Source organism: Luteibacter anthropi (assembly GCF_023699965.1).
In the GTDB taxonomy this organism is placed as follows: domain Bacteria; phylum Pseudomonadota; class Gammaproteobacteria; order Xanthomonadales; family Rhodanobacteraceae; genus Luteibacter; species Luteibacter anthropi.
Window position 1 is genome coordinate 2,243,585 of the sequence record NZ_CP077072.1, and the last position, 230,686, is coordinate 2,474,270.

The following is a 230,686-nucleotide window of genomic DNA, read 5'->3' on the forward strand; positions in this document are numbered from 1 at the left end:
TGGTCTTCCAGTTGATGGCCTTGTAGGCCTCATCCATGTTCAGCACGCCCGTGAGCAGCATCCCCACGGCACCCGTCATCATCGCCACCGACAGATCAAGATGGGTGAACAGCGCCAGGCACTTCGCCAGCACGAAGAACCCCACCGCCTGCCAGATCTTGCCGGGGCGCTGTTCTTCCTTGGGAATATCCGTGACCACGACGATGTCGCGGTCTTCCTCGGCCAGCATCAGGTCGCGCCACTTGCTGTGCAGCACCACCGTATCGCCTGCGCGCAGGCTCACGGCGCGGACATCCTCGCGGAACACTTCCTCGCCACGGTTCACCGCCAGCACCGAGATGCCGAAGCGCTTGCGTAGCCGCAGCTCGCCCACGGTCTGCTTGATGAAGCGCGACGTGGGCGGAATCACGGCCTCGGAAATACCCGCCCGCGTGGGATTGAACTGGTCGCCCAGCTGGCGCATGCGCATGGACACACGGCACAGCTGGTTATTGGCAAACGCGTTGATGGCATCACGCGGCGCCAGCACGCCCAGCACCGTGCCCACCCAGATCATCTGGTCGGACGGCGGCGCCACGCGGCTTTCGTTGCCGTTTTTCAGGGCCAGGATCAGCGGCGCGCCATGCAGCTGCTCGACCTCGCCGATGCTCATGCCCACCAGCGGGCTCTCGGCCGTAACGGTCAGTTCGGCCGTTTCGCCGGCGATGCCGTAGGTATCGGCGAAGTAGCTCTCCGTACGGCCCGGGGTGACCTTCAGGCGCTCGTCCTCGCGCTCGGGCAGCAGCTTGCGCGTGAACAGCCAGAAGAAGGCCACGCCCAGCACCGCCAGCACGAGGCCCACGGGAGTCACGCTGAACAGGCCGAATTTGGGGATCGTATGTGCGCCCGGCGGCAGGTTGCTGTTGGCGCTGGCGATGAGGTCGTTCAGCACGATCAGCGGCGAGTTCGCGATGAGCGTGGTGTTGGTGGCCGTGAGGATGCAGAAGGCCATGGGCAGCAGCAGCCGCGACAGCGGCACGCCCGTGCGGGCCGACAGGCGGCTGGTGACCGGAATCATCAATGCCGCCAGCGCCTGGCTGGGAATCACGGCGCTGAACAGGCTGGTGACGCTGTTCACCACCACGCCCAGGCGCGATTCCATGCCGCGCGCCATGCGCATCACGAAGGACGCCGTAAGGTTGAGCACGCCTGCGCGGTCGAGGCCGGCGCCCATGATCATGATCGCGATGATCGCGATGACGGCGTTACCCGCGAAGCCGTTGAACACCTGGTCGCCGGGGATCAGGCCGGTAAGGCCGATCGTGACCACGACGAGCAGGGCGACCATGTCCGCCCGGATCCACTCCAGAACGAGCATGAGCATGGTGAAGCCCACCAGGCCCAGCACGAGGATCATTTCAGGAGTGAGGGTGAGTGCCACTAGCCGGCTGTCCGGACCCGTCGGTTAGAGCGTGCCACGGCATCGGATGCCGGGCTGCGAAGGATGTCGCAGGAGTATACGCAATAGGGGTGGCTCGGGGCTGAAGACGAGGCCGCATTTCCTGTTGCGATAGTAGGTAGGCTTCGCCTACCCCTCTTCATCCACCCCACGACCCGTCGCTCCTGCGAAAGCAGGAGCCCAGGGCGGTGCGTGTGGGGAGGGCGAAGAGCCGGATCGACGCTCTCGCGACAACCGACCACTGAGGCGCTGGATTCCTGCGTTCGCAGGAATGACGGGTAGGTGATCCCTCTTCATCCACCCCACGATCCGTCGCTCCTGCGAACGCAGGAGCCCAGCGCGGTGAGTGGGGGCAGAGCGAAGAGCCGGATCGACGCTCTCGCGGCAACCGGTTACCGAGGCGCTGGATTCCTGCGTTCGCAGGAATGACGGGGTAGGTGGGGTTCTTAGCGGCTCAGGTTGCTCAGGGCCAGGTCCACGATGGAATCGCCGCGGCCGCTCATTACGGCCTTCAAGGCATACAGGCTGAAGCCCTTCACCTGGCCAGCGGTGATCTTCGGTGGCATCGACAGCTCCATGCGGTTGCTCACCACATCGAGCAATGCGGGCCCCTCATGAGCCAGGATCTCCGCAATGGCCGAAGGCAGCTCGGAAGCCTGGGTCACCCGTCGCCCATGAATCCCCATCGCATTGGCCATGGCCGCGAAATCCGGATTCTTCAACTCGACACCGGTCTCGATCAGCCCCGCCGTCTTCATCTCCATCTCGACAAAGCCCAGCGTGCCATTGTTGAGCACGATCACCTTCACCGGCAGCTTCTCCTGCGCCAGCGTGATGAAGTCGCCCATCAGCATCGTGAAGCCGCCATCGCCCGAGAGCGACACCACCTGCCGCTCGGGAAACGCCGCCTGGGCACCCAGCGCCTGCGGCAAGGCATTGGCCATCGACCCATGCACGAAGGACCCCAGCAAGCGCCGCTTGCCATTCATCGCCAGATAGCGCGCCGCCCACACCGTAGGCGTGCCCACATCGCAGGTGAAGATCGCATCGTCCTCGGCCAGCTCGCTCACCAGCCGCGTCACCTGCTGCGGATGGATCAGCTCATGCCCCGGCTCGATGCGAGCCAGTTCGTCCAGATCCGCACGCGCGCGCTGGTAGTGGGCAAGGCAGCGATCCAGATGACCACTGACCCGCTTGGGCTCGATCCGCGGCAGCAACGCTCGCAAGGTCTCGCCCACATCGCCCACCACACCCAGATCCACCCGGCAGCGCCGTCCGATGTTTTCCGGCCGGATATCCACCTGCGCGATGCGCGCATCCTCCGGATAGAACTGCCGATACGGAAAATCCGTGCCCAGCATCAGCAAGGTGTCGCAGTCTTCCATCGCGTAGTAGCCCGAGCTGAAGCCGATCAGCCCCGTCATGCCCACGTCGAACGGGTTGTCGTACTCCACGAATTCCTTGCCGCCCAGCGCATGCACGATGGGCGACTTCAGCGCATCGGCCAGCGCGATCAGGTCCGCATGCGCACCTGCCGTGCCACGACCGCAGAGCAGGGTGACGCGCTTGCCCGCATTGAGCAGGGCCGCCAGGGCATCCAGCTCGCGTTCGGCCGGCACCACCTTGGGCGACGGCGGCAGCAGGCCTGCGGCTGGCGTGACGCTCTTCACCGGCGAGCGCCGTGTAGCCACATCGCCCGGAATCACCACCACGGCCACGCCGTGCTGGCCCACCGCCGCACGAATAGCGGCCTCGAACACCTGCGGCATCTGCGAGGCGTCGGACACCATCTCGCAATACACGCTGCACTCGCGGAACAGCTCCGTGGGATGCGTTTCCTGGAAATAACCGCTGCCGATCTCGGCACTGGGAATATGCGCGGCAATAGCGAGCACGGGCGCGCGCGACCGATGGCAGTCGAACAGGCCGTTGATGAGATGCAGGTTGCCAGGGCCGCAGCTGCCCGCGCACACGGCGAGCTGGCCGGTGAGCTGCGCCTCACCGCCCGCGGCGAAGGCCGCGGCTTCCTCATGGCGTACATGGACCCAGTCGATATGCTGGCGCTGGCGCAGCGACTCGGTGATGGCGTTGAGGCTGTCGCCAACCACGCCGTAGATACGGCGGACGCCGGCCTCTTCGAGGGTTTCGGCGATCAGGTCGGCCAGGGTGGAAATGGACATCGGCGGGGACTCCGTAGGCACGAAGCCCCCTTTATGCCGGTATCGCGGTCAAGAGGCCGTCGTCGCCCCGTGCCATTCGTAGAGAAAATCCCACACGCCATGGCCCAGGCGCATGCCACGGCGCTCGAAGTGCGTCTCGATGCGCCACGCCGGCCGCTCGGCCGACTGGCCCGGGCCCACGCGGTTGCGCCAGCCTTCGGCGGCTTCCATCACCTCGCGCATGTGCTCGGCGTAGGGCTCCCAATCGGTAGCCAGATGCAGCAGGCCACCCGGCGCCATCCGCGAGGCAAGCAGGGCCACGAAGGCCGGCTGCACGAGACGACGCTTGTTGTGACGCTTCTTGTGCCACGGATCAGGGAACCAGATGCGCGCCTCGGACAGGCTGCCCGGGGCGATCTCGTTCTCCAGCACTTCCACGGCATCGTGCTTGTAGATGCGCACATTGCTCGCATCACGCTCGGCCAGCCCGTTCATCAGGCGGCCGACACCCGGGCCGTGCACTTCCACGCCGATGTAGTCGCGGTCGAGATCATGCTCGGAGGCCCAGGCCAGCGCCTCGCCGTTGCCGAAGCCGATTTCCAGCACGCGCGGCGCCTGACGACCGAAGGTGGTGTCGAGGTCGCGCGCGTTGCCCGTGTAATCGAGCCCGAAACGCGCCCAATGGTCGTCGAACGCGCGCTGCTGTGCGGGCGTCATGCGGCCTTCGCGCAGCACGAAGCTGCGGATGCGGCGCTGGAACGGCTGGTCTTCGTCGTGTGTCATGTTCAACCGACCAGCCCGTCCACGGGGCTCGACGCCGAGGCGAAGCGCTTGCGCGGAATGCGACCGGCGCGGAACGCCGCGCGGCCCGCTTCCACGGCCAGCTTCATCGCATGGGCCATCAGCACGGGATCCTTCGCGCCAGCGATGGCGGTGTTCATCAGCACGCCGTCGCAGCCCAGCTCCATGGCGATGGCCGCATCGGAAGCCGTGCCCACGCCCGCATCGACGATGACCGGCACCTTGGCATTCTCGACGATCTCAAGCAGGTTGTAACGGTTCTGGATGCCCAGGCCCGAGCCGATGGGCGCGGCCAGCGGCATGATCGCGGCGCAGCCGATCTCTTCCAGGCGACGGGCCAGGATCGGGTCATCCGAGGTGTAGACCATGACGTCGAAGCCATCGGCCACCAGCTTCTCGGCGGCGGTGAGGGTCTGCACCACATCGGGATAGAGCGTGCGCTCGTCGCCCAGCACTTCCAGCTTCACCAGGTTGTGGCCGTCGAGCAGCTCGCGGGCGAGGCGACAGGTGCGCACGGCGTCGTCGGCGGTGTAGCAGCCGGCGGTGTTCGGCAGCAGCGTGAAGTGGCTGGGCGGCAAGGCGTCGAGCAGGTTCGGCTGGCTGGCGTCCTGGCCGACGTTCACGCGGCGGATGGCCAGGGTGACGATCTGCGCGCCAGCGGCATCCGTGGCGCGACGGGTCTCGTCGAAATCCTTGTATTTGCCGGTGCCGGTAAGCAGGCGGGAATGGAAGGTGCGGCCGGCGACCGTCAGCAGGTCGTCACCAGCGGGGGAGAAGTGGTTCATGCGGGGATCTTCCGTCGGGGGAGAGCGGAGGCGTCAGCCGCCGCCGATGGCGTGGACGATTTCCACCTTGTCGCCATCGGCGAGCAGGTGTGTCGCGTGCTCGCTACGGGGCACGATGTCGAGATTCACCTCCACCGCGACCCGCTTGCCGGCATAGCCGGCCGATTCGAGCAGGGACGTCACGGAGGTACCGGGCGCGCACTCGCGCGCTTCGCCGTTAAGGGTGATGTGCATCCGCCGATTGTAGCGGAGCCGCCCGTCAGCCGGGGCCGACCGTCAGTGGCTGTAACCCCGCCAGCCCGCCTGACGCAGGGGGATGCCGGTACCGGGCTGGGGGCCTGTGCCGACGCCGGTGCCCGGCTGGGGACCGCGCTGGTTGGTGACGCCCGTGCCGGGCTGCGGAGGCGGCTGGTTCCAGCCGCCTCCGTCGTTGCCGTTCCAGCGGCCGTGGTGACCTGTGTCGGGCGGCGGCTGCGGCGCCAGTTTCACTCCGGCGCCCGACGCGCCACCGGCACCGCCGCTATTGCCGGCGGCCAGCGAGGTGGAATTGCCACGCGGCGGCGGCCGGTCGTGCCCGTCGCCGGGATAACCGTGATCGTGCCGGTTGCGGTCGCCATCGCGACCCCGGCGGTCGCGGTCGTCGTTCCAGCCGTAGCCCGGCGGATAGGCGCCACCGTAGGCATAGCCACCGTCGTTGTAGCCATCGTTGCGCGAGTCGGGCGCGGGCTGGGGCTGCGGGGCGGGCGTGCCGGCATAGAAGTGCGGCACCGCGGGCAGGGTACTCACCGTCTCCCGTCGTTCCGGCACGGCCGACGGGCCGGAGATATAGCTGACGCCCGGCTTGGGCATGTCGGCCGTGGAGGCGGTACGCGACTGGGCAGCGGCCGGGCCACACACGCCCAGCACCAACCCCGCGACGATGGAAAGCGACAGCACCCGATGCATGACCGGACCTCGTAAGGATTCCCTGGGGCGATTATGCGCCGGCCTCGCGCGGGTGGCGTGGGCGGGCGCTCACAGGTTCAGGCGGCTGCCACCTTTCGCTGGTTGGCGGTGTCGTATTAACATCCGGGTTCGATGCGGGTGTAGCTCAATGGTAGAGCTGTAGCTTCCCAAGCTACTGACGAGGGTTCGATTCCCTTCACCCGCTCCACCCTCCATAGTAGCCCTTGCGGCACAACGGTTGCAGGCAATCAGCGATACCCGGAAACGACCTTCAAAAAGGTATCGTTTGAGGTATCGCCTTCGTGCCAAAGCCCCTTTTCCTCCATCGCCCCGCCGGACTCTATGTCCGCTTCCGTGTGCCTGCGGACTTGCTCGGTGTGGTTGGCTCCAGGTTCCTTGTTCGCCCGCTCAAGATGGTCAAGGGCACCGTGCCCGACTGGTTGCAGAGACCATGGCTGTGGCACTCTCCGAGGCGTTCGGTCAAATGAGACAGGGGATTGTCGTGGACCTGAAAAAAGCACTGGAAGCTGCCCACAGTGTCGACCGCCGCGACCTCACGCTGGGTGAGGTGTTCCTGCCCAACGGTGCGGTTTTCCGTGACGTGCTGATTGACACCGCTTCACGGCCGCCGAAGAAGCCCTCCTGTGCGCCTTGGCCGTTGGGATCAGTCCGGCGGAGCATGCGGGCGGGGCGTGAAAATCAATACAGTTCGAAGTTGGGTCCGCGCGGTGCTGGAGAGGTCCGGGCATCCGAACGTCCTGGCACTTGCAACCCACATAGGCTCTCCGGAAGCGTTGCTACAAAACAATGGGGGAAATCAGGTGAAGCTGGAATTTGGCGATCTTTGGAAGTTCGTCGTGTCCGCTGGTTTCGGATTGATAGGGGTAGAGCTGCTGTTTGTGTGGTTCCTTCTCAAAGAGCCTTTCGACCTCAATGTAAAATCGTCGGACCTTGCAGCGCTCACGCCCGTCGCACAAGAGACCGTGCGCATCAGGCAGCAAGCCGTTCGTGACTTGCTCCATTGGGCCCCTTTGCTAACAGTACTGGCCCTTCTGTTTGGTACGGGTATTTCCGTGTTCGGATTCATCAAGTGGAGAGTGGCTCAGCGTCACCATGATGCAATCCTGAGAAATGCGGCGGAACAAGCGCAAAACGCAGTGCGCCCGTCTACGGAAGATGAATTGGCGAACAAGTCGTCTCAAGATGCATTCGATATACCGCTCACCACAGAGTTCGGGACACCTGCAGTCGCGCTTCGGAAGGCTACGCCAGCTACTCGCTCTCGTCATGCAGAAGACATTTTCGAAAGTCGTCTTAAATTGGCACTCCCGCCCACCTACTGTCTCGAGCGAGATATGGCGATATCGAGGGTGACAGTCGACTTTCTGCTCACGAGCAACGCCCTGCTCGAAAAGGATTTCCTCGTCGAGCTGAAGTATATCTATCGGGGATTTAACGTGGGTTGGCTTGCTCAGGGCGCGCTTCAAGTCCAGCGCGCCCGACTCGACTATGAGGCAAGCCGCAACCGATCTCCGAATACGGCAGTAGTCGTAGTGGTCGAAGATGATGTCTGGAGAGCTCGATACGAGAATATTTCGGATGAAGTTTCCAGCAGGGTCACCATGCGAAGGGGAAAGGACAAGATTCTTGTTGTCCGATTCTCGGAACTTGAAACCTTGGATAAGGATTGGTTCTCCCGAAAACTCGGAGTCCCCATTGCTGGGTGAGTTCAGCACAGGAAGTCAATTCTCCACCGCAGCGCAAATCTTCGGCATGAAGCCCAAGTGTGCACCCTGCACCGCAAACAGCGGATGATTTGCTTCCGCACGGCTGCCCATCTCGGTCAGAAGCGGTGCGCTTGCCGCTCTTGATGAGAAAGTCGGCCCTTCAAGCGTTGCGATCGCGCCCCGGTATCTGACTACTGGAAAGGTAGTACGTGGCAGAGCAAAATGAGGTAATCCATATGCACCAGGAAGTGATGCATGAAGGCAAACCTCAAGGGGCTCGTCCAGCGACTCAAGCTCGAAAACGGCAAAGGGATGATGCCCCTCTACGAAGCCATTTCGAATTCGATGGACGCCATCATCGAAGCAGGTAAGACCGGTACGGCCGGTCGCATCGACATTCGGCTTATTCCGTTGCAAGACTTGGGAACGAACGCCACTGAAGGCAGGCTGGTCGTTGACGGTGTCGAGGTCACCGACAACGGTATCGGACTAGATGATGGGCATCTGGCCGACTTCCGGGAAGCCCACACGATCTCGAAGCTCAAGGCTGGTGGAAAGGGCGTCGGCCGGTTTACCTACCTCAAGGTGTTTGACGAGGTCCGGGTGGTCAGTATTTTCGGCAAGGACGGCGAGCACAGGCTGCGGGATTTTCCGTTCGATTTCGGCGATGAGGACCTGACCAAGGCTGACGCGACCACGTTTGTCGAGGAGCCTACGGGGACGACGGTGACCATGAAGGGGATGGCGTCCCAATACAGGGCATCTTGGCCCACGAATGTTGAAGGTGTTGGCCGCCGCATCATCGAGCATTTCCTTATCCGGTTTGCCTCGCAGGGATGTCCGCAAATCACAGTGTCGGCCCTCGGATTCTCAAATGTGGACGTCAACCGGCTGTTTGACACCACGGTCGTCGGGCAAATCCAGGAGGCCACGTTTGATGTCAAAGGCCAACAGTTCACAGTCCAGGTGCTCCGCCAATTGGGTACAAGCCGAAGCCACGAATACCACCTCTGCGCGACCTCGCGGGATGTGGCATCGGCCAAGCTCAAAGAGCTCCTGCCAGAGTTACCGGACCGGTTCGTGGGTGAGGACGGCAAGGCGTTCAGCTTGATTGCGCTGATCACCGGTGAGTATCTAGACGAGAACGCGAATCAGGAGCGGACCACCATCACCTTCGAGACCGACGAGGGGTTGGAGCTAGACCGGGTCTCCATTTCCCGACGTGCCCTCAACAAGGCGATCGGCGACACGCTGCGGACCCTCCTTGCCGAAGACTTGCGGGTTACCAATGCTGAGAAGATTGCCCAGATTGAGCGGTTCGTGGAAAAGGCTCCGGAATACCGCGTCTTGACCCATGAGCGGTACCGCGCCCGTCTCGAATCCCGTGTCTCTCCAGGTTTGACGGATATACAACTGGACGAGACCTTGCTCCACATCCGCCGGGAAATCGAAGACGAGGTGTCCAGGGAGGAGAAGAGCCTGGCTGCCCGGATGGAGAAGGAATCGTTCGACAAGTACCAGGAAAAGTTCAAAGTGCTCATGGAGGAGCTCAACGAGGTCGGCAAGGCCAAGCTTGCCTCCTATGTTGCCCACCGCCGGACCCTGCTCGACCTAGTTGATGCCAGCCTGAAGAAGTCCCGGACGGACGACAAGTACCCACTGGAGAAAGTGCTCCACAAGATGGTGTTCCCGATGGGGGCGTCCTCGAAGGATGTGTTTTTCGAACAGCAGAATTTGTGGCTCATCGACGAGCGTCTATCCTTCCACACCCTACTGACGTCGGATGTGGCAATGAAGAAGGCGCAGGGACTGGAAGACACATCGGCGAAGGAGCCGGATATCCTCGCCCTGTTCTGGGATCGGCCGGTTGCCATAGCCGAGCCGGAGGCACTGGCTTCTGGTGGGGTGGTCATTGTCGAGTTCAAACGGCCCGGCCGGGACGACTACAACAAAGACCCCGGTGACCAGATAATCCAGCGCTTCGTCGAAATTGCAAAGGGCGGCGTCAAGGACGTCGATGGACGACCCATCAATCCAACCGGCGTCCGATACCATGGCTTTCTCATTGCCGACCTGACGCCCAGCCTCAAAAATCACGTGGCGTTCCGCTATATCGAGGCATTTGATGGGGAGGGCTATTTCCTGACGCTGCCCGGGGGGAACGGGCACGTCGAAATCATCTCGTATGACAAGCTCATCCGGTTGGCCACGCAGCGGAACCGGATGCTGTTCGACAAGCTTGGGGTCCACAAGCACTGACCTCTTCTTCGCGTCGAGGAGCGTCAGTCCGTCTCGTGCGAGGTAATGGTCACCGTCGGGAAACCACATGGGAAAGGACATGGAAGAAAATGAGCAAGAGGAACTGTTTTCGAGCTATTCCACCGTGGATGTCTTCAGGGTCCTCTTGGCCGACCTTCACGGCGACGTTGATGGAAAGATTGGTCGGTTCCACCAGCTTGCCGACCTGTCCACCAGCCTCGGGTCGGCCGGTTCGATCTTGGCCGGCGGTGAGGTGGCATTCAATGCGTGGGTGGAGGCGCGGTCTTCCTTTGTGCATGGCAACTTCATCGCCACAGTGCTCCTTTGCCAGAGCCTGGCCGAACATCTCCTGGCCGCACGCCTCAATATGTTCGAGCAGGATCGGTTGCCCAACCGAATCGCCTTTCAGGAAACACTCAAGCGCTGCCTCGCAGCTGGGCTCATCTCTCCGGACGATGAGGCCGACCTGCGATGTCTGATGGGCCTGCGCAATCCGCTGTCTCACTTCCGGGACCTCCACGACCCAGCAAGCCTGTTTCGGCGCTCCTTGGAAACGATGAGTGGTCCTGAGGAACATCTCCGTGCCGTCGCCGCCTTTGCTATCACGATGGCCGTCCGTTTGCTGTCCCTCCCCGCCTTCCGGGTGGACGGTAATCCCGACGAATAGCCGGCCAGCGGACCTAGGAATCGAAGGCGCTATGGTAGCTTTTCCCAAGTCCCGTTCTGGGTACTCCTGATTGCCCCCCTGTCCGGCCACAAAATGTTGGCGAGCGAGGGTTTCGAAGCAGGGAGAAGGTCTTCCCTTCACCCGCTCCAGCTTCGGCCATGCCGATGCCAGTTGTCTTTCCTGCAACGTCTTTTTCGGCTGACGCAACGAACCTGAAAAGCCCTCCCAAGGCATCATTTTAGGTATCGTTTTTGCGCCAAAGCCACTCCTGCTCCATCTTCCGGCTGGCCTGTATGCGTGCTTTCGCGTGCCAGCCGACCTGCGCGAACGAGTTGGCTCTCGGTTTTGGTGCGCCCACTCTGGCAAGCTCTAGGGGAGGCAGCGCGATTCTGGTGCTCAAACCGGAGGCGACGCGCGAGGCCCGCCCCTCCATGTGACAGAGCACTACATGCCGTAACCGCCGTGGCTCATGACTGGACCTTGCGATTCGGTCTGTTGCTGCGTCACCTGCTGGCTTTGCACCTGCTGCTGGGCTTGTGTCTGCTCGAACTGCTGCATGGCCTGCGGCCATTTGGCGCCGCTTTGTTCCATCGGCGTCATCGCTTCAGCCGTTGGTACGCTGGTGCGCAGGTCAAACAGGTGGTCGGTGCGCCCCGGCGGCGTTTGCACGCCCCAGAGTCGCTGCCCATCGGTGGACAAGGCCATCTGGTCGATGCGCTGCAAACCATCCGTTCGGGCTTGTACGGCCGCGGCAGAGGCCAACTGGTCGGTGTGCGCATCAGGGGTACGGCCCATGCTGTGGTCGATCGCCACGACATGGCCGCGCGCCTGCTGAAACAGGGCATGGTCCGGGTGCGCCGGGTCATCCAACCGCTGCGGGGCCACCGGCACATGCTGATATTGATGCGGCCCGTCGGCCGTGTGGTCGAACGTGTGTGGGGTGGCCGGCTGCGTGCTGCTGTCCAAATACGGGATGGATTGTTTGGATGGCGCGAGATTGAGCCCGGCCTTTTCCATCATGTCTTCGTAAAGCCCGGCGTGGGCCATGTTGATCTGAATCTGTGGTGCCGGATCCCTGCCGTGTGCAGCAGCCCGCTCCTCGGCGCCGATGGTTGAGACGGCCCAGCCGGCGTAATAGTTGGGATAGTCCTCCACCCCGCCGTGCGCCAAGGCCATCGAATTGCGCGTATCTCCCGATTGGCGATGCGCCGCCGTGGGCCGGTCAAAATAGTTGTGTCCCATGGCGGCCACATTGCCTGGCGTATGGGGCATGATCAAATCGGCATTGAGCTGAACATTGGCATGGGCGACGAACCCCGCCCCATGCGGTTCGATGAAGTCGGCGGTGCGCGCCGGCAACGCATTGGCCATGTCGGTCAGCGAGATGCGGCCCTGGTCGTGCTGGACGCGGCTTTGCAGCGCGTTCCATCCGGCAATTTGCGCGCTGGCTTCATCTTCTCGGCCCGACTGGATGTGCCGCTCAACAAGTGCCGTGTAGTCGTGGACGGGTTCCGGCGTGGCCGCCAATGCGCGCACATCATGAACAAACGCGGTCCGTGCCTGCGCAGCGGCCTGCGCGTTGAACCCATGCTGGACTTCATGCCCGATGACGAAGGTCAAATCATGCGGATTATAGGTGCCCGGGCTGCGCGCACCTCGGGTCATCAGTGATTCGCTGACCAGGTTCATAGCGTGGTCGGGGGCGTTGAAGCTTCCTCCCACGCCCGCATCCGGCGCGGTGAATGCGAAGGATTCGAGAATGCGGTGGGACGGTTGAAGTGGGTCGGTCGTTGTGGCGGCTCGCTTGATTTCTTCAGCCAAGACTGGCGAGTTGTTGAGCGTGCCCTGCAAGTTATTGAGCATGTCCGGGGTGACCGCTTGGCTCGCGCCCGCGGTGTCGGTGTAGCTCTTGGCGCCAAACTCCGTGACCATCGCTTGCACGCGCAGGACGGCGCCTACGTCAGGATGTGGCCCAGAGAACGCTGAGCTTGGCAAGGTCATCGTGCCGGCGGTGCGGTCGTAGTCGCCCACGGGGCGATCGGGCGCACCCGCCGCAGCCAGTGCAAAGCCGCGCAGCGCACCGCCTGCCGCCTGCGTATCCAGGCGCTGGCTCACATCGGGGTCGGCGGACAACGCAGCGCGCAGGGCCGACACGTCGGCCGGGCTCACACCGGGCTGTTGGGCAAACTGCTGAACGGCCGCATCGAGGGCCGGATGGGGCGTTGCCATGGGCAATCCTTATTCAGTCAGTGACCGTCGCTGGTCTGAATGGCCAGCACGCAGGCGGTGCCATTGATGTCGGTGCCATCCCGCGGAGTCAGGGTCAACACCACATCGTTCTTGCTGAATTCGACGGCCAGGATGCTGCCGATTTCGGAGGGCACCGGTCGCTCAACCCAGCCGTGGGCGGTCAGCGTGCTGCGCAGCCGGTCCAGGGGCAATGCACAGACCGGCGTGGCGTCGGCCGTGCGGTCCGGATGGTCGAACCAGAAACGAAAGCCATTCTTCATCGATGGCCGGGCATCGGACTGCTGCACCCAGTAGGTCCAGCCGCGACCGATATCGGGGCTGTGGTAGACCGACCAGCCCGCACCATTTTCGGAGTCTGGGCCAAGGCTCACTCCGAAGGCCCGTCCGAGCGACTCGGGCTTCAGCGTAGTCGTGCTGTTCAGGGTCGACAGAAAGGCCAACAGGTGGTCGGCGGCCACGCGCGCCCCGGGCAACGCGTGGGCTTCGAGGGATGACACCATAGATTGGTCCTTAACGGGAGAGGAGGGCGCCGGCTTGGTTACGGCCGCGCGCGGCATCGCGGGATGCGCGGGCGTAGCGCACGCGACCAACAGGATTGCGCCAAGGTTGGCCAGCACGGCGGCGGGACGCATCATCGGGTGGTCATCCATGGCTCCTTGAGTCATGCCGCACGGTTACGGCCGAGGGTCATCTTAGCGAAGCGTCAGGGTGGCCGTACTACCACCCGTACTCGTTTTCGGTGAAGGACTGAGCAGCCTACGGCGGGTCCTTGCCGGACAATCGCAAGCGCCCGGTTGCCAGCCGCAGACCTTTGGTGCTGCGCCGGGACCGTGAAGTCTGCCCTGGATTGCACTGGGTACGGAGTGCGCTGGTAGCCTTTCATTCGATTTGACGTCTGTAGATTTTGTGCCCGCTTGGCTGGTCTCCGTCGTCATATGCCCTTGCTGCAATCCGTGCGGACTTCCTTGCACGCATAGCCACCCGCTGATTCGCAGGTGGCTATTGCCCGTGCAGCCGCTCCCTTCTCATCATCCGTATCGGGAGTGGTCCCACCATACGAGTGACCTGATACATCCTTTACCAATGAGATGCAGCCGTCTCCTTGCTGGACGAGAACGGTGCAATCATCATTTGTGCATTCATCTTTAAGGGCTTCCCATGCGGCTCGTTCATTGGGGCTGCGGTGGACAAAGAAAAATTTTCCAGTGCTTTTTTTGACAATAATGGTGTTGAAGAAGACGGGAACGGACCATCGGGCATCCATGTCCTTCGCCAGACCCGAGGGCGGGAAAGGAAGCGTCTCTTTTCGCTCATCTCCGCGTCCGGCAACGACCGTGCTACGGGTTGCGCTTGTGACGCGCCACACGCCATTCTGACGATTGAGTTCGATGACGGTAGACGATGGTTTCTCGCCACTATCGAACTGGTCAATATGGATGTGACCCGGGGTGACCTTTACGTGCCTGGGGCGGAATGGATCGTCATGGAACTGGCTGCATAAAGAACAAGCAATGAGTTTTTCGCTGGTGAAGTTCTTCTGGAAAACACCATTCTTCTTGCCGAAGGTCATCAGGACGCGATTGCGAATCCCTGCTTTATCGGGGCTTCCTTCAAAAATGGCTACTGCGTCTGCATCGGATTGATCGCCGCTTGATACGAACGCGATAAGACGACTGCCTTTAGGTGCGGCTGAATCGATTTCCACCGGCACAGTCGCGGTTGAAGAGGCGAAGATTAGCGTGGGCAAAATCAGGGTCGCGGCAAGAACCAAGGTTGATCTCCGTGGCATGTCTTAGGGGGCTGACGCGTCGGTACTCGTGATGTCTTCCGGGTGCGCGATAAATGGCTTGATGTCATCACGGTTGTTCATTAACAGATACTCGCCGGTTACCACGATGCTTCCGTCGACCTTCGCGAAGTGTTCGGGTTCTTCGCCAACCCATGCTGATACAGCTCCATGGACTCCCGGAACTCTCACTGGCGATACGCTATCGATGTGACCATCCGCGCGATTCAGCGTCACCACTGAGATGAACGTCTGGGAGAGCGAGGCTTGAGACGTCGTTTCGGACTGAACAAGTGCATAGACCTTCTGCCCATCTCCCAGGCAGTGAGTGGCCTGATTCTGATACCAGTCTTTCCTTAGCGGAATAGGCGCGGCCCACTGAATGGCGTGCGTTCTTGTGTCTTCGACATAAACATGGGCTCGTCCATTCATGCCATCGTCGTCAGTTGCAGTACCTGCTACACATTGCAAACCAGAGCCGATATCTCTGCTGGCATTCTTATGAAAGTGCTTTGGTAGACCAGCGGCTAGCGGCGATCCGGACATTCCGAGCATCAGAAAGGCTCCGCTTGCTAGTGAAAGCACAGCGGTGGGTATACGAGGGCGATAAGCAAGAAGCGATATGGAGAAAGCCACCCGGAGCTCCTTTAGAAATGATTCGCCAGCGTAGTCAGCTCACCATGCCTGTTTCGCTGATGCGAATGATTCTGCGGAAGATAAGATAGCCCAGGCGGGCCAGGAAGCCGTTGGCTCCATTCTCCCTTGGCGCCCTGGGTTCTTCTGGTGCTTGGGCCAGGTCGATGACTGTCTGAACGTTCTTGCCGAAAGCGTGCGGATGAGGCTACGTATCGATGTATACCGTCGCGCGGCCGAAGAGAAAAAAACACAACGATCAGTTGCAAATCTCTCGCACACCTACAGACATTACAGAATCAATCTGATACGTTTCATCCCGTTGCCTGTGGATCGGATGCGAAGAAGAAGCACAGGCAACCACGCTCACCCCATGGGTGATAAGCGCAGCCGCCCGGGTGCTGTAACACCCGAACGGCCACTTCCTCAACCTCGCATAGAAGGCTGAAGCAATGTCGAAGTCTACGTCATTCCCGTGTCCACCGCTTGGACGCGGCATTCCCCCTGACGACCATCGCCCGGCCCGGAGTCCTTCCGGACGCAGCTGACGCGCCTCGGCGCTCCGGCGATCTCCTGCTTGTGTTTGCCTTGCCGTTGCCATCCGGCGCGTTGCCGTATGGGCGGATGGGGTCGCCTGATGCCGATTCACTGCGCTGAGCCGGTCGCTTCCCGATAGGGGAGGCACGGGAGCCAGCGCTTGTCACCCGAGCGATGAGGGGTGCGTCGAGAGGCGTACTCCGGGGTGTGGCACGGCTGCAAACGTGCCGCACCTCGGGTCCGGGCGCCCCCGGGGAGATATCTCAATGAATATACCGAACGACCTGGGCAGGCTGGGCGAAGGCAGTTATGTCCTCGACCCGCAAGCTGGCCTGGATGCTCTGCTGGACGATGCAGCCGAATGGCTTGCGTATGCGGAAGGCATCAATGAAGTGCTTGCGGAGTGTTTTGTCGATCTGGATGTGCCGAATCGCCGGCATCTGATTCGGTTGCTGGGTGCGAGTACCTTGTTGACGCGTATGAGCGAGCAATGTGTGGCGCAGGCGAAGGTGAGGCTTATATGGGATGCGCAGGTTGCATTGGGGGCGCAGTGATGCAGGTCATTGTGGTTGTGGTGTTTGGGGGTGCGTTTTTGCTTGCCATGAACGACATCGTCCCCCTGTAGGAGCGCGCCTTGCGCGCGACCGGTTCAGCGCGAAAACCGGTCGCGCGCAGGCGCGCTCCTACAGGGCTTTCGAATACCGGGTACGTCGCGACTATTGCGTCGGGCTGTGGCGCGCGTAGTGTATGGGGCTGTTTACGCCTTTTCCCGCGACCATGACCACGGAGCACACCATGCACTGGGACCGAAAGGCCGCCCGCAAGGGCGACCTCGATGGCCAATTCCTCATGGGTTCGCTTTCGGCGGGCACATACAATCTGCCATCCTGCACCGTGCCCATGCGTCGCAAGGATGATCTGGTGACCTTCGCCTCGGAGGCGCAGGCCAAGGCTGCCGGCCTCAAGGCCTGCAAGGTGTGCAAGCCTGATCGCTACTACGCGACACACGGCAACGGGCTCGGCGAATACCACCAGCTCGCCGCACTTCTGGCGCAGAGGCCGGCATCTGTCGTGAATGGCGCGGCCCTGGCCGAAGTGATCGGAGCCACGCCTGAGCGACTGGAAGTGCTGGTGGGCGATCATGCGCATCTGACGGCCGCCGAATGGCTGGATCGCGAACGCTCGCGGTTCGCGGCACGAGCGCTCATTGGCGCAGGTACTTCCGTGTCGGCAGCAGGCGTCGCCGCCGGCTTCGCTGATGAAGCCGTTTACAAAAGCGTGTTCAGCGCACACATGGCCATGTCTCCGGAGAACTACCGCAAGCTTGGGAGCAAGCAGGGATTCACACTCCAGTTGCCGGCGGACTACCAGACCGCCTATGTACTGGCCTACCAGGGACGTGACCCGGAAGGGATCGCCGAGCGCAGCGACGATAGCCGGGTGTGGAAAGCGCTGTCGACTCCCGATGGCCCGGTGGTGATGGAAATTCATCTACAGCGCGGCGCGGCCAGAATCACGGTAGAAGGCAAGCGGCCGGTTGGGCCGGAAAGCATGGCCAAGCTGCACCGTGATGCACTCAAGATCCTCGGCCTGGGCACGGACATCAGCCGGTTCGAGGCCGCCCATCCCGAGTTGGTGGGCATGCGCCGCGGCCTGCGTGTCACCCTCATACCCAGTGCGTTCGATGCGCTGGCGTGGGCCATCATGGGTCAGCAGATCAACGTGAGTTTCGCGGGTAGCCTGCGACGCGATCTCATCTTGCTGGCAGGGGAAAAAGTCGGCGATATGTACGTCCATCCCACGCCGGAACGCGTGGCCGGGCTGGATGCGGCCGACCTGACGAGCCGCCGCTTTTCCCGCTCCAAGACAAAGTATCTACTGGACGTCGCCCAATCCATTGCAGCCGGCGAGTTGGACATCGAAGGTCTCGTCGATGGATCGGCGGTGGATGCGGAAGCCGCACTCACGGCCCAGCACGGCGTCGGCGTCTGGACCGCGCGGTATGTCTTGATGCGTACGGGATTCGGCGATGCGGCGCCGGTAGGGGATAGCGGTCTGGCAACGGCCCTGCATCGGCTGCATCAGATGCCCGAACGCCCGGATGCCACCGGCACCGCCCGCTTGATGGCCCGGTATTCGCCGTGGCGAAGCCTGGCGAGCATGCACTTGTGGGCATCCCTGAGCGCGTAGTTCGGCCAGCGGGTAGGCCGTGCCCATGGTTCACCCCGGACAACATCGCCGTGATGCGAAGAGACTTCGACAATCCGGGCGTGTCCCGGGCGCGGCCGAACCGATCGACGACGGCGGTCAGCGGCGCAATCAGCCGCCCGGCCCTGGGGACAAGTCGTTGGTGGGCCGCCGCTGGGCTTCTTAGGCGTTCCGGTTTTTCGACGTATTTTAGCGTTTTTTCATGAATATTCGATTTTTTTAGCGTTTTAGGGTGATGGTTAACGTTTTGAAGAGATTCGGTGCTTGATAACGTTTTGGTATACGATTGCCTGAAAATTAGCATTTTTGAGATCTGGTTAAAGGATTTCCACCATGCAGGTCGGCTTCAAGGCGCTCGCCGTGCAGTACGGCATTTCACCGGTACAACCCCTGCGCGTCGACTCCACGATCGGCGCAAGCCGCATGAGCCGCGACATCGGGGGGCAGGTCGAGAATCGCTATCCCGCGGCGTACCGCCCAAGCGATGATTTTGCCGGTCATTTCGAGTTCGGCCTCAAGTACGAAGATATCCATCTGGAATTCTTTGCACGCTTGTTCGCCGTGGTTGGCCCTCAGCCGATCGAGGCCTGGTGCAGGAAGGAGCCTTTCGGTCAGTACGCCCGCCGCACGGGTTTCTTCTACGAGTGGCTGACCGGTCATGCATTGGATGTTCCGGACGTAACGAACGGCGGCTACGTCGACGCCCTGCCAGCAGATCAGTATCTGGTTCGCACAGAGTCTGTGCGCGCGCGCCGCTGGCGCATCAACAACAACCTGCCCGGAACAAGGGAATTCTGTGCCGTGGTTCGCCGCACACCGGTTGTTCAGGAGGCACTGCAATTCAATCTCGGCGCCGAGTTGAATGAGTTGGACCGTACCTACGGCGCCGATGTTCTCATGCGCGCCGCCAGTTGGTTGACCTTCAAGGAATCACGCGCGAGCTTTCTGATTGAGAAAGAAGCTGATCAGGCAGATCGCATCCAGCGATTTGCGCACGTCATCGCCCAGCATTGCGGCCATATCAAAGATCCACTGAGCAACGAAAGCCTGCATACGTTGCAAGCAGGGATCCTGGGTCATGAAGCATTCGGGCTCGGCTTGCGGCGCTCCCCCGTCTTCGTAGGCCAGGCCACGATGCGGGAAAATATCGTGCACTACATAGCACCGCATTTCGACGACGTTGCATCGATGCTTGAGGGCCTGGCTGTGTTCGAGCAGGTAACGAAAGGAGCCGAATCACTGGCGCGCGCCGCTGTGCTCGCGTTCGGATTTGTTTACATTCACCCGATGCGCGATGGCAACGGGCGGCTCCATCGGTTCCTGATCAACGACACACTGGTTCGCGACAAGGCGTTGCCAGATGGAGTGATTCTACCGGTGTCCGCCACCATCACCAGCTCTGCCGCGTTCCGCTCGGGCTACGATAGCGCACTGGAAGTATTCTCCCGTCCGTTCATGCGGCGGTATGGGACGTCCTATCGTTTTGGTGAGCTAGTTACCTATGAAGACGGCACGCCGAGTAATTTCATCTTCGATGACTATGGCGATGCGCGATCTGCATGGCGATATCCTGACCTGACCGAGCATGTGCAATATACCGCTCGCCTCGTTGCACACACGGTTCGGTCAGAGATGGCCGAGGAAGCCAGGGTGTTGATGGTTTTTCAGCGAGCAATGGAGAACCTCAAGGAGGTTGCTGAGATGCCCGATCAAGATGCTCATCGCATCATCCGTTCGGTGAAGGAGAATGGATGGATGTTCTCAGGGAAGCTAAGAAAGCAGTATCCAAAGCTCGGAGACGAACGTCGAGCTGCCCGGATACTGGAAGCCATCCGATCTGCATTTGAAGCTGACGGGATCGACGAGCTGGGCGAGTAGCGGCCTGCTTCCCCGCGAATGACGATCGTGTGACCTTCCCTGGCCGAAGAAGCAGATGTCTTAAAAAATCGATGGCCACTGGGATGCTGCTCAACGTACCCATTTCTACGAAAATAGGCGGGGCTCAGGCTTCAGGTGCGGCCGTAAGCAGCTTCACCAGTTCGCCGAAACTCGCACCCTCGGCACCCTTCGCAAGGTCACCGGCCTTCAGCTGTTCCATCGCCCGGCGCAGGTCGCCAAGCATGCGCATGTAGAGCGATGCACCCATGCTTACGCGCTTTACGCCTGCGGCCTGTAGCTCGGCCAGTGGAACCGTGCCTGCCATCGTGCCGACTACCAGGTTAACTGGCTTGGGCGCTACGGCCTTCACGATAGCCACCACATGACTCATGTCCGACGGATACGGGGCGTAAAGGACATCGGCGCCGACGTCGGCAAAAGCGGTGAGGCGGCGGATCGTGTCGTCGAGGTCGGGACGACCATGGAGATAATTGTCCGTGCGACCCGTAAGTACGATCTTCCCTTTGGCTACCTTGGCTACCTTGGCTGCGGCAGCGACGCGGGCCACGGCCTCATCGAAATCGCGGATGGGTTTGCCGGGGTTCCCCGAGGTGTCTTCGATGCCAATGCCGGCAAGGCCGGCATCGATCGCCGCCTTCACGGTGGCGGCCACGTCATCGGGTGTGTCGCCGTAGCCGTCCTCGAAATCACCATTGACGGGCAGTCCCGTGATCCGGGTCAGTAGCTGCGCGTGAGCCAGGTGTTCTTCACGGCTGACGGTGTGGCGGCCGTCGACACGTCCCAGGGATGCGGCAAGCGCCGCAGAGGACGTGCCGAGCGATTCAAAGCCGGCCTCCTTCATGAATAGCGCGGAGCCGCCGTCCCATGCATTGGGCATGACAAAGGCATTCGGGCGCTGGTGCAGGGCCAGGAAGCGTTCGTAAAGATCGTGCTGGGACATGGCGTCATCCTTCGGGGGCCGGGTGAAGCTAAGGCTACCCGAGATTGCCCACGACCAATGGATTTACCCGGCTCTTGTAGGAGCGCGCCTTGCGCGCGACCCGTGCAGCGCGAAAAGCGGTCGCGCGCAGGCGCGCTCCTACAGGGAGTGGTCGTCCGGGAGGTATTGTCTCGCTACGGGCGGGGGGGTAAGAGCGCATCCAGGATCACGGCATCGGCCATCACACGATTACCCTCGTCACCCGGGTGCAGATGGTCGCCCGAGTCATAAGACACCGCCAGACGTTTCGGGTGCCCCGGGTCGCGCAGCACCGCATCGAAATCCACCACGGCATCGAACGTGCCACTCTCACGAATCCACGCATTGACCTGCTGGCGCAATGCGTCCTTGTCCGCCTGGTAATAATCGCTCAGTGGCGTATCCGGCAACGCCCCTTCGAACGGTGTCAGGGTGGCTCCCATCACGCGCAGGCCCCGGGCATGGGCCTGCTCCACCAGCTGCCTGTATGTGCTGGTCAACGTGGTTAGCGTGGGGCGCCGGTCGGTGCGGGCGAATGCCGTCCCCGGCCACGCGATATCATTGATGCCGATCAGGACGATGATGCTCTTGATCCCGGGTTGCGCCAGTACGTCGCGGTCGAGTCTCGCCAGCACATTCACGCCCATGCCGTCGGATAGCAGGCGGCCACCGGAAATCCCTGTATTGATGACAGCCACACCATGCGGTGTAAGCCGCGCGGCCAGATAGTCCGGCCAGCGGTGGTCGGTGTCGAGGCTGGCCGTTGCACCATCGGTAATCGAGTCGCCGATGATCGCGATCGTCGATGCAGTGGCAGTGCCATCGACCTGGATGCCGCTCAGCAGTAGCCGTGCGGTCGTCGTGATGGCGTGAGGTGTGGTCTTGTCGAAGGCTCTGGCTTTTGTCTGGTCGCCCGCGACGATCCAGCTCGTCTGCCGGCCATCCCAGTGGAAAGTGCGTACGGGAGTGGATGCGGGGAGATACGTATTGACGACAATACGGGCAAGCGACGGAACGCGCATGTTCACCGCATCGCTGATAAGCGACGCGCCCGGCGGAATGCTGGCGGTGATGTTTCCGCCGAAGGTTACCGGCTTCGGAGCTGCCGGAGCGTCACCTTGCGGTTCCCGTGCGACGGTAACGGGCCCGAGTATGAGCGGCTCGGTGCCGTAGGCATTGGAGAACACCAGCCGCATCCGTTCGCCGCCCAGGCTTATTCGCGCCGTCTGGTGCACGGTCTGGTCGTGCAGGATGGCGGGAACATTCGTGGGAAACAGGAAGTCGGCGGCCCACACGGGCTGTGGACTGGCATGCCACGTGGCCACCCAGGCGTGAGGCGATGCCGGCAGGCTGTCTGCCGCCGAAGCGGTGGCCGTCACGAGGGTCGAGGTAGCGAGAAGCACCCGTTGCAGCGAAGAGCGTGGGTGGGACATGGATGGGGTCTCAATCAAAAGATGATCCATGGTGCAGCGCAGGTTGGCTCTGGAATAGACTGGCCGCCGGAACAGCATTTGTGAAATGAATTCATCGGGGGCGTCATGGCAGGCACGGATATCAACCGCATCCGGGAGCTGGAAGTGTTCGTGCGCGTCGTGGAGCTGGGAGGCTTCTCGGCGGCTGCCCGGGTGTCCGGCATGACCCCGTCGGCGGTGAGCAAGCTGGTCACGCGGCTGGAGCAGCGCCTGGGCTCACGCCTGTTGAACCGGTCGACGCGACAGGTGCTGCTGACGTCCGAGGGCTGTGCGTTCTACGAGCGTGGCGTTCGTGTGCTGGCCGATCTCGACGAGGCGGAGCGTTGCGCGGGGGCACAGCAGGTGCCACGCGGTCGCCTGCGGGTGAATGCCAATGTGCCCTTCGGTCATCACTTCCTGCTGCCGCTCATCCCTGATTTCCTGGCGCGTTATCCGGACATTGCTCTGGACATCGTGCTGACCGATGAGGTCGTCGATATTCTTGAGCAGCGCACCGATGTGGCCGTACGTGCCGGGCCGCTCAAAAGCTCCAATCTCATCGCAAGGCGACTAGGCGTCACCCGGATGGTGGTGGTGGGCTCACCAGATTATCTGGCGCAACACGGCAGGCCCACGACGCTGGATGAGCTGCATGGCCATAACCGCTTGTCCGCGACGTACGCACGCGTGCAATCCGGGTGGCCGTTCCGGGAGATGGGTACGGATATCGTCATTTCGCCCACGGGTAGCGTGCAGGCGAGTGACGGCGAAGCGCTGCGTCGGTTGGCGGTGGCAGGGGTTGGTCTTGCCCGAATGGCGGCGTTTCAGGTCCGCGACGACATGGCGGCCGGGCGGCTTGAAGCGGTGCTTGAAGATCACAATCCCGGAGACCTGGAAGAAATACACGCGGTGTATGTGGGGCAGGGTGGACATCTTCCCCTGCGAGTGCGCGCGTTTCTGGATTTCCTGGCGGAGCAGGTGAATATCGAAAACGCTCCCCCGCTCGTGTAGGAGCGCGCCTTGCGCGCGACCAGCGGAGCGATGAGAGCGGATCTCATCCGCGATGGATGCTCGCAAAAGCGCCTATCGCTCCGTTGTGCTGAGCCGGATAAGTTGGTCGATATGATCCATTTTCTTGCGCTTAAATCGAATGATATTTCGATACTCAAGGGGCGCTTAGTGATGTGCTGCCATAACGGCAGTAAATTTCGAATTTGTCAGTGAAGGCTTACACAAAGCTCAGCTGACACCTACGCGGTATGTCTCTTAATCTCATCACGCCGCATGCCGTGTCGCATGTGATGCCGAGATCGGCATCCATGAAGCACGGCATCGCAGGCGAGGTATGCAATCGGGGGGAGTGGGGCCGTATTGCACGACGAAACCAGAGAGGGCGGCAGCTGTCCGTCCTTCGTTCTGCTGGGAAGGGGCTGTGATCAATCACGTTTCGTTGACGCGGCCCTGCAGGGCCGTTACCGAGTACCCCACAAGCACCTGTCATTTAGTCGATCAAAAGGCCACTTATAATGAACGTCGTTATCAGCGGAGGTTTTCTTCCTGATCTTCCTCGGATCGTTGGTGTCATTGGCGTATCTGTGACAGATTTTGACTGGCATATCGCCAATGTCGAAGCAGCGCCCTGGGACGCCGGATCAGGGCAGGGATGGTTCAGTGGCGACGAATTGGCGAGCCGATTCGCTAACGATCCAGTCGACATCTACTGGGGAGTTTTCGACGCATTTCCAGCTGGTATGCGACCGAATATCGAAGTACAACCCTGGGCAGACGGAAATGCATCTGTCTGGGATGCCGATGCCAGACCTCAGATTGCCGGAGCAAAGTTTGAGATCGTTTACTGGGATAGCGGTGACGTTATCCTAATTGGGTTGACCGAAGGTCAGGCCGCTTCGGTGACGAACGTATTCTCCGATGCACGCATAGGCTGATGGTTTCTGAACTGCATTCACGTCGTGGCTCACGGCACGAGCTGTGCGGATATGTTTAAGTTGATAATTTTTCACGAATTAATGGCCATGCTCTGGGCTGCATGCATGACGATGATTGTCGTACTCATCTACCCGGGTTACGGGGCCATCTGGAAGGTGTTTCTTTTCTGGGGCGCGTTGGCCCAGGTGCTGGTGGCGCTTCGGGTGGCCATGGATAGAAGGAAGCGAAGGGCGAATCACTGAAAAATGGTTGCATTTGTCCCCTGCATGCAGGTGAGCGAGAGAGGCATGCAACCATGTCCATCCTGCCGGAGGATATGGGGTTCAAACGGGTATCACCAAAGTGATCATTGCATGAGTTCGACGAATATCGATCCCGAAAATCCTTCACAACTCGTCGCTCGTATCGACGAGGTGCTGGATAGCCTGGACGTATCGAATGACTTCCATACCGTGCCGACGATAGCCATCGCTTTTTGTGATGTGATACATGAATCGCTTACGACATCTCAGAAATGTGCGTTGGCGGCGGCCCGTCGATACCTTTCGGCAGGAGATGGCGACGAAGCCGATAAATGGATTCTGGATCTCGCAAAACGAGTAGGAAAGCGTTATCCGGCGGGAACCGACCCCGTGGATATCGAGAGGGAGCGCCTGGTATGGGGGACGTTGAATCGAAACACCGTGTTGAGCGGAGTAGCGATTGAATTTCTTCTCCTGACGGGGCAGGGCGCGGGCTTGTCATTCGAGCAGATGTGTCATGCAGTGAAGAGCGCGATGAGCGGCGTGCTTCCCAGCGTGTGAGTCTGGTATCGCCAAAGTGACAGCCCATGACGTCCCATAACACTGATGCAGTCAATTCCCGGAAATTTCTGATCCGCGTGGAAGATGCACTGGGCCGTCTTGATGTATCCGGTGACAGGCGAGTCGCACCAACGATCGCCGTCTCATTCTGTGACTTGCTGCATGAGTCCCTCGCCGCATCGCAGAAAATGGCATTGGCTGCGGCGTGGTATCTCTTGGATGGGACTGTCCAGCGCTTCTTCATGTCGTTCTCCCGGGGATAACGTCGATTGCGGGCTGAAACGTTCATCCGGGACCAGGGTTTGTCCTGGGAATTGGCAAAGGCTAGCTTGCCGGCCTTGTGCCAGCCATAGGTCTATAGGTATATCGATGGCGCAAGGCGCCGGGGGGGGCGTGGCATGGGGCCTTCCATGTGGAGTATGTGGCCCGTATTTGTAGGAGCGCGCCTGCGCGCGACCGGGGTTATCGCGAGAACCGGTCGCGCGCAGGCGCGCTCCTACAGGGGGCGTCAGAACGTGTAGCGGGCTGTCAGCTGGAGGGACCAGCGGGACTGGGCGCGGTCGTCTTCCGTGACGTACGTGCCGGGGTTGTAGTTGCCACGTGCATCCACCGGCAGCGCATAGACGTACTTGCCCGTCGTCGGGTCAACGCCGGCAAAGTTCGCCAGGCTGCGCATGTAGGGATAACCGATGTCGCGCACCTGTCCCCAGCGCTTGTTGATGAGGTTGGTGACGTTGAAGATGTCCAGGCGCAGCTCACCCTTGTTGCCCTTGAACAGGCCGGGGATTTCCTGGCGGATGGAGAGATCCACCTCGTTGACCCACGGCGAGTGCGCGGCATTGCGCTGGGCCACGTGGCCCTGGCGATCCTTCAGGTAGCTGTCGCGACCGATGTAGCTGTAGAACTGGTCGATCACCGCTTGCTTGGTACCCTGCTGGAACAGCACCTCGCCCGGCTTCGGGATATAGGCGAGGCCCAGCGGTGACGACGTGCCGGTGGCGGCGATGCCGCTGACGTCGTTGCCGAACACCCAGCTGTAGGGCTGGCCGGTGTGGCCGTCGTAGAACGCCGAGATGCTGGTGTTGTAATCACCGAAGAAGCGATGCTGCCAGCTGAGCGAGGCAATGATGCGGCGCTGGATCTCGAAGTTGCTGTGACCGGTGGCGTCGGCGTTGGGATTGAACACGGCATCGTTGGCCCACGTGCTGGCGGCTACCTTCTCGTTGCCCGAGCTCACGTCCTTGGAGCTGCCGAACACGAAGCCCAGCGAGCCGGACCAGTCGGAGTCGGATGTGAACGGCTTGGACAGCTGCAAGGTGCCATAGGTGGCCTGGCCCTGGCTGGTATTGCTCAGGTAGATCACATTGCCGAAGCGCGGGTCGCGATTGGCGCGCGGCGACGCGCAGATGCCGCTCTGCGTGGCGCAGATGGCCTGCCCTGAAGCGCTCTTGCCCACGGTGCGGAAGGCGGCCGGATCGGTCGTGGTCCAGTAGCTCTGGCGACCATCCGGCAGTGCGCCGGTGGCGGCGCCGAGGTTGAGATCCTGGAAGCGCACGGCGTTCTTGGTCTCAAGATGCTCGACTTCGGCGGTGAGCACCAGGTTCGACCAGGGCAGCTGGTGATCGAAGCCCAGGCTGGCCTTCCACACCGTGGGCATCTTGAAGTTGCGGTCGGTAACGTCGACCTCGGGCGAGCCGCCCTTGCGCACGTTGGAAGGAATCAGCGGGTTCGACGGATCGGCGCTGAAGCCCGTGCCGTTCGATGCGGAATAGCTGGTCAGCGACAGGCCGTTGTTCGTATACGGGTTGGACAGCCACACGCCCGGAGGGGCACCTTCGGACAGGCCGATGCCGCCGCGCAGCTGCGTGGCGCGCTCGGTGTCGAAGGCGTAGTTGAACGAGGCGCGGGGTTCCAGCACGCCGTTGCCGTCGATCGTCGCGTTGTTGGGGTAGCCGGGGAATGCTGCGTTGAACACGGGGTTGGCCATCGGCGAGTTGCTCACCTTGGGCAGGTCGTAGCGCAGGCCGTACTGGAGCGAGAGGTTGCCAAGCTGCCAGGTGTCCTGGGCGAAGAAGCCCCACTGGGTCAGGTCCCACTTGGCCGCGATGCTCGACAGATCGCCATCGGTGGGGCGGTATACCGAGTAGCTGAAGTAGTTGCGGTTGGCAAAGGCGTCGATGCTCGGGAACACATAGGCGCCGAACTCGGTGCGGCCGAACAGGTTGTAGAACTCGTCCCGCTGGTAATCCACACCGGCCTTGATCGAATGGTCGCCCACGTTCCAGGTGCCGGCGAAGAAGCCGTTGTAGGAACGGATGCCAAGGATGTTGTAGTGGCGGAATTCTTCCTCACCCAGGTTCACCGAAGGTCCGGTGATGGTGTTACCCGTGATCGTGCCGTTGGTATACACGCGCACCTGCGGCTGGCGGGTAGCCACCGTGGGCGACGCATCGTACTTTGAGTACGAGAACGAGCCTTCGGTGGAGAAGCTGTCATTCCACTCGTCGTACGCGTTGAGCACCCACTGCGAGTCCTCACGGTGCTTGGTGAACCAGTAGCTGGAGAGGCTGAGGCTGGGCGAGGTCGACGAGGTGCTGTAGCCGTTGAGGTTGGGCTGCTCGCTCTTGGTCTTGTCGTAGCGCAGGCTCACGCGGTGGCCATCGGCGATGTTCCAGTCGATCTTGAACAGTCCGCGCTTCTCTTCCTGGTTGGCGCCGCTGGCCGTGGCCGTACCGGGGTTCATGCCCAGTCGCGAGGCGATGGACGAGATCCGGTCGATGTCGGCCTGGCTGATGGGCACGATATTGCCCTTGCCCGAGCCCAGCGGGCCGAAATTGGGTGCTGCCGCTACCGTCTTCGACTTCTCCAGGCTGGCGAAGAAGAACAGCTTGTCCTTGATGATGGGGCCGCCGAAGGTGGCGCCGGCCGTCCACTGGCGGGTGTAGCCCTTGAATTCGTTGCCGGCGCGATCGTCGCCCACCATGTTGGAGGCATTGCGATACACATAGTAGGTGGAGCCGTGGAAGTCGTTCGTGCCGCTCTTGGTCACGATATTGATGTTCGCGCCCACGGCCCGCTTGTTCGCCACGTCGTAGTTGGCCGTGGAGATGTTGTAGGCCTCGATGGCATCCAGCGACACTGGCTGGTTCAGCGCGGGCAGGCCGTTGTCTTCCAGGCCGAACGAGTCGTTCGTTGGCACCGAGTCGATGGTGATGTTGTTGTAGCGGCTGTTCTGGCCCAGGGCCGAGATTTCGCCCTTGCTCTTGTTGGTGATGTTAATGGTGGGATTCAGGCGGGCGATATCCTGGATCGACCGGTTCGGCACCGGCAGCACGTCCAGCTGCTGGCGCGACACGCGCACGCCCATGCCCTTGTTGTCGGCATTGAAGGTCTGGGCCATCGCCACGTCGGAGGCGTTGGCGTGCACCTGCACGTTTTCCAGGTTGGTCGCCGTGGAGGCAGGGGTGGCCAGCGACAGGTCGAGGTTGGTGTCCTGGGCCAGCTGGAGGTACACGCCATCGCGCTCGGTCGTGCCGGAGGGCGTGGTGGCGATGATGTTGAACGGGCCGCCCAGGCGAAGGCCCTGGGCGCGGTACCGGCCGTCGGCGTCGGTGGTGACCTCGCGGGTGGTGCCCGAGGGTACGTGGACGATCTTCACGGAACCGCCCACCACAGGCGCACCCGCGGCATCCAGCACGCGGCCACTCATGGAGGAGGAAGTGTTCTGGGCGTGGACGCCACCCATGGCGAACAAGGCGGCAATGGCCACGCACAGCGTGCGGCGCCGGACAAGAGATTCCATGTTTTTCCCTGGCAGTAGGCGGACGGTTGTCCGCAAGAAGATCGCGGACGCGCACGGTAGACCGGGAAAATATACGAGTAAAGTCAAAATTCTTGCGATATGGTGACTGCCGCCGGCGACGTCGCGATTCTGTGCGCTAGGTAACAGATGCCATGTAGGAGCGCGCCTTGCGCGCGACCGGTTCAACACGGCATCCTGTCGCGCGCAAGGCGCGCACCTGCAGAAGCCGTACCAGACCAGCCACATCTTCCAGCAAGATTTTACGATTGGCCAGAAGGCATTTGGCAGACATGTCGCTACGACACATCGAAGTATCCAGGGGAGGATGTTTCCATGCCGCGCATCACCACGCGCAATGTGCTCTTCATCGTGGCAACACTGCTCTCCGCATGGCTTGCCCATGCGATGGCCTACCTTACCCATGAATACGCGCACTCCATCGCCGCATGGCTGCTGGGATGGATGTCATCGCCCTTCGATATCGACTATGGCCCCCCAAGCCTTGGAAACCTGCTTTTTCTTGGTGACGTGTCCGACAACGTCAGCTATGACCCGATCTTTGCCGCAGGGCAGGGCGTCCGCGCTGCACTGATTGCGCTGGCCGGGCCGTTTGTCGGTAACGGTTTTCTGTACGTTGTCCTGGCTATCCTGATCAGCAAATGCCCAGCCACTGGTTATCGCTACCTTGGCATGCTGCTCTACTGGCTGGCTCTCATGTGCGCTGCCAATGTGTGGAGCTACGTACCCATTCGAAGCATTACCACGCATGCTGATATCGCGCTTGCGGCGCGTGGGTTCGGGGTATCGGTCTGGGTGTTTCTGCCGTTCGTTCTGTTGCCATCGCTTGCCATTGCCTGGCATTTTTTCTTCCGGCTGTTCCCGGTTGTCTATCCGCGTCTGGTGGGAGATTCCGTGACAGACTTCGTTGTGCTTATTGCTTATACGGGGTTCTGGTATTTCTCCTTCTTTGCCGGGTCCGATGTGATCGACGGGCGTTACGGGGCCGTGTCCCAGGTGTTGGCCATCCTGTCACGTTATTTCATGTTTCCGCTGTGCGTGGTTTGTCTTTGGGCGATGCGGCGGATGGAAGCTGCAGCGGCTTCGCGATGAACGGTCGCGCGCAAGGCGCGCTCCTACAACGTGCACCGCCCCATGCACGCGACCTCAGTCTTGTAGGAGCGCGCCCTGCGCGCGACCGGCGTTAATGCCCCCCAGCGAGCACATCGCCATTCCGTTCTCCCTGCCGATAAGCAGGGAAAATACCCGCTGTCCGCCGATCAGTACGCGGTTGGACGATTGTTGCGAATGTTCTTAATCTGTTAAGATAGCCGCCCAAACGATGAGCCAGCTCCCGGGCAAGCCCCAGTCGTGACATACACGGGCGCTCTGCGTGAGCGCCCCGGGCTTTCCGCTTCTCGGGGTTTACAGCATGTCTCATCGTCTTCAGGGCCATTTCCGGCCTTCCTTGCTTTGTCTCGCTTTGGCAGCAGCGCTGCCAGTGGTCGCGCATGCGCAATCCGCCACGGAAGGCGACAGTCATGATGGAAGGAGCAAGAAAGCCACGACGCTCGACGCGGTCAAGGTGCAGGGCCAATCCGCGCCCACTTATACAGTCAACGAATCCGCAGCCACCACACGATTGCCACTCACGCTACAGGACACGCCGCAGTCCATCAGCGTCATCACCGAGCAGCGCATCAAGGACCAGAACCTCACCAGCCTTCGCGCCGTGCTGGACAATACGACCGGCGTGAATTCCACCGCCTACGATTCCGAGCGCGTGGTGTTCTGGTCGCGTGGTTTCCAGATCGAAAACATGTCGTACGACGGCGTGCCCATTGCATCCAGCCTCAACATCAGTTCGGCTGATTCGTCGCTGGACCCGTCGATCTACGAGCGCATCGAAGTCGTGCGTGGTGCCACCGGCCTGCTGAGCGGTGCGGGCAGCCCGTCGGCCATGATCAACTTCGTGCGAAAGCATGCGGATAGTCGTACACCGGAAGCCGATGTGTCCGTGAGCTACGGTTCGTGGAATACGCAACGCGAGACGGTCGATGCGTCTACACCGCTCAACGCCTCGGGCAGCGTGCGTGGCCGCTTCGTGGCGGCGCATCAGGATGGCGACTCCTATATTGATCGTTATCACAGCCAGAAGAACGTGGCCTATGGCGTGATCGATGCGGACCTGGACGAGAACACGACGCTCAGCGTGGGCTACGACTGGCAGAAGACGCGTCCCACAGGGGTGACATGGGGCTCGTATCCCGTGCTGTTCTCCGACGGGGGCTTCATTAAATGGCCGCGCGGCTTCTCTTCGGCTGCGGACTGGACCCACTGGAACAACACCACGCAGACGGGCTTCGTCGATCTTAAACACAGCTTCGACAACGGCTGGCAGATCCATGCCATGGCAAGCCATCGCAAGACGAATGCCGACTCGGCGCTTTTCTACGTTTTCGGCGCACCGGACCGGCAGACGGGCGAAGGACTCACTCCCTATGCCTACAAGAGTTTCCAGCGCGGCAGCCAGAACAACGTGGATGTCTACGCATCTGGCCCCTTCTCGGCCTTCGGCCGTGAGCATGAACTGGTCGTAGGCCTCACCGATTCGCACTATCGCACCGATTACTTCGATTATCCGCACGGCGATCTTCCGGATATCGGCAATTTCCTGGCATGGAATGGCAGCTATCCGTACCCGGATTTTTCGTCGTCCAGCGAACGCGTTTCCATCGCCCGGACGGAGCAAAGTGGCGCATACGCGGCAGCCCGCCTCAGTCTCGCCGATCCGCTCAAGCTTGTGGTCGGTGCGCGCTATGCTCGTTGGAAGAACGATACCAACGACAGCACGTCCGGTATTTATCACCTGAAAGCCAGCAAGACGATCCCGTATGCCGGCCTGATCTACGACATCACTCCCGATTACTCCGCATTCGTCAGTTACACGCAGATCTTCGACCCGCAGAACAATCGCCGGGCAGATGGAAGCTATCTTCAGCCGGTATTGGGTACCAGCCGCGAGGTTGGCATCAAGGGGCGTCACTTCGACGGGGCGCTCAATACCTCGCTGGTGTTCTTCGATACCCGGCAGGATCACGTAGCCGATGCGTTGCCCGGCGTCTACCTGCCCGACGGCACCACGCAGGCCTACCGCTCGGTGGATGGCACGCGCTCGCGAGGCTACGAGTTCGAGGCATCCGGCGCACTCACGAGCAACTGGAACGGCACGCTGGGCTGGTCGCATTTCAACGTGAAGTCGCCGGATGGCGGCGCACTTCGCCCATCGCTGCCACGCACGCTGGTCCGCGTGTTCAGCACCTACACGCTGCCGGGAGCATGGAGCGGCCTGACCGTGGGTGGCGGCGTGAACTGGCAGGGGCCGTCCAAGGCCGATATCGATGATGGTCACGGCGTGGTCCGGCTGTATCAGTCATCGCAGACCCTGGTCGGCGCCATGGCCCGCTATGCGTTCGACGATCACGCCTCCGTGCAGTTCAACGGCGACAACCTGTTGAACCGGAAGTATTTCGTGCTCGATGACGCCAGCAATCTCTACTACGCGCCGGGCTCCACCTGGACGGTGTCGTTCAACTACAAGTTCTTCTGACCGGTTTCACCGGGCGGCAGCCCTCATGGCCGTCGCCCGGCGCTGACCCTCCGACACCGTAACGTGGGTGTCCGGAACGCCGGGGTGGCGAAGCAAGGGAATTGCTGGCTATCATCGCGCCGTTGGAAAAGGGGAAATAGGGATATGACCAAGCATGTGATCCGTGCCTTCGTCGTGGGCCTGCTGGCCAGCGGCTTTTCGTTTGCCACCCTCGCCGGTACCGCGGATACCCGTGGTGCATCGGCCGTGGCCGATGCCTGGATCGGGCATGAGGCTGCCGATCTGCTGATGCAGTGGCCCGTCGATCGCGGCTTCCAGCAGACCGAAATGGAAAATGGTGCCACCGCCTACGAGTATCACTTCGGTACCGAGGCCTATCACGCGAAGGGTTCCACCAGCACGCTGGGGGCAGGCCCCACGCCCGGTGGCGTGATGCAGACCATTTCCTACTACGACTACTGGGTACCCGCCCAGACGCATTGCGTCGTGGTGTTCTTCGCCAATCGCGACGGCATCATCGACGACTACAAATTCAACGGCGAACGCTGCAAGCCTTACATGAGCAGCTGGGGCAAGCCGAAGAAGAGTTGATGTACGCCGGCGCCCTGCGTACGGGCGCACCTCCCGCAACCGCTCTCAGGTGACGTATGAAATGGATCTTTGCCGCCCTCCTGGCGGCTCTTGCGCTCGCTCCCTCCCTCGCCCTGGCTGACGATGTGCGCCATGGCGTCGTCATGCAGATCAAGCCCATCGACAACCGTGGCGATGACGAAAGCGACCAGCACAAGCAGGGCCGCAAGGTCGGCCGCGGTGTCGGTGCGCTCCTGGGTGGTCTGTCGCTCGGTAAGCTCGGCGGCGGTGTGACCGAGCAGGTGGTGGCTCGCAACGCAGCGGACACCGGCGACCAGATCGGCGGCAATGTCGCCGGGCAGGGTCCGTCCGCGCACTATATGGTGAGCGTGAAGATGGACGATGGTCGTACCGTAAGCCTGGTGCAGCCAGGTCCGCAGGTGCAGGGTCTCCAGGCCGGCAGCAAGGTGTCGGTGACAGGGGCGGGCGATTCCGCCGTCATCCGCGCGGAGTGATGCGGCCGATCATGCCCGTCGCTCAACGACGGGCATGATCCTGCGCCACATCAGGCGCTTTCGATTTCACGCTCCCTGCGCATGGCCGCTGACGTGGCCTGCATGCGATATTCCATCAGCAATGGCGAAGGAATGCGGCTGTCCCGATGCATGCGGCACAGCTGCAGGATCGAGCCGGACACGCCACTCATCAGCCCCGGATTGTAGGCATCTCGCGCGAGGCCACCGACGATGCCGTGTTCCTCGATGCTGGAGAGGATCAGGGCCATGCCGGGCATGGCGGCTACGGGCACCAGCGACGGATCGATATGCGCAGCGCGCTCCAGTAGTTCCCAGGTGCTGAGGTCGCCGTGGCATAGCGTATGGCTGTGGCCCCAGCCACCGCGCGCAGCGGCGGCGACGGCGCGCCGCAACGCATGCAGATGACGCGGGTGGCGTGTGCGTTCGTAAAGATCGCATGCGGCGAAACCGATGCCGACGCTGCCATGACACCAGCTGTCGGCGAAGTCGCGGCTCTCCGGCTTGCGGACATCGAGCCAGTTTGCCGACGGCTCGTGGTAGAGGGATTCCTCGAAGTCGAACGCCAGCTCACCCAGGGCAAGCCAGCGATGGCGATCCTCGTCACTTCCCGCATCGCTCAGGCCCAGCCGCGTCAATGCCCAGCCGGTGCCGGTGGCGCCGTGAGCGAAGCCACCCAGTGGTTCATCGAATACCGAGGCCGGCCAGCGCGCGCCTCGTTCGTCGATGATGGCTGTCGATTCCAGATACCGGCCGGCACGCGCGGCCACGGCCAGCCAGCGCGTGTCGCGCGTGGCTTCGGCAAGGTTGAGCAAGGGGACGATGGCGCCGCTCACGCCTTCGAGGATGTCGAGGATCTGTTCGCCTTCGAATTGCCTGGCTTCCAGGCGCGCGGCCTGCTCCACGGCATCGTGCAGGTAGCCCGAGTCCGGGCGCAGGTGGTCGACGGTGAGCCATGCCTGCACCTGCGAGGCCAGGCCGACGAAACCACCTACCGCATCGGTGTCGTCTATTCGCTCCGATGCCCTGAGTACGCGAAGGGCGCCTTCAAGGGCTTGCTCCAGTCCTTCCACAGCATTGGCGCGGCCGCTGTTCATTTCCTCGATGTAGGACGCCAGCGTAACGGCGATGCCACTCATGCCGACATAGAGGTTGGGTTGCAGTGTGCGCATCGTCCAGCCGCTGCGGCCGAGCACGGGACTGATCCATGTGATGGTGCCATCGTCGCCACGTACGGAGAGATGCAGGAGCTGCTCGATGGTCTGCCGTGCCAGTTCCCTCCGGCGCCGGTCCAGATCCCGTGCATGCGGTTGGCGGGCCGCCAGATCGTAGGGGAGGCGTTTGTCGTCGTTCAGGCGCACGTTGAGATGCGCCGTGACCAGCGCACCACGGATGGTCAGTTCTTCCAGCTCCACGCGCATGCTGGCCCAGGCCTGGAATACTTCGTCGAGCTGGGCGCGATCGAGCATGCTGGCGAACACCGGAATGTCGCCGAAGCGCAGGTCGTCGATTTCGCAGGCGATGATCGCCGGATCGGAAGGGGCCATGGGCATCACCTGCGCATTGCGTGTCATCAGGTCGTTGGCGCGGTCGATGGCCGCCTTCTCGTCATGCAGCGATGCCGGGTGCCAGAGCATCCGCATCACTTCCACATAGGCCTGCGTGGGACGCAGGATCTGCCGGATGCGGCAGCCGACGAAGGCGTGCAGCAAGGGCATCAGGGCGCCATGGCGGTGCATCTGCATCAGCCGTTCGGTCAGCGTGAGGAAGCCGGTGACGATGTCTTCCCAGAAGCGGGAAATGTCGGGGTTGTCGCATGGGTGGTTCCTGGCGGCATCGATGTCGACGCTGACGAGCCCCACGCGTGCTTGGGTGGTGCCCGCGTTGATGATCTTGGGCGCCTGCACCTTCGGCTGTTCGCCCTGCAACGCGCCGATGGCGGAAATGTCCACGCCATCCATGCCCAGCGTCGGCGAACGGAACGGCGCCAGTCCGGTACGCAGTACCGACGAACGGATCAGCTCCTGGGCCAGGTCCACCGCTTCGCCCTTGCCCGTCGGTGGCAGGGGGAATTCGATGACGAAGAGGCTTTCCACGTCCACCACGTAAGGGGTGATGGACGATGCGATGAGGTTTTCGTAGTGGATATCCGTACCGCCCAACAGGCGCATCACGGCCAGCCAATGCCCGATATTGCGGTAGAAGACCGTCAGTTCGGCATCGTCGGCGCAATAAATATGATCGACGTGATGGGCCCAGCCATAGCTTCCCCGATCGAGTACGGCCGGTACGCGAATACGCGTGGCATCGCCTTGGAAGATCGTTTCGAGGAAGCGTTCGAGGGTGGCGTCCACGCGCAGCGAGCGCGGCTTGTACATCAGCGTGCCGCCGGCGAAGCCAAGCTTTGCGACGGATTGTCCCGATTCGTGGACGTCGCCTTCGCCAAGATGCAGCGTATGCAGCGCGCCGAGGTCGGTGCCTGCAAAGGTGGAGAGCAGATCGCGGTCGGCGTGCAGTCGTTCGAGCATTGCAACGATGGCACGGCGTTGCTGGTCGAGGGCGCGGAACAGGCGGGGGGCGAGTACGGGGTAGCGGCGACCTAGTGCAGCGATGAAATCGGCGGTCAGCGCTTTTTCGATGAAGGCGGCAAAGCGCTCTTGTTCCGTTCCGTCGGGAAGTTCGCCGCCGAGTTTCGCGGCGTGCAGTTCCAGAAGCAGAACGCGGTTGAGCTTGCGCTCCGCGTTGGATATCAGGGCCTTGTCGGCCACTTCGGCAACACGTTGGCGCTCTGTGTCGTCCAGGCCGGCCTGGGCGGCGATGTCCGCGGCGAGCTGCCGACGCACGTCGGCCGAAAGGTAAGCAATGACCGGTGCGAAAGCGTTCAGCGGCGCGGAGGCGTCCATGGACTGTCCCGTGAATCCCGAAAGGGTGCCCGGTGTGGGCGAGAGATAGCCGTGGCGGCCTGCCACGGCTATCGCCACTACCGCTGGTCAGTTAGCAGCAGAAGCCCGGCCGGGAGGCCGTACACGAGCTGCAGTTCGTACCGATGGCCACTTCGGGGTTGGTCATCGCGTTCATCGTCTTGGCCAGGCCCTCGGTGTAAAGCGAGCCCGCCGGATTGTCGTACCCACCTACGCTATCGGCACCACTCAACCAACCCGCAAGGATCTTGTCGGTCTGCATTGGAGTACTCCCTGGTGTTATGGGTCTGCGCCCGGAACGAGAAGGACGTGCATCGCAGCGGGCGCTTCTGCGACGACGCCATCGGACCATTCTGAAGAGTCCCGGACAAAGACATGGGAGAACTTGCCGAATTTACATGTAAAACGTGGCAGGTAATTTTCGTAGCCGTCTGGCACGATGCCCCTGACGCCACCGGAGGGGATGGACGTATCGATGATCCTGAGACGTTTCATCCTGCGGCATAAGACACTGGTTTCCGGTGCCGTGGCGCTGTCGGCCACCAGTGCACTGGCAACCATGATGCTGCTCTCGCACATCAACGAGATGGCCGCCCACGGGCTGCCTGCCGATCCCATGCGCACGCTGCTTGCGGGTGCCGGCTGGCTGCTTGCGGTGCTGGCGGCCAGCACGGTGTCGCAGTTCATCCTGGCGCGGCTTGGCGGCGAGCTTGTGGCGCAGCTTCGCCTGGATCTCTCCCGTCGCTTCATCGAACTGGAGTACGAAAAGCTCGCCAACGACAAGCACACCATCTTCGGCTCGCTCATCGAGGATGTGGCGAGCATCGCACCGCTGGTGCTGGTTGCCCCTTTGCTGGCCTACAACGTGCTCCTGGTGGCGCTATACACCGTGTACCTGGGGAGCATTTCCCTGCCGTTGCTCGGCGTGCTGCTGGCGTTCCTCAGCACCACCATGACCGCATCGCTTGTGCTGGAACGATTCCTTAGGCAACGCTTTGATCGCCTGCGCGAGGCCAATGAAAAGGTATTCGAATATTTTCGTTTTCTGAGCGAAGGCAAGAAGGAGATGACGCTCAATACAGAGCGGGGCAGGCATGTCGAGGAGGCGCTGATCCGTCCGGCCATTGATCATGCGCGACGGCTCACTGTCCAGGTACACACCGGACTGGGTTTCAACGAAGCCTGGTCGTCGGCTGCGCTCTATGCATCCGTATTTGTCATCGTCTATCTCGGTTATGTCGTTCTGTCGCTGCCACAGGCGACTTTGCTCCGTTTTGTCATCGGTGCATTGTTCCTGAGCGGGCCGGTGGCTTTCATCGTCAGTGCAGCGAGGCAGGTCGGGGCAGGGACGGCCAGCCTTCGCCATCTTCAGAAGGTGGGTCTTGATCTGGATCGCGATGCCTTGCCTGCGTCGCACCGGGTGAATCGCGGGAGCGACCCATGGCAAAGCATGGCTCTGCGTGGCGTCAGCTATGCGTATCCCGGCGAGATGGATGGGCGTATTGCCCTGGGACCCCTCGACCTGGAAGTCAGCAAAGGCGAGCTTCTTTTTATCGTGGGAGGCAACGGAAGCGGAAAGTCCACACTTCTACTCCTTCTGGCCTCGCTGATCACACCCCATACCGGTGAGCTCATTGTCGACGGTCTCGCGGTCGGGCTGGACCGTCGGCGGCACCGTAGCCGGTTCACCGGCGTGTTCGGCGATTTCTTCCTGTTTCCCCATGTGCTCGATGATCGGGGTGATGTGCTACCTGATGAGCGGACCAGGGCCTTGCTGGATTCGCTGGGTCTTGGCTCTGTGGTGAGCGTAGAGAACGGCGGGCTATCGAAAATCACGCTTTCGACGGGGCAACGCAAACGCCTTGCCCTGCTCCAGTGCTACGCCGAGGATCGCGAGATCTTCTTCTTCGACGAGTGGGCCGCCGACCAGGATGTGCATTTCCGCGACTATTTCTATTGCACGCTGCTTCCCGAACTCAAGGCAAAGGGCAAGACCGTCGTGGCCATCAGTCATGATGACCGCTACTTTCATGTCGCCGATCGGGTGATCAAGCTCGACGCAGGCCAGATCGTCTCCGATACACGGCAGCGTCGCGGCGTGGACCTTCCAAGGGAGTCCGTGCTCTCCCCGGAGTAACTCCTGTGTCAGGCCGAGGTCGCTGAGGGCAGCGCGCCTACACTCCATGGGGCCAGGAAGCGACAGGTCTGAATAGGGGGCTTGCGTAGCATCCACCGGCAATGGCCGTGACGGCCGATGTGGCCCACTTCTATCCCCATGCCTCTTGATCTTCCTCTGGACCACACTCCTTCTGCCTATGTCGCTTCGCAGAAACAGACGGTCCTGCAATCCGATGCCGAGAACGTTGCGGCGGCTGCATGGCTCGATCTGCGCCAGGATGGCGCGTTCAAGCGATTCTGCCGGGACTACGACAGCGATCCGGATTCCTTGACAGCGCATCCTGATGGAAGCTTCTCCCTGCAAAGTCCGGTGCCGCACGGAATGCTGGTCACATTCTTCCGTCCGTTCGGCATCAACGGGCAGCTGGCCGTGCCCTTCTCGGAGATGGCGGATGCATTTCGCTGGAGGCCATCGCTGGACGTCCTGTTGCGTCACACGTACGCCTTGAACAGGGACGTGGGGCGCGACGACATCGGTGTCTCCAGAATCAATGGTGTTGAAGCCATGGATATGCTTCTGCGCGCAGGGCCGGTAGCGACCGATGCCGGTGCCCGGGCATCTGCCTTCAAGTTTCTTGATGTCTTTTCCGCGTTGTACCGGGGTGACGAAGAGCAAGCGTCGCCGCCCGTCACCCTTGCGACGTTTTCCCACCGCTTTCAGGCAGACGCCAATCTACGTTATCTCGCGGGCTGGATAACCAGTCAGCCTGCCGACACCCTGCCACCACGGGCCGCGCTGAAGGCTGTAGGGAAACTTGCTAGGATGGTGCAGCAAGCCTACGTGGCGGACCTGCCGCTATCGACTGACGAGTCAACACAGACAAGGGAGTACTTCATCGATTACGTCAGGCGGCGTGTCGCTCCTGCGGCGGTTGCCGACCATATCCGCGTGGCACCCGGAACGATCGATTTTGCAGCCGATGTCCTTTATTGGACAGCCAGCGACGAAGCACGCATGCGGCCGCTTCCTCTGTGGCCTGTGCAGGTACCGGTACCTCCGGAAACGCCATATCCGTTCGTTGATTCCCGGGCCCCCACTCCTGCATCCGTGGACAATCCTGCGCCGATTGCACCGGCACGATCCCGTGTCAACGACACGGAGCATGGCATACGACATGAAGGGCGAGAGCATGCCGACGTCGTTTCGTCGTGGCCCATGGTCGCTAAGGTGACCACTTTCGGAGGAGGTGTCGTTGTGCTGAGTGCGAGCGTCAGTACGGGGCTGACGGCTGTGCAGAAGGCCGCCGTGGTATCCGTCGGGAATGCGGCTTCGCTGGCCGGCGTCTCGGTACTTGCCATTGTGGCTCCCGGGGTGGGTCATACGCTGGGCGTCGTGGGTACCTCCGGGCTGTTGTATGCCAGTATCGCCGACTACCTGGCGTCGGCAGGTGTTGCACCCGCGCTGGCGAAAAGTGCGGCGATCGTCGAGGTATCGGGGGTCTACATCCTGGTGGGCGTGGGCCTTGGGGATAGTACCGATGCCTTGCTGGCCCTCGCCCGGAATCCCGGGTGGCGGGAAGCCCTGCGCTTGTCGGCGACCATCCTGGCCACCATCGGTACGATGTCGGCGGGCGCCCCTGCGGCTGACAAGGCCGACACGTTCAACGTGGATGACGCGCGGTATGGCTTCTTCAGCGAGCATCCTGATCTCTCCGGCCGGCTTGGACACTCAGGCAATGGCGTCGTCCTGGTCAGCCAGGGCGTATTGCAGACAACGGACGATACGGTCTCAAGGCGCGACGGCGAGCGCTCGTTCTGGGATATCTTCTTGTCCTCTTACGATCCCTCCGGCACGCCACGCGGTACGTTGTCCCAGTGATCGTAACATTCGGGAAAAAACACCCGGCGCCCTGTTTCCCCACAGTTGCGCCGGGTTCCGTCAAGGAGACGGAAATAGATGAGGCTCAGAATCGATATGAGGCGCCAAGGTTAACGATCATGCTTCGATTCGACATGCTGGCACGGAATGCCACGGCTTCGCCTTCGATATGTCCTTTGCCCAGGCCTTTCTTTTCGTAATACTTCTCGTAGCTGGTCCGGGCGAAAAGTGACCATCGGCTATCGATGGCGTAGTCGGCCTTGATCGATGCGGCAATCATCTTCGAACGGCCGCCTTTCATTCCGGAGACGTACTCTCGTTCGATGTGATTGTCATGATCCTTGCCGCGCGCCCACAGCGAACCTGAGATCTCGCCGGAGAGAGTCAGCTTGCCTCTTTGATAATCGGTACCCATGCCGAGGTAGGGCGCTCGCCAGCGCTGCGTATATTTCACGCCTGAACCGTCGTTGTCGTAACCGACCGTGTCGCGAAAGGATTCCGGATCGAATGCCTCTTCGGGGTCGGAAGACGAATAGATGTAGCTTCCCTTCGTGGCATGCCATGCCAGCTTCTTGAGTCGATATCCGGCTACGGCACGAAACGCGAAGTCACCCGACGAGGCGAAGGTGTAGCCGACGCGTGTGTCCAGGCCATAAGCCGTTTTCAGGCGCGTATCGCCATGCCGAGAGTAATCGGTCCATTCGTTGATGCCGGCATCCCTGCCGAGCCAGTCATAGTCGGTCATGAGCGTGTTGCCCGACTTCAATCTCGTCCATGCCTGGGTATCCCACGACCAGCGGTCGTTGATATGGAACCTGAAGTCTGCCCCGATGACCGGCGCGGCTCGTGTGCGCCAGTTCAACTGGCTCAGGCGCTGGCCTTCGTCATAAACCCTTTCCGTTGATCGGTTGTTCAGTACGCCGGTGAATACGTCGACACTGAAACGCTGGTTATCGGCGACGGTTCGCCGCGTGCGGGTGTCGATGTCGCCTGCTTCGGCGAAGGGAGCTGCAAGCGCGGCGAGGGAGAGAAACGCTGCTTTCCGGGACGCTTTCATGATCGGTCATTCCTCGTAACTGGTGTGGTGGCCTGGGGAAAGCCACCTGTCCAAGCTATCGGTGACATGCCGCATACGCATACAGGATTAGTCCTAAAAACATGACCTTGTGTCTTCATATCGGTGATTGGAGACGGTGCCGCATTGAGAACGAGGCAGATCGGTGCGGATCGATCATGTATCCGGGCGTTTTGTCGCAGTGACCTGCCGAAATATCGTCTTGTATGACCAATGGCACGGGGGCACGGAAGCTGGCCGGGCGTTAATGGAGGGGATGTCCATTGCCTGGACAGACGCATTGAACGCTTATTGCTGGATGTCCCATGACGTATCCGATATCGCCCTCACCCGATGCCCGGGTTTCGCATTTCTCAGGCAGGCAACGCCTGCGTTGGTTCACGATTCTGTGCTCCGCCGCCCTGCTTGCATCGCCGCATGTTTTTGCGGATGACAAGAAGCCCGATGCGTCGGCGCATGAAGACAAGAAGCCCGAGCAGGACCTTCCGCCACTGCCAGCCGACAAGACCATCCGGCAGAGCGTGAATGTCGATGGGCACAGCCTGTCCTACGAGGCGACGGTGGGCACCATCGTGGTGCGCAACGACAAGGGCAAGAAGATCGCCGAAGTGGTCTATACGGCCTATGTGGTGCCGCATAAGGGGCCGGGCCGTCCTGTGACGTTCGCCTTCAACGGTGGCCCTGGCGCCTCGTCGGTGTACCTCAACATGGGGGCCATCGGGCCGAAGCGTGTGCAGTTCGGCATGGATGGCAATGCGCCTTCCGATGCTGCCGTCACCAAGGACAATCCGGCCACCTGGCTCGACATGACGGACCTGGTCTTCATCGATCCGGTAGGCACGGGTTTCTCCCGCTCGCTGGAAGACGATGACGCCACCAAGAAGGACTTCTACGCCACCGAGACGGACATCAAGTACCTGTCCCGCGTGGTCTACGACTGGCTGGTGAAGAACGGCCGTCTTCGCGACCCGAAGTACGTGGTGGGTGAGAGCTATGGCGGCTATCGCGCGCCTCGCATCGCCTACACGTTGCAGACCAGCATGGGCGTGGGCGTGAATGGCCTGGTGATGGTGTCGCCGTATATCGATCCGGCGGCCATCGGCGACGGGGATTCGCTGTCGCCGCTGCCCTGGATGATCAACCTGCCGTCGATGGCAGCCGGTCACTTCGAAGAGCAGGGCCGGTTCTCGCCGCAGGCGGTGCAGGAGGTCGAAAACTACGTCCGCAAGGACTTCGTGGTGGACTTCCTGGCCGGGCGTTCCGATCCCGGCGCCGTGGGCCGCATGGTACAGAAGGTGGCCGGCTATACGGGTCTCGATCCCGCGCTGGTCGCGAAGCTCGATGGCCGTGTGGACATCGGTACCTTCCTGCGCGAAGGCCATCGCGCCGACAAGAAGATCGGCAGTGTGTACGACTCCAACGTGACCGCATGGGACCCGTTCCCGGGCTCGGCCCACCGGCAGTCGGGCGATCCGATCCTGGAGGCGATCATCGCTCCGGCGACCAGTGCCATGGTGGATTTCATCACCCGCGAGGTGGGCTGGAAGGCCGATGCGCATTACGAGGCGCTGTCCGACAAGGTGAACGAAGCCTGGGATCGGGGCTCGCCGGACGACAAGCCGGTGGCCGACCTGCGCAAGGCCATCGCGAATGACCCGAACATGCATGTGCTGATCGCGCATGGCTACAACGATCTGTCGTGCCCTTTCTTCGCGTCGCGGATGATCCTCGACCAGATGCCGGCGTTCGGCCAGGCAGAGCGGGTGAAGCTGGCGATCTATCCGGGGGGCCACATGTTCTACGGCCGGCCGGACAGCAATCGTGCCTTCAAGGCCGATGTGCGCGCGATGTTCGGTAACAAGTAAGTCAGGCGTGCGCGGGAGCAGCATGCTCTCGCGCACGCTGCCTGTTCATGCTCGCATCGACGTTCTGTGTCGGCTAGAACCTGCGTGGCGCTTAGCAGCCCGTGACCGGGATATCGTCGGGAAGATATCGCACGGAAGGAATCATCGCCGCCTGTCCTCGATGCGTGCCATCAGCATCGGTGAGCTGCCACACCGTGACGTTCTCAATCCAGAAACGACGCCCGTCGCGGGTGATGCGGATGCCCCGGTAATCCGAGACATAGCCGTGCCGACTGACCTGGTCGAGAAACGCCTGGCGCTCGCCCTGTTCCGGTGCTTCGGCGGACAGGCGCGAGGGCAGGGCGGTGATTTCCTCCCAGCTGTAGCCGAAGATGCGCTGCACGCGCTGGTTGCCGTAGACGAACACGGGATCGGGCAGCGTGTTGTGGGCCAGGATGCCGAAGGGAGCCGTCTCGTAAAGCCATGCAGCGCCTTCCTGCGGGGTCAGCCCCTCGGGCACAAGTGACTTGCCGGTAAGCCGCCGATGATTGTCTGCCAGCAGGATGAAAAAATCAGGATCGTTGTGGAGGGACATGGAAAGCTGTCGTGTGGTGGGGATGTCCCAGTGATAGGTGCGAGGGGGCATGGCCGTCATGTCCGAATGCCTCATCGTTGACGGATTCCGTGCTCGTCAGGCCCGGCCCATGCTCAACCTCCGTGATAAATGAACGAACATCATGGGAGGGAATAGCAAATATCACTTCAATCAGCCGATATTCGTGAGTGCCCGTGTTTCTAGGATGGTTCCATTTCCGACGATGGAGTTATCGATGAACGCTTCGACCTTTGTGCTTGTCCCCGGCGCATGGCACGGCGGATGGGTGTGGAACACAGTGGCCGCACGATTGCGTGCCCAAGGACACCGCGTCACGACACCGACCTTGTCCGGCATGGGGGATCGCCGGCGTGAAGCAACGGCAGACATCGGGTTGCCCGATCACATCGACGATCTCGAAGCCCATCTCTTCATGGAAGACCTCGACGACGTGGTGCTCGTGGGCTGGAGCTATGGTTCCTTTGTAGCGGCAGGCGCCGCCGCACGGATGCCCGGCAAGGTACGGGCAATCATCTACCTCGACGCCATCGTGCCGTCGTCCGGCTGTTCGGTGGCGGATTACGCGGCCCCTGCCACGAAAGACTTCCTGGCGACGCTGGCCGCCGAATCGCGTCTGCTGGCGCCCATACCCTTCGACGTCTTCGGCGTAACTGATGCCGACGTGATCGCGCATGTGCAACCGCGTCTGGTCGACCAGCCACCGCGAACCTTTCTTGAACCGATGCCCTCGATCGTCGGCATCGAGGCGATTGCGCAGGCCTACGTGCACTGCAAGCGCACCAACATTCCTTCGGTACGCGAGGGCTACGAAGGATTTCGCAACGCGGGGCGCGGCAAGGTGATCGAATTGGATGTGGACCACCACTGCATGCTGACGGCGCCGGAGGAAACGGTCCGTGCCCTGATCGAGTGTCTGCCCTGACCGGGGTTGCCGCGGAATTGATCCGGGTAGAAATGGAAAACAGCCGTACCTGAAAATTTTGCTTGTCTTGGCAACTAATAGGCTTCTATCATTTTCGCCATGAAGCCTCGCGACAAGCTCTACATGCGACTGACCACCCTGGTGCCGGCCACGAGCCGGCGCTGGATGCGGCTGGTCGACCTGCGCCTGGGCGACATGGACATCACCTCGGCGAGCGTGGTGCCTCTCATCTTCATCAGCCGCTCGAAGGGCGGCATCAACCAGGTGACGCTGGCCGAGCAGGTCGGCGTTGTCGGTCCCACGCTGGTGCGCACCCTGGACAAGCTCGTGGAGCTGGGCCTGGTGGTGCGCGAGAACGATCCGGACGACCGCCGCGCCAAGACGCTGTGGCTTACCGAACGAGGCCAGGAGCTGGCCGATGTACTGGAGGCGCGGCTCATCGCCGTGCGCCGCGAGGTATTCGACCGCCTGCCTCCCGAGGACATCGAAGCGGCGGTACGCGTGCTTCAGACCCTCGAGGATGTCGTGGGCGGCGAGCGGGACGACGCAGACAGCTGAACCATGAACCTGCCGACGGCATCCGAATGGCTTTACTCGGGGAAGGCTTTCCTCGCGGCCGTGCTCGCGTTCTACATCGCGTTGCTCATCTCCCTGCCCAACCCGTACTGGGCCTTTGCGACGGTGTATCTCGTATCGCATCCGCTGTCCGGCGCCACACGCTCCAAGGCGGTGTATCGCGCGATGGGAACGGTGATCGGCGCGGGCATGGCGCTGGTGCTGGTGCCCATGTTTGCCTCGAGCCCCGTGCTGATGGTGCTGGCGATCGGCCTGTGGAGCACGCTGTCGCTGTATCTGGCGCTGCTGGACAACAAGCCGAGCACGTATACCTTCCTGCTGGCTTCGTATACGACACCGTTGGTGGCCGTACCTGCGATCATGGCGCCGGGTACCATCTTCGATATCGCGGTGGCGCGTTCGGAAGAGATCCTGCTGGGCATCGTGTGTGCCAGCGTGGTCAGCACGGTACTGTTTCCCAGTCGCGTGTCGCCGGTCATCGACGACCGGGTGGCATCGCTGCTGGACGATGCCGGCGCCTGGGTGGCGCAGCGCCTGCGCGCCACGGGGCGTCGTGAACGCGTGCCGCTGCGATTGCGCCTGCTGGGCGACATCGTGGGGCTCGATGGCCTGATCACTCACCTGGGCTTCGATGCCTCGCGTCGCGCGCAGACCGACGAGGCGCGCCAGATCCGTTTTCGCATGACCATGCTGGTGCCGCAGGTCGCGTCGCTGACCGACGCGATCCACGCCATCCCGTACGACGGTGATATACGCGAATGTTCCACCCTGCTGGGCGACGTGGTGGACTGGCTGGAGCAGGGCGCGGATGGCACGCCGGCGCAGGGGGATGCACTGCGTGCGCGCATCGCCGGATGGCGGGAGACCCTGGGCAGGCCTGTCCTCGCCACCCTTGCCGTGGACAACGCAGCGGGACGCCTGCGCGACGTGGTGGACCTGTGGCAGGACTGCCTCGCGCTACGCCTGGCGTTTTCACGGCGCGACCATGCCGCCACCGTGCTGTCGTATCGCGCAGCCATACCGGATGGCCGCCGCCATTTCGATCATGTGCTGATGCTCTACGCCGCGGCGATTCCCGCGTCGGCCTTCGTGCTGGCGGCATGGGCATGGTTGTACAGCGGCTGGCCCGCAGGTGCCGGCGGCGTGGTGATGGTGGCCGTGGGTACGGGCTTCTTCGCCGCCTCGGATACGCCCTCGCCCATGGTCGGACGCTTCCTGCTGTGGGAGGCCATCAGCATCGCCGTGGCGCTCGTATACCTGTTCTATATCCTGCCGCAGGTCACCACCTTCGTCGGCGTAGCCTTTGTACTGGCGCCGCCTTTGCTGGCGGTGGGCCTGTTCACTGGCCGGCCTGCCTTCAACATGGGCGTGCTGTTGCTGACCTCGCAGAGCATCAGTGACATGGTGCTGCGAAACAGCTCGGCGGCCGATTTCGAAGTGTTCGCCAACTCCAGCGTTGGCATGTTGCTGGGCCTGATCTTCGCCATCGTGTGGACGGCCATCGCGCGTCCGTTCGGCGTGGAGATTGCCGCTCAGCGGCTGGCGCGTGCGAACTGGCGCGAACAGAAGCGTCTCGTGGTGCGTGGCAGGCCGCTCGATCCGCGTGCTGCCTTGTCGGCCACCATTGATCGTTCGGCCCAGCAGCTTCCCCGCCTTGCGCTACTTGAAGGCGAATCGCCGATGCACCTGGATGCGCTGCGCGACCTGCGCGTGTGCGTTGCGCTGGTCGAGCTGCGCAGCCGCCCGCTTGACGATGCCCATGTGGCGGCCGCGGTCGATCATGTGATGGCCGTCAGTGCGTCGTACTTTTCAGCGTGCCTCGACGAAGATCGTGCACTGCCGCCACCCGCCGACCTGCTTGCCGCCATCGGCGACAGCATGGCATCCATCGTCGGCGATGCCCCCGACGTGGCATCCACCCTCCTGCGTTACCGCCTCGCCCTGCTGGCCCTGCCATCGACAGAGCCGGCACCTTCCGTTCCATCCGACCAACCGTTGACCGTCATCCCACAGTGAACACCTCAATCTACGGCGAGCTGAGCCTGCACGGCGTCTACTTGCCTACCCTCCTGGCCCTGATGGGCCTGGCCTACGTGCTCAAATCGGCCGTGCGTTTCGTGCTGGGAAAAACCAGCTTCTATGCCTGGGTATGGCACCCGGCGCTGTTCAATTTCGCGATCTATGTGCTCGCCCTTTCGGGCGTCATGGCTTTCGTACTGGGAGCATCCCGTGACTAGGTTCGTCCGCAAGCTCTGGCCCGCCGCGGTCACGCTTTCCGTGGTGGGTGTATCCCTCGTCGTGGGCTGGCATATGTGGCGTCGCTACGACGACGTGCCTTGGACGCGCGATGCGCATATCCGCGCCGATGTCATCCAGGTGGCGCCGGATGTGTCCGGGTGGGTGTCCGAGGTGTACGTACATGACAATCAGCGCGTGAAGCGTGGCGAGCCGCTTTTCGTGGTGGACCGGGCACGCTTCGAACTGGCCGTGCGTCGTGCCGACGCCGCCGTGGGCGAACAGAAGGCCATCGTGGAGCAGCTGCGCCGCGAAGCCGCGCGCAACCGCGAGCTGAGCGATCTCGTCGCCCGTGAAGCGGCCGAGCAGGTGAGTGCGAAGCTGGTAGCGGCCGAGGCACGTCTGCAAGCGGATGAAGCGGCCGCCGATACGGCCCGCCTCGACCTGGAACGCACCATCGTGAAGGCGCCGGCAGACGGATTCCTCAATGATCGTGTGGTTCGCGTGGGCGATTACGTCACCACCGGGCACGCGCCGTTCGCCATGGTCGATGCCAACTCGTTCCATGTGGATGGCTATTTCGAGGAAACCCGGCTGCATGGCGTGAAGCCAGGCCAGCCCGTGACGATCCATGTCATGGGTGAACCGGATGCACTGGATGGCACCGTGCAGAGCGTGGCCGCAGGCATCGCCGACCGCGAACGTGCGGCGGGAGCGCATGAACTGCCCGACATCAATCCCACGTTCAACTGGGTGCGGCTTGCCCAGCGTATTCCCGTGCGGATCAGTATCGACCATCCTTCCGACGACCTCCTGCTGATCGCGGGGCGCACCGCCACCGTCACGATCCGCACCGCGAAGGTGGCGTCGCACTCATGAATCGCCTTGCCTGCCTCCTGGGCGCGATGACGGTCGCGCTGACCGGATGCGCTGCCGTTGGTCCGGATTACAAGCTTCCCGCCGAAGCGATGGTCAACGATTCACGTGCCAATGGGGATTTCGTCGATGCCGACAGCCCGGCGCTGGATCGCTCGCATGCTGCGCGGGACGACTGGTGGAAGCTCTATAACGATCCGGTGCTCGATGACCTGGTGAAGCAGGCCTTGCAGGCGAATATCGCCTTGCGGGTGGCGGATGCGAACCTGCGCCGGGCTTATACAGCGCTGGATATCGCGAAGGACGAGGGCGGCTTTTCGTCCGAAGCGTCGGCCAGCGTGAGCCGTACGGAGATTTCCGCCGAATCGCTGCTGCATACCGAGAAGCTCCCGGTGTACAACCTGGCCGTGGGCGGCGTGCAGGCGGCCTATGAGTTCGACCTGTTCGGCAAGATACGCCGGGGTGCTGAAGCCGCTTCCGCCGATGCCGACGTGACGAAGGCGGCGCGTGATCTCGTGCGTATTACGGTGGCCGCACGGGTAACCGAGAGCTACATCGGCATCTGCGAGGCGTCGCACGATATCGAGGTGGCCCGGCACACGGTGGCCATTCAGGAAGGCGCGGCCAACGTCGCGCAGCGGATGTTCGGTGCGGGTCTTGGCAACAAGCTTGATGTGACCCGGGCCGCCACACAGGTCGATCTTGCGAAGGCCGCGCTGCCGCCACTGCTCAAGCGTCGCGAGGCCTCGGAGTACGCGCTGGCCGCCCTGCTGGGCCATGCGCCCGGCGATATCCCTTCCCATGCGAAGTCGTGTGATCGCGCCCCTGCGCTGGACCGGCCGCTTCCCATCGGCGATGGCATGGCACTGTTGCGGCGCCGGCCGGACATTCGCGCTGCCGAGCGCCGTCTTGCTGGCGCCACGGCGCGTATCGGTGTGGCGGTGGCGGATATGTATCCGACGGTCACCCTCGGCGGCAACCTGGGAACGAACGGCCTGCTCGACGATTACAACAAGGCGCCGGCGCATTACTGGTCGATTGGCCCGCTGATCAGCTGGTCGATTCCCGATCACTCGTCGAAGTTGCGCGTGCAGCTGGCGCGCGATGGGGCGGACGTGGCGCTGGCCAGTTTCGACGAGACGGTGTTGCAGGCGTTGAAGGAAACGCAGACGGCACTGAGTACGTATACGCATGCGCTGGATAGGGAAGAAGCCCTGCAGCGTGCATTCGAGGAAGCGACCGCGGCCTCCCGGCAGGCGCGTGAGTTGTACAGCAATGGGCGCACGCCGTACCTGAGTGCCCTGGATGCCGAACGCTCGCGCGTGCAAGCCGAGGCGGCGCTGACGGAGGCCGAGTCGGTGGTATCGGAGGCGCGAGTGGGGCTGTTCCTGGCGCTGGGTGGCGGGTGGCAAGCAGCCCCCTGAAACAATGCGATACCCCTGTAGGAGCGCGCCTTGCGCGCGACCGGGCTTTCGCCATGACCGGTCGCGCGCAAGGCGCGCTCCTACAGAAAGCAAAAAGCCGCCCGGGTCTTCAGGCCCGGGCGGCTTTTTTGCTTCTGCTTAAGCCCGCAGATCGAACCGGTCGAGCTCCATCACCTTCGTCCATGCCGCAACGAAGTCATACACGAACTTGCCCTCGGCGTCCGAGCTGCCGTACACCTCGGCCAACGCACGCAGGATCGAGTTCGAACCGAACACCAGGTCCACGCGGCTGCCGTTCCACTGGTGCTTGCCCGTGCCACGCTGCTTGCCTTCAAACGCCTCGCGGCCCGGCGACGTGCCCTTCCACTCCGTACCCATGTCGAGCAGGTTGCGGAAGAAGTCGTTGCTGAGCTTGCCGGGGCGATCGGTGAATACACCCAGGTCGCTGCCGTCGGCATTGGCACCCAGGACACGCAGCCCACCGACCAGTACCGTCATTTCCGGTGCCGTCAGCGTCAGCAGCTGTGCCTTGTCGATCAGCAACGCCTCGGCCGGGATGCTGTAGCGTCCCTTGAGGTAGTTGCGGAAGCCATCGGCAATCGGCTCCATCGGCTCGAACGAGGCAACGTCGGTCTGCTCCTGCGTCGCATCGGTGCGGCCCGGAGAGAACGGCACGGTGACGGCATGCCCGGCATCCTTCGCGGCCTTCTCGATACCGGCGCTGCCGCCGAGCACGATCAGGTCGGCGATGGAGATCTTCTTGCCGCCGCTCTGGCCTTCGTTGAAGGCCTTGCGTACGCCTTCGAGTTTCTCCAGCACCTTGCGCAGCTGCTCCGGACGATTTACCGCCCAGTCCTTCTGCGGGGCGAGACGAATACGCGCGCCATTGGCTCCGCCGCGCTTGTCGCCGCCGCGGAAGGTGGAAGCCGATGCCCATGCGGTGGACACCAGTTCCGAGACGCTGAGGCCTGAAGCAAGGATCTGCTCCTTGAGTGCCTTCACGTCGGCATCGTCCACCAGCGGGTGGTCGACCTTCGGCACCGGGTCCTGCCAGATCAGCTCTTCGGCCGGTACATCCGGACCAAGGTAACGGGCACGCGGGCCCATGTCACGGTGGGTCAGCTTGAACCAGGCGCGGGCGAAGGCGTCCTGGAAGGCAAGCGGGTTGTCCTTGAAGTGGCGCGAGATCTTCTCGTACGCAGGATCGAAGCGCAGGGAGAGATCGGTCGTGAGCATCGTGGCGCGGTGCTTCTTCGTCTTGTCGAACGCATCGGGCACGTCTTCCGCGCCGTCTTTCGCCACCCACTGGTGGGCGCCCGCGGGGCTCTTGGTGAGTTCCCATTCGTACTTGAATAGGTTCTCGAAGAAGTAGTAGCTCCACTTCGTGGGCGTCTGTGTCCAGGTGACTTCAAGGCCGCTGGTGATCGCGTCCTTGCCCACGCCACTGTGGAAGCTGCTCTTCCAGCCCAGGCCCTGCTGTTCCAGTTCGCCACCTTCCGGCTCGGCAGCCACGTTGTCGGCCGGGCCGGCACCGTGCGTCTTGCCGAAGGTGTGGCCACCGGCGATCAGCGCGACGGTCTCTTCGTCGTTCATCGCCATGCGGGCGAAGGTTTCGCGGATGTCGTGCGCTGCGGCCACCGGGTCCGGGTTGCCCTCGGGGCCTTCCGGGTTCACGTAGATCAGGCCCATCTGCACGGCGGCCAGCGGGTTCTCCAGGTTGCGGCCCTGGGCGTCGGTGCGATCCTTTTCCTTGCCGTGCATCTCAGGGTCGGCCACGAGCTTGCCTTCGTCCGGACCCTTGGCGCCGCCCTTGCCGTAGCGGTCGTCGCCGCCCAGCCAGACGGTCTCGGTACCCCAGTAGACGTCCTGGTCCGGTTCCCAGGTGTCCTCGCGGCCGCCGGCAAAGCCGAAGGTCTTGAAGCCCATGGATTCCAGCGCGACGTTGCCGGTGAGGATGATCAGGTCGGCCCAGGAGAGATTGCGGCCGTACTTCTGCTTGATGGGCCACAGCAGGCGGCGTGCCTTGTCGAGGCTGACGTTGTCGGGCCAGCTGTTCAGCGGCGCGAAACGCTGCTGGCCGCGACCGCCGCCCCCGCGACCGTCGCCGGTGCGGTAGGTGCCGGCGCTATGCCAGGCCATGCGGATGAACAGGCCGCCGTAATGGCCGAAATCGGCCGGCCACCAATCCTGCGAATCCGTCATGAGCGCGTGAAGGTCTTTCTTCACAGCGGCCAGGTCGAGCTTCTTGAACGCCTCGGCGTAATTGAATTCCGGGTCCATCGGGTTGGACCGGGAGGAATGCTGGTTGAGCAGGTCGACCCGAAGGCGCTTGGGCCACCAGTCGCTGTTGGTCGTACCGCCGCCGGCGGTGTGATTGACCGGGCACTTGGATTCATTCGACATTCGCGCTACTCCTCACTGGTTTGGCCGGGACGAATGATCGATCGCCGGAGGGATGTGGCTGGGATGCTCCCTCAGGATCATAGGTAACGTATCACCTTAGATAAAATTGATTGATCCAATAATGGCAAGAGGTCACGTCTATCGATCTGGCGTGAATGTTGCGATGCATGATGCCGGTCGCGAACCGCTTCAGGCGGCTCGCGACCGGGTGTTTCAGCGGTTGCCGATGCTGTTGCCCATGCGGGCAACCCAGCGATACATGAAGAACACGACCAGTGCGAAAACGATGCCGCCGATCCACTGTGCCGCCTCGGCAAAGCCCGGCCCCACCAGTGCCAGCGGAGTCTGCAGATTGCTGAAGCCCAGCTTGTCGGCGAACGCGACGATCGCGGCAATCAGCACGCCGATGATGCTCTCGCCCACGATCAGGCCCGACGCGAGCAGTACACCCAGCTGTTTGGTGCTTTCAGGCCGTGCCGAGCGATCGGCGCGACGGTCGAAGTACCAGCCCACGAAAGAACCCACCACCACCATCAGGGTGCTCACGGTCGGCAGGTAAATGCCCAGGCCGACGGCCAGCGGCGGAATGCGCACGCGCCGGGTCGTACGCGCCAGGATCTCGTCGATGGCGATGATGACGATACCGATGCCGGCGCCGATTTCGATAAGGCTCCAGTCGATGTTGCCGGTGATGACGCCCTGGGCCAGCGCGGAAATCAGGCCCGCCTGCGGTGCCGGCAGTGCGTGGGCCCCCGCGCCCGCTACGCCGACGAAACCGTAGGCCTTGTTGATCAGGTCCAGCACCGGCGGAATGACCGCCGCGCCCGCGACCACGCCCACCACCAGGGCAACTTGCTGGCGCCACGGCGTGGCGTCCACCAGCTGGCCGGTCTTGAGATCCTGGAGATTGTTGTTGGCAATCGCGGCAACGGTGAACACCAGGGAGGTGATGAACAGCGCGAACGCCACGAGTGCCTTGCCTTCCTCTGCGCCGACGTACGGCTTGACGAAAGCCACAAGCAACAAGGCGGCGGTGATCACCACGATGATGCCCACGCCCGAGAGCGGGCTGTTGGACGAGCCGATCAGCCCGGCCATGTAGCCGCACACCGTCGAAACGAAGAAGCCCATCAGCACCACGAAGGCGACGCCGCCAATGGCCAGCACGCCGATGTGCTCACCCAGGCCGGCCGTGTTGCCGAAGTAGCCGAGCAGCCAGGCGATCGGTATGAAGCAGGCAAGCGTGACCAGGCCGACGATACCGATCGGGATGTCACGCTCGGTACGCGGCAGGGTGTGTGCATTGCCGGCCTTGCGCACCTTGGCAGCGGCCATGGCCGAGGTCAGTCCGGTGATCACCGGCTTCACCAGCTTGGCCAGCGTCCAGATAGCGGACACACCGATCGCACCGGCACCAACGAAGCGCACCTTGTGGCTCCATGTGGCATTGGCCAGATCGGACATCGGCTGCGACAGATCGCCGAGCATGGAGAAGTGCGGCACGCCCCAGCCCCAGCCGATGATCGCGCCGATCAGCATGGCGATGCCCACCGACAGACCCACCAGATGACCGATGGCAAACAGCGCGAAGGAAAGACTGAAGTCGAATCCGCTGACCGCGCCCCGGTCGTTGACGCGGAAGTAGCGCACGAAGTCGCTGGCAAACACCTGCGTGGCGACGATTACGGCAAACACGGCAGAAACGATGGAGCCCCACAGCACAGCCAGCAGGCCGTCACGGCCTTCCTGCACGCTGTTGGCATCGGCATCGTCGCCACTGCCCACCTTCAGTACTTCGGCGCAGGCAAGGCCCTCGGGGTACGGCAGGTCTGAATTGGTGACCAGCGCGCGGCGCAGCGGGATGGAGTACATCACGCCCAACGTGCCGCCCAGGGCGCACACGGCGAAGGATGTCCAGAACGGAAAGTCTGCCCACCAGCCGATCATGATCATGCCGGGCAGCACGAAGATGATCGAAGACAAGGTGCCCGCCGCCGAGGCGATGGTCTGCACCACGTTGTTTTCCTGGATGGTGGAATCCTTGAACCCGCGAAGCAGGGCCATGGAAATCACCGCCGCGGGAATCGAGGTGGCGAAGGTCAGGCCGGCCTTGAGACCGAAGAACACGTTGGCCGCGGTGAACACCACCGTGATGATCACGCCGAGGATGAGACCGCGGACGGTCAGTTCCTTGCGATTTTCGGTTGGGAGAGGATTGCCGCTCACGAAAGTCGTCCACCCATGCTTGTTTCCCCTAAATAATTGATTTTCTATAAAAAATGACGCAGAAAAATTGACGCAGGCGCTCAGCCATGCCGAGGTCACGCTGAAAGCCGGCGGCCAGCTTACGCGCTAACAGGCGCGTGAGGTGCAGGCTGGTCCGCTCACGGGGCAGTGATCATTTTGCGGGTGCATCAATGACCTCGATGGTGGCCTTGCCACTGCCGAGGCGATCGGCAAGTTTTTTCAGCTCGGCATCGCTGAGCCCATAACCGCCCTGACCGGGTGAGATGGACAACTTGCCCGTGGTGATGGGCTCCTGCACCGTGACGGTGGTGAGTGCCTTGCCATTCGCCACGAAGCTCACCCGCCTGCCGACATGGGCGGCCGTAAATTGTGCGAACGCATCACACGAGGGGCTTGCCAGTTCGACATCCAGGCGTGCGGGGCCGCCGGGCGCATCCTCCACGACTGCGGCACGGGCGATGTCCAGCCTGAGTGGGGCGACGTGGGCCGCCATGGCCATGAACGGCAGCGCCAGGACAAGGCCTGGCATATATCCACGAATCCTGCGCATCGGCGGCTCCTTCGGCCGGAACGGGGGCGCCCATCTAAACACATCTTCCCGTGGTCCGATGAGCACCTGCATGGCCGGCCGTGAAAAGCACAAGGCCCCGCGCGGAAGCACCGCGCAGGGCCTTGGTCATCTGATCATGCAGGTAACGGCTGCGAACGCTACTTACCTGGCCTTTTCGCGCACCGTGTCCGCGACTTCGCCTGCCTTGCGCTGGACCTTGCCGAGATTCTTCTCGGCGGCACCTTCCAGTTCTGTCTGCTTGTCGCCCGTGATCTTGCCGATGGCTTCCTTGATCGAGCCCTTGGCCTGCTTGACGCTGCCGTCGATGCGGTTCTTGTCCATGGAATGTCCTCGTGATGAATGAGACCGGCGTTGAAGGGGAGAGGCCGGCACGACCATGATCGCGATAGCGGCGCCCGGGGCCCACATGCGAATGCACTAATGCCACTGGTGCATCCGCGCCCTTTCTACTTGCGACGCGTGGTTTTCTTGCCCGTGCGTGCGGAGAATCCGCGTTCGCGCGCCCAGACGATGGCTTCGCCGCGACTGTGTACGTCGATTTTCGAGTACAGTGCGGCCACGTGGTTGCGTACCGTGTTGGGCGAAAGACCCAGCTCGCCGGCGATCTCCTTGTCGGCGAGGCCTTCGGCAATGTGGCCCAGTACATCCTTCTCGCGGGCCGTGAGGTCCGCCAGGCCATAGGCATCGGCTCCCTGCGGGCGATTGGCCCGGCGCACGTTGGCAAGCTTTTCCAGCAGCGTTTGGCTGAACCACGAAGCATCCTGCATGACCGCCTCGATGGCCGTGACCAGTTCCATTTCCGTGCGCTTGCGATCGGTGATGTCCATGAAGGACACGAGATAGCAGCGCACCTCGTGGATGCTCACCGTTTCGGCGGAGATCAGGCAGTCCAGATGCTCGCCATCCTTGCGGGCGATGGTGTACTCAACATTGAGCAGGCTGCCGGTTTCTTCCAGCGTGTGGCAGAACTGCTGGTAGGCCTGCCGGGTGACAAACAGGCCGATGTCCTTGATGGTCTTGCCGACGATCTCCTCCGTCGCATACTGCGTGGTCTGCGATACCGCTTCGTTGATCTCGACCAGCTGCAAGGTTTCGGCATGGCAGATGAGCGTCGGCACCGGCGTGATCCGGAAGGCCTTGGCGAAGCGTTCTTCGCTCTGGCGAAGGGCCACTTCGGCGCGTCGGCGCGGCTCCAGGTCCATGAAGGTGAACAGCATGCAGGCCTCTTCCCCGATATCGATGGGCTGGCCGGCCACGACCACGCATTTGCTCGTTCCGTCGGGCAGACTGAGCTCGGCCTGCATCTGCGGGATGGTGGCGCCTTCGTTGAGGCGTTCCACGCCCAGTTCGCGACGGTCGGCCATCTCCATGACATCCACTTCGAAGACGCTCTTGCCGATCACGGCCTCACGGGTATAACCGGTCATTTCCAGGAAGCCCTGGTTGACCTTGATATAGCGCTTGTCTTCGAGGCGACAGATCACGGCCGGTGCGGGGTTGGCGTTGAAGGTGCGCTCGAAACGCTGTTCCGCGCTGGCCCAGTCGCTGGCGTCGGCCACGATGAGCACGAGGCAGTCGGGTTCTCCCTCGGCATTGGTGAGCACCAGGCTGCGTACGCGGTGAACCCACTTCTGTTCGTCGTCGCCATCGCGGAAGACCTCGACGACCACATCTTCGAATACCTCGCCGGCGATCACCCGGTCGATGGGATAGTTGCCTTCGGTCAGCCTGTGGTTATTGCGGTACCTCAGCTGGAACCGTTCGCGGTATTCGCTGACCGTGGCGCCCAGCTCGTCGATGCCGCCCGCACCGTGCATCGTGAGTGCGGCCTCGTTGGCCCAGGTGATCGACTGGTCAGGCTCGATGAGGATCACGCCTTCGCTGAGGCCGGTGATGATCTGCTGCAACTGGCGGCGGTTGGTGGACGTGGGCGGAGCGGCCGGGCTGGCGGCTGACGACATGGGCGTGCCTCGGTAATGGCTTCGGACATGAGCCAAGGGTGACGGCTCACGGTAGCGGTCACCTGAAGCGAATGCACTAGTGCCGCTGGTGCATCCGCGTCAGGCGGGACGTGGCCGCCGATTCCACACTGCACCCACTTCCCCCACCGTACCAGAGGTCTACCCATGGCTCAGATACTGCGCCCCTTCGTCAGCCCCAGGATGTCCTGGGGAGCCGCCCTGACCGGCTGCACCTTCTCGCTCGTCACCTATCTTTCACTCAGTGTCCTGGGCACGGCCATCGGTGCGGCCAGCATCGATCCGCTGCATGAGGCCAACCCGGTCAGTGGTCTTGGTACGGGCGCCGGCATCTGGCTGGTGGCGAGCACGCTGATTTCCGTGGCGGTGGGTGCCTTTGTCGCCGGCCGTGTCGCCACGGTGCGTGGTGGTCTGCATGGCCTGCTCAGCTGGGCCATCACCTCTTTGGTCACTACGTGGCTGGTGGCGGCCCTGGCGTCGAGTGCCGTCGGTGCTGCATCGAGCGTCGTTGGCAAGGGATTGTCGCTGACCGGCCAGGGCATCGCCGCAGCGGTCCCGGCCGTGACCGATAGCGTGAAGAACGAAATGAACAAGCAGGGCATCCAGCTGGACTGGAACGACCTGCGTGGGCAGCTGGATACGCTGCTGCGCCAGACCGGCAAGCCGGAGCTGAATCCGGATCACCTGAAGGACCAGGCGCAGAACGCTGCAGCCGATGGCAAGAACAAGGCCGCCGATGCAGCCCAGACGCCGCAGGCCGCGGGTGATGACCTGTCCGCCTGGTTCGAGCGGGTGCGTCGTGAAGGCAAGCCGGCGGTCGATGCGGCTGATCGCGATGCGCTGGTGAACATCATCGCCGCTCGTACCGGCAAGTCGCATGAAGAGGCCGGGCAGATCGCCGACAACTATGTGCAGACCTACCAGAAGGCGGTCGCCCAGTATGAGTCGCTGAAGCGCGAGGCCGAGCAGAAGGCCCGCGAAGCTGCCGACGCCACCGCGCGCGCCGTTTCCCATGCTGCGTGGGTCACGCTGGTGATGCTGGTGCTGGGCGCGGCGATTTCCTTCGCCGCAGGCCTGCTGGGACGTCGCAGCGATCCGGTCGTGGTCGAGGAATGATGCAGGAAGCGCCGGGCCCGCAAGGGCCCGGCGTTCACGTCATTCGACGAGTTCGATATCGAGTCCCAGCAGCAGGGACGTGGCTTCCGGAAGGGAGAAACGTGCCCTGCGTATGTCGTTCTGGCGGATGTCGATGCGGTAGTTCACCGCATCGACGAAGTGGCTGCCGGTCAGCCGGGTATGCCGGAACGTGGCGTCCTGCAGGTCGGTGCCGGCGAAGTCCGCATCGGCACAGTCGGCATCGGTGAAATCGACATCGCGGGCGCGGCACTCGAGCATGCGCAGGCCTTCCAGGTACAGGCCGAAGAAGGACGAATCGTTCAACAGGCAGCGTTCGAAGCGGAGTGCTTCCGGGGCCTGCACCGAAGGCCAGCGGGCGCGTGTCCAGTCGATGCCGAGCATGCGGCAGTCGACGAAGCGCACATCGGCGAACAGGCTGCCTCCGATCGTGGCAAGATCGAGACGACAGTCGATGAATTCGCACTCGCGGAAACGGCAGTCCTTGAATGTGGCGCGGTCGAAGCGGCACTGTCTGAAGGTGCAGGCTTCGAAGCGGACGCCTTCGAGCATGGTGTCTTCGGCGTCGATGTCGCGGAACGTCATGTCGGCGTAGTCGCCGCCGTTGGTGATCGTCGTCATGGCTGTCGCGCTCTGGTGGATACCGGATGATATCCGCAGGCGGTGGCTCGTGTTTCTTCCTGATGAAACGTGCGACGGAGCGGTGATGAAACGTGTCTTTCTCGGCGTTTGCCTGTTTGCCGGTGTCATGGTGGGGATGGGTGTGAACGCTACCGATCAACCTTCTTTCTGGCGCGAACAGCCTGCTTCCTCGCAGCAGAAGGTTACGCCGGCGCACTATCGGGCGTACACGCTGGATCTGGCGGCTTTGAGACGCGCGCTGGCATCGTTGCCTGCACGCATCGGCATGCCTGCGCCTGATGGCACGTCTCATGACTTTGAAGTCACGGCTGCCCAGGCGTTGCCGCCGGCACTGGCGGCAAGGTATCCGGATATCCGCAGCTACCAGGGCCGTGACGGGCAGGGACGGCGTCTTCGCCTCGATATCTCGGACAAGGGACTCAAGGCGGCGGTGTACGGCGATGCAAAAGGGGTGTGGCTGGTCCAGCGTGCAGACACGCTATCGGGCGATGCGGGCGATGCGGGCGATGCGGGCAGTGCGGCGGCGCCGGGCGATGTGTACTGGAGTTTCCTGAGGAACGATCTTCCGGCAACACCGGAAACCTTCCGTGAGGGCGGCGTCAGGCGCTGAATGTGATGACAGACCGCGCCCCTCGCGGGGCGCGGTCGTTCTACTCTTACAACGAGATCGTCGAGTTCTTCGGGGATACCGCGAAGAAGATATTGTCGGTGCAGCTCACCTTGAAGCGCGCCTGCGTGGTGGCGTTCTTCGGCAGGGTGACGTTGGCTGAACCGTTGTTTGCGACCGAGGCTGCCAGTGGCGAGGCCAGCCAGGTGTGCCCACCGTCGGTGGACAGGTCGATGCGCACCTTCGCGCACGAGATGGGCGAGGCGTCCGTCTTGGCCACGTTCCACTTGATCGTCTGTGCCGAGCCGCCGTTCCACTTCACGGCCGTGGAAGGTGCGGTCACCGCGAAGGCGCTGCCGGTGTTCACCACGTTCACCGTGACGTTGCCGGTGACGGTGGTCGGGCCGCTGCTGTCGGCGTCCGAGGTGGCAATGCCGTCACGCACCGTCACACGGAAGTTGAGCTTGCGGGCCGTGGCCGGATACACCTCGCCCTTGTCGAGGGCCTGCTCGCCCAGCACGCTTTCCAGCTTGGGGAACACGCGCTGGCCGGTGGTGTTGCCGGGGAACGAGCGGAAGATCGGGCCCGACCCGGCGTCGTAGAGCGCGGCGACACGGGTCTCCTGGTGGCCGGTATCGGCCTCTTCCCAGGTGTAGTTCAGCACAGCCTTCGGGTTCGCATGCCGGGCGCTGACTTTGAGGGCGAAGGGCGTCTTGGCAGGGATGGACTTTGCATTGGCCTTCAGCGATGCATCGTCGATGACAGCCTGGCTGTTGGTATTGGTCTTCTTCACCGCGCAGGTGCCGCCGGTGCCTGCGATGGCCGTCTGGATCTGGTCGATGTTGATGACGTTGAAGTACGGATCGGAATGCGGCTGCAGGTCGGTGGAGCCGCATACGCCTGCATAGGCCATCACCGTGGTGCCGCTGCGCGGTTCGGCGGCGAACTTGGCATCGTCGTAGGCACCGAAGCCTGCGAAACCGTCGCAGCCGGCGAAGGGGTGGTGGCCGCCGAAGGAATGGCCGATTTCATGGGAGACATAGTCGATCCAGAAGGCGTCGCCCACGGGATCAGGGCGGCCCGTGCTGCCGGATGCTTTGAGCGAGTCGTTGCAGGTGCTGCCGATGTCCGCCATGCCGCCGTCGCCGGCACCATCCACCACATGGCCGACGTCGAAGTTCGCGTTGCCGATGACCTTGGCCAGGTTCTTTACATTGGCCGCATTCATTTTCGCGCTGCCGGGATCGATACCGTTGTAGGGATCGGTCTTCGCGCTGGTGTAGATGATCTTGTCTTCGTCATCGACCAGCGTCAGATGCACGCCCAGGTCGGTTTCGTAGACTTCGTTGATACGGTTGACCATGGTCACCACTTCGGCCAGTCCGTCCTGCACGGTCGTGCCAAAGCTGTTGGTGTAGCCGCTGGTGGTGGCCATGGCGAGCCGGTAGTTGTACAGCGTGGTGCCGCCATTGGCCGCCTTGGCGGCGGCGACGCGGGCGGTGGCCTGCGGATTGGTGAAGGCAGCCAGGTCGGTATCCGAAGGCAGTTCCACGAAGCCCGACTTCGTCAGCGGCAGGTCGGCGCGGCGGAAGCTCCAGTATTCATCGCCGCTGGATGCAGCAGTGCCCACCTTGCCCGCGAGGCGTTCGGCGCGCTGTACGAGCCATACCTCGTGGTTGTCGTAGATGGCGGCGCGAAGACCCTGCGGCGACACGTCCACGCGGACGCGGCGTCCTTCGCTGTCCACGCCCTTGTAGCTCTTCAGCTCCGGATAGCGTGCCGCGAGCGAGGCGGGCAGGGCATCCGATTCGCTGAGCGTGAAATAGGTCATGCCGCCGCCAGGTAGTGGCAGGGCCAGGTTGTTGGCCTGCCCACGGCGAATCGAGCGCGAGCTGGCTTTCAGCTCCGTGCCAAGACTGCCGAAGTCGAGCGTGAAGGCGCGGTAATGCGATGGCGTATTCGTCGGCGTCGCCACCGAACGGGCACTGCGTGCCGATGCGGCGGCGGCCGGTGCCTTCTGTGGCAGTTCGTGCCAGAACCCTGCCGTGTCGGCCGCACTGGCGACTGACGCATACAGGAAACCGCCTGCGATGAGCGCGCTCAGCAGGCGCTTGCGTGGATGATGCATGTTTTCCTCCTCCCGAAATGGCCGTCCATGCGGCCGTGCGTAAGATCCTTCGTTCTCCCCTTGCTTCTAAACGCAAGGACGCACGAGCACCCCACCCGTCACCGGGCAGGGCAGCTCATTTCGTGAGGCAGGTCTCATCAGGCCCGGCGCAGGCCCGTGCTTTCCGTAGGGCTGCCTTCGATGGACAGCATCTGGTCGAAATGCACTGTGACGTCGAGGTCGTAGGTGAGGTCGTGGAGTACCAGGGTGCGCGCGTCCCAGTCGATGGCACAGAGCCGGCCGCGCTCCACGGTGACCCTGTGCGCGTCGTGGTGATACCCCCTTATCGCCAGATGGGTGCCGGGAGGCATGGCAGCCAGCCGGGTCTCCAGCACGGCGGCCGTGGGGTTGGGAAAGCGGCGCATGGCGGCGATATCGGCGAAGCGAATGGTGAGGGAATCGGGGTCTGCCTTGCGGCGGGGGCGTGGCTGGATATCGGGCCAGGCGACGACCAGTTCGTTCCGGCTATCCTCTACATGGTCGACCATGCCCAGCAGCACCTTGCGATTGCGCAGCCAGAGCCGCACGCAGGTGCCGGGGGCGAGATGGCGGAGGAGGTCGTCCGCGACCGGGTTGCCTGTAATTTCCATGGCGCTTCCTGTGGTGGGCCGTGTGTACCATCGTGGTCACATCGTCGTGTCGTGGCATGCACGAATTCCGGCATGCACATGGATTTCACGTATTTTCAGAGCTTTCTGACATGTCCGGACCCCGCCCCGTGCCCGAACCGATGCTTCGCCCCGCCGGCCCTGCCGACGAGGCTGCTGTGTTCAACCTGCTGATGCAGACGTACCGCGCCACCTGGGAGCCGCACCTGAGTCCTGCGGCGGCGGCCCGTTTCGCCTCGGGTTCGGCAACCCGTGACTATGTTCGCGCGCATCTGGCCGAAGTCATTGTGGCCGAATATGAAAGCCGGGTCGTGGGCATGGTTCACGCAAAGGGCAATTTCATCGACGCGCTTCACGTGTTGCCGGATATGCAGCGTGCCGGCATCGGAGGCCGGCTGCTGGCCCATGCGGAAGAGCGCATGCGCCGGGCCGGCCACACCCAGTCCCGGCTGGAAACAGACACCTTCAACGAACGCAGCCGCGCTTTCTACGCCAGGCACGGCTACACCGAGATCGACACCTACCCCGACGAGGAATGGGACAGCGGCTTCACCACCGTCCTCATGACCCACCCCCTGTAGGAGCGCGCCTCGCGCGCGACCGGTTGGAACGTTGCGCTCCGTAGTAAAGCAGCCCGTGTGGTGTTTCGCTCCGTAGGAATGGCTCGCCTTTCGGCCTCGCATCGGCGCTGGAACGTGGCGTTGCAGAGGCGACGGGGGCGGCCCTTGTCGCTCCGGCCTGCGGTGTCCCTCGGGAAAGGAGGAGCCGCTTACGCGGCTCAGTGTCTTATGGCTTGCGCCCCTTCGGGCACGGAGAGCGGGCGGGGTTTCCTGACTCGGCCTCCGTGCCTCGGCAGGAAAGGCCGGCCTTCCTGGCCGGCCCCGCTTCGCGGCCTTTTCCGCCCACTCCCCTCACCTCCATCAGTCGCGCCAAGGGCCGCCCCCGCCGCCTCTACCCACGTCGCGGCAGCTTGTTGTAGGAGCGCGCCTGCGCGCGACCGGTTGTCGCGAATACCATCATCGTTTCGATGCATCCGGTCGCGCGCAAGCACGCTCCTGCACGGTTTATTGGCCGGCGGTGTTGCTGCTCCAGATGGGGCCGTTGGCGTCGTAGATGACGACGTTGCCGTCGCCCTGGACGAAGAGGCGGGCATCGGGGTGGCCGCCGGAGTTGGACTGCCACAGTTTCGTGCCCAGCGAACCGTAGAGGACGAGGTTGCCGTCCGGGTCGAGGCGCAGCTCGCCTGCGCCGCGGTTATAGGTGCCGGTGGTCCATAGCGATGCCCCGGTTGCCTTGTAGAGCACGCCGTTGCTGTCGTTCTGAAGATCCAGGCGATAGCCGCCGTCGCAGGAGGTCACGCTTTGTCCCGGCAGGATGCCCTCGCCCGGGCCGATCGAGCCACAGCCCGTGGGTGGGGCAATGGCTGGCTGGCCCGGTGGCGTGAACAGGGTCAGGTCGATGGCGTTCGCGATGGCCTGGTGGCCTGCGTCGTTGGGATGCAGGTGGTCGCCCGAGTCGTAGGCGGGCAGGTATTGCGTGGGGTTGGCGGGATCGTGGGTTGCCGTGTCCTGGTCCACGATGCCATCGCAGCCGCTGTTTGCACTGCGGATGAAGGCGTTGATCTTCTGGCGCGCGGTTTCACCCTCCTGCGACCAGCTGCCTGATCCCTGGAAGGGTGTGAGCGTGGAGCAGAGGAAGCGGAAGCCGGCGTTGTGGGCGCGGGTGATCAGCGACTGTTCGGCTGTAATCAGCGCATCGGCCGACGGTATAGGGCGGTCGCCCAGGTCGTTGATGGGATCGTCGGAGAAGATGACCCAGCGCGCGCCCGGCTGGCCGAGTACATCGTGATCGAAACGGTTGGCGGCGCTAGGACCGGAGCCGTCGCGCAGCAAGGTGTTGCCCGCGATGCCTTCGTTGATGACGCCGACGTTCTTGCCTGCGTTGACCAGCCTGGCCGCGAAGTCGTTCGACCAGCGGGTGTTTTCGTTGAAGGAGGAGCCGGTGCCGTTGGAGATCGAGGCGCCAAGCAAGACGACGGCGCCCTGTGGCGCGGGGCCTTGCACGTCGAGGTTGGTGACGAACACGTAGTTCTGGCTGGCACCGGCGTTGATGGTGGCTTGCCCGGCCACGTCGCCAGTGGCGTCGTAGCGCGTCTGACCGCTGAAATCGTGGCCGGTCAGGGCGGCCGGCGCCTGCGATACATAGAAGCTGATATCGACATCGGACAGGGCAGGAACCGCCATGTCGATGCCGTCGGTGTCGACTTCCTGGCCAGCGGCCAGGGTGACGCTGGATTGTCCGTTGACGGTCAGCAGGTGATCGGTTTCCGGGCGCACGGACGAACCGCCGGCGCTCACCGCGACGTGGATGTCACTGATGGTGAGCGGGCCGTCGCCGTAGGCATTGCTCAGGTGCACGCGGGCGGACGAGCCACCGATGCTCGTGTGCACGATATGGCGCAGGGTCTTGCCGGTGGGCGATGCATCGCCGATGGGTTTCTGCGCCACCGCCCAGCTGCCGACCCAGGGTGTCAGCGTTGAGGCGGCCTGTGCGCCTGCGCTGAAGAGAAGGAGGGTTCCGAGGGCGAGTGCGAGCTGCCGTCGACGTGGAGACGGGCCTTGCATGGTCATGGTGGTCGCCTGGCATGAATGGGCAGCCAGTGTTTCGTTACGCTGCGGGCGGGGTTTTGTACGAATCCGCCATGTCGTGCGATTCTGCGGACTGGATCACGCCAGACCTGAAGCCGTGCGCATTCACGACGGCCGTCTGCCGGGCAGGACGACGGCCTTTCGTGCAAGACTCCGGCGTCGTTATTCGTGTATCAGCTTGCTGGCATTTACTCACTCCGTTTCCGGGCTATCGACAGACGCATGAGCGTGACCACCGACACCGAAGTCATCGACCGCCGCCCCCTGGGCCGCAGCGATGCGAAAACCCTTCTGCTTTCCGCACTGGGCGGCGCCCTGGAGTTCTACGACTTCGTGATCTTCGCGTACTTCGCGAAGGTGCTGGGGCACCTGTTCTTTCCGTCCGGCACGTCGGATTTCGTGGCCCAGTTGCAGGCCTTCGGCATCTTCGCCGTGGGTTATCTCGCGCGTCCGCTAGGCGGCGTGGTGATGGCGCACTTCGGCGACAGGGTGGGACGCAAGCGGATGTTCACGCTCAGTGTCTTCCTCATGGCGGTGCCTACGTTGCTCATCGGGTTGCTGCCTACGTATGACAGCATCGGCGTGTTTGCGCCCGTGCTGCTGACACTGCTGCGCATGGTGCAGGGCATTGCCATTGGCGGTGAGATTCCCGGCGCCTGGGTATTCGTCGCCGAGCACGTGCCCCGTCGTCGCGTGGGACTGGCCTGCGCGAGTCTTACCTCCGGGCTTACTGCGGGCATCCTCATCGGTTCGCTCGTGGCGGCAGGGCTGAGCAGCCATCTCTCCGAGGCAGAGATGCTGGATCACGGCTGGCGCATTGCCTTCATCATCGGCGGTGTATTCGGTTTCTTCGCCGTGTACCTGCGTCGCTGGCTTAGCGAAACGCCGGTGTTCGCGCGGATGCGTGCACGCAAGGAGCTGGCGGAAGAACTGCCCGCGTGGCTCGTGCTGCGTGATCATTTTCCTGCCGTGCTGCTGTCGATGGTGATTACCTGGGTGCTCACCGCGGCCATCGTGGTGGTGATCCTGATGACACCCACGCTGATGCAGACTACGTTCCACATCGAGCAGTCCCGTGCGTTCACCGGCGGCAGCCTTGCCGCGCTGGCGCTGTGCTTCGGTTGCTTCGGCGGCGGCCTGCTGGTGGATGCGGTGGGGCGTGGCAAGGCGATGCTTATCGGTTCCCTCGGGCTGGTGGCGAGCACCTACGCGCTTTATTTCGACCTGCGCGCGGGCGGCGCCAACCTCCTGCCGCTGTATTCGCTGGCGGGTTTCTTCGCAGGCGTAGCCGGCATCATCCCGGCGATCCTCGTCACGGCATTTCCGCCCGCCATCCGGTTCTCCGGGATTTCGTTGTCGTACAACGTGGCTTACGCCATTTGTGGCGCCGCCACGCCCGTCGTGGTGGGCCTGCTGGCGAAGCAGTCGGGCGGCATGGGGCCTGCACACTACGTGGGCCTGGTGTCCCTGGTCGGCGTGCTGGCGGGGCTTTACCTCATCTTTGCCCGCCGGGCACCGCACCACCCCTGAGCCTCCGCTTCACGGGTGTTTCACCCGTGTGACGGTGGTGGCCGGGGGCCACCACCGTCCTGTTGCATTCGCGCCCCTGCCTTCGGCATCCTTGCGCCGTCTTCCCCCGCCCACGTTCCGCACCAGACCCCATGACTGATGTCATCACCCTTGGCTGGCGCGAACGGCTTGCACTTCCGTCGCTCGGCATCCCCGTCCTCAAGGCCAAGCTCGATACGGGCGCGCGCTCGTCGTCGCTGCACGTCGAATGGCTGGAAGTGGACGAGCGCCCGGACGCGACATGGCTGCGGTTCCAGGTGCGCACCACGCGCCGGGGCGGCGTCTCCGAGCCCTGCGTGGCGCAGGCCATTGGCCGGCGCGGGGTCACCGATTCGGGCGGTCATTCCACGCTGCGCTGGTTCATCCACGCCGACGTCGAACTGGCCGGCCAGAGCTTCCGCGTCGAGGTGAACCTCACCGACCGGGGCCGCATGCTCTTTCCCCTCCTGCTCGGCCGGACCGCGCTCGAGGGGCGCTTCCTGGTCGATCCGTCGCTTTCCTACTCGCAGACGCCGCGCCGCGCCGTCCGGGAACCCACATGAAAATCACCATCCTGTCGCGCAACGCGCGGCTTTACTCCACCCAGCGTCTGGTGGAGGCGGCGCGCAAGCGCAAGCACACCGTGCGCGTGATCGATCCGCTGCGCTGCTACATGAGCATCGCGCCGCAGTCGTTCGCGATCCACTTCAAGGGCAAGCCGCTGGGCCCGGTGGACTGCGTGGTGCCGCGCATCGGCGCCTCCAGCACCTTCTACGGCACCGCCGTGCTGCGCCAGCTCGAACTGATGGGGGTGTACACCCCCAACCCGTCGGATGCCGTGCTGCGTGCCCGCGACAAGCTGCGCTGCCTGCAATTGCTGGCGGCAAGGGGCATCGACATGCCCCTGACGGCCTTCGGCGACAACCCGGACGACACCTCCGACCTGCTGGCGATGCTCGGCGACCCCCCGCACATCATCAAGCTGAACGAAGGCACCCAGGGTGCCGGCGTGGTGCTGGCCGAGAAGCGTTCGGCCTCGCAGAGCGTCATCGAGGCCTTCCGTGGCCTCTACGCCAACTTCCTGGTCCAGGAGTTCATCCGCGAGGCCAAGGGCAGCGACCTGCGTTGCTTCGTGGTGGGCGACCGGGTGGTGGCGTCCATGCAGCGCTCGTCCGCCCCGGGCGAGTTCCGCGCCAACCTGCACCGTGGCGGTACGGCGGCGGCGGTGGAGCTGACCGACGACGAGCGCCGTGTGGCCATCGAAGCGGCTTCCGCGCTGGGCCTGGAGGTGGCCGGCGTCGACCTGCTGCGCTCCAGCCGTGGCCCCCTGCTGCTGGAAGTGAACGCCTCGCCGGGCCTGGAAGGCATCGAGGGCAGCACTGGCGTCGATGTGGCCGGTGAGATCATTGCCCACTGCGAATCCCGCATCGCGGCCAGGCCGGTCGCCCCGAAGCCGCGCCGGACAAGGGCTGCGAAGGGATTAACGTCGATTTAAACGATGCTGCCCTATAAAGGACCCACTGTGATTCCGCGAAGCGGGGTGACGGTATCGGGGCAGTAGTTCTTTCGGCCCGGGCGGTCCTTCCGCCCGGGCCTTTCTTTTGGGCGTTCATCGGCCCCCTGTAGGAGCGCGCCTTGCGCGCGACCGGGGCTTGCCGCAAACCCCGGTCGCGCGCAGGCACGCTCCTACGTAATCAAATGCTGTCCGTTTAACGGGTTCCCCGTTAAGCTTCCAGTCGCAATACTGTTAAGACTTAGCGACCGCTCAACGGAGTGCCCAATGCGCGTTCTGGTCATCGAAGACAACACCGACATCGCGACCAACATCGGGGACTACCTCGAGGATCGCGGCCATGTGGTCGATTTCGCCGGCGACGGCGTCACCGGCCTGCACCTTGCTGTGGTCCACGATTTCGACGTGATCGTGCTCGACCTCACCCTGCCGGGAATGGACGGCCTCGACGTGGCGAAGAAACTCCGCCACGAGGCGCACAAGCAGACGCCGGTGCTCATGCTCACCGCCCGTGATTCCCTGGATCACAAGCTCATCGGCTTCGAGTCGGGCGCCGACGACTACATGACCAAGCCCTTCGCCCTTCAGGAACTGGCGGCGCGCCTGGAAGTACTGGCCCGTCGTGGCAAGGGTCCGCAGAGCCGCAGCCTCAAGGTGGCCAACCTCACCTACAACCTCGACACCCTCACGGTGAACCGTGACGGCAAGTCGATCCAGCTCAACCCCATCGGCCTGAAGCTGTTGCAGGCACTGATGGAGGCCAGCCCGTCCGTGGTGACGCGCCAGGACCTCGAACAGCGCGTGTGGGGCGAGGAGCTTCCCGACTCCGATTCGCTTCGCGTGCATATCCACGGGCTGCGTGCGGCCATCGACAAACCTTTCGACAAGCCGCTGATTCACACGCGTCACGGTATCGGATATCGCATGGTCGATCCGGATGCGGTCCAGGCGTAAGTTACGGTTCCGGCTGGTTGTCACCTTCACGCTGTTCGGTTTCGGGCTGAGCGCGCTTTTCGCGTACGCGGCCATCAACATCCGCGCGCGCGTCGAAGAGCAGCTGATCAACTCGGCCCTTCAGGATGAAGTCGATTCGCTCAACGAGAAGGTGCGCGCCAAGGAGCCCATCAGCTTCGAGATACTGAAAGGCGCCACCTTCAGCGACCGCACCATCTACAAGGCGCCCTTGCCGTGGCAGCCGCTGGACTCGGGTGTCCACGACATCTACGAGACCACGAAAGACGGCAAGGATCACCACTACAAGGTGGCCGTGCGTCGCAACGAAGGCATCATCAGCTTCCTGCAGTTCGATGTATCGCGCGACGAGCTTGGCAAGCGCCAGCTGCTCACGAGCGTGATCGCGGCGGTGTTCCTGTTTGGCCTGTTCTCGCTGGTGCTCGGCGTGTGGCTGTCGTCACGCGTGCTGCGTCCGGTGACGGACCTGGCACGGCGCCTTCGCGACTTCCGTCGCGTGGGCAAGGCGGAGCCGCTGGCTCCCCATTTCGCGGATGACGAAGTCGGCGAGCTGGCGGTGGCACTGGATGAATACGCGATGCGGCTCACCTCGGTGGTGGAGCGCGACCGCGAATTCAATTCCGACGTGAGCCATGAGCTGCGTACCCCGCTTGCGGTTATCGCCAGCACCACCGAGCTGTTGCAGGGTTCCCCTGACCTTACCGACAAGCTGCGCGAGCGGCTGAAGCGTATCGAGCGTGCGTCGCGGCAGGCCACGGAGCTTATCGAAGCGCTGTTGCTGCTTTCCCGTGCGGAGCGTCGCGGGCCCACGCGCGGTGAAACCACCGATGTGGCGAAGGTCGCCTCCGATGTCATCGAGAGCCAGCGTCCGCAGATGGGCGGCAAGCCTATCGAGATCGAGCTGGTGTCCGATGGCTCCGTCACGGTCAACGCGCCGGCGTCGGTGCTCTCGGTGGCGCTGACCAACCTCATTGGCAACGCCATCAAATACACGATGGAAGGCACGGTCACGGTGCGCGTTGCCGAAGGACGCATCGACGTCATCGACACGGGGCCGGGCATCAAGCCCGAAGACGCCGAGAAACTCTTCCAGCGCGGCATCCGTGGCGAGAGCGCCACGGGCGGTGGGGCAGGCCTTGGCCTGGCCATCGTACGTCGCTTGTGCGATCTCTACGGCTGGGACGTCTCGCTGCGTCCGCGCGCCGAAATGGCCGGTGCGATTTCCACCATCGACTTCCGCTGAGAGCCGCGCTGCCACAAGGCAGCACGGCTTTTGTCACGGAATCTGATGCTGGTTGTCATCGGCCTTGTCATGAAGCTTTCATTTGTTCGCAGGAACATGCGGGCCTTCCACGGCGCGTGATGGGCGGTCTCAGGGGAGACCAGCCGCGACGCGTCCGAGTTGTGTAAGGACGCAGCCCTTGTTCAAGCAGACCGTTCTGGCCGCCGCCCTCGGCATGGCCTTCGCTTCCGCTGCCTACGCCGCGGACACTGACACCACCGCGACCGATACCGACACCACGAGTGCATCGGCCCGTCGCGAGAAAGCGCAGGATCTCGACACCGTTTCCGTGATCGGTGCGGGTGAGACCCGCCAGGTGCAGCGCCTGCGCACGTCCGACCAGAAGGCGCTGCCGCCGGGTACCAGCCTGCAGAAGGTGTTGAACGTGCTGCCGGGCGTGAACGCACAGTCCGTGGATGCGCTGGGTGCCAATGAGCAGTCGATGACGCTGAGCCTGCGTGGTTTCAGCGGTACGCGCCTGGGTTACACGCTCGATGGCATGCCGCTGGGCGACAGCGCCTACAACAACTACAACGGTCTCTCGGTGAACCGTGCGCTGATCTCGGAGAACTTCGGCGGTGCCGAGCTTTCCGAAGGCATCGGTAACCTTGGCACGCCGTCCACCAGCAACCTCGGTGGCACCATTGCCTACACGTCGAACGATCCGTTGAAGAAGATGGGCGGCCGCGTCACGCAGAGCGTGGGCAGCGACCAGAACCGCCGCACCTTCGCGCGCTTCGACACGGGTGAGTACAACGGGTTCTCGATGTACCTCTCCGGTGCGCGGACCACGTCGGACCTGTGGAACGACCAGACCGCCTACAACAAGTCCACCACCAAGCAGTTCAACGGCAAGGCCGTGTGGGACTTCGACTGGGCGCGCCTGACTGCCTTTGCCGATACGTCGCGCACGTCGCAGGCCGACTACTTCTACCTGTCGAAGAGCGAGCTGGCACGCGGCCTGGGCTGGGACTGGGGCGGCTACGCGCCGAACTGGAACAAGGCCGTGGCCAAGGCGTACTGCAACGCCGGCACGCTCAACGCCAAGCTGTGCGATCGCAGTGGCGCGGATACCGACGCCGATGGCGCCTTCACGGCCGGTCAGATCCTGCGCAGTGATGACGTCTACTACCTCGCCGGCGATTTCTTCCCGAGCGACTCGGTCACCATTCATGCGCAGGTCTATCACCACGAAGATGCGGGCGAAGGCCACAACTGGAACAGCGGCACGTATTCGTTCCCGGGCACGCCGCAGCAGCTGCCGTTGATCTTCCGCAACACGCTGTACACGATCAATCGCACCGGTGCGGTGCTGTCGGCTGGCTGGGACTTCGCCAACCATCACATCGAAGGTGGCGTGTGGTACGAGCACAATATCTCGTCCGCCTCGCGCTACAGCAGCTACGTGACCGGTCCGCGTGATCTCAGCGGACCGATCGACACGCAGCCGGATCTGGGCGTGTTCGACCAGCGTACCGTGTGGAATACGCGCCAGGCGTTCCTCCAGGACACCATGCGTTTCCTCGACGACAGCCTGACGGTAGACGTGGGCGTGAAGAGCCCGCACATCACCTCGCAGGCACAGGCGTTGCCGGGCGTGGCGAAGAAGCCCATCGTGCCGACGTCGAACAACCAGTTCGCCAGCGGCAAGCTCAGCGCCAGCAAGGCCCTGCTGCCGCAGATCGGTGCGCGCTACAAGCTGGCCGAAGGCCAGGAAGTGTTCGCCAGCTTCTCCAAGAACATCGCGATGTTCCAGGGTGGCTTCAAGCTCGGTCCGCAGGCGGTGAGCCAGGCCATCTGGGACAGCCAGGCTTCGCTGAAGCCGGAGAAGTCGCGCAGCCTGGAAGCGGGCTACCGCATCGAGGCCGGTGACGTAGCCGCCTCGGTGGCGGCGTACAACGTGCGCTTCGACAATCGCCTGCTCCAGTACAACCCCTGCGATTCGCGCCAGCCGGTGGGCCCGAGCTGCGGAAACCGTTTCTACAACGTCGGCGGCGTGAACAGCCGCGGCGTGGAACTGACCTTCGTCTGGACGCCGATCGAAAACCTGCGCTGGTTCAACTCGGCCTCGTACAACCGCTCGACCTATGCGAGCGACTACACCCAGGCCGGCGTCGTGCAGCACACGAAGGGCAAGATCCAGACCGATACGCCGACCAAGCTGTTCGCCACGCAGATCGACTGGAACCAGGGTCCGTGGTTTGCCTCGCTGCGTGGCAAGTACACCGGCAAGCGCTATTACACGTACACCAACGACCAGGGCTTCGGCGGCTTCACCACCTGGGATCTCTCCGGTGGCTACGACTTCGGTCCGGTCTCCATTGCCAAGGATGTGCGCCTGTCGGTGAACATCACCAACCTCGGCGACAAGCGTTACGCCAGCAACCTGGATTCCAGCGCCTTCGTGCCGAGCGATCCGAACGGCACCGCCTATGTGTTCCATGCGTCGGCGCCGCGTCAGGTCTTCGCAAACCTGGACGTCCGTTTCTGATGCGCCGCTGCCTCGCGGGACTCATCATCACCTGCCTCATGGGAAGCGCCATGGCGCAGTCCCTCGAGGTACGCAAACCCGATATCGCCACCTCGCCGCTGCCGCGCAGCGTCGAGGATGGCGGGGTCACCTATACCGATCATGGCCTGGCGGCGACCGGTTCGCTGCCGGCAGGCACGGTGGATTTCCTCGGCGATACGCTGGGATCTTTCTCGTCGCTGTCGATCGAGCCGGGCACGTGGAAGCGCGATGGCGATACCTATACCGCTGTGCTGTGGACGCTACCCGACCGTGGTCGCAACGACCCCGAGCACAACGAGTTCTACGACTACCGCGGGCGCCTTCACCGCTTCCGTTTCACCCTGACTTGTAGGAGCGCGCCTTGCGCGCGACCGGAGGTTGCGGTGGAGAGCGGTCGCGCGCAAGGCGCGCTCCTACAGGAGGCCGGGGTCGTTACCCTCGTTCCCGATGGCGGGCGTGAGCTGAAGGACTTCGACGGCAAACCCTTCACCGGCGCAGAACCTGCGCAGGGCGTGCGCACCGAACGCGGCATCGTGCTTCCCTCGCCAGCCAAGGGCATCGGCGCAGGCCACATCTCCCTCGATGCCGAATCGCTCCAGTTCACCCGCGACGGTGGCTTCTACATCGGCGACGAATACGCGGCCAACGTTTACCGCTTCGATGCCAGGGGCAAGCTTACGGGCATCGTCGTGCCGCCGAAGGCCGTGCGTCCGCTCGACAAGGCCGGCAAGCCGGACTTCACTTCGCTGCGGCCGCCGGCCACGGGACGCCGCAACAACCAGGGCGTGGAAGGCATGGCCCTTTCCCCGGATGGCAAGCTGCTTTTCGTGGTGTTGCAAAGCGCGCTCGTGCAGGACAGTGCTCCCGGCGATGCCTCCGGCCGTACGCTGACGCGCGTGCTGGTGTACGACGTGTCGAAAAATCCGACGCCATCGAAGCCGGTAGGTCACTACGTGGTGCGCCTGCCTGCCTACGACGGCAAGGGTGCCGACAGCAAGCCGGATCGCACCGCTGCGCAGAGCGAGATCCGTGTGCTCGACAGCCATCGTTTCTTGATGCTGGCGCGTGACGGCAACGGCTGGGGCGCCGAGAACGGCCGGCCGCTCGTGTTCAAGCAGGTGATGCTGGTGGATACGGACGGTGCGACCAACCTGGCCGGCACCCGTTACGAGAACGACACCGTTCCCGTCATCGATGCCGACGGCGCGCTGCGTGGCGATATCCACACCGCCAGCTCGCAGCCCTTCGTGAATCTCCTCGACCCCGCCGACCTGAAGCGCTTCGGCCTCGGCCTCGATGCCGGCAAGCAAGGCATCGCGCAGATGTCCGAGAAATGGGAAGCCATGGACCTGGTGCCCGTGCTCGATCCGCAGTGGCCGGATGACTGGTTCCTGCTGGTGGGCAACGACAACGATTTCATCGCGAAGCACTGCGTCATGGACGGCCAGCGCTGCGACTCACCCATCGACAACGACAGCCGCATCCTTGTGTACCGGCTCACCCTGCCGGGCCTTGCGGCTCCCCACGCTTCCCAACCACGCTGAAGGTTTCGAGCATGATGAAACGTACGGTTCTTTCGCTCCTGTCAGCGAGCCTGCTGTTCGGCTCCGTTACCGCCCAGGCCAACTCGCCTGCCTATGTCGACAGCAAGGAATACAAGGCGCTGGTCGATCCCTCGCGCTTCAATAGCAACCCGTCGTCGGCTGCCGCGAACCTGCTTCAGGATCTATCGGTGCGCCTGTCGAACCTGGGTTTCGACAAGACGATCAGCGGTGGTTTCAGCGCCGGTGACCGCGACACGCTGGCCTATTACGACACCGCCGGCAGCTGCAAGCTGGTGAATCGTGGTTACACGGTGCGTACGCGCGCTGGTGCGCATTCCGACATCCAGTTCAAGTTCCGCCATGTGGATGAAGAGCTGTCTTACTGGACCGACGTGACGGGCGCCGGCAAGAAGGCCAGCACCAAGTTCGAAACCGACGTGACCCCGGGCAGCCTGGTGCTCTCGCACTCGACCAAGCAGACCTTCACGACCACGCCGGCCAATGTCAGCGAACTGATCAAGCAGTTCCCGGGCGCTTCGACGCTGTCGGACATTTCGTCGGCATCGCTGTCGAAGGTGGCGGGCGTGAATGTTACCCAGCAGGAATACACCGGCCCGACGTCGGATATCGGTCAGTCCACGGCCGAGTTCACCCTGACGCTGTGGTACATCGATGGTGCCGCCAACCCGGCGCTGGCCGAGCTGTCGTTCCGCGTGGCGGCCGATGCCGACAAGTACTTCACCACGCCGGTGCTCACCCGCTCGCAGACGCTGAACCAGGCCATCGGCTCGATCGGCAATGGCTGGAACATCGCCAATGACGGTGGCAAGACGAGCTGGCTGTATGCCTATCGTTCGGCCAGCTATCCGAACGGGTTCTGCCAGTAATAGCGTTTCGCGTTGAACGGTCGCGCGCAAGGCGCGCTCCTACAAGACTGCGTTGACCCTGTAGGAGCGCGCCTTGCGCGCGACGGCCCCGAAGGGGCCAAAACAACAACGCCGCCCAGGGGCGGCGTTGTTGCGACAGTGACCAGCAAAAAGCCTCAGAGCGGCTCCAGCCAGCCCCAGCGGTCCTGCGTCTTGCCGTTGAACAGGCCGAAGAAAAGCTCCTGCAGGCGACGCGTGATCGGGCCGGCCTTGCCGCTGCCGATCTTCTTGCCGTCTACCGAGCGGATCGGCGTGACTTCGGCGGCGGTGCCGCACATCAGGATCTCGTCGGCGAGATAGAGGTATTCGCGCGGCAGGTCGCGCTCGATCACCTCGATGCCTTCCTCGCGGGCCAGCATCATCAGCGTGTGGCGCGTGATGCCGGTGAGGATCGATGCGCTGGCCGGCGTGGTGTGCAGTGCGCCGTCGAAGACCAGGAACAGGTTCTCGCCCGCGCCTTCGCTCAGCAGGCCGGTGGAGGCCAGCGCGATGCCTTCGCCGAAACCGAGGCGGCGCGCCTCGCGGGCGATCAGCTGGCCCGAGAGGTAGTTGCCGCCGGCCTTGGCGCCGGCCGGAATGGTGTTGGGTGCGAAACGCTGCCAGCTCGACACGCAGGCGTCGATGCCGTTGTCCAGCGCCTCGGGTCCGAGGTACGGGCCCATGTGCCACGAGGCCACGGCCACGTCGGTGGGGCACTCGGCCGAGAGGCCGAAACCGCCCAGGCCACGGAAGGCGACCGGGCGCAGGTAGGCGGCCTTCAGGTCGTTCTTCTTCACCACGTCACGGCAGGCGGCAGCCAGCTCGTCGATCGAGTAGGGAATCTCGATGTCGTAGATCTTGGCCGACAGGTACAGGCGCTTCAGGTGATCGGTCAGGCGGAAAATGGCCGCGCCATCGGGCGTTTCGTAGCTGCGGATGCCTTCGAACACGGACGAACCGTAGTGAAGGGCGTGCGCCATGACATGGACGGTGGCATCGCGCCAGGGCTTGATCTGCCCGTTCTGCCAGATCCATTCGGGGTAGTTCTGCGACATGTGTGCGCTCCGTAGGGGACCGCCCATGATAACGGCTGGCGCCCGGGCGCACATGGCGCGATGCGTCAGTGCGTGGCCGGATGGTGGCGCGACAGGGGCCTGACCATGGCCCGGGAGGCCGGGTGGAGGGGCTGGTGTCGCCCTGGCGACGGATGTCTCAGGACAGGCGTTCCAGCACCGCCTCGGTCGTGCGGTAGCGGTTGATCGTATAGAAGTGGATGCCGGGGGCCCCGCCGTCCAGCAGGCGCTGGCACAGCCCGGCCACGACATCCGCCCCCAGTTCGCGGATGGCCCTGGCATCGTCGCCATGGGCCTGCATGCGCTTGACGATCCAGCGGGGGATCTCGGCTCCGCATTGCTCGGAGAACCGGCGCAGCTGGCTGAAGTTGGCGATGGGCATGATGCCCGGCACCACGGGAATCGTCACACCCAGCTTCGTCACGTCGTCGACAAAGCGGAAATAAGCGTCCGGATTGAAGAAATACTGGGTGATCGCGCCGTCGGCACCGGCGTCGCACTTGGCCTTGAAGTGCTGCAGGTCGACCAGGGCGTTTTCCGCCTGCGGATGGATTTCCGGGTAGGCCGCCACCTCGATATGGAAGTGGTTGCCGTAGTTCTCGCGGATGAACGAGACCAGCTCGGCGGCGTAGCGGAAATGACCGGGCGAGGCCATGCCCGAGGGCAGGTCGCCACGCAGGGCCACGATGCGGCGACAGCCGCTTTCCTTGTACTCGTCGAGCAGGGCACTGATCTCCGCCCGGGTGCCGCCCATGCATGACAGGTGCGGGGCCACCGACAGGCCGTGCTCGGAGCGGATGCTTTTCACCGTCTCGTTGGTGTAGCTCAAGGTGGAGCCGCCGGCACCGAACGTCACGGACACGTAGTCGGGAGCGTGTTGCTTCAGCTTGCGCACGGTCTTGTCGAGCTGGTCGCGCTGCTCGTCGGTCTTGGGCGGGAAGAATTCGAAGCTGATGGCAGGCATGCGGCGGTCTCGGTCAGTTGGCCGCAGTATATATCCTTCTATCGAGATGAAAAGATGGCTATTGCGGCAGCGGGCTCGTCGTGGCGTGGTCCCGGTCGATGCTCTCGTCCAGGATGCGGCGGATTTCCAGGATGGCGGCCGGGGTTTCCTGCACGCTGTGGCCGGAGACGATGACTTTCTCGGAGGCCGCACCGTCCAGGTGCGAGCTCCAGTAGGGCACCAGGCCGTCGTCGCTGGCATCCAGCGGCCCCTCGGCCGAGCGCCGGGCGATGATCGAGTGGTAGCGCACGGCAGGCGAGATGGGCAGGTTGGCCGCGGCGCGGATGAAGGTGTCTTCGGCGCTGAGGTTGTCGATGCTGTTCGGCACCAGCCGCACGCCTTCCTTGGGGGCATCCTTACCCACGCCGTTGATGTCCGCGATCATGCCGCCCAGGGTGGTGAGCACGGCGGGGGGCAGGCGGATCAGGTTGGCGATGAGCCGGGCCAGCTTGTTGCCGGCAAATACGGTGCCCCGATGCGGCGCGGCGATGAAGATCGCTTCGCTGAACTGCGGCATCGGCTGGAATTCCAGATATGGCTTCAGTTTGTCGGCGTGTTTTTCCATGCGCTGGCGGCGCTTGTCGTCGTTCTCGACGATGCCGTTCCATACGGCGTCACCCGACGACGACACCATCAGCCGCGCGATGACGCCGCCCATGCTGTGCCCGACGATGACCATGTCGCGCGAGGCTTCCGCGTTGCCGTCCGGATCGAAGTAATGCAGCGTTTCCAGAAAGGCCTTGCGGATCTCGCGGTGGTTCAGCGGAATCGGCATGTTGGTGGGGTAGTAGACCTGCCACACCTGGTAATGCCGACGCAGGCGTTCGTCGCCGAGGATTTCGTTGGCGACGTTTACCCAGGCCTCCGGACTGCTGGCCAGGCCGTGCAGCAGGAGGATCACGCGGCGATCGGGATCGTAGGGCTGCATGAGATACACATGCGGCTTGTCGATGCCCTGCATGCGTCCGAACAGGCTGCGGATGGATTGCGTGGCAAAGCCGGAGCGGGCGAGCCACAGGCCATAACCTGCGGTGAAGTTGGCGGCCAGCGGTACGGTGGTGGCGCCTACCTGCACGGTGGATTGCCGGTAAGGGTCGTAGCCGGCAAGCGTCGCCTGATGACTTGCCAGCACGTCGGCCAGCGTGGTGCCGTCGAAGCGAAGGAACGCCGTGGCAGACGGCGTGGGCATCGCACTGAACGGTGCCTTGGTCGAGGTATCGCCCAGGTCCGCGACCAGTTCGGCGCCCAGGCCGTCGCGGCGATAGACGCTGCGGATGCCGACGAAGCGGAGCGCGGAGGCCGGGACCACATCGCGCGGCTGTGCGTTGGCCCAGGACAGGGCGCTGACGTCTTCGTTGACGGTGGTGTCGGCGATGGTGACGGAGGACGGCCGTGGTGCCTTCGGGCCACCCGGTTCCGGCAGGCGCGTCACGCCGATGGTGAGCTGCTGCACCGAATAGTTGTAGTAGTCGCGCACCTGGGTCTGGCGGTCTTCGAACGAGCGCTCCGATGACGAGCGTTCGGTGAAGAATAGGTAGGCATAGGCGTGGCGTGCCGACTGGAGGTACGCCGCCAGCGCCGCGTCCCCCGGCGCCGCCTTCAGCGGCCCCCTGCCGGTCAACGCGCGGCTATAGGCCAGCCACAGTTCGGCCAGCGCCGACTGCCTGCGCTCCTCGTCCATGGGCGAGACCCGGGTGAGGGCGTCGATACAGGGCAGGGCATCGCGCTCGCAGGGGCGCACCGACACGCCCGCCGTGCGCAGGGCTTCCGCCGTGGCACTGCTGAGGTGCTTCGAGGTGAGGATGTCGCCACGCCGCTGGGCCACGTAATCGGCCGAATCCACCGAGCTGACACTGACCATGGCGCAGCCGCTGGCGAGCAGGGCGAGTGCGGCCAGCATGAAGTGGCGGCTGGCTCGGAGGATGGCGTACACGTCAGGCATGGCCAGGCTGGCGGTGAAGGTAAAGCGGATCGTACGTCAGGTATGCATCTACGAGAACATTACCACCCCCTCACGTCGTCCCTGCGGAAGCTTCGGACCCAGTGCGGTGCGGTGGGTTTTTGCGAGAGGGTTACCTGCACACGAGCCGATGAAACGTGGCGGTGTTTACTGGTGAACCGGGGCGCTGGGTTCCTGCGTTCGCAGGAACGACGGGTTGCGAGATTGCAGCTCCCCACCTACCCCTCACGTCGTCCCTGCGTAAGCAGGGACCCAGTGCGGTGCAATAGGTTTTTGCGGCGGTGCCACCTACACACAAGCCGATGAGGCGTAGGGTGTTTGCTGGTGAACCGGGGCGCTGGGTTCCTGCGTTCGCAGGAACGACGGGTTGCGAGATTGCAGCTCCCCACCTACCCCTCACGTCGTCCCTGCGTAAGCAGGGACCCAGTGCGGTGCAATAGGTTTTTGCGGCGGTGCCACCTACACACAAGCCGATGAGGCGTAGCGGTGTTTGCTGGTGAACCGGGGCGCTGGGTTCCTGCTTTCGCAGGAACGACGGGTTGCGAGATTGCAGCTCCCCACCTATCCCTCACGTCGTCCCTGCGAACGCAGGGACCCAGTGCGATGCGGTGGGTTTTTGCGAGAGGGTTACCTGCACACAAGCCGATGCAGCGTGGCGGTGTTTGCTGGTGGACTGGGGCGCTGGGTTCCTGCGTTCGCAGGAACGACGGGCATGCGTAGCTTCTCGGGGCCCCAAAAAAACACGCCCCCGTCTTTCAACGAGGGCGTGCAAGTTCTACCGGCCTACAAAACCGCCGATCAGTAGCGGTAATGGTCCGGCTTGTACGGACCTTCCACCGGCACGCCGATGTAGTCGGCCTGTTCCTTGGTGAGCACGGTGAGCTTCACGCCGATCTGCTCAAGGTGCAGGCGGGCGACTTCCTCGTCGAGCTTCTTGGGCAGGCGGTACACGGTGTTCTCGTACTTGTCCTTGTTCGCCCACAGGTCGAGCTGGGCGAGGGTCTGGTTCGAGAAGCTGTTGGACATCACGAAGCTCGGGTGGCCGTGGGCGCAGCCGAGGTTCACCAGGCGGCCTTCGGCCAGCATGTAGATGCTGTTGCCCGTGGACGCGAAGGTGTAGCGGTCCACCTGCGGCTTGATGTTTTCGCGGGTGGCGTCCTTCGAGGTGTTGAGGCGGTCGATCTGGATCTCGTTGTCGAAGTGGCCGATGTTGCAGACCAGGGCGTTGTTCTTCATCTTCGCCATGTGTTCCAGCGTGATGATGTCCTTGTTGCCCGTGGTGGTGACATAGATGTCGCCGGTGCCGAGGGTTTCTTCGATGGTGGTGACCTGGAAACCTTCCATCGCGGCCTGCAGGGCGTTGATCGGATCGATTTCGGTCACGATCACGCGGGCACCGAAGCCCTTGAGCGAGTGCGCGCAGCCCTTGCCCACGTCACCGTAGCCGCAGACCACGGCCACCTTGCCGGCCACCATGAGGTCGGTGGCGCGCTTGATGCCGTCGGCCAGCGATTCGCGGCAGCCGTAGAGGTTGTCGAACTTGCTCTTGGTGACCGAGTCGTTGACGTTGATGGCCGGCACCAGCAGCTTGCCGGCTTCGGCGAGCTGGTAGAGGCGGTGCACGCCGGTGGTGGTTTCTTCCGACACGCCCTTCCATTCGGCGGCGATCTTCTTGAACCAGCCCGGACGGGCGGCGGCGGTGCGCTTCACGAGGTCCTTGATGACCTGCTCTTCGTGGTTGCCGCTGGGGGTGTTGACCCAGTCGCTGCCGTCTTCGAGTTCCACGCCCTTGTGGATGAAGAGCGTGGCGTCGCCGCCGTCGTCGACGATGAGCTGCGGGCCCAGCTCGCCCGGATGGGTGAGCATGTCGAGCGTGCAGTCCCAGTACTCTTCAAGCGACTCGCCCTTCCAGGCGAACACCGGCAGCTCGCCGGCGGCGAGGGCGGCGGCAACGTCGTCCTGGGTGGAGAAGATGTTGCAGGAGGCCCAGCGGACCGAGGCACCCAGGGCGCGCAGGGTCTCGGCGAGCACGGCGGTTTCCTTGGTCACGTGCAGCGAGCCGGACAGGCGCACGCCCTTGAGCGGCTGCTCCTTGGCGTAGCGGGCACGGATCTGCATCAGGCCGGGCATTTCTTCTTCCGCCATGCGGATGCGGCGGCGGCCCAGGTCGGCCAGCGAAATATCGCGGACCTTGTAGTCCTGGAAAGTGGAATCTTTGGTGACGGCGTTCATGGCGTATCTCCGGATGGTCACGGGGGCGCCGTTGTGCGGCAAGCCGCGCCGAGCCTGGCCATTGGGGGAGAACCCCTCCGGTCGCAGCGCCCCTCGGCGGGCGAAAACGGTCGACCATTGTATCCCGGATTCCGGATGAGGAGATAAACACACTTTTTTGGTTACTCTCAGGGTTCCGCATCATGCAGAGAGCCCGATGGAAGCCGTACGCGATCCAGAATTCCTGCCCCATGACGGTCCTCTTCGCGAGGACGTGCGACGGTTGGGAGCCCTTGTCGGCCAGATGCTTGCGGAGCAGGGCGGGAAACCCTTCTTCGAGCGGGTGGAGCATGTGCGCACCGCCGCGATCCAGCGCCGGCGCAGTGGCGCCGGGGTGGATGCCCTGGCCGAAAGCCTGAACGGCCTGGGCGCCGCCGATGCCGAGGCGCTGGCCCGGGCCTTTGCCGCCTACTTCCAGGCCGTGAACGTGGCCGAGCGGGTGCACCGCATCCGCCGCCGGCGTGATTACCAGCGCGAAGGGGGCACCGCCCAGCCGGAATCGCTGGCCGCCGTGCTCGCCCAGCTCAAGGATGAAGGCGTCACCCGCGAGGAACTGGAAACCCTGCTGCGTCGCCTCGACGTGGAACCGGTGTTCACGGCGCATCCCACGGAAGCGGTACGTCGCTCGTTGCTGGAAAAAGAGCAGGAGATCGTCCGCGCGCTGGTCGACGAGTTCGACCCCACGCGTACGCCGCAGGAACTGCGCGACGACGATGCGCGCATCCTCATGGCGTTGTCGGCCGGCTGGCAGACCGCCGAGGCCTCGCCGGTGCGGCCCAGCGTGTCCGACGAGTTCGACCATGTGGGTTTCTACATGGCGCGACCGATCTACCGCGTGCTGCCCGCGCTCTACGAAGCGCTGCACCAGGCCATCGTGGAAACCTACGGTGAGGACGTGACGATTCCGCGCGTGCTGCGCTTCGCCACCTGGGTGGGTGGCGACATGGACGGCAACCCGAACGTCAACGCAGACACCATCGCGGCCACGCTGTCCGCGCAGCGCACGCTGGTACTCGAACGCTATATCGAGGATGCCCACGCACTGGGCCGCCTGCTCAGCCAGACGGACGATCGCGTCAAGCTGGACGACAAGCTGCAGCGTCGCCTGGATGCCTATCGCGAACGACTGGTCGATGCGGCGGCAGGTATCCGGCCGCGGCATGCAGACATGCCTTACCGGGCCTTCCTCACCTTTGTCGCCGCGCGCCTGGAATCCACCCTGGAAGACGGCGCCGATCGTTATGCGTCGGCGCAGGAATTCATCGACGACATCGCCCAGGTCGAGCACAGCCTGCTTCATCACGGCGGCAGGCATGCAGGTGCCTATGCAGTGAACCGCCTCCTTTGGCGTGCACGCACGTTCGGTTTTCATCTTGCCCGACTCGATGTTCGTCAGGACGCACGGGTGCATGACGAGGCGCTTTCCGCACTGTTGGGCGATGCCGACTGGGCCGAGCGCGACGTTGCCTCGCGGGTGAAAACACTACGCCCCTATGCGGCGGGCGAGCGCAGTTTCGTGGCAGGTGAGGATCACGACGCCGCCACCATGCTGCGCCATGTCTTCGCGACGCTGGCCGATTCGCGCAAGCGCTACGGCCAGGAGGCCACCGGTCTCTACATCATCAGCATGGCCGAGACGGCCGCCGACGTGCTGGCCGTGCTGGCGCTTGCCCGTCGTGGCGGCCTGCTGGAAGACGGCCGTGTACCGCTCGACGTGGCACCTTTGTTCGAAACGGTGGACGACCTGAAGGGTGGCCCGGCCACCTTGCAGGCCCTGCTGGATGATCCGATCTATCGTGCGCACCTGAAGGCGCGTGGCGATCGTCAGTGGGTGATGCTGGGTTACTCGGACAGCGGCAAGGATGGTGGCACCGTCGCCTCGAAGTGGAGCCTGCAACGTGCGCAGGTGGAACTGCTCGACGTGGCGCAGAAGGCGGGTATCCGCGTGGCCTTCTTCCATGGTCGTGGCGGCTCGGCCAGCCGTGGCGGCTCGCGCATCCTGCCGGCCCTGATGGCATCGCCGCGTGGGTCGGTGGCGGGTGTGCTGCGTGTCACGGAGCAGGGTGAGGTGATCCACCGCAAGTACGGTATCCGAGCGCTGGCCGTGCGTAATCTCGAACAGACCCTCGGTGCCGTGATGCGCGCGTCGCTGCGGCCGCGTGTGGCCGAAGTGCGCGAATCCGGCTGGAAGGATGTGATGGCGAAGCTCTCCGACGAGAGCCGCAAGGCCTATCGCGCCTTCGTGGATCGCGAGGGCTTCGTGGATTATTTCCGGGGCGCCACGCCGATCGACGTGATCGAGCGCATGACGCTGGGCTCGCGCCCGGCGCGTCGTCGCAGTATGAAGGGCGTGGAGGATCTGCGCGCGATTCCATGGGTGTTTTCGTGGACGCAGTGCCGCGCGGTGCTTACCGGCTGGTACGGCCTGGGTTCGGCGCTGGAGGCGCTGGCGAAGGATGGTCACGAAGCGACGCTGGAACGCATGGCGCATGAGTGGCCGTTCTTTGCCACGATGCTCGATGACGTGGAGATGGTGCTGGCGAAGGCGGACATCCATATCGCCGAGGCATTCTCGCAGCTGGCGGGGCCGTTGCACGAGAAGTTCTTCCCGCTGATTCGCGATGAATTCGAGCGTACGGTGCGCTGGGTGCTGAAGCTGAAGGGTTCGGGTGAACTGCTGAGCAGTGAACCGCGCCTGGCGACATCGATCCGCCTGCGCAATCCGTATGTGGATCCGATGAGCCTTTTGCAGGTAGATCTTCTGCGTCGCTGGCGTGCAACAGGAGGCAAGGACGATGCGCTGCTGAGCGCACTGGTGGCCTGCGTGAACGGCGTATCGCAAGGCTTGCAGAACACCGGCTGACAATTCCTGTAGGAGCGCGCCTTGCGCGCGACCGGTCATCGCGATAATCGGTCGCGCGCAGGCGCGCTCCTACAGGATACGGATCAGCCTTCGAGTTCTTCCCAGCGGGCGAAGGCGATGTCCAGTTCGGCCTGAAGCTTCGCGATCTCGTCGGTCACCTTCGTGATCGACGCGGCATCCTGCTGGTAGAACTTCGGATCGTTCATCGCCTCGGTGTGCTTCGCGATGGCCGATTCCAGTTGTTCAAGCTTCGCCGGCAGCAGTTCGAGTTCACGCTGTTCCTTGAAGGAAAGCTTCTTTTTCGGCGCTGCGACGGGTGCAGGCGCAGGTGCCGGAGCGGCTTTTGTCGGTGCGGCAGGCGATTTCACGGAGGCCACCGGCTTCTGTCGCAGCCAGTCGCTGTAACCGCCCACGTACTCACCGATGACACCATCGCCTTCCAGCACCAGCGTGCTGGTGACCACGTTGTCGATGAAGTCACGATCGTGCGACACGAGCAGCAGGGTGCCGGAGTACTCGCCGAGGATTTCCTCCAGCAATTCCAGCGTCTCCACGTCGAGGTCGTTGGTGGGTTCGTCCATGACCAGCAGGTTGGACGGCTGGGCGAACAGCTTCGCCAGCAGCAGGCGATTACGCTCGCCGCCCGACAAACGGGTGATCGGCGCTCGCGCACGCTCGGGCGAGAACAGGAAGTCCTGAAGGTAACCGATGATGTGCTTGCGCTGGCCGTTCAGCTCGATGTACTCGCGGCCCTGGGCCACGTTGTCGAGTGCGTTCATCTTGTCGTCCAGCGCGATGCGGTGCTGGTCGAAGTAGGCAATCTGCAAACCGGTGCCCTGCGTGGCCTCGCCTTCCTGCGGGGCGAGCTGGCCAAGCATGATCTTCAGCAGCGTGGACTTGCCGGCGCCGTTCGGCCCCATGATGCCCACGCGGTCGCCGCGCATGATCGTGGTGCTGAAATCGCGGATCAGCGTGCGGCCGCCGTAGGCCTGGGTGATGTGCTCGACATCGACGACCTTGCGGCCGGATGCCTGCGCCGTGGCCAGGTTCATCTTCGCGTTGCCGGTAGTCTCGCGGCGCTCGGAGCGTTCGCGGCGCATGGCCTTCAGCGCGCGCACGCGGCCTTCGTTGCGGGTGCGGCGGGCCTTGATGCCCTGGCGGATCCACACTTCTTCCTGGGCCAGCTTGCGGTCGAAGTGCGCATTGGCCTGCGCTTCGGCATGCAGGCGCTCTTCGCGACGGCGCAGGTAGTTGTCATAGTCGCCCGGCCAGCTGGTGATCTGGCCGCGGTCGATCTCGACGATGCGCGTGGCGAGCGAGCGCAGGAAGCTGCGGTCATGGGTGATGAAGACGATGGCGCCGCTGAAGCCCTTGAGGAAGGTTTCGAGCCAGGCGATGGCCTCGATGTCGAGATGGTTGGTGGGCTCGTCGAGCAGCAGCAGGTTCGGGTCGCGGACCAGCGCCTGGCCGAGCAGCACGCGGCGCTTCATGCCGCCGGAGAGGTCGGCGAAGTCGGTCTCGGCCGGGAGTTCCAGGCGCTCGATCACCTGCTGCACGCGGGAATCCAGATCCCAGGCGTTCTGGGCCTCGATCTTCGACTGGACGTCGCCCAGGGCATCCATGTCGCCTTCGGAGAGCAGGTGGTGGTACTGGGCGAGCAGGTGGCCCAGTTCACCCAGGCCATCGGCCACCACGTCGAACACGGAGCCGCTGGTGTCCTGCGGCACCTCCTGGGTGAGGCGGGCGATGCGGGTGCCGCCCTGCAGACGGATTTCGCCGTCGTCGGGGTGCAGTTCGCCGGCGATGAGCTTGAGCAGGGTGGATTTACCCGCACCGTTGCGACCGACCACGCAGACGCGTTCGCCGGTATCGAGGGAGAGGTTCACCTGTTCGAGCAGGAGGGGGCCGCCGACGCTGTAGTCGACGTTGAGCAATTGGATGAGCGACATACCCCCATTGTAATGCTTATGCAGGAGCGCGCCTTGCGCGCGACCGGTTTTCGCGGGGAAGTCGTGTTTTAGAAAAAACCGGTCGCGCGCAAGGCGCGCTCCTACACGGTATCCAGGCGGTATCGCGTGTGCTGGCGCCAGGTCTGGCCGGGGCGGAGGATCGCCGCTTCGGCTTCCGGGCCGTTCACCTGGTCGGGGTAGGCCTGGGTCTCCAGGGCGAAGCCGGCGAAGGGGCCGTAGGTATCGCCCCGGCGCCCGGGCTGCCCGGTGAGTTTCTGGCCGCTGTAGAACTGCAGGCCCGGCCGGTCGGTATCCACCGTGAGACGCCGTCCGCTGGACGGCTCGGTGACCACGGCCACCGTACGGACCGCGCCGGATGTCCGGGGGATGTAGCAGTGGTCGAAGCCACCGGCGATGCGCAGCTGCGGGTCGGGCCAGTGCAGCCGGGAGCCGATGGGGGCGGCCTCGCGGAAATCGAAGGCCGTACCGGCCACGTTCTCACGCCCGACGGGGATCGCCCCGGCGTCGATGGCAAGGAAGGTGTCGGCATCGATGCGGATCAGGTGGTCGCGGATGTCCTGGCGGCGGTCGTTGAGATTGAAATAGGGATGGGCGGTGAGGCTGAGCGGCGTGGGTGCGTCGCTGGTGGCCTCGTAGCGCAGGTCGAGGGCGCCGTCGTCGCCCAGCTGCACGCGCAGCCGGACCGATACCTCACCCGGAAAACCGCCGTCCCCCTCGGGCGATACCAGTCGCAGTGAAAGCGCATCGCCATCCGGCTCTACGTCCCAGCGCTGCAGGTGGAAACCGTGCGCGCCGCCATGCAGGTGATTGCCGTGGTCGTTGCGGTCTACCCGATAGTCGATGCCATCCAGGGTGAAGCGGCCGGCGCGGATGCGATTGGCCCAGCGTCCCACGATGGCGCCCATGTAGGCATCCGAAACCAGGTACTGCGATGCGTCGGCATGGCCGAGCACCACCTCGCCCAGGCGACCCTGGCGGTCCGGTGCCAGCCACGAGAGCACGGTGCCGCCCAGATCGGTGATATCCACCTGGGCGCCGGTGGCGTTGCGCAGGGTCCAGCGGTGCAGGGGGCGGCCGTCGGGCAGATGGCCCCAGGCGGAGGCGGAGGAAACAGGCATCGGTGGAACGGTCCTTGCCGGCGACGTCAGGTCGTCGAGGTCTTGCGGTGGAGGTCGAGGTATTGGCGTGGCGTGCAGTCGTACTCGCGCCGGAATACCGCATACATGTATTGCAGTGACGTGAATCCGCAGCGCACGGCGATGTCGGCCAGCGAGGCATCCGACTGCGCGATGAGCTGGCAGGCGGCATCCAGCTTGTGCTGGAGGATCACCTGGTGGACGGTCTGCTTCAGTTCGCGCTTGAAATGTTCTTCCAGCACGGTGCGTGACACGCCCACGTAGTCGGCGACCTGTTCGGTCTTGATGCCCAGGCAGCCGTACTGGCGGATGTAATGGCTGGCGCGCATCACGTGCGGGCTGCGCAACGGCTGGTATTTGCTGGAGGCCTGCACATTGATGCCCACCGGGGGCACGAGCACGCGGGTGTCGGCGCAATCGGCGCCGCGCAGCATCTGGTGCAGCAGGTGCGCCGCCGTGCGGCCCATTTCCTCGGCACCCTGGATCACGGACGTGAGCGGTATGCGGGTGAGCAGCTGGGCCATGGGATCGTTGTCGATGCCCACGATCGCCACCTGCTCGGGCACCGCGATACCGCCGATCACGCAGGCCTGCAACAACTGCCGTGCGCGCGCATCGGTGGCGGCGACGATGCCGATGGGTTTGGGCAGCGCACCCAGCCACGCCACCAGCAGTTCCACGGCATGGCCCCAGCCGCCTGCGCTGGTTGGCAGGCCCCGGTAGACCAGGCCTTCCACGGACTCCTGCTTCACGATGGCTTCGAAGGCGCGCTCGCGCTCCTGTGCCCAGCGGCTGCCGGGATGCGGAGGCAGGCCGTAGAAGGCGAAGCGTCCCAGGCCCTGCTCGATCAGGTGGTCGTAGGCGAGACGGACCAGGCGTGCGTTATCCGTGGCGATGTAAGGCACGCCCTCCGGATAACCGGCAGGGTCTTCGTACGACCCACCCACGGCGACCACGGGAATATGCAGGTCGCGTAATGCCTCGGGCGCTTCAGGATCGTCGTAGTCGGCAATGATGCCGTCGCCGCGAAACTGGCGGATGTCGCGCATGCGGCTGCGGAAATCCTCTTCCATGAAGAGGTCCCACTCCACGCGCGTGCTGTTGAGGTACTGGCCGATGCCGGCGATGACCTGGCGGTCATACACCTTGTTGGCGTTGAACAGCAGGGCGATGCGATGCGGTGCCATAAGGCCGAACGCTAGCAGGATTCGCCGCTTCCGGCCATGACGCAGCGCGGCAACGAAAAAGCTTCCGGCCGTGTGGGAAATCGCAATTGCGCCACATGGGTGCGTCTGGTCAGCATCGTGGAATTCGTCCCCGCTCCGTGAAGGAAAGCGTTATGTCGTACTTTTCCAGCGTCCCCCCGATCCGCTACGAAGGTCCGGGTTCGGACAACCCCCTGGCCTTCCATCATTACGAAGCCGACCGCCGCATCCTGGGCAGGACCATGGCCGAGCACCTGCGCCTGGCAGCCTGCTACTGGCATACCTTCGTGTGGCCGGGTTCGGACGTGTTCGGCGCGGGCACCTTCGAACGCCCATGGCAGCAGCCGGGCGATCCGATGACGCGGGCCCGCGAGAAGGCCGATGCCGCCTTCGATTTCTTCTCGCGGCTGGGCGTGCCGTTCTACACCTTCCACGACACCGATGTGGCGCCCGAGGGCGACAGCCTGAAGGACTACCGCAACAACTTCGCGGCCATGACGGACGTTCTGGAGAAGAAGCAGGCCGACACCGGCATGAAGCTGCTCTGGGGCACGGCCAACGTGTTCAGCCACCCGCGCTATGCCGCAGGTGCCGCCACCAACCCGCAGCCGGAAGTATTCGCGTATGCCGCCACCCAGGTGCGTCACGCGATGGAAGCCACGCATCGCCTGGGCGGTGCCAATTACGTGCTGTGGGGTGGCCGCGAAGGCTACGACACCCTGCTCAATACCGACCTGAAACGCGAGCGCGAGCAGCTGGGCCGCTTCTTCCGCATGGTGGTGGAGCACAAGCACAAGCTCGGCTTCAAGGGCACGATCCTTATCGAACCCAAGCCGCAGGAGCCCACCAAGCACCAGTACGACTACGACTCGGCCACGGTCTACGGCTTCCTCAAGGAGTTCGGTCTCGAAAACGAAGTGAAGACCAACCTCGAAGCCAATCACGCGACACTGGCCGGCCATTCCTTCCAGCACGAGGTGGCTACATCTATCGCGCTGGGCCTGTTCGGTTCCATCGACGCCAACCGCGGCGATCCGCAGAACGGCTGGGACACCGACCAGTTCCCGAACAGCGTCGAGGAAATGACCCTGGTCACTTATGAAATCCTGAAAGCAGGTGGTTTCACCACGGGTGGCTTCAACTTCGATACCAAGGTGCGCCGCCAGAGCAACGCACCGGAAGATCTGTTCCATGGGCACATCGGCGCCATCGACACCCTGGCCCTCGGCCTGGAGCGCGCTGCGAAGATGATCGAACGTGACACGCTGGCCGAATTCAAGGCCAGGCGTTACGCCGGCTGGGATGCCGAGCTCGGCGCGAAGATCCTCTCGGGCGGTTTCACGCTGGCTTCACTTGCCGACGAAGCGATGTCGCGCGATCTGCACCCGAAGCATGTGTCCGGCAATCAAGAGTTGCTAGAGAACATCGTGAACCGCTATATCTATGGGTGATATGAGACCCGACATGGAAGCTTCGGAATCCCTTTACCTCGGCATCGACCTGGGTACCTCCTCGGTAAAGGCGGTGCTGGTCGATGGCGCCGGAGCCGTGCGCGCCAGTGCATCCAGCCCGCTGGAGGTCGCTCATCCGAAGCCTCGCTGGTCCGAGCAGGATCCTGCGTCCTGGTGGGCAGCGACCGAGGCCGCCGTTGCGGATGTCCTCAGTCAGGCCGATGCGCGGCGCGTGAAAGCCATCGGCCTGTCGGGGCAGATGCATGGTGCCACCTTGCTCGATAAGTCCGACAACATCCTGCGCCCGGCCATCCTGTGGAACGACGGTCGCTCGGATGTCGAATGCGCCGAACTGGAAAAGGTGCCGGGCTTTCGCGAGATCACCGGCAATCTCGCCATGCCCGGCTTCACGGCACCCAAGCTCGCCTGGGTGCGTCGCCACGAGCCGGATGTCTTCTCGCGCGTGGCGAAGGTGTTGCTGCCCAAGGACTACCTGCGCCTGAAGCTCACCGGCGACTACATGACCGATGCGTCGGACGCCGCAGGCACGCTCTGGCTCGATGTCCGCAAGCGGGCCTGGAGCGATGCGATGCTGGCCGCCACGGGCCTGGATACCTCGCATATGCCGCAGGTGTTCGAGGGCAGCCAGCCTGCCGGCCGGTTACGCAAGGAGCTGGCCGGACGCTGGGGCATGGATACCGTGCCCGTCGCGGCCGGTGGTGGCGACAACGCCGCCGGTGCCGTGGGCGTGGGTATCGTGCGCCATGGTCAGGCGATGCTCTCGCTGGGTACCTCGGGCGTGTATTTCGCGGTGTCCGATGGTTTCCGGGCCAGCCCGGAAAACGCCGTGCACAGCTTCTGTCACGCACTCCCCGACACCTGGCACCTGATGTCGGTGATGCTCAACGCGGCAAGCTGCCTCGACTTCACCGCCCGGCTCACCGGCCAGAAGGACGTGCCCGCCCTGCTGGCCGAGGCGGAGCAACGCGGACTACGCGAAAACGGCCCGCTTTTCCTGCCTTACCTCACCGGCGAACGCACGCCGCACAACGATGCCCATGCACGCGGCTCGTTCACGAACCTGGGGCCGGATACCGATCGCGCGGATCTCGCCAACGCGACACTGGAAGGCGTGGGGCTGGGCCTGCTCGATGGCTTGCTGGCCGTGGAGAGCACCGGGCTCACCAGCGACGAGATCACGGTGATCGGCGGTGGATCGCGCAGTGCCTACTGGACGCAGATGCTGGCCGACATCCTTGGCAGGCGCCTCGTGCTGCGTAGTGGCGGCGAGGTGGGGCCGGCGCTCGGCGCCGCACGGCTTGCACATCTGGCGGTGAATCCGCATGCCTCGTTGGAGGAGGTATGCCCCATGCCCGAGGTAACCGCCGTGCGCGAGCCCGATGCAGCGCGTCATGCTTATTTCCTGCAAACGCGCCACCCTTTGTTCCGCCGCTCCTACGAGCAGTTGAAACCGCTTTATTCCCACGCCGCCCAGGGCGACGACTTGCGCCCGGCGTGACCGGGTGAAACCACGCATGGAGAAGAGCATGAAGCAGAAGGCCCTATACACGTTGCTGGCCGTATCGATGGTCGCCGCCGGTGTCTTCGCGGCACCGCAGGCACACGCGAGCAAGGACAAACCGGTGATTGGTTTCTCCATCGACGACCTGCGCGTCGAACGCTGGACGCGTGACCGCGATTATTTCAAGGCGGCAGCGGAAGCCAAGGGCGCCACTGTCAAGGTGCAGTCGGCCGATGCCAACGAGCAGAAACAGCTGCAGCAGATCGAAAACCTGATCTCGCAGAAGGTCGATGTGATCGTCATCGTGCCGTTCAATGCCAAGACCCTCACCACGGTGGTGGCTGAGGCGAAGAAGGCCAACATCAAGGTCATCTCGTACGACCGCCTCATCCTCAACGCCGACGTCGACGCCTATATCTCGTTCGATAACGAGAAGGTGGGCGAGATGCAGGCACAGGGCGTGGTCAATGCCACCGGTGGCAAGGGCAATTACTTCCTGCTCGGCGGTGCACCCACGGACAATAACGCGAAGGTCTTGCGCGATGGTCAGATGAAGGTCCTCAAGCCGCTGGTGGACAAGGGAGACATCAAGATCGTCGGCCAGCAGTGGACCAACGAGTGGCTGGCAAGCAACGCCCAGTCGATCATCGAGAACGCGCTCACGGCCAACAAGAACAACATCCAGGGCATCGTCGCCTCCAACGATGGCACGGCCGGCGGCGCCGTCGCCGCCCTGCAAGGCCAGAAGCTGGCCGGCAAGGTGGCCGTGTCGGGCCAGGATGCCGACCTCGCTGCGGTGAAGCGCATCAAGGCAGGTACACAGGCCATGACGGTCTACAAGCCAATCAAGATGATCGCCACCGATGCAGCCAATCTTGCCGTGCAGTACGCCAAGGGCGAGACGCCGCAGTTCACCTCGAAGATGAACAACGGCACGAAGGACGTGGATACCGTACTGCTCACCCCGACCCTGCTCACCAAGCAGAACGTCGATCTCGTGGTGAAGGACGGCTTCTACACCCAGGCCCAGGTCGGCAACTGACGTACCCATGTAGGAGCGCGCCTCGCGCGCGACAGGTTTTCGCGAACAACGACACGCTCGCCAAAACCCGGTCGCGCGCAAGGCGCGCTCCTACACGTTAGGTTTTATCCCTGAAGGATGCTCCACGTGAGTGATTACCTCTTCGAGATGCGCGATATCGTCAAGGAATTTTCCGGCGTGCGCGCGCTCAACGGCATCAACCTGGCCGTGCGGCCCGGTGAGTGCGTCGGCCTGTGCGGCGAAAACGGTGCCGGCAAGTCCACACTGATGAAGGTGCTTTCCGGCGTGTATCCCTACGGCACCTGGGAGGGCGAGATCCTCTTCGACGGCAAGCCGTTGCGGGCGCATTCGGTGCGCGACAGCGAAGCGGCCGGCATCGTCATCATCCACCAGGAACTGATGCTGGTACCGCAGCTTTCGGTGGCCGAGAACATCTTCCTCGGCAACGAGATCAAGAAGTTCGGCGGCGTGATGGATTACGACGCCATGTATGCGAAGGCCGATGCCCTGCTGGCGCGGTTGAAGCTGAAGGACGTGAACGTGGCCGCGCCGGTGATGAACTACGGCGGCGGCTACCAGCAGCTGTTCGAGATTGCCAAGGCGCTGGCCAAGAACGCGCGCCTGCTGATCCTGGACGAACCTTCCTCGTCGCTGACCTCGTCCGAGACTGACACCCTGTTGTCGATCATCGAGGACCTGAAGCGCGACGGCGTAGCCTGCGTCTACATTTCCCACAAGCTGGAAGAAGTGGCACGGGTCTGCGACACGGTCACCGTCATCCGCGACGGCAAGCACATCGTGACCCGGCCGATGAGCGAGATGACCACGCATTCCATCATCACGGCGATGGTGGGGCGCGACATCGAGAACCTGTTCCCGAAGGTGGAACACGACATCGGAGAGGTGATCTTCGAGGCCCGCCACGTTACCTGCTGGGATGTCACCAACCCCAACCGCAAGCGTGTGGACGATATTTCGTTCGAAGTGCGTCGTGGTGAAATCCTGGGCATCGCGGGTCTGGTGGGTGCCGGGCGTACCGAGCTGGTTTCGGCCATCTTCGGTGCCTATCCCGGCCGCTACGAGGCCGAGCTGGTGCTGGAAGGCAAGCCGCTGAAGATCAAAACGCCGGAGCAGGCGATCAAGGCGGGCCTTTCGCTGGTACCCGAGGATCGCAAGCGCCAGGGTATCGTTCCGTTGCTGGGCGTGGGTGACAACATCACGCTGGCCACGCTGTCGCATTACGCACACGCGGGCACCATCGACCGGCAGGCGGAGATGCAGACCATCGATGCCGAGATCAAGCGCCTGCGCGTGAAGACGGCAAGCCCCGAGCTGGCCATCATGGGCCTGTCCGGCGGCAACCAGCAGAAGGCCGTGCTCACCAAGATGCTGCTGCCTGATCCGAAGGTGCTGATCCTCGACGAGCCCACGCGTGGCGTGGACGTCGGTTCCAAGTACGACATCTACAAGCTGATGTTCGAACTGGCCGCCAAGGGCGTGGCCATCATCATGGTCTCGTCCGAGATGCCCGAGGTACTGGGCGTCAGCGACCGGGTGCTTGTCGTGGGTGAGGGACGCCTGCGCGGCAATTTCCAGAATGTCGGTCTCACCCAGGAACAGGTGCTCTCCGCAGCGATCTCGCATGCGGCCGAAGGCCCCGCGCACGCGGCCTGATCCCACGTATCCATCCAGCGCCACTCCACGGAAGCTCCTCCATGCAGGCCCAGAAAATCCAGCAATTGTTCGTCCGCTACAAGATCCTCGCCCTGCTCATCGCGGTGGCGCTCATCTGGGTCTTTTTCCATGTAAAAACCGAATCGGCCTTCATCACGCCGGGCAACCTGTCGAACCTGTTCCGGCAGATGGCGATCACCGGCATGCTCGCCTGCGGCATGGTCTTCATCATCATTGCCGGCGAGATCGACCTCTCCGTGGGTTCGCAGCTAGGCTTGCTGGGTGGTGTGGCGGCGATTCTCACGGTGAACCTTGGCTGGGGAACGTGGCCGTCGATCGGTGCGGTGCTGCTGCTCGGCCTGATCATCGGCGCCTTCAACGGTTTTGTCGTGACGAAGATGCGGGTGCCATCGTTCATCGTGGGCCTGGGCGGCATGCTCGCGTTCCGTGGCATCGTGCTCTACGTGACCGGTAGCTCCACCATCGCGCCGGCACCGGATGATCTTGTGCAGCTGGGCCAGGGCTTCGTGCCGCCGATGCTGTCGCGCTGGATCGGTGCCTTGATCTTCCTGGCGATGATCGGCCTGACCGTGCGTCGCCGGGTGCGTCGTTCGAAACTGGGGCTGCACCAGGTTGCGTTGTGGATGGATATCGGTCGCCTGGTGCTGATCGGCGCGGTGATCTTCGGTTTCATCCGCATGCTCAACGACGCCAACGGCATTCCCATTCCGGTGATGATCCTGCTGGCGCTCCTGGCCGTGTTTACCTATGTCTCAACGCAGACGGTGTTCGGTCGTCACATCTACGCGGTGGGCGGCAACATGGAAGCCACGCGCCTGTCGGGCGTGAACGTGGCGCGCGTGAAGCTGGTGGTGTTCGCGCTGATGGGTCTGATGTGCGCCTTCGCGGGCATCATCACGGTGGCCCGCACGGGTTCGGGTTCGCCGTCGGCGGGCACGGGCGGCGAACTGGATGCCATCTCGGCCTGCTTCATCGGCGGCACCTCGATGCGCGGCGGCTCCGGCACGGTCTACGGCGCACTGATCGGCGCCCTGGTGATGGCGAGCCTCGACAGCGGCATGCAGCTGATGGACGTGGACAACTCCTGGCAGATGATCATCAAGGGCGTGATCCTCGTCCTGGCCGTCTGGGTAGACGTCCTCTCCGGCTCCAACCGCAACGCCTGACCCCTGTAGGAGCGCGCCTGCGCGCGACCGGTTGATACGCTGAGTCACTGAAATAAAGCTGCCTGCCTACCGAAGGTGTGGAAGCCGATCGCATCGGCGATGTTGCGCTCCGTAAGAACGTCAGCCCTTGGCGGTTTTCGCTTCGTAGGGAGGGCTCGCCTACCGGCCTCGCACTCGGCGCGTGTGGCGTGGCGTTGCAGAGGCGACGGGTGCGGCCCTTGGCGCTCCGGCCTGCGGTGTCCCTCGGGAAAGGAGAGCCGCTGCGCGGCTAGTGTCTTATGGCTTGCGCCCCTTCGGGCACGGGGAGCGGGCGGGGTTTTTCGACTCGGCTCCTGCCTCGGCGAAAAAGGCCGGCCTTCCTGGCCGGCCCCGCTACGCGGCCTTATCCGCCCGCTCCCCTCACCTCCATCAAGTCGCGCCAAGGGCCGCCCCCGCCGCCTCTGCCCAACGTGATCGCAGGCTGTTGTAGGAGCGCGCCTGCGCGCGACCGGTTATCGCGAATATTTTCATCGCCTCGATTTCTCCGGTCGCGCGCAAGCACGCTCCTACAAATGGTGTTAGCGGGTGGGGAGGGACTTGGCCATGTCGAGGTGGTGCTTGATGGTCGGGAGGGTTTTCGTCGCGAATTCCTTCAGCTTGGGATTGGAGCCTTTTTCTATTTCTACCTGGAAGATCGCTACGGCTTTTTCGTGGTCGGCGACCATCTCTTTTGCGTAGGCCTTGTCGAAATCCGCACCTTGCAGGCGCGACATGGCGTCGATGGCTTTTTGTGCATCCGGTGCCGGTTCTTCGACCAGCGAGTAACCCTTGTCACCTGACTTCAGCGAGCGCAGCTCGTCGTTGGCCTTGGTGTGGTCGTCGATCATGTGCTGGGCGAATGTTTTCACCGAAGGCGATTTGGCCTGCTTCAGCGCGACCTGGCTCATCTGGATCTCGGCGACGTTGGCGGCGCTCGCGTTCTGGAAGAAGCCGGCGTCGGTCGGGGTGCCGCCCTGGCTGTCTTTCTCCTGGGCATGGGCCGCCAGGGGCAGTACGGTGGCGAGGAGGGCGAGGGTCAGTAGACGGGGCATGGTGGCTTCTCTGGTGGCGAAGCCCTGGTGTCTCACCGCGGGGATGAAAACGTTGTGACCTGAATGAGAACGGGCGCCTTTCCAGGGGAAAGGCGCCCGTTTCATTTATGCACAGGTCGCGCGCGAGGCGCGCTTCTGCGGATGGCGCTTAGCGCTTCTTGCCGCCGAGGCCGGCGGCGTCACGAAGGATTTCGGCCTTGTCGGTCTTTTCCCACGAGAACGCGGTGTAGGTGCTGCCGTCGGCGCCCTTCACTTCGTACGGCTTGCGGCCGAAGTGACCGTAGGACGCGGTCGGCTGGTAGATCGGGTGCACCAGGTCGAGCATCTTGATGATGCCGTACGGACGCAGGTCGAAGTACTTGCGGATCAGCTTCTCGATCTTCTCGTCGGGAATCTTGCCGGTGCCGAAGGTGGTCACGGAGATCGAGGTCGGGTCGGCGACGCCGATGGCGTAGCTGACCTGGATTTCGCAACGGTCGGCGAGGCCGGCGGCGACGATGTTCTTGGCGACGTAGCGGGCGGCATAGGCGGCCGAACGGTCGACCTTCGAGGGGTCCTTGCCGGAGAACGCGCCACCACCGTGACGGGCCCAGCCGCCGTAGGTGTCGACGATGATCTTGCGGCCGGTGAGGCCGCAGTCGCCCACCGGGCCACCGATGACGAACTTGCCGGTCGGGTTGATGTGGAACTTGGTGTCCTTGTGCAGGAGCTTGGCCGGCAGCACCGGCTTCAGGATCAGCTCGCGCACGCCTTCGACGAGGTCTTTCTGCTTCACGCCCGGATCGTGCTGGGTGGAGAGCACGACGGCGTCGATGGCAACAGCCTCGCCGGCTTCGTTGTAGCGCAGGGTGACCTGGCTCTTGGCGTCCGGGCGCAGCCACGGCAGCGGCGAGTTCTTCTTCTTGCGGACCTTGGCCTGCTGTTCCACCAGGCGGTGGCTCAGGTGGATGGCGGCCGGCATGTACTCGGCGGTTTCGTTGGTGGCGTAGCCGAACATGAGGCCCTGGTCGCCGGCGCCCTGTTCTTCGGGCTTCTTGCGGTCCACGCCCTGGTTGATGTCCGGGGACTGCTTGCCGATGAGGTTCAGCACGCCGCAGGTGGCGCCGTCGAAGCCGACGTCGGAGGAGTTGTAGCCGATGTCGAGGATGACCTGGCGGGTCAGGGCTTCGAGGTCGATCCACGCGCTGGTGGTGATTTCGCCCGCAACGATGGCGACGCCGGTCTTCACCAGCGTTTCGCAGGCCACGCGAGCGCGCGGGTCTTGAGCCAGGATGGCGTCGAGAACGGCGTCGGAGATCTGGTCGGCGATTTTGTCCGGATGGCCTTCGGAGACCGACTCGGAGGTGAAGAGGTAGTTGCTCATCGCTGGGATATATCCTTCTTTACGGATAAAGAGATAAAAGGGGGCGGGGTATGATACACGGCCCCTTGGCCGTTTGCAGCGGGAAGGGTACCGCCCGGGGGTGACGATTGCATGGATGTTCAGGGGGCGGGGCGGGTGGTGGGTGGAAATTCGCTTCGGGCCGGTCGCGCGCGAGGCGCGCTCCTACATGCCCACCTGAGGCTATATACAAATGCCCCACCCGGCCATGTAGGAGCGCGCCTCGCGCGCGACCGGCCCGGAGACGACGCCCCGGACCACAGGGCGCCCCCGAAGACCGCTCAGAGCCGGAGTCGCACCACCTTCCTTGAGTCATTTATCTCTATATTCGAATAAAGAGATAAATGACGCTCGCGAGGCAAAAAGTAGTCGCCCGGACGTCCAAAGTCAAATGCGGCACCATGCGGTGGATGAACGGAGATGACCGATGGCGCAACGGCACGTGGTGATCGCGACGGTGGGATCGCAGGGGGATCTTTTCCCCTTCCTTGCCGTTGGCCGCGAGCTGGTGGCACGGGGGCATCGGGTGACTGTGGGTGCCCATGCGATGCATCGTGATGCCGTGGTGGCAGCGGGCCTGGATTTTGTGGTTGCCAGTGGCATTGCCGAGCCCCGGGACAAGGCCGCGTTTGCCGCGCGCGCGTTCCATCCGCTGCGCGGCCCACGCTTCGTGGTGCATGAACTTGCGGCACGCGATGTGGCGGAGAGTCACGCGTTGCTTGCACCGGTGTGCGCCGATGCGGATGCCATCGTGACTACCACGCTCGCATTTGCCGGCCAGATACTCGGCGAAACATCGAACGCCGCATGGCTCTCGGCGGTGCTATCGCCATCGGTGTTCCTTGCCGCCGACGATCCGCCGGCTACCGGTATCGGGTGGCTCGATCGTTATCTGCGTGGCTCGCCGCGTCGCGGTGCGTGGCTGCGCCGGGTGGCAGAGGCGGTCACGTCATCGTGGACGGCGCCCGTGCGGCAGTTTCGTTGCTCCCTGGGATTGGCGCCGGTGTCGCCGTGGGGCGATCCGTTTCATCGCGGCCAGCATGCGCGCGATGGGGTGCTGGCGATGTACTCGCCGCTGCTTGGTGCGTTGCCTGCCGATGTACCTGAGAAAACGACACAGGTCGGTTGGTGTCGTTACACGGCGGATGATGGATCGCTGGACGATGCGCTCATGCGCTTTCTCGATATGGGCGAGCCTCCGCTGGTCTTCACGCTGGGCTCGGCAGCGGTGCATGCCGGTGAATCGTTCCTGCGCGAAAGCATCGAGGCCACACGCATGCTCGGGCGTCGTGCGGTGCTGCTGGCGGGATCGCCCGGGCTCCGGGAGCGGTTGCCGCCGTTGCCTGCGCAGATCATTGCGGTGGATTACGCATCGCACGGTGCGCTGTTCGAACGCGCAGCGGCGGTTGTGCATCACGGTGGCATCGGTACCACCCACGAAGCCTTGCGCGCGGGCGTTCCGATGCTCGTCGTACCGCATGGTTTCGACCAGCCGGACAACGCGGCGCGTGTGCATCGACTGGGTGTCGCTGCGGTGTTGCCGTCCGGACGTTACCGGGCCGACCGTGCGGCAGGGGCGTTGCGCCGCTTGCTCGCCGATCCCGACATCGATGCGCGTGCATCGGCCGTGGCGGCATCGCTTCGTGTCGAACAGGGCGTTTCGATGGCGGCATCCACCATCGAAGCCGCCATGTCATGGTAGGAGCGCGCCTTGCGCGCGACCGGGGTTATCGCAAAAACGGGTCGCGCGCGAGGCGCGCTCCTACACATGCAGGTCAGGCGTGGATGCCATAGCGCGAGGCGGGGCGCGACTTCGACAGCTCGCCGAACAGCGCGCGACGTGCATTTTCCAGCGCGTCCACCAGTCCCTGGTCTTCCACCGCCGGCAAGGTCACCAGTTCACCGGCTTCCAGCCCGGCAAGCGATGCATCCACCATGTCTTCCGCGCTCATCACCCAGCTCGCATCGAGCTGGTTCACGGCCACGCCGGCCGTCGGCCAGAACTCCGTGGCAGTCGCGCCGGGCAATACGGCCTGCACGCGAATACCCTTGTCGGCAAGCTCGTGATGCATCGACTGGCTCAGTGCCAGCACGAACGCCTTGCTGCCCCCGTAGACGCCATTGAGCATGTGCGGTGCGATGGCGACGATGGACGCGATGTTGATCACCGTGCCACCGCCGTGACCGATCATTACCGGCACGGCCTTGTACGCGAGCCGCGTGGCGGCCGTGACGTTGAGGGTGATCATGTCGGTGATGGCGCCGATGTCGGATTCCAGCAGCGGCGTCCGCGAGCCCACGCCGGCGTTGTTGACCAGCACCGTGAGGTGGTCCGTTTCGCCAATGACCTGCTCGACCCTGGCGATGTCTTCGTCGCGGATCAGGTCGGCCACCACGACGCGCACGGCGCGGCCGGTATCGGTGGCGATTTTCCGCGCCAGAGCGTCCAGCTTGTCCTTGCTGCGGGCGACCAGGATCAGATCGTGGCCAAGGCGCGCAAGGCGGTCGGCGTAGACGGCGCCGATACCTGAGGAGGCACCGGTGATGAGGGCGGTTCCGGGATTCGTGGTGGTCATGATCTTGCCTCTGTGTATATGCACATTTATAGATGATATGTGTGTATGCACATATCGGAGCAAAAAAAGGGCTTACTCGATCTCGCTCATTTGCAGCAGGGCCTTGCGGGCGGCTGCGGCGGCATCCTCACCACCAAAGCGGGCGACGAACTCGTCCTGTGCGGCCTGCCACAGGGGCGAGGCCTCGGCCACCCGCGTCACCCCTGCGGGGGTAAGCGTGTAGCTGTTCTGGCGGCTGTCAGCAGCCGAACTGCGGACGGCGACCAGCCCATCGCGCTCCAGAGGTTTCAGGGCGCGGATCACGCTGGTTCTGTCCATCACCATGTCTTCCGACAGCTGGCGCATGCCGATCCCGGGCTGCTCTTCGATCAGAACGAGGATCGAAAACTGATTGCTCGTCAGCCCCGTGGCGGCCAGGTGACGCTCGTAATCCCGGGTAAGGGCGCGCGCCGCCTGGCGGACGGCAAAGCAGTTGCAGAGGTCGAGGCGGCTGGTCATGGCCAGAGAATGGTGTGCGTATGCACATAAGTCAATGGCAGGGAGCTGATCATTCCATGATCGTTGTAGGAGCGCGCCTCGCGCGCGACCGGGCCGGGCGAAGGATTGACGGTCGTCGTATCGGCCGGTCGCGCGCAGGGCGCGCTCCTACAGGGCCCGTGCCGGATCCGCGTACACGGCATCTCTACCTGTCATGTCTATCTTTAGTGGCCTGGAGCGACCCGGCACCTTGTGTGCGAGCCGCGCTATCCATCCTGGAGAAGCGATATGTCATCCCGTCCCCCCTTGCATCGCCCGCCACGCATCAGTGGCGTGGTGATCGCCATTCTTGGCTTCCTCCTCGCCGCCGGAGGCGCCTGGCTGGTGGCCCTGGGCGGTTCGTTCTATTACCTGATCGCGGGTCTCGCGGTGGGCGTCACCGGCATATTGCTGGCAAGGGGAGCGGCCAGTGCCTTGTGGCTCTACGCCGTCACCCTGCTGGCGACCGCCATCTGGGCCGTGCACGAGGTGGGTCTCGACGGCTGGTCGCTGGAGCCGCGCCTGTTGGTGCCCGTGCTGCTGGGCATCTACCTGCTCATGCCCTGGGTTCGCCGAGGGCTGCTGCCGCCACGAACCGGTGCGATCGCCGTCGCGGTGGCCGTGCTCGTCGGCATCGGCGTGGGTGTGGCCGGCTTCATGCAGCCGGTGGGTACGCAGGGTGAAAGCGTGGCGCGCAACCTGCCCGATGGCGGTGACAGTTCGGTCGCCGACGGCGACTGGATGTTCTACGGCCGCACGCCGAAGGGCGACCGTTTCTCGCCGCTGGACCAGATCAACGCGGGCAACGTGAAAAACCTGAAGGTCGCGTGGACGGCGCGGACGGGCGACACCATGCGCCCCGGCGAAGACGTCGGCGGCACCGACGCCGGCCACGAGTTCAACTTCGAAAACACCCCCATCAAGGTCAACGACACGCTCTATGTCTGTACCGGGCACAGCTGGGTGGTAGCCTTCGATGCGGCCACCGGACAGAAGAAGTGGAGCTTCGATCCGAAGGCCAACACGGATGCCGACGTCTATCTCGCCTGCCGTGGCGTGGCCTACTACGAAGCTCCGGCAGGCACCCAGACGGACTGCCCGCGTCGCATCATCGCCCCCGTGCTCGATGCACGCGTGCTGGCGCTAAATGCCGACACCGGCAAACCCTGCGAAGACTTCGGCGAACACGGCTTCATCTCGCTCACCCAGTACCTCGGCCACGTGCCGGCGGGCTTCCACTTCGTCACGTCGCCGCCGCTGGTGTTGCAGGATCGCGTGATCCTCGGCGGCTGGGTCTTCGACAACCAGGCCGAGAACGAGCCGTCCGGTGCGATCCGTGCCTTCGATCCGATGAGCGGCAAGCTCGTCTGGGCCTGGGATGTCGGTCACGATCCGCAGAACTGGCTGCCGGGCCCCGACGACCAGCTCACGCGTGGCACGCCGAACGCCTGGGGTGTGTACACCGCCGATCCGGATCTGGGCATGGTCTACCTGCCGATGGGCAATGCCACGCCAGACTACTTCGGCGGCCATCGCCGTCCGTTCGACGAGAAGTATTCAAGCTCCACCGTTGCGCTGGATATCCGCACGGGCGAACCGAAGTGGGTTTACCAGAACACGCACCATGACCTGTGGGACATGGACGTACCCGTCGGCCCCTCGCTGGTAGACCTTCCCGGTCAGAACGGCGGCGCAAGTATTCCCGCACTGGTACAGACCACCAAGCGCGGCGAGTTCTTCGTGCTCGACCGCCGCACCGGCAAGCCCGTGACCGACGTGGAAGAAAAACCTGTTCCGCAAGGCGCGGTTCCCGGTGACTGGACCTCGCCCACACAGCCCTATTCCACGGGCATGCCATCGCTCACGCCGGCCGACCTGAAGGAAGAACACCTGTGGGGTGCCACGCCGTTCGATCAGCTGATGTGCCGCATCGAATTCCGCAAGGCGGTCTACAAGGGCCAGTTCACGCCACCGCAGCTGAAAGACACCATCGTTTACCCCGCCTTTGACGGCGTGATCGACTGGCACGGTGCGTCCATCGATCCTTACAACAAGCTCATCATCGCCAATGCGAACTACATCCCCTTCATCATCAGCCTCGCGCCGCGTGGACCAGCAGAAGCCAAGGGCCTGGTGAAACCCTGGGATGGCACGGGCAACGAACCGAAGGTCGGCGGTGGTCTCGCCCCGCAATACGGCACGCCATATGTCGGCAAGGTGCATCCGTGGCTGAATCCATTGGGCGTGCCGTGCAATCCGCCGCCGTGGGGCACGATTGCCGCCATCGATCTGGTGACCCACAAGCTCGTCTGGGAACATCCGCTGGGCACCACGCGCGACACCGGCCCGTTCGGCACGCACGTCAATGCGCCGCTGCCGACCGGCATCTTCAACATCGGCGGCAGCATGACGACGCGCGGCGGCCTGGTCTTCATCGGCGCCACGGCAGACAACTACCTGCGTGCCATCGACGAGCGCACGGGCAAGGAATTGTGGAAGGCACGCCTGCCGGCCGGTGGACAGGCCAATCCGATGTCGTACTCGGTCAATGGCAAGCAGTACGTCGTGATCGCCGCAGGCGGCCATAGCGGACTGGGCACGACATCGGGTGACTATGTCGTGGCTTATACCCTGCCCTAACGATGAAGCACCGTATCCCTGTAGGAGCGTGCTTGCGCGCGACCGGATGCATCGAAACGATGAATGTATTCGCGATAACCGGTCGCGCGCAGGCGCGCTCCTACAAGATCACCGTGAGATAGGTAGAGGCGGCCGGCGCGCCAAGGGCCGCCCCCGTCGCCTCTGCACCGCCACGTGCCAGCGCCGATGCGAGGGCGATAGGCGAGCTCTTCCTACGGAGCGAAACACCACATGGGTTGGGTTTCTACGGAGCCCAACATCGCCGATGCGATCGGCTCCCGCACCTTCGGTAGGTGAGCCCCTTTTCAACTGGCGACGCTACGTATCAAACGGTCGCGCGCAGGCGCGCTCCTACAGGGGCTCTTGAAATGGGTGGGGGTGGCCTTATGTTGGCTGTCATCGGTTGCTGCCTGCCCTGGGCAGGCGTAGCATCCGCATCCTGAAACCGGAGTTGACCATGTCATCGTGCAAGCACGCATTGATCCACCTGCCAACGATCGCCCCACGGGCGCGTCGCGGGTGCGCGCGTGCCGTGAATGGCGGAGCCTCGTCGTAAGACGACCCCGACGCCACCGGATACCTCAAAGCACCCGCAAGGGTGCTTTTTTTTTGCCTTCGAAACCTGGAGCAACGTGCCGTGAAGAACTGCCGCGAACCCCGATCCTGATCCGTTCCGCTCACGCCAGGGGCGACGGTAAGGCCTCGGGGAATGCCTCGCTCGACATCGTTATCGAGCCCCTGGCGATCCCATCAGGAACCGTTATGAGTACCCGCGACACTGTCATTCCCGTCGGCCGTTGGCGCAACCTCGGCATCATCGCCCACGTCGACGCAGGCAAGACCACGCTGACCGAGCGCCTGCTCTACAAGACCGGCACGATCCACCGTACCGGCGAGGTGCACGACGGCGCGACCACCACCGACCACATGGAGCTGGAGCGCGAGCGTGGCATCACGATCGGCGCCGCGGCCGTGCGCGCGAACTGGACGCCCGAAGGCGGCCAGCCGCATCGCCTGACCCTTATCGACACACCCGGACACATCGACTTTGCCATCGAAGTGGAGCGCTCGCTGCGCGTCCTCGACGGCGCCGTGGTGGTGTTCTCCGGCGTGGCCGGCGTGCAGCCGCAGTCGGAAACCGTATGGCACCAGGCACGTCGGCATGGCGTGCCGCTGATGGCCTTCGTCAACAAGATGGATCGCCCGGGTGCGGACTTCGACGCCACGGTGGCGCAGATGCGCGACAAGCTCGGTGCGAATCCGTGGGTGGTTGCCTTGCCCGTCGTGGAAGGCGAACACATCGTGGGTCTTGTTGACCTGGTTGCGGAACGTACGTGGCGCTTTGACGATGCGGGGCAACCCGAGGTCCACGGCTGGGACGACGACGAACGCTCCGCTCATGCGGGTGCGCGCGCCGACCTGGTGGCTTCCATTGCGGATCGCGACGAGGCCCTGGCCGAGGCGTGGCTTGCGGAACAGCCCATCGATGCGGTGGCGCTGACCGCAGCATTGCGTCGCGGCACGCTGGCGGGCCTTGGCCAGCCGGTGCTGCCGGGATCGGCTTTCCGCAACGTCGGCATCGAACCGTTGCTTGATGCCTTCGTCGCATACCTGCCTTCCCCCGTGGATCGTCCTGCCGTGCTCGCACACACCGACGAAGGCGACACGATGATTGCGCCGGATGCCGGTGCGCCGCTGGCGGCGCTCGTCTTCAAGGTGGTCAACCAGTCGCATGGCCCGCTGGCTTTCGTGCGTATCTATGCAGGCCGCCTGAATGTCGGCGATGCCGTATGGCGCAGCGGTACCGATCGCGTCCAGCGCATCGGCCGCCTTGCCGTCGTGCGTGCGGACGACACCGAAGCCGTGGAGTTTGCGGAAGCAGGCGACATCGTCGCCATCGCTGGCTGGAAGGACGTCGCCACAGGCGAGACACTGTCGGATTCGCACCATCGCGTGCGGCTGGAGACGATCCAGGCGCAGCCGGCGGTGTTGTCCTGGCGTCTGTCGCCCGAGCGTTCCGCCGACCTGCTCAAGCTCGGCAATGGTCTCGCACGCCTGGCGCAGGAGGATCCGTCCTTCCGCGTGGGCACCGATCCGGATACCGGCGAGACCCTCGTATGGGGCATGGGCGAACTTCACCTGGAGGTGATGGTGGAGCGCCTGCGTCGCGAATGGGGCGTGCAGGTGCGCACCGGTTCGCCGCGCGTGGCCTATCAGGAAACACCGGCGAAGGCGTCAGGTGCGATCGAGGGCAAGCTCGCCAAGCAGACCGGTGGCAGCGGCCAGTACGCGCGCGTGGTGCTGTCGGTGTCGCCGGTGGAAGGCGAGACAAACCGCTACGAAGACCGCACGACGGGTGGCGTCATTCCGAAGGCGTTCCAGGCAGCGGTGGAGAAGGGCGTGCATTCGGCCCTGCTCGAAGGACCACGCGGTTACCCGGTGGTGGGTACGGAGATCGTCGTGCTCGACGGACAGGCGCATGCCGTGGACTCCAACGAGATGGCCTTCCATCGTGCAGCGCAGATCGCAGTGAAAGCTGCGCTGGACGTCACCGGTACCGTGCTGCTGGAACCGGTGATGCGGGTGTCGGTGAGTGCGCCGGGTACGGCGGTGGGTGATGTCCTGGGCGACCTGCAACGTCGCGGCGGCCAGATCGTCAACCTCACCGACCGGCAGGAGCGTACCGAGATCGAGGCCGATGTCGCGCTGGCGCAGCTCGATGGCTACAGCACCGCGTTGCGTTCGCTGAGCCAGGGACGTGCGTCGGCCACGGTGGCGTTCCATGCCTATCGGCCTGCCGCGGTGCAGGAGCCGGTGCGTCGTACGGCGTGAGGTGGTGGCTGCCCTCGTCTGGAGGATTCGGCAAGGGCAGTCTTTTTCGTCGATACCGGTCGCGCGCCTTGCGCGCGGCCTGGGAAAGCGACATCGTCAATCGATGTTGCCTTCCCAGGCCGCTCCCGGGCTCCCGTCAACGGGGTCGGATGCTGAACAAACGCGCGAAGAATGAGTCGCCCACGATGTTTGTGTTCCATTGACCCATGATGCCCGACGCCGTTACCAGGGATGTGTTGTTGGCGCTGGATTGGAGTTTCTCCGTAGGGCCTCCGCTGTTGGCCATAGCGCCGGACGTAGCAGCTAGCACCGTATTGAGATCCCCCAGATCAAAGGCTTTGAGTGCATCCACCAGCGCGGTGGTGCTTGGTGACATCCCGGCAGGCAACAGGCCCTGAGGACGCGGGAACGGCATGCCTGCCTTGCTGGCTCCGGCCATGCTGTCCAGATCGATAGGAGCCAGCGAGTGAGCGATATCTTCGCTTGAGCGGAAGCTCGCACTCCCATAACCTTTCGCACGGTAGGCCCCAGCACGTCCTCGCAACACGGATCGGCCCCGTGAAATAGCGGCGCCCGCGCGATTCATGAGGTTCTTCGCCGCCCGAAAGCCGGATCGCCCCAGTTTGAGCGCCAACTGGGCCACCTTCTTTCCGAGGGCGGCTACGCCACCTGCCAGGCCGGTGGCCAGGGATGCCCAGCCGAGGGCCTTTGCCAGTTCGGGGTTGCTGTCCGCAAGGGCGGCAGACGCGATACCGAGTCCGGCAGAGACGGCCGCCAGCGTGACCAGGGCGGCGGTGATCAACAGGGACGCACCACCGGTCAGGGCGGCGGTCATGACGCCGATGACACCCCAGATGATTGCACTGATGAGCCCTCCTCCTTTGCCCATGCCCAAGGGCCCGGGAAGGGTGTCACCCCATATCCTGCGAAGCCCGCGGTTCACCGCGCCCGATCCCACCGCCATATGCCCGCTCGGATCGGCCATGTTCGCCGGATCGCCATCGAAGCAGCCGTGGGACTGTGGGCCGCCATCCCCGAAGGGGCTCCGGTCATCGGGTACGCCGAACTGCATGCCATCGGTGTGGTACGAGCGATAGCCGCAGCCCAGCGGATACTGGTCGTTGAGGGGGTCGCGGTACTCGCCCTTGAAGCCCAGCAATGAATCGGTCTCGGTGGAGCTGTGCGCACCCCAGGCGGTATAGGTGTGGTACTTCGGTGTTTTCGCCGTGGCATCGAAGGTCAGCAGTACGGTGCCGTCGATATCGCGCAGCTCGAACAGGATACGCAGCACACCTGAGCGCTTGACGGTCTGCACGGTGCACCCTGCGCTGCCGGGCGCCAGCCAGCGACCATCGTTGTCTGGCTTCAGCTCACTGCGCAGGTTGGTGCCGTCGTAGACCAGATGGTGCTCGGCGTTACCCTGGCCGGTGGCCGACAGGCCGTTCAACGGGGTGTAGGTGTAATACCGCGACCCGGCCTGGGTCAGCCGGCCCAGCCAGTCGTAGGTGTAGGTCTTGCCGGTGATGTCCTTGGTGATGCGACCGTTCTTGTCGTAGACGGGCGTCGTGGCGGCCGGATAATCCGCATGGCTATGGGTGATGCCTGAGAGCCGGCAACCACTGGTGTCGTCATAGGTGTAGCTGCTGGTGCAGCTCCCGCCATCGAAGGTGGTGGTGCAGGCGGTGACGTTGCCCAGGCCATCGACGGTGAAGTCTTGCTGGCTGATCGTCTTGTCACCCGGGGTCCGCGGCTGCCAATCGCCGGTATAGCGGCACGACTTGATGCAGCCGGACGCGGTGTAGGTGTAGCTGCGCTTGCCCTTGCTGGTGCTGCCGTCCTGCCACTCCACGCTGTCGATGCGATCATCGCCGAAATAGCTGTGCGTCAGCGTGTAGTCAAAGCCACCGGCACCACTTTTCAGGAAACGCCGGCGGGTTTCCTTGCCCTCGCTGTCATAGGTATAAGTCACGGTAACGGTATCGGCGCCACGGACGATGGTGTCGCTTGCCAGGCGCCCCTGGGCATCGTAGGCATGCGTGGTGGTGACGTCACCGGCGGTGGTGGTCACGCGCTGTCCCTGGGTGTTGTAGGTATAGCTTGCGGCATGCCCGCCACCGTCGTTGTCCGAGAGCAGGCGTCCAGCCGAGGTGTAGCTGCGCTCCACGGTGCGTGTGACGCCAGTGCGTACGGTGGTCGTCTGTTTGATGATCCGTTCGTTGATGTCGTGCTCGCAGTCGACCTTGGCCGCGCCTTCGGTGGCCGAGGAGGTGCGGGTGTTGCCGTGCATGTAGCTGAAGGCTTGCGACAGCGTGCCTTGCTTGAGGGATGCCAGCTGATGCCCCATCTCAGGGATGGTCGTGTAGGTCAGCGAGGTACCGTCGCCATGTGTCCTGGTGGCGGGAGCAGGCGTGGCGCCGCTGTAGGTATAGGTCTCGGTAATCCCGGCACGGGTGAGGGTCGTGCAGCGTCCCCAGGTGTCGAAGGTGCGTTCGCCCAGGGTTCGGGTGGTGCTGTCCCAGGTCACGGTCCGTTTGGTGGGTTCGTTGATGAGCCAGTCGGTGGGGTACTCGTAGTTGTAATCGTAGGTATGGTCGCCCTCCTCGTGGGCTTCCCTGGTCACCCGGCCGATGGCGTCGTAGCCATAGGTGGTGGTGTGCGTGCCGTGAGGCGTCACACGGGACAGCTCCAGGAGCCAGCCGTTCGCACGATAGGTATACGTATCGGTGCATGCGACATCACCGTTGGTGTCGACGGATTCGATCTTGGCGACCGAGCCGTTAAGGTTATAGGTGGTGCGCTTGCGTTGTTTGTCGCTGGCGGTGCCTGACCATTCCTCGCGGACGCGGTCGATGGGGTCGTATTCGTTAAACTCCTTGCGACCATCGCTGTAGGTATGGTGGCAGGCCTCACCCCAGTCGTCGTACTCGGTCGTGCAGGTGCTCTCCAGAGCGGTGCCGTCGGCCAGATAGTCGAATTCCCTGACGACAGATTCGCGCCCGAGCGCGTCGTACGTGATGGTCTTGACGTTGCGCCACGCCGAGGTGTCGGCGTGCCATACCTGTTCAAGGATGGGCTGGTCGCCGCCATCGTGTTCGCTGGCGTGCTTCTGGCCGTCGGGATCGGTGATTTCAACGCGGCCTGGCGACGGGTAGGCAAAGGTGGTGGTTTCTGCGTAGGTGGGGCTCTGTGCGCAGACGACGTGGGTGACGAGCCGGCCATGGGCATCGTAGGCATAGGTTGCCTTGTTGTTATCGGCATCGAGCTGTTCGATGAGTCGGCCGCTGAGCGTGCTGACGGTTTCTCTGGTGGTGCGAGAGATTCCGCTGCGCGTTTCCGTCGTCGTCGTGGTCAGCTCGGTCTGGTCGTCGTTGAGTTCGTAGGCGAATGCCAGAGACGTTCCGGTGCCGGCGACGATATTTTCGTTACCATCATCGTCTGCATCGTTGTTGCCTTGGGTGATGCTTTTCTTCAGGCCCTTCCGGAAGTCGTCGTCCTCCCACCATGTAATTTTCTGGATGAGCCTGGCAGCGAGTTTCGGTCCGCAGGCTTGCTTGGTGGTTTCTATTTTCTTTCGGTTCAATCCGGTGATGTCGTGATAGTTATAGTCCTTCCAATAGGTGATGCATGATTCATCTTCTTCGATCATCGCTACGATGGTCTGGCGATTGTCGATCGTTTCGATAAATCCTTGTGCGAGCGTCGGTGGAATGATTACGTCTTCATCTAGTAAAGATAGGTCGTCTTGATTTCTTAACTCGGAAAAGAAATTCGGATGCAACGATGAACCTGCTTTCGGAATTAGTATTCCAGAATAAAGCGACATGAAGTCATTCTTTGTGAGCGTCGCGAACACGCCTATTTCTTTCGTGGGATTGGCATCGTCAAACTCAGGATCGGAAGAGGCATAGGCATAAGCTGTTCGTGACGATACATCCAGTTTTAATGGTGATCTTCCGTCTTTAAAGTGGATGTACGAGATGGATGCATGCGTCTTTTTCTCGTCGTCTAATGCCTTAGATTTCTCCTCGTCGGTTTTTGCTTTTAAGAAGTTTTCAGCGGCTTCCTTTCGTATGTGTTTGTATGTTTTTAAGCTGGTTGATGATTGAGTGTGTAATTCATCATCCGAATGCGAGGTGACAATATGCTTCTCATCGGTGACCGTGATTTCCTCCTTCTCTGCATGGCCTGATGTGTAGACATGAATCGTCTTTCTGTTGCCCTGCACGATTTCCGTCTGGTAGCCATTGGGCATCCATGACTCAGTTAGCTTGTAGCGCTTGTTATCGTCTTTCCAGAAGTAGCTGTAGTCCGCCGTCGTGGCGTCGCCCTCACCACGAGGTGTGATGGTGTGGCGGGCAACGCACGGCAGGGCGGAGAGTTTCTCGTTGCCCGGAAACTTCAGCCCGTTATCCACGTAGGTCACGGATTGCCTCAGGCCTTCGAAGGTCACGATGTCGTTGAGCAACCAGCCGCAGGTGGCATGCTCTTGATAGGCGAAACGGGCCTTCGGTACATCGGCGGCGCCCACCGGTTTCTTTGCCTTGTCCTGTTCGGCTTTCCATAGGGCGAACTCCGGCGGTTCGATGGAGGTAAGCGCGTACTGGGCGTTCAGGTTAAGCGTGTAGGTTATGGCCTCGGTGGTGCCGGGCCAGAAATTCAGGCGGATATCCGTGGGGGATGTGACCTGGTCATCGGCTGGCCCGGTGGCGTCGGCGCGGTAGTCGATCGTGAGCAGGCGTCGTGCCGCCGCCTTCTTGCCTGACGCGTCGGTGGCGCCATCGTCGTCGATGGCGGTGAGGCGGATCTGGTATTGCGTGTTGCCGGCCACTGTTTGTGCGACGGCGACCCAGGTGAGATTCAGGTAACGGTAGCCGTCGGTCGTAAATTTCACCGGTACCCAGATCTGACTGCTGCCCTGCTTCTTGAGGGTCTCCACGCGGCCGTCGGTGCGTTCGACCGTCATGGTCGTGTTGTTGTCCGTCCAGGTGATTTTCACGGCGGCGTTCTTGAAGGTTGCACCCTTCTTGACGTCGATCACCTCACCGGTATGCAGGGTGAGGTCGTCGTTCTTCTCGTACCAGGTGGTAACGGCAAAGGACCAGCCATCGCCGAGGGCGGCCATGTTGTTCACCACAGGGGAGTAGTACAGGCTCAGGTCCATGACCGGGCCCTGTCCGGCGTTGCCGGTGATTTTGGGCAGTGGCACCAGTGCCTCGAACAAGCCCGTCCGTGGGTCGACATGCGTGCGCTTCTGCGTCGTGGTGTTGAAGATGGCGTCGTTCTGGCTATCGCAGGGGTCCGTGCCCATCGCATTGTGGTCCATGTCGCTCTCCTGTGCGGTGCGGATGTGGGGTTCGGGAGGCGCGCGTCGACGCGCTGGCTAGCAGCGTGAACCGTGGGATGGGGGGGCGATATAGGGCGTCCGTTGTAGGCGCGAATAGGCAGAAACGGTCGGGAGGATGCGAGGTATCGGTTTCTGCGCGAGATTCCTGCATGTGTAGGAGCGCGCCTTGCGCGCGACCGGACGAAGCGAAGGAATGGAGATGATCGCGAACGATGAGCGTGAGGCGTGATCGCAAAAACCGGTCGCGCGCAAGCACGCTCCTACACAAGCAGGTGGCCGCAGCGTGGGGATATCCGGTGGGAGCGGATCGCATCCGCGATGGGTGCTCGCGAAGGCCATACGCGGGCGGCGCCTACAGACAATTCTGTGTTGTTTTGCTACGTTGTCACCGCTGCCTGCGCTGTCGCTTCACTCGTATTCGCAGGCAGCCTTCGCTCCAAGGCGGTGAAAGCGTGGAATCGGGAGGACGGCAATCCGTCCCGATCCCACTAACCACCGAGTCATCCTCAACTAGCGTGAACTAGCAAGGAGTCGTCCATGGCTATCTGCCATTCTACGTCACTCGTCCGCCCGCCGCTTCTCCGCGGTGGCCCACCCTCCGGTGCCCGGGCCGTTCCGGTCCTGCCCGAACGCGGTTGACGAACCGCGGCGTTCGCCGCGCCTCTAGCGCTTTGGCCTTGCCGTAAACACCCGGCGCGTTGCCGGCTGCCCGGTGATGGCCCGCTGACGCCGCATCCACTTCGACAATCACGCCGCCCGGCGTCCGCTCACGGACACGCCGGAGAGCCTCATCGTCCCGGAGCGATGCGCAGTAAAACGTCAACCTGACGTTGCGTTACCCCGTGGCACGTTCATGGTTTCCATGGCGTGCCACACCTGGGATGGGAGGGCGGCGCTGACCCATGGAGTTGTACATGAAGGACATCAACGAACACTGGATTCTGGAGGACGACGATGCCTCCACCGAACGGTTGCTCAATGAAGCGACGGAGTGGCTGGCGTATGCGCAGGGGACAGCGCGCTTACTGGCTGAGGTGGCGCATGAAGAAGCCGATGATGCGGATCATCGCGACCTGTCGCTGGCCATCGGCGGCGTGGCGGCACTGGTGGCCGTCGGTCAGCACTGTGTGCAGCGCGCGCATGTGCAGGTGATGTTCGAGTCACCGTTGCTTCCGGACACGGAGGAGGTGCGCCATGGGGATTGAGATCGCGCAGATCACGATGGCGCTGGGGTTGATGGTGATCAATGTGCTGGTGTTCATGGATCGCCGCGAGGGAATGAGCCTTGCCACGCGCGGTGCGCGCGGATTCGCGGTGGCGGCGTTCGGCAGCGCCATCGTGGCGTTGCTGGCCATGGATCAGCTGATGATCCAGGTATGGATACATCCGAAGGACGAAACGACGTTCGTGTTGTTTCGCCTCGCGATGACCGGAATGGGATTGGCAACGTCAGGCGCCGTAGCCTTCTGGGTACTATCGCGCTGGAACGTGTAGGAGCGCGCCTCGCGCGCGACCGGTGGAACGGGAGCGATGATGAGCCGCGCCATGAATGGTCGCGCGCAGGCGCGCTCCTACAACGTATTCGCACCACGACCCCATATCCTTGTAGGAGCGCGCCTTGCGCGCGACCACCTGCGAAGACGCAACGCCCAAAAGCCTGCGCTATCCTTTCCCCATGCCCAACCGCCAAGCCACCGCCCTGCAACCCCTGACTGGCGGCCTCATCCTCGCAGGCGGCCGCTCCTCCCGCATGGGCCACGACAAGGCCCTGCTGAAAATCGACGGCACCACCTTGCTGAATCGCACGTCCCAGGTACTCCGTGACGCCGGTGCCGACCTGGTCGTGGTCAGCGGTTCTCGCCCGGGCGGCATTCCCGATCACTTCGATAACGCCGGCCCCCTCGGCGGCATCGCCAGCGCCGCGCCTTTCCTCCCCGATGGCCGTTGGCTCGTGGTCCCGGTGGACATGCCGGGATTGTGCCTATCCGTCCTGCGTCCCTTGCTGGAATGCGCGGGGGCGGCCGCCAACTGGCAGGGCCATCCGCTGCCCTTCGTCCTTGATCTCGACGATGAAGTGAGGGCGCTTGTGGAGCAGTTGATGGAACGACCGTCATCCGAACGATCCCCAGGCACCCTTCTCTCGTGCCTGAAGGCAACGCACCTGCCACTCGACACACTGGACACACGCTGGCTGGTCAACTGCAATACCCCGGACCAATGGCGCGAGGCGACCGCATGAGGGTGCAGCTGGAAGACGACACGATCCGTGTGCGAATCGATGAAGACGAGCTCGCCGAGCTGCTGGACGATGTGGCGCTGCTAGGGTCCACGGCGTTCGGCAAGGCCTTCACGATGCGCTATGCGATCGATGCGACGGGGCGCGATACCTGTGTGCTCGACGGCACGGCGCATGAGTGGACGCTCGAAATACCACGGGTTCAGCTCTTGGCCCTGAAAGAACGCCTGCCCAGCAAGGACGGGCTGGTGTTCGATATTCCAGGCCTGGATACCGTGGCGACGAAGGTGCTCTTCGACGTGGACGTGAAAGACAGCCTCCGCCGCCGCAAGGGATAACGTGTAGGAGCGTGCCTTGCGCGCGACCGCTCTTCGCGAAAACCCGGTCGCGCGCAAGGCGCGCTCCTACAGGGGGATTCGGTCGGGGTGTGAGTACACGTTGAATCGCCCCGGCCGCGCAAAGCCGACCAGTGTGACCCCGCAGCTGCTCGCCAGTTGCACCGCAAGCGCCGTCGGTGCCGAGATCGCCACCAGCACGGCCATACCCGCCATGGCCGCCTTGGTCACCATTTCATAGCTCGCGCGGCTGGTGATGAGTGCGAAGCCTGCCTGCGAATCGATGGACGCGGCGAGCATGGCGCCGATGAGTTTGTCGAGGGCATTGTGGCGGCCGACGTCTTCGCGGCTCAGCACGATGTTGCCTTGTATATCGACCCATGCGGCGGCGTGGACGGCACCGGTGAAGGCATTCACCGGCTGATGCGAGCCCAGGATTTGCAGGGCTTGCTGGATGACCTTGGCATCCAGGGCGGGGCCGCCGTTGACCGCAGGTGGCTGGCGGATGACCTCTTCCAGTTCTCGCGTGCCGCAGATGCCGCAGGCGGTTCGGGCGGGGAGGGTTCGGTCGGTCGGGGCGCGCGCGAGGCGCGCTCCTGCAGGCAACGTGATGTTTGCCGTGATGCCTTCCAGTAACTCGGTGATGGCGATGGTGATGTGGTCCCTTGACGTCACCAGGCCTTCGGTCAGTGCGAAGCCGCGTGCGAAGTCCTCAAGGTCCATCGGTGAGGCCATCATCACCGCGAACGGACTGCCGTCGAGGTGGATGGCCACGGGAACTTCCTCGGCGAGACGGTCGATGGCATCGCCGCCCTGGCCGGCCTCGTAGCGCCGCATCGAACGCGTGGCACAGCCGGGCGGCGGGGGGCCCTCATGCATGCGAGGGCTTCCTGCGCGGATTACCGGGTGGAAGCGTTGAGGCGACGATGCGCACCGGTACGGACTTGTAGGTCGGGGTGCCCGACGCCGCATCGTGGTTTTCCAGCGAGATGAGTGCGTTGCCCTCGGGGTAATACATCGCCACCGAGCCTTCCGCGATGTCATAGGCCACGGCGGTGAACCCTCGTACCGAGCGTTCCTTGCCGTCGGCGATGTTCGCTCCCGTTGCATGGATGTCGATACGGTCGCCGTGTTTCAGGCCGCGTGCTGCAAGATCCTGCTTGTGCATGAAGACGACATCGCGCCGTCCGCTCACACCGCGGTAACGATCGTTGAGTCCGTAGATGGTCGTGTTGTACTGGTCGTGCGAGCGAATGGTGGTCAGCATCAGGCCGGCACCGTCGCCGGTTTCATCTTCTTCCAGTCCTGCTGCCAGCAGGAAATGCGCCCGTTTCTCGGGGGTGGCCCAGTCACGCTCGCTGGCAGCGACGCGCAGGCGGAAGCCGCCCGGCACGTTCACGCGCTTGTTGAAGTCGTAGAAGATGGGAAACACCTTTTCGATATCGTCGCGGATGAGGTTGTAGTCGCCAACCAGGCGATCCCAGTCCACCCGGGTCGCCGGCAGGGTAGCCTTCGCGATGCCGGCCACGATCCATGGTTCGGAACGCAGGAACTCGGACGCCGGCTTCAGCGATCCCATCGAGGCGTGCACCATCGACATGGAGTCTTCCACGGTCACCGCCTGCGGGCCCGTCGCCTGTTCGTCCAGTTCGGTGCGACCAAGGCAGGGCAGGATGAAGGATTCCTTCGCAAGCAGCAGGTGCGAGCGATTGAGCTTGGTGGCGATATGCACGGCCAGGTCGAGCTTGCGCATGGCCTCGAAGGTTTCTTCCGTATCGGGCATCGCCACGGCGAGATTGCCACCCAGGGCGATCATGGCCTTCGAGCGGCCTTCGCGAATGGCGAGCACGGCGGCAACGGCATCGTGACCGTGCTCGGTGGGCGGCTCGAACCCATAAGTGCGGCGGATACCGTCGTTCAGTTCCGCATTGGGTTTCTCGGTGATGCCCACGGTGCGATCGCCCTGCACGTTGCTGTGTCCGCGCAAGGGGCATATGCCGGCACCGGGACGGCCGATGTTGCCGCGAAGCAGGAGCAGGTTGGCGATCTGCTGTACGTTTTCCGTGCCGTGCTTGTGCTGGGTGATGCCCATGCCGTAACAGATGATGACGTTGTTCGCCTTCGCATAGATGTCGGCAGCCGTTTCGATCTGTTCCTGCGTGAGGCCGGACTTGCGCTCGATATCCGCCCACGACGTGCCGAGCACGTCGGCGGCGAGTGCGTCGTAGCCCAGCGTGTTGTCCCGGATGAATTCGTGATCGAGCACGGGAGGCTCGCCGAGGGTGAGCGCAATGGCGTCCGTCTCGATCAGGGTCTTCATCATGCCCTTGAGCACGGCCACGTCGCCGCCGATCTTCACCTTGTAATAGGTGGAGGCGATGCGCACCGAGCGTCCGGTCAGCATCTCGGTGGGATGCTGCGGCGAGGTGAACCGCTCCAGCCCGCGCTCGGGCATCGGGTTCAGCACCACGATGGGCACGCCGCGCAGCGAGGCCTCGCGTAGGGTGGAAAGCATGCGCGGATGATTGGTGCCGGGGTTGTGGCCGATGCAGAAGATCGCATCGCATTGCTCGAAGTCGTCCAGCGTCACGGTGCCCTTGCCGGAACCCACCGACTTCGGCAGGCCCACGCTGGTGGCCTCGTGGCACATGTTGGAGCAGTCCGGGAAGTTGTTGGTGCCGTATTCGCGGACGAACAGCTGATACAGGAAGGCCGCTTCGTTGGAGGCACGTCCCGAGGTATAGAACTCCGCCATGTCCGGATCGGGCAGGGCACGCAGTGCCGCGCCGATGCGCTGGAAGGCCTCGTCCCAGCCCAGGGGCCGGAAGGTGTCGCTGTCACGGTCGTAGGCCATGGGGTGGGTAAGCCGCCCCAGCCCCTCCAGGGTGTAGTCGGTCAGCTTCCATAGATCGCTGACGGTGTTCTTTGCGAAGAACTCGGGCTTCACGCGCTTGGCGGTCGCTTCCCAGGACACGGCCTTGGCGCCGTTCTCGCAGAATTCGAAAGAGGAGGTTTCCTTCGGATCGGGCCATGCGCAGCCGGGGCAGTCGAACCCGTGCGGCTGGTTGACCTTGTGCAGGGCGATGGACTCCCGGGCGATCGCCATCTGGCCGCTGAGAGCGCGGGCCACGGCGCCCAGGGCCCCCCAGCCGCCGGCGGGGGCGTCGTATTCCTCGATACCGGGGACTTCTTTCTCGCTCATGGCGGGCGCTCGGTCGGTCGTCGGAAAGCTGATTCTACGCCGCGCGCCGTGAGCATGAAGTCGGCCCACGGGTTCTTTCACACCTCCTTGGCGGCCGCTCGGCCAACCTCCGCGCGCTCGCGCCCCTCCCCAGGCGCCCGGAACGACCCACGGTGAACCTGTCCAAGCTCGAGGCCGTATCGCACGGCCAGCCGCCGTCGCGCGGCCTGCCACTCGGTGACCTGCGTGGTTTTGCGCGGGTCCGCGCCGATGCGGCCCTGGCCTGTCTCGCCATCGATCGCGAGGCGGGATTGCTGCGTCCATCACACGACGAGCGCGACCTGCTGAGCCTGCATGTCGATGGCGAGGTGGAATGGCAGCAGGCTTATGTGCCAGGCACCAACGTGCTGGAGACCACGGGACGTCGCGAGGGAGCGGAGCTGCGTGTGGCGGATTTCATGCCGCTGACGGAATCACGGTCGGGCCAGCCGCTACCGAAGGGCCGCTTCGTCCGTATCGTGACCTGCACCGAAGGCGATATCGCGTTCCGCCTGGTGTGCGCCGCAGGGATCGAAGGTCGTCCCGCGACGTCTGCACGAACCACGCAGGGCTGGTACGTTGCCTGCTCGCAACCGATGGGCGTAGGCGCCGACGTGGCTGCGACGAAGGTTCGCCTGGGCGAGGGCGAGAGTCTTGTGCTCGTGATATCCAACGAAGCGGTGCAGGGCGGTGAAACCCTGCTGGCCGATGCGTTGCATGGTCTTGGCGATACGATCCACTACTGGAGCTGGTGGAGCGATCGCTGCCGCTACCGGGGCGAGGACGCCGAGGCGAAGCTGCGCGAGGCGCTGTCGATCAAGGCGGCCTGTGGAGAAGCCGGCATGCTGGTGGAAGATCCCGGGGTCCGTTCGTTTGCTCCGGCCCCGTTGGGCGACGTAGCCCGGGCGGCGGCCTTGTTCCTGGAACTGGGCTATCGCAGCGAATGCGCCAGCCTGCTGGCCCAGGTCGCGCAGGCGAGCCACGCGGATGCCTTCGGCCGCCGTCCGTCCGACGAGATGTTCTACGACACGGTGCGTGCCTATGCAGAGCGTTACGGACGCGCGGCCTTGCCGTCCTGTGTCGCGTTGCCGGACGACACACCGACGCGGATGGTCCGGTAAGCGCGGTGCATTGTTGACGCAAAGGCATGACACATATGCCGTCCAGGCCATCGCCGCGGCATAGGGAAGGCGTCACCATGGGCGGCGGTCAACTTGCGGAGTAGCGACAATGAAAGTGACATTCCTTGGATTGGGTGGCATGGGCCGGCGCATGTGCGCCCGGCTGATCGCCGCGGGCCACGAGGTGACGGTCTGGAACCGCACCCGTAACGACGAGATCGAGGCTTCGGTGCGTGGAGCGGCCTGGGCCGCTACGCCGCGCGATGCGGTCAAGGGCGCGGAGTTCGTCATCGCGATGCTGACCGATGACGTGGTGTCGAAACATGTCTGGATGGATGCATCCGACGGTGCGCTTCATGGCATCGCATCCGACACCATTGCGATCGATAGCTCGACGCTCTCACCTGCCTGGATTCGTGAGCTTGGCGAAGCGGCGGCCGCACGGCATGTCCGCTTTATCGAAGCACCGGTCTCCGGCAGCCTGCCCCAGGCCGAGGCAGGGCAGCTGGTGTACCTCGTCGGCGGTGACGAAGATACCTGCACGGCCACGGCCCTGTTGCTCCTGCACATGGGTTCCACGGTGAAACGGGTGGGCCCGCTGGGCTGTGGTGCGCTGACGAAGCTGGCGACGAACACCATGCTCGGTGTTCAGGTGACGGCGCTGGCGGAAATCAGCGGCATGCTGTCGAAGGCCGGTGTGGATGCGGCCCCCATTTTCGACGCCATCGCCGCCACGCCGGTATGGAGCGTCATCGCCGGGCGCATCATGGCGTCCATCACGGCGGGTGACTTCAAGCCGATGTTCCCGGTCAGACTGATCGACAAGGATTTCAACTACACCGTAGCCGAATGCGGATCGGCGTCCGATGCGCCGACGATTGCCGCGGCCCGCGACGTGTTTGACCGTGCATTGGCCGAAGGCATGGGCGATCTGCACATGACGGCGGTGGTGAAGTTGTTTGCAGAGATTCCGCCGGCCGGTAAATAACCTGCACCCTGCTTTTGTAGGAGCGCGCCTTGCGCGCGACCGGTTATCGCGGAACGAAGATGTTTCTGCCACGCCTGTCGCGCGCAAGGCGCGCTCCTACGGGTGACGGGCGGTCAGGCGGCCAGGGACACGCCCGCCGCGAGGGCGTCGAAGTACTCGCGCGTGAGGCGTAACTGGGTGGCCGCGTCTTCGGCGCGGTTCACCACATGGCGGAAGGCCGCGTTTTCAGGGCGGTCTTTCGCATACCAGCCCAGGTGCTTGCGCGCGATGCGCACGCCCATCACCTCGCCGTAGAACGCGTAAAGGTGTTCGAGGTGGCCGACGAGGATGTCGCACACCTCGGTGGCCGTGGGTTCCGCGAGGTAACCACCGGTTTCCAGGTGATGCGCGATCTCGCGGAAGATCCACGGTCGCCCCTGCGCACCACGGCCGATCATCACCGCATCGGCACCGGTGGCGGCGAGCACTTCGCGCGCCTTGGCCGGCGTGGTGATATCGCCGTTGGCGAGCACGGGAATGCCGATGCTGGCCTTCACGGCAGCGATGGTCTCGTATTCGGCGTCGCCTTCGTATTTATCGGCCCGCGTGCGGCCATGCATGGCAAGGGCGGCGATACCGGCGTCTTCCGCGATGCGCGCGATGGTGAGGGCGTTGCGGTGGTCGCGGTCCCAGCCGGTGCGGATCTTCAATGTCACCGGGATATCCACCGCGGCGACCACGGCTTTGAGGATGCGCGCCACCAGCGGTTCGTCCTGCAACAGGGCAGAGCCCGACCACACGTTGCACACCTTCTTCGCCGGGCATCCCATGTTGATGTCCACGATCTGCGCACCGTTGTCGGCGTTGTAACGGGCGGCTTCGGCGAGCATGCCCGGGTCGTAGCCGGCGATCTGCACGCTGACCGGTTCCGGTTCGCCGTCGTGGTCCATGCGCCGCAGCGATTTGCGTGTGTTCCACAGGCGCGGATCGGCGGTGGTCATCTCTGACACGGCAAGGCCAGCCCCCATGCGCTTGCACAGCAGGCGGAAGGGCTTGTCGGTGACACCGGCCATGGGCGCGAGGACCACGGCCGGCGCGATATCGTAGGGACCAATGCGCATGAAAGGCATTTTACGTCAGTGGAGATCGCAAGATCCTTCGATGAGGTTATATTCCCGGGAATGAATATCCGACCCTATACCCCCGCCGACCGCGACGTGCTGCTGGATATCTGGCTCCGCTCCGTCCGCGCCACCCACCATTTCCTCTCCGAGGCCGATATCGAGGGGCTGATTCCCGCCGTGCGCGATGGCGCGCTGCCGATGCTCGAGGTCTGGGTGCTCACCACCGCCGAGGGCCAGCCGCTGGGCTTCATGGGCCTGGATGGCAGCAAGCTCGAGGCCCTGTTCCTCGATCCGGAGCACGCCGGCCAGGGCGGCGGCTCGCGGCTGCTGGCCCACGCGCGTGGCCTGAAGGGTGCGCTTACCGTCGATGTGAACGAGCAGAACCCGGATGCGCTGGGTTTTTATCGCGCCCGTGGTTTCACGGTGGGTGGTCGCTCGGAAACCGATGGCGAGGGACGTCCGTTCCCCCTGCTGCATCTGGTCGAAGCGTAAGAAGCCGGGTTTCCTGCCGGAAATTACGGCCAAGATCGGGATCTGCCGACTAGGCTAGGCTACGCGCCCCATCAGCGAGGTAGCCCATGCGCAGCCTGTTCGCCGTCGCGACGTCGTTCGCGCTTTCCGCGTCCCTGGCGCAGGCCGGGACGGTCCGCGTCGAGGTCGTCGATGTCGATGGCCACCCGGTACCGGATGCCGTGGTCAGCCTCAGCCCGGACGGCGACAAGCCGGCCCGGGCCATCCGCCCGGTCACCCGCTACGTGGATCAGAAGGACCAGACCTTCATCCCCTACGTCACGGCCATGCATCCGGGTGACAGCGTGGTCTTCCGCAACAGCGACGAGATCGACCACCAGGTCTATTCGTTTTCCGACATCGCCCGCTTCGAGTTCGTGCTGGACACGGGTGAATCGTCCAAGCCACTCAAAGTGGACAAGACCGGGGTAGCCGCCGTGGGCTGCAATATCCACGACCGCATGCTCACCTACCTGTACGTGACCAAGGACCCCGACCTCGTCGTGACCGACGCCCGGGGCCAAGCCCATATGGACGGCGTTCCCGCCGGCCACTACATGGCGCACGCCTGGCATCCGCAGCTGCGTCCGGCCATCACCCTGCCGATCCAGGACCTGACCGTCGCCGGGAATGGCGACACGGTGTTGCGATTCGTGGTGGCGCCTCTTCTTCCCGACCCCCGTACAGCGATGGATCGCGCCCACCCGGGCATGTGACATTTCGTGAGGCTGCCTGGTTTCCGTACGCGGCTGGCGATGTTCTTCGTCGCCGCCCTGATCCTCGTCCAGGGCCTCACCGCCGGACTGGCCTACGAGGTGGCACGCCGGCACCTGCTGATGCAGGGGGGCGACCAGCTCACGGCGAATGCGGAAGCCTTCGTCGCGCAGATGAACGACCTGTCCGGGCGCGTGGCGTCCGGCGTGCAGATCATGTCGCTCGATTACGCCCTGCGTTCGGCCATCGGCACGCGCGATCGCGGCACCATCGTGTCGGTGCTGCGCAACCATGGCAGTCGTGTCGGTGCGGCGCGCATGCAGCTGATCGGCCTGGATGGCCGCGTGCAGATCGACTCCACGACATCGGCTGGCGATGGCCAGCCATTCGCCTTCCCTGACCTTGTGTCGGGGGCGTACGACGGGCATGCCGCCGCCGTGGTGGTGATGAACGGCAAGGCGTTCTGGGTCGTGGTGGTGCCGGTGTATGCCCCACAGCCCGTGGGCCTGGTGGCGGCAAGCATTCCGCTGGACGATGCGCTGGTGGCGCATATGCAGCGGCTTTCCGCACTCCCGCGCGACGTCGAGCTGGTGTCGCGCGATGGTGCGCATGGTTACCGGGTCATCGCCCATGGTGATTCGCTGCCGGAGCTGACCGCGAGTTTCGCGGAGCGTGGCGAAGGCCTGCCCAGTGCACCCACCCTCACGCACATGAACGGCCGCGAATACATTGCGCTGGCCCAGCCTTTGAAACAGCCGCGCGGCAGCGGCGACGTACTCGCGGTGATGGGTTACTCGCTGGATGACGCGATGCGTCCCTACAAGGCCATCTGGAGTGCGTGGCTGGGGCTGCTGGCGCTCGGGCTGGCGGGCGGTCTGGTGGCGTCGTGGCTGGTGGCGCGCGGCGTGTCGCGTCCGCTGGAAGCGCTGGCCGAAGCGGCCCGGCGCATTGCCGGTGGCGACTACCAGGATGCGCCGCCGGTCAGTCGCAAGGACGAGATCGGTGATCTGTCCCGGGCGTTCCGCACCATGGGCGAGGCCGTGCGCGAGCGCGAACGGCGCATCCGCCATCAGGCCATGCACGATCCGGTAACCGGCCTGCCCAATCGCGCCGCCACCGAAGATGCGATCGATACCGACCTGGGCATGCAGCCGGATCGCGGTGGCGCGCTGCTCATGGTGGGGGTGACCCGGCTCACCGATATCGTGAAGACCCTGGGCCACGCGCTGGCCGATCGCCTCATGGACGACGCGGGCCGCCGCGTGGGTGCCATTGCAGGCAGGCATCTCGTGGCGCGGGTGACCGATACGCAGTTCGCCATCTGGTTACGTGGCGGTGACGTCAGCGCGGCCGCGATCATGGCGCGACGCGTGATGGACGCATTGGCCGAGCCCTACCAGGAAGCACAGATTTCCATGGACATGGGGCCTGCGGTCGGCATCGCGCTGGCGCCGTCGCACGGCGACCGCGCGGCGGCGCTGCTGCGGCGTGCCGAGGTCGCGGAATTTGCGGCCATCGGCTCGTCCGCCGGCGTGGAAGTCTACGACCCATGCACCGATCCGCACCGGCCCGAACGCCTGTCGCTGATGAGCGAGCTGCGCGATGCCATCGACGGCGATGCGCTGGAACTGTGGTTCCAGCCCAAGCGTCATCTTGCCGACGGCAGCATCGATGCGGCGGAAGCGCTGGTGCGCTGGCACCGGCCCGGTCACGGCATGGTGCCGCCGGACCAGTTCATCGGCGTCGCGGAGGAAACCGGCAATATCGGCCGCCTGACGCGCTGGGTGCTGGCACGGGGAATCGCCTCGGCGGCACGGCTGCATCATGAAGGCCGTCCGCTCAAGGTCTGGCTGAACCTCTCTGCCCGCGACATCGGTGATACCGGCCTGCCGGATCGCGTCGCGGAGCTGTTGTCGATGCATGGGCTTCCCGCCCGTGCCATCGCACTGGAGGTGACCGAAAGCGCGGTGATCGGCGAACCGGAGGCAGCGCTCGGCGTGCTGCGCCGCTTCGCCGACATGGGTATCGACGTGGCCATCGACGATTTCGGCATCGGCCAGACCTCATTCGCCTACCTGCGTCGCCTTCCGGTCAGCGAGCTGAAGATCGACCGCATGTTTGTCCGCCAGCTGGCCACCGATGCCAGCGACCGCACCATCGTGCGTTCACTGGTGGAGCTGGGCCAGCGCCTCGGCTTCCGGGTGACGGCCGAGGGCGTGGAAGACGGAGGCAGTCTCGACTATCTGGTGGGTGTCGGTTGCGACCATGCCCAGGGTTATTTCATCGGCCGGCCGATGCCGTTTGCCGATCTTTGCGATTTCTACGATGCGCAGACCGTGGCGCCGGCCTGAACGGGGCGTAGGATGTGCGCCAACGTCGATCGGGTCGGGGGCGCGGGTGGAGCAGGATCAGTGGGAGCGCAAATACCATCTCGCGCTGGAACGGATGGAGCGCGACGAGCACGACTTCCGCCAGGTGGAGGAAGGCCTGCGTCGCCTCGCATTGCGCCTCGCCCTGCTGGCGCGGGGCCAGAGTCCCGATGCCGATGCATTGCTCGACCGCCTGACGGGCAGCCTGCACTCGGCCCAGTCGGTCGATGTCATCGAACCGTTGCTGGATGACCTGAGCGCAGCCGTCGCCGCCCTGGACGTTCCCCATGTCGCGGGCGATACCGATACGGTGCAGGCCCTGCGTGAAGATATCGCCCGACTCCAGGATCTGCTGGCGGAAGTCGGTGCGCGGCTCGGCGACGTCACCCGTTTCCTGACGGGAGGGATGCGCGAGGCAGAGGAAGGTGAGAACCAGACCCGTACGCTGGATGCCCGCGTCCACATCGAAATGCGCCTGCTCGAAGAGCAGGTAAGTGCCGCCACCGACCTGGCCGGGCTGCGAGCCCAGGTCAGCGAACGACTGTCGATGATCGACATCCATTTCCGCGAGCATCGCGAGCGCGAGGATGCGCGACTGACGGCCTACCGCGACCGGGCGCGGCGCATGCGGCATCGCGTGGAAGAACTGGAAACCCAGGCGAGCACCCTGCAGGACTCCCTGCGCCGCGAACACGAAAGGGCGCTCACCGATCCGCTGACGGAACTGCCGAACCGGCTGGCCTGGGAACGGCGTATGGGCGATGTGGAGCGCGAGGTGCGCCAGGGCGGCAAGGCCTGCGTCGCCGCTTTCGATATCGATCACTTCAAGGCCATCAACGACACCTACGGTCACGCAGCGGGCGACGCCGTGCTGCGCATTGTCGGGCGCACGCTCACGCAGGCGCTGGGTGAAGGCAGCTTCGTAGCCCGTTACGGCGGCGAGGAGTTCGTGGTGGTATTTGCCGACCAGGATATCGATGCCGCGCTGGCGGCGGCCGAAGGACTCTGTGCCACCGTGGCCAGACTGGCCTTCCACGCGGGCGGCAAACCGGTGGCGGTGACGATGTCAGGCGGCATCACGCGCTTTGCCTCGCGCGACACCGCCATCACCGCCTTCGAGCGGGCCGACCAGGCGCTTTACGCGGCCAAGCGCGCCGGGCGCGACCGCTGCCTGGTCGGCTGAGTTGCTCGCTTAGTCGCGGCGAGCCAGCAGCATGCCGACGAGGATGCCCACGCCGAAGCCGCTGAGGATGGCACCGAGCGGACGATGGGCTACCGCTTCGCGCACGCTTTCCACCGCCTCGCCGGCCTTGGCCTGCACGCGACCGGCGGTTTCGCGGACGGCGCCCTCGGCTTCGAGTTCGTGATCGCCCGTAAGGGCACCAGCGGCACGCTGCACACGGCCGCCGACGGTATTGGCCGCACCGCGGATCTGGTCTTCGTTCATGGTCCTCTCCTCGCTTGGGTGACGATCGACAGACGGTGACGGGGCGAGGGTGCACGTCGCGTCAAGCTGGCGCTTTCACCGTGTCGATGCGGCGACGCGTCATAATGGCCCCTTCGTTTGCCACAGGGGTGCTGCCCGACCCATGGAAGCCACGACCGACACGACGCCCCAGGGCGCCGCCGCGCAACCGGAAGCCACCGTGGAACGGGGCGAGGTGCGCTTCACCGTGCTGTCGCCACGCCTGATCCGCCTGGAATGGAGTGCCGACCGGCAGTTCCGCGACGGGCGTACCCAGATCGTCGTCCACCGCGCTGTCGACGTGCCGATGTTCTCGCTGAACGAGGACGACAGCACGCTGGACATCGATACCGGCAATCTCCGCCTGCGTTACCAGAAAGGCACGGGCCGTTTCACGGCCGCCAATCTTGCCATCGACGTGCGTCGTCCCTCGGGTGATCTCACCTGGCATCCCGGCGACGTCCAGAAAGACAACCTCGGCGGCACCTACCGCACCCTCGACCGCTACGACGGCGATACCTGGCAGGACGGCAGCAAGCTGCCGCTGGAAGACGGCCTCATCGCGCGAGACGGCTGGCATGTGGTGGACGACACGGAAGGCTTCGGCATCGACGACGAAGGCTGGGTGATACCGCGTCCGCACGGTGAACGCCAGGATCTGTACTTCTTCGGGTATGGCCACGATTACCGTGCGGGCCTCGCCGATTTCGCCGCCATCGCCGGGCCACAGCCCGTACCGCCGCGTTTCGTCTTCGGTTACTGGTGGTCGCGCTACTGGAATTACGCCGACGAAGAACTGCGCACCCTGGGGGCGCGTTTCGAGAAGGAGCGCATTCCGCTCGATGTGCTGGTGCTCGACATGGACTGGCATACCACGCCGGGCCTGTCGCTACGGCCGGGCCACGAACAGCACGACGTGTTCGGCGAGCAGTCCGGCTGGACCGGCTATACCTTCAATCGCAGCCTGTTCCCGGAGCCGGCGGCCTTCATGCGCTGGGCGCACGGACAGAACCTGCGCATCACGCTGAACCTGCATCCTGCCTCGGGCGTGATGCCGCACGAGGAAAAGTACGACGCGATGGCGAAGGTGCTGTCGTGGGATACCTCCACGCGCGAACCCATTCCCTTCGAAGGTGCGTCGCAACCGTACATGCGTGCCCTGTTCGACACGATCCTGCATCCGCTGGAAAAGCAGGGCGTGGATTTCTGGTGGCTGGACTGGCAGCAGTGGCCCGAATCCAGGGCGGTGCCGGGCCTGTCGAACACCTGGTGGCTCAATCATGTGTTCTTCACCGAGATGCAGCGCGACGACGACCGGCGCGGGCTGATCTATCACCGCTGGGGTGGCCTGGGTAACCATCGTTATCCCATCGGTTTTTCCGGTGACAGCGTGATCTCGTGGACGTCGCTGGCCTTCCAGCCGCATTTCACGTCGATGGCCTCGAACGTGCTCTACGGTTACTGGAGTCACGACATCGGTGGCCACACGTTCCACAAGCACATACCGCGACCGGAGCGTCACCTCGATCCGGAACTCTATGCGCGCTGGATGCAGCTGGGTGTCTTCAGCCCCGTGCTGCGTACGCATTCGGCGAAGGAAGCCAGCCTGCACAAGGAGCCATGGCACTTCGGGCCGCCCTATGGCGACGCGATCTTCGCGGCGATCCGCCTGCGCTACCAGCTGGCGCCGTATATCTACGATGCCGCGCGTGCCGCGTATGACACAGGCACCTCGATCGTCCGGCCGATGTACTACCACTGGCCGGAGCACGAGGAAGCCTATGCGCACCCCGCGCAATACATGTTCGGAGAAGACATCCTCGTCGCCCCCGTGACCGTTCCCGTGAGCGAGGATGGCTCGGCCGCCTTCGCCGTCTGGCTGCCGCCGGGCCTGTGGTACAGCCGCGATGGTGCGGAGGCCTATGAGGGCGGACAGGTGCTGGAGCGCAATTACACGCTGGCGGAAATGCCCATCTTCGTGCGGCCCGGCAGCGTGATTCCGCTTTATCCCGAAGGCCTGCGCGATCTCGCCAGCGTGCCCGATACGCTGATTCTCCAGGTGTTTCCCGGTGACGAAGGTCATACGGCGCTCTACGATGACGATGGCCGGAGCCAGGGTTACCAGCGTGGCGAGTTTGCCCGCACGCCGGTCCGCAGCCGTCGTGGCGATCGTGCGCATCGGGTGCATATCGATGCGATGGATGGCCACTATCCCGGCAGGCCGGCAACGCGTGCCTACATCGTGGAGCTGCTGGATGCCGGTATTCCCGAAAGCGTCGAGGTCAACGGCCGGGCGCTGCCATACAGTGCGACCCCTGCACCGGGCTCATGGTTGTTCGACACCGCATCACTGAGCATCCGCATCGACCTGGGCCAGGCGCCTGTCGATCAGGCCCACGATGTGGTGGCGCGTTTCGCGCCGGAGCACGGATTGCCGCGAGGCCTGCTGCATCGCATGCGCCGCGCCGGGCTGGCCGTGGCTTACCTGAAGCAGGTATGGGGCGATATCTCGGCGTTGCCGGACGATGTCGATCTGGCCGGGCAGGCGGCGCGCGCGCTGGCCTACGCGGTAGAAGAGGGCGACGACGAAGGGCGGGCGGAGCGTTTCACGCAAGCGGTGCGCGCCTTCGAGCAGCGTTTCGTCTGCCTGCCTGCGAGCGTGGACGCGACACCGATCGACGAGGCATTCAAGCGGACGTTCGCCGATTTGCTGGGTCGCTGACTTGCGGCGCATCCTTGTCGCCCTGCTGTGTCTGCTCTGCATAGCCGTCGCCCAGGCGGAGGTACCGGTGCGGGTGGGTTCCAAGGCGGACAACGAGGGTGCCGTGCTGGGGCAGATCGTGCTCCAGGTATTGCGCCGCGAAGGGATCCCGGTGGCGGATCGCACGCAGCTCGGGCCTACCTCGATCGTGCGGCGCGCGCTCGTCAACGGCGATCTCGACGTGTATCCGGAATACACGGGCAATGCAGGTTTCTTCTTCCATCGGGAGGCCGACCCTGCATTCCGGGATGCTGCGCGGGCCTATGCGCTGGCTTCGTCGCTCGACCGGGAGGCAAACCACCTGGTCTGGCTGCACCCCGCGCCAGCCGACAATCACTGGGCCATCGGCGTGCGTGCGGATGTTGCAAAGGCCAACCGATTGCGCACGCTGGATGACTTCGCACGCTGGGTGAATGGCAACGGACGCGTCTATCTGGCGGGATCGGCGGAATTCGTGGAAAGCGATGCGGCGTTGCCTGCGTTCCAGGCCGCCTATGGTTTTCGCCTGCGCGGTGACCAACTGCTTGTGCTGGCCGGTGGCGATACCTCCGCCACCATCAAGGCTGCCGCCGAGGGTACGTCGGGGGTGAATGCGAGCATGGTCTATTCCACGGACGGGGCCCTGGCGATGACCGGGCTGGTGGTTCTTGAGGACCCGCGTCACGTCGAGATGGTCTACCAGCCTGCGCCCGTCGTACGCGAACAAGTACTGAAACGGTATCCGGTGATGCGCGATGCACTGGAAAAGGCCTTTCGCCCGCTGACCGTCGAGGTGTTGCAGCATCTCAATGCGCGCACGCAGATCGATGGTGAGGATGCATCGAAGGTGGCCGCCGATTATCTGCGCGGGCAGGGCGCCGGGCCATGACGGACAGCGCCCGTATTGCCCGTTTCCTGCCGGTGGTCATCCTGTGCGCCATCGGTATCGCGGCGGCCGGGCTGCCCTTCCTGCATGTGGCGCCCAATCGATTGCTCAGTGGTGTGCCGCAAAACCCGGATCCGATCGCTCTGCTCGTCGCGTGGTTGCTTGTTGCCGTGGCGGGATGTTCGCGGTTCCGCTGGCTGGCGACAGCCTGCACGGCCGCCATGGTGATCACCTTGCCATGGCTTGCGGGCCATGATGCAACGCAGTTGCTGGAAGGTGCATCGTCCACCACGCGTATCCAGACGGGTGCCGGTTTCTGGACGATGTGGCTTGCCGCCCTGCTGTTGCTGCTGGACCGCGTGCGTGGTCTTCGCATCGCCTGGCAGGCAGGTATCTGGGGGGGTGTGGCGTTTGTCCTCGTCCTTGGCGGCATGGCCGGCGCTTTCGATAACGTTGCCGTCATGCGTGAGTATCACGCGCAGCGTGGTGCCTTTCTCGATGCCTTGCAGACTCATCTGGTGTTGTCGCTGATCACCCTTGCGCTTGCCCTCGCGCTGGGTCTGCCGCTGGGCGTATGGGCCTGGCGTGCGAAACGGGCAGGGGGCATGTTGCTCGGGGTGTTTTCGTTCTTCCAGACCGTGCCCTCCCTGGCGCTGTTCGCCTTGCTGATCGGCCCGTTCGCGTGGCTTGCCCGCCAGTGGCCTGCGCTGGCTTCCCTCGGCTTTGGTGGCACGGGCGCGGCGCCGGCAGTGTTCGCACTGGTGCTTTACGCGTTGCTTCCCGTGTTGCGCTACACCGTCACCGGGCTCGATGCCGCACCGGTGGATGCACGCGAGGCGGCGCGTGGGCTGGGCATGAGCCGCTGGCAGCTGTTGACCCGGGTGCAGGTGCCGCTTGGTCTGCCCGTGTTGCTGGCCGGGTTGCGTATCGTGGCGGTGCAGACCGTGGGCCTGGCGGCCGTGGCGTCGCTGATCGGCGCAGGTGGCCTGGGGCGTTTCGTCTTCCTCGGTATCGGACAGGGAGCTACCGATATGGTGTTGCTGGGTACGCTGGCGATCATCGCGCTGGCGCTTGCGATGGACCTGCTTTTCCAGGGATTGCACGCATTGGCGGAGTCGCGTTCATGATCGTCTTCGAAGGCGTGAGTAAGCACTTTGCGGATCGAACGGTGATCGATGCGCTGGATCTTCGCGTGGAGGACGGCGAATTCTTCGTGCTGGTGGGGCCTTCAGGTTCGGGCAAGTCCACCCTGCTGCGCATGGTCAATCGCCTGGTGACGCCAGACAGCGGGCGGGTGCTGGTCGATGGCGACGACATCGCCATGATGGACGTGGAGCAGCTTCGCCGTGGTATCGGCTATGCCATCCAGTCGGTGGGCCTGTTTCCCCATCGCACGGTGGCCGAGAACATCGCGACGGTGCCGCGGCTGCTCGGCTGGTCGAAGCAGGACATCGCTTCGCGGGTAGGCGAGTTGCTCCATCTGTTGAAGCTGGATGAACCGGGCATCGGCGATCGTTATCCGCGTACGCTGTCCGGAGGCCAGCAGCAGCGCGTCGGCGTGGCGCGGGCGCTGGCGGCCCGGCCCCGCATCGTCCTGATGGATGAGCCGTTTGGCGCGCTCGATCCTTTGACGCGCGAATCCCTGCAAGCGAGCCTGCGCACGATCCAGCGGGAAACGGCGACGACGATCCTGTTCGTTACGCACGACATGGACGAGGCGTTCGGCCTGGGGGATCGCGTGGGCCTCATGCTCGATGGCCACCTCGTGCAAGTGGGGACACCTCTGCAATTGATTCGTGAGCCCGCCGATGACCGGGTTCGCGAGTTCGTGGGTGGATCGCGTGCGCATCTGCGTGCGCTGGCGATTCGTCCGGTGCGGGAGCGGCTTCGGCATGGAGAAACCGCGGAAGGCGAGGCGGTGGATATCGCTGCCAGCCTTCAGGAGGCGCTGGGCGCGATGCTGGCGCAGGGGCGTGATCGTCTGCCGGTGACGGAAGGCGGCCACGTGGTGGGATCGATTGCACTGGTCGATCTGGTGGACGGGAAACGATGAGGGCGATGCTTCCGTTGCTGGGCCTGCTGGCGCTGCTGCTGGTGTTGCCGCACGCATCGCCCTGGTTCCACGCGTGGATGCCCGAACTGTCGCATCCGTTGTATACGCGTACGCCATTTCATGTGCTGACGCTTGCGCATCTGGCCCTGGTGCTAGGTGCGACGCTGGTGGCGACCGTGCTGGGTCTTTCGCTGGGCATTCTGGCGACGCGACCTGCGGGTCGTTCGCTGTTGCCGACGGTGCGCGCGGTGGCAGTGATCGGCCAGACGTTTCCGCCTGTGGCGGTGCTGGCCATTGCGGTGCCGTTGCTGGGATTTGGCGCGGCGCCGACCTTCGTGGCACTCGTGCTCTACGGCGTGTTGCCCGTATTGGGCCAGACCGTCGCGGGCCTGGATGCGGTATCTCCCGCCGCACTTCACGCCGCCGATGGCATGGGCTACGGCCGCTGGCGTCGCCTGTGGGACGTGGAACTGCCGCTGGCGGCGGGCCCGATCATGGCCGGCATTCGTCTTTCCGCCATCGTGAGCATCGGCACGGCCACGATCGGCTCGGCGGTAGGCGCCACGACGCTGGGCTCGCCCATCGTCGAGGGCCTGGTGGGCAACAACACCGCCTACGTTCTGCAAGGCGCCCTTCTGGTAGGCGCCCTGGCCCTCACCCTCGACGGCATGCTGGCCTGGCTGGAACAAAAACTCCGCCCCTTGTAGGAGCGCGCCTGCGCGCGACCGGTTGTCGCGAAGAAATCATTCCTTCGCGACAACCGGTCGCGCGCAAGGCGCGCTCCTACACGAGCAGGACTACGAGATTTTCAGGCGTTGGGTCGCATCGAGCACGAGCGGGGGTCACCAGATTTTTACGCGCTGGGTGGGGTCGAGGTAGAGCTTCTGGCCGGCCTGCGGCTTGAATGCGTCGTACCAGGGATCGAGGTTGCGTACCGTCTGTGCGCGGAACTGGCCCGGGGCGTGTCCGTCGCCGATGACCTGCTGGCGCATCGCTGCGTCGCGGGTCTTTTCACGCCAGCTCTGCGCGAAGGCGAGGAAGAAGCGCTGGTCGCCGGTGAGGCCGTCGATGACCGGCGCCGGCTTGCCGCCCAGGCTCTCCTTGTAGGCCGCGTAGGAGATGGTGAGGCCGGAGAGGTCGGCGATGTTCTCGCCCAGCGTCTGCTGGCCGTTGACGTGCAGGCCGGGCAGCGGTTCGTACTGGTCGAACTGCTTCACCAGGCGCTGGCCGGCGTCCTTGAAGTGCTTCTGGTCGGCGTCGGTCCACCAGTTGGCGAGCTTGCCCTGGGCATCGAACTCGGCGCCGGTGTTGTCGAAGCTGTGGCTGATTTCATGGCCGATCACGGCGCCGATGGAACCGTAGTTGGACGCGGCGTCGGCCTTCGGATCGAAGAACGGCGCTTCGAGGATCGCGGCGGGGAAGTTCAGCGCGTTCTGCAACGGCAGGTTCACGGCGTTGACCGTCTGCGGGGTCATCCACCATTCGTCGCGGTCTACCGGCTTGCCGAGCTTGGCGACCTGGTGGTGGTACTCGGCCAGTTCGGCGCGCTGGTGATTGCCCAGGGCGTCGTCCGGGCGGATGTCGAGGCCTGCGTAGCTGCGCCAGGTGTCCGGATAACCCACACCGACCTTGATGGTGGCGATCTTGGCCTTGGCTTTCTGGCGGGTGGCGGGCGACATCCATTCCAGGGTGTCCACGCGGGCGTCGAAGGCCTTCAGGATGTTTTTCACCATGTCCTGCACTTCGGCGCGCGAGGAGGCGGGGAAGTACTTCTTCACGTAGATCTGGCCCACGGCATCGCCGAGGTCGCTATTGACGGCGCCCAGGCCGCGTTTCCAGCGGTCGCGCTGCTTCGGCGTGCCAGTGAGAGTCTTGCCGTAGAACTCGAACGAGGCCTCGTCGAAGGCCTTCGGTAGCACGAAGGTGTTTTCGCTGATGGCGTGAAAGCGCAGCCAGGCCTTCCAGGTGTCCAGCGGTTCGCTGGCGACGAGCGCGGCAAACTTCGTCACCGTGGCCGGCTGCCAGACGATGAAGGTGGGCTGGTCGTCGAGGCCGGCGGCCTTGAAGTAGGCGTTCCAGTCGATGCCCGGGGCCTTCGTGGCGAACTCGCCGCGCTTCCACGGATTGTTGGCCTTGTGGATGTCCTCGCTCTCCACGATGGAGGCCTGCGCTTGGGCCAGCTTGGTTTCCAGCGCGACGATGGCCTTCGCCTTGGCGGCGGCATCGGGCGTGCCGGCGTGGGAGAGCAGGGTTTCGACGAAGGTGGCGTATTTGGTGCGCGCTTCCACCATGTCCTTGTCGTTCTTCAGGTAGTAGTCGCGGTTGGGCATGCCCAGGCCGCCCTGCAGGAGGTACGGGTAATTCTTCGACGGGTCTTCGAGGCCCTGGGCCACGAACAGGCCGAGCAGGTGGCCGGTGTCGAGGTTGGTGGCATTGATGGGGTCGACGTCGGCGCGCAGCTGGGCCCCCAGGGCCGTGGAGAGGGCCTGCTTGTCGGCGATGGCATCGATGGCGGCCAGTTCGGGCTGGAGCGGCTTCAGGCCTGCCTTCTCGATACCGGCCTGGTCCATGAAGGCCTTGTAGTAGTCGGCGATCAGGCGCTCGTTGCTGCCCGCCGGCGCGTTGGCCGCGGCGGCCTCTTTCACGAGGTCGGCGTTGCGCTTCTCGGCCTTCTGGAACACCTGCAGGAAGATGCCCGTGCTGGCGCGGTCGGCGGGGATCTGCGCCGTTTTCTTCCAGTTGCCGTTGGCATAGCCATCGAAGTCGTCGCCGGGCTTCACCGCGTGGTCGATGCCCTTCAGGTCCACGCCCGAGGGTGGCTCCGCGGCTGCGACGGTGGAGGACGCCAGCGCGCAGGCGATGGCGGTGGCGAGCAGCCGGTGGATGGTGGCCATGAGGGCTCCTTGGGCGTGGAAAGGGGCGTCCACGATAGCCCCGCACCTGGCTGTCGTGTGTATGACCAATGGCACCCCCGTATCCGGCAAAGCGTGACGGGGGATGTGCCCTAATGGCTGTCCGGCCCCGCAATGGGGACCGGCTGGGCGGGCCGTGGGTCGCCCCGGTCTGCCCGGACCTTCCAATGGCAGCTGATCTTTAGGGAGATCACTTATGAACGCTCGTTTCGAACTCACCGGCCCGCAGATGGACATCGCCAGCTATCCGACCTGGGCACAGGACATGGTGTCCTCCTGTGCGGATGCCCGTGCGGCCATCGTCCGTCATGACATGTGGTCGGCGATGTGTGCCGCCACGCTCGATGCCCAGACCACCCGCCACTTCATGGTGGGCGTGTGGCCGGTCATCGAGGGTTTTCCGGGGTACATGGCCCGTAGCCTGCTCAAGACCCAGTACGGCCGCAGCCGGGGCGACGATCTCGCCCGTCGCTGGCTCGTGCGCAACATCCGGGTAGAGCAGAACCACGCGGAGTACTGGCTCAACTGGGCGGAATCGGCGGGGGTGTCCCGCGAGGAGGTCCTTTCGGGTGAACCGCCCAAGGGCTCCCAGGCCCTGGCCGACTGGTGCCAGGAGGTGTCCCGGCATGATTCACTGGCCGCGGGCATGGCCGCCACCAACTATGCGGTGGAGGGCGCGACCGGGGATTGGTCGCAAATTGTCTATGAAAGCGTGGCATATGCGGAAAGTCTGCCGATTTCCGGCCGCAAAGCCGGTTTGCGCTGGCTTCAGCTGCACGCCGCGTATGACGATACCCATCCGTGGGAGGCTCTTGAAATCGTCTGCACCTTGCTGGGAAGCAACCCTCCGGTAGACCAGGTCGAACACGTGAAGGAATGCGTCCGTCGTAGTTACGTCGCCATGACGGTGACGCTGGATCGTTGCATGGACGGCATCCTCTCCATCCGCAAGTTGAACGAGGCAGCCGCGTAACTCGTAAGTTGCAGCTGAAGTAGCGCAATATCACGTCGGTTTGAGGAATCGGGGATTCGATGCGACGCATTGAAGCCAGTCAACAGCGACCGCTCGCAAGGCGCCTGAGGCCTCTGGCCTATGCGCTTGTCGCCGTCGTGGGCCTCATCCTCACCCTGACGTGGGTCGCGCTGCAGACCCAGGTGACTCTCGCCGGTTTCCTCAACGGCGAGAGTCTTTGGTCGAAGGCCCAGAAGCAGTCGGTGATCGACCTGGACGATTACGCCCGTCACGGGCGTGCTGACGACCTGATCGGTTTCAGACGTAACTATGCCGTGCTGATGGCCGACCGCGCGGCGCGCGACTCCATCGCCAGTGGCAGCTTTTCCCATGCCGAGGTCGAAGACGACTTCGCGCGTGGCGGGGTCATCCCCGAGGCCATCCCCGGGATGGTCTTCATCTTCCAGCATTTCTCCGGCATGCCGTACGTGCGCGAGGCCATTACGGAATGGCGCTCGGTCGACGACAGCCTTGCCGAGATGAACCGTATCGCCGACCGCCTGGAAAAGGGCTATGCGGACGGCAGCCTGACCCAGGCGGATCTCGATGCGGAGCGCGTGCGCATCGGTGACCTCAATCGCTTCATCGAACCGCGTGCCAAGGCTTTCTCGCTGGATATCGCCAACGGCGCCTCCTGGCTGGGCCGGGTGCTGTTCTTCACGGTGCTTGGCGTGGCGGCGTTTGCCTCGGCGTTGTGGCTGCGCTTCGCCAGCCGCATCCTCGCGGGCATCCGTGGCACGGAGGAGCGTTACAGCCTGCTGTTCGACAGCGCCGCCGATGCCATCTTCATGGTAGACGAGGAAACCGGGCGCATCCTCGATGCAAACCGTCGCGCGGCCGCCTGGATCGGATGCGCGCGACACGACCTTACCGGTATCCAGCTGTCGAGCCTTTTCACGGAGGGTTCGGCCTATTCCGGCGTGGGCACGTTGCGCAACACGGAAGGTGCGACGCGCCCCGTGGAAACGCAGAGCAGTCTCGTGGTGTGGGGTTCTCGCCAGGTATGCCAGGCCATCGTGCGCGATATTTCCGATCGCGTGGCGATGGAGCAGGAGCGCAAGATCGCCGCCGAGGCACTGGCGAGCATCGCCGAGGGCGTGATCATCGCCGACGCGGATCGTCGCGTGACCACGGCCAATGCGGCGATGACGAAACTCACCGGCATCTCCGTGCAGGCGCTGCGCAAGACACGCTTCGATGCCACGCGTACGCTGCCGGATGGTCGTCCGCTGCCGGCATCGCTGTGGGAAAACATTGCCGCCGGCGACAACTGGCTGGGCGAAGTGGAAAGCCGCCGCGCCGATGGAAGCACGTATCCGGAGCTGATGAGCATCAGCACGATCCGGGATTCGGACGGCCGCCCGCAGCATTACGTAGCGGTGGTCTCCGACATCACGGCGCGCAAGGCCGACCGCCAGCGCCTGCAACACATGGCCACGCACGATCCGCTCACGGGGCTGGTCACGCGTTCGGAATTCGAGCGGCTTTGCGCGGAGGCGATCACGCGCGCGGCCCACGAGCGCGGTGCCGTGGCCGTGCTTTTTGTCGATCTCGATGCATTCAAGGTCATCAACGACAGTTACAGTCACGCCACCGGCGATGCACTGCTGATGCGCGTGGCGGAACGCATCCGCGCACAGTTGTCGGCAAACGACATCGCGGGGCGCATCGGTGGTGATGAGTTCACCATTCTTCTGGGCGACCTGCGTTCGCGCGAAGAGGCCCTGGTAACAGCCGAGGCCTTGCTGGCCGCGCTGGCGCGTCCGTTCGACCTTGGCGATTACGAGTTGTACGTCAGCGCCAGCATCGGTATCGCGGGCTACCCGTTGGATGGCAACGATCCGGTCACCCTCATCGCGAACGCGGATGCCGCGATGTATGTGGCGAAAACGGAAGAGCGCAACGCATTGCGGTTCTACACGCCGAAGATGCATGCGGATGCACGGCGTCGCCTGAAGCTTGCCTCCGAGCTGCGCCAGGCGCTGGCCCGCAACGAATTCCAGTTGCTATACCAGCCCAGTGTCGAAATCCGCAGCGGGCGCATCGTGGCCGTGGAAGCACTGATCCGCTGGCGCCATCCCGAGCGCGGCGCCGTACCTCCGGATGAATTCATCCCCATTGCAGAAAGCCTCGGCCTGATCCGGCAGATCGACGAATGGGTGATGGAAACCGCCTGCGCCCAGCTGGTGGCCTGGGATCAGCTGCGCCTGCCGCCGCTGCGCGTGGCGGTGAACGTTTCCGCAGGGTCTTTTGCGCATCCGGAATTCCTTCCCGGCGTGGAGCATGCGCTTGCTACCACCGGCGTGCCCGCGAACCGCCTGCTGGTGGAGCTCACCGAGAGCGCGATCCTGCGCCTGGGCGAGGATACGGAGCGGACCATGGTCGCCCTGCACAAGCTGGGGATCGCCGTGGCGATCGACGACTTCGGCACGGGCTATTCCTCGCTGGCCTATCTGAAGCTGCCTGCCGTGGCTTATCTCAAGATCGACCGCTCCTTCATCACGGGCCTGCCGACCAATGGCAACGACGTGGCGATCACCGAGGCGATGCTGGCCATCGCCCGCAGCCTGGACCTGCACACCATCGCCGAAGGCATCGAGACCGAGCCCCAGCACGATTTCCTGCTGCGTGCCGGCTGCGAAGAGGGGCAGGGTTTCCTCTACTCGCGCCCGTTGCCGCCGGATGAAATCGCCCGCCTGCTGGCTCCCAAGGCCTCCACGGCGGCCAGCAAGCGTCTGTCGCTGGTGCCGCCCAAGCGCGCCTGAACGTTGCCGGCCTTCGGATCGTCACGGCTGTCCCCATATGATGGGCATCCGCATTCCGTACGAGGCTGTGCCGTGTCCGACCGCGATTCCATCGTCTTCCTGTTCGACGTCGACAACACCCTGATCGACAACGACCGTTTCAGCGCCGACCTGGCCGCCCGGCTGGAGCATGAATTCGGTGACGGGGGCAGGGAACGCTACAACGCCATCGACAAGGAGATTCGCGGGCAGGTGGGCTATGCCGATTACCTGGGCGTGTTGCAGCGCCTGCGTGGGCAGCAGAGCGATCGCTCGTTCATGGAGATGTCGTTCTTCCTGCTCGACTATCCGTTCGAGCAGCGGCGTTTTCCGGGTGTGCTGGAAACGATCGATCATCTGCGCACGCTGGGGCGGCCGGTGATCATGTCCGATGGCGATACGGTGTTCCAGCCGCGCAAGATCCGCCGTGCGGGGTTGTGGGAAGCCTTCCGGGAAGACGTGCTGATCTACGTGCACAAGGAAGAGATGCTCGACGACATGCAGGCACGGTATCCGGCCGATCATTACGTGATGGTGGATGACAAGCCGCGTATTCTCGTGGCGCTGAAGAAGCTGCTGGGCGATCGCGTCACCACCGTGTTCGTGAAGCAGGGGCATTACGCGGCGGCCGCGGGCAAGGAGCTGGTGGATACGCCGCCGGATATCACCGTGGAGTCGGTGGCGGACCTGGCGAAGCTGGGGCGTGAGGCGTTTCTGGCGGCGGCTTGATGCTAGTGTGACCGGTCGCGCGAGGCGTGTTCCTGCAAACGCCGCTTCGGTCCGGTCGCGCGCGAGGCGCGCTCCTACAGGGGCCGCTTTGGTCTGGTTGCGCGAGGCGCGCTCCTGCAAGGGGCGCTTCGGTCCGGTCGCGCGCGAGGCGCGCTCCTACAAGGGTCGCTTTGGTCTGGTTGCGTGCGGGCGCGCTTCTACGAGGCGGCTTGTGTAGGAGCGCGCCTTGCGCGCGACCGGATACCCGGAAACTCACCCATCAAACGCCCCTCGCACCCACTCCACCACTGCACCCTCAAACCCCACCACATCAAACCGGCACGGCCTGCGCGCATCGAACGGCCTCCCCGCCAGCCAGATATGCGCCGCGCTCACGATGCGCCGCCGCTTGGCTGCCGTGACCGATGCCAGCGCCCCGCCGAACGCGCTACCGCGTCGGTAACGCACCTCGACGAACACGACCACCTCGCCATCGCGCATCACGAGATCGATCTCGCCATGCCTGCAAAGGAAATTGGCTTGTATAAGGCGCAACCCGCGCGCCTGCAGAAACGAAAGCGCCGCGCCTTCGAAGTGGTCTCCGGTGGCGCGGCGCGGGGTGGTTTTACGAGGTGCTTTCAACGCGGACTCCTGTCCGCGCCGGTGGGGAATCAGCCGCCACCGCTCTCGACGGTGGGAGCCGTGGCCGGCGCTTCGAGTTCGAGACTACCGGCGACCGGACGGGCCACGCCGTCAGTGAAGCGCGCCCAGATGAGTACGCGGCGCACGCGACCGAATTCATCGGCCACCAGCTGGCCGGTGGCACCCGGCAGGTAGCTGCCCGGGTGGCCGCGCATCCAGTCGATGTAAGGCACCAGCCCCCACGCATCCATGCCGAAGGCGAACAGACGGGCGGCCACGCCCCGGGTGGCGGGGATCGCGCCGGCCAGATCGGCGCGGCGCGGCAGGCCCGGCTGTGCGTCGAACAGCCAGGGCGCGTCGCAGAACTCCACGCCTTCGAGGTCGCGGTCCGCGGCCGCATCGTCGCTACCCGTGTAGACGTGCGAGGTGGCGAACACCGGCTGGGTGTTGCGGGTCAGGCGCAGCTGTGGCATCAGCAGGCGGGCCTGCTGCGGCTTCATGCTGAGGAAGACACCACCATCGGTATCGCCCTCCGGCGTGGCGCCTATGCCGGCGCCGGAAAGCTGCGAGGCGAAGTCGATGCTGGTGGCGTCAAGCGTGACCTGCCCGGCGAGCTTGCCGCCACGGGCCTGCCATTCCGCCTTGAAGGCATTGCCTGCGCGGCGTGCGAAGTCGTCGGTGGATACGATCACCACCGCCGAGTGCAGGCCACGGTCGGCCATGTGGTCGGCCACCTGCGCGCCTTCGGTTTCCGGCAGCAGGCCGAATTCGTTGGCGCCGGACGGCGGCAGGTTCTTGTTGTCGTTGGGATAGTTCAGCGTGAGCATCGGCGCGGGCAGCGCGCCCTTGGCGAAGATCGCCGAGACGCCGTCGCGGTTGAGCGGGCCCACCACGAAACGGGCACCTTCGGACACCGCCTTGTCGTAGGCGGCGACCGCGTGCGACGCGTCATTGCCGGAGTCGTAGACAGCGACCTCCGGGCGCGGCGCATTGGTATGCGCCGCATCGATGTAGTTCGCGAAGAAGCCGTCGCGGATGGCGGCACCGGCACCGGCGAGCGGGCCGGTGAGCGGCAACAGCAGGGCGACCTTGGTGGGCACCTTGTAGCCTTCGCGCACGCCCTTGTCGCCGGTGACCGTGCCCACGGCCTGATCGAGCACGGCAGGCGAGCGCGTGGCGCTGCCGAGCTGGGTCTGTGCCTCGAGCACCCAGGGGCGCAGCGGATCGTTCGCCGGCAGCGCATTGCCACGGGTGGCCAGCGGTTCGGCGCCGAGCCCGGTGAGCAGGGCGAGGATCTCCTTGCGATTCTGTTCGCGGTCGATGCCGCGCAGCTGGCCGTCAAGATCGACGCGGGTCTGGGCGGCGCTCCACGGATCGCCCGATGCGGCCTGGGCGCGGGCATGCAGTTCGGTCAGGCGCTGTTCGATCTGCGGGGACACACGCGACGACGGCTTGCCGGTAAGCGACAGGGCGGTGGCCGGGTCGTTCTTCTTCAGGGCGAGTTCGGCGCGAAGGGCGTCGAAGCGCAGGGCGTCCTCGCCTTCCAGTCGCGAGCGGCGAATGTCACCAAGCACCGGCGCGGCGCGGTCGAGGGCGCCTTCCTGCCGGTACGACTCGGCGGCGAGCAGGCGGAAGTAGTCCCGATGATCGGAGTCCTGGTTGGCCAGGGCGAGGTAGGCCTGCGCCGCCTGGTCGAACTGGCCCTTGGTGTAGAGCGCCTGCGCGGCCTGGGTGGCCTCGCCGGTGGGTGCCGTGCCGTGGGGCTGGGTCGTCGTGCCGCCCTGGGTGGCACAGCCGGCGAGGCCGGCAGTCAGCAGGAGGCCGAGGGTAGTGGCACGCATCGCTCGCATCGGAGTTTCCTTTGGTAACGCGGGAGGCGCCCTCCGGCGCCGAAACGCCCGGATCATAGCCCATCGCTTCGCGAGCCCGGCGTGATCGGGCGCGGGGTGTGACGTGGCGGTAGGGGGCGGTTTATCGGAGGAGGGCGCAGGCCACGTGGGGTTTGGCGTATGCGTTGTGACCGGTCGCGCGCAGGCGCGCTCCTACAGTGAGCGCCTGTGTAGGAGCGCGCCTGCGCGCGACCGGCGAAGCCGAATGTCGGCTGACAGGAAGCTCAAGCCCCGTAAAGCGCCTTGCGCGGCGCACCGGTAATCGCAGCCGCCAGCTTCGCAGCCTTGGCCGGCGGTAGTTCCTCTTTAAGGATGCCGAACACCCGCAGCCCCTCGGCCAGGCGTTCGTCTTCACCCGCCTCACGACCGCCCACCATCACCACGAACTCGCCCTTCTGCTGGTTCGGGTCTGCGGTGACGCGCTCCACCAGCTCGCCCAGCGGTGCACCGAGCACCGTCTCGAACAGCTTGGTCAGCTCGCGCGCCATCACCGCCTCGCGGTCGGCGCCGAACACCTCGCGCATGTCTTCCAGGCACTCGACGATGCGATGCGACGACTCATAGAAGATAAGCGTGCGCGATTCGCCGGCCAGTTCGGTCAGGCGCGAACGCCGTGCGCCGCCCTTGGCGGGCAGGAAGCCTTCGAAGATGAATCGATCGCTCGGCAGGCCAGCCACCGACAGCGCGGCGACGACGGCGCTGGGGCCTGGCACGGGACTGGCCTTCAGGCCGGCAGCCCGCACGGCGCGCACCAGGCGAAACCCCGGATCACTGATAAGCGGCGTACCGGCATCGGAAACCAGGGCCACGTCGTCGCCCTGTCGCAGACGCTCCACCAGCGCATCCACCGCCGTGCGCTCGTTGTGGTCGTGCAGTGCCACCAGTGGTGTATCGATGCCCAGGTGCTGGAGCAGTGGACGGGTATGCCGGGTGTCTTCCGCGGCGATCACGGCCACCTTGCGCAGGGTCTCGATGGCGCGTGCGCTGATGTCGTCACGATGCCCGATGGGCGTGGCGACGACGTACAGGGTGCCGGGGCGGGAGGAGGACATCGGGGTTTCCGCGGTGACTGGCCGGTCATTCTAGCGAGCATGGCGTATAATCGGCGGTGGAGTCGGCCGGACAGTCGCGTCGCACCTTGTGTGCATCGAGGAAAGTCCGGGCTCCACAGGGCAGGGTGCCAGGTAACTCCTGGGCAGCGTGAGCTGACGGCCAGTGCAACAGAGAGCAGACCGCCGATGGCCCCGCAAGGGGATCAGGTAAGGGTGAAAGGGTGCGGTAAGAGCGCACCGCGTGCGGGGCTAACGTCGCACGGCACGGTAAACCCCACCCGGAGCAAGACCAAATAAGGGAACCATGACGCGGCCCGCGTCGTTCCCGGGTAGGTTGCTAGAGCCTGGCGGTGACGCCAGGCCGAGAAGAATGACTGTCTCGTCGCAAGACGTACAGAACCCGGCTTACAGGCCGACTCCAACCTTTCGTTGCGATCGGGGCATCCCATGCCCCGATCGCGCTTCTCCCACCAATCTCCACGACCCTCTGCCGCCTACACGTCAATTTCACGGCGTGCGGGACGCCTTCGCACAGGCGTTTCCGTCAAAAAATCCCCGCGATTCAACCACCTTCCGCTGGTTCCTCAGAAAAGGCTGGAATTGGTCATGAATGGCAGCTTTCTCTTTGATTCACAAGAAAAAATTCCTTGACAGTCTCAAGGGGCGAGACTATCGTGGGCTCCAGTGTGAAATCGTGGGATTTAGTGGGGTAGCCAGCAGACATGTTTCAAGGCGAAACCGCCATCACGGTCGACGACAAAGGTCGTCTGACGATTCCGACTTCTTATCGGGATCTGGTGGCTGACGCCTGCGCAAACCGTCTGGTGATTACCTACAACCCATTCGAGACGGGATGCCTTTGGATTTTCCCGTATGCCGAGTGGGAGCAGGTCCGCGACCAGGTCAATGCGCTGCCCAGCGTGAAGGCCGTCCACCGTGCGTTGCAGATGAAGCTGGTGGGCGCAGCCGCGATCGTCGAACCCGACGGCGCAGCACGCGTCCTCCTTCCGGCCAGTCAGCGCGCCGCGGCGGGCATAGAAAAAAAAGCCGTGTTGCTGGGCATGGGCAACAAGTTCGAGCTTTGGAGCGAACAGGCCCACCTCGCCAAGATCAGGCAGACGATCGGCGAGGACGAGATCAGCGACGACATGGCGGAGCTGCGGTTGTAACGACTAACTGAACTTAAGAAGTAGAACGGGAGCGGGATGTGGCGATGGCGGGGCGCGAAGTGCACATCCCGGTGATGCTCGAAGAAGCGGTGGAGGGCCTCGCCTTGCGCGAGAACGGGCGTTATCTGGACGGGACATTCGGTCGGGGCGGTCACGCCCGGGCCATCCTTGCCCGGTTGTCCGCCGACGGCCGCCTGTATCTGATGGATCGCGATCCCACGGCCATTGCCGTGGCCGAGGCTGGCCTCGCCACCGATCCGCGTGTTTCCCTGCGCCACGACAATTTCGCCACGATGGGCGAATGGCCGGCACTCGAAGGTGGCCTCGACGGCATCCTGCTCGACCTGGGCGTCTCGTCGCCGCAGCTCGATGACGCAAGCCGCGGCTTCAGCTTCATGGGCGATGCACCGCTCGACATGCGCATGGACACCACCCGCGGCATCAGCGCAGCCGACTTCCTGGCCGAAGCCAGCGAGGCAGAGATCGCCGACGTGCTGTGGACCTTCGGCGAAGAGCGCTTCAGCCGTCGTATCGCCAAGACCATCGTTGAGCGTCGCGCCACGGCACCGATCGCCCGCACCGGCGAGCTGGCCGAACTGGTCGCCCGCTGCGTCGGTCGCCGCGAGCCGGGCAAGAATCCAGCCACCCGCACCTTCCAGGCGCTGCGCATCCGCGTGAACGCCGAGCTGGAATCCGTGGAGCGTGGCCTCGATGCCGCGCTGGAGCTGCTGAAGGTCGGCGGCCGTCTCTCGGTGATCAGCTTCCACTCGCTGGAAGACCGCACGGTGAAGCAGTTCATCCGCTCGCACGAGGGGCGTGTGCAGGGCAATCGCCGCGCGCCGCCCGCCGAAGCCAAGACTGCGCGCCTGAAGCCGGTCGGCAAGGCCATCTTCCCCTCCGACGCCGAAGTGGCCGCGAATCCGCGCTCGCGTTCCGCCGTGCTGCGCGTGGCGGAGAAACTTGCATGAAGATCTTCGGCGCGTTCTGCCTCACGATCCTGCTGCTGGCGGTCATCGTCAGCGCGATCGGCGTGGTGTGGACGCGCCACGAGAGCCGCATCCTCTTCGTCGAGCTGTCCCGGCTGCAAAGCCAGAAGGACGACCTCGGCGTGGAATACGGCCGTCTCGAACTGGAACAGGCTACCTACGCCGAACCCAGCCGCATCGATGCAGAAGCCCGTGCCCGCCTCAGCATGTACACGCCGAAGCAGCAGGACATCCAGCTGGTGCGTCGATGAAGGCCCGTTACGGCAAGCCGGTGGTGCCGAGCCGCCGTCGCGGCCAGGGCCCCAGCCCGCGCAAGCGCATGACCGTGATGGTGGCGCTGCTGTGTATCGCCGCCTCGGGTCTGGTGGTGCGTGCCTTCGACCTCCAGGTGGTGCGCAAGCAGTTCTACCAGGATCAGGGCGACGCGCGCTTCCTGCGTGAAATGCCCATCGCCGTGTCGCGCGGCACCATCTTCGACCGCAACGGCGAGCCGCTTGCCGTGTCGACGCCGGTAGCTTCCATCTGGGCCAATCCGCCCGAAGTGCTTGAGAATGCCGACCGCATTCCCGAGCTGGCGCACGCGCTGCATGTGGATGCCGACGATCTCAAGCAGAAGATCGAAGCCCGTGCAGATAAAGAGTTCATGTACATCGCGCGCCAGATGCGTCCGGAAGACGCGCAGGCCGTCGTCGACCTGAAGATTCCCGGCATTGCGTCGCAGCGCGAGTACCGTCGTTATTACCCGTCGGGTGCAGTAAACAGCCATATCCTCGGCTTCACCAACATCGACGACCACGGCCAGGAAGGCCTGGAACTGGCTTTTGAAGAGTGGCTGGCCGGCAAGCCGGGCGCCAAGCGCGTCATCCGCGACCGCATGGGCCATGTGGTGGAAGACGTGGAACTGGTGCGCGAGCCGCAGCCGGGCCGCGACCTCACGCTGTCCATCGACCGCCGCATCCAATACCTCGCCTATAGCGCGCTCAAGGATGCGCTGGACAAGAACAAGGCCGATTCGGGCTCCATCGTGGTGATGGACGTACACACCGGCGAAGTGCTGGGCATGGCCAACCTGCCGTCGTTCAACCCGAACGCGGTGCGTGGCAGCACCCCGCAGGAACGCCGCAACCGCGCCGTCACCGACGTGGTGGAGCCGGGCTCCACCATGAAGGCGTTCACCATGGCCGCCGCACTCACCAGCGGCAAGTACACACCGACCTCGCCGCTCATCGAGACCTCGCCGGGTACGTGGATGATGGGTGGTCACCCGGTGCGCGACACGCATAACTGGGGCACGCTCACCCCGACCGGCGTCATCACCAAGTCGTCGAACGTGGGTGCCGCCAAGATCGCGATGACGCTGGATACCGATTTCCTCTACGGCATCTACAAGTCGTTCGGCATCGGCAACAGCACGGGAAGCGGCTTCCCCGGCGAAGCCTCCGGCTACCTGCCGGTGGGCCGCACCTGGAAGCCCATCGAGAAGTCGCGCCTGGCCTACGGCTACAACCTCAACGTGACGCCGCTGCAGCTGGCCACCGGCTACGCCGCCATCGGCAACGGCGGCCAGTATCGTGCGCCCAGCTTCATCAAGGGTGCGGACAACCCGCCCAACCAGGTCGTCACGCCCGACGTGGCCCATGAGCTCGTGCGCATGCTCGAGACCGTGGTCGCCCCGGGCGGCACCGGCTACGGCTTCGCGTCCGTCGCCAACTACAGCGTGGCCGGCAAGACCGGTACCTCGCACAAGAATTCCGCCGGCGGTTACTACGCCAATAACTATATTTCGCTGTTCGTGGGCATGATCCCGGCCAGCGCTCCCCGCATCGTCACCGTCGTGGTCATCAACGACCCGAAGGGTGGCCGGTACTACGGTGGCTCCGTCGCCGGTCCGGCCTTCGTCCAGGTGATGCAGGGTGCGGTGAGGCTGCTGGACATCCCGCCGGACAACGTGGGTCGCTGGTACGCCGGCGGCCCGAGCCAGGGTGGCATGATCAGTACGAACAACGCACCGCCACAAGCGGACGACAGCGCGGCGGAAGAGGTGGTCCCGTGACCATGCGCCTCGCCGATCTACTCAATGGTTTCGCCGACGCCCCGGGTGCCGGCGAAATTCTCGTTTCCGGACTCTCGCTGGATTCGCGCGCCATCATCGAGGGCAATGCCTTCGTCGCGCTGCGTGGCACGAAGGGCCATGGCATCGACTTCGCCGCGAAAGCGGTGGAGCAGGGCGCGGCCGTGATCCTGGCCGAGCCGCCGTTCGACGCCGTCGATCCGGGCGTGCCCGTGATCACCGTGAAGGATCTGCGCGAGAAGACGGGGCGCATCGCTGCCCGCTTCTACGGTTCACCGTCGCAGCCGCTCCAGGTCGTGGGTGTCACCGGCACCAACGGCAAGACCTCCACGGTGCAGCTCATCGCCCAGGCGCTGGCCTTCCTCGGCCGTAAGCCGGCCACGGTGGGCACGCTGGGTGCGGGCATGCACGGTCATATCGTCGAAGGCGAGCGCACCACGCCGGATGCGATCAGCATGCAGTCGCTGTTCGCGGATTTCCGCGAGGCCGGCGCCACGCACGTGGCGATGGAAGTGTCGTCGCATGCGCTGGAGCAGGGCCGGGTCAACGGCGTTGCCTTCGACGTGGCGGTGTTCACCAACCTCACCCGCGACCATCTCGATTACCACGGCACCATGGAAGCGTACGGGGCCGCGAAGGCGAAGCTGTTTGGCTTCGACGGCCTGCGTACGGCGGTGATCAACGTCGACGACGCCTTCGGCGTGAAGCTGGCGAAAGGCCTGGCGGAAGGCGTGACGAAGCTGCGCACGTCGATGGCCCACGAGGCCACCGAGAAGGACGCCGAGATCCGCGCCGACATCATCGTCACCTCGGCCAAGGGCCTGTCGTTCAACCTGAATACGCCGTGGGGCATGCGCACCGTGCGCAGCGCCCTGCTGGGTCGCTTCAATGTCGCCAACCTGCTCGCCGTCGCGGCGGTGCTGGGCGCACTGGACGAGCCGTTCGAGCGCATCCACGCCGCGCTGGAATCATTGCAGCCCGTCAACGGGCGCATGAGCCGTCTTGGTGGCGATGGCAAGAAGCCGCTGGTGGTGGTCGATTACTCACACACGCCCGACGCGCTGAAACAGGCCTTGCTGGCGCTGCGTTCGCATACCAAGGGTCGCCTCATCTGCGTCTTCGGCGCTGGTGGCGATCGTGACCAGGGCAAGCGCCCGATCATGGCCGGCATTGCCGAGCGCCTCGCCGATGTGGTGATCGTCACCGACGACAACCCGCGCAGCGAAGACGGCGACACCATCGTTGCCCAGATCGTGGCCGGCTTCGCCCACCCCGACACCGTCATGGTGGAGCGCGACCGCGCGTCCGCCATTGCCCTGGCCCTGGCCGATGCGAAAGCCGACGACGTCGTGCTGATCGCAGGCAAGGGCCACGAAACCTATCAGGAAGGTCCGGAGGGCAAGCAGCCCTTCGACGACCTCGCCGTCGCCCGTGAGGCGATGGCATCCAGCACCAAGGGAGCCCGCGCATGATGCGCCTTTCCGCCGTCGCCCTCTGGACTCGCGGCCGCCTGCAGGGCGCCGATACCGAGGTGACCGGCTTTTCCATCGATACCCGCAGCCTGAAGGCCGGTGACCTGTTCGTGGCGCTGCCCGGCGAGCGCGTGGACGGCCACGATTTCGTGGCCATGGCCGCCGAGCGCGGCGCCGTTGCCGCGCTGGTCACCCGTCCCGTGGATGCGCCGATCGCCCAGGTGATCGTCGACGACACCCAACTCGCGCTGGGCGACCTCGCCAGTGCCGTGCGCGCGCAGCGCAACGTGCGCGTGGTGGGCATCACCGGTTCCAACGGCAAGACCACGGTGAAGACGCTTACCGCGTCGATCCTGTCGCGCCATGGCCGCACCCACGTCAACGCCGGCAACTACAACAACGAGCTGGGCATGCCGCTGACCCTGCTGGCGATGCCCGAGGACACCCGTTACGCCGTGCTCGAAATGGGCGCCGGCAAGCCGGGCGACATCGCCTATCTCGCCGCCATCGCACGGCCCGATATCGGCCTCGTGAATTCCATTGCGCCTGCGCACCTTGAGCGCATGGGAACCATCGAAGGCGTCGCCGAGACCAAGGGCGCGCTGTACCAGGCGCTGCCGGTGGACGGCGTGGCCATCATCAACGCGGACGACGAGCGCTTCGCCGGTTTCTTTGCCGGCCTGGCCGGCTCGCGCCGCACGCTGCGTTATGCGCTGGGTCACCGCGCCGACATCGGTGCCGACATCGTCGAAGAGACCATCGACGGCACGCACTTCGTGCTGTCGACGCCCCATGGCGACGGCGACGTACGCCTGCCGCTGGCCGGTCGTCACAATGTAGCCAACGCCCTTGCGGCGGCGGCCATTGCCATCGCACTCGACGTGCCGGTGGAGACCATCGTGGAAGGGCTGGAACAGGTGCCGCGTGTCGCGGGCCGCCTCAACCTCGAACCGATGCCGGGCAACTGGACGCTCATCGACGACAGCTACAACGCCAATCCGGGTTCGGCCGCCGCCGCCATCGACACGCTGGCCCTGGCCAGGGGCGAGCGCTGGCTGATCCTGGGCGACATGGCCGAACTGGGTCCGGATGCGGTGAAGATGCATGCCGATACCGGTCGCCTCGCCCACGAGCGCGGCATCGAGCGGCTGTTCGCCATCGGTGCGAAGAGCGCGGCGGCGGCGGAGGCCTTCGGCAAGGGCGCACACCATTTCACCACGCAGGAAGCCCTCATCGAGGCGGCCTGTCATGACATCCACGCGGGCGTCACCGTCCTCGTGAAGGGGTCGCGTTCCTCCGGTATGGAGCGGGTCGCGGCAGCAATGAAGTCGTACGCTGAAGGAGCATCCCATGCTGCTTGAACTGGCGGAATGGATGGCTCGGCACTTCACGTCGCTGCATCTGTTCCAGTACATCACTTTCCGCGCCATCATGGCGGCGCTTACCGCGCTGGCCGTGTCGCTGCTGCTGGGTCCGGCCATGATCCGCAAGCTTGCCGCGCTGAAGGCCGGGCAGGTGGTGCGCAGCGATGGTCCGCAGACGCATCTTTCCAAGGCCGGAACGCCCACCATGGGCGGCACGCTGATCCTGTTCGCCATCGGCATCTCCACGCTGCTGTGGGCCGACCTCGGCAACCGCTACATCTGGGTGGTGCTGCTGGTGACCGTGGCTTTCGGCGCCATCGGCTTCTACGACGATTACCGCAAGCTGGTGCTGAAGGACAGCCGTGGCCTCGCCAGCCGCTGGAAGTACTTCTGGCAGTCGGTGTTCGGCCTGGCCGCCGCCGTGTTCCTTTACCAGACGCACCAGCTGCCGGCGGAAACTGCACTTTACGTGCCGCTGTTCAAGCAGGTGGCGCTGCCGCTGGGCGTGCTCTTCGTCGTGGTGGGCTACTTCATCATCGTGGGCTTCTCCAACGCGGTGAACCTCACCGACGGCCTCGACGGCCTCGCCATCATGCCGAGCGTGCTGGTCTCCGGTGCGCTGGGCATCTTCGCCTACCTCGCGGGCAACAAGCTGTTTTCCGAATACCTCGGCATCCCGGCCATTCCGGGTGCCGGTGAGCTGGCGATCTTCTGCAGCGCGCTGTCGGGTGCGGGTCTGGGGTTCCTCTGGTTCAACACCTACCCGGCCCAGGTCTTCATGGGCGACGTGGGTGCGCTGGCCATCGGTGCCGCGCTGGGTTGCGTCGCGCTGATCGTGCGCCAGGAAATCGTGCTGCTGGTGATGGGCGGCGTGTTCGTGATGGAAACGGCTTCCGTGATGCTTCAGGTCGCAAGCTTCAAGCTGCGTGGCAAGCGCATCTTCCGCATGGCGCCGATCCATCATCACTTCGAACTGAAAGGCTGGCCCGAGCCCCGGGTCATCGTGCGCTTCTGGATCATCAGCGTCGTGCTGGTGCTCATTGGTCTGGCTACGTTGAAGGTGCGCTAAGACATCATGTTCGGCTTCGGTAACAAGCAGGCACAGCGCCGTCAGGGCCCGCGGGGGAGTTTCGATCTCCCGCTGCTCGTGGCTGCGCTCGCGCTCGCCACGATGGGCGTGGTGATGGTCACCTCCGCCTCCATCGCCGTGGCCGACGGCTCGCACGTGGGCGCGTTCTACTACCTCAAGAAGCACCTGAGCTTCCTGGCGCTCGGCTTCGTGCTGGCCGGTGTTGCCATGCGTACCGAACTGAAGACGATCGAGAAGCACAGCACGCTGCTGCTGCTCGTCGGCATCTGCATCCTGCTGCTGGTGTTCGTGCCGGGCTTCGGCATGCGCATCAACGGTGCGCGTCGCTGGATCAACCTGTTCGTCACCAGCTTCCAGCCGGTGGAAGCGGTGAAGCTGATCCTCGTGGCCTATCTGGCGAGCTACCTCGTGCGCCATCGCGAAGGCGTGGAGTACGAACTGTTCGGCGTGGTGAAGCCGATCGCCGTGGCCGGTTTCATGGTGCTCCTGCTGCTGGCCCAGCCCGACTTCGGTTCGGCTGCCCTCGTGGTCGCCACCACGGTCGGCATGGTCTGGCTGGCCGGTGCCCGCATGCGCAACCTCGTGCTGCTGGCGATGCCGCTGATCCCGCTGCTGATCTACGCGGCCACCGCCGAGGACTACCGCATCAAGCGCCTCACCTCCTTCCTCGATCCGTGGAAGGACCCGTTCAACGATGGCTTCCAGCTCACCCAGGCGCTCATTGCGGTGGGTCGTGGCGAATGGACCGGCGTGGGCCTGGGCTCCAGCGTGCAGAAGCTGTTCTACCTGCCCGAGGCGCATACCGACTTCATCCTGGCCGTGCTCGCCGAAGAGCTGGGCCTGGCCGGTATCGTGGTGGTCATCGGTCTCTACATCGTGCTCGTCGGCCGTGGCCTGTATATCGGCCTGAAGGGCGTCGAGCTGGGCCAGCGTTTCTCGGGCTACGTGGCCTACGGCATCTCGCTGATGATGGGTTTCCAGGCGATGGTGTCCATCGGCGTGAACCTCGGCGTGCTGCCTACCAAGGGCCTCACCCTGCCGCTGATCAGCTCTGGCGGTTCGTCGGTGCTGATGACCTGCGCCATGGTCGGTGTGCTGCTGCGCGCCACCTTTGAAATCAATCGTGCCGAGGACGCCCGCCAGTCGGCGGTGCGTCAGCCCGCCAATGCGGTGCCTACCTCGGCACCGGCAGGAGGCATGGCATGAGCGCTCCTGTGCTGATCATGGCCGGCGGTACCGGCGGCCACATCTTCCCGGGTCTGGCCGTGGCGGACGAACTGCGTTCGCACGGCGTGCCCGTGGCGTGGCTCGGTGCCGAAGGCGGCATGGAGACCCGGGTCGTGCCGTCGCATGGCCTCGACCTGCACACCGTCAAGGTGGGCGGCCTGCGCGGCAAGGGTATGAAGACCCGCGTGCTGGCGCCGCTGATGCTGGTGCGCGCCCTGTTCGAATCGCTGGCGCTGCTGCGCAAGCTGAAGCCGCGCTGCGTGCTGTCGATGGGCGGCTATGTCGCCGGTCCGGCCGGCGTGGCTGCACGACTGGCCGGCATTCCGCTGGTGGTACACGAGCAGAATGCCGTGGCCGGTTTCACCAATCGCAAGCTCGCCTCGTTCGCGAAGCGCGTGCTCACCGGTTTTCCGAATGTGCTGCCGAAGGGCGAGTGGGTCGGTAATCCGGTCCGCGCGCGCATTGCCGCGCTGCCTGCGCCGATCGATCGCCTTGCCGGTCGCGAGGGCGCGCCGCGCCTGCTCGTGCTTGGCGGCAGCCTCGGTGCGCGCACGCTGAACAGCGTGGTGCCGAAAGCCATCGCCCGCCTTGCGGCGATGGGTTCGATGGTGCCGGAGGTAGTGCACCAGACCGGCGAGCGCCACCTCCAGGACACTGTCGATGCCTATAACAAGGCTGGCAGCGCCGCGAACATCGTGGCCTTCATCGAAGACATGGCCGGCGCGTACGAATGGGCCGACCTCGTGCTCTGCCGTGCCGGTGCGCTGACCGTCGCCGAACTGTGCGCCGCCGGCCAGGAGGCCGTGCTGGTGCCGTTCCCGTTCGCGGTGGACGACCACCAGACCAGCAATGCCCGCGCCATGGTCGACGTGGGCGGCGCACGCATCGTTACCGATGCCGCGCTCGCCGGCCACGAGTCGCCCGACCTGCTCGCGAAACTTCTCGACGAGCTGCTGGCCGATCGCAACCGTATTCTTTCCGCCGCTAACGCGTCCCGCACGCTGGCTAAACCCGACGCAGCAGCAACGATTGCCCGTCATTGCATGGAGGTATCCGCATGACGCCCGGTCGTTTGCGCGCCCACGACGATTTCATGACCTCGTTCCGCCGGGTCCACTTCATTGGCGTGGGTGGCGTGGGCATGAGCGGCATTGCCGAAGTGCTCAACAACCTCGGCTACAGCGTGTCCGGTTCCGACCGCGCGATGTCGCCGACCACGGAGCGCCTGGCCAGCCTGGGTATCCAGATCCATGTAGGCCACGACGCCGCGAACATCGACGGTGCCGACGTGGTGGTCACCTCCAGCGCCATCCGCAAGGACAACCCGGAGCTGGTCGCCGCGCACGCCTCGCGTATTCCCACGGTGCCGCGCGCCGAGATGCTGGGTGAGCTGATGCGCTTCCGCCGTGGCATCGCCATTGCGGGTACGCACGGCAAGACCACCACCACCAGCCTCGTCGCCAGCGTGCTGGCCGAAGCCGAATACGATCCGACCTTCGTGATCGGTGGTCAGCTCAACGCCGCCGGCGCCAACGCGCGCCTGGGCACCGGCCAGTACCTCGTGGCGGAAGCCGACGAGTCGGATGGCTCGTTCCTGATGCTTTCGCCGGTGATGGCGGTGGTGACGAACATCGACGCCGATCACCTGGAAAACTACAACGGCGACTTCGCCCAGGTGAAGAAAGCCTTCCACGATTTCCTGCATCGCCTGCCGTTCTACGGCATGGCCGTGCTGTGCATCGACGACGAAGAAACCGCGAAGCTCGCGGAAGACACCTCGCGCCGGATGATCACCTATGGCATCGACAACCCGAAGGCTGACGTGGTGGCCACGAACGTGCGCCAGGTCGGTTTCCAGATGCAGTTCGACGTGCGCCTGCCGGGCATGGCCGATGCGCTGGCGATCACGCTGAACCTGCCGGGCCGCCACAACGTGCAGAACGCGCTGGCCGCCGCCGCGGTGGGCTGGCAGCTTGGCGTGGAGGGCGAGGCCATTGCCCGTGCGCTGGCCGGTTTCCAGGGCGTGGGTCGTCGTTTCCATCGTCGCGGCGAGATCGCACTCGACAGCGGTAACGCCCTGCTGGTTGACGACTACGGTCACCATCCCCGCGAACTGGCGGCGGTGTTCGCCGCCGCGCGTGGCGGCTGGCCGGAGCGCCGCCTCGTCGTCGCCTTCCAGCCGCATCGCTACAGCCGCACCCGTGACCTGCTCGACGACTTCGCCAACGTGCTGGCCGAAGTGGACGTGCTGGTACTTACCGAGGTGTACCCGGCCGGCGAATCGCCCATTGCCGGTGCCGACGGCAAGGCCCTGGCGCGCGCCATCCGCGCACGCGGCAAGACCGATCCAGTGCTGGTGGACCACCCGCGCGACCTGCGCGACACGCTGCCCGCGCTGGCGCGCGACGGCGACCTGATCATGCTGCTGGGCGCTGGCGACATCGGCGCGGCGGCCATCGAGCTGGCCAACGCCGGCAACCTGAGGACCCGCAAGTGATGAGCACCACCCGTTTCCCGCGCCTGGTCACCGATCCCGCCGATTTCGGCCGGGTGGCCGTGGTCTATGGCGGCAATTCCGCCGAGCGCGAGGTTTCGCTGAATTCCGGACAGGGCGTGCTGGAAGCACTGCGCGCCCGTGGCGTCGATGCGCATCCGATCGACGGCATCCCCGCGCTGCTCGACGCCGTGCGCGCCGGGCATTTCGCACGCGTGTTCAACATCCTGCATGGCGCCGGTGGCGAAAACGGCGAATTGCAGGGCGCCCTGCAATCGCTGGGTGTGCCTTACACCGGTTCGGGCGTGCTGGGTTCCGCGCTGTCGCTGGACAAGATCCGCGCCAAGCAGGTGTGGCTGGCCCTCGGCCTGCCCACGCCGAAGTTCAAGGCGCTGCCGCGGGGTGCCGACGTGCATGCCGCCGCGCGCGAAGTGGGTTTTCCGCTGATCGTGAAGCCCGCCTGGGAAGGTTCCAGCGTAGGCGTCACGCGCGTGTTCAAGGAAGACGATCTGGACGCCGCCGTGGAACTGGCGCACCGCTACCCGGGCGACCTGCTGATGGAAACCCTGATCGAAGGCGATGCGAACGAGGGCGGCGAATTCACCGTCGGCATCCTCGGCCGTGAAATCCTGCCCACGATCAAGATCGTGCCGGCGCAGGAGTACTACGACTACAACGCCAAGTACATTGCCGACGACACGCAATACATCTGCCCGGGCCTTTCCGCCGGCGCCGAAGACGAGATGCGCGCACTTGCGCTGCGCGCCTTCGATGCCGTGGACTGTTTCGGCTGGGGACGCGTGGATATCATGCGCGACCGTCACGGCAAGAACTGGCTGCTCGAAGTGAACACCGCTCCGGGCATGACCTCGCACTCGCTCGTGCCGAAGGCCGCTGCCGTGGCAGGACTGGATTACCAGGCCCTGTGCTGGCGCATCCTGGAAACCTCCATGGAAAGGAGGGCATAACCACATGAAGGGAGCCGCTGCCACGCGGATCGTCGCCTGGGGCATCGCCATCACCTTGGTGGCGTTGCCCGTGGTCGGCGTGATGCAGGGCTGGTTTGCCGCCGGTCGCTGGCCGGTGACGCAGCTGAAGGTCGAGGCGGAGTTCACGCACGTCAGTGCCGAACAGATCCGCGCGGCCGTGCTGCCCAGCCTGGGCAAGGGCTTCTTTGCAACGAATCTTGAAGCAGTACGCCGTTCCATCGGCGGACTGCCGTGGGTGGAATCGGTCGAGGTGCGCAAGCGCTGGCCGGACACGCTGCTGGTGCGTATCTACGAGCGCCAGCCCTTCGCACGCTGGAACGGCGACCGCCTGATCAGCCGCCAGGGCCAGGTGTTCGATGCACCGGGCGCCGACCAGATGGGCGACCTGCCGCGACTGTCGGGACCGGACTCCCGGCTGGCCGAGGTGGTGAGCTTCTATGCACAGGCTCGCAAGGCTTTCGAAGGCCGCGCGCAGATGTCAGTGGTGGGTGTGAGCCTGTCCGAGCGTGGCAGCTGGAGCGCCATCACCGACAGCGGCGCGGAGATCGTGATCGGCGACCGCGAGCAGGCGGACCGTCGCCTCGCGCGCTTCCTCGACGTCTACCCGCAACTCCTTTCAGGCCATCGTGGCGGCTTCGCCTACGCTGACCTGCGTTACACCAACGGATTCGCTATCCGGTGGCCGCAATCGGAAAACACGGCCACCCCAAAGGTCGGAAGCTGAGCTAATACATGAGAAACAAGAACGACAAACAGCTCGTCGTCGGCCTCGACATCGGAACCTCCAAGGTTGTCGCGATCGTGGGCGAGTACGAGCCGGGTGAGCCGATCGAAGTGATCGGCATCGGCACCCATGTCTCGCGCGGCATGAAGCGCGGCTCCGTCGTGGACATCGAATCGACCGTGCACTCGATCCAGCGCGCGGTGGAGGAAGCCGAGCTGATGGCCGGCTGCGACATCCGTTCGGTTTACGCCTCCATTTCGGGCAGCCACCTGGAAACCCGCAACTCGCACGGCACCGCCGCGATCCGCGACCGTGAGGTGATGTCGGCCGACCTGGAACAGGTGCTGGAAGCGGCCAGCGCCGTGGCGATCCCGGCCGACCGCAAGGTGCTCTACAAGGAATCGCAGGAATACCGCATCGACGGCCAGGATGGCATCCGCCATCCGGTCGGCATGAGCGGCGTGCGCCTGGAAGCCAGCGTGCATCTGGTCACGGGCGCAGCCAGCGCCGTGCAGAACATTTCCAAGTGCATCCAGCGCTGTGGCCTCACGGTGGACGAACTGGTGCCTGCTGCTGTCGCCAGCGCGAAGTCGGTGCTCACCGAGGACGAACTGGAACTGGGCGTATGCCTGGTGGATATCGGCGCGGGCACCACGGATATCGCCATCTACACCCAGGGTGCGATCCGCTACACCAAGTCGCTGCCTGTGGGTGGCGACCAGGTGACTAACGACATCGCCTACGGCGTGCACACGCCAACCGCTCACGCGGAAGAGATCAAGATCAAGTACGCCTGCGCGCTGGCCCAGCTGGCCCACGCAGAAGAAACCATCCAGGTGCCCAGCGTCGGCGATCGCCCGCCGCGCCGCCTTGCACGACAGGCGCTCGCGCAGTCGGTGCAGGCGCGCTACGAGGAAATCTTCGAGATGGTGCAGGACGAACTGCGCCGTTCGGGCTACGAGAGCCTGGTCGCTGCCGGCATCGTGCTCACCGGTGGCGCGGCGCGCATGGAAGGCGCCCTCGAGCTGGCCGAGGAAATCTTCCACAAGATGGTGCGCGTAGGTGTGCCACAGCATGTTTCGGGGCTGGGTGATGTCGTGTCCAGCGAACTGCATTCCACCGGCGTGGGCCTGCTGTTGCATGGTTCCCGCGCCAATGGCGGTAGCCGGCAGATGAGTTCCGCCGCCGGCAACGTCGGCAACATGGTCGAGAAGTTCCGCAGCTGGTTCAGCAAGAACTTCTAGACCGGATAGTTCATCGGCGCCCAAAGGATGGGGGGCGCCGGGGCATAAGGACGGCCCGCCGCTCGCGATCGACAGGAGTCGGTCACGGGACACAAACCAAAATAACTAAAAGTTCTGCGGAGGACGGGAAATGTTTGAACTCATCGAAAAGCTGGCACCGAACGCGGTCATCAAGGTCATCGGCGTGGGTGGTGGCGGCGGTAACGCCGTGGCCCACATGGTGAATTCCAATATCGAAGGCGTCGAGTTCGTCGTCGCCAATACTGACGCGCAGGCCATGAAGAGCTGCGGCGGTCGTACGCACCTGCAGCTCGGTGGCAATGTCACCAAGGGCCTGGGCGCGGGCGCCAACCCTGAAGTGGGCCGCCAGGCCGCACTGGAAGACCGTGAGCGCATCGAGGACATGCTCGAAGGCGCCGACATGGTCTTCATCACCTGCGGCATGGGTGGTGGTACCGGCACGGGCGCGGCTCCGGTCGTGGCCCAGCTCGCAAAGGAAAAGGGCATCCTGACGGTCGCGGTCGTTACCAAGCCGTTCCCGTTCGAAGGCCGTCGCCGCATGCAGGTGGCCCTGAAGGGCATCGAGGACCTCTCGCAGCACGTCGACTCGCTGATCACCGTGCCGAACGAGAAGCTGCTCTCGGTGCTGGGTCGTGAAGTCACCCTGCTGAACGCCTTCAAGGCCGCCAACGACGTCCTCCTGGGCGCCGTCCAGGGCATCGCCGACCTGATCACGGCCCCGGGCCTGATCAACGTCGACTTCGCCGACGTGCGTACGGTCATGAGCGAGATGGGCATGGCGATGATGGGTTCCGGCACGGCCCGCGGCGACGACCGCGCGCAGGCTGCCGCCGAAGCCGCCATCAACAACCCGCTGCTGGAAGACGTGAACCTGGCGGGTGCCTGCGGCATCCTGGTCAACGTCACGGCCGGCCCGAACCTCACCATGCGCGAGTTCGACGAGATCGGCCGCGTGATCCACGACTTCGCCTCGGAAGATGCGACCGTGGTGATCGGCACCTCGCTCGACCCGGAAATGCAGGACGACGTCCGCGTCACCGTGGTGGCCACCGGCCTCAATCGTGGCACCGTGGCCGCCAAGCAGCCGGTCCGCCAGCCGGTCCAGCAGCAGGTCGAAATGCGCCAGCGTCCGCGTCCGGTCGTGCTGCGTACCGGTACTGGCAACGAAGTGGTGGACTACGCCCATAATCCGGAACCGGCACTGCCCCAGGCGTCCTCGCGCGCCGAACCGGCCCAGCCGGCGAAGAGCCAGGAACCGGCGATCGACTACCTCGATATCCCGGCCTTCCTGCGTCGCCAGGCCGACTGACCGGGGAACTGATCGTGTCAGCGAGAAGTCTCAAGGCACGTTAAGGAAAACGTGAGGACGACCCGGCACGAAGCCGGGCCGCCCACCGCGCCGCCGCCGTTCCCGTCCGGGCGGTGGCGCGGTGCCGTGCCGCCTGGAAGGCAAGGCGGGAGGGAATTCAATAAGTTGCAAGTGATTGATGCGCCGCGCAAATCGGTCGCATGCTAGCTGAGAGCTGTTCTCAGAAAAAACTGAAGCCTCGGTGAAAGGAAGGATGAGCTGTACTGTCCGGTTTGTTTATTCCGAGGTTAAGACTGTGTTAGCATGTACGTTACTCAGGCTGCTGCCAGCAAGGTTTGACACAACATGATTAAGCAGCGCACGCTCAAGAACATCATTCGCGCCACCGGCGTCGGTCTCCATACCGGCGACAAGGTCTATATGACCCTCCGTCCGGCGGCGCCGAACACGGGTATCGTGTTTCGTCGCGTCGACCTCAATCCGCCGGTCGAGCTCAAGTCTCGCCCGGAGAACGTCGGCGACACCCGCCTGTCCACCACGCTGATCAACGGCGACGTCCGCGTCTCCACCGTGGAGCACCTGCTCTCGGCGATGGCTGGCCTCGGCATCGATAACGCCTACGTCGATCTCTCGGCGCCTGAAGTCCCCATCATGGACGGCAGCGCAGGCCCCTTCGTGTTCCTGATCCAGTCCGCTGGCATCGAGGAACAGGACGCCGCCAAGCGCTTCATCCGTATCAAGAAGCCGGTCATCGTCGAAGACGGCGACAAGTGGGCCAGGCTCGAACCGTTCGATGGCTTCAAGGTGGGCTTTTCGGTCGAGTTCGACCACCCGCTGTTCAACAAGCGCAATTCGCAGGCCGAGATGGACTTCTCCACGACCTCGTTCGTGAAGGAAGTCAGCCGTGCCCGCACGTTCGGTTTCATGCGCGACATCGAGATGCTCCGCGAGCGTAACCTCACCCTCGGCGGCTCGATGGACAACGCCGTGGTGCTCGACGACTACCGCGTGCTGAACGAAGACGGCCTCCGTTACGACAACGAGTTCGTCAAGCACAAGATCCTCGACGCCATCGGCGACATCTATATGCTGGGCCACAGCCTGATCGGTGCCTACTCGGCACACAAGTCGGGTCACGAGCTCAACAACAAGCTGCTCCGGCGCCTGATGGCCGACGCCACGGCATGGGAAGAAGTGAGCTTCAAGGACCCGGCCAAGGCGCCGATCTCCTACGCCCATCCCGCCCAGGCCGTCTAAGCAACGCATCCGGGTAGAAAGCAAAAGGCCGCGAGAAATCGCGGCCTTTTGCTTTCCCCTGTAGGAGCGCGCCTGCGCGCGACCGTTTGAAACGTAACGCTCAGTAGGAACGCCAGTCCATGTGGCTTTCCGCTCCGTAGGAGAGGCTCGCCGTTGGCCTCGCTGCTCGGCGCTCGTGCGTGGCTAAGGACGAGCCGACGGGTGCGGCCCTTGTCGCTCCGGCCTGCGGTGTCCCTCGGGAAAGGAGGAGCCGCTTACGCGGCTCAGTGTCTTATGGCTTACGCCCCTTCGGGCCCGGGGAGCGTGCGGGGTTTCCTGACTCGGCCTCCGTGCCTCGGCAGGAAAGGCCGGCCTTCCTGGCCGGCCCCGCTACGCGGCCTTTTCCGCCCACTCCCCTCACCTCCATCAAGTCGCGCCAAGGGCCGCCCCCGCCGCCTCTGCCCATCGTGATCGCAGGCTGTTGTAGGAGCGCGCCTGCGCGCGACCGGTTATCGCGAACAACATCATCGTTTCGATTCATCCGGTCGCACGCAAGCACGCTCCTACAACGCTGTCCGGCTACCTATGGGCGATCGCATTGGCGATTCCTGCGAAGCGAAACGCTCATCTCGTCTTTATCGGTTCCTACAGCGCCGTTACGTCCTTCACCGCATCGACAAATGCTTTCGGTGCTTCCTGCGGCAGGTTATGTCCGATGCCGCCGGTGATGGTGCGATGCGCGTACTTGCCCGTGAACCTGCCGGCATACGCAGCCGGTTCTGGGTGCGGTGCACCGTTGGCATCACCTTCGAGGGTGATCGTAGGGACACCGATGCCAGGCGCCTTTGCCAGCTTCGCTTCCAGCTCGTCGTACTTCGACTCGCCTTCGACGATACCCAGCCGCCAGCGGTAGTTGTGCACCACGACGGCGACATGATCGGGATTGTCGAAGGCTGCTGCCGAGCGATCGAAGGTGGCGTCGTCGAAGGCCCACTTTGGTGAGGCGGTGTGCCAGATGAGGCGGGCGAATTCCCTGCGGTTCTTCTCGTATCCCAGGCGGCCGCGCTCCGTCGCGAAGTAGAACTGGTACCACCACGACAACTCCGCCTGCGGTGGCAGCGGTGCGGCGCCGGCCTTCTGGTTGCCGATGAGGTAGCCGCTGACGGATACCAGCGCTTCGCAACGTTGCGGCCACAGAGCGGCGAGGATGTTGGCGGTGCGCGCGCCCCAGTCGAAACCGGCGATCACGGCCTTGTCGATGTTCAGGGCATCCATCAACGCAATGATGTCCACGGCAACGACGGACTGCTGGCCGTTGCGCATGGTGTCCGGTGACAGGAAGCGGGTGCTGCCGTAGCCGCGCAGGTAGGGAACGATGACACGGTAGCCCGAGGCGGCAAGCGCCGGTGCCACTTCCTCGAAGGCATGAATGTCATACGGCCAGCCGTGCAGGAGGATGGCGACGCGGCCGTTGGATGGCCCCAGTTCGGCATAGCCGACGTCGAGCAGGCCGGCCCTGACCTGGCGGATGGTGCCGAGTCCTTTGCCACCCGGGAGTGCGATGGATGCAGACGCGGGCGATGATGACGGCGACGAAGGCATGGCCATCGTCGAGGCCATCGCCTTGCCGATGCCCAGCAGGCCGAGCGGCGCGGCTGCCGTGAGTGCGGCGGCGAAGCCCATGAAGCGGCGGCGCTGCGTGTTGGTGGGTTCGTTGTCGCGGACATCGTTCATGGGATGGCTCCAGGAGTCTTGGGGTGATCAGCCGAAGGTGAAGGCGTAGGCGGAGGCGCCTGGGTCGATGAAGCGGATTTCGAAGGTGTGCTCGCCGGTGTCGCCCGCCTGGCGGATGAGCTGGTACAGGCGGGTTTCGTCGACATGGCCGTTGCCTTGCGCATCCGTGTCGGTGCCATGGGCATCGCCCGGAGCCTTGCCGTCGAGGGTGACGGTGAAACGCAGCGCCTTGCCGTCGCTGCCGGGGGCGAGCACGAGGTGCAGGTCGCGGGCGCGGAAGCGGTAGACGATCGAGGCGCCGGTCTTGTCGGCGGTGGCGCGTTCGCCGTGGACGGTCCAGTCGCCGGTGAGGCCCCAGTGATTGAGGCGCGGGTTGGTTACCGAGTAGTGCTGGCGGTGGTTTTCCGCGAAGCCTTCGGGGGAGGCGAAGCCCTCGGCTTTGTCGAAGCCGATGTACGTTTCGTCTGAGGCGGCGCCAGCGGGATCGGGGGCGACTTCGGTGCCTTTTGCCTGCGGCGCGACCAGGCCTTCGTCGGTTGTATGTTGTCCGGAGGCTTCGGCGAGCAGGTCCTGGATGACGTGCTCAGACAGGTCGTAATCGCCTTCGCCGTACTGGTGGTGGCGGATGTGGCCGCTGGCGTCCACGAAGTAGAGCGCGGGCCAGTACCGGTTGTGGAAGGCATTCCAGATGCTGTGTTCGCTGTCCACGGCCACTGGGTAGGTGATGCCGAAACGGGTGATGGCCTGGCGGATGTTGCCGTCGTCCTTCTCGAAGTCGAACTCGGGTGTGTGCACGCCGATGACCACGAGGCCCTGGTCTTTGTACTTGTCGGCCCAGGCGCGGATGTAGGGGATCGTGCGGATGCAGTTGATGCAGGAGTACGTCCAGAAATCGATGAGGACGACCTTGCCCTTGAGCTGCGCCGGCGTCAGCGCCGGACCGTTGAGCCAGCCCGTGGCGCCGCTCAGCGCGGGCAGGGAGCCCTGGACGGGCAGGGCGCTGTGGTAACCCTCCGTGGCGCCCACGCCGGTGGCGGTGAGCAGGCCCGCAATGAGGGCGAGACGGGTGGAGCTGAGGCGAAAAATCGCAGACATCGACATGGGCGGCCCTGGGAGGTGGTTCCTGGATGCCGTCCATGAAACCGCTTCGATGTATCCCGGGTATTTGCTGTCGCCGGCCGATATGTACCGGAATGTAGCCCTGGCCGCCTACGGGGCGCGGCTGATCCGCGTCAAATTTACGTGCAAATTAGGTGTTTGCCCGTTTCATGCGTGTTATAAAGTTCGCCGCCCTGGATTCTGCCGAGCTGTTCGCAGGTTGCGAAAGGCGACGCAAGTGACGGATCAGTCTTGATTTTCGGCCTGGGAGGCCAGTTCAAGGAACAGGTCCCGCAAGGTGGGGTCCGATAGTGTCGCCGCGACAGTCCGCAGGTGTCGGGCTGCCGAGGCGGAAAGCGGTTTACGCAGGTCGGGGATCTCATCCTCGACCGGCAGGGGGGCCACTTTCACGGCAACCGCGAAGGCCATCGCGCCCATGGCGCGTGCGGCATCGAGGATCTGCGTCTGGTACAGGCGCACCCGCGAAGCCCAGGCCGACGAGGGCGCAAGGAAGACAAGCCTGCCGTCGCGCAGGTCCGCCAGGCGGACCTGGTCGCGCATCGGATTGGGCAGTGTCGCGCGTAGCTGGCGGTCCAGTGCGTCGAGTTCGCGGGCTTTGCGGGCCAGCGACGCGACAGGACCCACCTCCACGATGGACTTGAGTCCTCGCGTGGTGCGGCGGGTGGGCTGGGACGGCGGTGGCATGACCGGCTTCGACGATTCGATGGGAACGTATGCAGATCATACTCGTGTCACGAGGCCAGAAAGGGCCGAAAACACTGGACTTCACCTGCCGGCGCATGCGCTGCAAGATGGTGGGCATGGCTGCCGTGGCGTTCATCGGCATCGCCGGTGTAGGTGCCGCCCTGGCGCTCGCGCTTTCAGGCTCGCGTTCAGCAGCCCCGGTGGTCGCCAGAAACACGCCCGAAGCCCAGCGGGTGGCCGATCAGGCTGACGCGCAGCGCGAGTTGAATGCCCTGGCGGTGAAGCTGGGCCAGCTACAGGCGCAGTCGATTCGTCTCAATGCCCTGGGCGAGCGACTGACCCAGGTGGGCAAGCTCGACGACGGCGAGTTCAACTTCAACGAAGAGCCGGCGCAGGGCGGTCCCGAGATTGCCCCCAGCAGCGACGCTGCCTATCTGAAGCCGGCGGCCCTGGGCAAGGATATCGACCTGCTTTCCGGGCAGTTCGATGCCCAGCAGGCCCAGCTCGAAGCCCTCCATGACATGCTGCTCGACCGCAAGATCGAGTCGAGCCTGCGCCCCACCGGCATGCCGGTGAATGGCTATATCTCATCTTTCTTCGGCGGCCGGCCGGACCCGTTCAGCGGGCACGCCGCGCGCCACACGGGCATCGACATTGCCGCACCGAAGGGTACGCCGGTGACGGCGGTGGCCGAGGGCATGGTCACTTTCGCAGGTCAGCGCAGCGGCTATGGCGATGTCGTCGAAATCGACCACGGCAATGGCTACATGACCCGTTACGCCCACAACAGCGCCATCCTGGCGAAGCCCGGCCAGCACGTGCGGGTGGGCGACGAGATCGCCAGGGCCGGCTCCACGGGCCGTTCGACCGGTTCCCACGTGCATTTCGAGGTCTGGTACCACGACCGCGTGGTCAATCCGCTGGCGTACGTTCGCAGCCACCGCTGAGAAAGGCTTGAAACCGTGACGGGCTGCCGCCACCCCGGGGAAAGCCCGGGGCGGTCGTACGTAGTATGATCGTCCCTTCATGCCGTCCGCCCCCGGGCGTATGGCGTCTCTTTCGTTTCAGATCCGGATGATCGATGTTCAATCGTGCCCTGACGAGCATTTTCGGAAGCCGTAACGACCGCGTGCTGCGCGACCTCTCCAAGACGGTCAAGCGCATCAACGCCCTCGAAGCGGAGTACGAAAAGCTTTCCGACGACGACCTGCGTGGCAAGACCGAGGCATTCCGCCAGCGCCTTGCGGCTGGCGAGACCCTCGACAAGCTGCTCCCGGAAGCCTTCGCGACCACCCGCGAGGCCGCCAAGCGCGTGCTGGGCATGCGCCACTACGACGTCCAGCTCATCGGCGGCATGGTGCTGCATTCGGGTCGCATTGCCGAAATGCGTACCGGCGAGGGCAAGACCCTGGTCGGTACCCTGCCGGTCTACCTCAACGCGCTGGAAGGCAAGGGCGTCCACGTCGTCACGGTCAACGACTACCTGGCCCGTCGCGACTCGGCCCTCATGGGCAAGTTGTACAACTTCCTGGGCCTCTCGGTCGGCGTCGTGTACCCGGGCATGGACCACGCCGACAAGCGTGGCGCCTATGCGTCGGACATCACCTACGGCACCAACAACGAATTCGGTTTCGACTACCTGCGCGACAACATGGCGCTCAGCAAGGACCAGCGTCACCAGCGCGGCCTGCATTACGCCATCGTCGACGAAGTCGACTCCATCCTCATCGACGAAGCGCGTACGCCGCTCATCATCTCCGGTCCCGCCGAGGATTCCCCGCAGCTCTACATCGCGGTGAACAAGGTCGTGCCGCACCTGATCCGCCAGGAGAAGGAAGACGGCGCCGGCGATTACTTCGTCGACGAGAAACAGAAGCAGGTGCACATGTCCGAAGAGGGCATGGAGCACGCCGAACAGCTGCTGCGCCAGGCAGGTGTCATCGAGCCGGAAAGCGGCCTGTACGACTCCAAGAACCTCGCGGTGGTGCACCACCTCAATGCCGCGCTGCGCGCCAACGCCATCTACCAGCGCGACGTCGATTACATCGTGCGCGATGGCGAAGTGATCATCGTCGATGAGTTCACCGGCCGCACCCTCGCGGGTCGCCGCTGGTCCGACGGCCTGCACCAGGCGGTGGAAGCAAAGGAAGGCGTGCCCATCCAGCGCGAGAACCAGACGCTGGCCACGGTCACGTTCCAGAACCTGTTCCGCATGTACAAGAAGCTGGCCGGCATGACCGGTACGGCCGATACCGAAGCCTACGAATTCCAGAGCGTCTACGGCCTCGAAGTGGTGGTGATCCCCACCCACAAGCCGATGGTGCGCGTGGACAATCCCGATGCCGTGTTCCTCGGCCCGGATGCCAAGTTCAAGGCCGTCATCGAAGACATCAAGGCCTGCCACGAGCGTGGCCAGCCGGTGCTGGTGGGTACCGCCTCCATCGACGTGTCCGAGCTGGTCTCGGGCCTGCTCAAGCAGGCGAAGATCCCGCACGAAGTGCTCAACGCGAAGCAGCATGAGCGCGAAGCGCACATCGTGGCCCAGGCCGGTGCGCCGGGCGCCGTCACCATCGCCACCAACATGGCCGGTCGCGGTACCGATATCGTGCTGGGCGGCAGCCTCGAAGCTGCCCTCGCCACGCTGCCGGAAGGCGCGTCCGACGCCGATCGCGAGAAGATCAAGGCCGACTGGAAGCTCCGTCATGAGCAGGTGCTCGCTTCGGGCGGCCTGCACATCATCGGTACCGAGCGCCACGAGTCCCGCCGTATCGACAACCAGCTGCGCGGTCGTTCGGGCCGCCAGGGTGACCCGGGTTCCTCGCGCTTCTACCTGTCGCTGCAGGACAACCTGATGCGCATCTTCGGCGGCGAGCGTATCGGCCGCTGGATGCAGATGTTCGGCATGAAGGAAGACGAGGCACTGGAAGACCGCCTCATCACCCGTCAGATCGAAAAGGTGCAGCGCAAGGTCGAGCAGCACAACTTCGACATCCGCAAGAACCTCCTCGATTTCGACGACGTGGCCAACGATCAGCGCAAGGTGATCTACGCCCAGCGCGACGAGCTGCTGGAGCTCGAGGACATCTCCGACATGGTCGGCGATATCCGCCTCGACGTGGTCGAAGGCCTGGTGCGTCGCTTCGTGCCGGCCGACAGCATCGATGCCCAGTGGGATGTCGCTGGTCTGGATCGCGAGCTGGCCAGTGAACTCAACCTTCGTCTTGACCTGCCCAAGTGGGTCGAGAGCCAGAAGGAAATCGACGCGGAAGGCATCCTTGAGCATGTCCGCGAGGCAGTCGATGGGCTGTTCGCCGAGAAGGAAGTACAGGTCGGTCCGGAAACCATGCGTTCCCTTGAGAAGCACGTGATGCTCTCGGTGGTGGACAACGCCTGGAAGGAACACCTTGCCAGCATGGATTACCTGCGCCAGGGCATCTATCTGCGCGGTTATGCGCAGAAGCAGCCGAAGCAGGAGTTCAAGCGCGAGTCGTTCGAGCTCTTCTCGGAAATGCTCGACCGCATCAAGAGCGAAGTGGTGCAGATGCTCGCCCGCATCCGTATCCGCAGCGAAGACGAGGTGCTGGCGATGGAAGCCGAGCAGCAGCGCGCCGCCGAATCGCAGCGCCTGCAGTTCCAGCATGCCGACGCGCAGCCCATGGGCCAGCCGGAGGGCGCGATCGAGACCGAGCGCGCCGGGCAGGCACCGTTGTTCAGTGATGCACCGAAGGTCGGTCGCAACGACCCTTGCCCCTGCGGTTCGGGCAAGAAGTACAAGCACTGCCACGGTCAGCTGAGCTGATATGAAAAACCCGCCGGAAGGCGGGTTTTTCTTTTGGGGTGACTTGGTTTTCTGACTCTTGGGCGTTTCGTTCTTTACCGGTCGCGCGCGAGGCGCGCTCCTACAGGGGCGGCTGGTGTAGGAGCGCGCCTTGCGCGCGACCGGTCCAGGGTAGATGCACCAGATCACGCTCCACGCGCGACCCGGGTCATACTCAATCCCCGCCACCCTTCGGCTTCTGCCGGTGCGGTTCGGCCTGTACGGTGACGTACTCCGGCTCTTCGCTATCCAGCCGCAACGCCGTGAGCTGCCCACCCCATACACAGCCCGTATCGATGGCATACACGCCAAGCCCGGCAAAACGCCCCAGGGCCGACCAATGCCCGCAGACGATCTTCGTTTCGCGCCGGCGCATGCCCGGCACTTCGAACCACGGATACATCCCCGGTTTCTGCGTGCCAGGGGTGCCTTTGCCTTCGAAATCGATCCGCCCGTTGACGTCGCAGTAACGCATGCGGGTCAGCGTATTGATGCTGGCGCGATGGCGCTCGACACCTTGCAAGCGGTTGTTCCAGCCCGGGGGACGATTGCCGAACAGGTTCTTCAGCAGACGCTGATAACGCGGGCCGCTGAGCTCGCGTTCCACCTCCATCGCGGCGCGCTGTGCCTGACGCAACGTCCAGCTCGGCGCCATGCCGGCATGGATCATCGTCCAGCCCAGGGCTTCGTCATGATGCAGCAGCTTCTGCATCCGCAACCATTCGAGCAGCACGGGCGCATCGTCGGCGAACAGTACCTCGCGCAGCTCGGCATTGACGCGAGCCTGCGCATCCTCGCGGCGCTGACCGATCGCCAGCAGCGAGAGATCGTGATTGCCCAGCGTGATGACACTCTGCTCGCGCAGCGAATGGATGAGACGCAGCGTGGCGAGGGACTCGCCGCCGCGGTTCACCAGATCGCCACAGAACCAGAGGCGGTCGTTCGCCGGGTCGAAACGGATCTTCTCCAGCAGGCGCTGGAGCTCGGGATAACAACCCTGGACGTCACCGATTGCGTAAACGGCCATCAGTCGAGTCGCTCCATGGCGTGGTATGTGCTTTCCATGGATGCTTTCCTAATGCAGCGTACGCGGGATCGACAGGACGAAGGCGGGGATCTTCGCGTCGAAATGGGTGCCGTCGTCGGCGATCATGCGGTAGCTGCCTTCCATCGTGCCGACGGAGGTTTCCAGGACCGCCCCCGAGGTGTACTCGTACGAATCGCCCGGACGCATCCAGGGCTGTTCGCCGACGACGCCGTCGCCGCGCACTTCCTCGACCTTGCCATTGGCATCCGTGATGACCCAGTGACGGGTCATCAACTGCGCGCCGGTGTCGCCGATGTTGCGCAAGGTGATCGTGTAGGCGAACACATAGCGGTTATCGGCCGGCTGCGACTGGTCGGGGACGAAGCGGGTTTCGACCTCCACGTCGATCGTGTAGGGATTCTTGGAATTCATGCACCGATTGTCCGGGACGGGGGAGAGGCGGGCAAGCCCGCCTTTCGTCCGTTCAGATGGCGTTGGCGAGGGTGACGAAATCGCCGGGAGCCAGTGTTTCGGCGCGGGCACGCGGATCGATGCCCAGATCGCGGATCGTGGCCTCGTCCACCAGGCCTTTCAACGTGTTCGAAAGGGTTTTGCGACGCATGGCAAATGCAGCCTTCACCACCGTGTGGATTTTTGCCGGATCGCCCTTGGGCAGCTGTTCCGGCGGCAGGGGCACCAGACGCACCACGGCCGAATCCACCTTCGGCGGCGGGCGGAAGGCGCCCGGTGGCACCGTGAACAGCGGCGTTACCTTGCAGGCCAGCTGCAACATGACACTGAGGCGCCCGTAGACCTTGCTGCCTGGCTCGGCGGCCATGCGGTCCACGACTTCCTTCTGCAGCATGAAATGCATGTCCTGGATGGCGGACGCATGCTCGACGCAGTGGAAGAGGATAGGGCTGGAAATGTAATAAGGCAGGTTGCCGGCAACGCGCAGGCGCTCCGCGCCCAGTTCGCGCGCGAGTGCCGTAAAATCGACCTTCAGTACGTCGGAATGCACGATGCGCAGCTCGCCGATGGCGGCGGCGCGTTCCTGCAGGCCCGGAATCAGGTCGGTGTCCAGCTCGATTGCCGTCATCTTCTTCGCGACGGCGAGCAGCGGCATGGTCATCGCACCTTCGCCCGGACCGATCTCGACGACGGTGTCACCGTCCTTCGGGGCGATAGACGTCACGATGCGGTCGATATAACGCTTGTCGTGCAGGAAGTGCTGGCCGAAACTTTTCTTGGGTCGTGCGTTCATGCGAGGGCCCCGCGACGGGCGAGGTCGATGGCAAGCAGGGTCGCGGCGAACAGGCTGGCGGGATCCGCCCGGCCGCTGCCGGCCAGGTCGAGTGCCGTGCCGTGATCGACGGACGTGCGGATGAAAGGGAGTCCGAGCGTGACGTTCACCGTGCGGTCGAACGCCTCGCTCTTGAGTACGGGTAGCGCCTGGTCGTGATACATGGCCAGCACGGCGTCGTAGCGCTCGCGCATGGCGGGGACGAAGGCCGTATCGGCGGGCAGCGGGCCGAGCAGCTCCATGCCCTCGCCGCGCAGGCGCTCAAGCAGGGGGATGATGGTGTCCAGCTCTTCGCGCCCCATATGGCCGCCTTCGCCCGCATGGGGGTTAAGACCCAGCACGGCGATGCGCGGCGTCGCGATGCCGAAACGGACGACCAGCGCATCACGCACGATGCGCAGGGTGCGTTCCAGCAAGGGTGCGGTCACCGCCGATGGCACGGCCGACAGCGGCAGGTGGGTGGTGGCAAGCGTCACCCGCAGCTCGGGGCTGGCAAGCATCATCACGACCTCGGCGCCTGCGCGTTCGGCGAAGAACTCGGTGTGACCGCTGAAGGGGATACCGGCTTCGTTGATGCTGGCTTTCTGTACCGGCCCCGTGACCACGGCATCGAAGCTGCCATCGAGACAGCCTTCGGCAGCGAGTGCCAGCATATCGAGCACGTGTCGCGCGTTGGCCGGATCGGGCTGCCCGAAGTGCTCGGCTGTACCTAGCGGCACGTGACGCACACGAATGCTGCCGGCGGCACGTTGCGTCAGGCGGGCGCCGTCGTCATCGAGAATATGGAGGGACAGGCCGCATATCGCGGCGGCCCGTTCGAGCAGGCCGCGATCGGTGATCGCGACGAGGTCGGCAGGAAGGTCGCTTGCCGCAAGCTGGGCAAGCAACTCGGGACCGACCCCGGCAGGCTCACCGGCGGTGACGGCGAGCCGTGGCAGGGTGGTCGCGTTCATATCGGTTTACGGCGTGCTGGCAGAGGCCTGCTTGTCGTCCGGTGCTTTCAGCTCCGGTACGCGGATGTCCACGAACGACTGCGAGCGCAGGTCACGCAGGAAGTTGTCGTAGGCGGCGTCGGCCTTGCGGTTGCCGATGGTCTGGCGGGCCTGGTCGCGCTGGAGCTGATCGGTGAGATCGCTCTGGCGGGTGCCCAGGCGCTGCAGGATGATCCAGCCGGCGTCGGTCTGGATGGGATGCGAGACCTCGTTGTCCTTCAGCTGGTCGATGCTGTTCGCGATGGCGGCGCCCCAGGCGTCCTTAGCAAACCAGCCCATGTCGCCGCCGCTGTTCGCCGTGGTGTTGTCCTTGGAGTCGTCCTTGGCGATCTTGGCGAAGTCTTCGTGCTTGTCGACCACGCGGGTGTAGATGTCCTGTGCCTTCTTCTCGGCCTGTTCCGGGGTGACGATTTCGGACGGCTTGATGAGGATCTGGCGTGCGTGATACTCGGTGACCACCTGGCGGCCCGGAGCGCGGGTGTCCACCAGCTTCAGGATGTGGAAACCGGTGGGGCCACGCAGGGCGCCGGTGGTCTCGCCCGGCTTCAGGCTGGACACGGCATCGGCGAAGGCCGGCGGCACTTCGTCGAGACGACGCCAGCCGAGATCGCCGCCGTCCAGGGCATCCTGGGCATCGGAGAAGCGGATGGCCGCGGCGTTGAAGTCCATGCCGCCCTTGATCGCCTTGAGGGCTTCCTCGGCCTTGGCCTGGGCGGCCGCGATGTCGGCGGCGCTGCCGTTGGAAGGCGTGCCGATCTGGATGTGGGCCAGATGCACTTCGCCCGCTTTGTAGCTCGGGCTGGCGAGGAGGTTGTTCACTTCGGAATCGGTGACCGAGACCTGGTCGCGCACGATGCTCTCGTGGAGCTTCTGGGCGATGATCTGGTCGGACAGCTGCTGGCGGAATGCCGCGAAGCTATAGCCGTCCTGTTGCACGGCGACACGCAGCTGGTCCGGGGTCATCTTGTTCTGCTGGGCCACGTTGGCCACGGCCTGGTCGACATCCTGGTCGGAGACCTTGATGTTCTGGTCGTTGGCCTTGGAGACCTGCAGCTTCATCAGGATGAGGCGGTCGAGCACCTGGCGGGCCAGGATGTCCTTGGGCGGCAGCTGCTCCGGGTTGGAGGCGTACTGGCGCACGATGGCATTGATGGCCTCGTTCAGCTCGCTCTGCAGGATGACGTCGTCTTCCACCACCGCGACGATGCGGTCGAGTGAACCGTTGCCGACATCGGCACTACCCGGCGTGGCCGGCTGGGCGGCCGGCAGGAGCTGGGCGTGCGCGGACGGGACGGCCACCAGGATGGAGGCGGCGAGCAGGGAGTAGGCGAGGATCTGCTTCATCGGGTAAGGGTGCCCGGGGCCATTGCCCCACTTATTGATAGCCAAGGATAGCACGGCGCAGGTACTGGCCCGATTGCGGGTTCAGCGAGCCCAGGCCCTTGAATTCCACCTCGAACATGATCGCGTTCGCCGTGGAACGGGTGTAATCGTGTACGTAATGGCGGCCGAGCAGGCGGAAGGCCGCGCAGCAGCTGTCGTACTCGATGCCCACCGCGGCGTCCAGGGTGCGGTGCGAATAGGTAAAGGTGTTGAACGTGGCGCCGTTGTATGTGACCGGAACGATGTCGCGTCGGGCGAAGACCCAGCGGGCCAGCGCACGCCAGCGCTCGGACACGGGGTAGACCACGGACGTGTCGAATTGTTCCATCACGTTGCGGCGGTAACGATACGAGAAGTTGACGATGCCGTCGCCCTTGATCCGTCGCTGGATCTGGACGGTGGCCAGGTCGGTATCGCGACCCTGATCGAAGCTCTGGTTCTGAAGGTTGGGGTAGGGGCTGATTTTCTTGTTCGGATTCCACTGGTAGGAGCTGTTCAGGCGCCAGTTGTCATTGAATTGCATGCTCATCTGGGCCACGTAATCGGATTTCTCGAACGTGGTAGGGGTGATATACGGGTAGGCCTGTACCTTCTGGTCGGAGAAGTAATGAATCTGACCGATACTGGCCGAGAAGCGTTCGACACCATGGTCGTCGAGCAGGCGAGTGGTGAGGGCGGCCGTCAGGTTGTTCGCATCCATCTGCCGGTCTGCGCCAGAGAACCGGTTGGTGGTGAACAGCTGCCAGAAATCGAACGACATCTCGTTGGTATCGAATAGTGGCAGGTTGTTCTGGTTGCGATAGGGCACGTACAGGTAGTACAGGCGTGGCTCAAGCGTTTGCGTGTAGCTGGTACCGAACAAGTTCGTCTGGCGGTCGAAGATCAGGCCCGTATCAAGGCTGGCAATGGGAAGTGATCGTGATGGGGTTCGCTGGGTGTAATTGAACTTCTGGTAATCGCTGTCCAGCTGGTAACCGGTGTATCGATACTCAAGGCGCGGGCGGACGAACCACGACGCCCCCGAAAAATCAGCCGACACGAATGGCGCGATATCCAGGCGGTTGCCATCCACCTGGCCGGGCACCTGCGGGTTGGATGAGATCGGCGTCGGATCGAGCTTGCGGAAAGCTACCGCTTCGGTATTTACCCCGAAATCCAGCCAGTTGTTGGCAGGCGCATCCACGTTGAACGTGGCACGTGGCCAGCGACGATAGGGCACTACGTAATTCGGCAGCCCCGCATCGACGTTCTGGTAATCGTCCACGCCAAGCGACGCATTCCAGTATTTGCCACCCTTGCTCACATAGGCACTGGATGTCAGCAGCCCGATCGCGGAGGAATACAGGTCGTTGCTGAAATCGCGGAAGTACTGGTTGTCCGAGGCGTGGTTGATATTCGCCCCGAAATGGAAGCCGTCGCCCAGGTCGGTCGAGTTCGTGACCTGAATCAGGTAACGCTGCTTGGAGCCATCACGATCGCTGGTATGGCTGATGTCCTGGTCCGGGCCCTTGTCATTGGCCATGTACTGGAAATAGACCGTGCCATTCGACTTAGGAAGCAGGTAACGGAACTCGCCGCCCAGCATGAAACCTCGGTCGGAGTAGTAGCGCGGATCGATCGTGGCATCGTAGTTCGGCGCCAGATTCAGGTAATACGGCGTGGACAGGTAGATGCCCGAGTAGCTCGATGAGCCGAACGTCGGGTACAGGAAACCGCTCTTGCGACGATCATCCAGCGGGAACGTGAAATACGGCAGGTACATGAACGGCACGTTCTTGAAACGCATCGTTGCATTCCGCGCCACGCCGACGCCGGTTTCCTTGTTGAGGTTCAGCGTCTTGGCGCGGAAGTCCCACATGTGGCTGCCGACGTCGCAGGTGGAGTACGTGGCCATGCGGAAACGGCCGTGTTGCGGGTCGAGCACGGTGGCGTGCTCGGCCACGCCATTGCCGCGCGACTGCAGCAGCTGGTAACGGACATTCTCGGCCTCGCCTTCGTTGGGCGTGGTGGTGCCCGTCATGCGGTCGGCGGAGACCAGCATGCCGGCCTCCTGGTAGCGCACGTTGCCTTCGGCGTCGTACGCCGTGGAGTCGGAGTTATAGGTGACATCGTCGGCGCGCATGACCTGGTCCGCGCGTTCGAGACGGACACCGCCGGTCATGTGGTAGACGTTGGGCTCGGGACTTTCAACCTTGACGCCGCTCTTGCCGCCGTCGTCGATGCCGGAATGGACATCGGTGGCCGCGGTGGCACGCAAGGTCGTGTCCTTGGTGATCTCGGGCTCATAGAAGCCCAGCATGGCGTTCGGCCGGCACATGGCATAGCTGAGTGGCCGCGGCGGACAAATGAAGGAGCCCAGCGGACAGTTCGCCACCGGGGCCTGCGTGGAGCCGGCCTGGATGACATTGCTGTTCTTGGGAGTCTTGGCCTGCACGCCGACAGCGGTGCCAGCGATGACGAGGGCGACGGCGGTCGCCAGCAGGCGGCGTTGAGGCAGGATGCTGATGCGTGACGTCACGGGCTCGGTCTTATCCGTTCGAAAGGGCGCCAAAGTAGCAGAATCGTCGCATCGGCCGCACGCTGGCGCGCCCCCCTGGCGCAACGTCCCCTGCGGCCTCATGGCCCGGAAGGCCAATTCGACGCTGCGAGCTTACATCGTCCCGCGATCAGCCGCGTGGACGTCGTTCATGTTGCCAGAGGGTTTCGCCATGACCGCTGCGTCGTGCCAGCACGCGCGCGAGCACGAAGAGCAGGTCGGACAGCCTGTTCAGGTAGCGGATGGCCTCGGGGCGCACGTCCTCGAGGCGGGACAGCGCGACGGTTTCGCGTTCAGCGCGGCGGCAGATCGTCCGCGCCAGTTGGCATGATGCGGCGGCCATGCCGCCTCCGGGCAGGATGAAATCCTTCAGGGCCGGCAGGTCGGCGTTGAAGTCATCCAGCACGGCCTCCAGCCGGTCGATGTCGGCGCCCTGGATCATGACCATACCGGGGATGCACAGCTCCCCGCCCAGGTCGAAGAGCTCGTGCTGGAGCTGGAGCAGGACCTCGCGGACATCGGCGTCCACGCCATCGGTGGCCACGACCATGCCGATGGCGCTGTTCAGCTCGTCCACGGTGCCATAGGCCGCCACCCGCAAGGAGTCCTTGCCGGTGCGGCTGCCGTCGCCCAGGCCGGTGGTGCCGTCATCGCCTGTGCGGGTATAGATTTTCGTCAGTCGGTTGCCCATGGCAGTGATTCTATCGGGCGCCCGGTGACTGCGGCAGGCGGACGCAGTACCGGCGCCTTCACCGGGCGGCGTTATCATCACGGCATGACTTCCCCAGATCCCATCCTGATCGTCGGCGGCGGCCTGGTCGGCGCCAGTCTTGCCATCGCACTCGATACCGCCGGCATCCCGGCCGTGCTCGTGGAGGCCGCCGCGCCCCGCGTGGACGACCAGCCCAGCTACGACGAGCGCAACCTGGCCCTGGCCCGTGCCACGGTGAACGGCCTCAAGGCCATCGGTGTGTGGGAGTTCGCCGAAGCGCGCGCCACGCCCATCGTTCATATTCATACGAGCCGTGCCGGTGACTTCGGCAGCGTGCGCATGGACGCGGCGGACGAAGGCGTAGATGCCCTGGGTTGGACCCTGCCGGCTCGCGAACTTGGTGCAGCATTGCTGCGGCGTCTTGATCGTTGCCGCCTGCTCACCCGTCTGGCCCCGGCCCGCGTGGAGCGGATCGAGCCGGTCGAAAATGGCTGGCGCGTGGTCATGACCACGCCCGAAGGCAGCGTGGAGCGCACGACGCCCCTGCTGGTGGGCGCCGACGGCACCACCTCGGGCGTCCGCACGCAGCTCGGCATCGGCACGCGTGATCATGACTACGAGCAGGCCCTCTTCGTCAGCACCATGACACCGGAGCGCGATCCGCGCGGCCGGGCCTACGAGCGCTTCACCAACGAGGGGCCCGTGGCGGTGCTGCCGCTGGCGGACCGCCGGATCGGCATGGTTCTCACGGTCGATGCCGACCGGGCGGACGAAGTGGCGGCGATGGACGACGCAGCCTTCGTCGCCTTCGCCCAGGAACGCTTCGGCTGGCGCCTCGGCCGGTTGTCGCGGCCTGGCAAGCGTTCTCCTTATCCCATCCGCCGTGTAGCGGCCGAGGCGCTGGTCGGAACGCGCGCCGTGCTGGTCGGCAACGCCGCGCAGACCGTGCATCCCATCGGTGCACAGGGCTTCAACCTGGGCCTGCGTGACGCCCTGACCCTGGCCGAACTGGTCACCGACGCATCCGACGTGGGTGCCGCAAGCCTGCTCGGCGAGTACGCCAGCCGCCGCAAAGCCGATCGCGAAGGCACCATGGCGATGAGTCATGGCCTGGTTCGTCTGGCCTGTCTCGACCAGCCTCTGCTGAGCCCGGTCCGCTCCCTTGCGATGCTGGCCCTCGACCGCATTCCGCCGCTGCGCCATGCGATGAGTCGCCGGGGCATGGGCTTCCGCGCCCATGCACCCTTCGCCGTGAGGGAGACCACACCATGAACGACTGGAAGGAATCCCCGCGCCGTCGCAGCGGCCTGCTCGACGTCGCCATCGTGGGCGGCGGCATGGTCGGTGCCACCGCTGCATTGACGCTTGCCCGCGCAGGCTTTGCCGTGGCGCTGGTCGATGCGAAGGAACCTGCGCCATGGTCCGCGGCCGACGAACCCGACCTGCGTGTGGTCGGCCTGGCCCCGTCGTCCATTGCATTGCTCGATCAGCTCGGCGTGTGGTCGCGCATTCGCGACGCCCGTGCATCGGCCTACGAGCGCATGGTGGTATGGGACGCCGAGAACGGCGCCACCGTTCGTTTCGATGCGGCCGATGACGGGCGCGATGTCCTCGGCTACATCGTCGAAAACAATCTCGTGCAGGCCATGCTGTGGCATGCGCTGGACGATGCCGGCGTCCGTCGCATCGTTCCTGGCGAAGTCGTGGCTTACGCCGGGCGCGAAGATCGTGCACAGCTGGATCTCGCCGATGGTCAGGTGCTTGCCGCACGCCTTGTCGTAGCTGCCGATGGTGCCGATTCCGCGCTACGTGGGATGGCAGGCATCGGCACGCATGGCCGGGATTACGGCCAGCGTGGTGTCGTGGCACACGTGGCAACCGAGCGTCCCCACGAGCGCACTGCTTGGCAGCGTTTCCTGCCTACCGGGCCCCTGGCCTTCCTGCCGATGGCGGACGGTCGCTGCTCCATCGTCTGGTCGCTGCCCGAAGACGAGGCCCAGCGCGTGCTGGCGCTCGACGACGACAGCTTTCGTGCCGAACTGGGCGTCGCCAGTGACTTCCGCCTGGGGCCCATTGGCGCGATGACGCGTCGCGTGGGTTTCCCGCTGCGCCTGAAGCTGGCCGACCGCTATGAATCCGGCCGCCTCGTGCTGCTCGGCGACGCCGCGCACACCGTGCATCCGCTGGCCGGGCAAGGCGTGAATCTCGGCCTGCGCGATGTGACGGAGTTGCGCGACACCCTCGTTGCCGCGCGCGACGCCGGCCGCGATATCGCCGCCACGCACGTGCTCCGCCGCTACGCACGCCGTCGTCGCAGCGCCGATGGTCTGGACGCCTGGTCGTTCGACACGCTGAAACGTATCTACGCCTGTAAGGCCGCACCTCTGGTGGCCGCCCGAGGCGCAGGCATCCGCCTGCTGGAATGCCTCGCGCCCATAAAACGCCGCCTCACCCGCCACGCCTCCGGCCTGTAGGACCCGCCTCATGCGCCCCGGCAGACTCCGCCACCTCCTGTAGGAGCGCGCCTCGCGCGCGACCGGATGGGAGACAACGCTGAACACCTTCCGCCCCGTCAGCCCCGTCAGCCCCGTCCGCTCAGGCGCGAACCATCGCACCCCTCATTGCCCGGCATATCCATCCGGTCCGGTGCTTCCTGACGCTGGTCGCGCGCGAGGCGCGCTCCTACACTCGGGCCTCTTCCCAGGGAGGTTTACCGATGCGCCTTTCGTTGCTCGCCTTATCCCTACTGCTGCTCGGCTGCGCCGGCAGCGTGCAGGCCGAAGTCGTCGCCAAGCCCGTCCAGTGGACGGAGCAGGGCGTCACCTACAAGAGCTTTCTCGTCTACGACGATGCCGTGAAAACCAAACGCCCCGGCCTCGTCATGGTGCCGAACTGGTTCGGCGTGAACGACAATGCCATCGCCAAGGCCAAGGACATCGCCGGCAAGGACTACGTCATCCTGCTTACCGACATGTATGGCGAGAAAGTGCGTCCGAAGAACGCCGACGAAGCAGGTGAAGCCGTGAAACCGCTGTACGCGGATCGCAAGATCATGCGCAATCACGTGACGCGTGCCTTGCAGGAACTGAAGGCCCAGGAAAAGAACGCACCCATCGATCCGACGAAGCTTGCGGCCATCGGTTTCTGTTTTGGTGGTTCGGCCGTGCTCGACCTTGCGCGTACCGGTGCCGATATCGCCGCGGTGGTGAGTTTCCACGGCCTGCTAAGCACCGACGACAAGCTGCCCAGTGATATTCATGCCGCCGTGCTGGCGCTCAATGGCGCGGACGACCAAGGCGTGCCGCCGGAGCAGCGCCAGGCATTCGAGAAGGAAATGACCACGGCAAAGGCCGACTGGGTGTCCGCCGATTTCGGCAACACGGTGCATTGTTTTACGGAAAAAGAAGCTACCGATACGACAGGTAACTGTCGTTACAACGGCAAGACGGCCAAGCGGGCGTATGGCGCGATGCGCGCGTGGCTGGACGAGGCGTTTGCCGCGAAGCATTGAGAGAGTGGTCGCGCGCAGGGCGCGGTATCGTGCGGCATGTTGGGTCATCGGTCGCGCGCAAGGCGCGCTCCTACAAGGCAACGAGGCCCATGTAGGAGCGCGCCTCGCGCGCGACAGCCAACGAAGCGAAGAAGCGCAGGCAGATCACATCCGCGATTAACCCACAAAGCGAGGGAAGCGAAAAACCCAACCGCTTCCCCATCGATCAGAACCGCCGCTCCACCGAATAATCGGCCAACGCCAGCAACGCATCCCGATGCGCCGAAGCCGGCAACACCGACAGCGCATCCTTGGCCGCGCGCGCGTGCGCCGTGGCCTTCTCGTGAGTGCGCTCAAGCGCACCCGAATCGCGAATGGACGCCACGATCCGGTCCAGCGAATCCAGCCCGCCATGCTCGATCGCATGACGCAGCGACTTCAGCTGCTCGGCATCCGCCGACTGCATCGCATAAATGAGCGGCAGCGTCGGCTTGCCCTCGGCCAGGTCGTCACCGATGTTCTTGCCCAGTGTCTCCGCATCCGACACGTAATCGAGCAGGTCGTCGGCAATCTGGAAGGCATAACCCAGCTCCATGCCGTAGCGACGAAGCGCCGCCGTCTGCGTATCGTCCAGCCCCCCAAGCACGCCACCCAACTCGGTGGCGGCCGCGAAGAGCACGGCCGTCTTGCGCTCGATCACGGCCAGATAGGCGGCTTCATCCACGTCGGCATTGCCGATATTGAGCAACTGCAACACCTCGCCCTCGGCGATGGTGTTGGTGGTATCCGCCAAGATGCGCATGATCCGCATATCGTCCAGCTCAACCATCAGCTGGAACGACCGCGAATAGAGGAAGTCACCCACCAGCACGCTCGCCGCATTGCCCCACAGGGCGTTTGCCGTCTTGCGGCCGCGACGCATGTCGGATTCGTCCACCACGTCGTCGTGCAGCAGCGTGGAGGTGTGGATGAACTCGATGATGGCGGCGAGCTTCGCGTGCTCCTTGCCCTGGTAGCCGGCGGCGCCGGCCGCGAGCACATGGAGCATGGGGCGCAGGCGCTTGCCGCCACCGGCGATGATGTGGTCGGCGATGCGGTTGATCAGCACCACGTCGGACGCCAGGCGGCTGCGGATCAGGGCGTCGACCTGCGCCATGTCGTCGGCGGCGAGGGCGCGGACGCCTGCGAAATCGAGGGTGGTCTGGCTTTCGGCGAGGGAGTGCATGGTGCCCGTTATGGTGTGTGCGGCAAATCAGCCCACATTATAGGCATGAGCCCGTGCCGGGACGGTTCACTGGCCGACGATCCGTATAATCGAAGTCCGTTGTCGCCCTGGTGCGCCGTCTCCGGAACCCTTCGGTGAGCAAACTCAGCCCCCTCGAACTGCGTAGCGCCATCACACTGGCTGCGGTGATCAGCCTCCGCCTGTTCGGCCTGTTCCTCATCCTGCCCGTCTTTTCCGTTTATGCGCGCAGCATGCCTGATGCCACGCCGTGGCTGATCGGCGTGGCCCTGGGCGTCTACGGCATCGGCCAGATGTGCCTGCAGGTGCCGCTGGGCCTGCTCTCCGATCGCATCGGCCGCAAGCCGGCCATCACCCTGGGCCTGCTCGTCTTCGCCGTCGGTGGCATCGTGGCTGCCTGCTCGCACACCCTGGCCGGCATTGCCCTGGGCCGGGCCCTGCAAGGCATGGGCGCCGTGGCTGGTGCCGGCAGCGCGCTGGTGGCCGACCTCACGCGTGAAGACCGTCGAAGCAAGGCCATGGGCATCATTGGCGTCTCCATCGGCATGTCTTTCCTGCTGGCGCTGGTGCTCGGCCCGCCGCTGGAAGCCGTCTCCGGCCTCGGTGGCCTGTTCGGCCTTACCTCCGTGTTGGCCCTGCTGGCCATGATCCTGCTGTGGTTCGTGGTGCCTGCGCCCGAGATCCAGCGCGCCAGCGGCGGGAGCACCTGGCGCGACCTGCGGGTGATGTTCCTCGACCCGCAGATGTTGCTGCTCAACGGCTCGGTGTTCTTCCTGCATGCCCTGCTCACGGCCAGCTTCGTGGGCCTGCCCATCCTGCTCACCGACACCTGGAAGCTCGCGGTCTCCGACCAGTGGATGCTCTACCTTCCGGTGATGCTGGTCGCCGCGCTGGTGATGGGCGGCCTGCTGCCGCGCATGCGCGAAGTGGGGCAGAGCATGCGGATGATCGTGGCCTGCGTCCTCGCCCTGGGCGTGGCCCTGGCTGGCATGGCCGTCACCGCCAGCCACATCGTCTTCCTGGGCGCCGCCGCCACGCTGTTCTTCTCCGCCTTCAACCTGCTGGAGGCGGCGCTACCCAGTCTCGTCTCCCGCCTGGCCCCCGCGCCTTTGCGTGGTGCGGCCATGGGCGCCTACTCGTCGAGCCAGTTCTTCGGCGCCTTCGTGGGCGGCGCCCTGGGCGGCGTGGCGCTGGGCCAGCTTGGCGTGCAGGGCGTGTTCGTGGCCGCCGCCATCGCCACCCTGGCCTGGCTGCCGCTGGCCCTGTGGGGCACCCGGCGCATCGCTGGCGCGGCCGCGCAGGCGCTGGGCTAGGCCGGGAAGCCGCCCACGCCAACGGCCGGGCGAAACCTGTTTGATCCGGAGCCGGGCATCGCCCAAACTACACGGTCCGACCTGTTCGCCGCCCAAGGGCGTTCGCGGGACATCGGCAGCGCCCCCGGCCACGGGCCACGGGGCCAAAGACACGTATTACGAGGGAATTCCATGGCACGCGGCATCAACAAGGTCATCATCGTCGGCAACCTCGGCGCGGACCCCGAAGTCCGTTACACCGGCAGCGGCACGGCGATCACCTCGCTGCGCATCGCCACGTCCGAAAGCTGGACCGACAAGCAGAGCGGCGAACGCCAGGACCGCACCGAATGGCATCGCGTCAAGCTGTTCGGCAAGCTGGCGGAGATCGCCGGCGAGTACCTGAAGAAGGGCCGTCAGGTCTACATCGAAGGTTCGCTGCGCACCGACAAGTACACCGACAAGGACGGCGTCGAGCGCTTCAGCACCGACATCGTCGCCAACGAGATGCAGATGCTCGGCGGCCAGGGCGGTGGTGGTGAAGGTGGCGGCGGCTTCGGCGGCGGCCAGGGCGCCTCGCGCCCGCAGCAGTCGCGCGGCGGCCAGCAGGGCGGCGGCAACTTCGGCGGCGGTGCCGGCGGTGGCGGCAACAACTGGAGCGGCGGCGGCAACCAGCGCAGCGGCGGCGGTGGCGGCAACTTCGGTGGCGGCCAGGGCGGCGGCGATTACGGCCAGCAGCGTGGTGGCAATCAACCGCAGCGGTCTGCACCGCCGGTCAATGAAGGGTTTGATGACGACGATATTCCGTTCTGAGGCGTACTCGCCTCTAACGTGATTTGAAAACAAAGACACAGCCTCGCCATTTCGAGGCTGTGTTTTTTTATACGCGGAAAAACTTCGGTGACTGTGAAACTGACGAAAGACAGACGTTCTCTTTTGTCCCTCTACGGTAGTTCCAATCGCCTAAGAATCTGCGTGGCATAAAAGACGCGGTCCCGCTTACCTTTGGGCTCAGCGAGAATCTCCCGCTCTACAAGCAGGCCGATAGCATCGTTTGCCGTCGGGAAGCTCACCCCGAGTTGTGCAGCGGCTTCCTTGACGGTAATCACCGGTCGTCCCAACAACAGCTGTGGGAAGCGGCGAGCAGCTGCGTTGCTCCTGAGATCGGACAGACTCTGAACCCACTGATCATGGATGGCATTGAGATCCGCTGCCACGGCGATGGATGCCCTGGCTGACTGCGCGATCGCGTCGCAGAACATGATGCCCCAGGTGTCCCACTGTCCTTTGAGTTGAACACCCGCCAGTGCATCAAAGTAGGCGCGGCGGTAACGCGCCAGATATCCGGATAGATACAAGGGCGGGTAGCCTTCGGCCGCCATCATCAATGGAAGGATCAGACGCCCTACGCGACCATTGCCGTCGGCGAATGGGTGAATCGTTTCGAATTGGGCATGGGCGATGGCCATTTGCGCCACGATGGATATTGTCGTCATTTCATCGTCGCGCGGCTGGTACTGGAGCATTGAGGATTCCAGTTCCTGCATGCAGCCGGATACGACGGCCGGAGGAGGCGGCACGAAGGTGGCATCTTCCAGACGACCGCTTCCGATCCAGGCCTGGGTCGTGCGGAAGTGCCCGGGCGTGAGTTCTTCCCTTGCACCGTCCAACAGGACGGCATGCATTCGCTTGATCAGGTCGAGCGTGATGCCTTGGCGCCCGGGATGTTCGCGAAGGGAGCCCAGACCTTCTTCCAGGGCCTGCACGTAGCGCTCCACTTCGGGGGCATCGGGTGCCTTGCCATCCGCGCCCTGCGTCACCTCGTATTCGAACAGGTCGGGTAGCTGGGTTCGGGTGCCTTCGATCTGGGAGCTGAGCACCGCTTCGCGGCGGGACAAGGTCCGGGTGATCGGGTCGGCATTGGGCAGCGTTGCCGCCGCTGTCCGCAGGGCGCCCAAGGCCTCGTGTGCCTCGTTGAGCCGCCTGAGGAGCAGCGGTATGGTGCCGGGCAGCTTTCGAGGCGTTGGTGGTGGAACCATGGCCCAGCAGTGCGGGTGGTCCTCAAGCTTGACCAGGAACGGTTGGCGATCGCGGCTGACGTCAGTTCGGCGCATGGCGCCATCCTTTAATAAGATCAAGGCTTATTAAAGGTTAGCACCTTAAACTTTAATAGTGTTGGTTGCTATTAAAGGTTAGGGCAGCCGGCCCTGTCCTCCTTTAAGCCGGCCGGATGAGCAGGCAATTTGGCCTTCATGGGCTAGCGAGGTCGCCCGGCTTCTATCCACTGGAGCGTGCGCTCCTCCGATAGCCGATATCGCGCGCTGTTGTACGGCTGCATGGAATCAAGACGCTCGTTCAGCAACGCCCTGAAAGTGTCCGCGTCTGAGGGCTCCAGATGAAGTGCCTGAAGAGCAGCCTCCAGCGGTTTGCCTACGCCCACAATCATGCCGATAGCCGATATCAACTCACTACGAAAGCGAAGGGCCGTCTGATCCACGCCACTCGCGGCCTGAAGGATCGCCTTGTATCGCTTGATGGAGCGTCGGTAAGTCCACTCGAAAAGATCGGTGGCTGCACTGAAATCATTGAACTCGTAGATGCCCATCACGGCCCGCGCGTAATCGCCGCGGTCTACGTCCATGAAGGCGAGTGGCGAGCAGTTGTACAGCGTGAGGGGAATGTTCGCCGAGATGCGGCTCGTTCGCTTGTTGCCGTCGATGAACGGCTGAAGGTAGGCGATGTGCGTCCACAGGAAGTAGGCCGCTTCAATCGGCTGGACGATAAGACGGGCCTTGTAGGCGATGGCGGCGAAAAGCTCGTCGATCACCTGGGGCGATTGAAGGGGGATGAAGGTGGTTCCCGTGATGAATACGGGCGTGCTGCGGATATCCCCCAGTTGTTCATCCGGGATGAGGTTTTCCATCAGCAGCGCATGGATATTGCGCATCGTTGATGTGGTGAGACCGCGCATCGGGCCGTCATCGACAAGGAATTCGATGGCGCGCTTGTGGTTCAGAAGCATCACGGCATCCATGTCCGTGTCGGTGGCGTTCTGTTTGAAAAGGCGTTCCGTGTCGAGCATGGAATAGGTGTTTCCCTCCAGCCTGGATGATGACCAGGAGAGATCGACGAGCAGTTGTTCCAATACCTTTCGTGCGTAGGTGCCTGCGGGTTGCTGATCGGGCAGCCGGCCTTCCTGCAGAAGGTCGTCGGCGAGCATTTTTGGCAGAAGCCACGTGACGCCCGGGACGTAGTTGTCGAGCAGTGTCCGGTTGTACGCGACGGGATCGCGGGCCATGAGGGGTGCGGCCAGCTTTTTCAGCAGGCGGCTCGCCGCCGGTGACCATGCGATGCTGCTGTAGGGAGCTGCTTCCTGCCTGACTCCGCCCGGAGGCGCGTGCATCACCTCCGGGGCATGGGCATAGGCGAGTGAATAGCGAGTGCTACGCGCCCGGCCTTCCACGACCACTTTCCCTGCGGCTACCAGTCGGGTGAGGTGGCGTCGCGCCGTGGATTCGGAAACGGTGGCTTTCCCTGCGACCTCGAGCGCGGAAGCTCGTGGTGTACCGTCAGCTGTCAGTTCCTCCAGTGCCTGAAGTACGGCGGTCTCCTGTATGGCCATGGCTGCTCTCCGGGCAATGAAGTGACGATTTGACGGGATTCCTGGATACTCCGCCAAAATGACGCGATAAGCTCATCATCCCGTCAATATGGCGGGATTTCAAGTCTATGCCTTCAAATTGACGGGATTTCGACGGAATTCTCGCCCTTTCCAACGGAGATGACGGCGGAAACCCGCTTTCGCTTCTTGCCCGGAAGGGGCCGTCACACCAAGGGCGCCTCGGGAAGCCTCACGTCGGGGAAACCAATGTCACCGCACATACCCCGGACGTCGGGACGGATGGGCATCACGGAACGCGGGCAGCTCGAAGCAGCGTGCCGTGAGCGTCGCGACTTGCGGGTAGTCCGTGACATCGAGGTCATAAAGCTCGGCAGTGATGATCTGCCCGGCGATGCATATATCGGCGATACCCGGTGCGTCGCCCAGTGCAAAGGGCGACGCAGGACGATGCCCGAGCAGGCGTTCATACGTGGCGAGCCCTTCGGCTGCCCAGTGCCTGCACCACGCCACAATCGCGGCGTTGTCTGCATTGAATGCATGGGCGAGATGATTGCGCACGCGCGGCACGACGAGGGGATGGGCATCCGCGACGGAGACGAGCGCCAGTGAGCGTGCATAGGCACGTTCCTCGGGGTTGTCCGGGAGCAAGCGCGGCTCCGGATGAATCTCGTCGAGGTACTCCATGATCGCCATTGACTGGAACAGGCGATGGCCGTTGTGGATGAAGGTGGGCACGACATGTTCCGCATTGAGCGCTGCATACTCCGGATCGAACTGCTGCCCGGAGAGGATGTCGACTTCGATTTCTTCGCAGGGGATGTTCTTCAAGGCAAGCGCCACACGAACGCGGAAGGCAGCGTTCGAGCGCCAGAAGCCGTAAAGCTGGGTAGTCATGGATGAGCCTCGTCGGGAAGTGTGCGGTGTCCTTCCAGTGATCCGCATGCCGGGCGATCGGGCAGGCTTCGCCGTACCCGGCAGGATGTGTCGGGTCGTCGCGGGGCATCTGTATCGCTGGGCAGGCGATGGTCGTCCGGGCATGATGCGACTCATGAATTGCAATTGCAACTGTCGTGCATCGCCTTCGCCAGACGCGAGCAAAACGATCACGCACCATCGGCCCTTATACACGCAACCCGCACGCGAAAACCCATCTCACCGCACTGGGTTCCAGCGTTCGCTGGAACGACGGGTGGCGCGTTGATCTGGCAGTCAGCGCGGGGTGATTAGGCTTGCTTTGCCCTTATTGCCTGATAATTTTTATTATTATTTATTGGCAATTCGGGACTACAGTGTTGTGTGCTGATGCACGCACGGGTCATCACGAGATATCGCCATGTCTACGCGCAGAGATTTTATTAAGAAGGCTTCCCTGGCCGCTGGTGCCGGGTTGCTGGTTTCCCATGGGCTGCGCGTTAATGCAGCGACGGCATCCGGAAAATGGTGGATGCCCGATGAGCACCTTCCGCAGGAGCGGGTATTCCTTGCCTATGCGGCGTCGCGTTCGGTGTGGAAAGATTTCGCCGAGGATGTCAACAGCACGGTGGCGTTGCTGGCGCGAACCATTGCGCGATACCAGCCAGTGACTGTGCTTTGCCGTGAAGACCAGGAGGACGATGCCCGCGAGGAATGCGGGTCGGGAAATATCGATTATCTACCGATGCCGGTGGACGATATCTGGATACGCGACTACGGCGGTTGTTTCGTCCGGAATGCCGATGGCGATCTTGGTCTGGTGGACTTCAACTTCAACGGCTGGGGCGGCAAGCAGAAGCATGCGCGGGATGCGCAGGTTGCAGGCGCACTAAGCCATGAGTTGAAAGTGGACTACATGCGCAGCCTCGTGACTGGCGAGGGTGGTGGCATCGAGGTTGATGGGCATGGCACGGCGATCATGACGGAGAGCTGCTGGTTGAATCCCAATCGCAACCCGGGCATGAGCCGCGCGCAGATCGAGGCGGAGCTGAAAGCGCGGCTTGGGTTGCGGAAGATCATCTGGTTGCCGGGCATCCGGGATGAGGACATCACCGATGCGCATGTGGATTTCTATGCACGGTTTGTGCGGCCGGGCGTGGTGATTGCCAATCTGGACAACGATCCGGAGTCGTATGACTACGATGTCACCCGGAAGCATTTGCAGATACTCAAGTCAGCGACGGATGCCGATGGCAAGCGGCTGGAGGTGCATGCGTTGCCGCCGCCGCTGGAGATCCGGGATAGCGAATTCTCCGAGGATGATTCGACGTTTGCGGCGGGGTATATCAATTTCCTTCCGATCAATGGTGCGGTGATTGCGCCGCAGTTCGGGGACGGGAAGGCGGACCGGTATTGCTGGACGCTGCTTGCTTCGTTGTATCCGGGGCGGGAGGTGGTGCAGGTGAATATTGATCCGATTGCTTCGGGTGGTGGTGGGATACATTGCGTGACGAAGAACATGCCTCGGGTTTAATGATGGATGCATGAAAAAGCCCCGGGAGACCGGCGCTTTCTTTTCCAGAGAGGAAGCCGATGGGGCGTGGGGTTGAAACCGATTGCATCGCGCTGGGTTCCTGCGTACGCAGGAACGACGTGAGGGGGCTTGCAGCGCACCGTAAGGAAGCTTGCAGCATGGTGCGGAAGCTAGCAGCCTGGTGCGGGAGCTTGCAGCATGGTGCGAAAGCTAGCAGCTCGTCGTTCCAGCGAAAGCTGGAACCCAGCGCCTCGGTTTGCCAGGAAGCATCGTTGGCTTCATCGGCTCTTTTAGGTGGAGTTTTCGCGACAACCTGTCTCACTGCGCTAGGTTCCTGCATTCGCAGGAACGACGTGAGGGGACTGGTGCTTTATCGGTCTTCGTGGCGCCTGTGGTGGCGGGTATCGTCGGGTTGTGCCGCTGTGCCGATAAAACCACGCGCAGCGAGCCAGTGGCCGAACATATCGGGCCACGCTTCTTCTTCCGGGATGCCTTCGGCAAGGCCGGCACCGTGCTCGCCATGGCGGAACAGATGCGCATCCGCCTGCACACCGGCCGCCTGCAAGGCATTGGCGAACATCACGCTGTTCTGCGCGCTGATGCGCTGGTCGTCCATGCTCTCGAAGAGAAACACCGGAGGCGTAGCCGACGTGACGTGGTCCTGACTGGACAGCTCATGCTCAAGGCGATCCAGTTCGCCACCGCTGTATCCATTGAGCAGGTGCTTGAGCGAGTTCGGCGAGGCGTACTGCGAGGGCAGCATCGAGATCACCGGATACCCCAGGCCCAGAAAATAGGGGCGGGCATTCACCGCGTCGATGGCGTCATGCACGGGCATGTCGAAGTCCGAGGCAGGGTGCAGGGCGAGCGTGCTGGCGAGATGCCCGCCGGCGGAGAAGCCGAACAGGCCGATGCGTTCGGGGTCAATGCCCAGGCGACCGGCATCGTGGCGCAGCAGGTTGAGGGCGCGGCGGCCATCCCACATGGGGACGGGATAGCGGTAGGTGCCGTTGTCCTGCACCAGGCGGTAATAAAGCACGAAGGCCTTGACGTGGTACGCGTCTGCGAAGTGCTGGGCGACGGGCTCCTGCTCCCTGGCATCGGTCAGGTGATCGTAGCCGCCACCCGGAATGATGAGGATGGCGGGCTGATCCGCGGTTTCGCCGTCGGCGGGAACGTACTCGCGCACGAAGGGGATGTCGCGGCAGGCATCATCACCCACGGCGCCCGGTGCCCGGCCCCGCCATAGAGGAATGTCGCGGGCGTCGGACGGGTCGAAGCAGGTGGCTGAGGAGATGGCGCGCTGGGCTTCCTCGCGATGGCTTTTCCTGGCGCTGGCGGGGTTGCTGGTGATGAAGGCCAGCAGGCCGATCGCGAGGATCAGCGGGACATTGCGGTACATCGGGGGGTTTCCTGTGAAGAGACGCATGGCGAGGCACCTCCAGGAACGGCCGTGGCGGCCTGGCGTTGAAGCGAATTCCTGCGAAAAGCGCAGGCTATTTGGCTTTCGTTGTGTTTTTACACGCGATCTTTTCGCATGCAAGCATCAGAGCGCGGGAAGTACATCGCGTATGTGTTCCTCAAAGCATTCCAGCAGGCGGGAATGATGACTTCCTGCCGTCTGCACGGTAATGCCCACCGAGGGAAGCGGCGGTAGTCCGCTGGAAGGCGGCAGCACCTGCAAGTCCGGCGGTACGCCGGTCAGCGTCATCACGGTGATGGCCTGCCCCGAGCGCACCACGGCCGTCAGGCCGGCCACGCTGCCGCTGGCATAGGCAACGCGATAGCTGCGTCCCTCACGCTCCAGGCTGGTCGTGGCCGCGATGTGGTCCAGCGCATCGGGGTCCGAGAGTGCCAGTTGCAGCGGGTCCAGCCGGAACGCCTCGCTACCCTTGCCTCCCACCCACACGAAAGGCTCGCAGCGCAGGAATTGTTCGCGCTCGGGGCTGTCCGGCTGCGACACGATGGCGATATCCAGCGACTGGTCTTTCAGGCGTTCCAGCAGGCGCGGTGTCGGTGCGCACACCACTTCGATGAATACCTGGGGATGCTGGCGGGCGAAGCTTTGCAGCAGGCCGGGAAGGAAGATGCGCGCGTAGTCGTCGGGGCAGCCGAAGCGTAGCCGCCCTGAAAGTGCATCGCCGGTGAGTTCGGCCACGGCATCGTCGTGGACACGGAGGATCTTGTACGCGTGGGCCAGAAGTCGCTCGCCATGCGTGGTGAGCACCACGCCGCGTCCGGTACGGATCATCAGCGGCTGCTGCACCGCCTGTTCCAGCTTCTTCAGCTGCTGGCTGAGGGCGGCCTGCGTGCGACCGACATGCTCGGCGGCGCGGCTCATCGCCGTGGCATCGGCGATGGCGACGAAGTTACGCAACAGCGCGATGTCGAGTCGGACGCCCATGGGCATCACCTTGCGCGGGGACGCGTCGGGGGAGGGATTAGCCATTCTTAAGTCGGGCGGCATGGGCAGATAAAGATGACTTATGGGGGATGGGGGACGTCACCACCGCCGATGATGCCCACGGTTAACGGCAACTTATGGGACCCATTAGCGTTTTTAGCTGTCGCCTGCCCGCGACCCATGGCTAAATCGTTCGCTGACCGATTCGGTCGCTTCCGCAACCACAGGATGAGTGTATGGGGATGACTCAGGGGAAAGTGCGTTTGCTGTGTTTCCTTGCCGCAATCGTGCCAGTCATGGCCACGGCGGCGCCGGCCGATCCGCCACCGCAGGGGCTGGTGGGGACCAATGACATACCGAAGACCTTCGAGGACGTGATCCCCGGCGGGCAGGATTTCGTCAAGCGCGTGGTGATGATCCCCATGCGCGATGGGGTGAAGCTGCAGACGATCATCATGCTGCCCAAGGGGGCGCACGATGCGCCCATCCTGCTCACCCGTACGCCATACAACGCCGAGGAACGCACGGGCAACGAGAAGGCCTCGACCATGCTTTCCGCGTTGACGCACAGCGATGCGGTATACGTGAAAGCGGGCTATATCCGTGTTTACCAGGATGTGCGCGGCAAGTACGGCTCCGAGGGCAGGTACGTAATGATGCGGCCCGTGCGTGGGCCGCTGAACCCGACGAAGGTAGATCACGTCACCGACGCCTGGGACACCATCGACTGGCTGGTGAAACATGTGCCGGAATCGAACGGCAACGTGGGCATGATCGGCTCGTCGTACGAAGGCTTCACCGTGGCGATGGCCCTGCTCGACCCGCATCCGGCGCTGAAGGCGGCGGTGCCGGAGAGCCCCGTCATCGATGCCTACATGGGCGATGACTGGTTCCACTACGGTGCCTTCCGCAACATGATGCTCGGCTACGTACACATGCAGACGGTGCAGCAAGGGCCGGGCGTGGTCACGCCCAGCGACACCTTCGACAAATACGACGAATACCTGCGCGCAGGCTCCACGGGCGATTACATCCGCAGTCGTGGCCTCGACAAACTGCCCTTCGTCAGTCGCATGATGGAGCATCCTGCCTATGACGCCTTCTGGCAGGGGCAGGATCTCGCCCGCCTGTTGGCGGCCCATCCCTCGTCGGTGCCCACGCTGTGGGAGCAGGGCCTCTACGACCAGGAAGACATGTGGGGCGCGAACCATGCGTGGCTTGCATTGAAGGCCGCAGGGCATGCGTCCAACAACTGGCTGGTGCTGGGGCCGTGGTCGCACAGCCAGGTCAATGGCATCGGTTATACGCTGGGGCCGTTGAAGTGGTCGGGCGATACCGCGCTTGAGTACAACCGCGACATGGTGCTGCCGTTTCTCAACCAGTATCTGCGGGGCGGTGCAACGGCGAAGCTGGCGCATGTCTCCGTGTACAACACGGGCGAAAGCCATTGGGATCATTTCCCGGACTGGCCGGTCGCGTGCGACAAGGGCTGTGCTGTGGGGTTGAAACCGCTGTACCTGGGCAAAGATCGCAGCCTGTCGTTTACGGCGCCTACGGAAGCGCAGGCCGGTGACAGCTATGTCAGCGATCCGGCACGACCCGTGCCTTTCCTGCCGCGCCCCGTGCTCGATCCGTTTTTTGGCTATGGATCGACGTACGCGGGCTATGTGCCCTGGAGCAAGTGGCTGGTGACCGACCAGCGCTTCGTCGATGGCCGTACGGATGTGCTGGTATACGAGACACCGGTACTTAAATCACCGGTACGGGTGCAGGGCACTCCCGTGGCGGACATGCATATGATCACGACGGGCACCGATGGCGATGTCATCGTGAAGCTGATCGACGTGTACCCACCGCAGGTGCCTTCCGACCCGACGATGGGCGGGTACGAACTGCCTATCGCGCTGGATATCTTCCGCGGGCGGTACAGGGAGAGTTTCGAACACCCTGCGGCGATTCCGGCCAACCAGCCGCAGCGCTACCGGTTCGAACTGCCCAACGTGAACCATGTGTTCCAGCCGGGACACCGGATCATGGTGCAGGTGCAGTCCACCTTGTTCCCGCTTTACGACCGCAATCCACAGACCTTCGTGCCGAACATCTTCAATGCGAAGGCGGAGGATTACCGCCCGGCGACGGTGACTGTGCTGCGTTCGGGAGATCAGGCAAGCGCGATAGGGTTGCCGGTCGTCGATGGGCCGTAGCTTGTACGAAAGGGCTTTCCCTGCCGGGAGGGCCCTTTGCGTGCCTGGGCACGGGCGGTGTCGACTTGATGAAGGACTATTAAAGGACTAAATTAAGTCCATATCAGTCCGGGGTCTACCCATGCGCTACTCGTCTCAGGTGAAGCCGATCAGCTACCTCAAAGCCAATGCAGCCGAGGTTCTGGCCCAGTTGGCGGAGCAGCGCGAACCGCTGGTGATCACCCAGAATGGCGAAGCCAAGGCCGTTATTCAGGACGTGGCTTCTTTCGAGGAAACGCAGGAGGTCCTGGCCCTGCTGAAGGTCCTCGCTCTGGGTAACCAGGAAGTGGTCGCCGGCAAGGTCAAGCCAGTGGCAGATGTGGTGGCACGTCTGCGTGCGAAGCGTGTCGCGGACTGATGCCGGCTCGACGAGGCTCTTACGACGTCCTGCTGAGCCAGGGTGCGGAACAGGACCTGGAATCGATTCACGACTACATCGCGGAATTCGACTGTGTAGCGAATGCCAACTACGTCCTGGATCAGTTGATGACGGCGGTAGAGCAACTCGCCCGGTTTCCAGAGGGTGGTAGCCATCCCAAAGAACTCCTGGCACTCGGTATCAAGGAATATCGCCAGACCACCTTCAAGCCGTACCGGGGGATCTATCGCGTCCACGAAAACCGGGTCGTTATCTATCTGATCGTGGATGGTCGCCGAGACATGACATCGTTGATGACCCGGCGCCTGTTAGGCGGCTGAGCGAACCGGGAAGCGTGTGAACGGGTTATCTCGCAAAGCGCCGCGCACCAGTCACGCAGACGACAGCGCCAAGCGTAACCACAAGCATCGCCCAGCTTACGGTTTCGTGCAGCAGCAGTGCCGCGAGGCCGAGGCCGAGGAATGGTTGCAGCAATTGCAGCTGGCCTACCGCCGCGATGCCGCCTTGCGCGAGGCCGCGATACCAGAAGATGAAGCCGATCAGCATGCTGAAGACGGAGATGTAGGCCAGGCCGATCCATGCCGATGAGGACACGCTGCCGGGGGAGGCGGGCAGGGTGAGGACGAACATCGGCAGCATCACGGGCAGGGCCAACACCAGCGCCCAGCTGATCACCTGCCAGCCGCCGAGCTTGCGCGACAGGCTGCCGCCTTCGGCATAGCCCATGCCACAGACGACCACGGCCAGCAGCATCAGCAGGTCGCCCTGAAGCGACGAGGCCACACCATCGCGTAGGGCGTAGCCCACCACGCAGGCAGCACCGGCAATGGAGAACAGCCAGAACGCGGGACGCGGGCGCTCGCCGCCACGCAGCGCGCCGAACAAGGCCGTGCACAGCGGCAACAGGCCCAGGAACACCAGCGAATGGGCGGCCGAGATGTGTTGCAGCGCCAGCGAGGTCAGCAGGGGAAAGCCCAGCACGACGCCCACGCTCACGATGGCCAGTGAAGAGAGATCGCGGCGGCCCGGGCGGCGCTCGCGCAAGCCCATCAGCAGGCAAAGCGCCAGCAGGGCGGCAATCGTGGCGCGGCCCGCGGTGACGAAATACGGGTCGAGCTCGACCACGGCGGCGCGGGTGGCGGGCATCGAGCCGGCGAAGATGGCCACGCCCATCATGCCGTTGAGCCATCCGCTAGTGGACTTTTCCATGACCTGCTCCTTTGAGTAGTGTCCAGTGGACCACTCGCAGCGGCGCTTCCCAAGGCACGGTTGAGTACAATTGGAGGAAACTGTTTGGTATCAATGGCAGTACAGTTTCGGAGAAGTGTCATGAGGCGTGGAGATACCCGGATCGAGGCGGTGGTGACGGCAGTGCGTGCGGGCATTGCTTCGCGCACCTATGGGCCCGGCACGCGGCTGCCCTCGGTGAGGGCGCAGGCCAAGGCCATGGAGCTGTCCGTGTCCACGGTAGTCGAGGCTTACGAGCGGCTGGCCAGCGAAGGTGTGATCGCGTCGCGGCCGGGTTCGGGGTTCTATGTCACGGGTGCGGCCGCGCCGTTGTCGCTGGCGGATATCGGGCCGCGGCTCGATCGTGAGATCGATCCGCTGTGGATGTCGCGGCAGGCGCTGGAGACCGGTGCGGATGTACTGAAACCCGGCTGCGGCTGGCTGCCGTCCTCTTGGATGTACGAAGAGGGCATGCGTCGTGCCCTGCGTGCGGCCGCGCGTGCCGATACGCCGATGCTTACCGATTACGCATCGCCGCTGGGGCCGGCCGAGCTGCGCCAGTTGCTGTCCAGGCGTATCGCGGCCACTGGCGTCGATGCCTCGCCCGAGCAACTGATGCTCACCGAGTCGGGTACGCATTCCATCGACCTGGTATGCCGGTTCCTGCTGGAACCGGGCGATACCGTAGTGGTGGACGATCCGTGCTACTTCAATTTCCATGCGCTGCTGAAGGCGCATCGGGTGAATGTCATCGGTGTGCCGTATACGGCGACAGGTCCGGACATCGACGTATTCGAAGCGGTGTTGCAGGAGCACTCGCCGCGCGTCTACATCACCAATTCAGGGCTGCATAACCCCACGGGCGCCGTGCTCTCCCCCGTCACGGCGCATCGCGTGCTGAAGCTGGCCGAGCGCGCGGACATGGTGATCGTCGAGGACGATATCTTCGCGGATTTCGAGACCACGCATGCGCCACGGCTGGCGGCCTTCGACGGGTTGTCGCGGGTGATCCTGATCGGCAGTTTCTCCAAGACGATTTCGGCGTCGCTACGCTGTGGCTGCATTGCGGCCCGGGCCGACTGGATCGACAGCCTGATCGACCTGAAGCTCGCGACCACGTTTGGTGGGGGTCGTCTGGCCTCCGACATCCTGTTGATGGCGCTTACCGACAGCGGTTATCGCAAGCACATGGAGTCGATCCGCCACCGCCTCGCCGAAGCGCGTGAGCGCACCATTGCCCGGCTGCGTCCGCTCGATATCGAGCCGTGGCTGGTGCCGCAGGCGGGGATGTTCCTGTGGTGTCGCCTGCCGGAAGGGCGCGATGCGGGTGATCTTGCGCGCGCGTGTCTTCGCGAAGGCGTGGTGCTGGCGCCGGGCAACGCATTCAGTCAGTCGCTGAGCGCGGGTAATTTCCTTCGTTTCAACGTGGCGCAGTCGTCGGAGAAGAAGATCTTCGATACCCTGAGCCGCGCCCTGTCAAAGCGAAAACCCCTGTAGGAGCGCGCCTTGCGCGCGACCGGTCGAGGCGAGAATGTTGGTCATCGTGATAACCGGTCGCGCGCAAGGCGCGCTCCTACAGGGAAGGGGTGGCTCTTACGAAGTCGACGAAGGCGCGCAAAGGTGAAGGCAGGTGGTTGCGGCCGGGGTAATAGAGAAACGGCCCGCTGAAAACCTGGCACCAGTCCATGAGCACGGGCACCAGCGCGCCGCTGTCCAGGTAAGGCTTCAGCCAGTCCTCGAACAGGCGGATGATGCCCAGTCCCTCGACGGCGGCATGCACCGCGAGGTCGAACGCGGCACCCTGGCGAACGACCAGCGGCCCCTTCGGATCGACACGCAGGATTTCCCCGTCGCGTTCGAACTCCCATGGCGGCATCGCGCCACCAGAGAACTGCCCGCGCAGGCAGGCATGGTGCAGCAGGTCGCCTGGGTGCCTGGGCGTACCGTGCACCGCCAGATACGAAGGTGCGGCGGCCGCCATCAGACATTGCGTGCGCGGACCGATCGGCAGGGCGATCATGTCCTGCTCCAGCCGTTCGTCATAGCGGATGCCTGCGTCGCATCCGGCGGCCATCAGGTCGACGAAGCTGTCTTCCACGACCACCTCGACGCGGATATCGGGATACATCCGCAGGAAGGGCACGAGGATCGGGCCCAGTACCGTGCGTGACACGTTGGCGGGAACGTTGAGTTTCAGGGTTCCCGCCGGTCGGTCGCGATAGAGGTTCACGACGTCGAGGGCGGCTTCTACCTCGTTGAGTGCCGGCGTCAGCCGCTCGACCAGGCGTGCGCCGACTTCGGTGGGCGCCACGCTGCGCGTCGTGCGGTTGAGCAGCCGCACGCCCAGCCGGGTTTCGAGTCGGCGTACCGCCTCACTGAGCCGGGAGGCGGAGGTGTCGGTAGAGCGCGCGGCCTCGCGGAAGCCACCGGCGCGGACCACGGCGAGGAAGGCGAGCAGGTCTTGCGGATCGGCGTTCATTGTTCGGGATTCCGTACAGCCCGTGCCGATTCGACCGGATTATCGGGGGAGTGGTCAATACCTATCTTTCGCTCCGTCCACTCATACCGGAGCGAGTCATGACCGATCTCAACAAAGCAGGTACCTGGTCGCTGGGCGGCCGTCAGGTGAAGCGCATGGGCTATGGCGCCATGCAGCTGGCGGGTCCAGGGGTGTTCGGGCCGCCGAAGGATCACGCGGGTGCCCTGGCGGTGCTGCGCGAGGCCGTTGCCGCCGGCGTCGACCATATCGATACCAGCGATTTCTATGGCCCGCATGTCACCAACCGCCTCATTCGCGAAGCCCTGGGTCCTTATCCGGACAACCTCACCATCGTCACCAAGCTTGGTGCCGTACGTGGTGACGATGCCTCGTGGCTTCCGGCGCAGGAACCAGCGCAGCTGGAGCAGGGCGTCCACGACAACCTGCGCAACCTCGGTGTCGACGTGCTCGACGTGGTGAACCTGCGCATCATGGGCGATATCCACAAGCCCAGCGAAGGCTCCATCGAAAAGCAGTTCACGGCGCTGGCCGAGTTGCAGCGCAAGGGACTCATCCGGCATCTGGGCGTAAGCAATGCCACGCTGGCGCAGGTGCAGGAAGCGCGCTCCATCGCGCCAGTGGTCTGCGTGCAGAACCAGTACAACCTCGTGGAGCGGGATGATGAGTCGTTGATCGATACCTTGCACGAGCTGGGTATCGCCTACGTGCCGTACTTCCCGCTGGGTGGGTTCTCGCCGTTGCAGTCCGAAACGTTGTCGAACGTGGCGAAGCGCCTGGAAGCGACGCCGATGCAGGTGGCGTTGGCGTGGCTGCTGCACCGCTCGCCCAATCTGCTGCTGATTCCGGGTACATCGTCGGTGGGGCACCTGCGGGAGAACCTGGCGGCGGTGGATATGGTGTTGCCCGACGATGTGCTGGGTGAACTGAACTCGATGGCCTGACCCTCCCTGTAGGAGCGCGCCTTGCGCGCGACCGGTTGAGGCGAGATGCCTGTCATCGCGAGAACCGGTCGCGCGCGAGGCGCGCTCCTACAGGTGTAGATAGGTGTCGAGGGCGGCCAGGGCTTCGGCGCAGTCCGCGCGGCCGTAGCCGATACGGAAGCGGTCGGTGGGAGTTGGCAGCAGGGCGGAGGCATAGTGGGTTGCCGGCAGCAGCAGGACGCCGGAGGTCTCCACCAGCTTCGCCGCGAACGCATCCACCCCTTCGCTACCCAGATAACGTGGATATGCGATGCAGCCGCCATCGGGGCGATACCACTCGAAGCGATCCGCCCAGCGGGCGAAGAACCTGTCCAGGTGGACGAGATTGGCATCGAGCAACGTGCGGATGCGCGACAGGATCGTCTCCCGCGCCTTGAGGGCAATCAGCGCCAGCTGCTCCGAGGGCCCGGCATTGCAGATTGAAAGATAATGCTTGTAACGCTCCATGCGTTGCAGCAGGTCACGATCGCGGCACGCGATCCAGCCGATGCGCAGCCCCGGCAGCCCATAGGCTTTCGACATCACCCCCAGCGACAGCCCGCGTTCGTAGACATCCACCGCCGCGGGCAGGTGGATCGTGCCCGTGGGCCCCAGCGGTCGGTAGACCTCGTCGCTGAAAAGCCACAGGCCATGCTTGCGACACAGCTCGACCAGTGCATCGAAACGCTCCCGTTCGAGGATCTTGCCCGTGGGATTGTGCGGAAAGTTGATCGACACCAGCCGTGTGTTGGGCCGGATAGCCGCAGCGACACGGTCGATATCGAGCGACCAGTGGTCGTCGGGATCGAGCGCTACGCCGGTCACTTCGCAGATCGCGAGCGGCACCGTTTCCGCCGATTGGTAGTTGGGGGTGACCACGATGGCATGGTCACCCGGTTCCAGCAGGACGCGCATGGCGATGTAGATGCCTTCTTCCGCGCCCGCGAAGCAGAGGATGTCCCCGGGGAGGCGGTCGGCGTAGAGGCTGGCGATCTCCTCGCGCAGGGCGGGTGCGCCATAGGTCTGCGTGTAGCCCAGATGCAGCCGTTCGAAAGCCTCCCGGTCGTCCGGCGTCGCCAGGTCAAGCAGTTCCGCCAGGCTCATGGACTGCGCATCGGAGGCCGTGAGGTGGTAGCGCGCGGCGAATTCCCAGCGCGAAAAATAGGTTTCGAGGCTGAAGTCGGGGAGTGTCGTCATGGGGGAGATACCGAAGTCGTCGGTGGAGACTATATGTCTTATGAAGACCATTAGTCTATATTGTCAGCAGGCTTGACCGGAATGCTTGCGCATTGAGGTACCGAGGCTTCATCTTCGCGGTTCCCGGCCGGCGCTTCCCCGCGACCGCGCCTATCGAGGCAGGTCCCCACAGGTTCATGATGAACACGCTACGCACTTCCACCTGGCTTCCGGCGCTGGCCGTCCTGGGCTCGATCACCTCGTTGTGCATCGGCACCTCGTTCGCCAAGAAGCTTTTCCCACTGGTCGGTGCCGAAGGCACGTCGGCCATGCGCGTGGGTTTCTCGGCCGTGGTGCTGCTGCTGTTCTGGCGTCCGTGGCGCTGGCCGCTCACCCGTCGCGACGCGATCTCGATTGCCCGTTACGGTTTCACGCTGGGCGTGATGAACCTGCTCTTTTACATGGCACTGCGGACGATTCCATTCGGCATCGCCGTGGCCATCGAGTTCAGCGGCCCGCTGGCGGTGGCGATGTTGTCGTCCCGTCGCGCGGTGGATTTCATATGGCTGGCCTGTGCCATTGCCGGCCTGCTGATGCTGCTGCCACTCACTCATGACAGCGCGCTGGATCGTACCGGCGTGCTTTGCGCCATGGGTGCCGCGGTCTGCTGGGCGCTCTATATCCTTTTCGGCAAGCGGACAGGGCACCTGCATGCAGGTCACTCCGTCTCCCTCGGCCTGGTGGTGGCGAGCCTCGTGGTCGTGCCGTATGGGGTCATGCACGCCAGTGGCAGTCTGCTCGATCCGTACATTCTTGTGGCCGGTGTCGGCGTGGCGATTGTGTCCAGCGCCATTCCGATGACGCTGGAGATGGCGGCGCTGAAGCGCCTGCCCAGCGAAACCTTCGGGGTGATGGTGAGCCTTGAGCCCGCCGTTGCCTCCCTGCTTGCCCTGCTCCTCCTGGGAGAGCACCTTTCCGCCAGTCAATGGATCGCCATCGGCTTTATCGTGGCCGCGTCGATCGGCAGCACGATCACTGCCGGCCGGGCGCGGACCCAAGCGGCAGAAATGGCCGGCTAGTGCGCCAAAGAGGGCTGCCAGGCGCGTTTCTTCGCAACCGTGTCGTGGCAACTCTCGCTACCGTTTCGCAGGACGGCCGGCCGTTCAGGCGTGAGCCGATGCGCCTTCGGCGATAACAGGTCTGCGGGGGACGCATGGCGCGAATGCGGCACGCGAATCATGCCCGCAGGCGGAAAAGGCCGGATACCGTTGATGATGGCGATCCTTCCGCTTCCCAGGGAACCGTCATTCAGGGTATAAAGCGCCACTTGAGGATGACAAGTCGGCGAGGCGCCCGCGTGCGCGGCGACGCAATTCCTCTGAAAATAGTCGTGAACGCGTTCAGGCCTTGCGGCGGGAACTCGCTTCACGATTGAATCCTTTGCGTCCCTGTCTCCGATGGGGGCGCCCAGGGGTGTTACATTGATCTGCCAGCAGGCGCGGCGAAAGCCGTGGAGGGCCCATCGTCCCGAGGGGTAACCGACGCCGCGCTTGCATCCATAAATAACGAATGAGGAGTAACCCATGAAGCTCGCTTCGATCACTGTTCTTGCTTTCGCCGCCGTTGCCGCGCTCTCGGGCTGCAACAAGACCGACGACTCGGCCAACACCGCTCCGGCCGCCGCCTCGACCGCCGCTGCCGCTCCGGCTGCTGCTTCGACCGCCGCTGCCGCCCCGGCTGAAGCCCCGGCTGCTGCCTCGACCGCCGCTCCGGCTGCTGCCTCGACGGCCGCCCCGGCTGCTGCTTCGACCGCCGGTCAGCAGTAATACGCCTCATCCGAACCCGCCGCGTCTCGTAAGGGGCGCGGCGGGTTTTTTATTGCCCACGATTCGCCGGGGCATGACCTATGACGATGGTGGTGGCGTTCAGCTTGGGGCAGGCTAGGAGGGTTTCGTCCCAGACAGCAGGAATCGCCATGTCGATATCGCTTCGCCCGTTGCCCGCCATGCTCGCCTTGTCCCTGGCCGTGTCCCCTTCGCTTGCCCTGGCGCAGACGGCGCCGATGACGCCGGATATTCCGGCGGACTACAAAGCCTCCACCAGCGCCAACGACTACGTGAAACGCGTGGTCGAGATCCCGATGCGCGATGGCGTGAAGCTGCATACCGTGATCGTGGTGCCCAAGGGGGCCCATCGCGCACCCATCCTGCTTACCCGTACCCCCTACGACGCCGACGGCCGGACCGAGCGGGTCGACTCGCCCAGCATGCGCAACCTGCTGCCGCAGAGTGACGAGGTGTTCGTTGATGCCGGCTACATCCGCGTCTTCCAGGACGTGCGTGGCAAATATGGCTCCGAGGGCGACTACGTGATGACCCGCCCCCTGCGCGGGCCGCTCAACGACACGAAAGTGGACCACTCCACCGATGCCTACGACACCATCGACTGGCTGGTGAAGAACGTGCCGGAATCGAACGGCAAGGTCGGCATGCTCGGCTCCTCGTACGAGGGCTTTACCGTGGTGATGGCCCTGGTCAATCCGCACCCCGCGCTCAAGGTCGCCGCCCCCGAAAGCCCGATGGTGGATGGCTGGATGGGCGACGACTGGTTCCACTACGGCGCCTTCCGGCAGACCAACTTCGACTACTTCACCGGTCAGACGGCGAAGCAGGGCAAGGGCTGGCCGGTGCAGCGCCAGGGCTATGACGACTACACCAATTTCCTGCGGGCGGGCTCGGCCGGCGACTATGCGCGTGCCGCAGGTATCGATTCGCTGCCCTACTGGCGGAAAGTCAGCGAGCATCCGGCCTACGATGCGTTCTGGCAGGGACAGGCGTTGGACAAGGTGATGGCGAAGCAGCCGCTGAAGGTGCCCACCATGTGGATCCAGGGCCTGTGGGACCAGGAAGACATGTGGGGCGCCATCCACAGCTACGAGGCCGTGGAGCCGAAGGACACCACCAATACGATGAACTATCTGGTGATGGGGCCGTGGCGGCATAGTCAGGTGAACTATGGCGGTGCATCGCTCGGTGCGCTCAACTGGGACGGCGATACCGCGTTGCAGTTCCGTCGCGACGTACTGCTTCCGTTCTTCAACCAATACCTGGTGGACGGTGCGCCCAAGGCGAAGACGCCGCCGGTGTTCATCTACAACACGGGCGAGAACCACTGGGATCGCTTCACATCCTGGCCGCAGGCCAAGGGCACGAAGCCGCTGTACCTGGAAGCCAACGGCGGGCTGTCGTTTACGGCGCCGGCGGCCGATGCCGCGAAATACGACGAGTACGTTTCCGACCCGGCCAAGCCGGTGCCGTATGTGCCGCGCCCCGTGCACTTCGCTGATCGCCAGTCGTGGACGACCTGGCTGGTACAGGACCAGCGTTTCGTCGATGGCCGGCCGGATGTACTCACGTACGTTACCGAGCCGTTGAAGACGCCGTTGCGCGTGGCCGGTGCGCCGCAGGTGAACCTGTACGCGTCCACCAGTGGCACCGACAGCGACTGGGTGGTGAAGCTGATCGACGTGTATCCGGATACGGATGCCACGACGCCAACGATGGGCGGCTATGAGCTGAGCGTGTCGATGGATATCTTCCGTGGCCGCTATCGCGAGGGTTTCTCGGAAGGGAAGGCGCTGACACCGAACACGCCGTTGCAATATCGCTTCGGCCTGCCCACGGTGAACCACACCTTCCTGCCGGGGCATCGCGTAATGGTGCAGGTGCAGTCGTCGTGGTTCCCGCTTTACGACCGCAACCCGCAGACGTTCGTGCCGAACATCTTCTTTGCGAAGCCGTCGGATTACGTCAGGGCCACGCAGCAGGTGTGGCATGCGCCGGGACAGGCGAGTGCCATTGAGCTACCGGTGGTGGACGGTCATTAATCCATAGTGTCCCTCACGTCGTCCCTGCGAACGCTTCGGACCCAGTGCGTTGCAATAGGTTTTTGCGAGAGGGTTACCTGCACACGAGCCGATGAAACGTGGCGGTGTTTACTGGTGAACCGGGGCGCTGGGTTCCTGCGTTCGCAGGAACGACGGGCTATGAGATTGCAGCTCCCCACCTACCCCTCACGTCGTCCCTGCGAAAGCAGGGACCCAGTGCGGTGCGGTGGGTTTTTGCGAGAGGGTTACCTACACACAAGCCGATGAAACGTGGCGGTGTTTACTGGTGAACCGGGACGCTGGGTTCCTGCGTTCGCAGGAACGACGGGTTGCGAGATGGCGATGCCCTGCCTACCCCTGACGTCGTCCCTGCGGAAGCAGGGACCCAGTGCGGTGCAATCGATTGTCGCGACAGGGCCACCTACACACGAGCCGATGAAACGTGGCGGTGTTTACTGGTGAACCGGGGTGCTGGGTTCCTGCTTTCGCCGGAACGACGAGTTGCGAGATGGCGGTTCCCCTCCTACCCCTCACGTCGTCCCTGTGAAAACAGGGACCTAGTGCGGTGCGCTAGGTTTTCGCGAGAGGGTTGCCTACACACAAGCCGATGAAACGTGGCGGTGTTTACTGGTGAACCGGGACGCTGGGTTCCTGCGTTCGCAGGAACGACGGGTTGCGAGATGGCGATGCCCTGCCTACCCCTGACGTCGTCCCTGCAGAAGCAGGGACCCAGTGCGGTGCAATAGGTTCTCGCGAGAAGGCCACCTACACACGAGCCGATGAAACGTGGCGGTGTTTACTGGTGAACCGGGGCGCTGGGTTCCTGCTTTCGCAGGAACGACGGGCCGGCGGTTGGCCGGCCTGTCGTTTTACGAGCTTACTTACTTTCCCTGCATCCGACGCAGCGACGCCATCACTTCATAGCAAGCGCCCATGGTGTGATAGTCGGTCTTGCCGGCGGGGCTCTTCTCGTCGTCGTACTTCTCGTTGTTCCGCTTGAGGATGCGGTACCACGCGCCGTACCTGTGGTCGACGAAGTGCTCCCAGCTGTACGCCCAGATCTTCTCGTACCACTCGTCGTACTGCTTCTCGCCGGTGGTTTCGAACAGCAGCTGCGCGGCGCCGAGCGATTCGGCCTGCACCCAGAAATACTTGTCGTCGTCGCAGACCTCGCCCTCGGGAGCGAAGCCATAGGCGATGCCGCCGTACTGCTTGTCCCAGGCCTTGTCCAGCGCAACGTCGAACAGATGCTTCGCGGTCGGCACCAGCCATGCCTTATGGCGCGGCGTGCCCTTGGTGTAGCGCTCCAGCATCATGAGCAGCTTGGCCCACTCGGTCTGGTGACCCGGTTGGAAGCCCCACGGGCGGAACAGGTGCTTGGGATTGTCGAGGTTGTACTTGAGATCAACCGTCCAGTCCTGGTGGTAGTGCTCCCACACGAGCTTCTGCTCGGTGAGGGCGGCCTGGCGCTGGGTCATGTTCTCGGCGAGCAGCAGGGCGCGGTCGAGGTAGCGGTCGTCCTTCGTGGCTTCCCACGCGGCGATCATGGCCTCGGTCATATGCATGTTCGCGTTCTGGCCGCGGTAACCGGTGAAGTTCCAGTCCTTGTCGGCCTCGTCGCGGTACAGGCCGTAGTCCGGCTCCCAGTAGCGCTTTTCGAGCAGGTCCCAGATCTCGCCCTGCCAGGCGCGGGCTTCGTCGAAGCCCACCTTCACGCCACAGGAGTAGGCCAGCAGCATGAAGGCCAGCCCGTAGCAGTGGTTCATCTGATCGTCGCGCTTGCCGTCCTGAATGGTCCAGGCATAGCCGCCGGTTTCAGGATTGCGATGCACTTCGCGCAGGTACTTCAGGCCGTGCATGGCGAGATCTTTGTCCTCGGGCTTCTTGAACTCGAGGTAGGCCATGGCATGGTTGAACACGAAGCGCGTGCTCGACACCAGGTGGCGATGGCTGCGGTCGTAGACCGTGCCGTCGTCCTTGAAGTACTGGAAGAAACCGCCGGCCGGATCGACCTCGTTCGGCTTGTAGAAGGCCATGGTCTTCGCGACATGGTCGCGCAGGACATCGACGGAATGGAAATCGGGAAGGGGTACGTTCGTCATGCGTGCTTCTCCATGAAGGCCTTGACTTCGGCCTGGTCGGGAATGGCGGTGAACGAGCCTTTGTGCGTGGCGGTGATCGCGCCACAGGCAGCGGCGAAACGAATGAGGTCGCTCAGGCGATCGCCGTCGGCGACCAGCGCGTCGAGCTTGTCGAGGGTGACGCCCTCGGAGGCCAGGCGGGCGAGCAGGCCGCCCACGAAGGCATCGCCGGCCGCGGTCGTGTCGACGGCGTCCACGCGATAACCCTTGATGACGCCACTGGCCGTACGGGTGAACCAACGCATCGGCTCGGCACCATCGGTGACCAGCAGTAGGCGGGCATGGCCTTCCCACAGGCGCTTGAGTACGGCCTCGTCGGAACCGGCCCCCTCATGCAGAACGGCGAATTCTTCGGCGCTGAGCTTGATGACGTCGGCTTCGGACAGCGTTTCCCACAGGCGCGGGAGCTGGTCTTCGCCCTTGGGCCACAGCGCCGGGCGCAGGTTCATGTCGAAGCTGACCAGCGCGCCGGCGGCGCGGGCGCGGCGCATGCCTTCCACCGTGGTGGCGGCGATGGCAGCCTCGGTCAGCGAGTTGGAGCAGACGTGGAAGACGGCAAGATCGTCGAACGCTTCGTTGCGGAAGTGCTCGGGACGGAACAGCAGATCAGCCGCGGGCGGACGATAGAAGCTGAAGCTGCGATCGCCCTTGTCGTCGTGGGCGACGAAGGCCAGCGCGGTGCGTGCCTCGTCGGTACGGGCGACATCGTCCGTGCCGACACCGAGGTCGGTGAGGCTCTTGAGCAGGAAGTCGCCGAACATGTCGCGCGCGAGCATGCCGGCAAAGCGGGCCTGCGCACCGAGACGGGCCGCGGCGACCGCGACATTGGCGGGTGCGCCGCCGGCGAAGGGAACGAAGGCGGGAGGCTGACCGGCGCCGCCCTGGGGCTGTGCGTGGAAATCGATCAGCGCCTCGCCGAAGCAGAGGATAGAAGACATGCGAACGGCGTGTCCTTGGGGCGAGGATGGAAGAAAAAACGCGGCGACCGGCGCAAGGGCCGGTCGCCGTCATGGGGAGGTATCAGCGGGTCGCGACCGGAAGATTGCGGATCTTCGAGCCACTGAGGCCGTAGAACAGGATGTAGCCGTAGCAGATCAGCGGAATGAAGAACGCGTGCTGCACGCCGATGGCATCGGCCACCACGCCCTGGATCCAGGGGATGAGCGCGCCGCCCACGATGGCCATGATCAGCAGGGACGATGCCTTGCCGGTCAGCGGACCCATGCGCTCGATACCCAGCGAGAAGATCGTCGGGAACATGATCGAGTTGAACAGGCCGATGCTGACGATGCTGTACACGGCAACCGTGCCGGTGGTGCTCATCGTGGTGATGACCAGCAGGGCGTTGATGACCGCGAAGGCGGCCAGCAGCTTGCGCGGCGAGAACTTGGCCAGCAGGGCCGAGCCGATGAAGCGGCCGACCATCGCGCCACCCCAGTAGAAGGCGACATGGCTGGCGGCGACCTCACCCGACATGTTGCCGATCTCAGGCAGCTGCAGGTAGTTGATCATGAAGCTGCCGATCGAGACCTCGCCACCCACGTAGAAGAAGATGCCGAGCACGCCGAAGAACACGTGCGGGGTCTTCAGGGCGTCCATCAGCGAGTGGTGGCCGTCGTCGGCCTTCTCGGTGGTTTCCTGCAGGGTGGGCAGGTTGAACAGGTACACGCCGATGGCCAGCAGCACGAGCACCACGGCCAGGCCGATGTACGGACCCTGCACGGCGCTGGCTTCGTGGGCGCGGTAGGTGATCTGCTCGGCAGCGTTCATCTTGGCGATGTCGGCGCCGCTCTTGACCTCGTTGGAGAGGATCAGGAAACCGCCGAAGAACGGAGCGAGGAAGGTGCCGAACGAGTTCAGCGCCTGGGCCAGGGTAAGGCGGCTGGAGCTGGTCTTCTCAGGACCCAGCAGGGCCACGTAGGCGTTGGCTGCCACCTGGAGCACCGTGATGCCGGTAGCCAGGATGAACAGGGCGCCGAGGAAGAAGGCATACACGCGCATGCCGGCGGCCGGCCAGAACAGCGCCGCGCCGATACCCGCGATGATCAGGCCCGCAACGATGCCCTTCTTGTAGCCCAGCGACGCCACGAGGCGGCCGGCGGGCAGCGACATGATGAAGTACGCGCCGAAGAAGGTGAACTGGATCAGCATGGCCTGGGCGTAGTTCAGTTCGAACACGGCCTTCAGGTGCGGGATGAGGATGTCGTTCAAGCACGTGAGGAAGCCCCACATGAAGAAGATCGTCGTCATGACGCCGAGCGCCAGCGGGAAATAGGTGTAGCGGGTATCGCCGGAGCCTGTCGCGGACGACGAGGTGGGCAATGGCGTGGGACCGGTGGCCATGGGGCGCTCCTTGTGGGTCAGGGTGAAGTCGGAGGGCAGCTGCTTTCGCGCACCACCAGCCGGACGGGGGCGATCGTATAGGCCGTATCGGTCTCGGGATTGCCCAATCGTTGCAGGATGAGTTCGGCGCTGCGCCGGCCGAGGCCTCGCGGGTCTACCGCGATGGTCGTCAGGGGCGGCACGCATACCGAAGATTCGGCGACATCGTCGAAGCCGGTGAGGGCAAAATCCTCTCCCGGCCGGCGTCCGCGTCGCGTGAGGCCCAGCATCAGGCCCAGCGCGACGGCGTCGTTGTAGCAGACCGCTGCCGTGGGGGCCGGATCGCGCGCAAACAACGCGCCGGTCTGGCGGGCAGCTTCAAGGCGGGTCGGGGCACTTTCGATCAGCCAGTTGGGTTCCACCGGCAGGCCGGCGTCCTTCATGGCGCTCGTATAGCCCCGGCGACGCTGCTCCACCGAGCTGGAGTCGCGGTGACCGCCGAAGAAGGCGATGCGCTGGTGACCCAGGCCGATGAGGTGTTCCGTCGCAAGGCGGGCACCGTGCTCGTTGTCCATCTCCAGGGTGTCCCAGCGATGGGTGCCGTCGTTGTCGGGCAGTTCGCGGTTGAACACCAGCAGGGGCGTATGCATGCCCACGGCCGAAAGCACCCGCTCACCGTCGCTGCCTTCGGCGGGCGAAAGGATGATGCCGGCGGGTCCGTGCTCCACCAGGGAGGTGAGCACCGCCTGCTGGCGCTCCGGCGATTCGCCGGTATTGCCCAGCAGGGTGACGTAGCCGGCGCTGGCCAGGGCCTCGTCGGCGCCGGCCGCGAATTCGGCGAAGAAGGGGTTGCCCAGGTCGTTGACGACCAGGCCGATGCTGGAGGAGGTACGTCGGCGCAGGTTGGCTGCCGCCCGGTTATAGACGTAGCCCTGGCGCTTCAGTTCGGCCTCCACCCGGGCCCGGGTGGCGGAGTTGACCAGTGGGCTGCCGCGCAGCACCAGCGAGACGGTGGCACGCGAAACGTCGCATCCCTGGGCGATATCGGCTAGCGTGACCTTGCGGCGCTGCGGGGTGGACCTCGGCATCGTTACTCCTTCAAACGATCTAAACCGGGCGATGATCGCTCGGCAGGGTCAGGGATGCATCACGCACTGCAACATGCCATGCGGCGGCATCTTTGCTACTTTCAGAGCGTTTGTCACGATCCAAATGATCGTGACCACATACAACGCGTCCAAACGAGGGGAGCCACCGATGTCGAGTCCGTCCCGTCTGCGCCGAGGCCTGCTGGCCGCGGCCCTGTCTCTGGCCCTGCCAGCCCTGGCCCTGGCGGCCTCCGGCGGCAAGCCGACCAGCGCCTTCCAGGCGGTGGACCCCATGATCGGCACCGGTGGTGACGGCCATACCTTCCCGGGTGCCACGGTGCCCTTCGGCATGATCCAGCTCTCGCCGGACACGGCCATGCCGGACTTCAAGCACGCGTACAAGTGGGCCGCCGGGTATCAGTACGGCGACACGAGCATCCTCGGTTTCTCCCATACGCATTTCTCCGGCAGCGGCCACTCCGACCTGGGCGACTTCCTGGTCATGCCCATTGCCGGCGACGTGAAGCTGGACCCCGGCACCCCCGACCAGCCCGGTAGCGGTTACCGCTCGCGTTTTGACCACACAAGCGAAAAGGCTGAGGCAGGGTACTACGCGGTCACCCTGGCCGACTATGGCGTGCGCGCCGAGCTGACCGCCGGGCGCCGCATCGGCTGGCATCGCTACACCTTCCCCAAGGGCAAGCCGGCCCATCTGCTGATGGACCTGCGTCCGAGCATCTACGACTACGACGGCAAGGTGCTGTGGTCGTCCGTGCGCGTGCGTGCCGACGGCACCGTGACCGGCGGCCGCACCACGCGCGGCTGGGCCCCCGGCCGCCAGCTGTATTTCGCCATGCGCTTCAACCAGCCGCTGGTCTCGCGCAGCCTGAAGAACCGCGAAGAGAACATTCCTTACCGTGGCTTCGGTGGTCCGGGCAACCGTGGCACCGACACGGACGCCATGAGCGGCCGTGCGCTGGAAGGCGTGTTCGACTTTGGTGACCTGACCCAGCCACTGGTGGTGAAGATGGCCATTTCCTCGGTGAGCGAGGAAAACGCCATCGCCAACCTCGACCAGGACGGCGCCGGTTTCGACTTCGACACGCGGCGTGCCGAGGCCCGCCAGCAGTGGGAGAAGGTGCTCTCCGTGGTGGACCTCGATGCCCCGGCGCAGGATCGCAAGACGTTCTACACCTCGCTGTACCACGCGATGCTCTCGCCCACCCTGTCGATGGACGTCAACGGCCAGTACCGCGGCCCGGACAACCAGGTGCATACGGCCAAGGGCTTCGAATTCCACTCCACGTGGTCGCTGTGGGATGTCTACCGCGCACAGCAGCCGCTGATGACCCTGCTGGAGCCGGAGAAGAGCAACGACTTCGTCAGCTCGCTCATTGCGTCGCGCGAAGCCAGTCCGTTCGGCATCCTGCCGGTGTGGGCGTACCAGGGCATGGAAACATGGTGCATGATCGGCTACCACGCCGTGCCGGTGATCGCCGATGCCTATATGAAGGGCATTCGCGGCTACGATGCCAACAAGGCCCTGGAAGCCATGGTCGCCAGCGCAACCTACGGCCCCTATGGCGGCCTCGACGACTACATGAAGCTTGGCTACGTGGCGATCGACCACCAGCCCGAATCGGCGTCGAAGACCGTTGAATACGCCTTCGACGACTGGTCGCTGGCGCAGATGGCCAAGGCCATGGGCAAGGACGACGTCGCCGCCACCTTCATGAAGCGCGCGGGCAACTGGAAGAACAGCTTCGACACCAAGACCGGTTTCCTGCGCGCCCGCAAGAGCGACGGCCAGTTCCGCGAGCCGTTCGATCCCTCGTCGGCGGCCTATGGCAGCGATTACACCGAAGGCAATGCCTGGCAGTACTCGTGGTATGTGCCGCAGGACGTCGCCGCCCTCATCGAGGCACTGGGCGGCAACGATGCCTTCGCGAAGAAGCTCGACGAAGTCTTCGAGGCCAAGGTCGATCCGAAGTCGTTCGCCCATGTGGAAGACATCACCGGCCTCATCGGCTGGTATGCCCACGGCAATGAGCCCAGCCATCACGTGGCCTATCTCTACGACTACGCCGGCAAGCCCTGGAAGACGCAGGAGCGCCTGACCCAGATCATGAAGACCCAGTACACGCCGACCCCCACGGGCCTGGTGGGTAACGACGACCTCGGCCAGATGTCGGCCTGGTACATCTTCACGGCCCTGGGCTTCTATCCAGTCGCGCCGGGTAGCAACCAGTACGTGATCGGTCGTCCGTTCGTCGGCAAGGCCACGCTGAATCTCTCCAACGGCAAGCACTTCACTGTGTCCACCGACCACCTGGATGCCGGCCATCCGTACGTGGGCAAGGTCACGCTCAATGGCAAGCCGCTCAACCGCACCTTCATTCGCCACGAGGAAATCGTGGCCGGCGGCGAACTGCATTTCTCGATGCAGGCCACGCCGGCGAAGGACTGGGCCACGGGGGGCGACGCGCTGCCTTACTCGATGAGCAAGTCGGCGAATTAAAAGGGCTTTTTCGCTACCGTCACAGGTTCTTCACGGGGCCTTGGGCATTAAGGCGATCTCCATGGGGCGGGTGTGCCACTCCCGCATCGCCGGACCGGTCTGACTGGTCCGGCGATGTCGTGGTGGCACGCCCGCCTTCGTTTTAGCGATGCCCGGACTTCAAGCGCCGTCCTGATGCCATACACGTCTACAATGAGGGCCCTAAACCGGGCAGGAGTCGTCGTGGGGATGACCAAGGCATGATCAAACGCATCGGATTGCGCTGGCGACTCGTCGGCCTGCTTGCCGCCGTGCTCGTGATCGTGGCCTTGCCCTACGCCGTCACACGTTCCAGCACGGATGACGCCCTGGCCGCCCGCGACTGGGTCACCCACTCCGCCGACATCAAGGCCAGCGTCTACCGGCTCGATGCGATCCTGCGCAGCAGCGAGGCGGCGATCTACGCGCGCCTGGCCGGCGCACCGGATGAGCCTGTGCTTCAGGAGCGCGCCCTGGGGCCGCGCCAGAATGCACCGGAGATCCTCGCCACGCTGCGCACGATGATGCGCGACAACGCCGAGCAGCTCACCCGCCTGGGCGCGATCGATTCGATCACCAACGGGCGCATCGTGCTGACGGACCAGGCACTGCAGCGGCTCAAGGCGGGCGACCGCGACGGCGCCTTTGCCTCGATGGAAGATGCGCGGCAGCTGTTTCCCTTCCGCGAGCAGGTCAAGCAGCTGCTGGAAGAGGAATCCAGGCTGCTGAGCACCCGGCGCGCCGATGCCGAGGGCCTCGCCTCGAACAATCGCTCGGTGCTGCTGGTCGCCGCGCTGGCGCAGATTCTTCTTCTCGGTATCGTCGTGGTGGTGTCCGAACGGCAGATCGCCATCCGCCTTGCCGCGGAATCCAAGGTAGCCCAGGCGGTGCAGCGTTCGCAGCTCATCGTGCAGGCGGTGCGCGAGCCCATTGCCATGCTCGATGGCGATCTGCGCGCGTTGCTGGTCAATACGGCTTTCGCCGAACTCTACGGTTCCGATCCGGAAAGTCGTAAAAACACGCCGCTCAACGAGATCGGCGATGGTGCATGGAAGGACACGGCGTTGCTCCAGCGCCTGTCCGACGTCATCGCGCGCGACCGCGAGTTGTGGGATTACGAACTGACCCAGCGCACCGTCGATGGCATCGACCGCTTCGTGGTCATCAACGCCCGCCGGATCGAACAGCCCGACAACGACGAGCCGGCCCTGCTGTTGACCGTCAGCGACATTACCGCCCGCGCCCTCGTTGAGCAGAAAGTGACGGAGCTCAACCGCCAGCTCGAAGGCAAGGTGGAGCAGATATCCGACGTCAATCGCGAACTGGAAGCCTTCAGCTACTCGGTGTCGCACGATCTGCGCGCACCACTGCGCCATATCTCCGGCTTCGCCAGCAAGCTTGAACTTCAGCTGGGCGATCAGGTTGATGACCGCGTGCGTCACTACATCGACGTCATCAGCACGTCGTCGCGACGCATGGCCCAGCTCATCGACGACCTGCTGGTGTTCTCACGCCTGGGTCGCGGCGCGTTGCGCCTGCAACCGGTGGACATGCAGTCGCTGGTGGAAGAGGCCCGTGCGCTGGTGGAGACCGACATACGCGACCGCCGCATCGAGTGGCGCGTGGCGCCGCTGCCGATCGTGGTAGGCGACGAAAACATGTTGCGCACGGTGTGGCAGAACCTGCTGGGCAACGCCGTGAAGTACACCGGCAATCGCGAAATAGCGAAGATCGAGGTCGGTCTTGATCGTACGAGCTCTGGTGATTACGAGTTCTTCGTACGCGACAACGGCGCCGGCTTCGATATGCAATACGCGGGCAAGCTGTTCGGTGTGTTCCAGCGGCTGCACCGTGCTTCCGAATTTCCCGGCAACGGCATCGGCCTTGCCAACGTGCGACGCATCGTCGCCCGCCATGGAGGGCGGACCTGGGCCGAGGGCGAAACCGACCGCGGTGCCACCTTCCATTTTTCTTTGCCGGCCTCCGACCTTCCGGGTGCCAGAACGGGTGACTCATGAACCAGCGCGAGAAACTGCGCACCATCCTCCTCGTCGAAGACTCGATGGCCGACGCCGAGATGGCGATCGATGCGCTTCGCGAGGCCAAGCTGGCCAATCCCATCGTGCACCTGGAAGATGGCGTGGATTGCCTCGACTGGCTGCATCGCCGCGGCGCCTATGCGAATCGCGAGGAAGGCGATCCGTCGGTGATCCTGCTCGATATCAAGATGCCGCGCATGGATGGCCTGGAGGTACTTCAGCATCTGCGTGACGACGAGCGCTGGAAGCGCGTGCCGGTGGTGATCCTTTCGTCCTCGCGTGAGGAAAGCGACCTGGCCCGCAGCTGGAACCTGGGTGTGAATGCTTATGTGCTCAAGCCCGTCGATGTCGATCAGTTCTTCCGCGCCGTACAGACGCTCGGCCATTTCTGGGCCGTGCTGAACCAGCGGCCCGACGGCGGCTGAGCGCGCGGACGTCAGGTAAGGATCATTCTCGCCATGAGTGCTCAAGACCATAAGGTCAGGATTTTGCAGGTCGAGGATAGTCCCCTCGATGCGGAACTGGTATTGACCGAGCTCGATCATGACGGGCTCGACTACGATGTGCGCCTGGTCGATGACGAGGCCGCCTATCTCGATGCCCTCGATACTTTCCGGCCGGATATCGTTCTTTCCGACCTGAGCATGCCGGTGTTCAGCGGCGAACGCGCGCTGGAACTGCTGCGCGAGCGGAATACCGAGATACCCTTCATCTTCATCTCCGCAACGCTGGGCGAAGAAGCGGCCATCGCCGCGCTGCGCAACGGCGCCACCGATTACATCCTCAAGCAGAACACCGCGCGCCTGGCTTCGGCCGTGCGTCGCGCGCTGCGCGAAGCCGAGGAGCAGCGGGCGCGCATGCGCGCGGAGCAGGAGCTGATCCGTGCGCAACGCTTCGAAAGCCTGGCGTTGCTTGCGGGTGGCCTGAGTCACGATCTGCGCAACCTGTTGCAGCCGCTGCTGCTTGCAGGCGACACGCTGGAAGATTATGCGGACGACCCGCGGCTGGCGCGCCTGGGCACGCTGGTGCGTGACTGCGGGCGTCGTGGCCTTGAAATGGTGTCGTCGATGCTGTCCTTCGCGCGAGGCGCACGTCGCGCCGAGCAGGTGCGGCTGGGTGCCTTGCTCGACGCGCTGCGCCTGCTCATGCAGGGCAGCGTGCCGCGCAATATTGCGATGGAAGTGGACGTCGTCGATGCCGAAGTGACGTTCGAAGGCAACCATACGGAATTGCAGCAGTGTCTGCTCAACCTGTGCCTCAATGCGATCCAGGCGATGCCCGAGGGTGGCCGCCTGCGTATCGAGACGGCACAGGTCACGCTCGCGGACGACTTCTTCGCCGATGGCGAATCCACGGCGCCGGGACGTTACCTGCGGTTGTCGGTGATCGATTCGGGCCAGGGCATGTCGCCGGATGTATTGCAGCGCCTGTTCGAGCCGTTCTTCACCACGAAGGAAACCGGCACGGGCCTGGGGCTGCTCTCGTGCAAGCGCATCGTGGCAAGCCATGGTGGCCTCATGCGCGTGCGCAGCCGGGTGAACGAGGGGACGCAGTTCCATCTCTATCTGCCGCTGAACGTCGAGCACGACGAACATGGCGATCCGATGCTGATCGAGCCGTCGCTCCAGGGCGAGGCGGAGCGGGTGCTCGTGGTGGTGGAAGAAGCCACGCAGCTGTCGCTGCTTGTCGATACGCTGGATGCCTACGGCTATCAGGCCGGCGCCAGCCAGAGCGGCACGGCCGCGCTGCAATGGATCGAGGCGCATGGCGTGCCGGATCTGGTGGTGATGGACGCCGACATGAACCTGTTCACGGGCGTGCGCACGCTGGCGGCGCTGCTTGACCACGGTTACACCGGTGCGGTGCTGCTGCTGGCACGCAAGGATTCCCCGCCGAATCTCGACGAACTGCCGCAGCTCGATCGCCTGCATGTTCTCGAAAAGCCCATCCAGTCGCGGGCGCTGTTGCGCAAGGTCCGCGAGGCGCTCGAGGAAGCCTGAGCGCTGCTGCTCTTGTAGGAGCGCGCCTTGCGCGCGACCGGTCAATGCGATGGATTGATGATTGTCGCGATAATCGGTCGCGCGCAAGGCGCGCTCCTACAGTCAACGGGGGTGGGGAAGGATACGACTGTGTCGTTCAACGGCAGCTCGTTCTTCGAGTGCCGCACGGGAGCCGGTTTCCATGGATCGCCCATGCCGAACAGCTGCCCCTCACTCTCCGGGCCAAAGCTGTCCAGCGCCTCGAACACATAGGGAATGCCTTCGGATCCCTCGAACGCCATCGCATCGGCAACCTGGAAATGCAGGTGCGGCGCTGCGGAATTCCCCGACTGTCCCAGCGCACCGATCACGTCGCCACGCGCCACATGCTGGCCCGTCTTTACCTTGACGCTACCCTTTTCCAGGTGCGCGTACCCCGCATACCGGCCTTGCCCCAGATCGAGCACCACATAGTTGCCGAACAGCCCGTCGAGCGAGAGCGAGGCCGGTTCCGGCTGCGCCTCCAGCGGCGCATGTTCGTCCTGCCCGTCACGCATGGCCACGACGGTGGCATCGGCGACGGCCAGCACCGGCGCGCCATAGCCATACCAGTCGCTGTGTCGTGTCGCATGAATGTCTTTTACCGGTCGGAACGCACGCCCTTTCTTGTCGATGCCCACCAGATCGAGGGCGTAACGCTGGGGAACGGTGAGCGATCCGTTGACCGCGACAAGGCTGCCCCAGTGATGTGAATGCGCATTGCCGGGTCCTTCGTGGGCCAGCCATTGGCCGCCGCGGACCGGCGGACCCAGCCGGATCGGTGTCGCGCCGCTTAGTGGTGTCGTGATTCCGTCCAGCACGAAGCCGGCCGGACCGGCGAAAGCGACGCGATGTTTCAATGTGTGCGGACTGCTGCCTTCGGGCAGGGTGAGCCACAGGTAGAGAACGCCGCGCTTGCCGGGCTGGATCGTGGGTGGCTGGTTTTCGTCCGGCGAAGGCCGTATCGCGGCGGCAATGCCCGCCTGGTCCAGGTGCAACAGTGCATGCCCCAAGTCATCACTGACATCGATCGCGGTGGGTACGAGCGGCCCCGTATCGCCATAGAAGTTGGTGACGTGCAGCTCGTAGGCCAGATGCATGGCGCCATCGTTGCCGCGGAACGGTGTCGGAGCGAAAGGAATGCGGGCTTCTACCGGTGCTGGCGTCGTCGCGCCGGCCATGCCGGCGAACAGGACACACGCGGCCAACGCGATACGCCATGCAGACACGGCGCGATAGATCGATGTCATGGATGAGCCTCCCCCGGCGTCACCCTAGCCTAGCACTGTAGGAGCGCGCCTTGCGCGCGACCGGTTATCGCGAAAGCGTCCGCGTGGCGTGGCCTTTCGTTGCGCGAAGGGTTCGTGCCAGGGTGCGCCAAAAGCGGTCGCGCGCGAGGCGCGCTCCTACAGGGGAGGGCGGTTAGTCGATGCCCAGCTTTTTCAGCTTGTAGCGGAGGGCCCGGAAGGTGATGCCGAGCTTTTTCGCCGTGGCCGTCTTGTTGTAGCGGGACTCCTCAAGCGCCTTGACGATGGTGTCTCGCTCGATGTTGGAGATGTAGTCCTCCAGCGAGCCATCGGTGACGACGTTGAGCGGTGCGGGCGGCGCGGCCACGGGCGTGGTTTCGGCCGGTGCTGGCGCTGCCGGCGCCGGTACGGTGCGCTGGGGCAGCATCAGGTCGTCGGCTTCGATGGATTCGCCCTCGCACATCGCCATGGCGCGTTCGAGGATGTTTTCCAGCTCGCGCACATTGCCGGGGAACTGGTACGACTCCAGGGCGGCCAGCGCCTCGGGCCTCAGGCGGTTCGGCGTCGTGCCTGCCTCGTTGGCGAGCTGGCGCAGGATGAACTCGGCCAGCCTGGGCACGTCGCCGCGACGCTCGCGCAGCGGCGGCACGCGCAGTTCGATGACGTTGATGCGATAGAACAGGTCCTGGCGGAACAGTCCCTGCTCGACCAGTGCGGCGAGGTTCTTGTGCGTGGCCGACAGGATGCGTACGTCGACGGGAATCTCGTCGCGACCACCGATGGGGCGCACGGCCTTTTCCTGGATGGCGCGCAGCAGCTTCACCTGCATGTGCAGGGGCAGCTCGGCAACCTCGTCGAGGAACAGCGTGCCCCCCTGCGCAGCCTGGAACAAGCCTTCCTTGTCCACATGGGCGCCAGTGAAGCTGCCCTTGCGATGACCGAAGAACTCGCTCTCCATCAGCTCGGATGGAATGGCGCCGCAGTTCACCGGTACGAAGGTGCCGGCCGAACGCGGTCCCAGCTCATGGATCAGGCGGGCCACCAGCTCCTTGCCCACGCCGGATTCCCCGGCGATGTAGACCGGTGCCTGGTTGCGCGCCAGCTTGGCGATCTTCGAGCGCACTTCGGTCATGACCGCCGAGTCGCCGATCAGGCGGTCGGCACCCGGGGCCGGCTTCGCGACGCCCGCTTCGGCCTTGCGCTCTTCGGAGAGCCGAAGGGCCGTGCGCACGAGCCTGCGCAACAGCTGGATATCGACCGGCTTGGAGACGAAGTCGAAGGCGCCGGCCTTCAGCGCGTTGACCGCGGCATCGACGTTGCCGTACGCGGTGATCATCGCCACCGGCATGTCGGGATGGGTGGCCGCGATGAGCTCGATGATTTCCTGGCCACTGCCGTCAGGCAGCCGCATGTCGGTGAAACACAGGTCGTAGCGGCGCGCAGCCAGTGCGCTCCGCGCCTCGGCGACGCTTCCCACGGCGTCGACGTCGAGTTCCATCCGACCGAGGGTGATGGTCAGCAACTCGCGAATGTCCCGCTCGTCGTCGATGACCAGAACGGTCTGCTTGCTCATGGGGTCCGAAAGGTTCGGTGAAGGCGCCCAATGTAACCGCCCCGGCCGTTCAGGCAAAGGGCGAAAGTCACGCCCTGGCCGCCATCAGGGGCATACCGACACTGCGGGCCGGGGGTGTGAGGCTGAGGCGGAAGCAGCTTCCGCCACCTGCAACTCGCACGTATTCGAGTGCAGCCTGGTTGGCTTCACTCATCTGCCGGGCCAGGTACAGGCCAAGCCCGGTGCCGTATTCGTGGGTGGTGAAGAAGGGTTCGAAAATCTGTGCGGCCACCTTCGGTGGGATGCCCGGGCCCCGGTCGATGACCTCCAGCGTCGGCACGCCGGCCTCGGAGTGGCGGGCCACGACCATCACCCGCGCGGCCTCGCCGGGAATGCGACCGTAGCGCAGCGCGTTCTGCACCAGGTTCCAGATGACCTGTTGCAGGTGCTGCGGGTCGGCCACGGCGGCTACCGGCTCACTGCCCGACACGGCGCGCAGGATATCGTTGCCCAGGTCGTTGCCCTGGCGATACTCCGCCACGAAGTGATGCACCCACTTGCTGAGGTCCAGCGTCTCCGGGCGCGAACGCTCGCGGCGGGAAAGTTGCAGGATGTTCTCGATGATCTCGTTGAGCCGCGCGCAATGGTTGTTGATGATCTCGACCATGCGCAGGTCGGTGTCGTTCATGTCGGTGGACTCGGCCAGCAGTTGCGCCGAGTAGTGGATCGCCGCGAGGGGATTGCGGATTTCATGGGCGATCGATGCCGACAGCCGGCCCAGCGAGCTGAGCGTGAGTTCTTCCGCGCGGCGCGACAGCAGCGAGGTGTCGTCGAGAAAGATCAGCACGTGGGAATCGTCGTTCGCGGCCAGGCGCGAGAAGCGGGGCACCACTTCCGGGGTGCCGTCCGCGAGCGTAGTGGCGCTTTCGTCCAGCTTGCCCGAGGTGCGCCAGTGATAGAGCCGTCGTGACAGCTCAGGCGCCAGCGTGCCGAGGTCGCGCTGGTCGGCGGATGGATTGCCCATCAGCATCCAGGCCGATTCGTTGAGCTGGTGGATGCGGTTGCTCTCGTCGACCAGCAGCACGCCGGTCTTCATGCGGCGGATGATCAGCTCGTTGACCTGGGCAAGGTTGGCCAGGTCGATGCCGCGTTGTTCCGCCAGGGCTTCCGAGGCGCGGATATTGCGGCCGAGCATGTAGCACAGCGAGGCGCAGGCGAAGTAGGCCGCGCCGAACAGGCCGTATTCCACCAGTTCGCGATCGGAGGTGTCCCGGGAATCGGCGATGTCGAACACCGAGTGGCCCAGCATGCCCAGGGTGGCCAGCGCGGCGAAGAACATGGACAGGCGCAGGGGCAGCAGCAGGGCGCCCGTGGCGATGTTCACCGCCAGCATCATCGAGATGCCCATGCGCACGTCGTGCATGAGCACCAGGGCCATCAGGGCTGCCACGATGTCCAGGATCAGGCCCGTGGACACCACCAGCACGGGCCGATGCAGCGATTGCCGGGTGCGGGCGACCATGACCAGGGCCGCCAGCAGGTAGGCCATGCCCATCAGGCGGGCCAGCAGCGGATCGGGCAGGGAGGGCCATGCCATGTGCTCCGGACGGAAGGCCAGGGCGGTGTACACCGCCGCCTGCCCGAGCCGGAAGTAGTTGAAAAAGAACAGTTCGTGGCGTGCCGTGGCCGGCGTCGTGCTGGATCGGCTGGGCGTCGGCGGCGCGGGCGTGGACACGGGACGATTCTCTCCGCAGGCGACTCCGAAAGGCCGCAGGTGACAACCAGTATAGGCGCCGGGAACCGCGCGGCAACACGCCCTGCGGCCGGTCCGGCCGGCCCCGGCCAGGCACCATGCGCGGGCGAATGCGGGTCGCGCCCCTTTCCTTCCGGGGCGCCATACAGGAAAATACGCGGCCGTATTGCGTGAAAAAGGCGCAATCGCTCCATCCCCACACCCGTGCGTGTCGTTCGCGGCCGCGCGCTTTTCTCACGTGTTTCTCCCGTTCGCTCGAGGTATCGAATGAATTTCCACGAGTACCAGGCCAAAGAACTGTTCGCGAAGTACGGCATCGCCGTGCCCCCGGGCAAGGTAGCCAACTCGCCCGACGCAGCCGTCGATGCCGCCAAGCACCTCGGCGGTTCCCAGTGGATGGTCAAGGCCCAGATCCACGCCGGTGGCCGTGGCAAGGCCGGTGGCGTCAAGTTCTGCCGCAGCCTGGATGACGTCCGCGCAGCCGCCAAGGGCATGCTCGGCACGAACATGGAAACCTACCAGTCGGCCGGCCGCGCGCTGCCCGTCAACCTGGTTCTGGTGACCGACGCGACCGACATCGCGAAGGAACTCTACCTCTCGATCCTCACCGATCGTGACACCAAGTCGATCTCGTTCATCGCCTCCAAGCACGGCGGCGTGGACATCGAGCAGGTGGCCGCCGAAACGCCGGAAGACATCCACACCTTCCAGGTGGATTTCGTCGAAGGCCTCCAGCCGTACCAGTGCCGCGATCTCGGGTTCAAGATGGACCTGAACCCGAAGCAGGTCGGCCAGCTCGTCAAGATCATGCTTGGCCTGTACAAGCTGTTCAATGAAAAGGATCTTGCGCTGGTCGAGCTCAACCCGCTCGCCATCCTCGAAGACGGCAACCTCGCCGCCCTCGACGGCAAGGTCAACTCCGACGACAACGCCGAGTTCCGTCACCCGGACCTCGCCGCCATGCGCGACCTCACGCAGGAAGACGCCGCCGAAGCGGCCGCCGTCCAGCACAACCTCAACTACGTCACCATGGACGGCACCATTGGTTGCATGGTGAATGGCGCTGGCCTGGCCATGGCCACCATGGACGTCATCAAGCTGGCAGGCGGCGAGCCGGCCAACTTCCTCGACGTCGGCGGCGGCGCCACCAAGGAGCGCGTCTCCGAGGCGTTCAAGCTCATTCTGTCCTCCGACAAGGTGAAGGCCATCCTGGTCAACATCTTCGGCGGCATCGTCCGTTGCGACCTCATCGCCGAGGGCATCATCGCGGCCGTGAAGGAAGTGGGTCTGCAGATCCCCGTGATCGTGCGCCTGCAGGGCACCAACGTCGAGAAGGGCCGCGAACTGCTGGCCAACTCGGGCCTGGCGATCACGCCGGCCGACGATCTCAACGATGCGGCCCGCAAGGCCGTGGCCGCAGCGGCCTGAGGAGCGATAAATCCATGAGCGTCCTGATCAACAAGAACACCAAGGTCCTCGTCCAGGGCTTTACCGGCCAGCAGGGTACCTTCCACGCCGAACAGGCTGTCGACTACGGCACCAAGGTCGTCGGTGGCGTGACCCCGGGCAAGGGCGGTACCGAGCACATCGGCCTGCCGGTCTTCAACACCGTGCGTCACGCCGTCGACCAGACGGGCGCCGATGCCTCGGTCATCTTCGTGCCGCCTCCGTTCGCGGCTGACTCGATCCTCGAAGCCATCGACGGTGGCATCAAGGTCATCGTGGCCATCACCGAAGGCATTCCGGTGCTCGACATGATGCGTGTCAAGAACGTGCTGAAGTCGCACCCGGACGTCGTGCTCGTCGGTCCGAACTGCCCGGGCGTCATCACCCCGGGTGAGTGCAAGATCGGCATCATGCCGGGTCACATCCACAAGCCGGGCAAGGTCGGCATCGTTTCGCGTTCGGGCACCCTGACGTACGAAGCGGTCTTCCAGACCACGAACGAAGGCCTCGGCCAGTCCACCTGCATCGGCATCGGTGGCGACCCGATCAACGGCCTGAACTTCATCGACTGCCTGAAGCTCTTCCAGGACGATCCGCAGACCGAAGGCATCATCATGGTCGGCGAAATCGGTGGCAGCGCCGAAGAAGACGCCGCCGAGTTCATCAGCCAGTACGTCAAGAAGCCGGTCGTGTCGTTCATCGCTGGCGCCTCGGCCCCTCCGGGCAAGCGCATGGGCCATGCCGGTGCGATCATCTCGGGCGGCAAGGGCACGGCGGAAGCCAAGTTCGCCGCGCTGGAGAAGGCAGGCGTCACCACGGTGAAGTCGCCGGCCGACCTCGGCAAGACCCTCGCCGGTCTGATGAAGAAGTAAGAAGCATCGTTCCTTCCGGATCGATCAAAAGCCGCGACCCCCGGGTCGCGGCTTTTTTATGTGCAAACGCGCACCATGCCCTGTAGGAGCGCGCCTGCGCGCGACCGGCCATGAAACGTATACCCCGGTTTCACAGATAGATTTGCCGTGCCTCCGGTCGCGCGCAAGGCGCGCTCCTACAATGGCGAGGCTCCCGAACCTTGCACTATGTCCTGTAGGAGCGCGCCTGCGCGCGACCGGCCATGAAACGTACGCCCCGGTTCCACGGATAGATTTGCCGTGCCTCCGGTCGCGCGCAAGACGCGCTCCTACAGTGGTGGGGTGTTTAGTTGATGACGGCGGGGCCGCGGTCGGCGTGGCCGGTGGATCGTGGTCCCTCGACGATATAGGCCCTCATCCGACGCATGTTTTCGTCCGAATAGGTATAGCAGTTGGCACGGAACGCGGAGGCGGCTGGGTACATGTTGCTTTCGCAGTACCAGGCCCAACGGAAGCCCAGCTTCGCGTTGTCATGGGTGGCGCCGAACAAATGCCCCAATTCGTGGGCCACGATCCGGTAGCGCCCGGTGATGGCGGACAGCGCGGCGTTGCCTTCCTGCCAGGCGATGCCTGTGACACCGGGCTGCGGATCCAGCAGGGTTACCAGCATGAATTTATTGAGATGCGTGTCGTCGAAATCGATGTCTTCGGCCTCTGCCCATGATCGCGCGATATGGGTCCAGTCCTGTAGTGCTCTCGAATGCATGTAAGGAATATTCGTGATGCCTTCGACGAAAGCGTGATAGCTGACATCGAATCGCACGAAGGGCAACGCCGAGCCGATGGCATCGCTGAGCCACCACGCGACGTAGCCTGCATGGACCTGCGCGGGCGTCATGTAGTCCTTGATATCGTCATGGATGAAGATATTGAGCTTTACCGACCGGGATACCACGCCTTCTGGCAGCCCTTCGGAGCGTCTGGAGCGTTGCAGGGGCGCGCCGCCCGGAGTGCCACCACCGACATCGGGAATGACGATGTTTTCGACCCGGGATTCGCCAGCCGAATATCCAGCCACATGCATGCCGTCCTCCTGCGGCTGGCTGATGTCGATGTGCCCGTTCCTGCGGGTGAGAACTACGGGGCTATCGCTATACGTGCCTCGGAAGAGGCGCCCCTGGGACTCATCGGGGAAGCCAATGGAAACGGGAAGTTCGGCGTCGATCGTCAATGCGGCGGACGCTTCCGTGGCGAGATCACGCTTTTCGCGTGCACGCTCCACCGGAAGGTCGAGCGTGAAAGGCAGGCCCGATGCCACGCCGAGGTCGAACGCCGCGACGACATCTTCCGTGCGCAAGGTAGTGCCATGGGCCCAGTTGGAAAAACTCATGCCTGCCATGAGCACCGCAGCCAGTGTCGGTATTTTCTTCGCCATGATCGTCACGCGTTGCTCCATCGTCCTGTTGGAAGCCCTTCACTCTAGAGCGAGGTGCGTGTCCGTGAATGCGTGTTTTACAGGCAAGGCGACAGGACGACAGGAATATCGGCGCAGCCCGTGGCGCTCAGGGCGGCGGAAGCTTCCAGGCATCGCGAAGACGCATGTACTCGGCCCTGGGAAGCAGGACGAAGACGGGATTCGCCTTTGGATCGAGCCATGCGAGCAGGCGCTCCATCGTTGCGTCCGTCATCGCCGTACAGCCGGCTGTGGTCGAGTCGGACGCGCGCCAGAGATGGGCGAAGATGCAGCTGCCACCGCCCGGACGATTTCCAGGATTGTTCTCGATGACAAAGCCCAGTCGGTACAAGCGGTCGCCATTCAGATGAAGATCACGGCGCATCGGTTCGGTCGATCCTGCGACCGCCGCCTTGCCGACCGTATCTGTGTCCACGAGCTGGTTGTAGTAAGGCGACCCATCGACATCTACGCAGTAATCCGTAGCGGTGAGGCCTGTATACGGCATCGCAGTGCGTTGCGACGCCGCGTAGCCGAAGGCCTTGCCGATATGGAACACGCCTGCCGGGCTGCGGTTGTCTTCCTCGTGCTTTTGCGGGCCGTCCTGAGGCAATGGATGAAGGCCGGTTCCCCACGCGCTTCCGTTCTTGCCGATCACGACATCCGCTGCCGAGCCTTCCTCCTTCCACGAGGACCCGCTGCGGACGTAGGTGCGCAGCGTGCCATGGTTGGCCTGCCAGCCGTCGGTGGTCACCACGATCATCTGCCGGGCGTCGGCCCAGTGATGTGGCGCTCCGGTCGGCAGCACGGCAGAAGACCACGCGAACACGGCGACGTAGGACAGCAGGACGGCTATGCGCATGATGATTCCTGGTGAAACCCATGGCGACATGGGTAGTGTCAGAGCGGTTCAAGACCCTGGATGCCCCGTATACCTAGTCCGGGCTCATCCGCGATGCTGATCTGCGCAGCGTCGAAGAGAGTGCTGCTGTCCACCGGATCGAAAGCGCATAGCGCTGGCACATCGAGGTCGATCTTAGTGATGACGTCGGCCCTGGCTGTCGCCACATGAGCGGCAGCAGCAACACCGATACCCGATTCGAGCATGCAGCCCATCATGCATTCCATGCCGTGCTCGCCGGCGATGTCGGCGATGCGAAGCGCAGCAGAGATGCCACCGGCTTTCATCAGCTTGATGTTCACGATGTCGGCGGCCCGCATGTGGATCAGCTCCAGCACATCCCTGGGGCCGAAAACGCTCTCGTCCGCCATGACCGGCGTATGCACACGCTCCGTGATGTAGCGCATGCCTTCCAGGTCATGTGCTTTCACCGGCTGTTCGAGTAGCTCCGGGTGGATGCCCTTGTTTTCCAGCGCATGCAGCACGCGCACCGCATCCCTTGCCGTCCAGCCCTGGTTGGCGTCCAGCCGCAGCGTTGCGCGGCCCTGTACGGCGTCGTGGATAGCCCGGATGCGGTCGAGATCCGTGCCGATCTCCTTGCCGACCTTGATCTTCAGCGAGGGGAAGCCGTTTTCAACGGCCGCGAGTGCATCGGCAACCATCTTGTCGATGCCATCGACGCTGATGGTGATATCGGTGGTCATTACAACGGGGCTGCCGCCCAGGAGCCGGTAAAGCGGCGCGTCATGCAACTGCCCCCATAGATCGTGCACGGCCATCTCCAGTGCAGCCTTTGCACTGGTGTTGTGCGTCATCGCCTGCTGGATGCTTCGTGTGATCCGGTTGAGATCGGCGATGTCCATGCCGATCAGTCGCGGGCCGATATGGTGCCGTATGGCGTCGATGATCGACGCATGGGTGTCGCCGGTGATTACGGCGGTGGCAGGCGCGCTCCCGTAGCCCGTACGACCCTCATCGGTATGCACGGTGACCACGACGTCTTCGACATGATCGACCTGGCGCAAGGCCGTCTTGAAGGGCGTCTTCAAAGGAGCGCGGAGCATGCCGAGGCGGATATCGGTGATCTTCATGGTGAGCCGTCAGTGCGCTGCCGGCCGGATGCGCACGATGCTGGTCATGCGGTCGACGAAACTCTGGGTATCGTTGAACATCAAGGGCAGCAGCGGTGTCACGGCAACTTCATTCAACGTGATGCCGCGCATGGCTCCATCGGCCTGCCGGTAGGCGATGCCGCCGACGTCGTGGATCACATAGGGCTCGCCGTTGATCCGGCCGATCACCATCATGACGTGACCGGGGATGTAGACCAGGTCGCCGACGTCCAGTGCGGCGATGGCCTTGCTTCGCACCTCGCGGGAATCCTTGTCGGTATACACGGTGTGGTCCAGGCCGGGGCTGATGCTCTGGTCCCCGGTATTGCGGGGCATCTGCACACCCATGCTGCGATAGACATCGGAAACGAACCCGCTGCAATCGCGACCATTGAAGGCATGGCCCCAGCCGTAACGCTCGCCGAGGAAGCGGAAAGCCTGGCGCACGATGTTGGCGCGGGTCAGCGGGAGATAATCCGGCGCCGAGTCTTCGGTGCGTTGAAGCAGAGCGGGGTGGAACGACAGTGAACCATCGGAGCCGCGTACCGGAAGGCTGAGCACCCAGGATGTGTAGGGGCTCTGGCCGTTCACAGGCTGGTCGGCCGGTGCCTTCGTATCCAGCGGAACACGCGTACCCATGTCGAGCTGAAGCTCGGACAGGGCGGGCATGTCGGGCGTGTAAACCGTGCGTGGCTTGGCGCCGGTCACTATGCGGTATGGGGTGGCGTCTGCATGGGCAAAGACGTCGGTCGACGTCCCCGTCGCGATATCCGCGGCGTGCACCCAGGCCGCATAACGCGCGCTCACCACGAAATGCCATAGTCCGTCGCGACTGGTATGCACGATGACGAGCGGATCTCCTGGAAAGAGCGCGCTTTCCTGGAAGCGATCAATATCCGTGTCGTCAGGGTGGCTGAACACGCGAAGGTCGGTGGGGTAGCCCCGCAGTGCCGTGCGTCGTACCGCCATGCCATAACGAAGCGTTGTGGTTTCGGGGATGTGGTCCAGCGCCGCGTTGGCGAGAATGTCATCGATAGCGCTGGCCGTGACAGGCCTGCCGACGCTGTCGAACAACGGTTTCTCGGGGCGCTTCGTGAGCTTTGCTATCCAGCCGCTCACGGTTGCCCGCGGCAGCGTGGGCGACAGATGCCGGATGTCGTGCATGGAAGGGTCGAGCCGGACGATACGTTCGTTCAAGGCGGCAATGGCCGTGCTATCCAGGATGACATCGTCCGGGCGGGCCAGTGTGCCGATCCAGAAACCCGGTGTCAGTTGGGCCTCACCGATGCCGGGAACCCCCGAGGGCGGTATGGCGGCATCCGTTGCATAGGCAGGCAGGGTGCCTGCGACGGCGAGTGCAACGGCAAATAGTGTGCGACGCATGATGCGATTCATGTCCCGATCCCTGTCACGAGGCCAGTGACGACAGCACGGAGGCGACGACGAGGCCAAAGCCCGTGCCAAGGATATATCCCAGCAAGGCCAGCAGGATGCCCACCGGTACCAGCGAGCGCGAATAAGTGGCGGCAAGTACCGGCGTCGCTGCCACGCCGCCGATGTGGGCCAGTGACGAGATGCCGCAAAGATACAGGTCGAAATGGAACAATCGCGCGAAGAGGCACAGCAGGATCGCGTGCAGTACGATGACCGTGACGCCGCAAAGAAGATAAAGCGGCGCGGCAGCGATGCCGGCAAAACTGCTTTGCGAGGCGAGCACCGCCACGACGGAAATAAGCAAGGCGCTTGAGATTGCTTGCGCGCCAGGAAGCCGGGTCAGCGGCGTATGTGCGGCCACCAGGCCGGCAATCGTAGCGATGAGAATGGTCCATGTCGTGGCCGAAATCATGCTGCCGACAGGCAACCGTGCGCCCATCAGCGAAGACAGCGCGGCCACCCCCAGAGCCAGCCCCAGCCACAGCAGCACGCTGTCCCCTGTGGCGGGTGCGCGCGGCGCGGTATCGGCTACCACGAGGCCTGCGCTGGACGTGGCACGCGTCCAGCGGTTGAAGGCGGGGGCCAGTCGCGCCACGGCAAACAGCACCACGACCCACATCGAATAACACAGCGCATCGGTGAGCAGGGTCGTGGCAAGCGCTGCGTCGGACATGCCAATGGCCTGCTTTACCGCAATCATGTTTGCCGTGCCGCCGACCCAGCTCCCGGACAGCGATGCCAACGGCATCCAGCCATCGCCTGGCATCCAGTGGCGGAACAGCAGGTACGCGGCAACGAAGGCGATGAACAGGCTTGCCGACGTGCATACGAAGACACCGAGCACGCGCGGGCCCAGCGCGAAGATCGCCCGCAGGTCGCAGTTGATCATCAGCAGGAAGAGCAGGGCGGGCACCAGTCGTGCGACGAGCATGTCCTGCGCGCCATGTATCTCGGGCGACGCGCTCCATACCCCGGCGACGGACAGCGCTGTGACGGTGAGATAGGTGAGCACGATGGGCGGAAGGACGTTGAACACCTTCCAGCCGTACCGACGTTCGATGGCGGGCCAGAAGCCCGCTGCGAGCAGCATGACGGCCAGATAAGGCCATACCGACTGGATCACGCGCCCCTCCCGGGATGTGGCCACGCCCCCAGCATACCCCCTCCAGCCCCGACTGTAGGAGCGCGCCTCGCGCGCGACCGCCACGCATCTATTGCACCCGTCCCACGACACCCCATCCCCGCCACATTGCCGACAAGAAACGAATGACGTAGCGTCTCTCGCACGCCTCCGGCTGCACAGGCCTACCGATGCGCTTCGCAGACACATTTCCGGTTTCGCCGCACACGGCCACGAAACACGTGCACCTCATCGGTGCCGCATGCCTTTTCCTGACGGCTAGCCTTCCGGTGGCGGCCCATTCGCCAACCGATGCGCCAGATGCCGGCCTCACCGATATCCGCACCCTCGTCCCCGATATCGCCGAAGACATCCGCTACGCAGGCAGCGACAATTTCACCGGTGCGGTGGTCGATGGCTACCGTGCACCCAAATGCCTCCTTCGTACCGCCGCGGCGAAGGCGCTGGCTTCGGTGGAAGCGGACCTGCGCCGCCAGGGCTACCGCCTGAAACTCTGGGACTGCTATCGCCCCGCACGGGCGGTGGCGGCTTTCGTGCGCTGGGCAGGTGAGCCCGAGGACGGTCGCACGAAGGCAGCGCACTACCCGGCACTCGACAAACGCCAGCTGCTCGGTGAATACATCGCGCCGGTATCGGGTCACAGCAAGGGCGCCACAATGGACCTGACCCTCATGCGCTGCGAGTCCGGCCACTGCACGCCGCTGGACATGGGTACGCCGTTCGACTTCTTCGATCCGCGTGCACATACCGATGCCCCGGGCATCACGCCGGCACAGCGGGCCAACCGGCAACGGCTGCTGCGGGCGATGTCGGCTCATGGCTTCGTGAACTACGCCGCGGAGTGGTGGCATTACACCCTGCCGCCGGCGGCCTCGCAGGCTGCCATGGACGTGCCGGTGGAATAGTCCCGGGGCGCGACGGGAGTATCATGGCGCGATCCCCGAGACCGTACGGATTCTCCATGTCCACCCTTCGTTTTGCCCTGGCCCAGTACGATTTCCCGGTCGGCGCCACCGCCGGCAACGCACTGAAGGTCAAGGCCCTGGCCGAGGAGGCACGCGACCGCCTCGGCGCCTCGCTGGTCGCCTTTCCCGAACTCACCCTGTCCGGCTATCCGCCCGAAGACCTGCTCCAGCGCCCCAGCTTCCTCGAAGCCTGCACGCGCGAGCTGCAAACCCTGGCGCCGGGCATCAACGGCATATCAGCCGTCGTCGGCCACCCGGACACACGGGGTGAGGTGTTCAACGCCGCCTCGCTCATCCGCGAAGGCAAGGTCGAATGGACGTATCACAAGCAGGCGCTGCCCAATTACACGGTGTTCGACGAGAAGCGCTACTTCCGTCATGGCGAAGCGACCCGTGTCTTCACCATCGAAGGCGTGCGCGTGGGCATGCTGGTGTGCGAAGACATCTGGGAGGCCGAGCCGGCCGCTCATGCGGCGCAGGCCGGTGCCGAGCTGATTCTGGTCATCAACGCATCACCCTACGATCATCGCCAGGCCGCAACCCGCGAGGCGCTGCTGCGCCAGCGTGCCACCGACAACGGTGTGGCCATTGCCTACGTGAACCTCGTGGGAGGCCAGGACGACCTGCTTTTCGACGGACATTCGCTGCTGGTGCAGCCCGATGGCGAGATCGTCGCGCGGGCACCGTCGTTTGAGGAAATGCTGCTCACCGTCGAATACGACAGCGACACGCGTCGCCTCACGGCCGTCGACTGGCCGGCCACGGACACGCGTGACGCCGAAGCCATCATGTATGCCGGCCTCGTCCGTGGCGTGCGCGACTACGTGGGCAAGAACCACTTCTCCGGCGTGCTCCTGGGCCTGTCGGGCGGTATCGACTCCGCCTTGACCCTCGCCATCGCGGTCGATGCGCTGGGCAAGGACAAGGTCACGGCGGTGATGATGCCCACCGAATACACCTCCGACCTGTCGCTGCGCGAGGCCAAGGCCCAGGCGGAGCACCTGGGTGTCGAATACCACGTGCTGCCGATCGAAGGCATCTACGAGGCGTTCACCGGCGCGCTGGCTCCGGTATTTGCCGGTCGCGACCCGGACATCACGGAGGAAAACCTGCAATCGCGCACGCGCGGCGTGCTGCTGATGGCCATGTCGAACAAGACCGGCCGCCTGCTGCTGTCCACCGGCAACAAGAGCGAGATGGCGGTGGGCTACGCCACGCTCTACGGTGACATGTGCGGCGCCTATGCGCCGCTGAAGGATCTCTACAAGACCGTGGTCTACCGCCTGTCGCGCTGGCGCGCGGCCATCGACGGCGCCATTCCCGAGGTGGTGATCGATCGTCCGCCGTCGGCCGAGCTGCGGCACGACCAGGTGGATCAGGATTCCCTGCCGCCCTATGACGAGCTCGATGCCATCCTCGAGATGTTCATCGAGGGCGAGGCTTCGGCCGAGGACATCATCGCGGCCGGCTACGACGATGCCACGGTGCGCCGGGTCATCCGCATGGTGTTCGTGAACGAGTTCAAGCGCCGCCAGGCGGCTCCGGGGCCGCGCGTCACCACCAAGGCCTTCGGCCGCGAACGGCGCTACCCAATCACCTCAGGCTGGCGCTGACCCGGTCGCGCGCCGACGCGCTTCTGCAAGGGCTTTGGGGCGACCTACCCCGCCTGCCGTCGTTCCAGCGAACGCTGGAATCCAGCGCGGGGCAGTGGGTTGTCGCGAGGGAATTACCTACGCCAAAGCCGATACGGCGGCCCTTGCCATGCTGGGAAACCGAGGCGCTGGGTTCCTGTTTTCACAGGAACGACGAGCGGGAGGTTGTCGTTCCATCGATGATTTTGCAGTGAGCATAAAAAAAGCCGGCTTTCGCCGGCTTTTTTTCGGATCAATGGTGACCCGAGAACGGGATCGCCTTGCGCCACGTCGAAGGGTGGTGCGGCCAGGTCGGATCGGTGAGATACGGGTGGTCTGGGTAGTTCAGGGCCAGCACCGAGCGGGTCTGGTCGGCCAGCGGCTTGCGATCGAGCGCGAGGTAGCTGCGGGTGAGGATCGCCAGGGCGTCGGCCGTTTCCGGCGACTGCTGGTAGTGCTCGATCACGTACTGAGAGCGGTTGGCCGAGGCGATGTACGA

General features: G+C 64.2%; 177 protein-coding genes, 1 tRNA gene, 1 other RNA gene and 1 riboswitch (2 of these 180 cut by a window edge). Of the genes, 101 read left to right on the forward strand and 78 right to left on the reverse strand.

The window, feature by feature from the left end:
• From KR767_RS09945 to KR767_RS09970, 6 genes are all read right to left on the reverse strand, one after another.
• Positions 1 to 1,396, reverse strand: partial view of an SLC13 family permease gene (locus KR767_RS09945; protein WP_250879146.1) — the 5' portion only. It extends 422 nt beyond the left edge of the window; only the first 1,396 of its 1,818 coding nucleotides appear in the window; it begins with the start codon at positions 1,394 to 1,396; its stop codon lies off the left edge, out of view.
• 488 nt (positions 1,397 to 1,884) lie between these two features.
• Positions 1,885 to 3,603 carry a ubiquinone-dependent pyruvate dehydrogenase gene (gene poxB / locus KR767_RS09950; RefSeq protein WP_250879147.1) on the reverse strand — a complete coding sequence of 573 codons (1,719 nt, stop codon included), beginning with the start codon at positions 3,601 to 3,603 and terminating at the stop codon, positions 1,885 to 1,887.
• Positions 3,604 to 3,666: 63 nt separating this feature from the next.
• A complete protein-coding gene (gene trmB, locus KR767_RS09955) occupies positions 3,667 to 4,380 on the reverse strand; it encodes a tRNA (guanosine(46)-N7)-methyltransferase TrmB (protein ID WP_250879000.1) in 714 nt (237 codons plus the stop codon).
• A gap of 2 nt (positions 4,381 to 4,382) precedes the next feature.
• Positions 4,383 to 5,183: a thiazole synthase gene (locus tag KR767_RS09960; RefSeq protein ID WP_166950838.1), complete on the reverse strand. Its 801-nt coding sequence runs from the start codon at positions 5,181 to 5,183 to the stop codon at positions 4,383 to 4,385.
• A gap of 33 nt (positions 5,184 to 5,216) precedes the next feature.
• The gene (thiS, locus tag KR767_RS09965) at positions 5,217 to 5,417 is read right to left on the reverse strand and encodes a sulfur carrier protein ThiS (RefSeq protein ID WP_166950840.1); all 201 of its coding nucleotides are present in this window, start codon (positions 5,415 to 5,417) and stop codon (positions 5,217 to 5,219) included.
• 42 nt (positions 5,418 to 5,459) lie between these two features.
• On the reverse strand, positions 5,460 to 6,128 hold the full coding sequence (locus KR767_RS09970) for a hypothetical protein (RefSeq protein ID WP_250879001.1): 669 nt from the start codon (positions 6,126 to 6,128) through the stop codon (positions 5,460 to 5,462).
• Positions 6,129 to 6,262: 134 nt separating this feature from the next.
• Between KR767_RS09970 and KR767_RS09975 the strand changes: the two genes are divergently transcribed.
• The 4 genes from KR767_RS09975 to KR767_RS09990 all read left to right on the forward strand — a co-directional run bounded on the left by KR767_RS09975 (position 6,263) and on the right by KR767_RS09990 (position 10,781).
• Positions 6,263 to 6,336: transfer RNA gene (locus KR767_RS09975), tRNA-Gly, on the forward strand.
• Between the two features lie 484 nt (positions 6,337 to 6,820).
• Positions 6,821 to 7,855, forward strand: coding sequence for a hypothetical protein (locus KR767_RS09980; protein ID WP_250879002.1), 1,035 nt, complete (start codon positions 6,821 to 6,823; stop codon positions 7,853 to 7,855).
• A gap of 255 nt (positions 7,856 to 8,110) precedes the next feature.
• The gene (locus tag KR767_RS09985; RefSeq protein ID WP_250879003.1) at positions 8,111 to 10,114 is read left to right on the forward strand and encodes a hypothetical protein; all 2,004 of its coding nucleotides are present in this window, start codon (positions 8,111 to 8,113) and stop codon (positions 10,112 to 10,114) included.
• A 67-nt stretch (positions 10,115 to 10,181) separates the two neighbouring features.
• Positions 10,182 to 10,781, forward strand: coding sequence for a hypothetical protein (locus tag KR767_RS09990; RefSeq protein WP_250879004.1), 600 nt, complete (start codon positions 10,182 to 10,184; stop codon positions 10,779 to 10,781).
• A 444-nt stretch (positions 10,782 to 11,225) separates the two neighbouring features.
• Here the strand turns inward: KR767_RS09990 and KR767_RS09995 are convergent, their stop codons facing one another.
• The 4 genes from KR767_RS09995 to KR767_RS10010 all read right to left on the reverse strand — a co-directional run bounded on the left by KR767_RS09995 (position 11,226) and on the right by KR767_RS10010 (position 15,453).
• Positions 11,226 to 13,010: an XVIPCD domain-containing protein gene (locus KR767_RS09995; protein ID WP_250879005.1), complete on the reverse strand. Its 1,785-nt coding sequence runs from the start codon at positions 13,008 to 13,010 to the stop codon at positions 11,226 to 11,228.
• 17 nt (positions 13,011 to 13,027) lie between these two features.
• Positions 13,028 to 13,531 (reverse strand): hypothetical protein, encoded by a 504-nt coding sequence (locus tag KR767_RS10000; RefSeq protein ID WP_250879006.1) that lies wholly within the window; start codon positions 13,529 to 13,531, stop codon positions 13,028 to 13,030.
• A gap of 431 nt (positions 13,532 to 13,962) precedes the next feature.
• Positions 13,963 to 14,802 (reverse strand): DUF4189 domain-containing protein, encoded by an 840-nt coding sequence (locus KR767_RS10005; RefSeq protein ID WP_250879007.1) that lies wholly within the window; start codon positions 14,800 to 14,802, stop codon positions 13,963 to 13,965.
• A 21-nt stretch (positions 14,803 to 14,823) separates the two neighbouring features.
• Entirely contained in the window at positions 14,824 to 15,453 is a 630-nt protein-coding gene (locus tag KR767_RS10010; protein WP_250879008.1) for a hypothetical protein, read from the reverse strand.
• An 800-nt stretch (positions 15,454 to 16,253) separates the two neighbouring features.
• Between KR767_RS10010 and KR767_RS10015 the strand changes: the two genes are divergently transcribed.
• From KR767_RS10015 to KR767_RS10025, 3 genes are all read left to right on the forward strand, one after another.
• Positions 16,254 to 16,541 (forward strand): S1 domain-containing protein, encoded by a 288-nt coding sequence (locus tag KR767_RS10015; RefSeq protein ID WP_250879009.1) that lies wholly within the window; start codon positions 16,254 to 16,256, stop codon positions 16,539 to 16,541.
• A gap of 241 nt (positions 16,542 to 16,782) precedes the next feature.
• A complete protein-coding gene (locus tag KR767_RS10020) occupies positions 16,783 to 18,177 on the forward strand; it encodes a DNA-3-methyladenine glycosylase 2 (RefSeq protein ID WP_250879010.1) in 1,395 nt (464 codons plus the stop codon).
• A 351-nt stretch (positions 18,178 to 18,528) separates the two neighbouring features.
• Entirely contained in the window at positions 18,529 to 20,073 is a 1,545-nt protein-coding gene (locus KR767_RS10025) for a Fic family protein (protein ID WP_250879011.1), read from the forward strand.
• A gap of 124 nt (positions 20,074 to 20,197) precedes the next feature.
• Here KR767_RS10025 and KR767_RS10030 read toward each other — a convergent pair whose 3' ends face one another.
• Together KR767_RS10030 and KR767_RS10035 are read right to left on the reverse strand one after the other, a co-directional pair.
• Complete coding sequence (locus tag KR767_RS10030; protein ID WP_250879012.1) at positions 20,198 to 21,034, reverse strand: isocitrate lyase/PEP mutase family protein; 837 nt, start codon at positions 21,032 to 21,034, stop codon at positions 20,198 to 20,200.
• A gap of 173 nt (positions 21,035 to 21,207) precedes the next feature.
• The gene (locus KR767_RS10035; protein WP_425602748.1) at positions 21,208 to 22,464 is read right to left on the reverse strand and encodes an SGNH/GDSL hydrolase family protein; all 1,257 of its coding nucleotides are present in this window, start codon (positions 22,462 to 22,464) and stop codon (positions 21,208 to 21,210) included.
• Positions 22,465 to 22,590: 126 nt separating this feature from the next.
• On the opposite strand from KR767_RS10035, the gene KR767_RS10040 reads away from it, so the two are divergent.
• The 3 genes from KR767_RS10040 (at position 22,591) to KR767_RS10050 (ending at position 25,253) form a co-directional block, all read left to right on the forward strand.
• Positions 22,591 to 23,514 carry a LysR family transcriptional regulator gene (locus tag KR767_RS10040; protein ID WP_250879014.1) on the forward strand — a complete coding sequence of 308 codons (924 nt, stop codon included), beginning with the start codon at positions 22,591 to 22,593 and terminating at the stop codon, positions 23,512 to 23,514.
• 515 nt (positions 23,515 to 24,029) lie between these two features.
• Positions 24,030 to 24,449, forward strand: a complete 420-nt coding sequence (locus KR767_RS10045; protein WP_250879015.1) for a hypothetical protein — start codon at positions 24,030 to 24,032, stop codon at positions 24,447 to 24,449.
• A 354-nt stretch (positions 24,450 to 24,803) separates the two neighbouring features.
• The gene (locus KR767_RS10050) at positions 24,804 to 25,253 is read left to right on the forward strand and encodes a hypothetical protein (RefSeq protein WP_250879016.1); all 450 of its coding nucleotides are present in this window, start codon (positions 24,804 to 24,806) and stop codon (positions 25,251 to 25,253) included.
• 508 nt (positions 25,254 to 25,761) lie between these two features.
• On the opposite strand, the gene KR767_RS10055 is transcribed toward KR767_RS10050, so the two are convergent.
• Positions 25,762 to 29,055, reverse strand: a complete 3,294-nt coding sequence (locus tag KR767_RS10055; protein ID WP_250879017.1) for a TonB-dependent receptor — start codon at positions 29,053 to 29,055, stop codon at positions 25,762 to 25,764.
• 333 nt (positions 29,056 to 29,388) lie between these two features.
• Here KR767_RS10055 and KR767_RS10060 point away from each other — a divergent pair, with 333 nt between their 5' ends.
• The 4 genes from KR767_RS10060 to KR767_RS10075 all read left to right on the forward strand — a co-directional run bounded on the left by KR767_RS10060 (position 29,389) and on the right by KR767_RS10075 (position 33,747).
• Positions 29,389 to 30,165: a hypothetical protein gene (locus KR767_RS10060; RefSeq protein WP_250879018.1), complete on the forward strand. Its 777-nt coding sequence runs from the start codon at positions 29,389 to 29,391 to the stop codon at positions 30,163 to 30,165.
• 319 nt (positions 30,166 to 30,484) lie between these two features.
• Complete coding sequence (locus KR767_RS10065) at positions 30,485 to 32,662, forward strand: TonB-dependent siderophore receptor (RefSeq protein WP_250879019.1); 2,178 nt, start codon at positions 30,485 to 30,487, stop codon at positions 32,660 to 32,662.
• A gap of 144 nt (positions 32,663 to 32,806) precedes the next feature.
• Entirely contained in the window at positions 32,807 to 33,253 is a 447-nt protein-coding gene (locus KR767_RS10070; RefSeq protein WP_166950885.1) for a hypothetical protein, read from the forward strand.
• A gap of 56 nt (positions 33,254 to 33,309) precedes the next feature.
• Positions 33,310 to 33,747, forward strand: coding sequence for a hypothetical protein (locus KR767_RS10075; RefSeq protein WP_250879020.1), 438 nt, complete (start codon positions 33,310 to 33,312; stop codon positions 33,745 to 33,747).
• 50 nt (positions 33,748 to 33,797) lie between these two features.
• Here KR767_RS10075 and KR767_RS10080 read toward each other — a convergent pair whose 3' ends face one another.
• Positions 33,798 to 36,734, reverse strand: a complete 2,937-nt coding sequence (locus KR767_RS10080; RefSeq protein WP_250879021.1) for a type 2 lanthipeptide synthetase LanM family protein — start codon at positions 36,732 to 36,734, stop codon at positions 33,798 to 33,800.
• A gap of 25 nt (positions 36,735 to 36,759) precedes the next feature.
• Positions 36,760 to 36,948, reverse strand: a complete 189-nt coding sequence (locus KR767_RS10085) for a DUF6229 family protein (protein ID WP_166950894.1) — start codon at positions 36,946 to 36,948, stop codon at positions 36,760 to 36,762.
• A 213-nt stretch (positions 36,949 to 37,161) separates the two neighbouring features.
• Between KR767_RS10085 and KR767_RS10090 the strand changes: the two genes are divergently transcribed.
• Complete coding sequence (locus KR767_RS10090; protein ID WP_250879022.1) at positions 37,162 to 38,823, forward strand: cyclic peptide export ABC transporter; 1,662 nt, start codon at positions 37,162 to 37,164, stop codon at positions 38,821 to 38,823.
• 138 nt (positions 38,824 to 38,961) lie between these two features.
• The gene (locus tag KR767_RS10095; protein ID WP_250879023.1) at positions 38,962 to 40,683 is read left to right on the forward strand and encodes a hypothetical protein; all 1,722 of its coding nucleotides are present in this window, start codon (positions 38,962 to 38,964) and stop codon (positions 40,681 to 40,683) included.
• Between the two features lie 85 nt (positions 40,684 to 40,768).
• On the opposite strand, the gene KR767_RS10100 is transcribed toward KR767_RS10095, so the two are convergent.
• The gene (locus KR767_RS10100) at positions 40,769 to 41,740 is read right to left on the reverse strand and encodes an omptin family outer membrane protease (RefSeq protein WP_166950902.1); all 972 of its coding nucleotides are present in this window, start codon (positions 41,738 to 41,740) and stop codon (positions 40,769 to 40,771) included.
• 323 nt (positions 41,741 to 42,063) lie between these two features.
• Here KR767_RS10100 and KR767_RS10105 point away from each other — a divergent pair, with 323 nt between their 5' ends.
• Positions 42,064 to 43,623: a S10 family peptidase gene (locus KR767_RS10105; RefSeq protein WP_250879024.1), complete on the forward strand. Its 1,560-nt coding sequence runs from the start codon at positions 42,064 to 42,066 to the stop codon at positions 43,621 to 43,623.
• A 91-nt stretch (positions 43,624 to 43,714) separates the two neighbouring features.
• On the opposite strand, the gene KR767_RS10110 is transcribed toward KR767_RS10105, so the two are convergent.
• Positions 43,715 to 44,272: an MEKHLA domain-containing protein gene (locus KR767_RS10110; protein ID WP_250879025.1), complete on the reverse strand. Its 558-nt coding sequence runs from the start codon at positions 44,270 to 44,272 to the stop codon at positions 43,715 to 43,717.
• 67 nt (positions 44,273 to 44,339) lie between these two features.
• On the opposite strand from KR767_RS10110, the gene KR767_RS10115 reads away from it, so the two are divergent.
• From KR767_RS10115 to KR767_RS10140, 6 genes are all read left to right on the forward strand, one after another.
• Entirely contained in the window at positions 44,340 to 45,140 is an 801-nt protein-coding gene (locus KR767_RS10115; RefSeq protein ID WP_250879026.1) for an alpha/beta fold hydrolase, read from the forward strand.
• Between the two features lie 99 nt (positions 45,141 to 45,239).
• Positions 45,240 to 45,698, forward strand: a complete 459-nt coding sequence (locus tag KR767_RS10120) for a MarR family winged helix-turn-helix transcriptional regulator (protein WP_166950914.1) — start codon at positions 45,240 to 45,242, stop codon at positions 45,696 to 45,698.
• 3 nt (positions 45,699 to 45,701) lie between these two features.
• Positions 45,702 to 47,732 carry an FUSC family protein gene (locus KR767_RS10125; RefSeq protein WP_250879027.1) on the forward strand — a complete coding sequence of 677 codons (2,031 nt, stop codon included), beginning with the start codon at positions 45,702 to 45,704 and terminating at the stop codon, positions 47,730 to 47,732.
• The gene (locus KR767_RS10130) at positions 47,729 to 47,953 is read left to right on the forward strand and encodes a DUF1656 domain-containing protein (RefSeq protein ID WP_425483507.1); all 225 of its coding nucleotides are present in this window, start codon (positions 47,729 to 47,731) and stop codon (positions 47,951 to 47,953) included. The genes KR767_RS10125 and KR767_RS10130 overlap by 4 nt, the downstream gene beginning before the upstream one ends.
• Positions 47,946 to 48,830, forward strand: a complete 885-nt coding sequence (locus KR767_RS10135; RefSeq protein WP_250879028.1) for an efflux RND transporter periplasmic adaptor subunit — start codon at positions 47,946 to 47,948, stop codon at positions 48,828 to 48,830. The genes KR767_RS10130 and KR767_RS10135 overlap by 8 nt, the downstream gene beginning before the upstream one ends.
• A complete protein-coding gene (locus KR767_RS10140; protein WP_250879029.1) occupies positions 48,827 to 50,251 on the forward strand; it encodes an efflux transporter outer membrane subunit in 1,425 nt (474 codons plus the stop codon). The genes KR767_RS10135 and KR767_RS10140 overlap by 4 nt, the downstream gene beginning before the upstream one ends.
• 138 nt (positions 50,252 to 50,389) lie before the next feature.
• On the opposite strand, the gene katG is transcribed toward KR767_RS10140, so the two are convergent.
• The 5 genes from katG to KR767_RS10165 form a co-directional block, all read right to left on the reverse strand.
• Entirely contained in the window at positions 50,390 to 52,654 is a 2,265-nt protein-coding gene (katG, locus tag KR767_RS10145) for a catalase/peroxidase HPI (RefSeq protein WP_250879030.1), read from the reverse strand.
• Positions 52,655 to 52,867: 213 nt separating this feature from the next.
• Positions 52,868 to 54,880 carry an OPT family oligopeptide transporter gene (locus KR767_RS10150; RefSeq protein WP_166950929.1) on the reverse strand — a complete coding sequence of 671 codons (2,013 nt, stop codon included), beginning with the start codon at positions 54,878 to 54,880 and terminating at the stop codon, positions 52,868 to 52,870.
• Positions 54,881 to 55,052: 172 nt separating this feature from the next.
• The gene (locus tag KR767_RS10155; protein ID WP_250879031.1) at positions 55,053 to 55,451 is read right to left on the reverse strand and encodes a preprotein translocase subunit SecD family protein; all 399 of its coding nucleotides are present in this window, start codon (positions 55,449 to 55,451) and stop codon (positions 55,053 to 55,055) included.
• A gap of 162 nt (positions 55,452 to 55,613) precedes the next feature.
• Positions 55,614 to 55,793, reverse strand: coding sequence for a CsbD family protein (locus KR767_RS10160; RefSeq protein WP_166950935.1), 180 nt, complete (start codon positions 55,791 to 55,793; stop codon positions 55,614 to 55,616).
• A gap of 125 nt (positions 55,794 to 55,918) precedes the next feature.
• Positions 55,919 to 57,433 (reverse strand): helix-turn-helix transcriptional regulator, encoded by a 1,515-nt coding sequence (locus KR767_RS10165; protein ID WP_250879032.1) that lies wholly within the window; start codon positions 57,431 to 57,433, stop codon positions 55,919 to 55,921.
• Between the two features lie 165 nt (positions 57,434 to 57,598).
• On the opposite strand from KR767_RS10165, the gene KR767_RS10170 reads away from it, so the two are divergent.
• Positions 57,599 to 58,567, forward strand: a complete 969-nt coding sequence (locus tag KR767_RS10170) for a hypothetical protein (protein WP_250879033.1) — start codon at positions 57,599 to 57,601, stop codon at positions 58,565 to 58,567.
• Positions 58,568 to 58,606: 39 nt separating this feature from the next.
• Here KR767_RS10170 and KR767_RS10175 read toward each other — a convergent pair whose 3' ends face one another.
• Complete coding sequence (locus tag KR767_RS10175; protein ID WP_250879034.1) at positions 58,607 to 59,206, reverse strand: pentapeptide repeat-containing protein; 600 nt, start codon at positions 59,204 to 59,206, stop codon at positions 58,607 to 58,609.
• Positions 59,207 to 59,291: 85 nt separating this feature from the next.
• Between KR767_RS10175 and KR767_RS10180 the strand changes: the two genes are divergently transcribed.
• A complete protein-coding gene (locus KR767_RS10180; protein ID WP_250879035.1) occupies positions 59,292 to 59,837 on the forward strand; it encodes a hypothetical protein in 546 nt (181 codons plus the stop codon).
• A 46-nt stretch (positions 59,838 to 59,883) separates the two neighbouring features.
• On the opposite strand, the gene KR767_RS10185 is transcribed toward KR767_RS10180, so the two are convergent.
• Positions 59,884 to 61,962, reverse strand: coding sequence for a reprolysin-like metallopeptidase (locus KR767_RS10185; RefSeq protein ID WP_250879036.1), 2,079 nt, complete (start codon positions 61,960 to 61,962; stop codon positions 59,884 to 59,886).
• A gap of 137 nt (positions 61,963 to 62,099) precedes the next feature.
• Positions 62,100 to 62,591, reverse strand: coding sequence for a hypothetical protein (locus KR767_RS10190; protein WP_250879037.1), 492 nt, complete (start codon positions 62,589 to 62,591; stop codon positions 62,100 to 62,102).
• Positions 62,592 to 62,701: 110 nt separating this feature from the next.
• Here KR767_RS10190 and KR767_RS10195 point away from each other — a divergent pair, with 110 nt between their 5' ends.
• Positions 62,702 to 63,190 (forward strand): GNAT family N-acetyltransferase, encoded by a 489-nt coding sequence (locus tag KR767_RS10195; protein ID WP_250879038.1) that lies wholly within the window; start codon positions 62,702 to 62,704, stop codon positions 63,188 to 63,190.
• Positions 63,191 to 63,673: 483 nt separating this feature from the next.
• Here KR767_RS10195 and KR767_RS10200 read toward each other — a convergent pair whose 3' ends face one another.
• Positions 63,674 to 65,239, reverse strand: coding sequence for a GDSL-type esterase/lipase family protein (locus KR767_RS10200; protein WP_250879039.1), 1,566 nt, complete (start codon positions 65,237 to 65,239; stop codon positions 63,674 to 63,676).
• 240 nt (positions 65,240 to 65,479) lie between these two features.
• On the opposite strand from KR767_RS10200, the gene KR767_RS10205 reads away from it, so the two are divergent.
• From KR767_RS10205 to KR767_RS10240, 8 genes are all read left to right on the forward strand, one after another.
• A complete protein-coding gene (locus KR767_RS10205) occupies positions 65,480 to 66,787 on the forward strand; it encodes an MFS transporter (RefSeq protein ID WP_166950960.1) in 1,308 nt (435 codons plus the stop codon).
• Between the two features lie 131 nt (positions 66,788 to 66,918).
• A complete protein-coding gene (locus tag KR767_RS10210; RefSeq protein WP_166950963.1) occupies positions 66,919 to 67,368 on the forward strand; it encodes an ATP-dependent zinc protease family protein in 450 nt (149 codons plus the stop codon).
• Positions 67,365 to 68,300 (forward strand): 30S ribosomal protein S6--L-glutamate ligase, encoded by a 936-nt coding sequence (gene rimK / locus KR767_RS10215; RefSeq protein WP_166950965.1) that lies wholly within the window; start codon positions 67,365 to 67,367, stop codon positions 68,298 to 68,300. The genes KR767_RS10210 and rimK overlap by 4 nt, the downstream gene beginning before the upstream one ends.
• Before the next feature lie 285 nt (positions 68,301 to 68,585).
• Positions 68,586 to 69,272: a response regulator transcription factor gene (locus KR767_RS10220; RefSeq protein ID WP_166950967.1), complete on the forward strand. Its 687-nt coding sequence runs from the start codon at positions 68,586 to 68,588 to the stop codon at positions 69,270 to 69,272.
• Complete coding sequence (locus KR767_RS10225) at positions 69,256 to 70,533, forward strand: sensor histidine kinase (RefSeq protein ID WP_166950970.1); 1,278 nt, start codon at positions 69,256 to 69,258, stop codon at positions 70,531 to 70,533. Before KR767_RS10220 ends, KR767_RS10225 begins: the two co-directional genes overlap by 17 nt.
• Before the next feature lie 214 nt (positions 70,534 to 70,747).
• Complete coding sequence (locus tag KR767_RS10230) at positions 70,748 to 73,063, forward strand: TonB-dependent receptor (RefSeq protein ID WP_166951029.1); 2,316 nt, start codon at positions 70,748 to 70,750, stop codon at positions 73,061 to 73,063.
• Between the two features lie 50 nt (positions 73,064 to 73,113).
• The gene (locus KR767_RS10235; protein ID WP_250879040.1) at positions 73,114 to 74,628 is read left to right on the forward strand and encodes an esterase-like activity of phytase family protein; all 1,515 of its coding nucleotides are present in this window, start codon (positions 73,114 to 73,116) and stop codon (positions 74,626 to 74,628) included.
• An 11-nt stretch (positions 74,629 to 74,639) separates the two neighbouring features.
• Positions 74,640 to 75,515 carry a hypothetical protein gene (locus tag KR767_RS10240; protein WP_166950972.1) on the forward strand — a complete coding sequence of 292 codons (876 nt, stop codon included), beginning with the start codon at positions 74,640 to 74,642 and terminating at the stop codon, positions 75,513 to 75,515.
• Positions 75,516 to 75,670: 155 nt separating this feature from the next.
• Here the strand turns inward: KR767_RS10240 and KR767_RS10245 are convergent, their stop codons facing one another.
• From KR767_RS10245 to ahcY, 4 genes are all read right to left on the reverse strand, one after another.
• Positions 75,671 to 76,588, reverse strand: coding sequence for a branched-chain amino acid transaminase (locus KR767_RS10245; RefSeq protein ID WP_166950975.1), 918 nt, complete (start codon positions 76,586 to 76,588; stop codon positions 75,671 to 75,673).
• 157 nt (positions 76,589 to 76,745) lie between these two features.
• On the reverse strand, positions 76,746 to 77,570 hold the full coding sequence (gene metF / locus KR767_RS10250) for a methylenetetrahydrofolate reductase [NAD(P)H] (RefSeq protein WP_166950977.1): 825 nt from the start codon (positions 77,568 to 77,570) through the stop codon (positions 76,746 to 76,748).
• Between the two features lie 58 nt (positions 77,571 to 77,628).
• A complete protein-coding gene (locus KR767_RS10255; protein WP_250879041.1) occupies positions 77,629 to 79,551 on the reverse strand; it encodes an esterase/lipase family protein in 1,923 nt (640 codons plus the stop codon).
• Positions 79,552 to 80,367: 816 nt separating this feature from the next.
• On the reverse strand, positions 80,368 to 81,801 hold the full coding sequence (ahcY, locus tag KR767_RS10260) for an adenosylhomocysteinase (RefSeq protein ID WP_166950978.1): 1,434 nt from the start codon (positions 81,799 to 81,801) through the stop codon (positions 80,368 to 80,370).
• Between the two features lie 16 nt (positions 81,802 to 81,817).
• A riboswitch (S-adenosyl-L-homocysteine riboswitch) is annotated at positions 81,818 to 81,902 on the reverse strand.
• Between the two features lie 95 nt (positions 81,903 to 81,997).
• Here ahcY and ppc point away from each other — a divergent pair.
• Positions 81,998 to 84,703, forward strand: coding sequence for a phosphoenolpyruvate carboxylase (gene ppc, locus KR767_RS10265; RefSeq protein ID WP_250879042.1), 2,706 nt, complete (start codon positions 81,998 to 82,000; stop codon positions 84,701 to 84,703).
• Between the two features lie 83 nt (positions 84,704 to 84,786).
• Here the strand turns inward: ppc and KR767_RS10270 are convergent, their stop codons facing one another.
• From KR767_RS10270 to KR767_RS10280, 3 genes are all read right to left on the reverse strand, one after another.
• On the reverse strand, positions 84,787 to 86,652 hold the full coding sequence (locus tag KR767_RS10270) for an ATP-binding cassette domain-containing protein (RefSeq protein ID WP_250879043.1): 1,866 nt from the start codon (positions 86,650 to 86,652) through the stop codon (positions 84,787 to 84,789).
• A gap of 101 nt (positions 86,653 to 86,753) precedes the next feature.
• Positions 86,754 to 87,791 (reverse strand): aldose epimerase family protein, encoded by a 1,038-nt coding sequence (locus tag KR767_RS10275; protein ID WP_250879044.1) that lies wholly within the window; start codon positions 87,789 to 87,791, stop codon positions 86,754 to 86,756.
• A gap of 26 nt (positions 87,792 to 87,817) precedes the next feature.
• Positions 87,818 to 88,996, reverse strand: coding sequence for a XylR family transcriptional regulator (locus KR767_RS10280; protein ID WP_166950985.1), 1,179 nt, complete (start codon positions 88,994 to 88,996; stop codon positions 87,818 to 87,820).
• Between the two features lie 152 nt (positions 88,997 to 89,148).
• On the opposite strand from KR767_RS10280, the gene xylA reads away from it, so the two are divergent.
• From xylA to KR767_RS10305, 5 genes are all read left to right on the forward strand, one after another.
• Positions 89,149 to 90,465, forward strand: a complete 1,317-nt coding sequence (gene xylA / locus KR767_RS10285; protein ID WP_250879045.1) for a xylose isomerase — start codon at positions 89,149 to 89,151, stop codon at positions 90,463 to 90,465.
• 13 nt (positions 90,466 to 90,478) lie between these two features.
• Positions 90,479 to 91,984 carry a xylulokinase gene (xylB, locus tag KR767_RS10290; protein ID WP_250879046.1) on the forward strand — a complete coding sequence of 502 codons (1,506 nt, stop codon included), beginning with the start codon at positions 90,479 to 90,481 and terminating at the stop codon, positions 91,982 to 91,984.
• A gap of 28 nt (positions 91,985 to 92,012) precedes the next feature.
• Positions 92,013 to 93,029, forward strand: coding sequence for a D-xylose ABC transporter substrate-binding protein (gene xylF / locus KR767_RS10295; RefSeq protein ID WP_250879047.1), 1,017 nt, complete (start codon positions 92,013 to 92,015; stop codon positions 93,027 to 93,029).
• Between the two features lie 126 nt (positions 93,030 to 93,155).
• Positions 93,156 to 94,703 carry a xylose ABC transporter ATP-binding protein gene (locus KR767_RS10300; protein WP_166950992.1) on the forward strand — a complete coding sequence of 516 codons (1,548 nt, stop codon included), beginning with the start codon at positions 93,156 to 93,158 and terminating at the stop codon, positions 94,701 to 94,703.
• A gap of 41 nt (positions 94,704 to 94,744) precedes the next feature.
• Positions 94,745 to 95,890 (forward strand): sugar ABC transporter permease, encoded by a 1,146-nt coding sequence (locus tag KR767_RS10305; protein ID WP_166950994.1) that lies wholly within the window; start codon positions 94,745 to 94,747, stop codon positions 95,888 to 95,890.
• A 557-nt stretch (positions 95,891 to 96,447) separates the two neighbouring features.
• Here KR767_RS10305 and KR767_RS10310 read toward each other — a convergent pair.
• The gene (locus tag KR767_RS10310; RefSeq protein WP_250879048.1) at positions 96,448 to 96,960 is read right to left on the reverse strand and encodes a DUF4142 domain-containing protein; all 513 of its coding nucleotides are present in this window, start codon (positions 96,958 to 96,960) and stop codon (positions 96,448 to 96,450) included.
• 148 nt (positions 96,961 to 97,108) lie between these two features.
• Positions 97,109 to 98,323, reverse strand: a complete 1,215-nt coding sequence (gene metK / locus KR767_RS10315; RefSeq protein ID WP_166950999.1) for a methionine adenosyltransferase — start codon at positions 98,321 to 98,323, stop codon at positions 97,109 to 97,111.
• A gap of 445 nt (positions 98,324 to 98,768) precedes the next feature.
• Here metK and KR767_RS10320 point away from each other — a divergent pair, with 445 nt between their 5' ends.
• Complete coding sequence (locus KR767_RS10320; protein ID WP_250879049.1) at positions 98,769 to 100,043, forward strand: glycosyltransferase; 1,275 nt, start codon at positions 98,769 to 98,771, stop codon at positions 100,041 to 100,043.
• Positions 100,044 to 100,116: 73 nt separating this feature from the next.
• On the opposite strand, the gene KR767_RS10325 is transcribed toward KR767_RS10320, so the two are convergent.
• Positions 100,117 to 100,917: an SDR family NAD(P)-dependent oxidoreductase gene (locus KR767_RS10325; RefSeq protein WP_166951004.1), complete on the reverse strand. Its 801-nt coding sequence runs from the start codon at positions 100,915 to 100,917 to the stop codon at positions 100,117 to 100,119.
• 72 nt (positions 100,918 to 100,989) lie between these two features.
• Positions 100,990 to 101,415 (reverse strand): MarR family winged helix-turn-helix transcriptional regulator, encoded by a 426-nt coding sequence (locus KR767_RS10330; RefSeq protein WP_250879050.1) that lies wholly within the window; start codon positions 101,413 to 101,415, stop codon positions 100,990 to 100,992.
• A gap of 267 nt (positions 101,416 to 101,682) precedes the next feature.
• Between KR767_RS10330 and KR767_RS10335 the strand changes: the two genes are divergently transcribed.
• Both KR767_RS10335 and fusA read left to right on the forward strand, forming a co-directional pair.
• The gene (locus KR767_RS10335) at positions 101,683 to 104,073 is read left to right on the forward strand and encodes a membrane-bound PQQ-dependent dehydrogenase, glucose/quinate/shikimate family (protein WP_250879051.1); all 2,391 of its coding nucleotides are present in this window, start codon (positions 101,683 to 101,685) and stop codon (positions 104,071 to 104,073) included.
• Positions 104,074 to 104,835: 762 nt separating this feature from the next.
• Positions 104,836 to 106,905 carry an elongation factor G gene (gene fusA, locus KR767_RS10340; RefSeq protein WP_250879052.1) on the forward strand — a complete coding sequence of 690 codons (2,070 nt, stop codon included), beginning with the start codon at positions 104,836 to 104,838 and terminating at the stop codon, positions 106,903 to 106,905.
• A 136-nt stretch (positions 106,906 to 107,041) separates the two neighbouring features.
• Here fusA and KR767_RS10345 read toward each other — a convergent pair whose 3' ends face one another.
• Complete coding sequence (locus KR767_RS10345; protein WP_250879053.1) at positions 107,042 to 112,228, reverse strand: hypothetical protein; 5,187 nt, start codon at positions 112,226 to 112,228, stop codon at positions 107,042 to 107,044.
• 935 nt (positions 112,229 to 113,163) lie between these two features.
• On the opposite strand from KR767_RS10345, the gene KR767_RS10350 reads away from it, so the two are divergent.
• The 4 genes from KR767_RS10350 to KR767_RS10365 all read left to right on the forward strand — a co-directional run bounded on the left by KR767_RS10350 (position 113,164) and on the right by KR767_RS10365 (position 114,823).
• Entirely contained in the window at positions 113,164 to 113,454 is a 291-nt protein-coding gene (locus KR767_RS10350; protein ID WP_250877983.1) for a hypothetical protein, read from the forward strand.
• Complete coding sequence (locus tag KR767_RS10355) at positions 113,444 to 113,743, forward strand: hypothetical protein (protein WP_250879054.1); 300 nt, start codon at positions 113,444 to 113,446, stop codon at positions 113,741 to 113,743. Before KR767_RS10350 ends, KR767_RS10355 begins: the two co-directional genes overlap by 11 nt.
• 124 nt (positions 113,744 to 113,867) lie before the next feature.
• The gene (gene mobA / locus KR767_RS10360; protein WP_250879055.1) at positions 113,868 to 114,488 is read left to right on the forward strand and encodes a molybdenum cofactor guanylyltransferase; all 621 of its coding nucleotides are present in this window, start codon (positions 113,868 to 113,870) and stop codon (positions 114,486 to 114,488) included.
• Positions 114,485 to 114,823, forward strand: a complete 339-nt coding sequence (locus KR767_RS10365; RefSeq protein ID WP_250879056.1) for a hypothetical protein — start codon at positions 114,485 to 114,487, stop codon at positions 114,821 to 114,823. Before mobA ends, KR767_RS10365 begins: the two co-directional genes overlap by 4 nt.
• A gap of 66 nt (positions 114,824 to 114,889) precedes the next feature.
• Here KR767_RS10365 and fdhD read toward each other — a convergent pair whose 3' ends face one another.
• Both fdhD and KR767_RS10375 read right to left on the reverse strand, forming a co-directional pair.
• Positions 114,890 to 115,699 (reverse strand): formate dehydrogenase accessory sulfurtransferase FdhD, encoded by an 810-nt coding sequence (gene fdhD / locus KR767_RS10370; protein ID WP_250879057.1) that lies wholly within the window; start codon positions 115,697 to 115,699, stop codon positions 114,890 to 114,892.
• Positions 115,692 to 118,022, reverse strand: a complete 2,331-nt coding sequence (locus KR767_RS10375; protein WP_250879058.1) for an FdhF/YdeP family oxidoreductase — start codon at positions 118,020 to 118,022, stop codon at positions 115,692 to 115,694. The genes fdhD and KR767_RS10375 overlap by 8 nt, the downstream gene beginning before the upstream one ends.
• 152 nt (positions 118,023 to 118,174) lie before the next feature.
• On the opposite strand from KR767_RS10375, the gene KR767_RS10380 reads away from it, so the two are divergent.
• Positions 118,175 to 119,161, forward strand: a complete 987-nt coding sequence (locus KR767_RS10380; RefSeq protein WP_250879059.1) for a glycoside hydrolase family 15 protein — start codon at positions 118,175 to 118,177, stop codon at positions 119,159 to 119,161.
• A gap of 109 nt (positions 119,162 to 119,270) precedes the next feature.
• Positions 119,271 to 120,149 (forward strand): NAD(P)-dependent oxidoreductase, encoded by an 879-nt coding sequence (locus KR767_RS10385; protein WP_250879060.1) that lies wholly within the window; start codon positions 119,271 to 119,273, stop codon positions 120,147 to 120,149.
• Positions 120,150 to 120,262: 113 nt separating this feature from the next.
• Here KR767_RS10385 and dusB read toward each other — a convergent pair whose 3' ends face one another.
• Positions 120,263 to 121,249, reverse strand: a complete 987-nt coding sequence (dusB, locus tag KR767_RS10390) for a tRNA dihydrouridine synthase DusB (RefSeq protein ID WP_166952833.1) — start codon at positions 121,247 to 121,249, stop codon at positions 120,263 to 120,265.
• Between the two features lie 60 nt (positions 121,250 to 121,309).
• Here dusB and KR767_RS10395 point away from each other — a divergent pair, with 60 nt between their 5' ends.
• The 4 genes from KR767_RS10395 to KR767_RS10410 all read left to right on the forward strand — a co-directional run bounded on the left by KR767_RS10395 (position 121,310) and on the right by KR767_RS10410 (position 126,028).
• The gene (locus KR767_RS10395) at positions 121,310 to 121,744 is read left to right on the forward strand and encodes an acetyltransferase (RefSeq protein ID WP_166952836.1); all 435 of its coding nucleotides are present in this window, start codon (positions 121,310 to 121,312) and stop codon (positions 121,742 to 121,744) included.
• An 86-nt stretch (positions 121,745 to 121,830) separates the two neighbouring features.
• Positions 121,831 to 122,478 (forward strand): cupredoxin domain-containing protein, encoded by a 648-nt coding sequence (locus KR767_RS10400; protein WP_250879061.1) that lies wholly within the window; start codon positions 121,831 to 121,833, stop codon positions 122,476 to 122,478.
• A gap of 6 nt (positions 122,479 to 122,484) precedes the next feature.
• Positions 122,485 to 124,827 (forward strand): putative bifunctional diguanylate cyclase/phosphodiesterase, encoded by a 2,343-nt coding sequence (locus tag KR767_RS10405; protein ID WP_250879062.1) that lies wholly within the window; start codon positions 122,485 to 122,487, stop codon positions 124,825 to 124,827.
• Between the two features lie 46 nt (positions 124,828 to 124,873).
• Positions 124,874 to 126,028 carry a GGDEF domain-containing protein gene (locus KR767_RS10410; RefSeq protein ID WP_250879063.1) on the forward strand — a complete coding sequence of 385 codons (1,155 nt, stop codon included), beginning with the start codon at positions 124,874 to 124,876 and terminating at the stop codon, positions 126,026 to 126,028.
• Between the two features lie 9 nt (positions 126,029 to 126,037).
• On the opposite strand, the gene KR767_RS10415 is transcribed toward KR767_RS10410, so the two are convergent.
• A complete protein-coding gene (locus tag KR767_RS10415; RefSeq protein ID WP_166952847.1) occupies positions 126,038 to 126,292 on the reverse strand; it encodes a CsbD family protein in 255 nt (84 codons plus the stop codon).
• 142 nt (positions 126,293 to 126,434) lie between these two features.
• Here KR767_RS10415 and KR767_RS10420 point away from each other — a divergent pair, with 142 nt between their 5' ends.
• The 5 genes from KR767_RS10420 to KR767_RS10440 are packed head-to-tail and all read left to right on the forward strand — an operon-like array spanning position 126,435 to position 132,696.
• A complete protein-coding gene (locus tag KR767_RS10420; RefSeq protein WP_250879064.1) occupies positions 126,435 to 129,032 on the forward strand; it encodes a TIM-barrel domain-containing protein in 2,598 nt (865 codons plus the stop codon).
• A gap of 1 nt (position 129,033) precedes the next feature.
• Positions 129,034 to 129,939, forward strand: a complete 906-nt coding sequence (gene osmF, locus KR767_RS10425) for a glycine betaine ABC transporter substrate-binding protein OsmF (RefSeq protein ID WP_250879065.1) — start codon at positions 129,034 to 129,036, stop codon at positions 129,937 to 129,939.
• Positions 129,936 to 131,063: an ABC transporter permease gene (locus tag KR767_RS10430; protein ID WP_250879066.1), complete on the forward strand. Its 1,128-nt coding sequence runs from the start codon at positions 129,936 to 129,938 to the stop codon at positions 131,061 to 131,063. The genes osmF and KR767_RS10430 overlap by 4 nt, the downstream gene beginning before the upstream one ends.
• Complete coding sequence (locus tag KR767_RS10435; RefSeq protein WP_250879067.1) at positions 131,060 to 131,989, forward strand: ABC transporter ATP-binding protein; 930 nt, start codon at positions 131,060 to 131,062, stop codon at positions 131,987 to 131,989. Before KR767_RS10430 ends, KR767_RS10435 begins: the two co-directional genes overlap by 4 nt.
• A complete protein-coding gene (locus tag KR767_RS10440; protein WP_166952860.1) occupies positions 131,986 to 132,696 on the forward strand; it encodes an ABC transporter permease in 711 nt (236 codons plus the stop codon). The genes KR767_RS10435 and KR767_RS10440 overlap by 4 nt, the downstream gene beginning before the upstream one ends.
• A 135-nt stretch (positions 132,697 to 132,831) precedes the next feature.
• Here the strand turns inward: KR767_RS10440 and KR767_RS10445 are convergent, their stop codons facing one another.
• Positions 132,832 to 134,883, reverse strand: coding sequence for a M13 family metallopeptidase (locus KR767_RS10445; protein ID WP_250879068.1), 2,052 nt, complete (start codon positions 134,881 to 134,883; stop codon positions 132,832 to 132,834).
• 214 nt (positions 134,884 to 135,097) lie between these two features.
• On the opposite strand from KR767_RS10445, the gene KR767_RS10450 reads away from it, so the two are divergent.
• From KR767_RS10450 to KR767_RS10460, 3 genes are all read left to right on the forward strand, one after another.
• Entirely contained in the window at positions 135,098 to 135,874 is a 777-nt protein-coding gene (locus tag KR767_RS10450) for an iron-containing redox enzyme family protein (protein ID WP_250879069.1), read from the forward strand.
• Between the two features lie 59 nt (positions 135,875 to 135,933).
• Complete coding sequence (locus KR767_RS10455; protein ID WP_250879070.1) at positions 135,934 to 138,678, forward strand: putative bifunctional diguanylate cyclase/phosphodiesterase; 2,745 nt, start codon at positions 135,934 to 135,936, stop codon at positions 138,676 to 138,678.
• Positions 138,679 to 138,750: 72 nt separating this feature from the next.
• Complete coding sequence (locus KR767_RS10460) at positions 138,751 to 139,425, forward strand: HAD family hydrolase (RefSeq protein WP_166952873.1); 675 nt, start codon at positions 138,751 to 138,753, stop codon at positions 139,423 to 139,425.
• A 252-nt stretch (positions 139,426 to 139,677) separates the two neighbouring features.
• Here the strand turns inward: KR767_RS10460 and KR767_RS10465 are convergent, their stop codons facing one another.
• The 3 genes from KR767_RS10465 to rsmI all read right to left on the reverse strand — a co-directional run bounded on the left by KR767_RS10465 (position 139,678) and on the right by rsmI (position 142,987).
• Complete coding sequence (locus KR767_RS10465; protein WP_166952876.1) at positions 139,678 to 140,046, reverse strand: YraN family protein; 369 nt, start codon at positions 140,044 to 140,046, stop codon at positions 139,678 to 139,680.
• 29 nt (positions 140,047 to 140,075) lie between these two features.
• Complete coding sequence (locus KR767_RS10470) at positions 140,076 to 141,896, reverse strand: penicillin-binding protein activator (RefSeq protein WP_166952879.1); 1,821 nt, start codon at positions 141,894 to 141,896, stop codon at positions 140,076 to 140,078.
• A gap of 263 nt (positions 141,897 to 142,159) precedes the next feature.
• Positions 142,160 to 142,987 (reverse strand): 16S rRNA (cytidine(1402)-2'-O)-methyltransferase, encoded by an 828-nt coding sequence (gene rsmI / locus KR767_RS10475; protein WP_250879071.1) that lies wholly within the window; start codon positions 142,985 to 142,987, stop codon positions 142,160 to 142,162.
• 58 nt (positions 142,988 to 143,045) lie between these two features.
• Between rsmI and rnpB the strand changes: the two genes are divergently transcribed.
• From rnpB to lpxC, 16 genes are all read left to right on the forward strand, one after another.
• Positions 143,046 to 143,411: RNase P RNA component class A (gene rnpB / locus KR767_RS10480), an RNA gene on the forward strand.
• A 298-nt stretch (positions 143,412 to 143,709) separates the two neighbouring features.
• The gene (mraZ, locus tag KR767_RS10485) at positions 143,710 to 144,156 is read left to right on the forward strand and encodes a division/cell wall cluster transcriptional repressor MraZ (protein WP_166952885.1); all 447 of its coding nucleotides are present in this window, start codon (positions 143,710 to 143,712) and stop codon (positions 144,154 to 144,156) included.
• 44 nt (positions 144,157 to 144,200) lie between these two features.
• Positions 144,201 to 145,124 (forward strand): 16S rRNA (cytosine(1402)-N(4))-methyltransferase RsmH, encoded by a 924-nt coding sequence (rsmH, locus tag KR767_RS10490; protein WP_166952888.1) that lies wholly within the window; start codon positions 144,201 to 144,203, stop codon positions 145,122 to 145,124.
• Positions 145,121 to 145,393, forward strand: a complete 273-nt coding sequence (ftsL, locus tag KR767_RS10495) for a cell division protein FtsL (RefSeq protein ID WP_166952891.1) — start codon at positions 145,121 to 145,123, stop codon at positions 145,391 to 145,393. The genes rsmH and ftsL overlap by 4 nt, the downstream gene beginning before the upstream one ends.
• The gene (locus KR767_RS10500) at positions 145,390 to 147,195 is read left to right on the forward strand and encodes a peptidoglycan D,D-transpeptidase FtsI family protein (RefSeq protein ID WP_250879072.1); all 1,806 of its coding nucleotides are present in this window, start codon (positions 145,390 to 145,392) and stop codon (positions 147,193 to 147,195) included. Before ftsL ends, KR767_RS10500 begins: the two co-directional genes overlap by 4 nt.
• Before the next feature lie 2 nt (positions 147,196 to 147,197).
• A complete protein-coding gene (locus KR767_RS10505; RefSeq protein ID WP_250879148.1) occupies positions 147,198 to 148,685 on the forward strand; it encodes a UDP-N-acetylmuramoyl-L-alanyl-D-glutamate--2,6-diaminopimelate ligase in 1,488 nt (495 codons plus the stop codon).
• Positions 148,682 to 150,046 (forward strand): UDP-N-acetylmuramoyl-tripeptide--D-alanyl-D-alanine ligase, encoded by a 1,365-nt coding sequence (locus KR767_RS10510; protein ID WP_250879073.1) that lies wholly within the window; start codon positions 148,682 to 148,684, stop codon positions 150,044 to 150,046. The genes KR767_RS10505 and KR767_RS10510 overlap by 4 nt, the downstream gene beginning before the upstream one ends.
• Complete coding sequence (mraY, locus tag KR767_RS10515) at positions 150,036 to 151,118, forward strand: phospho-N-acetylmuramoyl-pentapeptide-transferase (protein ID WP_166952897.1); 1,083 nt, start codon at positions 150,036 to 150,038, stop codon at positions 151,116 to 151,118. The genes KR767_RS10510 and mraY overlap by 11 nt, the downstream gene beginning before the upstream one ends.
• Before the next feature lie 6 nt (positions 151,119 to 151,124).
• Positions 151,125 to 152,345 (forward strand): putative lipid II flippase FtsW, encoded by a 1,221-nt coding sequence (gene ftsW, locus KR767_RS10520; RefSeq protein WP_166952900.1) that lies wholly within the window; start codon positions 151,125 to 151,127, stop codon positions 152,343 to 152,345.
• Positions 152,342 to 153,427 (forward strand): undecaprenyldiphospho-muramoylpentapeptide beta-N-acetylglucosaminyltransferase, encoded by a 1,086-nt coding sequence (gene murG / locus KR767_RS10525; protein ID WP_166952903.1) that lies wholly within the window; start codon positions 152,342 to 152,344, stop codon positions 153,425 to 153,427. The genes ftsW and murG overlap by 4 nt, the downstream gene beginning before the upstream one ends.
• Positions 153,424 to 154,863, forward strand: a complete 1,440-nt coding sequence (gene murC / locus KR767_RS10530; protein ID WP_250879074.1) for a UDP-N-acetylmuramate--L-alanine ligase — start codon at positions 153,424 to 153,426, stop codon at positions 154,861 to 154,863. The genes murG and murC overlap by 4 nt, the downstream gene beginning before the upstream one ends.
• Entirely contained in the window at positions 154,863 to 155,828 is a 966-nt protein-coding gene (locus KR767_RS10535) for a D-alanine--D-alanine ligase (RefSeq protein WP_250879075.1), read from the forward strand. Before murC ends, KR767_RS10535 begins: the two co-directional genes overlap by 1 nt.
• A gap of 4 nt (positions 155,829 to 155,832) precedes the next feature.
• On the forward strand, positions 155,833 to 156,573 hold the full coding sequence (locus tag KR767_RS10540) for a cell division protein FtsQ/DivIB (protein WP_166952912.1): 741 nt from the start codon (positions 155,833 to 155,835) through the stop codon (positions 156,571 to 156,573).
• Between the two features lie 8 nt (positions 156,574 to 156,581).
• Entirely contained in the window at positions 156,582 to 157,817 is a 1,236-nt protein-coding gene (gene ftsA, locus KR767_RS10545; RefSeq protein ID WP_166952916.1) for a cell division protein FtsA, read from the forward strand.
• A gap of 130 nt (positions 157,818 to 157,947) precedes the next feature.
• The gene (gene ftsZ / locus KR767_RS10550; protein WP_166952919.1) at positions 157,948 to 159,147 is read left to right on the forward strand and encodes a cell division protein FtsZ; all 1,200 of its coding nucleotides are present in this window, start codon (positions 157,948 to 157,950) and stop codon (positions 159,145 to 159,147) included.
• 345 nt (positions 159,148 to 159,492) lie between these two features.
• The gene (gene lpxC, locus KR767_RS10555) at positions 159,493 to 160,404 is read left to right on the forward strand and encodes a UDP-3-O-acyl-N-acetylglucosamine deacetylase (protein ID WP_166952922.1); all 912 of its coding nucleotides are present in this window, start codon (positions 159,493 to 159,495) and stop codon (positions 160,402 to 160,404) included.
• A gap of 624 nt (positions 160,405 to 161,028) precedes the next feature.
• Here lpxC and KR767_RS10560 read toward each other — a convergent pair.
• The 3 genes from KR767_RS10560 to KR767_RS10570 form a co-directional block, all read right to left on the reverse strand.
• Positions 161,029 to 162,117, reverse strand: a complete 1,089-nt coding sequence (locus tag KR767_RS10560; protein ID WP_250879076.1) for an alpha/beta fold hydrolase — start codon at positions 162,115 to 162,117, stop codon at positions 161,029 to 161,031.
• 27 nt (positions 162,118 to 162,144) lie between these two features.
• Positions 162,145 to 163,218 (reverse strand): thioredoxin family protein, encoded by a 1,074-nt coding sequence (locus tag KR767_RS10565; RefSeq protein WP_250879077.1) that lies wholly within the window; start codon positions 163,216 to 163,218, stop codon positions 162,145 to 162,147.
• A gap of 243 nt (positions 163,219 to 163,461) precedes the next feature.
• Complete coding sequence (locus KR767_RS10570) at positions 163,462 to 163,920, reverse strand: DciA family protein (protein WP_166947359.1); 459 nt, start codon at positions 163,918 to 163,920, stop codon at positions 163,462 to 163,464.
• 29 nt (positions 163,921 to 163,949) lie between these two features.
• Between KR767_RS10570 and KR767_RS10575 the strand changes: the two genes are divergently transcribed.
• Positions 163,950 to 164,867: a M23 family metallopeptidase gene (locus KR767_RS10575; RefSeq protein WP_250879078.1), complete on the forward strand. Its 918-nt coding sequence runs from the start codon at positions 163,950 to 163,952 to the stop codon at positions 164,865 to 164,867.
• A 134-nt stretch (positions 164,868 to 165,001) separates the two neighbouring features.
• The gene (gene secA, locus KR767_RS10580) at positions 165,002 to 167,719 is read left to right on the forward strand and encodes a preprotein translocase subunit SecA (protein WP_250879079.1); all 2,718 of its coding nucleotides are present in this window, start codon (positions 165,002 to 165,004) and stop codon (positions 167,717 to 167,719) included.
• Positions 167,720 to 167,912: 193 nt separating this feature from the next.
• Here the strand turns inward: secA and KR767_RS10585 are convergent, their stop codons facing one another.
• The 7 genes from KR767_RS10585 to KR767_RS10615 form a co-directional block, all read right to left on the reverse strand.
• Complete coding sequence (locus KR767_RS10585; protein ID WP_166947362.1) at positions 167,913 to 168,764, reverse strand: symmetrical bis(5'-nucleosyl)-tetraphosphatase; 852 nt, start codon at positions 168,762 to 168,764, stop codon at positions 167,913 to 167,915.
• 48 nt (positions 168,765 to 168,812) lie between these two features.
• On the reverse strand, positions 168,813 to 169,196 hold the full coding sequence (gene apaG, locus KR767_RS10590; RefSeq protein WP_166947363.1) for a Co2+/Mg2+ efflux protein ApaG: 384 nt from the start codon (positions 169,194 to 169,196) through the stop codon (positions 168,813 to 168,815).
• A 52-nt stretch (positions 169,197 to 169,248) separates the two neighbouring features.
• Positions 169,249 to 170,028, reverse strand: a complete 780-nt coding sequence (gene rsmA / locus KR767_RS10595) for a 16S rRNA (adenine(1518)-N(6)/adenine(1519)-N(6))-dimethyltransferase RsmA (protein ID WP_166947364.1) — start codon at positions 170,026 to 170,028, stop codon at positions 169,249 to 169,251.
• Positions 170,025 to 171,020, reverse strand: coding sequence for a 4-hydroxythreonine-4-phosphate dehydrogenase PdxA (gene pdxA, locus KR767_RS10600; RefSeq protein WP_250879080.1), 996 nt, complete (start codon positions 171,018 to 171,020; stop codon positions 170,025 to 170,027). The genes rsmA and pdxA overlap by 4 nt, the downstream gene beginning before the upstream one ends.
• 6 nt (positions 171,021 to 171,026) lie before the next feature.
• Positions 171,027 to 172,403 carry a peptidylprolyl isomerase gene (locus tag KR767_RS10605; protein ID WP_250879081.1) on the reverse strand — a complete coding sequence of 459 codons (1,377 nt, stop codon included), beginning with the start codon at positions 172,401 to 172,403 and terminating at the stop codon, positions 171,027 to 171,029.
• A 31-nt stretch (positions 172,404 to 172,434) separates the two neighbouring features.
• Entirely contained in the window at positions 172,435 to 174,960 is a 2,526-nt protein-coding gene (locus KR767_RS10610; protein ID WP_250879082.1) for an LPS-assembly protein LptD, read from the reverse strand.
• Between the two features lie 148 nt (positions 174,961 to 175,108).
• On the reverse strand, positions 175,109 to 175,669 hold the full coding sequence (locus KR767_RS10615) for a cob(I)yrinic acid a,c-diamide adenosyltransferase (RefSeq protein WP_250879083.1): 561 nt from the start codon (positions 175,667 to 175,669) through the stop codon (positions 175,109 to 175,111).
• 84 nt (positions 175,670 to 175,753) lie between these two features.
• Here KR767_RS10615 and ubiH point away from each other — a divergent pair, with 84 nt between their 5' ends.
• The 3 genes from ubiH to KR767_RS10630 all read left to right on the forward strand — a co-directional run bounded on the left by ubiH (position 175,754) and on the right by KR767_RS10630 (position 179,201).
• A complete protein-coding gene (gene ubiH, locus KR767_RS10620) occupies positions 175,754 to 176,962 on the forward strand; it encodes a 2-octaprenyl-6-methoxyphenyl hydroxylase (RefSeq protein ID WP_250879084.1) in 1,209 nt (402 codons plus the stop codon).
• Entirely contained in the window at positions 176,959 to 178,164 is a 1,206-nt protein-coding gene (locus KR767_RS10625; protein ID WP_250879085.1) for a UbiH/UbiF/VisC/COQ6 family ubiquinone biosynthesis hydroxylase, read from the forward strand. The genes ubiH and KR767_RS10625 overlap by 4 nt, the downstream gene beginning before the upstream one ends.
• A gap of 242 nt (positions 178,165 to 178,406) precedes the next feature.
• Positions 178,407 to 179,201 carry a dienelactone hydrolase family protein gene (locus KR767_RS10630; protein ID WP_250879086.1) on the forward strand — a complete coding sequence of 265 codons (795 nt, stop codon included), beginning with the start codon at positions 178,407 to 178,409 and terminating at the stop codon, positions 179,199 to 179,201.
• Between the two features lie 205 nt (positions 179,202 to 179,406).
• On the opposite strand, the gene KR767_RS10635 is transcribed toward KR767_RS10630, so the two are convergent.
• Positions 179,407 to 180,405, reverse strand: a complete 999-nt coding sequence (locus KR767_RS10635; RefSeq protein WP_166947371.1) for a polyprenyl synthetase family protein — start codon at positions 180,403 to 180,405, stop codon at positions 179,407 to 179,409.
• Between the two features lie 134 nt (positions 180,406 to 180,539).
• Between KR767_RS10635 and KR767_RS10640 the strand changes: the two genes are divergently transcribed.
• Positions 180,540 to 181,736, forward strand: a complete 1,197-nt coding sequence (locus KR767_RS10640; protein WP_250879087.1) for an MFS transporter — start codon at positions 180,540 to 180,542, stop codon at positions 181,734 to 181,736.
• 171 nt (positions 181,737 to 181,907) lie between these two features.
• Positions 181,908 to 182,528: a single-stranded DNA-binding protein gene (gene ssb / locus KR767_RS10645; protein WP_250879088.1), complete on the forward strand. Its 621-nt coding sequence runs from the start codon at positions 181,908 to 181,910 to the stop codon at positions 182,526 to 182,528.
• Positions 182,529 to 182,659: 131 nt separating this feature from the next.
• Here the strand turns inward: ssb and KR767_RS10650 are convergent, their stop codons facing one another.
• The 3 genes from KR767_RS10650 to maiA all read right to left on the reverse strand — a co-directional run bounded on the left by KR767_RS10650 (position 182,660) and on the right by maiA (position 186,231).
• Positions 182,660 to 183,829 carry a Fic family protein gene (locus KR767_RS10650; RefSeq protein WP_250879089.1) on the reverse strand — a complete coding sequence of 390 codons (1,170 nt, stop codon included), beginning with the start codon at positions 183,827 to 183,829 and terminating at the stop codon, positions 182,660 to 182,662.
• 143 nt (positions 183,830 to 183,972) lie between these two features.
• On the reverse strand, positions 183,973 to 185,178 hold the full coding sequence (locus KR767_RS10655; RefSeq protein WP_250879090.1) for a Fic family protein: 1,206 nt from the start codon (positions 185,176 to 185,178) through the stop codon (positions 183,973 to 183,975).
• 408 nt (positions 185,179 to 185,586) lie between these two features.
• On the reverse strand, positions 185,587 to 186,231 hold the full coding sequence (gene maiA / locus KR767_RS10660) for a maleylacetoacetate isomerase (RefSeq protein ID WP_250879091.1): 645 nt from the start codon (positions 186,229 to 186,231) through the stop codon (positions 185,587 to 185,589).
• A gap of 439 nt (positions 186,232 to 186,670) precedes the next feature.
• Between maiA and KR767_RS10665 the strand changes: the two genes are divergently transcribed.
• Positions 186,671 to 187,783: an agmatine deiminase family protein gene (locus KR767_RS10665; protein WP_250879092.1), complete on the forward strand. Its 1,113-nt coding sequence runs from the start codon at positions 186,671 to 186,673 to the stop codon at positions 187,781 to 187,783.
• Between the two features lie 370 nt (positions 187,784 to 188,153).
• Here KR767_RS10665 and KR767_RS10670 read toward each other — a convergent pair whose 3' ends face one another.
• Together KR767_RS10670 and KR767_RS10675 are read right to left on the reverse strand one after the other, a co-directional pair.
• Positions 188,154 to 189,185 (reverse strand): alpha/beta hydrolase, encoded by a 1,032-nt coding sequence (locus KR767_RS10670; RefSeq protein ID WP_250879093.1) that lies wholly within the window; start codon positions 189,183 to 189,185, stop codon positions 188,154 to 188,156.
• Between the two features lie 144 nt (positions 189,186 to 189,329).
• On the reverse strand, positions 189,330 to 190,187 hold the full coding sequence (locus tag KR767_RS10675) for a LysR substrate-binding domain-containing protein (protein WP_250879094.1): 858 nt from the start codon (positions 190,185 to 190,187) through the stop codon (positions 189,330 to 189,332).
• A 242-nt stretch (positions 190,188 to 190,429) separates the two neighbouring features.
• On the opposite strand from KR767_RS10675, the gene KR767_RS10680 reads away from it, so the two are divergent.
• The 3 genes from KR767_RS10680 (at position 190,430) to KR767_RS10690 (ending at position 193,129) form a co-directional block, all read left to right on the forward strand.
• A complete protein-coding gene (locus KR767_RS10680; protein WP_250879095.1) occupies positions 190,430 to 192,391 on the forward strand; it encodes a CocE/NonD family hydrolase in 1,962 nt (653 codons plus the stop codon).
• Between the two features lie 121 nt (positions 192,392 to 192,512).
• A complete protein-coding gene (locus KR767_RS10685; protein ID WP_166947382.1) occupies positions 192,513 to 192,788 on the forward strand; it encodes a type II toxin-antitoxin system Phd/YefM family antitoxin in 276 nt (91 codons plus the stop codon).
• Positions 192,788 to 193,129 (forward strand): type II toxin-antitoxin system RelE/ParE family toxin, encoded by a 342-nt coding sequence (locus KR767_RS10690; protein WP_250879096.1) that lies wholly within the window; start codon positions 192,788 to 192,790, stop codon positions 193,127 to 193,129. The genes KR767_RS10685 and KR767_RS10690 overlap by 1 nt, the downstream gene beginning before the upstream one ends.
• 25 nt (positions 193,130 to 193,154) lie before the next feature.
• Here KR767_RS10690 and KR767_RS10695 read toward each other — a convergent pair whose 3' ends face one another.
• Complete coding sequence (locus KR767_RS10695; protein WP_250879097.1) at positions 193,155 to 194,018, reverse strand: DMT family transporter; 864 nt, start codon at positions 194,016 to 194,018, stop codon at positions 193,155 to 193,157.
• Between the two features lie 120 nt (positions 194,019 to 194,138).
• On the opposite strand from KR767_RS10695, the gene KR767_RS10700 reads away from it, so the two are divergent.
• Positions 194,139 to 195,533 (forward strand): aminotransferase-like domain-containing protein, encoded by a 1,395-nt coding sequence (locus KR767_RS10700; RefSeq protein WP_250879098.1) that lies wholly within the window; start codon positions 194,139 to 194,141, stop codon positions 195,531 to 195,533.
• A gap of 76 nt (positions 195,534 to 195,609) precedes the next feature.
• Here KR767_RS10700 and KR767_RS10705 read toward each other — a convergent pair whose 3' ends face one another.
• A complete protein-coding gene (locus tag KR767_RS10705) occupies positions 195,610 to 196,494 on the reverse strand; it encodes a LysR family transcriptional regulator (RefSeq protein WP_250879149.1) in 885 nt (294 codons plus the stop codon).
• A 119-nt stretch (positions 196,495 to 196,613) separates the two neighbouring features.
• Here KR767_RS10705 and KR767_RS10710 point away from each other — a divergent pair, with 119 nt between their 5' ends.
• On the forward strand, positions 196,614 to 197,477 hold the full coding sequence (locus KR767_RS10710) for an aldo/keto reductase family oxidoreductase (RefSeq protein WP_250879099.1): 864 nt from the start codon (positions 196,614 to 196,616) through the stop codon (positions 197,475 to 197,477).
• Between the two features lie 87 nt (positions 197,478 to 197,564).
• Here the strand turns inward: KR767_RS10710 and KR767_RS10715 are convergent, their stop codons facing one another.
• On the reverse strand, positions 197,565 to 198,692 hold the full coding sequence (locus KR767_RS10715; protein ID WP_250879100.1) for an aminotransferase class I/II-fold pyridoxal phosphate-dependent enzyme: 1,128 nt from the start codon (positions 198,690 to 198,692) through the stop codon (positions 197,565 to 197,567).
• Positions 198,693 to 198,871: 179 nt separating this feature from the next.
• Between KR767_RS10715 and KR767_RS10720 the strand changes: the two genes are divergently transcribed.
• The 3 genes from KR767_RS10720 to KR767_RS10730 all read left to right on the forward strand — a co-directional run bounded on the left by KR767_RS10720 (position 198,872) and on the right by KR767_RS10730 (position 202,557).
• Positions 198,872 to 199,750: an EamA family transporter gene (locus KR767_RS10720; RefSeq protein ID WP_166947931.1), complete on the forward strand. Its 879-nt coding sequence runs from the start codon at positions 198,872 to 198,874 to the stop codon at positions 199,748 to 199,750.
• Between the two features lie 504 nt (positions 199,751 to 200,254).
• Positions 200,255 to 200,497, forward strand: a complete 243-nt coding sequence (locus KR767_RS10725) for a hypothetical protein (protein ID WP_166947356.1) — start codon at positions 200,255 to 200,257, stop codon at positions 200,495 to 200,497.
• A gap of 179 nt (positions 200,498 to 200,676) precedes the next feature.
• Positions 200,677 to 202,557: a CocE/NonD family hydrolase gene (locus KR767_RS10730; RefSeq protein WP_425602749.1), complete on the forward strand. Its 1,881-nt coding sequence runs from the start codon at positions 200,677 to 200,679 to the stop codon at positions 202,555 to 202,557.
• A gap of 881 nt (positions 202,558 to 203,438) precedes the next feature.
• Here KR767_RS10730 and KR767_RS10735 read toward each other — a convergent pair.
• The 4 genes from KR767_RS10735 to KR767_RS10750 form a co-directional block, all read right to left on the reverse strand.
• Positions 203,439 to 204,659, reverse strand: a complete 1,221-nt coding sequence (locus KR767_RS10735) for an AGE family epimerase/isomerase (protein ID WP_166947390.1) — start codon at positions 204,657 to 204,659, stop codon at positions 203,439 to 203,441.
• Positions 204,656 to 205,636 carry a carbohydrate kinase family protein gene (locus tag KR767_RS10740; RefSeq protein WP_166947391.1) on the reverse strand — a complete coding sequence of 327 codons (981 nt, stop codon included), beginning with the start codon at positions 205,634 to 205,636 and terminating at the stop codon, positions 204,656 to 204,658. The genes KR767_RS10735 and KR767_RS10740 overlap by 4 nt, the downstream gene beginning before the upstream one ends.
• An 82-nt stretch (positions 205,637 to 205,718) precedes the next feature.
• On the reverse strand, positions 205,719 to 206,948 hold the full coding sequence (gene fucP / locus KR767_RS10745) for an L-fucose:H+ symporter permease (RefSeq protein ID WP_250879150.1): 1,230 nt from the start codon (positions 206,946 to 206,948) through the stop codon (positions 205,719 to 205,721).
• Positions 206,949 to 207,058: 110 nt separating this feature from the next.
• On the reverse strand, positions 207,059 to 208,108 hold the full coding sequence (locus KR767_RS10750; protein ID WP_250879102.1) for a LacI family DNA-binding transcriptional regulator: 1,050 nt from the start codon (positions 208,106 to 208,108) through the stop codon (positions 207,059 to 207,061).
• Between the two features lie 169 nt (positions 208,109 to 208,277).
• On the opposite strand from KR767_RS10750, the gene KR767_RS10755 reads away from it, so the two are divergent.
• From KR767_RS10755 to KR767_RS10770, 4 genes are all read left to right on the forward strand, one after another.
• A complete protein-coding gene (locus KR767_RS10755) occupies positions 208,278 to 210,626 on the forward strand; it encodes a GH92 family glycosyl hydrolase (protein WP_250879103.1) in 2,349 nt (782 codons plus the stop codon).
• 239 nt (positions 210,627 to 210,865) lie between these two features.
• Entirely contained in the window at positions 210,866 to 212,662 is a 1,797-nt protein-coding gene (locus KR767_RS10760) for a sensor histidine kinase (protein WP_166947395.1), read from the forward strand.
• Positions 212,659 to 213,108, forward strand: coding sequence for a response regulator (locus KR767_RS10765; protein WP_166947396.1), 450 nt, complete (start codon positions 212,659 to 212,661; stop codon positions 213,106 to 213,108). The genes KR767_RS10760 and KR767_RS10765 overlap by 4 nt, the downstream gene beginning before the upstream one ends.
• Positions 213,109 to 213,141: 33 nt before the next feature.
• Positions 213,142 to 214,683, forward strand: coding sequence for a response regulator (locus KR767_RS10770; protein ID WP_166947397.1), 1,542 nt, complete (start codon positions 213,142 to 213,144; stop codon positions 214,681 to 214,683).
• Between the two features lie 41 nt (positions 214,684 to 214,724).
• Here the strand turns inward: KR767_RS10770 and KR767_RS10775 are convergent, their stop codons facing one another.
• The 3 genes from KR767_RS10775 to KR767_RS10785 form a co-directional block, all read right to left on the reverse strand.
• On the reverse strand, positions 214,725 to 215,951 hold the full coding sequence (locus tag KR767_RS10775) for a M23 family metallopeptidase (protein ID WP_250879104.1): 1,227 nt from the start codon (positions 215,949 to 215,951) through the stop codon (positions 214,725 to 214,727).
• 172 nt (positions 215,952 to 216,123) lie between these two features.
• Positions 216,124 to 217,521 carry a sigma-54-dependent transcriptional regulator gene (locus KR767_RS10780; protein WP_250879105.1) on the reverse strand — a complete coding sequence of 466 codons (1,398 nt, stop codon included), beginning with the start codon at positions 217,519 to 217,521 and terminating at the stop codon, positions 216,124 to 216,126.
• 67 nt (positions 217,522 to 217,588) lie between these two features.
• On the reverse strand, positions 217,589 to 219,235 hold the full coding sequence (locus tag KR767_RS10785) for a sensor histidine kinase (RefSeq protein ID WP_166947400.1): 1,647 nt from the start codon (positions 219,233 to 219,235) through the stop codon (positions 217,589 to 217,591).
• Positions 219,236 to 219,520: 285 nt separating this feature from the next.
• Here KR767_RS10785 and sucC point away from each other — a divergent pair, with 285 nt between their 5' ends.
• On the forward strand, positions 219,521 to 220,681 hold the full coding sequence (gene sucC / locus KR767_RS10790; protein ID WP_166947401.1) for an ADP-forming succinate--CoA ligase subunit beta: 1,161 nt from the start codon (positions 219,521 to 219,523) through the stop codon (positions 220,679 to 220,681).
• A 14-nt stretch (positions 220,682 to 220,695) separates the two neighbouring features.
• On the forward strand, positions 220,696 to 221,571 hold the full coding sequence (gene sucD / locus KR767_RS10795) for a succinate--CoA ligase subunit alpha (protein ID WP_166947402.1): 876 nt from the start codon (positions 220,696 to 220,698) through the stop codon (positions 221,569 to 221,571).
• Between the two features lie 325 nt (positions 221,572 to 221,896).
• Here the strand turns inward: sucD and KR767_RS10800 are convergent, their stop codons facing one another.
• From KR767_RS10800 to KR767_RS10820, 5 genes are all read right to left on the reverse strand, one after another.
• The gene (locus tag KR767_RS10800; RefSeq protein ID WP_486624468.1) at positions 221,897 to 222,994 is read right to left on the reverse strand and encodes a hypothetical protein; all 1,098 of its coding nucleotides are present in this window, start codon (positions 222,992 to 222,994) and stop codon (positions 221,897 to 221,899) included.
• Between the two features lie 118 nt (positions 222,995 to 223,112).
• The gene (locus KR767_RS10805) at positions 223,113 to 223,865 is read right to left on the reverse strand and encodes a L,D-transpeptidase family protein (protein WP_250879106.1); all 753 of its coding nucleotides are present in this window, start codon (positions 223,863 to 223,865) and stop codon (positions 223,113 to 223,115) included.
• 38 nt (positions 223,866 to 223,903) lie between these two features.
• Positions 223,904 to 224,995: a dipeptide epimerase gene (locus tag KR767_RS10810; protein ID WP_250879107.1), complete on the reverse strand. Its 1,092-nt coding sequence runs from the start codon at positions 224,993 to 224,995 to the stop codon at positions 223,904 to 223,906.
• Between the two features lie 9 nt (positions 224,996 to 225,004).
• On the reverse strand, positions 225,005 to 226,411 hold the full coding sequence (locus tag KR767_RS10815; RefSeq protein WP_250879108.1) for a C40 family peptidase: 1,407 nt from the start codon (positions 226,409 to 226,411) through the stop codon (positions 225,005 to 225,007).
• A 13-nt stretch (positions 226,412 to 226,424) separates the two neighbouring features.
• Entirely contained in the window at positions 226,425 to 227,573 is a 1,149-nt protein-coding gene (locus KR767_RS10820; protein ID WP_250879109.1) for a DUF819 family protein, read from the reverse strand.
• 188 nt (positions 227,574 to 227,761) lie between these two features.
• Between KR767_RS10820 and KR767_RS10825 the strand changes: the two genes are divergently transcribed.
• Together KR767_RS10825 and KR767_RS10830 are read left to right on the forward strand one after the other, a co-directional pair.
• The gene (locus KR767_RS10825) at positions 227,762 to 228,496 is read left to right on the forward strand and encodes a M15 family metallopeptidase (protein ID WP_425602744.1); all 735 of its coding nucleotides are present in this window, start codon (positions 227,762 to 227,764) and stop codon (positions 228,494 to 228,496) included.
• A 56-nt stretch (positions 228,497 to 228,552) separates the two neighbouring features.
• Positions 228,553 to 230,169, forward strand: a complete 1,617-nt coding sequence (locus KR767_RS10830) for an NAD+ synthase (RefSeq protein WP_166947408.1) — start codon at positions 228,553 to 228,555, stop codon at positions 230,167 to 230,169.
• A 271-nt stretch (positions 230,170 to 230,440) separates the two neighbouring features.
• Here KR767_RS10830 and KR767_RS10835 read toward each other — a convergent pair whose 3' ends face one another.
• Positions 230,441 to 230,686: the final stretch of an outer membrane protein assembly factor BamD gene (locus KR767_RS10835; protein WP_166947409.1), read on the reverse strand. Its footprint extends 582 nt past the window's final position; 246 of the gene's 828 nt are visible here — the last part of the coding sequence; its start codon lies beyond the right edge, outside the window — the gene reads right to left on this strand; its stop codon occupies positions 230,441 to 230,443.

Coding starts and splice junctions, on each gene's coding strand:
- trmB (WP_250879000.1), bottom strand. CDS start 4,380: ATGACACACGACGAAGACCAGCCGTTCCAGCGCCGCATCCGCAGCTTC.
- KR767_RS09960 (WP_166950838.1), bottom strand. CDS start 5,183: ATGAACCACTTCTCCCCCGCTGGTGACGACCTGCTGACGGTCGCCGGC.
- thiS (WP_166950840.1), bottom strand. CDS start 5,417: ATGCACATCACCCTTAACGGCGAAGCGCGCGAGTGCGCGCCCGGTACC.
- KR767_RS09970 (WP_250879001.1), bottom strand. CDS start 6,128: ATGCATCGGGTGCTGTCGCTTTCCATCGTCGCGGGGTTGGTGCTGGGC.
- KR767_RS09985 (WP_250879003.1), top strand. CDS start 8,111: ATGAAGGCAAACCTCAAGGGGCTCGTCCAGCGACTCAAGCTCGAAAAC.
- KR767_RS09990 (WP_250879004.1), top strand. CDS start 10,182: ATGGGAAAGGACATGGAAGAAAATGAGCAAGAGGAACTGTTTTCGAGC.
- KR767_RS09995 (WP_250879005.1), bottom strand. CDS start 13,010: ATGGCAACGCCCCATCCGGCCCTCGATGCGGCCGTTCAGCAGTTTGCC.
- KR767_RS10000 (WP_250879006.1), bottom strand. CDS start 13,531: ATGGTGTCATCCCTCGAAGCCCACGCGTTGCCCGGGGCGCGCGTGGCC.
- KR767_RS10015 (WP_250879009.1), top strand. CDS start 16,254: ATGAATATACCGAACGACCTGGGCAGGCTGGGCGAAGGCAGTTATGTC.
- KR767_RS10020 (WP_250879010.1), top strand. CDS start 16,783: ATGCACTGGGACCGAAAGGCCGCCCGCAAGGGCGACCTCGATGGCCAA.
- KR767_RS10025 (WP_250879011.1), top strand. CDS start 18,529: ATGCAGGTCGGCTTCAAGGCGCTCGCCGTGCAGTACGGCATTTCACCG.
- KR767_RS10030 (WP_250879012.1), bottom strand. CDS start 21,034: ATGTCCCAGCACGATCTTTACGAACGCTTCCTGGCCCTGCACCAGCGC.
- KR767_RS10040 (WP_250879014.1), top strand. CDS start 22,591: ATGGCAGGCACGGATATCAACCGCATCCGGGAGCTGGAAGTGTTCGTG.
- KR767_RS10045 (WP_250879015.1), top strand. CDS start 24,030: ATGAACGTCGTTATCAGCGGAGGTTTTCTTCCTGATCTTCCTCGGATC.
- KR767_RS10050 (WP_250879016.1), top strand. CDS start 24,804: ATGAGTTCGACGAATATCGATCCCGAAAATCCTTCACAACTCGTCGCT.
- KR767_RS10055 (WP_250879017.1), bottom strand. CDS start 29,055: ATGGAATCTCTTGTCCGGCGCCGCACGCTGTGCGTGGCCATTGCCGCC.
- KR767_RS10060 (WP_250879018.1), top strand. CDS start 29,389: ATGCCGCGCATCACCACGCGCAATGTGCTCTTCATCGTGGCAACACTG.
- KR767_RS10065 (WP_250879019.1), top strand. CDS start 30,485: ATGTCTCATCGTCTTCAGGGCCATTTCCGGCCTTCCTTGCTTTGTCTC.
- KR767_RS10070 (WP_166950885.1), top strand. CDS start 32,807: ATGACCAAGCATGTGATCCGTGCCTTCGTCGTGGGCCTGCTGGCCAGC.
- KR767_RS10075 (WP_250879020.1), top strand. CDS start 33,310: ATGAAATGGATCTTTGCCGCCCTCCTGGCGGCTCTTGCGCTCGCTCCC.
- KR767_RS10085 (WP_166950894.1), bottom strand. CDS start 36,948: ATGCAGACCGACAAGATCCTTGCGGGTTGGTTGAGTGGTGCCGATAGC.
- KR767_RS10090 (WP_250879022.1), top strand. CDS start 37,162: ATGATCCTGAGACGTTTCATCCTGCGGCATAAGACACTGGTTTCCGGT.
- KR767_RS10095 (WP_250879023.1), top strand. CDS start 38,962: ATGCCTCTTGATCTTCCTCTGGACCACACTCCTTCTGCCTATGTCGCT.
- KR767_RS10100 (WP_166950902.1), bottom strand. CDS start 41,740: ATGAAAGCGTCCCGGAAAGCAGCGTTTCTCTCCCTCGCCGCGCTTGCA.
- KR767_RS10105 (WP_250879024.1), top strand. CDS start 42,064: ATGACGTATCCGATATCGCCCTCACCCGATGCCCGGGTTTCGCATTTC.
- KR767_RS10110 (WP_250879025.1), bottom strand. CDS start 44,272: ATGAGGCATTCGGACATGACGGCCATGCCCCCTCGCACCTATCACTGG.
- KR767_RS10115 (WP_250879026.1), top strand. CDS start 44,340: ATGGGAGGGAATAGCAAATATCACTTCAATCAGCCGATATTCGTGAGT.
- KR767_RS10120 (WP_166950914.1), top strand. CDS start 45,240: ATGAAGCCTCGCGACAAGCTCTACATGCGACTGACCACCCTGGTGCCG.
- KR767_RS10125 (WP_250879027.1), top strand. CDS start 45,702: ATGAACCTGCCGACGGCATCCGAATGGCTTTACTCGGGGAAGGCTTTC.
- KR767_RS10140 (WP_250879029.1), top strand. CDS start 48,827: ATGAATCGCCTTGCCTGCCTCCTGGGCGCGATGACGGTCGCGCTGACC.
- katG (WP_250879030.1), bottom strand. CDS start 52,654: ATGTCGAATGAATCCAAGTGCCCGGTCAATCACACCGCCGGCGGCGGT.
- KR767_RS10155 (WP_250879031.1), bottom strand. CDS start 55,451: ATGCGCAGGATTCGTGGATATATGCCAGGCCTTGTCCTGGCGCTGCCG.
- KR767_RS10160 (WP_166950935.1), bottom strand. CDS start 55,793: ATGGACAAGAACCGCATCGACGGCAGCGTCAAGCAGGCCAAGGGCTCG.
- KR767_RS10165 (WP_250879032.1), bottom strand. CDS start 57,433: ATGTCGTCAGCCGCCAGCCCGGCCGCTCCGCCCACGTCCACCAACCGC.
- KR767_RS10170 (WP_250879033.1), top strand. CDS start 57,599: ATGGCTCAGATACTGCGCCCCTTCGTCAGCCCCAGGATGTCCTGGGGA.
- KR767_RS10175 (WP_250879034.1), bottom strand. CDS start 59,206: ATGACGACGATCACCAACGGCGGCGACTACGCCGACATGACGTTCCGC.
- KR767_RS10180 (WP_250879035.1), top strand. CDS start 59,292: ATGAAACGTGTCTTTCTCGGCGTTTGCCTGTTTGCCGGTGTCATGGTG.
- KR767_RS10185 (WP_250879036.1), bottom strand. CDS start 61,962: ATGCATCATCCACGCAAGCGCCTGCTGAGCGCGCTCATCGCAGGCGGT.
- KR767_RS10190 (WP_250879037.1), bottom strand. CDS start 62,591: ATGGAAATTACAGGCAACCCGGTCGCGGACGACCTCCTCCGCCATCTC.
- KR767_RS10195 (WP_250879038.1), top strand. CDS start 62,702: ATGTCCGGACCCCGCCCCGTGCCCGAACCGATGCTTCGCCCCGCCGGC.
- KR767_RS10200 (WP_250879039.1), bottom strand. CDS start 65,239: ATGACCATGCAAGGCCCGTCTCCACGTCGACGGCAGCTCGCACTCGCC.
- KR767_RS10205 (WP_166950960.1), top strand. CDS start 65,480: ATGAGCGTGACCACCGACACCGAAGTCATCGACCGCCGCCCCCTGGGC.
- KR767_RS10210 (WP_166950963.1), top strand. CDS start 66,919: ATGACTGATGTCATCACCCTTGGCTGGCGCGAACGGCTTGCACTTCCG.
- rimK (WP_166950965.1), top strand. CDS start 67,365: ATGAAAATCACCATCCTGTCGCGCAACGCGCGGCTTTACTCCACCCAG.
- KR767_RS10220 (WP_166950967.1), top strand. CDS start 68,586: ATGCGCGTTCTGGTCATCGAAGACAACACCGACATCGCGACCAACATC.
- KR767_RS10225 (WP_166950970.1), top strand. CDS start 69,256: ATGCGGTCCAGGCGTAAGTTACGGTTCCGGCTGGTTGTCACCTTCACG.
- KR767_RS10230 (WP_166951029.1), top strand. CDS start 70,748: ATGGCCTTCGCTTCCGCTGCCTACGCCGCGGACACTGACACCACCGCG.
- KR767_RS10235 (WP_250879040.1), top strand. CDS start 73,114: ATGGCGCAGTCCCTCGAGGTACGCAAACCCGATATCGCCACCTCGCCG.
- KR767_RS10240 (WP_166950972.1), top strand. CDS start 74,640: ATGATGAAACGTACGGTTCTTTCGCTCCTGTCAGCGAGCCTGCTGTTC.
- KR767_RS10245 (WP_166950975.1), bottom strand. CDS start 76,588: ATGTCGCAGAACTACCCCGAATGGATCTGGCAGAACGGGCAGATCAAG.
- metF (WP_166950977.1), bottom strand. CDS start 77,570: ATGCCTGCCATCAGCTTCGAATTCTTCCCGCCCAAGACCGACGAGCAG.
- KR767_RS10255 (WP_250879041.1), bottom strand. CDS start 79,551: ATGCCTGACGTGTACGCCATCCTCCGAGCCAGCCGCCACTTCATGCTG.
- ahcY (WP_166950978.1), bottom strand. CDS start 81,801: ATGAACGCCGTCACCAAAGATTCCACTTTCCAGGACTACAAGGTCCGC.
- ppc (WP_250879042.1), top strand. CDS start 81,998: ATGGAAGCCGTACGCGATCCAGAATTCCTGCCCCATGACGGTCCTCTT.
- KR767_RS10270 (WP_250879043.1), bottom strand. CDS start 86,652: ATGTCGCTCATCCAATTGCTCAACGTCGACTACAGCGTCGGCGGCCCC.
- KR767_RS10275 (WP_250879044.1), bottom strand. CDS start 87,791: ATGCCTGTTTCCTCCGCCTCCGCCTGGGGCCATCTGCCCGACGGCCGC.
- KR767_RS10280 (WP_166950985.1), bottom strand. CDS start 88,996: ATGGCACCGCATCGCATCGCCCTGCTGTTCAACGCCAACAAGGTGTAT.
- xylA (WP_250879045.1), top strand. CDS start 89,149: ATGTCGTACTTTTCCAGCGTCCCCCCGATCCGCTACGAAGGTCCGGGT.
- xylB (WP_250879046.1), top strand. CDS start 90,479: ATGGAAGCTTCGGAATCCCTTTACCTCGGCATCGACCTGGGTACCTCC.
- xylF (WP_250879047.1), top strand. CDS start 92,013: ATGAAGCAGAAGGCCCTATACACGTTGCTGGCCGTATCGATGGTCGCC.
- KR767_RS10305 (WP_166950994.1), top strand. CDS start 94,745: ATGCAGGCCCAGAAAATCCAGCAATTGTTCGTCCGCTACAAGATCCTC.
- KR767_RS10310 (WP_250879048.1), bottom strand. CDS start 96,960: ATGCCCCGTCTACTGACCCTCGCCCTCCTCGCCACCGTACTGCCCCTG.
- metK (WP_166950999.1), bottom strand. CDS start 98,323: ATGAGCAACTACCTCTTCACCTCCGAGTCGGTCTCCGAAGGCCATCCG.
- KR767_RS10320 (WP_250879049.1), top strand. CDS start 98,769: ATGGCGCAACGGCACGTGGTGATCGCGACGGTGGGATCGCAGGGGGAT.
- KR767_RS10325 (WP_166951004.1), bottom strand. CDS start 100,917: ATGACCACCACGAATCCCGGAACCGCCCTCATCACCGGTGCCTCCTCA.
- KR767_RS10330 (WP_250879050.1), bottom strand. CDS start 101,415: ATGACCAGCCGCCTCGACCTCTGCAACTGCTTTGCCGTCCGCCAGGCG.
- KR767_RS10335 (WP_250879051.1), top strand. CDS start 101,683: ATGTCATCCCGTCCCCCCTTGCATCGCCCGCCACGCATCAGTGGCGTG.
- fusA (WP_250879052.1), top strand. CDS start 104,836: ATGAGTACCCGCGACACTGTCATTCCCGTCGGCCGTTGGCGCAACCTC.
- KR767_RS10345 (WP_250879053.1), bottom strand. CDS start 112,228: ATGGACCACAATGCGATGGGCACGGACCCCTGCGATAGCCAGAACGAC.
- KR767_RS10350 (WP_250877983.1), top strand. CDS start 113,164: ATGAAGGACATCAACGAACACTGGATTCTGGAGGACGACGATGCCTCC.
- KR767_RS10355 (WP_250879054.1), top strand. CDS start 113,444: ATGGGGATTGAGATCGCGCAGATCACGATGGCGCTGGGGTTGATGGTG.
- KR767_RS10365 (WP_250879056.1), top strand. CDS start 114,485: ATGAGGGTGCAGCTGGAAGACGACACGATCCGTGTGCGAATCGATGAA.
- fdhD (WP_250879057.1), bottom strand. CDS start 115,699: ATGCATGAGGGCCCCCCGCCGCCCGGCTGTGCCACGCGTTCGATGCGG.
- KR767_RS10375 (WP_250879058.1), bottom strand. CDS start 118,022: ATGAGCGAGAAAGAAGTCCCCGGTATCGAGGAATACGACGCCCCCGCC.
- KR767_RS10385 (WP_250879060.1), top strand. CDS start 119,271: ATGAAAGTGACATTCCTTGGATTGGGTGGCATGGGCCGGCGCATGTGC.
- dusB (WP_166952833.1), bottom strand. CDS start 121,249: ATGCGCATTGGTCCCTACGATATCGCGCCGGCCGTGGTCCTCGCGCCC.
- KR767_RS10395 (WP_166952836.1), top strand. CDS start 121,310: ATGAATATCCGACCCTATACCCCCGCCGACCGCGACGTGCTGCTGGAT.
- KR767_RS10400 (WP_250879061.1), top strand. CDS start 121,831: ATGCGCAGCCTGTTCGCCGTCGCGACGTCGTTCGCGCTTTCCGCGTCC.
- KR767_RS10415 (WP_166952847.1), bottom strand. CDS start 126,292: ATGAACGAAGACCAGATCCGCGGTGCGGCCAATACCGTCGGCGGCCGT.
- KR767_RS10420 (WP_250879064.1), top strand. CDS start 126,435: ATGGAAGCCACGACCGACACGACGCCCCAGGGCGCCGCCGCGCAACCG.
- KR767_RS10430 (WP_250879066.1), top strand. CDS start 129,936: ATGACGGACAGCGCCCGTATTGCCCGTTTCCTGCCGGTGGTCATCCTG.
- KR767_RS10435 (WP_250879067.1), top strand. CDS start 131,060: ATGATCGTCTTCGAAGGCGTGAGTAAGCACTTTGCGGATCGAACGGTG.
- KR767_RS10440 (WP_166952860.1), top strand. CDS start 131,986: ATGAGGGCGATGCTTCCGTTGCTGGGCCTGCTGGCGCTGCTGCTGGTG.
- KR767_RS10445 (WP_250879068.1), bottom strand. CDS start 134,883: ATGGCCACCATCCACCGGCTGCTCGCCACCGCCATCGCCTGCGCGCTG.
- KR767_RS10450 (WP_250879069.1), top strand. CDS start 135,098: ATGAACGCTCGTTTCGAACTCACCGGCCCGCAGATGGACATCGCCAGC.
- KR767_RS10455 (WP_250879070.1), top strand. CDS start 135,934: ATGCGACGCATTGAAGCCAGTCAACAGCGACCGCTCGCAAGGCGCCTG.
- KR767_RS10470 (WP_166952879.1), bottom strand. CDS start 141,896: ATGCGAGCGATGCGTGCCACTACCCTCGGCCTCCTGCTGACTGCCGGC.
- rsmI (WP_250879071.1), bottom strand. CDS start 142,987: ATGTCCTCCTCCCGCCCCGGCACCCTGTACGTCGTCGCCACGCCCATC.
- mraZ (WP_166952885.1), top strand. CDS start 143,710: ATGTTTCAAGGCGAAACCGCCATCACGGTCGACGACAAAGGTCGTCTG.
- rsmH (WP_166952888.1), top strand. CDS start 144,201: ATGGCGGGGCGCGAAGTGCACATCCCGGTGATGCTCGAAGAAGCGGTG.
- ftsL (WP_166952891.1), top strand. CDS start 145,121: ATGAAGATCTTCGGCGCGTTCTGCCTCACGATCCTGCTGCTGGCGGTC.
- KR767_RS10500 (WP_250879072.1), top strand. CDS start 145,390: ATGAAGGCCCGTTACGGCAAGCCGGTGGTGCCGAGCCGCCGTCGCGGC.
- KR767_RS10505 (WP_250879148.1), top strand. CDS start 147,198: ATGCGCCTCGCCGATCTACTCAATGGTTTCGCCGACGCCCCGGGTGCC.
- KR767_RS10510 (WP_250879073.1), top strand. CDS start 148,682: ATGATGCGCCTTTCCGCCGTCGCCCTCTGGACTCGCGGCCGCCTGCAG.
- mraY (WP_166952897.1), top strand. CDS start 150,036: ATGCTGCTTGAACTGGCGGAATGGATGGCTCGGCACTTCACGTCGCTG.
- ftsW (WP_166952900.1), top strand. CDS start 151,125: ATGTTCGGCTTCGGTAACAAGCAGGCACAGCGCCGTCAGGGCCCGCGG.
- murG (WP_166952903.1), top strand. CDS start 152,342: ATGAGCGCTCCTGTGCTGATCATGGCCGGCGGTACCGGCGGCCACATC.
- murC (WP_250879074.1), top strand. CDS start 153,424: ATGACGCCCGGTCGTTTGCGCGCCCACGACGATTTCATGACCTCGTTC.
- KR767_RS10535 (WP_250879075.1), top strand. CDS start 154,863: ATGAGCACCACCCGTTTCCCGCGCCTGGTCACCGATCCCGCCGATTTC.
- KR767_RS10540 (WP_166952912.1), top strand. CDS start 155,833: ATGAAGGGAGCCGCTGCCACGCGGATCGTCGCCTGGGGCATCGCCATC.
- ftsA (WP_166952916.1), top strand. CDS start 156,582: ATGAGAAACAAGAACGACAAACAGCTCGTCGTCGGCCTCGACATCGGA.
- ftsZ (WP_166952919.1), top strand. CDS start 157,948: ATGTTTGAACTCATCGAAAAGCTGGCACCGAACGCGGTCATCAAGGTC.
- lpxC (WP_166952922.1), top strand. CDS start 159,493: ATGATTAAGCAGCGCACGCTCAAGAACATCATTCGCGCCACCGGCGTC.
- KR767_RS10560 (WP_250879076.1), bottom strand. CDS start 162,117: ATGAACGATGTCCGCGACAACGAACCCACCAACACGCAGCGCCGCCGC.
- KR767_RS10565 (WP_250879077.1), bottom strand. CDS start 163,218: ATGTCGATGTCTGCGATTTTTCGCCTCAGCTCCACCCGTCTCGCCCTC.
- KR767_RS10570 (WP_166947359.1), bottom strand. CDS start 163,920: ATGCCACCGCCGTCCCAGCCCACCCGCCGCACCACGCGAGGACTCAAG.
- KR767_RS10575 (WP_250879078.1), top strand. CDS start 163,950: ATGCAGATCATACTCGTGTCACGAGGCCAGAAAGGGCCGAAAACACTG.
- secA (WP_250879079.1), top strand. CDS start 165,002: ATGTTCAATCGTGCCCTGACGAGCATTTTCGGAAGCCGTAACGACCGC.
- KR767_RS10585 (WP_166947362.1), bottom strand. CDS start 168,764: ATGGCCGTTTACGCAATCGGTGACGTCCAGGGTTGTTATCCCGAGCTC.
- apaG (WP_166947363.1), bottom strand. CDS start 169,196: ATGAATTCCAAGAATCCCTACACGATCGACGTGGAGGTCGAAACCCGC.
- rsmA (WP_166947364.1), bottom strand. CDS start 170,028: ATGAACGCACGACCCAAGAAAAGTTTCGGCCAGCACTTCCTGCACGAC.
- pdxA (WP_250879080.1), bottom strand. CDS start 171,020: ATGAACGCGACCACCCTGCCACGGCTCGCCGTCACCGCCGGTGAGCCT.
- KR767_RS10605 (WP_250879081.1), bottom strand. CDS start 172,403: ATGAAGCAGATCCTCGCCTACTCCCTGCTCGCCGCCTCCATCCTGGTG.
- KR767_RS10615 (WP_250879083.1), bottom strand. CDS start 175,669: ATGGGCAACCGACTGACGAAAATCTATACCCGCACAGGCGATGACGGC.
- ubiH (WP_250879084.1), top strand. CDS start 175,754: ATGACTTCCCCAGATCCCATCCTGATCGTCGGCGGCGGCCTGGTCGGC.
- KR767_RS10625 (WP_250879085.1), top strand. CDS start 176,959: ATGAACGACTGGAAGGAATCCCCGCGCCGTCGCAGCGGCCTGCTCGAC.
- KR767_RS10630 (WP_250879086.1), top strand. CDS start 178,407: ATGCGCCTTTCGTTGCTCGCCTTATCCCTACTGCTGCTCGGCTGCGCC.
- KR767_RS10635 (WP_166947371.1), bottom strand. CDS start 180,405: ATGCACTCCCTCGCCGAAAGCCAGACCACCCTCGATTTCGCAGGCGTC.
- ssb (WP_250879088.1), top strand. CDS start 181,908: ATGGCACGCGGCATCAACAAGGTCATCATCGTCGGCAACCTCGGCGCG.
- KR767_RS10650 (WP_250879089.1), bottom strand. CDS start 183,829: ATGCGCCGAACTGACGTCAGCCGCGATCGCCAACCGTTCCTGGTCAAG.
- maiA (WP_250879091.1), bottom strand. CDS start 186,231: ATGACTACCCAGCTTTACGGCTTCTGGCGCTCGAACGCTGCCTTCCGC.
- KR767_RS10665 (WP_250879092.1), top strand. CDS start 186,671: ATGTCTACGCGCAGAGATTTTATTAAGAAGGCTTCCCTGGCCGCTGGT.
- KR767_RS10670 (WP_250879093.1), bottom strand. CDS start 189,185: ATGTACCGCAATGTCCCGCTGATCCTCGCGATCGGCCTGCTGGCCTTC.
- KR767_RS10675 (WP_250879094.1), bottom strand. CDS start 190,187: ATGGGCGTCCGACTCGACATCGCGCTGTTGCGTAACTTCGTCGCCATC.
- KR767_RS10680 (WP_250879095.1), top strand. CDS start 190,430: ATGACTCAGGGGAAAGTGCGTTTGCTGTGTTTCCTTGCCGCAATCGTG.
- KR767_RS10685 (WP_166947382.1), top strand. CDS start 192,513: ATGCGCTACTCGTCTCAGGTGAAGCCGATCAGCTACCTCAAAGCCAAT.
- KR767_RS10690 (WP_250879096.1), top strand. CDS start 192,788: ATGCCGGCTCGACGAGGCTCTTACGACGTCCTGCTGAGCCAGGGTGCG.
- KR767_RS10695 (WP_250879097.1), bottom strand. CDS start 194,018: ATGGAAAAGTCCACTAGCGGATGGCTCAACGGCATGATGGGCGTGGCC.
- KR767_RS10700 (WP_250879098.1), top strand. CDS start 194,139: ATGAGGCGTGGAGATACCCGGATCGAGGCGGTGGTGACGGCAGTGCGT.
- KR767_RS10710 (WP_250879099.1), top strand. CDS start 196,614: ATGACCGATCTCAACAAAGCAGGTACCTGGTCGCTGGGCGGCCGTCAG.
- KR767_RS10715 (WP_250879100.1), bottom strand. CDS start 198,692: ATGACGACACTCCCCGACTTCAGCCTCGAAACCTATTTTTCGCGCTGG.
- KR767_RS10720 (WP_166947931.1), top strand. CDS start 198,872: ATGAACACGCTACGCACTTCCACCTGGCTTCCGGCGCTGGCCGTCCTG.
- KR767_RS10725 (WP_166947356.1), top strand. CDS start 200,255: ATGAAGCTCGCTTCGATCACTGTTCTTGCTTTCGCCGCCGTTGCCGCG.
- KR767_RS10730 (WP_425602749.1), top strand. CDS start 200,677: ATGCTCGCCTTGTCCCTGGCCGTGTCCCCTTCGCTTGCCCTGGCGCAG.
- KR767_RS10735 (WP_166947390.1), bottom strand. CDS start 204,659: ATGACGAACGTACCCCTTCCCGATTTCCATTCCGTCGATGTCCTGCGC.
- KR767_RS10740 (WP_166947391.1), bottom strand. CDS start 205,636: ATGTCTTCTATCCTCTGCTTCGGCGAGGCGCTGATCGATTTCCACGCA.
- fucP (WP_250879150.1), bottom strand. CDS start 206,948: ATGACGACGATCTTCTTCATGTGGGGCTTCCTCACGTGCTTGAACGAC.
- KR767_RS10750 (WP_250879102.1), bottom strand. CDS start 208,108: ATGCCGAGGTCCACCCCGCAGCGCCGCAAGGTCACGCTAGCCGATATC.
- KR767_RS10755 (WP_250879103.1), top strand. CDS start 208,278: ATGTCGAGTCCGTCCCGTCTGCGCCGAGGCCTGCTGGCCGCGGCCCTG.
- KR767_RS10760 (WP_166947395.1), top strand. CDS start 210,866: ATGATCAAACGCATCGGATTGCGCTGGCGACTCGTCGGCCTGCTTGCC.
- KR767_RS10765 (WP_166947396.1), top strand. CDS start 212,659: ATGAACCAGCGCGAGAAACTGCGCACCATCCTCCTCGTCGAAGACTCG.
- KR767_RS10770 (WP_166947397.1), top strand. CDS start 213,142: ATGAGTGCTCAAGACCATAAGGTCAGGATTTTGCAGGTCGAGGATAGT.
- KR767_RS10775 (WP_250879104.1), bottom strand. CDS start 215,951: ATGACATCGATCTATCGCGCCGTGTCTGCATGGCGTATCGCGTTGGCC.
- KR767_RS10780 (WP_250879105.1), bottom strand. CDS start 217,521: ATGAGCAAGCAGACCGTTCTGGTCATCGACGACGAGCGGGACATTCGC.
- sucC (WP_166947401.1), top strand. CDS start 219,521: ATGAATTTCCACGAGTACCAGGCCAAAGAACTGTTCGCGAAGTACGGC.
- sucD (WP_166947402.1), top strand. CDS start 220,696: ATGAGCGTCCTGATCAACAAGAACACCAAGGTCCTCGTCCAGGGCTTT.
- KR767_RS10805 (WP_250879106.1), bottom strand. CDS start 223,865: ATGCGCATAGCCGTCCTGCTGTCCTACGTCGCCGTGTTCGCGTGGTCT.
- KR767_RS10810 (WP_250879107.1), bottom strand. CDS start 224,995: ATGAAGATCACCGATATCCGCCTCGGCATGCTCCGCGCTCCTTTGAAG.
- KR767_RS10815 (WP_250879108.1), bottom strand. CDS start 226,411: ATGAATCGCATCATGCGTCGCACACTATTTGCCGTTGCACTCGCCGTC.
- KR767_RS10825 (WP_425602744.1), top strand. CDS start 227,762: ATGCGCTTCGCAGACACATTTCCGGTTTCGCCGCACACGGCCACGAAA.
- KR767_RS10830 (WP_166947408.1), top strand. CDS start 228,553: ATGTCCACCCTTCGTTTTGCCCTGGCCCAGTACGATTTCCCGGTCGGC.